Origin of the sequence: Dehalogenimonas formicexedens (genome assembly GCF_001953175.1) — a bacterium.
In the GTDB taxonomy this organism is placed as follows: Bacteria; Chloroflexota; Dehalococcoidia; order Dehalococcoidales; family Dehalococcoidaceae; genus Dehalogenimonas; species Dehalogenimonas formicexedens.
The window spans coordinates 1-225,580 of the sequence record NZ_CP018258.1 but is presented as its reverse complement, the minus strand read 5'-3'; the positions used below and the strand labels follow the sequence as shown (position 1 = coordinate 225,580).

The following is a 225,580-nucleotide window of genomic DNA, read 5'->3' as shown; positions in this document are numbered from 1 at the left end:
TGCATACCTGATAACCAAGGCATTAAAGAGTAGATATGCCGTCCCTAGGAGATACTGCCAGCCGGTATGAGCATCAACCAAAAACCCGAGATTGAATACTGCAAATACCAGAGCCGCAAGGATGCTCACCCAACGCATCACCTTTGCTGTCCCTGTCAGGGACAGGAAGATTAAACCAGCCTGGGCAATTGCTGTCGGTATTGCAACGAACAGTAATAAATTGTCTTCTGCTGGCTTGGAGATTCCCTGCATTAAAGATATGGCGTCTCCAAACGTCCAGAGTAAGAAATGCGCGGCCCACAGCCCTGCGAGGATTACTTTCACATTTACCTTCGCATCTTCTGGATTGTTTACTTTTGTTTTATTTTTGTTCACTGTTTTCTCCTTACTTTTGAACGATATCCACAGAATTTTATTGGAAATATTTATTTTCTTGCGTCTGAATGATCCACGTGACCATTTTCGATTGGAGTAACTGACACCAAGGACAGACCTAAATCACGTACTTTTTTCAATAATCCATGGAGAGATGATTGGTCGATCACTAGGCCGGTTAACAAGGTGTCGCCATTTTCTTCTTGAGTAATCGATAACCCTTGAAACCAGCCTTCCCATTGTGCGCCCAGATGACCTTTAACCCTGATTTGATAGACAACGGGTTGATCCGGAGTATTTCGGGCTTTTCTGTTGTACGTCATCAACGTGTTCCTCACTACCAACTTTCCGCGACCGAGTTATCTCTCATCGCGGCTCGCTCATCTCAGAGATTTGAGTAGATCCAAATAAATCAGTCGGGTTTGCGCTGAGGTGGCCGTTGAACAGTGCTGCGACAGAAGCCATGAATATGAAGAATCCGACGACGATTGCGACCTGCCCGGATGATGTCTTTTGTATTGGTTGCCTGATTTTTACGACGCATACATCGCCGGGGCAGTAACGGGTTTTCTTTTTGTTAAACTTGCCGTAAAACATGCACCCCAGGCAGATCCCGAACACGGATTCGAAAAAAGTGAATATCATGCATGTCCAGCAGATGAGGCCGGTTATGAAGCTGTAAGAATTCATTAGCACCATTAGGAGGAACATGATCGTCGCCAGGACCCAACCTATCGTCCAGGCAAATTTTTTTTGAGCGGCGCCGACGTACTCCGGGGTTTGCCGCCCAACGATCAGGCGTCCGATTATTAGGGAGGGCGCAAATTTAGGATTGAAAAAGATTCTGCTTGAAAAATCGACAACAAACGCAGTGATCACGTACTTGATCAAGAGAAAATTTTCATCGAACACTATCGACATGAAAGCCATGAACATGAACAGAAAAAGAATCCCTGCTGATGCCCTGATTTCACGTTCATTGAGAACAGGAACTTCGTAACCTTCCACCCTTTCTCCAAACATCTTCTCTTTAGCCATATTTCCTCCGCTCAACTTATCGCGCAGAAAGAATATTGCCCTGACGGTGTTGGGGAACAGACACTTTGGTGTTGATTGGAGGTGTTGATTTTAAAAACGAAAAGAGGGAGCCCGAACAGAATTGGAGGTGGAAATAATTTGACCCGTTACTTAACGGATGCCCGAATAATCAGGGCTGATTAAAGGAGACCCAGTTCGCGGGCCCGTGCTATGGCTTCGGTCCGTCTCTGGACCTGGAGTTTGCCGAAAATCCGGCTGTTGTGACCTTTGATTGTGTCGAGGGCGAGGAATGCTCTTTGGCCGATTTCCCTGTTTGAAAGACCCTGCGCCATGAGCCTTAGGATTTCCAATTCGCGTTGGCTTAGTGGCTCGATCAGGACACCGGCAGACGGGTTCGTAAATGCAGCGTGTTTCTCTCCACCCCTGTGCGTGTCCGCTTCGAATGCGGCCAGCAGCTTTCCAACATAATCCGGCATCATCCGTCGGGCAGCCGCCTCGGACAATAATCGGGCCATTGGCGGGCCTTCATCCACAAAAATCCGGATGAAACCGCCGGTTTCCGCGAGTTCCAGAGCACTCCTCAACGAATCAATCGCTTTGCCGTCCTTTGATTCGGCGGAAACCAACGCCTGGAGGATCAGGATTTTTATGGCCTCGTAAACCCAACCGGCTTTTTGGGCAGCCGGGAGCAGGCGGGCAAGCAAAGTTGAGGCTTGGCTCAAATTGTCAGTTTTGTCAGCACTGGAAGAAGCGTTCCTGGCGCGTGCCAGGAGTACCCGCGCCAGATTGATGTGATGCAGATCGTAGTGATAGCTTAGCTCGCTATCAACGGTCAATCCGCTGGATTCCGCCCACCGGTTCAGGTCATCTAAGCGGCTTTGGACCAGCTTTAATCGTACTCGGCAATCGTCCAGTTCGCAGCAAACAAACGGATCGGTCGGCATTTTTCTTGCTAACTCTTCGGCTCTCTGAAATGAGGCATCTGCGTCCCGCCAATTGTTCTGCGCTAGTTGAAACCTAATCAACATTGCGTACGCATCCACCAGAAGATCGGGATGGCCCAATTGGAGGCATTGCTCCAAACCCTGCAACAACCAATGTTCGGCGCCGGCCAGATCGTTTTTTTCACGTAAAACGTCACCAAGTTTAACCTTGGGGAAGCCGGCGATTGGTGGTTGCTGACCACCGTCTAACGTAGCATATTCAATACCTTCGTGATATACGCGGATAGCTTCTCCCAGCTTTCCTTGCTTAACTAGCTGCATGCCCACATAGCAGGCCGGGGAAACGGCCAATAAAGGGAAGTTGTGGTCTAAGGCCATGGGGATAGCTGCCTGAAACGCCTGTTGTGTAGCAATAACGTTACCCTCACCCCAATACGCTCCACCCAATGCCATAGCTGTCCATCGGCGCATATAGTCGCCCTCAGGCAACTGTTGCATTGCCGCCTTCGCCATTGCCAAGACCCGGGGTATATCGCCGAACGTAAGAGCATAATGAGCGCGAATGGTAGAAATATAGCCCGCGAGACGGGTTGCCTCAGCTTCAAGCATGTTGGACTTCGGAAGGGCTTGCTCAGCCAGCAGCAGACGCTCTTCGATTCGCTCGCGCGGCCCGATCCAATGCCACGCCAGAGCCTGATACACGTACAACCAAGGTCTGACTTTCATGACTGGTTCGGGTAAAGTCTCCAACCACCTACCCAAAATGACCAGGTTGGTCTGCCCGTGCACCCTTTGTGCGAAACGTTGGATTAGATCGGCTGTGTAGTCCCAATCAAGGCTAGCGAAGGCATGTGAAACGGCTTCCTCAATCAGATTTTCGTTCTCAAACCATATGCTGGCCTGGAGATGCAATTTTGACACCAGTGTCGGGCTTGTCTGTTCCAGACGATGGCGTAGCAATTCCGCAAAAAGATGGTGATAACGGTACCACCGGCGCTCGTTATCCAGGGCAACCAAAAACAGGTTCGCGCGTTCGAGATTCTCCAAAGTAGATTGCCCGCTGGCACACGGATTAGGATTAACGGCGTCGCATAGAGGTCCGCTTAAACGCTCTAATATCGACGTGTTCATCAAGAACCTCTGAATGGATTCAGATTGCTTTTGAAGGACCTCCTCAAGCAGATAATCCAAAACGAAACGGTTGCTGCCCGTGAAAGACTGGATAAAGCTGGAGGCGTCGGTGCGCCCCTGCATCGAAAGGGCCGCAAGCTGCAAACCAGCAATCCAACCTTCAGTGCGGGTTTCGAGTGCTTGGATATTTTCAATCGAAAGATTTAAACCCATAACTCGGTTTAGGAACTCGGATGCTTCAGCCGGAGTAAACCTCAGGTCGCCGGCGCGCAGTTCGGTTAACTGGTTGCGAACCCGCAAACGTGCCAGAGGTAACGATGGATCCTCTCGGCTTGCAATGACGAGGTGCATATGTGCGGGAAGGTGTTCGATAAGAAAATTGGTTGCCTCATCTACCGGTTTGGAATCAAGAAGGTAGTAATCATCAAAAACGAGAACGAATCTATCTTCAACAGAGGTAATTTCATTGAGGAGGGTGGTAAGAATCGATTCGATTGAGGGTGGTTGGGGAGCCTGGAGCGCTACCAATGACTGGCCCCCAATCTTTGGGAAAATGGTTTGTAAAGCCGCGATTAAATACGAAAGAAAAGAAATTGGATCGTTATCCCTTGCGTCAAGCGACAACCAGGCGACCGGTCGCCCGCAACCGGAGACCCATTCGCTGACCAGCGTGGTCTTACCGAAGCCAGCCGGAGCCGAGATAAGGGTTAACTTCCGATGCAGCCCATTGTTTAGTAGCTCGATAAGGTGGGGACGCAGAACGACCTTGGGCGGAGGACGTGGCACATACAGTTTGGTAGCTAAAATCTGGATAGACATATATCAAAATTTCCAATGTATTGTAGGTGTAAAATGCAGGTTCCGCAATATATTGTTTAGAATAAAGTCGGCCTTCATGGCTGTAAAAAGATTCCTCCAAAAACGACACGAAACGCTTGACAGACTAAGAAACACCCGTGCTATAATTCCCGCGTGGATAAATTAGCACACCTGTACCGCTACAGCTGTCCTCTCGCCTTTGTTCGGCATACGGCCCGGAGAATGAGTGATTCGTCTACGTTCGTGGACGATTTGTTTTCGAAAACAAATCATACGATTGACCCAAAGCTGATTTCGGATGATTCGTTTCAGAAAAAAGAGTTTTGAAAGTCCAAAAAAAACAAATTTCTCAATTACGTTGTGTAGGAATTACCACAAACTGATAAGCGTTAACTGTCAACTGAAAACAGCGTTGATTGACACTCCGCCAACGCCGCTCTACACTTTAAGTATCCCCATTAAGGAATGAATATGCCGAACATTGACGCCATCGCCGAACACCTCTCCGGCAAGTTGAAGGCCTACCGCGCCGACCACATAGAGGTCCATCTCGAAGAAGCCGAGGCTTCCGCCATCAGTTACCGCGGCCGCGAACTGGAGACCGCCACCCGCAGCCGGGATGCCGGCGGCAACGTGCGCGCCCTGGTCAATGGCGGCTGGGGTTTCGTCACTTTCAACTCCCTGGAGAAAATCGAGAAGCGCATCGAGCAGGCGGTGACGCAGGCCCGGCTGGCTGGCAAGGGCAAGAGCGAGTTTGCCCCCGTCGCCAAAGCTTCCGCCGAAGTCAATATCGATGCCAAACACGACCCCCGGCGGGTGAGCCTCTCGGATAAAAAAGCCATCCTCGACGAGTACAACCAGGCTCTCTGGGCTGTTTCCAGCCTTCAGACGACGACAATCGGCTACGGCGATTCCGTCCGGCGGTACATCCTGGTCAATTCGGACGGGTCGCTCATCAAGCAGGAACGGGCTGATGTCACCCTCCGCGTGAACGCCGTCGCCGCCGGCAACGGCGAGGTCCAGCAGTCAGGCATCTCGATGGGTTCGCGTGGCGATTTCAACGAGATCAAAAACCTTCATGGAAAGGTCACCGAGACCGCCGAGCGCGCCGTAGGCTTGCTCAAGGCGCCTCAGGCCAAGGGGGGAGAGTACACCGTCGTCCTCGATCCGGTGCTGGCCGGCGTCTTCGTCCACGAGGCTTTCGGCCACCTGTCCGAGGCCGACCACATCTACGAGAACCCGCAGCTCAAAGAGGTCATGGTCCTGGGGCGCGAGTTCGGCGGTCCGCACTTGAACATCATCGACGATGCCACGATAGACAACCTGCGCGGCACCTACGCCTACGATGACGAGGGCACGCCGGCTCAAAGGGTGCATCTGATCCGGGAGGGCAGGCTCACCGGGCGCCTTCATTCCCGCGAGACCGCCGCCAAAATGGGCGAAAAGCCGTCCGGCAATGCCCGGGCCATCTCTTTCCGCCACCCGCCCATCGTGCGCATGGCCAACACCTTCATCGAGCCCCGGGACGTGTCCTTCGATTCTATGATCGCCGATATCAAAGAAGGTATCTACGCCCGCAACTGGTATGGCGGCACCACCTCGATGGAGATGTTCACCTTCTCCGCCGGCGAGGCGTTCATGATTAGGAATGGCAAGGTCGAGGAGCTTCTCAGGCCGGTCGTCCTGTCCGGCAACGTCTTCGAGACGCTTAAACGCATCGACGCCATCGGCAACGACCTGGACATGAACCAGGGCGGCGGCTGCGGCAAGGGCGGCCAGTCTCCCCTGCCCGTCTCCAACGGCTCACCGCATATCCGCATCCAGAAATGCCTGGTAGGAGGCCGGTAAGACGATGGGTGGGGAATGTAGGGGCGACGCAAGCGTCGCCCTTCAATACCTTGAAAGAAGAGAAACATGAACCTAAATTTCGAACAACTCCTGGAAAAAGCGGCCAAGGTCGCCCAGCAGGCGGATGTCTTTATCGTCGACAGCGAGGAAACGCCGGTCCACTTCGAGGCCAACCGCCTCAAGTCTTTGCAGACCCGCCAGAGTTCCAGCGCCGCCCTGCGCATCATCAAGGACGGCAGGCTGGGTTTTGCCGTTTCGACCCGCCCCGATGACAACGACAAACTCCTTGAGATGGCTGTCGAAACTTCGAAATTCGGCCAGGCGGTGGATTTCGAACTGCCCGCCCCGGTCACGTATCCTGAAGTCAACACCTTCGACGAGGCTGTGCTCAAGGTGCCGACATCAAAAATGGTGGAACTCGGCGAGAAAATGATCGCGGCCATCCTCGAGAAGCACCCCGACGTGCTGTGCGACGGCGGCGTCGAGACGGCCCAGGTCTCGGTGCGGGTGATGAACTCACGCGGCGTCGATACCCGCTACCGCAAGACGGTCATGGGGTTTGGCATCCAGGGCACCCGCGTCCGGGGCACCGACATGCTATTTGTGGGCGACGACCTGGATGATTCCAGGGTCATCGACAATCCCGACGAGGTTATCCAAAACACGCTGACCCAGCTCGAAAGGGCCGGCAAAAACGTGACCGTCCGCTCCGGCGACCTGCCGGTTATCTTCACTCCGTCGGGAGTGGCCAGCGCTTTCATCCCCGCCCTGGCCAGCGCCTTCAACGGCAAGGTCGTACTTGAAGGAGCGTCTCCTTTAGCCAAACGGCTTGGCGAGATTGCCTTCGACGAGAAATTGTCGATCTACGACGACGCGACGATTCCGATGCGCCCCACCTCCCACCCCTCTGACGACGAAGGGGTACCGAGCCGGCGCACCCCGCTTATCGAGAACGGCCGCGTCGCCAATTTCTATTACGACCTGAAAACCGCCGCCAAGGCGGGCAAAAAGAGCACCGGCAACGGCAGCCGGGGGCGGGGCGGCGCTCCTTCGCCTTCGATCAACGCCCTGGTCGTAGATCCGGGAATTGTTTCCTTTGATTCTCTGCTTGCAGATATCAAAGAGGGCCTGGTCGTCGAATACCTCATGGGCGCCGAACAGGGCAACGTCCTGGGCGGCGATTTCTCCGGCAACGTCCTCTTGGGCTACAAGGTCGAAAACGGCAGGATCGTCGGCCGGGTGAAGGACACCGTGGTGGCGGGCAACGTTTACAAGCTTTTGTCGAATATCACCCTCGCCTCCGACGCCCGCTGGCAGGGCGGCGTCTTCACCCCTTCTATCTTCTGCCCGTCCGTACCTGTCGCCGCCAAATAAAAACCGGTAGGGGCGGGTTTTTAACCCGCCCGCCCCAGGGGTGGGGTGGGGCGGCATTGGATTATTGGTATTATCGGTAGTATTTTATTATAGAGGACACCTGATTTGAGAAGCCTGGTAAAGATCCACGCCCGCCCCAAGCTCCACGAACCCAACATGATCGCCGCCTGGCCCGGCATCGCCAACGTGGCCATGATCGCCGGCAGCTACCTGGCCCATAAACTCAATCCCAAACCGCTGGCCGAGGTGGTCGCGCCCTACTTCTTCGATCCTATCGGCGTGCTGGTCAGGGACAACGTCGTCGAATCGCCCCAATTCCCGGAGAGCCGCTTCTTCTACTGGAAGAACACCCCGGGCAAGAAGGACCTGATCATCTTCATCGGCGATGATCAGCCGGCCGCCAAGACCTATGAGATGGCCCATACCGTCATCGATGTCGCCGAGCGTTTCGGCGTCAAAAAGCTCTACACCTGCGCCGCAGCGCTGACCCGCATCCACCACTCCGAGCAGCCCAAGGTCTGGGGCGCCGCCACCCGGGAACCGCTCCTTGCCGATCTCAAAGCCCGGGGTTTGGTCATGGGTGGCGACTTGCAGATCTCAGGACTTAACGGCTTGCTTCTGGGTGTCGCCAAAGAGCGGCAGATCGATGCCATTTGTCTCCTCGGCGAAGTCCCGCAGTATGCCTCGCGCTTTCCCAACCCCATCGCCGCGCTGTCGATCGCCGAAACAATGCTCAAGATCCTGGACGTCGAGGTTGACCTCGCCGAACTCCGGGAACAGGCTACCGAAGCCGCCGGCCGCCTCAAGGAAATGGCCGCCGAAGCCATGGGCGACTATATCGACTATTTCACCGAGCCCATTTGGGAACGCGGCGGCAACGAGGAAGAGGAAGAAGAAGATGACAACCAAAATTCACCGAACTGACGGCGAGGAACCGTCTTTCGAGAGCGTGGTCAAAAAGCTCGTTGAAACAGACGAGAAACTGACCAGTTCCGAGATCGCCGCGCTATCCCTGCCCGAGCAGGAAGAAAGGGTGTTTTTCAGGCGTTACTGGCCGGAGGTGCCGGCGGAGCGCAAGGCACACCTGCTGGGACGGATGGTGGAACTGGCCGAAGACGATGCCAATCTGGATTTCTGTCCGCTTTATCGCATCATGCTCGCTGACGAGGCTCCCGCGGTCAGGACAGCCGCCATCCAGGGGCTATGGGAAAACGAAGACCCTTCCCTCATCCGTAAACTCCTGCCCATGATGCAGTCCGATCCGGACCAGGGTGTCCGCGCTGCCGCCGCCGAGGCGCTGGGGCGGTTCTCCATGCTTACCGAGTACGGAAAGCTGAGCCCGGAAACCGCCGAGACCCTTTCCAAGTCGTTGCTTTCCGTGTTCGAGGACCCTGCCGAAAATATCGACGTCAGGCGCCGCGCCCTCGAAGCCGCCGCCTACCTCTCACGTCCCGAGGTCCGTGAAGCCATCACCGACGCCTATGATTCCGATGATCCCGGCCTCCGGGCATCGGCTTTGTTCGCGGCGGGGCGCAACCTCGACCCGTCATGGCTGGAGACCCTCCTCGACGAGACGGTCAGCGAGCTCCCGGAACTCCGTTACGAGGCGGCCGTGGCTCTCGGGGAGTATGAAGACGAGCGGGGCGTGCCTCAACTGATCCGCCTCACTGAAGACGATGACGCCGAGGTCCGGATGGCAGCCATCGCCGCCCTGGGGAAAGTCGGCGGCCGCGACGCCAAGCGGCAACTCGAGGAACTCACCCGCAGCGAAGACGAAGCCGTTCGCGAGATGGCGTCCGAATCGCTGGAAGACCTGTCGGAAACCTCTCGCCTGCTTTCCGGCGAGATCGAGGCTACGCATCACGCCCACGACGAAGCCGGGGAACCGGCAGACTGGGACGAAGAGACCTATGCCGGCTGAACTCCCCCGGGTCAACTTGAGGCCGAAACGCCTTGACGACGCCAGGATGGACTATGACTGGCAGACCGACCCTGAATTTGCCCGCCTCCACGCCAAAGAACCCCTCGATGTTACCTTCATCGAATTCAAGGAAGAGTATGCCCATGTGCTGAAAAACGTCTGGCCGGGGCGCCTTCATTTCGCCATCGAGACGGAGGACGGGGTTTCCATCGGCGATTGCGCCTGCCACAACATCAATCACGGCGGCGCCGTAGCGGAAGTGGGCATCAACATCGCCCGCAAGGACTTCTGGGGTAAAGGATACGGCACCGCGGCCATGAAGCATTTTGTGGAGTATGTGTTCAGTTGCACGGGACTCAAGAAACTGACGCTACGGACGCTTGAAGACAACGTCAGGGCTCAGAAATCATTTGCCAAGGCGGGTTTTCGGTCGCTCGATACCTTTGAAGAAGAAGGACACCGTTTTCTGAGAATGGAAATCAACCGTGAAGACTGGTTGAAAGAGCACCAAAGCTAGGCCATTCTTGGCAATTGCACAACGGCGGTTCCGGACACCGTCTTTTCACCCCGCGGGTTTTCCGCCCAGATTGAAAGAGTCACCAGTCCGTCACCGGTGTCTGATTTCTTGGCGATGGTTCCCTTGAGTAAGAGCTTTTCTCCGGGAAAAGTCATCGCCTTGTAGCTCACGGAGTACTTCCTGAGCACGCCCGCGGTGCCCAGCCAATCGGTCAGCATCTGCATCAGGCAGGCAGATACCAGTTGGCCGTGGACGACGATCCCGGGCAGGCCTTTCGCCGCAGCGGCATCCCGGTCGTAGTGGATGGGATTATAGTCGCCGGAAGCCCCGGCGTACATCACCAATTGCCTCGGAGTAGGGAATTTCTCCAGTGTCGGGATTTCAGCACCCATGGGAACGTCTTCAAAGAACGGGGTGTTGCTCATTTTGAGGTCACAATCGCCGTCTGGCGGCACGTTGCCACCGGCTCATCGAGCTGGTTGGTGTATGAAGCATCGACGTTAACGAAAACGGTAGTCTTGCCGCCCGAAATCCGTTCCCTGGCCGAGGCGATCTTTGATTTCATGCTGATCGTATCGCCGAGGGAGACGTTCCGGAAGAATTCGACCTCGGTGGCGCCATGCAACACGGCGATATCTTCCGACGATGCCAGCAATTCGTAAACCCGGTCGAATCCGAGAGCCGGAATCAACGATGGGGGAGCTTCGGTTTGCCATCTCGGAGAACCGTCACCGACAGCGGCGGCGAAGCGGGATATGAGTGTTTTATCGATCTCAAATACAAGCGGCGGCAATTCGTAGCCGGCTTTATTCTTAAGTTCGAGAATCGGAATGCGTTCCATGGCGGCCATAGATTAGCGGAACCTCCGAATGCCTGTCAAAACTTGTTAGGCACGGAAAATCCAAACGGTGATGAACGCTCAAAGTCATGTATGATTATGTTCAGAGAAAGATATGTTATCATGGATTATCATCTCGGGTGCCGCCTTCCGCGATGGAGTAGTATCATTTCGAACTTATAAATATGTGCTCATTCTTTTCTGAGACTGACACGGTATTTGCTTTAAGTTGTTGGATACTCACATGAAGATCCGCACCCAGTTTTTACTCTCCCTGGTGTTTTTCAGCGCATTGGTCGTTATCGTGGGGGTTTCGTTCTTCTTTGCCGAGGCGGAACTCAACAAAACGAGCCGGCAGGAAAAGATTGCCAACGACGTAGCCCAGGGCGCGTCCGAACTTGGCTACCTGGCCGATGATTACATTTTAAACCGCGAAGCGCCGCAGAAAGCCCGATGGGAAACCCGGTTCAACCAGATAACCGCCGGTCTCGACCAGATCGACACTTCGGATTCCTCTGCGGCCAGCCTGGTCCAGGACATTAGAACCAATATGAAATCTTTGAACTCGGTTTTTGGGGATATTAGCGCAACCATTGAATCTTTGCCTCAAAACGATCCGTCCACGGGTTTGTCCTTCGTACAAATAGCCTGGAGCAGGCTCCAGGTGCCGACCCAGGCGATCATTTTTGATGCTGCAAGGCTCCCCAACGGCTTTGAGGACCGGTCTCACGTCATCCAGGACCGCGAACTTTTCCTGGTCATGGGGATCCTGGGACTGGTAGCCGTATATTTCGTGTCCAATTATTTCCTCGTGAACCGGCGTACCCTGTATTCGATCGCACAGTTGCAGGCCGGCGCCAGGTTCGTGGGAGCCGGTAACCTCGACTACGTCATGCCAGTGAAATTCGATGATGAGATCGGTGACCTGACACGTTCCTTCAACAAAATGACAGCCAGCCTGAGGACGATCACGGCATCAAGATCAGATCTTGAAAAAGAGATGGTAAAAAGAGCCTCGGCCGAAGAAGAACTCCGAACCGCCAACGATGAACTGCAGGAAAACGCTCAAAAGCTTGAAGAGGAAATACACGACCGGAAAAAAGCTGAAATTGCGTTGAAGGAATCCGAAGCCAAAGCACAGGCTTTGATAAAGTACGCCCCGACAGGGATTTACGAAATTGATTTTAACGGTCCCAGGTTCATCAGCGTCAATGAAGCCATGTCCGAGGTCTCTGGCTACACTAAGGAAGAATTGTTCGACATCGGGCCGATGGGGCTCCTCGATGAAGCCAGCCGGCTGAAATTTGGTGATCGAATCAGGCGTCAGGCCGCCGGAGAATCCCTGGAAACGAATGTGTCTTATCGCTTCAGGCGAAAAGACGGCACTTTCGCTGAAGTAGAACTCGATGTAGCTTTCTCCAAGGAAAAACCGGGAACGGCGCTGGTTATCGGCCATGATGTTTCGGAACGAAAGAAAGCAGAAACGGAACTCAGAGCTTCCGAGGAACGCTTCCGCAACCTGTTTGAAAAGGCCCCCTACGCCGTGGCGCTGTCCTCTATACCGGAGGGCATTTACGAGGACGTCAACGAAGCTTTCTGCAATATGACCGGTTTCAGCCGTGACGAGATCATCGGTAAAAACAGTGCCCAGCTCAATATTTTCCGCGACGCCGAGAGCCGCAACCGTATCGTAGCTGAACTCCAGGCCAGGGGATCGGTGCATTTCGCAGAGTCCACCATTTTCACCAAATCAGGCGAGCAATGCATCGTATCCACGAGCGTAGAAAAAGTCACTTTCAAGGGCAAGGACTACTGGTTGAACATGACGATCGACGTTACCGAACGTAAAAAAGCTGAGGAATCTCTGCGCGAAAGCTACGCCGACCTGGAGAGGATCAATCGAGCCGCTGTCGGCCGCGAACTCAAGATGGTCGATCTCAAAAAGGAGATCAACCGGTATTACGTTGCCACCGGTCAGCCGCCGAAGTACACGCTCGATCCCGAAGGGAATGAAAAATGAGCACAGGTATTGATTTCCAAACGTTATTCAATACCGCGCCGGGCCGGTTTTTGGTGCTGGCGCCGGATGACCCCAAGTTCACGATCCTGGCGGTCACTGATAAATTCCTGGCAGCCACCCAGGCTAAACGTGAAGAAATCGTTGGCAAAGGCTTCTTCGAGGTTTTCCCCAGTGGTCCGGGTAATAATTTAACGGCATCTTTTCAGAGGGTAATCGGCCTCCGGTTACTGGATTCACTCGGAATTACCGAACATGTCCTGACGGACGGTAAAGGTCAGCTTGAAAACCGTTACTGGGACACAACCAATTCCCCGATTATCGGGGCTGACGGAGAAGTTGCCGCCATCATGCACCGGGTGGAGGACGTTACCAAATGGGAAATCCAGCGCCGCAAGCTGGCGGAACAGGAATCTGCCACCGTCGCGCTGAAAGATGCCCGGCGCGCCGCGCTCAACCTGATGGAAGACGCCATTGATGCCCGCCGGCAGGCTGAAGAACTCAATGTAAAGTTAACTAAAGAGATACAGGAACACCAGGCGGCTGAATCGGAAATAATCGCACTGTCCCGTTTCCCCATGGAAAACCCCAACCCGGTAATGCGGGTCACTGCGGACGGGATACTCGAGTATGCCAATTCAGCCAGTTCATATATCTTGAGTTATTGGGGAGTATCGAGGGGAGAGCCCCTATCCGGTGAAATCAGTGCAATTATTGCGGAAACCCTGGGAGCCGGAACGCATAAACAAATTGAATTTGAGTGCGGCGGCCACGTCTATGACTTCGTCCTTGCCCCGATGGTGGAAGAAGGCTATGTCAACCTCTACGCGCGCGAAATTACAGAACGCAAACGAGCAGAGGCCAGGATCAGGCGCCTCACCGAAATTCACTCCATCTTGAGCAAGGTCAACGAAACGATCGTGCGGACCTCCGACAAGCAAGTTTTGTTCGATGAAGTCTGCCGTATCGTCAACGAGGATGGTCATTACCCGCTGGTTTGGATCGGCGCGGTGATTGAAGAAAAAATAATCCCGGTGTCGTTATCAGGATCAGCGAGAGAATATCTGAATGATATACGTGTCGAGGTTCACGGTGCGCTGGGCAAAGGACCGACCGGGACCTCAATCCGGGAAAACCACCCGGTGGTCAATGTCAATTTCGATTCCAACCCGGCGATGTCGTTGTGGCGTGCTAAAGCCCAAAAATACGGCTTGCGCTCCTCGGCCGCGTTCCCGCTGCGCCTCGACGGCAATCCAATCGCTGTGCTGACGGTTTACGCCTCCGAACCCGATGCCTTCGATCCCGAAGCAACCGAGCTTTTCGAATCGCTGTCGGCAGACCTGTCATATGCTTTGGACACTATTTCGGCGGCGTCAGTTCGAATCAGAGCCGAAGAAGCACTGAGGAAAAATCAAGACGTTTTCGTTAATCTCATAGACGGCGCACCCTTTGGCGTCTATGTCGTTGATTCCCAATTCCATATCGCCCAAATGAACCAGAGCGCTCAAAATAGGGCCTTTAAAAACGTCCGCCCCGTAATTGGACACGATTTCAACGACGCAATGCGGACACTTTGGCCAGAACGGGTCGCCGCGGAAATAATCAGCCATTTCCGTAATACTCTTGAAACCGGTGAAACATACTTTGCACCCCGTTTCTCTCAAATGCGCAACGATGTCGAAGTCGTAGAATCCTATGAATGGGAGCTGCACCGCATCTCCCTAGCCGACGGCCAATACGGGGTGATCTGTTATTACTTCGATTCCACAGAATTCCGACAGGTACAGGATATCCTGAGACAGAGCGAGGAGAAATACCGAGGTCTTTTCCGGAGCATGTCTGAAGGTTTTGCACTCCATGAAATCATCCTTGATCCCACCGGCAAGCCCTCCGATTACCGTTTCCTTGAGGTCAATGAAGCTTTTGCCCGCTTAACCGGTTTAACCCCATCGCAAATCATGGGACGAACCATACGTGAGGTTATGCCGGATATCGAAGATTTCTGGATAGACACGTATGGCAAAGTGGCTTTGACCGGTCAACCGGCCCGTTTTGAAAATTTTTCAGGTCCACTGGGAAAATGGTACGAGGTCTATGCGTATTCTCCTGAACTGAACCATTTTGCCGTAATCTTCAGCGATTTCACCCAGCGTAAGCAATCAGAACAAGCATTGCAACAAAGTGAAATCCGTTACCGCAATCTAGTCGAACAGACAGTAGATGGTATTTTCGTCGCTGATGCCCAGGGGCATTACATCGACGTCAATACCGCAGGCGCCGCCATGTTCGGTTACAGTCCTGAAGAACTCTGCAGTCTGACTCTGGTAGACTTACTTGCGCCTGACGAAGTTCAGCGCCTTCCTTACCAATTATCTTCGCTTGCCGGCGGATCGATATTGAGAAACGAATGGCGGTTCCGCCGTAAGGATGGAACAACATTCACCGGAGAACTCGTAGGACGACAGTTACCCGACGGCCGCCTTCAAGGAATCCTGCGCGATACGACGGAACGAAGAGCAGCAGAAGAGCAGTTGCTCCAGAGCCAGGCTCGCGAACGCCGACGGGCGGAAGAACTGGCAACCATGATCGACGTTGTACCGCTTCCAATCATCATTGTTCATGATCGGGAAGCAAAGCATATGACCGGCAACCGGACCGCCAATGAATTATTGAACGTGCCGCGGGAAAGCGAGATCTCCCTTTCTGCCCCTGAAAAGACGAAACCCCGGCACTATAAAGCGCTTAAAGACGGAAGAGAGTTGGGGTTGGACGAACTTCCAGCGCAACGCGCCGCACGGGGTGAAACCGTCCGGGATTTCGAATTTACCCTGGCTTTCAACGACGGAACTGAGCTGCAACTGCTGGGATATGGCAGCCCGATTTTCGACGAACACGGCAATCCGAGAGGAGCCATTCATGCGCTGGTGGATATTACCGAACACAAAAAGGCAGAAAGGATCAAGGATGAGTTCATAGGTATGATTTCCCATGAACTCAAGACGCCGATCACAGTGGTTATAGGCGCCTTGTCCACCGCCACGATGCCGGGAATTTCGGAAAAAGTGAAGGCAGACCTGTACCTTGACGCGGTAAACCACGCCGATATACTGGCGAGCATCGTGGACAACCTGTTGGAGCTTTCGCGCCACCAGAACCGCCGGTTGGAACTTCGTAAAAAGCTGATCGATGCCGGCGATGTCGCCTGTAAGGTGACAGTATCGTTAAAAAGAAAGTCCGACCTGCATGTCCTGAAGTGCGATTTTCCCGAGAGGCTGCCCAAAATCCAGGCGGACACTCTCCGGCTCGAGCGTATCATCAACAACCTGGTGGAAAACGCCATCAAATACTCCCCTGCAGGAGGGGAGGTCAGGGTCTTTGCTGATATCCAGGACAATTTCCTCCGCATCGGTGTATCCGATCAAGGCATCGGTATCTCGGAGGAGAACATGAACCGGTTATTCCAGCCCTTTCAGAGGCTAGGCTTCGAGGTTAAAGGCGCTATCCAGGGGACGGGCTTGGGACTTCGGGTGTGCCGTATCCTTACGGAAGCTCACGGTGGCAAGATCTGGGTGGAGTCGGAACTGGGGAAGGGATCCACTTTTTACTTTACGCTACCGCTAAACGAACACACCGGTAAATAGACCCATTCTTCCTGGACTTGTTGAAGGGTGGGCGCAATTTCGTTCGGTGTAGTCCGTTTATGGATTCGACAGCCTCACCACGAACGGACTACAATAACCCGCTGACATGAACAACTCCGAACGTTTCACTAACCGGGTCGCGTATTATGTAAAATACCGGCCGTCGTACCCGGAAGCCTACTTGGGGTACCTGGCGACGGAAGTTGGCTTCAAAGAAAATTCAGTTGTCGCTGACATCGGCGCCGGTACCGGGATCTTGTCGAAACTCCTCGCCCGTAGGGTCAAAAGGGTGTTCGCCGTTGAACCCAACCACCAGATGCGACTGGCCGCCCAGGAGTACTGCAAGGACGCCGGCAATGTCGCCGTGGTCAACGGCTGCGCCGAGGCCACTACCCTCCCCGATGCCAGCGTGGATTTCATCACCGCCGCCCAGGCTTTTCACTGGTTCAAGATCGATGAAGCCCGAAAGGAGTTCAGTCGCATCCTGAGACCGGGTGGCAAGACAGCCCTGGTGTGGAATGTCCGGGACATCAGCACGCCTTTCGGAAAAGAGTACGAGAAAATCGTAAAGCAATTCTGCCTCGACTACATCGGCTCCGGCGGCGGTTCGAGTGAAACACTGGCTTACCGCATGTTCTTCAAAGGCGGCAAGTACGACTACCGTGCCTTCCCCAACGATCGCCGTATCGACCTCGAAACGCTCCTCGGCTATTCCCTTTCGACATCGTACGCTCCGAACAGGGGAGATGAAAACTACAACGATTTCATCCAAAGCCTCAAGGACATATTCGCCAGGTACGCCATAGACGGTACGGTTCTCCTTTCTACCATCACCCAGAGCTACGTCGGCGAGATAGAGCCATCGCCTTCCTCCGGGCAAGCCCCCGACCGGCTTTTCCCTTCCTTCTGATCCGCCAAATAATTCCCCAAATCGTCGTTCCGGTCTGCTATAATTGATCATTACGCGTTCCGGGGGCTGACTTTGAGTTCGATCAAACCCGTGGAGTGGCTTGGCGACCGCCTGATGATCATCGATCAGACGCGGCTGCCGCAACACGAGATCTACCTGGAACTGGCCGACGTGCACCAGGTAGCGGAAGCCATTAAAAGCCTCAAGGTCCGGGGCGCGCCGTCTATAGGGGTGGCGGCGGCCTACGGCATCGCCCTCGGCGCCCAGCAGATCGAAACCCAGGATCTTGAGGAATTCCGAAAGGCGTATAAAAATGTCTCGGCGGAGATAGCGGCCACCCGTCCCACCGCCCGCAACCTGTTCATGGCCGTAGAGCGGATGGACGACATCGTGGGCAGAGCTCCGGACGTCATTTCAGCCAAGGATAGGCTGGCTGCGGAAGCAGAGAAGATCCACGACGCCGAGATCGAGTCCACACGACTGATAGCCCAGAACGGGGCGGCACTGATCAGGGATGGCGACACCATTCTCACCCACTGCAACACCGGCCCGCTGGCCACTACGGGAAGCGGTACCGCCCTTGGAGTTATTATCGAGGCTTTCCGACAGGGTAAGAAGATCGAGGTACTGGCGACGGAAACCCGCCCGCTGTGCCAGGGCGCGCGCCTCACCGCCTGGGAACTCAGGCGCGAACATGTGCCCTTCCGGCTCATTACAGACTCCATGGCGGGGCATTTCATGAAAGGGGCCAGGGTGGACATGGTCGTGGTCGGCGCCGACAGAATTGCCCGAAACGGCGATACCGCCAACAAGATCGGCACTTATTCCATCGCCGTCCTGGCCCATGAGAACGGCATCCCCTTCTACATCGCCGCGCCGTCGACAACCTTCGATCAGCGGATCGCCACGGGCGATGAAATTGTGATCGAGGAACGTTCGCCGGACGAGGTCACCCACCTTTACGGCAAACGGACAGCGCCTGAAGGCATCGAGGTGTGCAACCCGGCGTTCGATGTGACTCCGGCAAACTACATTACAGGATTCATCACTGAGAACGGAATCTTAAAATCCTGAAGCTGAACTGCTAAATTTGGATGTTTTGTTGTCGGGTGAACAAATCGCAGGAGATTGCCACGGTCCCGATTTCGTCGGGACCTCGCAAAGACATAAAAGGAAAGGACTGCTGACATGGCCGATACCGCGAAAGTGGCCGTCATCGGCGGCACCGGGCTCTATAACGTGGAGGGTCTCACCGACATCAAGGAAATTGGCGTCGACACCCCGTACGGCAAGCCCAGCGACACGATTGTCACCGGCACGCTCGAGGGCGTCCGGGTCGCCTTCCTGCCGCGCCACGGCCGCGGCCACCGCATCATGCCCACCGAGATCCCGGTGCGGGCCAACATCTGGGCGTTGAAATCGCTGGGCGTGGAGCACATCATCGCCATCAATTCCGTCGGCAGCTTCAAAAAGTCGGTCGCCCCCGGGCACCTGCTGATCCCCGACCAGCTGATCGACCGCACCAGCCAGCGGGCCAACACCTTCTTCGGAGAGGGGGTCGTCGCCCACATCGGTTTCGCCGAGCCGTTTTGTCAGGAAATGAGAAAACTCCTCTTCCACTGCGCTAAGGAAACCGGGGCGACAGTGCACGAGGGGGGCACTTACGTGGTGATGGAGGGGCCGGCATTCTCCACCCGCGCCGAATCACGGCTGCACAAGAGCTGGGGCGCCGACGTCATAGGTATGACGGCATTACCGGAAGCCAAGCTGGCCCGGGAAGCGGAGATCTGCTACGGCATCATCGCCTGTTCCACCGATTATGACTCCTGGCATGAGGAAGAGACGCCGGTCACCGTGGACATGATAATCGCCACCTTGCGGTCGAACATGGAATTATCCAAGAATATCGTCAAACTGGCCGTATCCCGGCTGCCGGAGCTTAGGAAATGCGCCTGTTCGACCGCGCTGCAGAACGCCATCGTCACCGATCCGAAGTCGATCTCCGCTGACCGGAAGGAACATCTCGAACTGATCATAGGCAAATACATCAAGTAGCGCAGTCTGAGGTGTCGCCACTGACATTTTTATGATTTAATAGTTAAAACGCTTTAGGAGAGCCAGTGCCCAACACCGAATTCAATTTAATGCCGACGATCATCGGCAGCATGCCCCACCGGGATCCGGTAGCCGCCTGCAAGCTTATTTCACGCTATCTGACTGAGCTGCCCGCCTGGCCGCAGTTGCCGATGCGCAGCTCCCGGGAGTTGATGACCGCGCAGTACGCCGAGGGTTTTCCCGGGGTATCGATCACTGAAGAGGGCGTTTCGGCGAGCCACCCCGAAGGCTGGGATCATGAATTGGAAGAACTTTACGGCGCCTATATCACCGGAGACGCGGCTAAATACGCTATCAGCCAAGACGCCGCCGCCGGTTTCTACGCCTTCCAGACGAATCACCCAGAACATCCAATGGGCGTCAAGGGGCAAGTCGAAGGACCTGTCAGCTGGGGCCTCTCGGTCAAAGACGAACTCGACACCCCGGTCGTCTACGATGAGGTGCTGGCGGAAGCCGCCGCCAAGCTGCTTTCTTTGAAAGTGACATGGCAGGAGGCGCTGCTCCGGGAGATATCGCCGCGAACCGTCATGTTCATCGACGAACCGGCGCTCACCAGCTACGGCTCCGCCTACCTGCCGCTCTCGAAGGAGAAGATCCAATCGCTTCTCACCGAAGTGCTGGGTGCGGTCAAGGGCATCAAAGGCGTCCATTGCTGCGGCAATACCGACTGGACGCTGCTGACCGACACTTCGACCGATATCATCAGTTTCGACGCCTACAACTATGCCAACTCGTTGGCACTGTATCCGGCAGAAATCCGGCAATTCGTGCAACGGGGCGGGGCGATAGCGTGGGGCATCATGCCCAATACCATCAAGGGCGTGGAAGAAGAAACGGCATCGAGCCTCAAGGATCGTCTTGAGGAGGCCATCGCCCCGTTCACCCGGGAAGGTTTGGATTTCCGGACTATACTGCGCCAGAGCCTGATCACTCCCAGTTGCGGCATGGCCTACATGAGCGAGGACGCCGCCGAAAAACTGTTTGAAACAATGGTTGAACTCACCGCCAAAATGAGAAGCCGTTACCTTTAGCCAACGACCCAAAAATAGATCTTGAAGGAGGGCAATCTGGATCATGAACAAGAAAAGCCGTGTCGCCCAGATGAAGCACAAGAAGCGCAAGGAAATCTTGAAAGAACGCGCCCGGGCTGCCCTGCCCCCGACCCACGTCCGCACCGGCATGGTTCCCGGCCGGACCAAATATGAAATCGTGGAGACGCCTTCGCCGCTGGTGAAAGCGGCGCTGCCCAAGCCGGCTCCCAAGAAAACCGGTCCGAAACCGACGCTAGCCGAAGCTGCTATGAAAGCCGAAGGGGCGAAGCCCGAGGCTAAACCCACTACAGCCAAACCCAAAGCAGCCGCTAAACCCAAGGCCGAAGCCCCGGCGGAAGAAAAACCTAAAGCCGCCAAACCGGCCGCGGCTAAGAAACCGAAGGCTGAATAACACCAGATTCATGGCCCTGCCCGAAATTATTCAAGCCCTGCTGGATCCGGCACATTACCCGGAAGACGCGCCCGTTGAGGTCAAGCTCATCCAGACGCAAATGTCGTTTGTGCTGCTGACCGGCCGGCATGCCTATAAGGTCAGGAAGCCGGTCAACCTGGGCTACGTGGATTACACCACCCTCGAGAAGCGCAAGCTGTTCAGCGACAAAGAAGTCTCGCTCAACCGCCGCCTGTGTCCCGACGCCTACCTGGGGGTTATTCCGGTCACCAGGCGAAACGGCAAAATCAGGCTCGGAGGCGAGGGCGAGATCATCGATTACGCCGTCAAGATGAAGCAACTGCCGGCTGAAGGGATGCTGGATCTCAGGCTTAAAAGCGGCAATGTCACCACGGAAATGCTTGAATCCGTAGCCAAAACAGTATCCTCCTTCCACGATATGGCCGACACCAATGGTGAGATCGCCCGTTTCGGCGAAATGGACGGCATCAGGCGGAACGTCGAGGAGAATTTCGAGCAGAGCCGGCCGTACATCGGGCGGGCATTGAGCCAAGCGCAATTCGATCGGTTGAAAACCTATTTCGATAAATTTCTGTCGGAGAATGCCGCCGTTTTCAGCAGCCGCGTTGAAGAACGCCACATTCGGGATTGCCACGGCGACCTCCATTCGGCGCATATCTGTTTCCGGGATCACGGCATCTGCATCTTCGACTGCATCGAGTTCAACGACCGCTTCCGTTACGGGGACACCGCCTCAGAAGTGGCTTTCCTGGCGATGGACCTCGACCACTACGGCCGGGCCGATCTGCGGCGGGTTTTCGTAGACGAGTATGCCAGAAATAGCGGCGACCGGGGTTTGCGCGAGGTGCTCCGCTTTTATCAGGCCTACCGGGCTCACATTCGCGCCAAGGTAGCTTGTTTCAAGCTCGATGACCCGTTCGTCCCCGAAGCCGAAAAAGCGGAAGAACTGACCAGGGCCAGGGGCTATTTCGACCTGGAGATGTCTTACATCCGCGCGAAGCCGGTACTCTTTATCATGTCCGGGTATACCGGCTGCGGCAAGTCCGCAGTCGCCAGCGAACTTGCCAGGCACCTCGGCCTGGTCTATATCTCTTCCGATATCACCCGTAAAACCCTGGCCGGACTGCCTCTAGATCAAGCCGCAGGTGATGAGGTCGATGCCGGTCTCTATTCCCGGGAAATGAACGAACAAACCTACCAGTCGATCCTGATGATGGCCGAGGGAGCGCTGAAATCCGGGGACCCGGTTGTCCTCGACGCCACGTTCCTGTCCCTCGAATTGCGTAAAAAAGCGGTTGACATCGCCCTCCGGAAAGGGGCTGATTATGTCATCGTTGAGTGCCGCCTGGATGAATCGGAGTTGGCAAGGCGACTCGAGCAAAGGATGACCGGAAAGTCGGTATCCGACGGCACCTGGCAGGTCTACCTCAGCCAGAAAGCCAAAGCCGAACCAGTCACCGAGATTCCAACGGGGCCGAATCATGTTATAATTGACGCGCTCCTGCCGGTGACGGATAACGTGCGGCAGATCGTCGATAACCTCATCTGAAGAAAGGTCAAAAATGTCAGTTACCTCGGATATCAAAGATCCCTCGCTGGCGGGCCTGGGCAACGAGCGCATCGCCTGGGCAGGCCGGGAGATGCCGGTCCTTGAATTAATCGCCGGGCGGTTTGAAAAAGAGAAGCCGTTCAAGGGCATCCGCATCGCCGCCTGCTTGCACGTCACGTCAGAAACGGCGAATCTGGCCCTTACCCTCAAAGCCGGCGGCGCCGACCTGGTGCTGTGCGGCTCCAACCCCCTATCTACCCAGGATGATGTCGCCGCGGCCTTGGCCGCCGGGGGCATTCCCACCCACGCCATCAAGGGCGAGGATGATAAAACCTATTACAAGCACATCATTTCGGCCATAGATCATAAACCCCAACTCACCGTCGACGACGGCGCCGACCTGGTGACCACCCTCCACACCAAGCGCACCGAACTGCTGAAGGACGTCATCGGCGGCACAGAAGAAACGACCACAGGCGTCATCCGGCTCCGCGCCATGGCCGCCGCCGGGGAACTAAAATATCCGCTCATCGCGGTGAACGACGCCAAGACCAAATATCTGTTCGACAACCGCTACGGCACCGGCCAGAGCACCTTCGACGGCATCACCCGGGCCACCAACATCCTGTGGGCGGGCAAAAAAGTCGTCGTCGCCGGCTACGGCTGGTGCGGCCACGGCGTTGCCATGCGCGCCCGCGGCATGGGCGCCTACGTCATCGTCACCGAGGTGGAGCCTGTCAGGGCTCTTGAAGCGGTCATGGACGGCTTTGCCGTCATGCCGATGCACGAAGCAGCCAAGGTAGGCGATGTCTTCATTACCGTCACCGGCGACAAGCATGTCATCGCCGCCGCCGATTTTGCGGTGATGAAAAACGGCGCTATCCTGGCCAACTCAGGCCACTTCAACGTCGAGATCGATATTCCCGCCCTCGAAGCCGCCGCCAAATCGAAGCGGACGGTCAAGCCGTTCGTAGAGGAATTCGTCATGGCCGACGGGCGCAAGATCTATCTCCTGGGCGAGGGACGCCTGATCAACCTGGCCGCCGCCGAGGGCCACCCGGCCTCGGTTATGGATATGAGCTTCGCCAACCAGGCGCTTGGGTTGGAGTATTTGGTCAAAAACCGCGGGAATCTCTCCCCCGGCGTCTATTCGATGCCCGCCGATATCGACGGCGATGTCGCCGCCCTCAAGCTGAAGAGCCTGGGCGTCAATATCGATGTCTTAACCCCGGAACAGCAAAAATACCTGTCCAGCTGGCAGGAAGGAACTTAGGAGGAAATTATGCTCAGTTGCCAAGATTCCGATAAGTATATGTTCACTTCGGAGTCGGTCACCGAAGGACACCCGGACAAGATCTGCGACCAGATCTCGGATGCGGTGCTCGATGCCATCCTGGCCCACGACCCCTACGGGCGCGTCGCCTGCGAGACCGCCGTAACCAACGGCCTGGTCTTCGTCCTGGGTGAGATCACCACCAAGACCTACGTCGAGATCCCGGAGGTCGTCCGCCGGACGATCAAGGAAATCGGCTACACCAAGCCGGAATATGGTTTCGACGCCCAATCCTGCGGCGTCCTCGTCTCCATCAACAAGCAGTCGCCGGATATTGCTTTCGGCGTCGGGCAGTCAATGGAAGCCAAGGCCGGCTCCACCGATCCGATGGATGCTGTCGGCGCCGGCGACCAGGGCATGATGGTCGGCTACGCCTGCAACGACACCCCGGAACTCATGCCCCTGCCCATCGCCCTGTCCCACCGGTTGTGCCGGCAGCTTGCCACGGTCAGAAAGCAGGGCGTCCTGCCTTATCTTCGCCCCGACGGCAAGAGCCAGGTCACCGTGGAGTACCACCTCGGCAAGCCCAAGAGGATCGAGACGGTGGTCATCGCCGCCCAGCACGACGATGTGCCGCAGTCCAAAATCCATGATGACATCGTCCGGGAAGTCATCAAGCCGATCATCCCGGCTAAACTTTTGGACGATAACACCAACTTTTTTGTCAACACCACCGGGCGGTTCATCATTGGCGGCCCGGCTTCGGACACCGGCTTCACCGGGCGCAAGATCCTGGTGGACACCTACGGCGGCATCGCCCGCCACGGCGGCGGCGCCTTCTCCGGCAAAGACCCCACCAAGGTCGACCGCTCCGCGGCCTACATGGCGCGTTACGTTGCCAAGAACATCGTCGGCGCCGGTATCGCTGATCAGGTGGAAATGCAGGTTTCCTATACCATCGGCCGCGCCCAACCCCTGTCTGTCTCCCTGGAGACTTACGGCACCTGCAGGATATCCCAGGACGAGTTGATGGCGGTGGTCAATAAAACCTTCGACCTGCGGCCGGAGGCGATCATCGAGAACCTCGAACTGCGACGGCCGATCTACCGCCAGACCGCGGCCTACGGGCACTTCGGCCGAACCGATATCGACCTGCCCTGGGAACGCCTGAACAAGGTCGAAGCCCTCAAAGCCGCCCTTGCCGCAAACGCCAAGAAATAGACCCGCAATAGTTGTAGAGAAATTTGTAGGGACACGGCGCGCCGTGTCCCTACTTCTTTATTCGCCCCTCGCCCGCCGCTTTGCTAGAATAGAGTCAACCTGAACGAGAGGAATACCATGATTTCAAACCCGGCCTCTGCCATCAAGTTCGGCACCGACGGCTGGCGCGGCCTCATCGCCCGCGATTTCACTTTCGATAACGTCGCCATCTGCGCCGCCGCTTACGCGCGCTACCTGGTGGAAACAGGCATGAACAAAAAAGGCGTCATCATCGGTTATGATACCCGCTTTTTGTCTGAAGAATTCGCCCGCGAGGCAGCCGCCGTCCTCAACGCCGCCGGCATCAAGGTAACCCTTTCGGTCTGCGCTCTGCCCACCCCGGTTATCAGCTGGAGCGTCCTCAACCGGAAAGCCGGGGGCGGCGTGGTCATCACGGCCTCCCACAACCCTGGCATCTGGAACGGCTTCAAGATCAAATCGGACACCGGTTCTTCGGCTCCAACCGAGATCATCGCCCGCGTCGAGGCGCACCTCAAGGAAATCATCGCCGAAGACTATGTCCCCCCAAGGGTGCATGGCGACGAAGCCGAAAAGAGCGGATTACTGGTTGCGGAAGACCTGGTTCCCGCCTATCTCCGCCACCTGCGGAACCTTGTCGATATCCCATCTCTTCAAACGACCGGGTTCAAGATCGCAATTGATTCGATGCACGGCGCCGGGGCCGGGCTTTTCCGACAGCTGTTGGGTGAGAACTATGACCTTGCCGAAATAAAAGCGGAACGCAATCCGGTTTTCCCGGGCATGCGCCAGCCGGAGCCCATCGATATCAATCTCAACGAACTCGAAGCGAAAGTTGTCGCCGATAAAGCCGATGTCGGGCTGGCCACCGACGGCGATGCCGATCGGATTGGCATTGTCGATGAGAACGGCATATTCCTGACCCAGTTGCAGGTCATGTCGCTCTTGGCTCTGTACCTCTTGGACGTCCGAGGCGAGCGGGGAGCCATCGTCAAGACGATCACCACTTCCTCCATGCTGCCCAAACTGGGCAAACTGTACGATGTGCCGGTTTTCGAGACGCCTGTCGGCTTCAAATACGTCGCCCCGATCATGGAGCGGGAGGACGCTATCCTGGGCGGCGAGGAAAGCGGCGGCTACGGCTTCCGCAACCACGTCCTGGAGCGCGACGCCATCATCGCGGGGCTATATTTCCTGGATTTCATGGCCAAAACCGGCAAGAAACCCTCCGAGCTCTTGAAATGGCTATATAGCAAGGTCGGCGAGCACTACTACCACCGCATCGACGTCGAGTTCGATGCCGCCGACCGCGATGCCATCCTGAGCCGCCTCAAGCAAGCGAACCCAACCACCCTCGAGGGTCAGGAAGTTAAACGGGACACCCTTGACGGCTGGCGTTTCACCCTCTCAGACGGCTCATGGCTGTTGTTCCGCGCCTCCGGCACCGAACCGCTGCTCCGCGTCTACGCCGAGGCTGGCTCGCCCCAAATGGTCGATCGCCTACTTGAAACCGGTAAAAAAATCGCAGGAGTCTAAATATGAACGAAGTCATGCTCGACGACGAGGCCACTTACGCCAAATACGACCCTTCCGGCATGGGCAAGCGTATCCGCGAACTGCCTACGGTTATCCTGGACGCCTGGCAGGCTGCCCTAGCCTTCGAGTTGCCGGACGATTATAAAAGCGTTGACAAGATCCTTATCCTGGGCATGGGCGGCTCCGCTATCGGCGGCGACCTGGTGCGCCGGTTGCTTCTAAACGAGTCGAAAGCCCAGATTACGGTACTTCGCGAGTACAACCTCCCGGCGTGGGTCGATGAACGGACGCTGGTCATCGCCTCAAGCTACTCCGGGGGGACTGAGGAGACTCTCTCAGCCTTCAACCAGGCGCTCAGTACCCCCGCCAAAAAACTGGTTATCACCACCGGCGGCAAGTTGCTGGATATAGCCCGGGACAACGGCGTTCCGGCGTTCGTTTTCAAATATGACGCCCAGCCCCGCGCCGCCATCGCCTGGGGGGTGTTCCCTCTGCTGAATTTCATTACCAGACTTGGTCTGGCGCCGGATAAAGCCGCCGAAGTCGCCGAGGCAGCCCTGGTAACCGAGCAGTTCGCCCGCAAGATTGAGCCCTCTAAAGCCTTGCCGGTAAACCAGGCCAAGGAAATGGCCTACAACTTTTACGGCCGGATTCCGGTTATCTACGGCTCGGACTTAGCCGCTGAGGTCGCCTACCGGTGGCGGACCCAGTTGAACGAAAACTCCAAGCACTGGGCTTTCGCTCAGGCGCTACCGGAACTCAACCATAACGCCGTAGTGGGTTATGAGTTTCCCGCTGATCTTATTTCAAAGATGCAGGTGGTCATGCTGCGCTCCAATCACCAACTCGATCGAAATATCAAACGCTATCAGATAACCGGGGAACTGCTGGCCCGCGCCGGAGCCCGGGTGACCTTCACCGAAGGGCGCGGCATCGCTCCGATAGCCCAAATGATGACATTGATCTTGATGGGAGATTACACCAGCTACTACCTGGCGATGTTGAATCAGGTGGATCCCACTCCCGTCGAAGTGATTAGTTATCTCAAAGGGCGGTTGGCGGAAAGCAACTGATCGACCTTGGAAACACATATAATAAGGATTTTCGGGGAGTAGAAACATCGATTTTTTCGAAGGTGATCCTTGGGATACCGAAACCGAAAACAATCCGAAAAACAGGTAGACTCAAAAGCACGTTAACTTGATAGATCCGATTCAGAATTAATCGAAATTTTCCGGGTGTTATGTTCGATATCAATGATGCATTGGATAAAATCTCCCCATGAATAAATTAACACCGCAACAATTATGGAGACTAATATTCCAAAAATCCCGGTTCCAATTACCCCAAATGCATTTTGCAAACCGGTAGGCTTTCCGAGGACGGTGGAGACGCCTGAAATAGTTAATATTGCGCCTACGCAACCGGTAATTCCAGTGATAACCGCAATTACCTTGATCAACAATGAGAGAAATCTTAGAGCGGCAAATTTTTCACGCACAACGAATCTGCTACGTGGTTGAACATGACTAGACGCAGATTCGTGTTGCAAGCCTGGTTCGTTTTGCCAAGAATTATAGCCTGTTTTTGGTTTTGAAGATTCTGGTGCTGAAGCCTCGTCACCAATCACGGGGCGTTTGTTTAGTCTTCGATTCTGCAGGTATTTATCCAAAGTCCAGAAAACTATTACTACAATAATTATTCCAATTGTTATCGCTAGAATGATGCCAACAATCTGAGCGGTATCCATTTTTCGAATCTACCTCCATTTGAAAGACGATTGTACGCTTTAACATTAGGTGAAACAAGGTATTTTTAAACACCAACACTCAGATATCGTTAGCCTCTTGAAAACCCCTCTAGTCCATAGTAATCTAAATTGAATTTATAATTATCAGGAGGTCGGTTTTAATGGAAAGCAAATGTGCAGAATGCGCCATGCGTAAAAAGGCAGAAGCCAATCCCAAGGCGTTTATGAGCCGGATCTGGAAATGGCACACCACATGGTGTCCTGGCTGGAAAGCCTATCAGAAATCCCTGAAAGAACAGTCAACTTAAGTTATCACACCTCGTGCCAACAAAAAGAACCCGCTCTCCTTTCGGAAAGCGGGTTCTTTGATTTTTCGATAATGTAGCGATTAACGCTTGGTGTACTGAGGCGCCTTGCGGGCCCGTTTGAGGCCGGCTTTCTTGCGTTCCTTGGTCCTGGGGTCGCGGGTCAGCAGGCCGTTCTGGCGCAGCACCGCTTTGTTCTTCTCATCGACGGAGATCAGGGCGCGGGAAACGCCCATGGCGATAGCGTCGCTCTGGCCGGAGATGCCGCCGCCGGAGCACTTGATCATCACGCTGAATTTGCCGGAAGTCTCGGTGACCTCAAACGGCTTCATCACCGTGCGGACGTATTCCGGCCGGTGGAAGATCTCTTCGAACGGCTTGCCGTCGACGACGATGGCGCCCTTGCCCGGCGTCAGCCGGACCTGGGCGACCGCGGACTTGCGGCGGCCGGTACCCTGGAAATAGTTCTTTTTCGTATCCATCTCTTATCCCCTCTATTAGGCTTCGGACTTCGCCGGAGCCTGGCTCAGGTGCGGGTGCTCCGCGCCGGCGTAGATCCGCAGTTTCTTGAACATGGCCGAACCCAGGCGGTTGCGCGGCAGCATGCCGCGGATAGCGTGCTCCAGCGGAAAGGTCGGCTTCTTCTCCAGGGCTTCGTTCAGGCTTTCCTTGCGGAACCCTCCCGGATAGCCGGAGTGGCGATAGTAAAACTTATCGGTGCCCTTCTTGCCGGTGGCAATAATCTTGCCGGCGTTGACAATGATGACGCCGTCGCCGGTATCGATGTGCCGGCTGAAGGTCGGCTTGTGCTTGCCCTGCAGCCAGACCGCCGCCTGGGCCGCCACCTGCCCCAGGACCTTGCCTTCGGCATCGATGACATGCCACTCGCGGGTGATCTCTCCCGCCTTGACGCTAAATGTTTTCATTGTAATCTCCCAAGTCTCTCAGGTAGTTTATCTTCACCAGGCACAGCCCCTTGCCCGGCGCTGCCGGACCGGCCGATCCCGGTTTTTTAACTTCCAGTAATGCCCCGAACTCTTCGGGACTCATCCTGCCCTGCCCCACTTTTATCAGGGCGCCCACTGTGTTCCTGATCTGGTGGGTCAGGAACGAACTGGCCACCATCCGGAAGGTCACTTCCATCCCCTCCCGGCTGACGCCCGCCTCATAAACGGAGCGTACCGTGCTCTTGCCGGTTGAGCCAGCGCTGCCGAAAGCCGCCAGGTCGTGGGTCCCGGCGAGCATCCTCGCCGCCGCGTCCATCGCCTTCTCATCTAGGTGCGGTCCGACCCTGAATCGGAACCGCTCGGATAGGGGCGAGGGCACCGGGCTGTTCCAGATGCGGTAGACATACTCCCGGCTGACCGCTTCCCGGCGGACATCCAGCGAGTCCGGTATCCGGTAGGCCGCCTTCACCGCGATGTCATCGGGAAGAAAGCGATTCAAGCCGCCCATCACCCGCTCCGGCGACAAGTTCGCCGCGCCGCGGAAACAAGCCACCTGACCCTGGGCCGAGACCCCGGTATCGGTACGGCTGGATAGAAGCACCCGGAGCTTTTCCCCAGTCAGCCGCTCTATAGCCGCTTCCAGTTCCGATTGGACCGTAGCCCCCCGGCTCTGGTACTGGGAGCCCAGCAGCCTGGTGCCGTCATATTCAATTATTAAAGCTACTTTGGTTGCCAATTTCCCGATCTGAGAAATCTACTTGACCAGCTCCACCACGGCTTCGGAGGCGCCGTCGCCGATCCTCGGGCCGATCTTGATGACCCGGGTGTAGCCGCCGGCGCGCTCGGCGTAGCGCTTGGCCAGGTCGCCGAAGAGCTTTTCGACGACCTTCTCGTCATAGATGTAAGCCATAGCCTGGCGGCGAGCGTTCAAATCGCCGCGTTTACCCAGGGTGACCATTTTCTCGGCGACACGCCGGATCTCCTTGGCCCTGGGCTCGGTGGTGGTGATCTTCTCATAGCCGAGAAGGTCGGTCACCAGGCCGCGGAACAATGCCTCACGCTGACCTTTATCGCGGTCGAACCGCTTAACAAGATTGCCGTGTCTCATTCTATTTCACCTTACTCCGCAGCCGCCTGAGAGCGCTTGCGCTTGGGTTTCTTTTCTTCTTCTTCCTCAGCCGCGACCGGCTCTTCTTCCGGCGGGCAGGCGTCGCCCGGCTGGTTCAGGCTCAGGCCGAAGACCTGCAGCCGCTCTTCCAGTTCGTTAAGGCTCTTCAGGCCGAAGTTCCGGAGGCCCATCAGTTCGTCGATACCCCTGGTCATGACCTCGCCGACGGTGGTGATACCGGCATGGCGCAGGCAGTTGAGGGAGCGGACGGAAAGATCCAGCTGCTCGATGGGCATGTTAAACTTTTCTTCGGGAATGGCCAGTTTCTCAATCCGTTTTTCGTGGACGATTACCGGCGCCCCGCCGACCGAGGTGAACGGCTGGAACTGCTTGAGCAGGATAGCCGCGGACTCGGACAGCGCCTGGGACGGCGAAATGGTGCCGTCGGTCCAGACATGAAGATGCAGCCGCTCGTAGCCTGTTTCCTGCCCCATGTGGACCGGCTCGGTGGTATAGTTGACCTTCTCCACCGGGCTGAAAATGGCGTCCTGGGGAATGGTGCCGATGGTCGGGTTTTCCTTGGAATCAGCCAGGATATAGCCCCGGCCCAGTTCGACGTCCATCTCCATGTACAGGTGGGCGTCCTTGTCATCCAGGGTCAACAGGTACAGGTCAGGATTGGCCACCTCGAAATCGCTGGACGGCTCGATATCAGCGGCGGTCACCCGCTTTTTGCCTTTGACATCGAGAATAAGCCGCCCCGGCCGGTTGGCCAGGGATTTCAGCCGCAACCCTTTCAGGTTCAGCAGGAAATCCATGGTGTCTTCCTTGGCCTTGGGCAGCGGCGAAAATTCGTGCTGCACGCCTTCGATGCGCACCTGGGTCACCGCGGCGCCCGGCAGTGATGACAGCAATATCCGCCGCAGGGCATTCCCCAGGGTAGTGCCAAAACCTTTATCCAGGGGCTCGGCGACAAAGTGGGCGTAGTCGCTGCGGGCCTCTTTTGTTTCAATTACGGGCTGGGCAATATCTGACACAGCCTACCTCCTTAAAGACAGACCAAAGCTAACGAGAGTAGTATTCGACTGCCGCCCGCGCGTCCAGTTTCTGGTCCAGATCGGCGGTTGTCGGCAGTGACACTACTTTGCAGGTGAGATTCTTGCGGTCCAGGGTCAGCCACTGCGGCACCGACTTGGACTCGATGACTTCCAGGACGCGCTTGTAGTACCCGGTTTTCAAGGACTGTTCTTTGAAAGCGAGGGTGTCCGCTTCCTTGACCAGGTAGGACGGAATATCGACGTTCTTGCCACCGACCATGATGTGGCCGTGCCGCACCAGTTGGCGGGCCTGGGCGCGGGAATCCGCCAGGCCGAGCCGGTAGACAACGTTGTCCAGGCGCCGTTCAAGCAGCAGCATCAGGGTATCGCCGGTGACACCGGGCTGTCGCTCAGCCTCGGCAAAGAAGCGCCGGAATTCGCGCTCCAGCATGCCAAAGGTATAGCGGATTTTCTGCTTCTCCCGGAGCTGGGTGCCGCGGTCCGACATGCGGCGCGGCCGGCTCGGCTGCGGGCCGGGCGGCTTGGGGCGCTTGTCAAAGGTACAGTGCGAAAAGCACTTGTTGCCCTTGAGCATCAGTTTCTCGCCGCTGCGGCGGCATTGTCGGCAGACTGCCAAATAATATCTAGCCATAGTTCTCTCTTATACCCTCCTTCTCTTGGGAGGGCGGCAACCGTTGTGGGGAATAGGCGTCACGTCGCGGATACCGGTGACGATCAGGCCGGAAGCCTGCAGCGAGCGGATAGCCGCCTCGCGCCCGGACCCCGGACCCTTGACAAAGACCTCGATCTGGCGCAGGCCGCTTTCCATGGCCTTCTTGGCGCAGTTCTGGGCGGCCATCTGGGCGGCGTAGGGGGTTCCCTTGCGCGAGCCCTTGAAGCCGGCGTTGCCGGAACTGGTGGTGGCCAGGACGTTGCCCTGCGGATCGGCCAGGGTGACGATCGTATTGTTGAACGTCGCCTGGATGTAGGCCTTGCCTACCGGTATATTACGCTTCTCTTTTTTCTTGACGCCAACCCGTTTCTTGGTTGCCATTTTGCCTCCTAATCAGTGTGGTAGGTTACTTCTTAGCCGCCCCGCGCTTCTGGCCGCGACCGGCGACGGTCTTCCTGGGACCGCGGCGGGTGCGCGCGTTGGTGCGGGTGCGCTGGCCGTGCACCGGGAGTGATCGGCGATGGCGCAGGCCGCGGTAGGAACCGATGTCAATCAGCCGCTTGACATTCAGGTTGATCTCCTTGCGCAGATCGCCCTCGACGCGGAACTCCTTGTCGATGACTTCACGCAGACGGTTGAGTTCCTCTTCGGTCAGGGCGCTGACCTTGGTCGTCGGCTCGATCTTGAGCCGTTCCAGCAGCTTCGCTGACAGAGTCGGTCCGATGCCGTAAAGATACGGCAGGGAATACAGCACCTGCTTGTTCTCTGGGATATCTACACCGGCAATACGTGCCATATTTCCTCCTTAACCCTGGCGCTGCTTGTGCTTGACGTTGGTGCAGATATTCCTGACCACGCCGTTGCGCCGCACGATTTTACATTTTTCGCATCTTGTTTTGACCGATGCTCTGACTTTCACTGTACTAACTCCTTGCTCCGGTTACGACTTGAACCTGTATGTGACCCGCCCCCGGGTCAGGTCATAGGGCGAAAGTTCGACCAAGACCCTGTCGCCCGGCAATATTCTGATGTAATGAACCCTCATTTTACCGGAAATATGGGCCAGGACCTCATGCCCGTTAGCCAGTTCCACCCGGAAGCTGGCGTTGGGCAAGGCCTCCAGCACGGTCCCCTCGACCTCGATAGCGTCTTTCTTTGGCATAATTCCGCCGCCTACCTGGCCAGCGTCAGTACCTCCGCTTCGCCGTCGGTTATGGCGATGGTGTGCTCAAAATGAGCCGACAGCTTGTCGTCGGCGGTCGACACCGTCCACGCGTCGGCGCCGACCTTGGTGCGCCACGTGCCGGTGTTGAGCATTGGTTCCAGGGCCAGGGTCATGCCCCGCCGCAACGCCATGCCGCTGCCCGGCCGGCCGTAGTTGGGTACCGAAGGGTCTTCATGCATCGATTGCCCGATACCGTGACCGGCGTATTCCCTCACCACACTGTAACCCCGGCTCTCGGCGTAATTCTGCACCGCCGAACCGATGTCGCCCAGCCGGTTGCCCGGCCTGGCCGCGGTAATACCGGCTGCAAGCGCGCCCTCGGTGGCGGCGATCAGTTCTGCCGCTTCCCTGGAAATAACGCCCACGCCGGCGGTCAGGGCGGAATCAGCCTGGAAACCCTCAACGATATCACCCAGGTCAAGGGAAACGATGTCTCCCTCTTTCAGGATGCGTTCGCCCGGTATGCCATGGACGATTTCCTCGTTTATGGAGACGCATACGCTGGCCGGAAAGCCGCGATAACCCTTAAATGAGGGTACCGCGCCCATTTTCCGCAACATCGTTTCAGCCAAATTATCCAGTTCCGCCGTTTTCATGCCAGGTCTGAGTTTTAATTTAAGCTCCTGAAGCACCGTGCCCAGTATCCCACCGGCCCGGCGCATCAGCGCTATTTCCCTTTCGGATTTTAATATGATCCCCATTAAGCCTGTTTCAAAGCCGCTGTAACGCGGCCGGTGATCGCCTCGACCTCGCCGGTGCCATCGACTTCCACCAGGCTGCCCGCCTTACGGTAGTATTCGATAAGCGGCGCCGTCTCCTTGAAGTAGACATCGAGGCGTTTCTGCACCGTTTCCGGCGTGTCGTCGCTCCGCTGGTAAAGCTCGCCGCCGCACTTCCGGCATTTTGCCGATTCTACCCTGTCCATGGCGGTGTAAGGCGCCTGGCAACCGCGGCAGATCCAGCGGTCGGACAGTCTCTTCACCAATTCGTTCTCCGGCACCGCGAGATAAATCGCCCGGCCGACTTTCTCGCCGTTCTGCTTCAAAGCCTCGTCGAGGGCTTCGGCCTGGGCTAGCGTCCTGGGAAAGCCGTCGAGGATCACGCCTGCTGCGTCACCAAGCTGGGCTATCCGGCCCAATACCATGCGGACCGTCACTTCATCGGGCACCAGTTGCCCCTTGTCAAGGTACGATTTGACCTCCCGGCCCAATTCATCGCCGGAGGCGATATGCTTGCGGAACAGGTCGCCGGTAGCCAGGTGAGCCATGCCCATCTTCTCGGCCACCACTGCCGCCTGAGTCCCCTTGCCGGCGCCCGGAGCGCCCAGAAAAACTACATTATACATTAAACTGCTCTACTTGATAAAGCCCTCGTAACGGCGCATCACCAGTTGAGCTTCCAGTTGCTTCATGGTGTCCAGCACCACGCCGACGACGATGAGCATACCGAAGCTGGAAAGCTGCAGCGTCTGCACGCCGGTAATGTGCTTGGCGATGAACGGGAAGACCGCCACCAGCGCCAGGAACAGGGCGCCGCCCCAGGTGATGTTGCGGATGACCGCGTTCAGATAATTGGCCGTTTGCTTGCCTGGCCGGATGCCCGGGATAAACCCGCCCTGCTTCTGAAGCGTGCCCGGCAGGTCCTGTTGCTCAAAAACGACCATGGTATAGAAGAAGGCGAAGGCGATGGTCAGAAGGAAGAACAGCACCCAGTAGAAAAGACCTACCGGTAGGCTGGTGTTCGGATTGAACCAGTTGTAAATGGTGTTGGCGAAGTTCGGGTCAGACCCCGCCGGGTTCATGAAATAGCTGGCGATGGTGCCCGGGAAGATGACCAGCGCCGAGGCGAAGATCAGCGGGATCATGCCGGCGGTGTTGACCCGCAGCGGTATGTGGGAGGCGCCGCTCTGGCGGTACATCCGGCCGCTCTTGATTACTGTCTTGGCGTACTGCACCGGAATACGCCGGTGGGCCTCGGTGAAGATGACGATAAGAATGGTGATCAGCAGGGCGATGACGAGGTACGCCGCCAGCCCGAAGAACTGGTCCTTGGCCAGGTAGCCCTGACCGATCAAGGTCGGTAACCCGGCGACAATGCCGGCGAAGATGATGATGGACACGCCGTTGCCGATGCCGTACTGGGTGATCTGTTCGCCCAGCCACACCAGGAACAGGGTCCCGGCGGTGAGTGAGATGATGATGGCGGCGGTCAAGAGCGGATCTGAAGCGGCAACCACACCCTCTCGCTGCAAAAGAACCAGCTGGCCCCAGCCGCCCAGCGCCGCCAGGGGTACCGTCATCCAATGGGTGATCAAATTGATCTTGTTGCGCCCGGACTCGCCTTCCTGTGACAAGCGTTGAAGCGCCGGTATGATCGGCGTCATCAGGGTCATCACGATGCTGGCGGTGATATAGGGGTACACGCCAAGGGCCAGCAGGCTGAAGTTCTTGAGGGCGCCGCCGGAGAAAATATCGAGCATGCCCAGGATGGGGTTACTCTCCATCAGGTTGGCCAGGGCGCCTGAATCGACACCCGGCATGGGCACGTGAGCAACAACCCGGAAAGCCAGCAGAATACCAAGCGTTATGAGGATGCGCCGCCGCAAATCCGGCAGGCTGAAGGCATCGAACATCGCCTGGAGCAGCTTGGGTCGGCCCGATTTCTCCGGCATTAGATTTCCTCTACTTTGCCGCCGGCGGCTTCGATCTTGGCCTTGGCTTCAGTGCTGAAGGCGTTGGCCCGGACGGTGAGCGCCCGGTCGACTTCGCCGTCAGCCAGGATCTTGACCGGCTTGGCGGTGGATTTTAATATCTTCGCCGAGACCAGCAGTTCCGGGGTGACCACGGAGCCAGCCTCGAAATGGTTAAGTTCGGCGACGTTGACCGCGTCGTACTCCACGCGGAAGGGATTGACGAAGCCGCGCTTCTGGGGCAGCTTCTTGATCAGCGGGTTCTGGCCGCCCTCAAATCCGGGGCGGACGCGGCCGCCGGCCCGAGCTTTCTGGCCTTTAAGCCCGCGGCCGGAATAGCTGCCGTGGCCTGAGGCATCACCCCGGCCTACGCGCTTGCGGCTTTTGGCCGCGCCGGCAGACGGCATTAATTCATGTTCTTTCACTATTCAGCCTCCGCCACAGTCACCAGGTGCCTGACCTTCTGGATCATGCCCCGGATGGCCTGGTTGTCTTCCTGGACGACCGTCTGGTGCAGTCTTTTCAAACCCAACGATTCCAGGGTGTCTTTCTGGTCAAATTTATACTTGATGCCGCTCTTGATGAGCGTAATGGCGATCTTAGCCATTGGAGGCCTCCTCGGCGGTCACGCCGGCACGCCGCCTGGCCAGGGCTTCCTTGGGGTTCTGAACCTTGGACAGCGCTTCGACCGTCGCCCGGGCGACATTGACCTTGTTCGGGCTGCCCAGGGACTTGGTCAGGATGTCCTTGACCCCGGCGGTCTCCAAAACAGCGCGGACCGAGCCGCCGGCGATAATGCCGGTTCCCGGGGCGGCCGGTTTCAGAAAGACCTCGGCGGCGCCGAATTTAACCCGGATCTCATGGTGGATGGTGGTACCGTTCATGTCGATCTTTATCAGATGCTTCTTGGCCGTGGCTGAGGCCTTGGCGATAGCCACCGGCACTTCCTTGGCCTTGCCCATACCCACGCCGACATGGCCGGCGCCGTCGCCGGTGACCACCAGGGCGGAGAAAGCCATGCGCTTGCCGCCCTTGACCACCTTGGTCACCCGGTTGATATAGATCAGCTTATCGTTGAGCGACAGCTCCTGGGGATCGATCTTGGAAATCATTCCTTTTACCATAAAGGCTCCTAAAACGAAAGTCCGGCGGCGCGGGCCGCCTCGGCCAGGGCTTTGACCCGGCCGTGGTATTTATTGCCGCCGCGGTCAAAGACCACTTCCTTGATCCCGGCGTCCAAAGCGCGTTTGGCGATGGTCTTGCCCACCAGCTCCGCCTGTTCCATCTTCTTCTGGTCCGCGGACTGGGTCTTGAGTTCGGCATCCAGGGTCGAAGCCTGCGCCAGGGTGGCGCCGCGCTTGTCATCGATAACCTGGGCATAGATATGTTCTAATGAGCGGAAGACACTTAACCTGGGACGATCCGCGGTGCCTGAAAGGGTCTTGCGCAGCCGTTCGTGGCGCATCAACCGCGCCGCTCTGGAAGTCTGTTTAACCATTATTTAGCCGCCTTTCCGACCGCTTTGCCCGGCTTCAGCTTGATCTTCTCGCCGGCGTAGCGGATGCCCTTGCCCTTATAGGCATCAGGTTTCTTGACCGCCCGGATTTCGGCGGCGACCTGGCCTACCTGCTCCTTGTCAATGCCGACAACCTTGAGCTTGGTCGGCGATTCGAGGGTGAAGCTGATGCCTTTTTCAGGCGCCACTTCGACGGTGTGGGAATAGCCAACCCTGAGCACCAGCGTTTCACCGGCTTTCTCGGCCCTGAAGCCGACGCCGACGATCTCCAGCCCCTTTTCATACCCTTCGCTAACGCCCTTGACCATATTCGATAAAAGCGTCCGTGAAAGGCCGTGCAGGGCTTTGTGCTGTTGCGCGTCGGACGGCCTGGTCACCACGAGCTTACCGTCCTCCTGGGTGATCCCCATCTCCGGAGAGAATGTCCGTTTCAGTTCGCCTTTGGGGCCGGTGACGGTCACCGTGTCGCCGTCGATGGTGACCTTGACCCCTTTGGGTACGGCCACCGGTATCTTTCCAATTCGTGACATATCAGTATCCTCTAGAATCTACCAAACTTTGAGCAGAAGTTCGCCGCCGACGCCGGCGCGCCAGGCCTGGTAACCGGTCATCACGCCCTGCGGCGTGGACAGCACGGCCACCCCCAGCCCGCCGTAAACGCGGGGAATCTCGCCGCGCTGGACGTAGACCCGGAGTCCCGGCTTGCTGACGCGCTCCAGGCCCGATACCGCCGGAACGCCCTTTTCGTCGTAGCGCAGCGTCACCTTGATCTGACGCTCGGTCTTGGCGCCGGTGACCTCAAAACCGGAGATGAAACCCTCCGATTTAAGGAGCTTGGCGATATTTTGCTTGATGCGCGAAGCCGGGATCAGGGTCGTCTCGTGCCCGGCCATGGCAGCGTTTCTAATTCGGGTCAGCATATCGGCAATAGGATCAGTCATCGGGCTTCCCCCTGTAATCGCATAAGAATATTTTTCATTTACCAGCTCGACTTCCGGACCCCGGGGATCTGCCCCTGGAGAGCCAGTTCGCGGAAGCAGATGCGGCATAATCCGAACTGCCGGATGTAACCGCGCGGCCGCCCGCATTTCAGGCAGCGGTTGTGCTGCTGCACCTTGAACTTGGGAGCCCGCTTGGATTTGACGATCTTTGATGTCTTAGCCATTGTTACCTCTATTCTTTGGCGAACGGCATGCCGATACCCTCGAGCAGGGTCCGGCTTTCGGCGTCCGTCTTGGCTGTGGTGACGATGCAGACCTCCAGCCCGCGCAGTTTATCGACCTTGGAAAAATCGATCTCCGGGAAAACCGTCTGTTCCTTGAGACCCAGGGCGTAGCTGCCCCGGCCGTCGAAGGCGTCAGTCGGCACTCCCTGAAAATCGCGGAGGCGAGGCAGCACGACGCTGATCAGCTTTTCCAGAAAGTTGTACATGGCGGCGCCGCGTAAGGTCACCTTGAGGCCGACGGGCATGCCCACCCTGAGCTTGAAGTTGGCGATGGAACGCTTGCTCCGGGTGATCACCGGGTGCTGCCCGGCGATGGAGGCCAAATCCGCCTGCGCCGTCTCCACCGCTTTGGGGTTGGCTGAGGCTTCCTTACCGACGCCGACGTTCAGCACCACCTTGGTGATGCGCGGCACCTGCATGACGTTCTCGTAGCCGTAAGCCTGTTTCAGCTTCGGTACGGCTTCTTTAATGTATTTTTCTTTCAGTCCGGCCATGTTAGTCGATTACCTCGCCGCAGGATTTGCAAACCCGAACCTTTTTGCCGTCAGCCAGCCGCCGGTCGCCCAGGCGGGACGGCTTATTGCACTTGCTGCACAGCAGCATGACATTGGACGCTTCAATCGGCGCTTCGCGCTCGATGATGCCGGCCTGCTTCACCTGGCCGCGGGCCTTGGAATGTTTCTTGGCCATGTTGACGCCGTCGACCAGGACACGGTTCTTGGCGGTATAAACCAGCCTGACCTTGCCCGTTTTGCCCCGGTCTTTACCGGCGATGACCAGCACGTTATCGTCTTTTTTGATTTTCATAATCGGTTATAAGACCTCCGGCGCCAGGGACAGGATCTTCAGGAATTTCTTGTCGCGCAGCTCACGGGCTACGGGACCGAAGATGCGGGTGCCCCGGGGTTCGTTTTTATCGGTTAAAATGACGGCGGCGTTGTCGTCGAACTTGATGTAGGAACCGTCGGACCGCCGCAGCGGCGATACCTGGCGCACGATGACCGCCTTGACCACGGTGCCTTCCTTGACCGCGGAATCCGGCGAAGCGCGCTTGACCGAGCAGACGATGACATCGCCGATACGGCCGCGGCTCTTGCCGCTGCCGCCCAGGACGTTGACGCACATCAGCGACTTGGCGCCGGTGTTGTCGGCCACCTTGAGGCGCGTGTAAGCCTGTATCATTTAGGTGATCTCCTTGAGTTCGGCAGACTCCGCCACCTCGCCCCGGGTGAGGACGCGCAGCAACCGGAAGTGCTTGGTGCGCGACAGCGGGCGCGACGGCGCCACTTCGACGATATCGCCGTAATGGGCGGCGCCGGCCTCGTCGTGAACCTGGTATTTCTTGACCACTTTATAGGCCTTCTTGTAGATCGGGTGCTGGCGGCTGCCCTCGACTTCGATTATGACCGTTTTCATCATCTTGTCGGACACCACCCGGCCTATCATGGTCTTGGCTTGCGGTTTCTGTTCCATCTTATCCTACCTTATGCCCAGGGCGCGCTCGCGGAGCACCGTCTGGAATTGGGCGATCTTCTTCTTGACCGCCGGCAGTTGCCGGTGGTTGACCAGCTGCTTCGTCGCCAGCTTGAAGCGCAGTTCCATGAACTCGCGGTGCGCGGCGTCCATTTCTTTCTTGATCTGCTCGGCCGAAAGGTGCCTGATCTCTTCGATTTTCATGTTATGCTGCCTCCTCGACCGCCGCGGCAGCCGCTTCGCCGGTTTTCAGGACGAACTTTGACTGGAGCGGCAGCTTGTAAGCCGCCAGCCTCATGGCTTCGCGGGCTGTCCCTTCATCTACACCGCCCATCTCGAACAGCATCCGGCCGCGCTTGACCACGGCGATCCAGTGGTCCGGGGCGCCCTTGCCGGAACCCATGCGGGTTTCTGCAGGCTTGGCGGTGACCGGGTGATCCGGGAAAATGCGGATCCACACCTTGCCGCCGCGCTTGATGTAGCGGGTCATGGCGCGCCGCGCGGCTTCGATCTGCCGGGCGGTGACCCAGGCGGTCGAGGTGGCCTGCAGGCCGAAATCGCCGAAATCGATTTTATTGCCGGCCTGGGCCTCACCGTGGCGGTGGCCCTTATGGCTCTTGCGGTATTTGACTCGTTTTGGTTGCTGCATGGTATTCCTCTAATGAAGGCCGGCGCTAGGCCTCTTCAGTTTTCTCTTCCGCCTTGCGGCTGCGCCGTTTGGGGGCCGGAGCGGCATCCGCGGCCGGGGCGGTGGTCTCAACCGCGGTTTCCGCTTTCTTGCGGCTGCGCGGTTTGGCCTCCGCTGCTGGCGCGGCCGAAACCTCGGCCGGCGCGGCTTCGGTCCTGGCAACCGGTTGGGCCGCGGCTGACGGTGTCATTTCCGTCATTTCGGCTTCCTCGGCCTCGGCTTTGTTCTCAGGTAAAATATCGCCGCGGTAGATCCAGACCTTGACCCCGATGCGGCCCAGGGCGGTTTTAGCCTCGGCAAAGCCGTAATCGATATCGGCGCGGATGGTGTGCAGCGGCACGCGGCCGTCATGCATCATTTCGCGCCGGGCGATTTCCACGCCGCCCAACCTGCCGGCACAGGCGATCTTGATGCCCTTGGCCCCGGATTGCCGGGTGCGGAACATCGCCTGTTTCATGGCGCGGCGGTAGGCAATGCGGCGCTCCATCTGGTCGGCGACCGAGCGGGCCACCAGGAAGGCGTCCAGTTCCGGCTGGCCGATCTCGTGGATATTGAGCTGGATCCTCTTGCCAGCCAGCTCTTCCAGGAACTTGCGCATCTCGTCGACGCGCTGGCCGCCGCGGCCGATCACGATACCCGGCCGTGAAGTAGCCACGGTGACCGAAACCTTGTTGGCCTGGCGTTCGATCTCGATATTGGAGATGCCGGCATCGACGTATTTCTGCTTGATGCCCTGCCGCAGCTTCAAATCTTCCAGGAGATTTTCCGAGAAGTGCTTATCGGCGTACCACTTGGCGTTCCAGCCCTTGATGGCCCCGATGCGGAAAGCGTACGGATGAACCTTGCGTCCCATTAAACCTCCTGGTCAGCCACGACGACGGTGATATTGCTCGACCTTTTAAGAATCGGCGACGCCCGGCCGCGCGAACGCGGCTTATGACGTTTCATCATCGGTGCGCCGTCGGCGAAAATCTTGACCACTTTAAGCGCGGACGGTTCCAGCTGGAAATTGTTCTCGGCATTGGCAGCCGCGGATTTAACCGTTTTGGCCACGCTTACAGCCGAGGGCGACGGAGCGAATTTCAGGATGGCCAGTGCTTCGGCCACCGACTTGCCCCGGACCAGGTCGATATACAGCCTGACCTTGCTGGCCGGAACCCCGGTATTCATTGATACTGCTTTAACCTGCATAATTTATGCCCCTTGTTTTTTTGCCGGCGCGGCTTCGGCTGCCTTACCGGCGCCGTGGCCGCGGAAGGTCCGGGTGGAAGCAAATTCGCCCAGCCGGTGCCCTACCATATTTTCGGTGATAAAAACCGGCATGTGGCGCCGGCCGTCATGGACGCCGATATTCAGACCCACCATTTCAGGGAGAATCGTGGACCACCGCGCCCAGGTCTTGATCAGGACCTTCTTGCCGGAGCGGTTGGCCTCTTCAACCTTTTTCATCAGCTTGGCCTCTACTGCAGGCCCTTTTTTAACAGAACGTGACATCTATTCTACCTCCGCCGCTTGACGATGAGTTTGTCCGAAGCCTTGGGCTGGCGAGTTTTAAAGCCCAGCGCCGGCTTGCCCCAGGGCGTTTTCGGTCCGGGCATACCGATAGGCGTGCGGCCTTCACCGCCACCGTGCGGATGATCGCGCGGCGTCATCGCCGAGCCTCTGACGGTAGGCCTGAAGCCCATGTGGCGCTTGCGCCCGGCCTTGCCCAGCGACACCGTCTGGTGTTCCTCGTTGCCCACGACGCCAACCGTGGCGTAGCAGTCGATGCGTATCCGCCGTACCTCGCCTGAGGGCAGGCGGACCAGGGCGTATTCGCCTTCCTTGGCCATGAGCTGGGCGGAATCACCGGCGGAACGCACCAGCTTGCCGCCGCGGCCTGGTTCAAGTTCGATGTTATGGATGAGCGTGCCCGAGGGCATGCTCTTGAGCGGCAGCGCGTTGCCGGGTTTGAGTTCGGCGTCAGGGGCGGTCATGATCGTCTCGCCGACCTTCAAACCCTGGGGTGCCAGGATGTAACGCTTGGCGCCGTCGACGTAGAAGATGAGGGCAATGCGTGCGGAACGGTGCGGGTCGTACTCGATAGCCGCTACCTTGCCGGGAATGCCGATCTTTTCGCGTTTGAAATCGATGATGCGAATAACCTTCCGGGCGCCGCCGCCGCGGTGCCGTACCGTCAGCTTGCCCTGGCTGTTGCGCCCGGCTTCCTGCTTGACCGTCATGGTCAGCGACTTTTCCGGCCTGGCCTTGGTGATCTCCTCGAAGGAGTACCCGGTCTGATGCCGGCGGCCCGCCGAAGTCGGGTTGTATTCTTTAAGTGCCATAGTTATACCCCTTCAAAGAACTGGATCTTGTCGCCGGCCTTCAGGGTGACCAGGGCTTTTTTCCAGTCCGGAGAGCGGTACATGCCGCGTCCCATTCGTTTTTCTTTGCCTTTGACAACGATGACGTTAACCCCGGTCACCGTAACTTTATAAGCCGTCTCCACCGCCGCTTTGATCTGGGGCTTGGTGGCCTCGTCGGCCACCTCGAAGGCATACTGGTTGGCTTCCTGCAGCCGGGCGTTTTTCTCGGTGATCAGCGGCTTTTTTAATACATCTAAAATATGCATGGATTCTCCTTAAACGGCCTCGCCGCCCCAGACCTTTTCGACCAAGACCAGCGCTTCCTCGGTGAGGACGAGCTTGTCGTACTTCATCAGGTCAACCACGTTCAGCAGATTGGCCGGAGTGGTTTTGACCTTGGGCAGGTTCCGGGCTGACAAAACTACTTTTTGGTCGACCCCGGCGGTAGCTACGATAGCCGAAGGGCTGCACTCCAGGGTGCTGAGCAGCGCCGCCATGTCCTTGGTCCTGGGGGTCTCGAAATTGAAGCCTTCGACGACCTTCAGTCCGCCGCTGGAAAACTTATCGGAAAGCAGGCAGCGGATAGCCAGTTGCCTGACCTTTTTGGGCAGCGCCTTGCCGAAATCCCGCGGCTTGGGGCCGAACATGATGCCGCCTCCTGGCCTGAGGCCGCTTTTGATCGATCCGGCCCGGGCTTCGCCGGTGCCTTTCTGGCGGAACAGCTTCTTGGAAGAACCGGCCACTTCGCTGCGGCCTTTGGTGCTCTGGGTGCCCTGCCGGGCGTTGGCGGCCTGGGCGACCAGCGCCTGGTGCACCACCGCATCGTTCATCGGGACGCCGAACACCGCTTCGCTGACGCTTAAGTTCTTGACCACCTGGCCCTGGGTATTATAAACGGCAATTTCCATTTACTTGCTCTTCTTCGATTTTTTAATCAGGATAAGACCGTTCTTGGCGCCGGGGACAGCCCCGCGCACCAGAAGCAGGTTCTTCTCTTTGTCGGCCTTGACCACCTTGAGGCAGCGTACCGTGACCTGTTCGTGGCCCATGTGCCCGGCCATGCGGGTGCCGGGGTAGACGCGGCCCGGGGTAGTGGTCGAGCCGACGGAGCCCGGGGCACGATGGCGGTCGCTCTGGCCGTGGGTCTTGGGGCCGCCATGGAAGCCGTGGCGCTTGACGCCGCCGGCAAACCCCTTGCCCTTGGAGGTACCAGTGACATCGATCAGTTCGCCGTCGTTAAACAGCCCGGCGTCGATCTTGGCGCCGACCTCGATTCCGGCGGTATCTTCCAGCCGGAACTCGCGCAGGTGGCGGAACTCGCCAAGGTCCTTGGTGTGGCCTTTTTCAGCCTTGGCCAGGTTCTTGGCTTTGCCGAAACCCAGTTGAGCGGCGGCATAGCCGTCCTTTTCAACCGTTCGCAGCATGGTGACCGTGCACGGCCCGACCGCAAGCACCGTAACCGGTTCCGCCTTGCCGCCTTCGCCGTAGACCTGGGTCATACCCAGTTTCTTACCGATAATCCCGTTCATCATCTCTAGTTTCCTAAAGGTTAATCTAAAATTGGCCTATAGCTTGATATCAATGCTGACGCCGGCCGGCATGTTGAGGCTGGTCAGCGCGTCGATTGTTTTACTGGTCGTCTCCACGATGTCGATGAGCCGCTTGTGGGTGCGGACCTCGAACTGCTCCTGGGAGTCCTTATCGATGAAGGACGCCCGGATGACGGAGTACTTCTTGATCTGGGTCGGCAGCGGCACCGGTCCGGAAATGACCGCGCCGGTGCGCTCCAGCGCCTCGACGATCTGCAGCGCCGACTGGTCGAGCACCTTGTGGTCGAACCCTTTTAGCTTGATGCGGATCTTCTGTTTGCCCATCGTTTCTATATCCCCTATTTCGCGACTGCCGCGGCTTCCATCACCGTCTTGGCGATGTTGGCCGGCAGTTCCTGGTACTTGTAGAACTCCATGGATGAGGTGGCGCGCCCCTTGCTGATGCCGCGGATGGTGGTGGTGTAGCCGAAGGTCTCGGCCAGCGGCACGTAGGCGTGAATGACCGTGGTATCGCCCCGCGGTTCGATGGAGACGATATGGCCGCGGCGGGAGTTGAGGTCGCCGATAATGTCGCCCATGTATTCCTCGGGCGTCATCACTTCCATTTTCATGATCGGCTCCAGGAGCGCCGGGTTAGCCTTGTTCACGGCGGCCTTGAGCGCCATCGAGCCGGCGGTTTTGAACGCCATTTCGTTGGAGTCAACCTCGTGGAAGCTGCCGTCGTAGATGGAAACCTTGACGCCCACCATGGGGTAGCCGGCGTAGACGCCGGTGGCGGCGGCTTCCTTGATGCCCTCGGCGGCGGCCTTGACGAAGTTTTTCGGCACCGTGCCGCCGCGGATGTCGTCGGAAACTTCAATATCGGTGGATTCCGTGTTCGGCACTACTTCAATCTTTACGTGGCCGTACTGGCCGCGGCCGCCGCTTTGCCGGACGAACCGGCCTTCGGCCTTGGCGTCGGTGGTGATCGTTTCGCGGTAGGCTACCCGGGGCTGGCCGACCTTGGCCGCCACCTTGTGTTCGGTGAACATGCGGCTGACCAGGACGTCCAGGTGCAGTTCGCCCATGCCGGCGATGATGTTCTGGCCGGTTTCTTCGTTATAAGTGACCTTGAAGGTCGGGTCTTCCTCGGCCAGCTTCTGCAGCGCGTCCACCATCTTGTCCTGGTCGGCCCGGGTCTTGGGCTCGATGGAGATGGACACCACCGGTTCGGGGAACTTGATGTTCTCCAGTAACACCGGGTGGGCCGGGTCGCACAGGGTATCGCCGGTGAAGGTGTTTTTAAGTCCCAGTGAAGCAATGATGGAGCCGGTGTCGGCCTTGGTGATCTCTTCGCGGGCGTTGGCGTGCATGACCAGGAGCCGTCCGATGCGCTCCTTCTGGTCGCGGGTGGTGTTCATCACCCCGGCGCCGGCGTCGACGGTCCCGGAATAAATCCGAAGGTAAACCAGCCGGCCGACAAAGGGATCGGAAACGACCTTGAAGGCCAGGGCGGAGAACGGTGCCTCGTCGGAGACGGCGCGGTTGACCTCTGACTGGCTCTTGGGTTCGATGCCGACCACCGGCGGGGTATCCATGGGAGACGGCAGGTAATTCACCACGGCGTCAAGCAGGAGTTTCACGCCGCGCTGCCGGAAGGAGGATCCGCACAGCACCGGGATGCCCTTGTTTGAAAGGGTGACGCGGCGCAGGCCGGCGCGGATGTCCGCTTCCGGGATTTCCTTGCCGTCCAAATAGGCGCACATGACCTCGTCGTCCAGCTCGGCCAGTTTTTCGATCATCTGGTGGCGGGCGGCGGCGTAGCGCTCTTTCTCGGATTCGGGCATGGCGATCTCGACCATCTCGTTGACGTTCTGCTCGCCGTCGTGGGAGTAAGCCTTACCGGTAATGACGTCGATAATGCCGGAAAAACCCTCGGGTCCGCTGCCGATGGGGATGACCACCGGGATGTGGCGGGCCTTCAAGCGGTCCTCGATCATCTTGAGACAGCGGTAGAAATCAGCGCCGGTGCGGTCCATCTTGTTGATGAAGCAGATCCTCGGCACGCCGTAGCGGTTGGCCTGGCGCCAAACCGTTTCGGACTGGGCCTCGACGCCGGCCACGCCATCGAAAACGACAACGCCGCCGTCCAGGACGCGCAGCGACCGCTCAACCTCGGCGGTGAAGTCGACGTGTCCGGGGGTATCGATGATGTTGATCCGGTAATCGCGCCAGTGGCAGGCGGTAGCGGCGGAGGTGATGGTAATGCCGCGCTCGCGCTCCTGCTGCATCCAGTCCATGACCGTGTTGCCTTCATCGACGTTGCCTATCTTGTAGGTCCGGCCGGTGAAGTACAGGATGCGCTCGGTAGTCGTCGTCTTGCCCGCGTCGATGTGGGCGATGATGCCGATATTGCGTATCTTATCTAATTCGAAAGTTCTGGTTTCTTGTGCCATAAAAAATGTTTCGAGTTTCCTTTTGTGTTTACCAGCGGTAGTGGGCGAAGGCGCGGTTGGCCTCGGCCATTTTGTGGGTTTCTTCGCGCTTCTTGACCGCGGAGCCCAAGCCCTTGGCGGCGTCGGACAGTTCGGCGGAGAGCTTCTCGGCCATGGACTTGCCGGAACGGGACCTGGCGGCCTTGGTCAGCCAGCGCAGCGCCAGGGAAAAGGCGCGGTCCGGCCGGACTTCGATCGGCACCTGGTAGTTGGCGCCGCCGACGCGCCTGGCTTTGACCTCGATCATCGGGGTCACGTTCTTGACCGCGGTTTCGAGCAGGGTCAGCGCGTCCTTGCCTTCCTGGGCACCCATCAGATCCATGGCGCCGTAGATCACCGCCTCGGCGGTGTTCTGCTTGCCGTCGACCATGATGCGGTTGATGAACTTGGACACGATGACGCTGTTGTACTTGGCGTCAGGCATCGCGGGGTGTTTGATTCCGGAACTGCGTCTTCCCATTTTTCTTTTCTAAATGCCTCCCTGTAATGAAGGGGTTTTATTTCTTGGCGGCTGCCTTGGCGACCTTGGCGCCGTACTTTGAGCGGCCCTGCTTGCGGTTGGCTACGCCGGCGGTGTCGAGTGTGCCGCGCACGATGTGGTAGCGGACGCCCGGTAAATCAGGCACCCTGCCGCCGCGGATAAGTACCACCGAGTGCTCCTGGAGGTTGTGTCCCTCGCCGCCGATGTAGGCGGTGACTTCCATGTGATTGGATAAGCGGACGCGGGCGATCTTGCGGAGCGCCGAGTTCGGTTTCTTGGGGGTGGTCGTCTTCACCTGTAAGCACACGCCGCGCTTCTGGGGTGAACCGGCGCCGTAGGAGGTGCGGTTCTTGAGCGCATTGAAATTGTAATGCAGCGCCGGAGTCTTGGCCTTCTTGGTCAGCTTATGGCGCCCTTTTCGGATCAACTGGTTCACTGTAGGCATCGTGTGCTCCTTATTATTCCGGACAAAAATAAAGGACGAGACGAGCTCATCCTTCGTTAAGCCCGCTGGCAGACTGCCTGGTATGCATCATCTGCCCGTGCGGCAAAAAGCCACAACAATCGGTTAGTGTATCACTTGGGAGATTGGCTGTCAACAGCCCAATCCTACGCCCCGCAAATGGGCGACACATGCTAAAAATAATCAATCTTTCCTCTACCGTCCTGCGCGTTTGCCCCGCATTTCAATCAGGGAAGGCGAGGGACCGGGAGAGGAATTAAAGGAGAGAACCTCGCCGCGTAGGGTCAGCGGCGCTCGCCCGCCCTCTTCCCGTTATCCATCAGGCTTCGCGACTAGTCGGGGAGACTTTGAATGACCGATCGGTAATTTCATTGTTCCCGTAGCGGCACGGCACGCCGTGCCCATCCTGCCGTAGGGCGGGTTTTTAACCCGCCCGCCTCGTCTTTCCTCGCCCCCGCGTGGGAGAGGAATTGAAGGAGAGGGCAATCCCCCCACTCACCCGAACTGTTTACTGAAAACTGTAAACTGTCGACTGATAGCTGATAGCTGAAAGCTGGCAGCCGCCCTGTTTGTAACTGGATTTTTCGGTGGTAATATTGAGTTATATCCAAATAACAAGGAGGCAAAATGAAAGGCGATACCCAGCTTATTGCGACCCTTAATTCACTTCTGGCCGACGAACTCACCGCCACCAACCAGTACATGGTTCACGCCGAGATGTGCGAAAACTGGGGCTTCGAGAAGCTCCACAAGACGATCCAGAAACGCGCCATCGTCGAGATGAAGCACGCCGAGAAACTTATCAGCCGCATCCTCTTCCTCGAGGGTGTTCCCATCGTTTCGGAGTATCGCAAGATGTATATCGGCGCCGACGTCCCCAAGATGTTCGAGAACGACCTCATGCTGGAGAACGGCGCCGTCAAGTCCTACAACACCGCCGTCAAGCTTGCCCGTGATGTCGCCGACAACGCCACCCGCGATCTTCTCCAGTCCATCCTCGACGATGAAGACGGCCACGTCGACGAGATCGAGACGACCCAGGACCAGATCGGCCAGATGGGCATCCAGGTCTTCCTGTCCACCCGGGTCGAATAACTTCCGATTATTCCTCTCCCGCAGCTTGGAGAGCACTGAAGAAAAGGAACCCCCCGGTCAGCCGGTGACAAAAATCGCAATCCTAATCAGGGGGAGCCGCATGGCTCCCCCCTCACCTCCCTTGACAACCTTTTTAGCCCGTGTTATCTTTACCGAAATGTCGATGCGCAAATATTACGTCTATTACTACTTTACCTGGTGCCCGCAGGGCACGTCGGGGAGGTACGGCGTCGTCGCGTAAAAGCACCGGTTACACCAAAAACAAAGCACAAATCCTCCCAAGTGGAGGATTTTTCAGTTTATAGGGGACTTTCAACAGAAATTCGGAAAGGAAAATGAACAAATGATCATCATGAAGAAGGACGCCACCCCGGAGCAGGTGCAGCACGTCGTCGACGAAGTGGCAAAGGTCGGTCTGAGAACCGATGTCTCCCGCGGCGCCTATCTCACCATCATCGGCCTCATCGGCGATGAGACCAAAGCGGACTTTACCCACCTGGCAGCCCTTCCCGGAGTAAAGGAGGCCAGGATGATCGAAGCGCCCTACAAACTGATAAACCGTGAATACTCCAGCGCCTACGGCGAGACCGGCACCCGCGTCGTCAAGATCGGCGACGTCGAACTCGGCGGCGACGAGCCGGTGTTCATCGCCGGGCCGTGCGCTGTCGAAAACCATGACGACCTGTTCCGCATCGCTGAAAAATGCAGGGCCGCCGGTGCCCAGATCCTCCGCGGCGGCGTCTTCAAGCCCCGCTCCTCCGTCCACTCCTTCCAAGGCCTCGGTTCGGCCGGTACTGAAGAAGCTATCGAGGCTCTCACCTGGCTGAGGGACGCAGGCCGGGAATTCGGCATGCCGGTGGTGACCGAGGTCCGCGGCGAGGCCCAGGTAGACCTGGTGAGCCACTACGTCGATATGATCCAGATCGGCGCCCGCAACATGTACGACCAGGATCTCCTCCAGACCGCCGCCCGCAAGAAGCTGCCGGTGATGTTCAAGCGTCACTTCGGCGCCTCTATAGAGGAGTTCCTTTGTTTCTCTGAGTATATCGCCGCCGAGGGCAACAAGGACATCATCCTGTGCGAGCGCGGCATCGTGCCGCTGGGCAAGGGCAAGAATTTCACCCGCTACATGCTCGACCTGGCGGCGGTGCCCGTTATCCAGAAGGAGACCTATCTGCCTATCATCGTCGATCCCAGCCACGCCACCGGGCGGCGTGACCTCATCCGGTCGATGAGCCTGGCCTCGATAGCCGCCGGCGCCGCCGGGCTGATGATAGAAGTCCACGACCGTCCCGAGGAAGCGCGTTGCGACGCCGCCCAGATGATCCAGCCGTCTGAACTGAAAGACATCATCGACTCGGCGAGACAGCTGAGAAAGATTGCCGTAAAATAGCGCCATGTCAGTTCAGCTTTGCGTCGATCTTAGTGACCGCGGCTACCCTGTCCACATCGGCCAGGGCTTGCTCGGCCAACTGCCGGATCTATTAAAGGAAGCCGGGTTCCTCGGGCGGTTGATGATTGTCACCAACCCGGACATTGCCGGGCTGCATGGCAACCGTCTCCTCGGCACGTTGCGTTCAGCCGGGTTCAGCCCGGAGCTGGTCCTGGTCCCCGGAGGAGAGGCTTACAAATCCCTGGTGACCGCCGGACACCTCTACGAAGACCTTTCGAAAAAGCAGGCTGAACGCGGTACGCCGATCATCGCCCTCGGCGGCGGCGTCATCGGCGATCTGTCCGGGTTTGTCGCCGCCACCTACCAGCGGGGAGTGCCTTTCATTCAACTTCCGACCACGCTCCTGGCGCAGGTTGATTCCAGTATCGGCGGCAAGGTGGCGGTCAACGTCGGCAGCCTCAAGAATATGGCCGGGGTTTTCTACCAGCCCAGGATGGTCGTGGCCGATATCTCAACCCTGTCGACTTTACCGATCGACGAATTACGCAACGGGATGGCCGAGGTGATTAAATCGGCGATCATCGGCGATGCCGAACTCTTTGCATTTCTCGAAAGTGACATGCCGCGAATATTGAATCGGGAACCGGAGGCGCTCAGCTTCATCGTCGAGCGTTCGGCTGTGGTCAAGGCGCGCATCGTGGAACAGGACGAGCGGGATTCGGGAATCCGCAACTATTTGAACCTGGGGCACACCTTCGGCCACGCCTTGGAAACGATCACCAGATTCGAAATGAAGCACGGGGCGGCGGTGGCCGCGGGCATGGCGGCCGCAGCGCGTTTATCCCGGCTTTTGAACCTGCTGTCGGGAGCAGACAACGATCGGATTATCAACGTTATCGCCGCCGCCGGATTGCCGGGCGCTTTCGACGCCGGTGCCCGATCAGGCGCTTTCATCGAAGCGATAAGCCATGACAAGAAAAAAACCGCCGGCAAGCTGAAATTCGTTCTGCCTGCCGGCATAGGTAACGTCATCATAAAAGACGGTATCGAGCCGAACGAAGCGATCGAGGCGTTGAGAGGGTGAAACTTAAAATCTGCGGCGTCATCACCGAAGCTGACGAGGCGGCAATTAGAGCCGCCGCGCCCCTGGTCAATCTCTTTGAGGTCCGGATCGATCTTATCGGACCGGAATGGCCTGCCGTCGCCGGGAATCTGACCAGCCCCTGGATCGCCACCAACCGGATGGCTGCCCAGGGCGGTACGTGGCAGGGTTCGGAAAGCTCCCGGTTGGAAGAACTGATGAAAGCCCTGGATCTGGGAGCTTCCATGGTCGATCTGGAACTGATCACCCCCACCGTCGGCGAAATGGTCGCCGCGGTCAAGAAAAAGGCCAGATGCCTCATCTCTCATCACGATCTGGACGGGACGCCTTCGCCAGAATTGTTGCCCTTCCTTATAAAACGTCAGCTTGCCGCCGGCGCCGATATCTGTAAGCTGGTGACCACCGCTAACGCGGTCAGCGACAATGTCAATATATTAGGATTATATAACCAGTTCCCGGGCAGCAGCCTGGTCGCCTTCGCCATGGGAGAGGCGGGAGTGACCAGCCGGGTTATGGCCCCGTTGTGCGGCGCTCCTTTTACCTACGCCGCCCTCGATTCCGGCAAGCCATCTGCCCCCGGGCAATTGACCGTTTCTCAACTGGCCGAAATTTACAGGCGGATGAAGGTATGATCAACACCGATACGAAAATGGTTGCCCTCATCGGCAACCCGGTCGCCCACTCCGTTTCCCCGGCGATGCAGAACGCCTCATTCCAGGCGCTGGACCTTGATTTCGTTTACCTCTCTTTTCAGGTCCCGCCGGCCGCCCTGGCTGAAGCGGTCAATGTCATCCGCGGACTCGGTTTCAGGGGCGCCAATATCACCATCCCCCATAAGACGGCGGTGATGCCCTTTTTGGATGAGATCGACCCTGCCGCAAAACGTATCGGCGCGGTCAACACCGTCGTGAATACCCAGGGCAAACTGACCGGCTACAACACCGACGCCCCCGGTTTTCTGGCCGCTCTCAGGCAAGGCGGCTTCGAACCGAAGGGTCAAAAAGCCGTAGTCCTTGGAGCCGGGGGCGCGGCCAGGGCGGTCGTTTTCGCGTTGCGGGACGCCGGCGCCACCGTCACCATCCTCAATCGGACCCATGAGTCTGCGGTCAATCTTGCCAGGGAGTCCGGGGCCTTGAGCTTTGAGTTATCGGAGTCCGGGCTCAAATCTGCGATGAAGGGGTCTTCGCTCGTGGTGAACACCACCAGCCTGGGGATGACCCCCGATGTCGGCTCTACCCCGCTGCTCGCGTCCTTCCTGAAGCAGGGACTCTTCGTATTCGACACGGTCTATCGCCCCAGGCAAACCCGCCTGTTGCAGGAAGCCGAAGCCGCCGGCTGCAAAATCATGGGCGGGCTTGAGATGCTGCTTGAACAGGGCGCCCTTGCTTTTGAACTCTGGACCGGCCAACCAGCGCCCCGTGACGTCATGCGGCAGGCAGCCGCCGAGGCCTTGCGGTGAAAAGTAATATCTCCCTGATAGGTTTCATGGGCTCCGGCAAATCAACCGTCGGTAAAAGACTGGCCCGCCGTCTTGAACGCGACTTCATCGAGACCGACCGGTTGATAGAGGAACGCGCCGGCATGCCTGTCGGCGATATCTTCCAGGAGCGAGGCGAGACCTGGTTCAGGGACGCGGAACAAGAGGTGATCAAAGGCATTTCGGATTCAGCTCAAAATGCTGTCATCGCTTGCGGCGGCGGCGCGGTCATCCGGCAGGCCAATATCGAACAATTAAAGCGTTGTTCTGTAGTGGTGTATCTTGAAACGCCAATTCCAGCGCTGAAGGAACGGTTGGCCTCCAGCCGGAAGCGGCCGCTGCTAAACCGCCCGGATCGGGACACTGTGATCGAGGAGTTACATGAGGCCCGGCGTCCGGTCTACGAGGCTGCCGCGGATGTCACCGTCAAAACCGGAAAGAGGCCTTTTGCCGCAGTCATCAGCGAAATAATCGACAGGTTGGGAATAGATGAGAGCGACCGTCACTAAAGGCTCCTCCGGTGGTACGGTAGCCGCCCCGCCTTCAAAAAGTTTCACCATTCGTGCCCTTTTCGCCGCCGCGCTCGCCGAGGGTCAAAGCCGCGTCGTCAATCCTCTGATCTCGGGTGACACTGAAGCTGCCGCCGAAATACTGACGCAACTTGGCGCCAGGATCGAACGGCATTCCGGGTACTGGCAAATATCCGGCGGTAACCTGAAACCATCGGGCGAGGCGTTAAACTGCCGTCAATCCGCGGCCACCCTCCGCTTCCTGGCCCCCCTCTGCGCCCTCCTCGAAGGCACCAGTTACCTGACCTTCGACCCCGGCCTGGCCCGGCGGCCGATGACCCCCTTCACCGACATCTTCCGTCAGTTGGGCGTCTGCGCCGATCTCACCAACAGTTACGTCAAAATCATCGGTTCAGGCGGGCGGTTCAGCTCCAATAACATTTCGCTGCCCGGGAACATCAGCTCTCAATTTGTTTCCGGGCTTTTGCTCGCCGCGCCGCTGGCCAGAGACGGACTGGTCATCAGTCTTTCGACTCCTGCGGAATCCAAAGACTACCTCCGGATGACCATTTCATGCCTTCGCCATTTCAGTGTTACGGTCGAAACCGACAACGAACTTACCGGATTTCGGATAAAGAGCCAGGCCTATACGCCGGCGGACTACGCCGTTGAGGGTGACTGGTCGAGCGCCTCGTACTTTCTGGGTCTGGGGGCGATTGCCGGCGCCACCACGGTCGCCGGGTTGAATACCGGCAGTTTCCAGGCCGATAGATTCATGTTAAACTGCCTGCGACAGATGGACGCCAAGGTGCTCACGGAAAAGAACGGCGTTTCCGTCTTCCCGTCACGCCTTAAACCGATCGATGTCGATCTCAACGAAGCTATCGACCTGCTGCCGACCGTCGCCTGCCTGGCCGCCGTAGCCGGTGGGCAAAGCAATCTGACCGGCCTCGGCCGCGCCCGCCTCAAGGAATCGGACCGCGTGAAGGCGGTAGCCGATAATTTGAAAATCATGGGCATCGATGTCGTCGAAGGGCCTGGTATATTAACGGTTGCGGGCGGCAGTCCTCGGGGAACCGTGATCGACAGCTTCGGAGACCACCGCATTGCCATGGCTTTCGCTATGTTGGCGACAGTCTGCGGCGACACGGTGATAACCGGCGCGGAGTGCGTCAACAAGACCTATCCCGGCTTCTGGGAAGATTTCAAGCTGGCCGGAGGAAAGGTGACTCTGAGTGAATAATTCATTGGGCGAAGTTTTTCGTATCACCAGCTTTGGCGAGAGCCACGGCGATTGCGTCGGTATCGTCATCGATGGCTGTCCGGCGGGGTTGCCCATCCATATCGACGAGATACAGCGCGAGGCAGATAAACGCAAGAGCTCGCGTAATCGTCCCCTCGCCACCGGAAGGCGTGAAGCGGACAAGGTTGAGGTATTTTCGGGCGTGTTCAACGGTTTCACCACCGGGGCGCCGATCTGCCTCGCCATCTGGAACCGCGACATCGATTCATCCGAATACGAGAAGATCAAAAACGTCTTTCGCCCCGGCCATGCTGATTTCACCGCCTATGAAAAATATGGCGGGTTCAATGACTGGCGCGGCTCCGGGAGATTTTCGGGCCGGATTACCGCCGGTTTCGTCATGGCCGGCGCCATCGCCAAGAAACTCCTTGCCACGATCGGCATCGACGTCATCGGCCACACCATTGAGATCGGCGGCGTCAAGAGCAGCCCGCCCCAGCGGATCGCATCCATCCGCGCGGCTATGGCCACAAATGAAGTCTCCTGCGCCGACCCAGCCGCCGCTGACGCCATGATCGAACTGATCAAAGCCGCAGCTAAAGACCATGACTCGCTTGGCGGCGTGATCGAAGCCAGGGCAGAGGGTTTGCCTCCCGGCCTCGGCGAGCCGGTTTTTGACACCCTCGAAGGGTGTTTATCCAAAGCCTATTTCGCCATCCCCGCGGTCAAGGGAGTGGAATTCGGAGCGGGCTTCAGCGTCTCCCGTTTGAAAGGCTCCGAAGATAACGATGCTTTTTCGGTTGTCGGCGGCAAGATCGTTACCACCACCAATAACCACGGCGGGATCCTGGGCGGCATATCGAGCGGTATGCCTCTGGTGGCTCGCCTGGCCGTGAAGCCGACGCCTTCGATCGGTAAATTGCAGCGCACGGTGGATGCGGAAACCAGGGAGCCGACCTCCATCGCCGTCGGCGGCCGCCACGATACCTGCATTGTGCCCCGCGCGGCTGCAGTGGCTGAGTCGATGACCGCTATCGTACTGGCAGATTTCGCCCTCCGCGCCGGGAAAATTTCGAGGGTACTGAAATGAGCCTTGATGAATTGCGCCACCGGATTGACCAGCTCGACGAGAATATCGTCAAGCTTCTGGCCGAGCGCCTTGCCGTAGCCGAAGCCATAGGGCACGAAAAAAGCGCCTCGGGAAACGCCCCGATAGACCCCGGCCGTGAACGCAAAGTCCTGGACCATGCTATTTCCACAGCCGCGGCGGGCGGCATGAGCGCGGATGAGATAACTGAGATCTACGGCAGCGTGATCAAGCTGGCTCGCCAGCGGCAGGAAACGAGCGTTGCCTTCCAGGGTGAGGCGGGGGCATATTCCGAGGCTGCCGCCCTGGCTTATTTCGGTCCACGGTCAGTGACCAGGTCGTGCGAGTCGCTCGAAGAAGTCTTCAGGCAGGTCGCCAACGGAATCGTCCAATTCGGCATGATTCCCATTGAAAACTCCGTTGAAGGCAGCATTTCACGTTCGTATGACTTGATGCTGGAATCCAACCTGATGGTTTCCGGTGAGCTCAACCTGCGGGTCAATCACTGTCTTATCGGCAATCCGGGATCGACCCTGGACGGCATCAAGCGCGTCTATTCGCATCCCCAGGCGCTTGGGCAGACCGGCCACTTCCTGCGGCAGCTTCATTTGGAACTCATCCCGGCCAGTGACACCGCCGGCAGCGTCAAGCTGATCAAAGAGAAAGGCTTCACGGACGCCGCCGCGGTCGCCTCAGAACGGGCTGCCGCCATCTACGGGATGAAGATTTTAGCCCGGGACATCATGGACAACCCCAACAACTTTACCCGGTTCTTCGCCCTGGGACTGCATGACGCCCCGCCTTCCGGCGATGACAAGACTTCCGTGGTCTTTGCCGTCAAGCACAAACCGGGCGCGCTGTATGAGTTCCTTCGCATTCTGGCTGAACGCCAGATTAACCTGACCAAGATCGAGAGCCGCCCCACCCGTAAGAAAGCCTGGGAATACAACTTCTACCTCGATTTCGAGGGACACCGTCAGGATGAGCGGATTAAAGCCGCCCTGCCCGCGCTCGAGGAACAGACCCTTTTCTTCAAGATTTTGGGTTCCTACCCTAAAGCCAGGACGGAAGGCAAATGAATTCCGGCACAGCGGCAAAAAGAGTGGCCATCGTTGGCGGTTACGGCAAGATGGGCGCCTGGTTTGCCCGTTTTCTGGAGTCTGAGGGCTTCGCGGTCACCATTATCGGCCGCGATAAAGACAAACTGGCAAAGGCGGCTATCGAACTCGGGGTGGCCGCGACCGACCGGTTTGAACGAGTTGCGGAAGCCGATATCGTTGTTCTATCGGTACCGATAGACGCCTTCGGGAGTGTCTGCCAAAGCCTAGCGCCGAATGTCGGAGCAAATCACAAAGTTGTCGATCTTACTTCAGTAAAAACCAGACCCGTTGACACCATGCATCTTCATTTCCCCCGCTCGATAGTTCTCGGCGCCCACCCGGTCTTCGGCCCCGGCGCCGCGGGACTCGGCGGTCAGAACTTCATCCTGACCCCGACCAGCGACCCGGAGAGAGATTTCGCAGAAAATATTTCGGGTTGGCTCGCCGCACGGGGCGCCAACGTCCGGATAATGCCGCCGGAAGAACACGATCGCCTCATGTCCATTTCGCTGGGACTGGCCCACTTCATCGCCATCATCACCGCGGACGCGCTCGTCAGCCTGGACAAGTTGACTGATATGAATGGCGCCAGCGGCATCACTTACAAGGCCTTGCTTACCCTCGTCGAGAGTGTCCTGTCCGAGGACCCTTCCCTATACGCCTCGATCCAGCTGAACCTGCCCCAGATTCCCGAAATCGAAAGCCTGTTTTCTGAGAAAGCCCGGGATTGGGCGGCAATGGTAAAGCAGGGGAACCGGGATGAATTTGTCCGCCGGATGAGTGAGCTCAAATCCAGGTTGGAAGCGGCAAATCCTGATTTTGGCCGGTCGTATCAGAACCTCTACCGGTTGATCGATCGCGAGTGATGGTAAACCGTTACGCGCGGGTAAAGTTGGTAAAACCAGGCAGGGCCAATGAGGACGTCACATGGGATTTCTAAAAGGCCTGGGGCTGGCGTTAATAAGTATCCTTCTCTTTTTATCGATCCTCCTGCTCGGGGTCGGCGTTACCGTCAACACTACCGCGCTTAACCCGTCATTCATAAACCGGCAGATCGAAAGGCTGGATGTCGCAAGCCTCATTGATGAATCCGTTTCCAATGACCCCGCGGCCGCTGAACTTCCGCAGGCGATGCGTGATTTTTTAAAGAACGGGCTCCCGGCTTTCTCCCAGGAAATCAAGACCGCCGCCAAGGACGCCAACAGCCGGTTATTCGATTATCTTCTCGGCCGTATCGACACCCTTGATCTCGGGGCGGTCCTGGGTGATACCGTCCTGGAACCGGACTTGGTCTATTCTCTGGCCGATAAGATCGATTGGCCTTCGCTGGTGGACGAACAGGTCCGGAAGGAGCTCCTGAAAAATGGGGGCGTCGATCCAACTTTCGGCTATTTGCTCGATTATATCGGCGATGCCGCCGTTAAACTGGATCCCTGGATTAAATCGACACTCCGGGAAATTGTGCCGCCGGTCCACGATTATCTGTTAGGCAAGACACAAACTCTTGATGTTTCAATCTCGTTGGAACAACCGACGGTCGTTTTGTATTCAACCTTTCTGGACGCTTTCAACCGGTTCCCGCCGCCGCAGCTGGCCGGGTTGAGCGCGGCCCAAAAACAAGCGGCGTTCAACAATTTCTTTTTCTTTGAATTCATCCCCGCCCTGCCGGCGGCGATAGACATTGACTCAAGCTTTTTCAGCGGAGCCCCCCAGGAAATCGCCCAGGGGTTTTCCGACCTCAAAACCGGCCTTGAAGACGCGAAAGCCTACCTCACTTACTACTGGCTGGCTTTTTACGGCTTGATCATTTTCATCGTGCTGCTTTTCGGACTCGCCTTACTGATCTTGCGCAGGTTCTCCGGGTTGCTTCTTTTTGGCGGAATAATCCTGCTCATCTTTGGCGCCTTGGGATCGATAGCTGTGATCGTGGCTGATTCAACCGTTTCAGCCGTAGATTTCGGCTCGGTTCCGGCCGCAATTCAGTCATGGCTGCCGGGGTTGGTACAGAACGCCTTGAACCCGTTCCTGTTCTTCAGCGTGGGGGTGGGAATTGCCGGCATCGTGGCCATCGTGACTTCGGCGTTGATGCGCCGGGAAGCGCCGCCGAAAACCGCGCAGACTTAAACCTGCGCCGGCTCCAGGCATCAAAATGAAACGGGGCGCCGTGGATTCGCGCTGGCGGGGTTTCAGGGGAATTGGGCCAACCTGGGCAGCCCTGTTTCTTCGGGGAGACCAAGCATCAGGTTCATGTTCTGAATTGCCTGCCCGGCGGCGCCCTTGATCAGGTTGTCTATGGCGGCTATACAGATCAATAAACCGGTGCGATGATCGATTTTGGTGTACACCAGGCACATATTGGTGCCGGAGGTGTGTTTGGTGTGGGGAGCTTCCGATACTACGCTGACAAACGGCTCGTCCCTGTAGAAGTCATGGTAGATTGCGGTAACGTCGGTCTCAGATACGTTGTTATTGAGTTTGGCATAGCAGGTGGCCAGTATGCCGCGCGTCATCGGAATTAAATGCGGGGTGAAAGTCACCCCGGTGATATCGCCGCTGACGCCCGCCAGCTCCTGGAAAATTTCCGGCTGGTGCCGGTGCGAGGCGATGGCATAGGCGCAAACGTCCTCGTCTGATTCGCAAAAATGGCTGCTGAGTTTGAGGCTTCGTCCCGCCCCCGATACCCCGCTCTTGGCGTCTACAATGACATTCCCGCCAACGACCCCAGCCTTGAGTGCCGGCCCCAGCGCCAGGATGGAAGCCGTGGGGTAACATCCGGGATTGGCGATGACCCTGGATTGCCTGATTTCCGCCCGGTGCAATTCCGGCAGGCCGTAGACCGCGGTTTTCAATAATTCGGGCGCCGGGTGCTTGAAGCCGTACCATTCATCGTATAGCCCTGGGTCCTTAAGTCTGAAATCCGCGCTGACATCGATAACACTGACGCCTTGTTCGATGAATGGGATCAGTTGGTCCGCGCTCTCGTGGTGCGGTAAAGCTGAAAAAACCAGGTCAACTTCATCGAGTTCAGATTTGATCGTGAGATCCAAATTTGCCATGTGCGGGAATACCTGGCCAATCCTTTGTCCGGCTGAGCTTCGGCCGGTTACCGAGACCAGTTCAACTCCCGGATGCCCGGCCAGAAGCCGGGCCAGTTCTATTCCGGCATACCCGGTCACGTTCAAAATGCCTACTCTTGTCTTTGCCATAGCGTCTCAGTATAGCAGTTTCTGTTTCGGCGTTTCGAGTCACCTGAGAAATTCATTTTTCGGACATGTTATCATATTGAAAATATGGAAAAGTTTGATTTGGCAATCATCGGCGGAGGAGCCGCCGGCATCGTCGCTGCCATCAGCGCGGCTACCCGCGGCAAATCCGCCGTAATTCTCGAAAAAACGCCCTCTTTGGGGAAGAAAATTCTGGCGACGGGCAACGGTCGATGCAATCTTCTGAATGATAGACTCGATTCCAGCCACTATAACCCGGCGTCCAGGGGATTGGTGGATTCCGTTTTCGAAAAATTCGGTAAATTTGAAATGCTGGGTTTCTTCGAGAAGCTGGGGCTTTCAGTTTTCTCCCAGGAAGGGCGGATTTTCCCCAGGACGAACCAGGCGGCTTCAGTTTTAAGGGTACTGGAACTGGAGCTACGGCGGCTGTCCGTGCCCTTAAAATTCAATTTTGATTGCGCCGGCGTTGTCCCCACCCCCGGCGGGTTCACCGTTTCGTCTAGATCCGGTGATACGGTGAAGTGCAAAAACGCCATCCTCACCGGCGGCGGCAAAACTTACCCGTCGTTCGGTTCCGACGGGAGCGTTTACGAAATTGCCCGCCGTTTCGGCCACACGATCATCGAACCCGTTCCCGCGGTGGTGCCGCTGTTAGTGAGGGATACCCTCTGCCACCAGTTGCAGGGGCAGAAGATCTTTGCTTCAGCCCGCCCCGTCATCAATGGTGAGGTTGGGCCCGAGGTTACGGGAGATCTGCTGTTCACCAAGTACGGGCTTTCAGGCACCTGTATCCTGGATGTTTCGGAGGCCATCTCGATCGCCCTGGCCAGGCAGGCCAAAACCCAGGTCTTCGTGGCGGTCGATATGGTGCCGTTTATGAGCGAAGAAGCCTTGAAAGAAGAACTCAAACGAAGGTGGAATCAGGTTCCGGACACAGCGGATATTTTGGCCGGAATACTGCCGAATAAATTCGGCCCGGCTTTGCGCCCCGTATTCGATAGCGGCATCGATGCAGCGGTAAATTCTCTGAAACACCGGTTATTCCGGGTATCCGGGACGTGCGGTTGGAACGAAGCCGAATTTACCGCCGGGGGCGTCTCGGTTGATGAGATCAACACGGGAACCCTCGAGTCCAAAAAGCAAAAGGGCTTTTTCTTCGCCGGAGAAGTCCTGGACGTCAACGGGCAGCGCGGCGGCTACAACCTGGCCTGGGCATGGGCTTCGGGTTGGGTGGCCGGGGCTGCGGAATAAAAACCGCTGGTCCGGGCTCAAATTACCGGTCAGTCCGGATTCGATGACAAAAAAGGGGGGAGGGGCTTTTTGCCCCTCCCCCCTTTTTAACTTGGTTTTTATTTCCGGCTAAACTTCGCGGAATTCGCCCTCGACAGTTCCCTCGTCGCCGGGTTTCTTGCCGCCCTCTTCACCGGGAGGCGGCGGTTGAGCGCCGGGCGGCGGCGGCTGGGCTTTGTAGACGGCTTCGCCCAATTTCTGCATCGCCTCAGACAAGGTCTGTGTCGCCGACTTTATGGCGGCGGCATCGCTGCCCTGCAAGGCTTGTTTGACGGCCTCGATTTTGGCCGTGATATCGGAATTCATTTCGTCCGGTACCTTGTCCTTGTTGTCCCTGAGCATTTTTTCAGCCTGGTAAGCCAGGGTATCGCCCTGGTTCTTGGCCTCGGCCAATTCTTTGCGGGCGGTGTCTTCGGCGGCGTGGGCTTCTGCCTCGCGCTGCATTTTGGCCACTTCATCCTTGGACAGGCCGGAGGACGCGGTGATGGTGATCTTCTGCTCCTTGCCGGTGCCCTTGTCCTGGGCTTTGACCGACAAAATACCGTTGGCATCGATGTCGAAGGTGACTTCGACCTGCGGCAGGCCGCGGGGCGCCGGCAGGATGCCGTCCAGCATGAAGCGACCCAGGGTCCGGTTGTCGGCCGCCATGGGGCGTTCGCCCTGGAGGACATGGATCTCCACGCTCGGCTGGTTGTCCGCGGCGGTCGAGAATACCTGGCTCTTGGAGGTCGGGATGGTGGTGTTGCGGGGGATCAGCGGAGTGGCGACCCCACCCAGGGTTTCGATACCCAAAGTCAACGGTGACACGTCGAGCAGGAGTACATCGGAAACCTCGCCTTTGATGACGCCGGCCTGGATGGCGGCGCCAATGGCGACGACCTCATCCGGGTTGACGCTCATGTTGGGTTCCTTGCCGAAGAACTCCTTGACCCGGGCGCGCACCAGCGGCATGCGGGTCTGGCCGCCGACCAGGATAACCTCGTCAATTTGCGAAGTCGACTTGCCGGCGTCCTGGAGGGCCTGGCGGCAGGGTGCGATGGTCTTTTCGACCAGGTCCATGACCAGCTGCTCCAGCTTGCTGCGGGTCAGGGTGATATTCAGGTGCTTCGGACCGGAGGCGTCGGCGGTGATGAACGGCAGGTTGATCTCGGTCTGCGCCACCGTCGACAGCTCGATCTTGGCCTTTTCAGCCGCCTCTTTCAACCGCTGCATGGCCGTCTTGTCCTTGGAAAGGTCGATACCCTGGTCTTTCTTATATTCGGCGACCAGCCAGTCGATGACCTTCTGATCAAAATCGTCGCCGCCCAGGTGGGTATCGCCGTTGGTGGACTTGACCTGGAAGGTGCCTTCGCCCAGTTCGAGAACCGAGACATCGAAGGTGCCGCCGCCCAGGTCGTAAACGGCGACGGTTTCTTCCTTCTTCTTGTCGAGGCCGTAAGCCAGTGCCGCGGCGGTCGGCTCGTTGACGATCCGCAGTACTTTAAGGCCGGCGATCTGACCGGCGTCCTTGGTGGCCTGGCGCTGGGCATCGTTGAAATACGCCGGAACGGTGATAACCGCTTCGGTCACGGTTTCGCCCAGGAAAGCCTCGGCATCGGCCTTGAGTTTCTGCAGGATCATCGCGGAGACTTCAGGCGGTGAGTATTCCTTTCCGCCCAGAAGTACCTTGACTTCGTTATTCGGCCCCTTGGTGACCTTATACGGTTTGCGGCGGGCGTCCTCTTCCACCGGCAGTTCGCGTCCGGCGGGTTCGCCCCACTTGCGGCCCATGAAGCGCTTGATGCTGTAAATGGTGTTCTCCGGGTTCAAAACGGCCTGGTTTTTGGCCTGGCGGCCTACCAGCCTTTCCCCGTTTTTGTTGACGGCAACCACCGAGGGCACCAGCGTCGACCCTTCGGCTGAAGGAATGACTACCGGTTCGCCGCCCTGGATTACCGCCACCTCAGAGTTGGTCGTACCCAGATCGATACCGACTACTTTGCTCATTACCTGAAAACCCTCCTTAAAACAATTCGATTATACTTCAGCAAATAAACAAGTCCTAAGTGCGCTTCTACTCCTCGATATCCTCGCACGATACCTTGACCTTGGCAGGTCTCAGCACCTTCCCCTGGAAGGTGTAGCCGGCCTGCAGTTCCTCAACGACTACGCCCTCTTCGCCGCGGCACCTGAGCACCGCTTCGTGAAGGCTCGGATCAAATTGCTCACCGACAGTTTTGATCTGGGAGATGCCTTCTCTGGTCAATAATTGCCGGAACTTCTTTTCGATAAGCGCCATGCCCTGCACCCAGGGCTCCTCGGCGGATTGAGGCGGCACGGCTGCCAGGGCGCGGCCAAAGTCATCCAGAACCGGCAGGATGGACATATAAGCGAGACTCTTGCCAAGTCCCACGCTCTCGGTTTTTTCGACCTCGGAACGGCGCTTGTAGTTGATAAAATCGGCTTGCGCCCGCTTCAAGTTGTTGAGATTGTCTTCGGCTCGGGCTTTCTCCTGCTCCAGGGCGCCCCGTAAAGCGTCAAAATCGCCTTCCATGATCCCGTCGCCGTTGTGTTCCTGTTCCATCATTCCCCTCAAATAGTTTCCTGTAATAAATATACCGCCCGCGGCGGTATATACCTAACGCGCCCTGACTCAATTACCGCAGTCGGTGGCCCCCGGCTCCCGGCCGTACAGTTCAGCTACCAGGGCGCTCATCACCAGCGAAAGGTAACGGACGGCGGCGATTGTCTTCTCATAGTTCATCCGGGTCGGACCGATCACTCCAAGGGTGCCGCGCGCTTCGTTCGGGAGACCGTAACTGCCCAGGACCACAGAATAGTCGCGGATGGTTTCTTCCCGGTTTTCCTGTCCGATGTACACCTTGATTTCCTGGCCCTGGAACTCCTCATCCCCCAGCATCGGGCCCAGCCGGCGCTTCTCGACCAGCTCCATCAGTGAGTGGGCACGCTGGCTCCTGGCAAATTCCGGTTGCTCGAGGAGATAGTTCAGACCTTCAAGGTACGGCTCTTCGTTGCGCTGCTCATCTTCAGCCTGCATCATCTTGATGACCGCGGCCTGAACCTTCTTCTCGGTGTCCGACAGGAGCATGGCAGACTTTTCGATCTGCGACCTGGTCTGGCCGTCGAAACCTTCATTTAGTTTGCCGGACATCGCCGCCAGTTCGAACTGGCTGATTGAGTTATCGAAACTGACCAGCTGCTGGCGTACCCGGGCTCCCCTGAGGATCAGGACGGCCAGAGCCAGATTTTCCTGCAGCGTAACCAGTTCCAGGTGATGGTACTTGCTTGAAGTCTGCCTGGGCTGGGTCACCACGGCCACGTTATGCACCCGCTGGGACACCAGGCCTGCCGCCAGCGACAGCCAGTTTTCCATCTCCTTCTCCACCTGGTGGAACAGGTGGTTGATCAGGAGTTGCTCGTTGATCGGAAGCTGGGCGTGCTTGATGCTCTCGACGTAATAGCGGTAGCCTTTGTCGGAGGGGACGCTTCCCGCCGAGTGATGCGGCTTCAGGATATACCCTTCCTCTTCCAGGCGCATCATCTCGTTGCGGACAGTCGCCGAGCAAACGTCAAGACCGCACTCGGTGGCAACCGACGCGGAGGATACCGGTATGGCTCGCTCGATGTACTGCCGGATGATGCTGGAGAGTATGGTCTCCGATCTTGGATTGAGCATAACTTATATCCGTTAGCAGTCCGGGGTGTCGATTGCTAACAAACGTAATTTAGCACTTTTGAGACGGATTTGTCAAGGTAAAGGGGTGAGTTTAGCCAACCCTGCGGTGAGATCCGGCGCCAATTCGGAGGTGAAGCTCAGCGCCGTACCGGTTTTCGGCTGGGTGAAACTCAACCGGTGGGAATGGACGAACTGCCGTGGAAACAACTCGGATTTCATCCCGTAAGTTTCGTCCCCTGCCACCGGAAAACCGATAGCCGCCAGGTGAACTCTGATCTGGTGGGTGCGCCCGGTGAAGATCCGGACTTCCAATAAAGTGTAGCCCCTGTAATACCGGATCACCTGATACTGGCTTTTAGCTTCCCTGCCGTCTTCGGTGACCGCCATTTTTTTACGGTTGCCCGGATGCCGTCCGATGGCCGCTTCGATGATGCCCCTCTCGGGCTCCACTTTCCCTTTGACCAGCACCAGATACGTCTTGATCACCTGGCGGTCTTTGAACTGCTGTGAAAGGGCAGCCTGGGCCTGCCGGGACCGGGCGACCACCATCAGTCCGGAGGTTTCCTTATCAAGCCGGTGGACGATGCCGGGGCGGTCGCCGCCGTCTTCCTGCAGCTCGGGGTATCGCCCCAGCAGGGCGTTTAACAGGGTGCCGTCCGGGTGTCCCGGAGCCGGATGGGTGGTCAGTCCGGGGGGTTTGTCGATAACCGCCAGGTCGGCGTCTTCGTAAATAATCGTGAGGGGGATCGGTTCGGCACCATGATTCCCCGAAGGAGAGGGGGGAATTTCAATTTCGATCTGATCGCCCGCCTTGATCAGGTGTGACGGCTTGGCCGTTTTGCCGTTGACCTTTATTGAACCGCCGTCGATAAGTTCCCTGATACGGGCACGGGACATCGCTGGAATTTTCCCGGTGGCAAACTTATCCAGCCTGACTTCGCTGGCGTCAGAGATGAGAGTGATTTTCTCCGGCATTTAACGCCCCGCCGCTTGTCCGGAGCGAAGGTAAAGAAACGCCATAAGGATCATGCCGACTACCACTGCCGAATCCGCGACGTTGAAAGCCGGCCAGGGGCCGGCTTTAAGAAAATCGGTGACAAAGCCGTAGTAAGCCCGGTCTATCAGATTTCCCGCGGTTCCGCCTGCCGCCAAACCCAGCCCGATGCGCCCCCAGGTGTTCTCCAGGAAGCGGAACTGGTGAGACAGGGCGATCACCGCGATGACAATAAGGGCCAGGCTGCTGGTGACGATAAGTATGGGGATAGAATTCTGGAATATGCTGAATGCCGCCCCGGTATTTTCGGCGTGTACCAGCTGGAAAAAGCCGTGACTCGGGATGGCTTCTGAAAATGAAATATAGGTGCGGACCAGGTGCTTGGTCAGTTGATCAAGGCCGACGATCACGGCCATGATGAATGCGGAAAGGCCCAGGTTTTTGACGCTGAACTTCAAAGGGAAGATTTTATCCCGGTCGGTTGAGTTTGGTTTTACAGGTGACGCACAATTTTGCATAGGGCAATATCTCTAAACGGGCCGGATCTATTGTCTGGCCGCAATTTTCACACCTGCCGAACGTCCCCTTATTGATCTTGGACAGGGCGTATTCGACTTCGGCCATCTGATCCAGGACCCTTTTTTCCAGGGCCAGCCGGTTCTCCAGGTCCGCGGTTTCGGTAGCTTCCTCTTCACGCTTACCGAACGGAGAACCTTCCCGCCTGTCTTCCTGGGGTGCAGACGCTTTCAGCGCCTCCAGTTGTTCGGAAAGACGCTGGTAATCGGCTTTGAGGCGATTCGTTACCTCATCATAGTTTTTCTTTTCCGTCGCCATGTTCGTCCTCCCGGGTTGATCAGCGTTTGTGCCTATGCGCCGCTATAGCTGAAAATCAGGGAAACAAATCGTAAGCCGGAACCGGGGCTCACCCCTCACCGGCAACAATAAGTGTATACGATAACCGGCTGATTGGCAATATCTCATAACCGCCCGAAATTTTGGAATTTGACACCATCGACTGCCTTTGTTAGATTTCAATTGAAAATGGTTTTCGTTTAATCATGACCTGTTCCAAAGACTTACTCGGGGAGATGAAGCGCGCGGGTTACAAGTTAACCCCGCAGCGGCGTGCCGTCGTGGAAGCGGTGCTGTCGGCGGACAGGTCCTTGACCCCACAGGAACTTTATTCAAAGCTGACCGGAAAACATCCGGAAATTGGTCTGGTGACTGTCTACCGGACCCTGGACGTCTTGAACAGCCTGGGTCTTTTGTGCCAGTTCCAGCCCCAGGGCAATGCCCGTAGTTTCAAAGCGGGCCCGCCGGAACATCATCACCACCTGGTCTGCCGGGGTTGCGGCGAAGTGGTCGATTTCACCGGCCGCTGCCCCGTCGAACTCAAAACGAGCCTGGAACGGGAAACCGGCTTCTTGATCACCCACCATCAACTCGAGTTCGCCGGCTACTGCAAAGATTGCCGGAACAAGTAGTCATGAAAAAACGAATCCTGATCGTTATCTTATCCACTCTTATCCTCGTAACGGGCTCGATTGCTGTGTTGGGCTGCGGCAAGCCGGTCAAAACCGGCACATCAATCGTTGTGACCTATTCCGTCCTGGGCTCGATCGTCAAAGACCTGGTCGGCGATGCCGCGGCGGTCACCGTTTCCATCCCCAACGGCCAGGACCCCCACGACTGGGAACCGTCAGCCAGGGACATTGAGACCATCAACAACGCGGATCTGGTCATCGAAAACGGCCTCGGCCTTGAGGCGGGACTTGAAAAAACGCTGAGCCAGGCCAGAGCCAACGGTGTGCCGTTCTTTACCGCCGCTGACCACATCTCTGTCCGTCACGTCGGGCAGGGCGAGGGCATCCCCTCCGGCGACCCGGACCAGGTTATCGGCGCGCCCGATCCGCATTTATGGATGGATCCTCTAACTATAAGAGATGTGGTGGTGGCTCTGGCGCCGGTATTGAAAAACACCCTTCAAATAGACGTATCCGTCCGGGCGACCGACCTTGAAAGCCGGCTGACCGGTCTGAACTCCGAACTCGCCGGGATACTCGACCAGATTCCTCAAACCGATCGCAAGCTGGTTACCGGTCACGAATCCATGGGTTACTTCGCCCAGCGCTACGACTTTAAACTCGTCGGGGTGATCATTCCCAGCCTGTCGTCCCAGGCCGAGGTTTCGGCCGCCGACCTGGCGGCGCTGAAACAGGCCATTCTGGACAACAACGTTAAGGCGATTTTCACCGAGATCGGGACATCACCGGTGGTGGCGCGGGCGATAGGAGACGAAACCGACGTTAAAGTCGTGGAATTGACGACGCACGTGTTGCCCGCCGACGGTTCGTACTTCACTTTCATGAGAGGGGTGACAAATACGATCGTCACTGCTATAAAATGAACTTGGGTATATACTTTGGCTGAGGAGTTTTTCGTTTAATGTCATTCCAGATCGGCCCTTTCAATATCCACATGTACGGCGTGATGCTTGCGCTCGGCGCTCTAGCCGCCATATTTATCGCTTACATCGAAGCCAGGCGCCGCGGGGAGAATCCGGACCACCTTTTCAATATGGCCCTGATCGTCATCCCGCTCGGTGTAATCGGCGCCCGGTTATACCATGTCATCGACCAATGGTCGTACTACAGCGCCAATCCGGGCAAAATCATCGGCGGCGCTGGCCTGGGCATATTCGGCGCCGTAGCCGGCGGGCTTCTCGGCCTCATCATCTACACCAGCTGGAAAAAACTCAATCTCCTGCGGTGGGCCGACATTCTGGCCCCGGGCCTTATCCTTGCCCAGGGCATCGGCCGGTGGGGCAACTTCTTCAACCAGGAATTGTATGGTTATCCTACCAGCCTGCCATGGGGAATTCCGATCGATCCGGCGCACCGCCTCCCGGGATTTGAGCAGTACACCCACTTTCACCCTCTATTCCTGTACGAGTCGATTCTGGATATTACCGGATTTGTTTTCCTGATGATCATCGGCAGGAAACTGAAGGACCGTCTCAAAAACGGCGATATCATGCTCATGTACTTCATCTGGTACGGCGTGGTCCGCTTCATCCTCGAGGGTTTCAAGATCGAGGTCTGGACCATCGGCGGCATCCCCACGGCGAGATGGATTTCCGGGGCGCTGGTTATCGGGTGTTCCATAATTCTATGGCTCCGCCACCGCGGGAAGAACCCTGCAGCCGGAGGCAGCGGTTCGGTCGTTCAAAGCTGAAAACGTTAAAATATGATTGATTTTTTCATCGGACCGTTCGCCAATAATGAATTTATGATCAAAGCCCTGGTAGCAGGCATCCTGGTGTCCGTGGTGTGCGCCATTGCCGGAACGTTCATCGTGTTGCGGGGACTGGCGTTTATCGGCGACGCCCTGGCTCACGGCGTTCTTCCGGGTATTGCCGCTGCCGTTTTGTTTGGCTTTCCCGGCATCATCGGGGCCACGGTCGGAGCCGCGGTGATGATCGGAGGCGTGACTCTCATCACCCAACGCTCGCGCCTGTCGTCGGATACGGCTATCGGATTGCTCTTCGTCAGCATGCTGGCGCTGGGGGTAGCCATCGTGTCGCGTTCCGGTTCGTTCTCCGGAGACCTGACCCGGATCCTCTTCGGTGAACTTCTCGGGATTTCCTGGAGCAACATCTGGCTGCTACTGGCCTCCGCGATAATCATCGGCATCGTCGCCATTGTCAGCGCCCGGCCGTTCATGCTCCTCGCCTTTGACCCCGAACAGGCCCAGGTGGCTGGTTTCTCCGCCAGGAAGTATCATTTCCTGATGCTGGTCATGATTGCCGCTACCGTTATCGTTTCATTCCAGACGGTAGGAACCCTGCTGGTCTTCGGTTTGCTGATCGCCCCCGCCGGGGCAGGGGCTCTGCTCGCTTCGAGAATCGGCACGATGATGGCCCTGGCAACGATCTTTGGCGCGTTCTCGATGTTCACGGGCCTTTTAGTCAGCTATCACCTGAACATCGCCGCCGGGGCTTCGGTTATCCTGGTCGCCGCCGCCATCTTTTTTACCGTGTTCGTCGTCAAGAACGTGTCTGCCCGGCGCGCGCCCGGCGTCTCGGAGGGCGCCCATGGTTAGCGTCAAAGATGCCTCAGCTGTCGATATTTCAGCCCATGACCTGGCTATCGGCTATGATGGCAACACGGTAGTAGAAGGCATCAACTTCGAGCTGACCGAAGGGCGCGCCATCGCCCTGATCGGCACCAACGGTTCCGGCAAATCCACCCTGCTCAAAACCATCGTCGGCCTGCTGCCGCCTATCGGGGGCCAGATCCAGGTGTTCGGCGGCGCTCCCGGCTCCAAACCCAAGCGTATCGCCTACCTGGGGCAATTTCATGCGTCGGGGTTTGTGCTGCCGCTCCGGGCGATCGACGTCGTGCGCATGGGTCGTTTTCCGGGCAAGGGCCTGATGGGCCGGATGACCGGCGAGGACAACGACATCGTCCGAGGCGCCATGACAGCCATGGGCGTTGAAAAACTGGCCGATTCCCCGCTCCGGTCCATGTCCGGAGGCCAACAGCAGCGGGTCTACCTGGCCCAGGTCCTGGCACACCGGGCTGACCTCCTGGTCCTCGACGAGCCGACCTCCGGGCTCGACGTGGGCGGCCGCGAGCGCTATCTTCAGGCCATCAAGGACGAACTCTGCCGCGGCGCCTCGGTCGTCGTCGCCACCCACGATGTCCAGGATGAGGCGTCCCTGTGCCACCAGGTCATGCTCCTGGCGCACCGCGTCGTCGCCCTCGGTCCGCCGGACGAGGTGCTCACTCCGCAGACCCTCCTTGAGACGTTCGGTATCGTCATCGGCGGAGACCAGAAACGTTTTACCGTGCTGGAATGCGTCCACCCCCACGACGGCCACCGTCACGACTAGCACTTCCGGACCTCAGCCGCCCGCCCTTTAGTAAATTCATCCGGTTTAAGCTAAAATGCTTATATTCTCGGGTTTTTCTGATTTAAGGAAAGCGAGGGCGGATTCCCATGATCTTCGTGCTCTTCTTCTTCATCATCGTTGCCGGTTATGCTTTTCTTGAGTACTATTTCAGGTCCCACGGCGCTAAGGTCACCATGTACGACCGCATTGTCGGCGGCATCGGAGGCATTCTGCTGTTGTCCGGACTGTGGGTCATCCTGGATGCCCGCAACGACCTGGCCACCCCGGAATCCTATGTCTTCGTCATCATCACCATGCTCCCGGCTATCGCCCTCGGCGCCGCCGCCTGGCTGGCGATCACCCGGCGCAAATAGGCCGGCCCACGTATTCTTAACGGTAACATGCAAGACGCCATTTACAAAACGCTCCTCGACAACCTCAGCGAAGGGGTGTACTTCGTCGACCGCGATAAGCGCATCTTGTACTGGAATAAAGCCGCCGAGAGAATGACCGGGCGTACGGCGGGCGAAGTGTTGGGTTTCTGCTGCGCCGACAACATCCTGGTCCACACCGACGAACAGGGCGCAAACCTGTGCCTCTCCGGTTGCCCCCTCTCCGCCATGATGACCGACGGCCGGTATCATGAAGCCTCGGTCTACATGCTGCACAAGGACGGCCATCGGGTTCCGGTAACGGTTAAAGCCATGCCGGTTTACGACGAACAGGGTAATATCACCGGCGGCATCGAGACTTTCACCGACAACTCGGCGAACAGGCTTCTCAAGGAACAGAACGCCCATCTGACAAGCCTGTCGCTGATCGACGAACTTACCCAGGCCGGCAACCGCCGTTATGCCAATATCACCCTGGAAACCAGGTTGAGTGAATTCAAGCGCTACGGTTGGCCCTTCGGCATGATCATGTTCGATATCGATAATTTCAAGGTAGTTAACGATACTTTCGGTCATGACGCCGGAGACAAGGCGCTGCAAATGGTCGCCCGCTCGATCTCCGACAATATGCGCAGCCCCGCTTCTCTGTTCTTCCGCTGGGGAGGCGAAGAATTCGTCATCCTGGCCTCGAACGTAAACGGCCGGCAGCTTTACGACATCGCTGAGCGGATGCGGATTCTGGTGGCGACTTCTTTCATCGTCCGGGGCGACGATGAGATCAGAGTCACGGTATCGGCGGGGGCGACCATCGCCACCGCCGAAGATGACGCCGAATCCTTGACCCGCCGTGCCGATACCCTGCTGTACCGCAGTAAAAAAGAGGGCAAGAACCGCACCAGTACGGATTCCGGCCAGCCGGCCGGCTTTGCGGACTCGGTTGCCTCTTCGTAATCGCAGGGTCTATAATCTTGCCGATGCCTGATCTTTCCGTTCAATTGCTCCCCGGTCTTACCCTTAAGAACCCCGTCGTCGCCGCCTCGGGAACCGCGGGTTACGGCGATGAGCCTTCCCGCCTTTACGACATTGCCGACATAGGAGCCTTCGTTTGCAAGGGCACTACGCTGAAACCGCGGGCCGGCAACCCCCAGCCCCGAATCATGGAGACCGAAAACGGCCTCCTCAATGCCATAGGCCTTCAGAATCCGGGCGTTGAATACGTCGTGCAGCATTTTGCCCCCATCTGGGAAAAATGGCGGACGCCGGTGCTGGTCAACATCGCCGGCGAGAGCATCGATGATTACTTCGAGATCGCTAGGCGCCTCGATAGGGTTCCCGGCGTTGCGGCGCTCGAGGTCAACATCTCCTGTCCCAACGTAGCCGCCGGATGTCTGGAATTCGGCGCCACCCCGGAAGGAGCGGCTGCGGTAACCCGGGCGGTCAAATCGGCTACCGCCCTGCCGGTCATCGTCAAACTGACGCCCAACACCTCGGACATCGTCGCCCTGGCGCAGGCGGTCGAGAATGCCGGCGCCGACGCGGTTTCGCTCATTAATACCCTCCGCGGTATGTCTATCGACATCAGGAAACGCAAACCCGTCCTGGGTAACGTCACCGGAGGGCTTTCTGGCCCCGCCATCAAACCGGTTGCCCTGGCGATGGTCTGGCGTGTTGCCGCCGGAGTGAAGATCCCGGTCATTGGCGGCGGCGGGATAGCCACGGCAGAGGATGCTCTCGAATTCTTGCTGGCCGGCGCTTCCGCAATCGAAGTCGGCACCGCCGCGCTGGTAAATCCAGGTGCCCTCAAAGACATTGTAAAAGGTATCGAAAAATACATGCTACAATGGAAACTGACTGAAATTTCTCAGTTAATCGGCGCCGCCAGGCGCTAAATGAGGAGGGCATCATGAACAGGGTTGTCCATTTCGAGATCCCGGCAGTCAAGGCTGATCGCGCGGTGAAGTTCTATGAGACGGCTTTCGGTTGGAAGATAGAAAAATGGGCGGGGCCCATGGATTATTGGAACATCACCACCGGCTCCGATCGGGAGCCCGGCATTAACGGCGCCATCATGAGCGTCGACGGCGCCATCAAGCAGGTGGTCAATACCATCGGCGTCGAAGACCTTGGTAAAGCCGCCGAAAAGGTTGTCTCCACCGGCGGCAAACGCGTCAGCCCGGATCAAACGGTTCCGGGTATCGGCTATTTCGCCTATTTCACCGATACCGAAGGCAACCCCTTCGGTCTGATGCAGAACGCCCCCAACGCCAAGTAATTTATGTTGCCCCATTCCGTGTTACCACCCGCCGCGGAAGCCAAAGCTCGCCGCGGCGGGCTTATCGCGGCAATTGTTGCTTCCTTCCTGACGCCCTTCATGGGCGCATCGGTGAATATCGCCCTGCCGCCTATCGGGCTGGAGTTTTCACTTGACGCCGTCACCCTGGGCTGGGTTGCTACCGCCTATATCCTAGCCGCGGCGGTTTTCCTGCTGCCCTTCGGGCGCCTGGCGGACATCATTGGCCGCCGGAAGGTCTTCATCGCCGGTCTGGCCTCTTACACCGTCACGTCCATCCTGGTGGCGCTGGTTCATAACGGCGGCCAACTGATCGTCATGAGGGTGTTCCAGGGAGTGTCGGGAGCGCTTCTATTCGGCACCGGCATGGCTATTCTGACTTCGATCTTCCCGCCTTCGGAGAGAGGCAAGGTGCTTGGATTGAACGCCGCCGCCGTGTATATCGGCCTGTCCATTGGCCCGACGGTCGGCGGCGTCATTACCGACGCCTGGGGTTGGCGCGGAATTTTCCTATTGAACGCTGGCCTCGCCTTCTTCGCCCTTGTCGTCGTCCTGACCCAGCTGAAAACGGAGTTTCAGGAATGCAAAGGCGAGGCGTTCGATCTCAAAGGCGCTATCGTTTACGGCCTGGCCCTGTGTGCCTTGATGCTTGGCTTTTCCGAGCTGCCGGATAACATCGGTTTCATTTTGCTGGTGGTGGGTGCTGGCGGTCTGGCCGCTTTTGTCTGGTTTGAGTCCAGGATTCAATTCCCCCTGCTCTCGGTCAAGATGTTCCGGCATAACACCGTATTTGCGATGTCCAACGCGGCTTCCCTGATCAACTATGCCGCTACGTTTGCCGTCGGGTTTCTTTTGTCTCTTTACCTTCAGTTCGTCAAGGGGTTTTCACCGACCGATGCCGGCCTGGTCCTGGTGGCCCAACCCGTCGTCATGGCTCTCATTTCACCCTGGGCCGGACGGAGCGCGGACCGGCTCGGACCCAGGTTTCTGGCTTCGCTCGGCATGGCTATTTCGGCTATCGGCCTGGCCATGTTCATCTTCATCGGCAATAACACCTCGATGGTCTACGTCATCGCCGGTCTGGTGATTCTGGGCGCCGGTTTCGGTCTTTTCTCTTCGCCCAACACCTCCGCGGTCATGGGGTCCGTAGAGCGGCGGCAGTACGGCGTGGCCTCGGCGACCCTGGGAACGACGAGACTTGTCGGCCAGATGCTGTCGCTGGGTATCGCCATGCTCCTGTTTTCCCTTATCATCGGCCACGTCCGCATTTCCGGCGCGGTTCAAGATGAACTTGTGTCGAGCCTGAGGGTCGCCTTCGCCATTTTTACCGGGCTTTGCATCGTTGGGGTTTTCGCTTCGCTCGCCCGGGGAACAGGGGTTCCGGTTCCCCCGCCACCGGCTTCCCCACATCGTAATATCAAATCCTCGACCTGAATTCGTCATTCGTCGGTTCTGCATTGACGGGTGCCTCGCCCAGCGATTACAATCCTACGAATGAAGAATTGTCACTCGTGGCGGGGCGTGGTGTTCTTCTTCGTAATCCTTACGATTTGCTCGCCGCTGGTCTCCCGCCCCCTCACTGCCGCCGACAGCGCCTGGTCTTCGCTGCCGATGCCCCAATCCGTGGGGGCGGTGGTCGATCTGGCGGTGCCGCCCGGTCAGGACGGCCTGATATACCTGTTGGCGTTCGACAACGGCCAAAAGCTCTGGCGCAGCAACAATGATGGCGGCGCCTGGCAGCTTATCTATCAGACCGGCGGTACTGGTCTTTCCGCTATCGATCGGTTTACCGTATCCGGCAATGGCATAGTTTTGGTCGCCGGACGTACCGGCAACGGCCCGGTCTACCTTAGATCGGCCGATCAGGGCCAGACTTTTACCCAGTTCACGCTGCCGGCGGCTCTCGATTCAGATAGCGGCATTGCCGCTTTAAATGAACGGGTCTGGTTCTTTACTTCCTTCGACGGCAATCGTTCGAGGGTGTGGCGGACCTCTGACGGCGTCGTTTTTGAAAGCACCGAAATATCCGCGACGCCGCTGTCGAGTCTGAAACTTTCCCCCGGTTTTGCCGCCGATAATACCATGATCGCCGCCGGAGCCGACGGCAACTTTTATCTTTCCACCGATGGCGGGGTACACTTTTCAGCCCTGCAGCAATCGTCCCTCGTCGGTGAGATTTGCTTTGCCTTCTCCGCGGATTACTCTGTCAGTAAATACATTTATGCCGCTTCCAGCACTGCCGGTTCCGGCATCTGGCGCATGAAGGTCGGGGAACCTTCATGGACGCGAATCGACGCCGGCTTGCCGGGCGGGACGATGATCAGCGGGATTGAAGTCTCTTCGGGCGGGATCATCTACGTTGCCTCAGGCAACCAGGTGGGCGCCTCAAACGGCGGGTTGGTAAAAAGATCGCCGTTTAACCAATCTTGGGAAACCGCCCGCGACGGTCTGCAAGCCGGGACCACGTTGTGGGATCTTCGTTTGCGGGGCAGCAGGGTGTATAGCCTGGACACCGCCAATAACCGCCTGGTCGCCTACAACGACACGCTCGCTTCGCCGATTGAACTCTTATCTCCCCAGTCCGGCGCGCCGGGCATCGGCACCTTTGCCTCCGGCGGTGTCGGCGGCATCGACCTCGTTTGGCGCAATCCGGGCGGGGCTTCCGCTTTTCAGTGGCAGGTCAGCGATTCTTATGACATGTCCATTATTCGGTTTGAGGGGTCCGCGACCGCAGAAACCGCTCGTTTGAAAAACCTTGATCCGGGGATCACCTACTACTGGCGAGCCCGCGCCGCCGCTCCATCGATAAGTCCGTGGTCGGCGGTCTGGAGCTTTACTACGGTCCTGGGAACGCCGGTGCTGACGACGCCGGCGATCGGCGCAACCGTTCAGATTCTCCAGCCGCCTTTTCAATGGCAGCCGGTAACCGGCGCGAAGACATATGAACTGATGTTGTCATCGTCCGCCGATTTCAATCCGGTGACGGCTTATGCGGCCGGTATCGGAGGGAATGCCTGGCAACCGCCGTCGGCTCTATTGCCCTCGACGGGCTATTTTTGGAAGGTTCGGGCTATCGGAACGAACACCTCTTCGCCCTGGAGCGCCGTTTCGGCGTTTACTACCACTGCGCCGCCGGCAACAACGGAACCGCCTGCAACGACACCGGCACCGACAACGGCCCCGGCAACCACGCAGGCCGCTGCCACATCCACCCCACCAACCACATCCGTCAAAACGACGGCACCAACCCAATCGATCGCCCCGCCGGTGGCGGCTTCAACAATTCCGGGCGCACTCATTGGGATACTGGTCGGAATGGGGTGCCTCAGCGGTCTGGTGGTGTCTCTGGTGATTAAGACGAGGAAACAGCGGCGGGATTAGGTTCGCGCGGCAGCGGGATTACGCCGTTCCCGCCTCCAGCACCACCACCTGGGTCGGCAGCGGCAGATTGGCTTTGGTGACTACCAATTTGGGTTGCGGCACAACACCGCTTGAGCCCATTTCGCCGAGGAACTTCTCGACCGGTTCAAGTTCCCGGGTGCCCTGCGGCAGCTTGTAGTGCATCGGGATGACAATCGCGGGTTCTATCTGGCGCACTAACCTGGCGGCGTTATTGGCATTGAGCGCGCTCATGTCGCCCACCGGGACCAGCAGGATATCCACGTTGCCAAGTTCTTCGGCCTTGCTTTCGGACAGGGGCTCGCCCAGGTCGCCAAGGTGACAAATGACCACATCGTCCACCGAGATGACGAAAATGACGTTCTTGCCTCGGAGCAGCCCCTTCTCGGAATCATGGAAAGACGGCAGACCGATCAGGATGGCGTCGCCGATCTCATATTCTCCCGGCCGGGAAACCACCCGGAATTCTCCGCTCACTCCAGAGGTATAGTTGTGACCGTTGTGCTGGTGGCTGACGGTCACGATGTTGGCTGTCTGCTTGCCCGGCGTGAAGCCAAGTTCCGGCGCGAACGGGTCGGTAATCACCGTGGTGTTCTTGCCTTTGATCCGGAAACAGGAGTGGCCGAGATACTTAATTTCCATGCCGCGATTATAACACGCGCGCCTCGGCGGGTTAAAGCTGCCAGGCCCTCGTATAGCTATCGATTTACCGCCGATGTATAATGTGCGCCGATTGATCAGTGTCCCTGAGGAGCGAAGGCCCAATGCCAGAGACATCTAAAGGCGCCATCGCCCTGGAGTTCGCCGGCTTCTGGAGGCGATTCGGGGCTTGGATAATCGATTTTATCGTCCTGGGAGCCATTTTTTCGGTTCTTGAACCTCTTCTCTGGCCTGACTTCGGTAAGATCGTATCTTTCACCACCAATTTTGATTCCAACTATTGGGTAGGCCAGTTCAGAGCATTGTCCAATATCGTATCGATCCTGGTTTCGGGCATCTACTTCGTGGGTTTCTGGGTCTGGCGCGGCCAGAGCCTGGGGATGATGGTGGCTGGGATCAAGGTCATCCAAACCGACGGCAGCCAAGTCGACATCGGTCGGGCGGTCATCCGCTATCTCGGTTATCTCATTTCATTCATACCCCTGTTTCTCGGCTTTATCTGGATCGCCCTGGACAGCCACAAGCAAGGCTGGCACGACAAGCTGGCCGAGACTTACGTGGTAAAAATTCCGGCCGTCCCGGAAGCCCATGCCGCCACGCCCCCCACCGCCGCCGCATAAAATAAATTTGAGATTCGAATATCGAAGCACGAAATCGAGTTCAGCGATCGGAGTACACGTTAAAATAAATTGGTCATCTAGGGTTTTTGTTTATTTGAATTTGTTTCGGATTTCGAAATTCGTGCTTCGGATTTTTGATCGAGGATAAAATGACAGATAAAGTTAGAGTAAGATACGCCCCCTCCCCCACCGGCTACCCCCACGTCGGCAACATCCGCACCGCATTATTCAACTGGCTGTTCGCCCGGAACCAGGGCGGCAGCTTCATCGTCCGCATCGAGGACACCGACCAGGCCCGCTATGTCGAGGGCGCCGTAGAAGCCATCCTCGACGGCTTACGCTGGTTGGGCATGGATTGGGACGAAGGACCGGAGAAAAACGGCGCCTTCGGACCGTACTTTCAGTCTCAACGACTCGACCGGTATCGGGCGGCCGCCGAAAAGTTGATCGCAGGCGGCCATGCCTACCGCTGCTACTGCTCATCGGCGCGGCTGGACCAGATGCGGGCCGCCCAGGAAGCCGCCAAAATCCCGACCGGGTACGACCGGCACTGCCGCGACAAATGTGAGCCCGGTCCTGAGGGCGTCACCCCGGTCGTCAGGTTCAAAATGCCCCTCGAAGGGCGGACCTATTTCAATGATCTCATCCGTGGCGAGGTGGCCTTCGAAAATGCGCTACTCGATGATTTCGTCCTTCTGAAGAGCGACGGCTTCCCTACCTACCACCTGGCCAACATCGTCGACGATCACGATATGGCCATCACTCACGTCATGCGCGCCGAGGAATGGCTGTCCAGCACGCCGAAACACGTCCAGTTGTACAAGGCCATGGGTTATGAACCTCCGGTGTTCGCCCACCTCCCGATGATCCTGGGGCCTGACCGGTCGAAGCTTTCCAAGAGGCACGGCGCCGTGTCCATCATCGACTACAAGAACCAGGGCTATCTGCCGGAAACGATGGTCAACTTCCTGGCGCTCCTCGGCTGGTCTCTGGACGCCACTACCGAGATCATGGACGTTAAAAAGGTCATCGAGAACTTCTCTCTCGATCGCATCAGTAAGACCGCCGCCATTTTCAACATCGAGAAGCTGGATTGGATGAACGGCTCCTATATCCGGGCGTTATCGCTCGACGAGTTCACCGACCGCGCCCGGCCGTTCCTCGAAGCCGGCGTTCCCGAAGCCGCGGCCTACGACCGTGATTATGTTAAGAGTGCGCTGGCTTTGATCCAGGAGAGGGTCAAAAAACTGGGCGAACTCCGCGATCAGCCGGAACTGACCCGTTTCTTCTTTTACCAGAACCTCGAATACCATGCGGCAGATCTGGTGGGCAAGGGTATGAATACCGCCCTCACCCGGCAGGCGCTTCAAGCCACGCTCGATCGCCTCGAAAAACTCGAAGGCTTCGGCATCGAAGCCATGGAAAATGACCTGCGGCCCCTTGCCGCCGAGCTTGGCCTCAAGCCCGGACAACTCTTTGGCTGTATCCGGGTGGCCGTCACCGGCCAGAGCGTGTCGCCGCCGCTGTTTCAGACCATGGCGGTGCTTGGGAAGGATCGGGCTCTGGCGCGTATCCGTGAAGCCATCCGCAAAACCCGTGAACTGGCGGAATAATTTTTGTTGCATCGGCGCATTTAATCGGCTTAAATATTAGGCAACCTGCAACAGGAGGTCCGGATATGCCCAGCGCTCTCACCCGCCAGGACGCCCTGAACTGGCTGGTCAAATACGGCATCATACCCTACTGGGATTCCATCGATAACAAGGTCATGTTCCGCAAGGCGGATGTGAAAAAGGGTTCGGTTGAGTCCGTCAGCCGGGATACCGAAGAAGAGGTCTGGCCGGGTCTCATCAAGCTGCTTGCGCTCAAAACCGAGGCGGATTGCGTCCAGGTGCGCCGCAGCGTTGAGCAGGCGCTAAAGGGACAGGGAAAACTGGCCTCTTAAATTGTCGGCGGCTCTCTGATCATAAAAATATCCGTTGGGTGGCGGCGGACACGGCTCTTCGTCTTTTAATCGGAATCGGGAGTCGACCTGTCCACTGGTGAGGTGTAAACTTGGTTGATCTTCCCCGATACGTTGAACTCTATGAATCCGGCGAACTTCAGCGCCGCGTCCTGGCGCTCGAGGAACGCCTTGGAAATTGCGACGTCTGCCCGCGGCGCTGCGGCGCCAACCGTCTCGAAGGCGAGATCGGGTTGTGCAACGCGGGCAAACTGGTAGCCGTCTCTTCGGTATGCGCCCACCGTGGCGAAGAACCGGCCCTGTCCGGGACCAAAGGCTCGGGCGCCGTCTTTTTCGGCAATTGCAACCTCCGCTGCGTCTATTGCCAGAATTACCAGATCTCCCAAGACCCGGCGGGTCAGCGCCACCATGAGGTAACCCCTTCCAGGCTTGCCAACCGTATGCTTCACGTCCAGAACGACCTGCGCTGCCACAACCTGAACCTGGTCTCTCCCACCCAGTACGTACCCCAGATAATGAGAGCGCTCCTCGAGGCGATTCCCCACGGCTTCAGGTTGCCTATCGTTTACAACACCAACGCCTACGAAGAACTTTCGACGCTTCAGGAACTCGACGGCGTGATTGATATCTACCTGCCGGATCTGAAATATTCGTCCAACACTATCGCCATGCAGCTTTCGGACGTCGCCCACTATGTTCCAACCGCGCGCTCGGCGATCAAAGAGATGTACCGCCAGGTGGGCGATCTGCAGGTCGGCGAGGACGGCATCGCCCTCAAGGGTCTGATTATCCGCCACCTGATCCTGCCCAACGACCTGGCCGGCTCCGAGGAATCCCTGAAATGGATCGCCCGCGAACTCTCACCGCAGGTGACGGTGAGCATCATGTCCCAATACATCCCCCGCCACAAAGCCCTGGGCATGCCGCCCCTGGCCCGCAGCATCAACGCCGCCGAGCACCGCCGCGTCGTCAATATCCTGGATGTCCTGGGCATGGAGAACGGCTGGATGCAGGAAGCGGGCTCCCAGGAGTTTTACCTTCCGGACTTCACCGCAGATGGCCATCCATTCGAACGGGGCTAACACGCTCTACGATTGTCATTCTGAGCGAAGCGAAGAATCTCGGTGTCGGCCATAGATCCAAGTATTATATTGGAATAGATCCTTCTTAAAACAGGAAAGCCCCGATTCCATCGGGGCTTCTTTTGACCGAAACGAGTGTTTTAGCCGCCGCGGCGTTTGCGGTTGCAGAAGGCGAACTTGATCTTGAGACCGGAGACCTCGTCCTTCTTGTTGACGCCTTCGGCAAATTCCTTCAGCGCAACGGGCTTTCTATCGGCGGCGAGTACTTTCTTAGCCATATCTTTTTACTCCAATTTGAAAACTGACCTAGGATTATAACACAACCGGTGTATCGAATGCCAAATGTTTCAGTTTGTCCCGCTGGCCTTCACGCCCTGGCGGATCTCTTCCATGGTTCTCGGCTTGAATTCTGGCTTCTGCAGCAACTTAACTAGCTCGACCCGTTCGCTGCCCCAGTTGAACCAGATGGGTACGCCTCGCTCCTGAAAATGAGTTACTGACCTTCGGGTGAAATCCTCGAAAGAATCGCAAAAAAAGCCCCGGCGTTCGGTTTCCTGCCGCAGGTACGGCAGGAGCTTGTACCAGCAGCGAATAGCTGTCGGGCCGCCCAGTGTTTCGATAGCCAGTTGCTGGTTGATCTCCCTGTTGCGGGTAACCGCGCCGAGCAGGTTCAGCCAGTCCACCAGGTGATCGAACCGCACCCGTTGATAATCGGCCAGCGTCGCCCACTGGTCCGGCTTGACCGAGTAGATGCTGCGTATGACCGCTTTGAATTCGTCGCTTCGGAAATCCCGGAACAGGTCGATAGCCAGTTTGGCGTCGTCGCGGCGGCGGAACTGGAGGTATTTGACTATGCCGATAATAAATCCGATAGTCAGAACGACGACCGAGATCGCCGTGGCCGCCTGCCAGAATGCGCTATCCACCTTTACACCTCGCTACATCTGTTGCTGAGGCCCTCCAGAAGGGCCGTGGCTATCTTCGAAGAACGTTTCCCGATGCCGTTCCTGCTGACCGCGCTACATTTTAGAAGTTTTCAATCTCTTTTGAAAGCGCCTCGAAATATCCCGCCTCAGCAACCACCCGGACCTTTTCACCCCTCCGGAAGAGGATGCCCTGCCCTTTTCCGCAAGCAATGCCGACATCGGCGTCTTTAGCCTCCCCCGGGCCGTTCACGGCGCAACCCATCACCGCCACCTTGATCGGTTTGTCGATGGACAGCAGCAGGTCGGAAATCATCTCCGCCAGGCCTACAACGTCGGCCTCTGTACGTGAGCATGAAGGGCAACTCACCACGGTCGGTCCTCTCTTCCTGAGATCGAGGCTTTTGAGTATCTCGTAACCGGCCGCGACTTCTTCCCTCGGGTCAGCTGTAAGCGATACCCTGATCGTATCGCCGATGCCTTCGGCGAGTAACGCCCCTATCCCCACCGCCGATCGTATTATACCGGTCTTCGGTGTCCCCGCCTCCGTTATTCCCAGGTGCAGGGGATAGTCGACCATTTTGGATATCATGCGGTAAGCCGCGAGGGTTTCGGGCACGTCGAAGGCCTTCAGAGAAATTTTGATCAAATTGAAATCGAGGCTTTCGAGCAGCCTCACCTGTCCCATGGCCGAATCGACCATCCTCTGGTGAAGCGGTTTTTCCGGCTCAAATTCGGCGGGTAAAGACCCGCCATTTACCCCGATGCGTATCGGGACCTGTCGTTCTTTAGCCGCTTCAACGACCTGCTTGACCCGGTCCGCCTCGCCAATATTTCCCGGATTGATCCTCAGCCCATCCACCCCTGCGGCTATGGCTGCCAAAGCGAGCCGGTAGTCAAAATGAATGTCGGCGATAACCGGAATCGGACTCTGCTTTTTGATGTCCCTCAGTGCCTCGGCGGCCTGCGCGTCGGGTACGCCGCACCGGATTATTTCGCAGCCAGCCCCGGCAAGTTCTTTGATCTGTGCCACCGTCGATGGGACATCCCTGGTGTCCGTCTTTGTCATCGACTGCACTGTTATGGGCGCACCACCCCCTACCAACACCCCGCCGATGTTGATGGCTCTTGTTTTCCGTCGCATATTTTGAATTTGGGATTTTATCATTCGGATTTGTTTCGGATTTCGATATTCGTGCTTCGAATTTATCCCCCAACAATCCTCACAATGTCCTGAAAAGTCACCAGTAAAATCAGTCCTATCAGCAGCACGAACCCAATGAAATGTATTTTCCCTTCTGTCTGCGGGTCGATTCTCTTGCCCCTCCTCGCCCACTCCACCACCACAAACGCGATGCGTCCGCCGTCCAGCGCCGGAATCGGCAGGATGTTCAATATTGCCAGGTTGAGCGACAGGAAAGCGGTAAATTCCAGCAGCGGTCCGAATCCCGCCCTCGCCACCTCGCCGGTCATCTGGGCGATACCGACCGGGCCGGCGAACTGCGCCGGAGCGCCGAAGACCAGGGATAGGATGCTGTTCTTGAACAAGACCATGGTCTCACCCGTTTCCCGGAAGCCGGATGATATCGCGGTGAAAAAGCCATCGTGAACTTTAGTGACTACCACATCGGTCGTTTGGGTTTCGATCCCCACCGCCCCCTGCCCGGCCGGCGGGCTCCAGCGCGGCGTCACCGAGACTGTAACTACCGTACCATCGGCTTTTTGTATCTCCATCGGAACGGTTTCGCCAAGGTCCAAAAAGATGTCTCTTCCCAATTCGGCATTATTTGTCAGTTGCCGCCCGTTGAAGCTCAAAATGATGTCCCCGACCTCGACACCGGCGGCTTCGGCCGGCGATCCGGCAGCCACCCCCAGTACCTCGATTTTGCCTGTAGCGATCTGGTGAGGAAGGAGGAAAGCCACGGTGAACAGGACGATCGGCAGCAGCGCGTTAACGATCGCCCCGGCGGCGAGGACGGTGACTCTTTTTGCGTGGCTTTTCGATGCCAGGGCACCGGGCGCCGTCGGGTCTTCTTCACCGGCTAACTTCACAAAGCCGCCGAGTGGCAATAAGTTTATCGAATACTCGGTGCCGCTCTTGCCTTTTTTGGCGAATAGCCGGGGTGGGTAGCCCAACCCGAACTCGTTGACTTTAACCCCAAAAATCCGGGCGCTGAAAAAATGGCCTGCCTCATGAGACAGCGTGACGATCGCCAGTACCAACGCGAACGCCGCTGCCGTGAATAAAAAACTCAGAATGCTGGACAACTAAAGACTCCTCGCCAATTCAGATACTCGCCGCCTAGCCCACGTTTCCGCGGCGGCTATACTTTCTAACGATGTTGAACCTTCAGGGTTATGTTCTTCGAGAGTTTTTCCCACCAGCCGGGCGATGTCGCCAAATTTTATCCTGTTATCCAGGAACAGGTTGACCGCTTCTTCGTCCGCCGCCGCAAGAACGGCCGGGAACGTGCTGCCTCTTTTCCCGGCTTCTATCGCCAATTTCAGACAAGGGAATCGACTGAGGTCCGGCGCCGAGAAGTCCAGCCTGCCGATTTTCGGCCAGTCCGCTCTTGGCAGGTCGGTATTGCTCCATCGCTCGGGATAGGATAATGCATATTGAATCGGCAGGCGCATGTCCGGCGGGGAGAGTTGGGCTTTGACCGCCCCGTCGGCGAATTCAACCATCGAATGAACAATCGATTGCGGATGAATTACCACCTCGATTCGCTCGTAGGGGATGCCGTAAAGCCGGTGGGCTTCGATGACCTCCAGACCTTTGTTCATCAGCGTGGCCGAATCGATGGTTACCTTCTTGCCCATCTTCCACGAGGGGTGAGCCAGGGCTTGTCCTGGTGTCACCGATTCGATCCGTTCCAGGGAAAAATCCCGGAAAGGCCCGCCGCTGGCGGTGAGAATCAGCTTCTCGGGTTTGGTGGTTTCACCCACCAGGCATTGCCATATCGCGGAGTGCTCCGAATCCACCGGGCGGATGCCCGCGCCGTTGTTAACCGCTTCATCGAGCAGCATCTCACCGGCGGCAACCAGGCATTCTTTATTAGCCAGGGCGATTATCTTCCCCGCCCTTGCCGCCGCCAGCGCCGGCTTGAGCCCCGCCCCTCCCGGCACCGCCACTACCACGATATCTACATCCGGGTGGATAGCCATTTCTTCCAGCGGCAGGCACACCGAATTTCCGCAGACAAGATTTTTGCTGGAACAGGAAACAAAACGGGGATTGAATTCTGCTTTCTGTTTTTGCAGCAGACCAACGTTTTCGCCTGCTGCCAGTGCGATGACCGAGATTTTATCCGGATGCCGCCGAGCTACGTCCAGCGTTTGTTGACCGATGCTGCCGGTAGAACCGAGCACACCCAGGCGAATGGGATTCATCATTACGTAAACATAATACCGTAAACGATGGTATCGGGGCTAATTGGGTTCCGTTTGTTCCGTTCGTGGTGCTTGTCCCGACACCAGTCGGGAAGCTTGAACCTGCCCTGAGTTTATCGAATGGAACCATGAGAAGGGATAACGATTGTTTACACTTCGAATTACGTTGTTTCCCCAATCCCAATCGGCTGAGTTAGAGTCTCCTCATAATACCTATTTTATGTTAAACTGATATTGACAAAATTCCAACTAAAAGCTAGTTTTACTATCACGCCGTTTAGTTTTGGATGAAAAAGGAGTAAGCGCTCCTGAAAGCGCTGATAATTCAACAAATATGAGCATCGGACCCAGTGAACTTCTGTTTGTCGCCGTAATCGTTTTAGTTCTTATCTTCATCTCCAGAGGTCAAAAAGCCCGGAAGATGAGAAAACAGGAGGAAGCCGAAAGGGCTGAGGCCCTGCGGTCGGCCAGAACCGGCGGCACCGCCATCAGGTACCCGGAATTGCAACTACTCGGCATCGTCGTCATGGTAGCCGGCCTTGCCCTGGCTGGAATCGGGTATCTGATGACCCGGGGTGTTTTGGATTTTTATTCGGTAGCCGGTATCGCGGTGCTTGCCCTGGGATTATCGTTCGTCATCATGGCCCGGCAGAAAGTAAGTCCGGTCGCCGCGAATCAAAAATCAGGCGTCCAGACTGTTAGACAGACAGCTACCTCGGGAAAACAGAGTCTGCCTAAATCAGCCGCGAATGCCGCATCGATCGATCCCAAAATCAAGCCTGAAGATATGGCTGATTTCAAGAGGTTCATGGCGCTGAAAGCCGGAGCCGCGGCTCCCACCATCAAACCAGAAGATTCGGCTGACTACCAAAGATACCTGGCTCTTAAGGCCAAAGCCGCCGAAAAACCCTGAATCATTTCAGCGGCCGATCCCGATTTAATTAGCCTCGAATAGCGATATTGCGTTTGCTTTGACGTTTTGCCCACTGCTAGAACAAAGAACGCGATGCTACGGTTCCGTTTGCCCGATTATTCTTGATGATCGCCTGATCGTTGACTTATGATCGGGCGTAGAGTAAGGTTAAGTATCTTCACCACCCGCGGCATCCGAAAGACCGAAGACTGGCATGCCTATCGGGCCAACAGAAATAATCGTCCTTATTGTGGCTTGGGCGATCCCCATAGCTCTGGCAGTCATGCTCGTACAAAGCTATTTTCTGTTGAAAAATCAGGCGAAACAACTGAAAGACCTGCAGAGTGATCTAACTCAAGTTAAACAGCAGGTCGAGTCGCTGGAATCTAAAATTGGCAAGGGCTAGAGTTCACTGAGCGTATGCGGAACCTATATCGGCTGACCAACCTGGGTCTGCAAACCCTTGCGTCTCTTGTCTTGGCCGCTGCCTGGGTCGCGGCTTTGGCCTTGAACGGTTATCAATCGATATCAAGCAGTTCAGGTTTATTGAATCTCATATTGGATATTCTTTTTCAGGGCACAATCAGCGCCGGGGTTTTCGGATTAATCGTTTATACGGGTTTCAAAAAACCTGTCATTTCAGGAATCGTACTGGCTCTATTCATGATTGTCGGAATCGGTTACTTTGTCAGCCCGCGTTCACATGAAGTCAATATTTTCGAAGACCTTGTTGTAGCTTTCTTTATAGCAGCGCAAGGTATTGCGATGGTTTTATATTTCATATCCGCAAAACCAGGGAAAAGAGCCTTCGAACCGCGCAATGATTCGCGGAGCCTGTCCTAGTTTCAAGCTGGCTTGGGTTTTTCTCCTCCCCCCAGCCCCTGGTAGGCGAACCACGCCGCCGGCGCCATCAGCAAACCGAGAATGCTCAATATTGCCGTCAGGGTCAAAATGAGGAGTATGGCGAAACCAACCTGGACCAAAATCTTCGCCGCGCGTTGGTTACTCTGAATAATCAGCAGCGCTCCTGAGAGCAACAGCAGCGCTAAAATCGGAAGACCTACCGTAAAAAATTTCAGCGGGTCAAGGAATTGCGCGAAGCTCCATGTAATGTGAACATTGTTGGATTGGAATATCGAATAGCCGATGGCGATGGCACCCAGCGAACCCAGCCACACCGCCGCCGCAATAACGTACCCTTTTTTCACCTGTTCACCTCCAGGTGTTGATGCCGTTTACTGTTTCAGCAGCTCCGTCACCACCGCCGCTATCTCTTTACCGTCAGCCTTGCCACGTAGCATCGGGGTTAGTTTGCCCATTACCTTGCCCATATCCTGCGGTTTGTTGGCGCCGACCTCGGCAATAACTTTCCTGGCTTCGGCGACAATCTCTTCGCGGCTCAACTGCTTCGGCATGTAGCTCTCGAGGATGTTGAGTTCGGCCTGTTCCTTGTCCACCAGGTCCTGCCGGTTGCCGGCCTTGAACGCCTCGATGCTTTCTTTCCGCTGCTTGATCATCTTGGCGATGACGGCGTGAACTCCGGGATCGTCCAGCTGTTTCTGCTGCTCGATCTCGGCGTAATTGATGGCCGAAAGGATCAGGCGGATCGTATTTAGTTTTACCTTATCGCCGGAGCGCAGGGCTTCCTTTAATTCAACGGGCAGGGTTTCTTTAAGACTCATACGCAGCCTTTCATATGTCGCCTCTGGAGGCTTAACGCGGGTCCATTCCGTTTTCCCCTCGCCCGCACGGCGGGAGAAGGTAGGATGAGGGTTTCGTAAAACGCGTAATTTCGCGAAGCTACGAGCCTTAACCTGATTCTAAGCCGCGTCACCTGAAGTGTCAATCCCAAGTTTTGAGATTGGGATTTTAAATTTTGGATTTGTTTAGAATTTAGAAATTGGGATTTGGGGTTTAAAAAAAGCCAGCCGCCTTCCGGCGGCTGGTCTTTGACTCGAGATTTCTGCTTTTACTTTACGCCAAGTTTGAAATCATGGTCGATGCACGGATGGGGCACCCCGACCTCGTCCTCCAGCCACCGTTTTACCTCTAGATAGGTGTCGCTGGCAATATCGACGCGGGTACGCTTGAACTCACCCTCGGCCATCTTGGCGAAATGGGTGTCCTTCAGCTTGTCCTCGATCTTGATCGGCCAGGAACCCTTATCCCTGGCTGGAATTTTGGCGGTTTCGCCATACTTGCGGCCGAAGATCTCGTCAAAGAGGTCGGCGGCAACTATCGCGTAGTTTTTGTTGGTGATATGCCGGATGGCTTCACCGAGTGTCAGTCCCATGGGCAGATAGCTCCTCCATCTCTAATAATTTCAAAATAAATTGGTAACCCCAGGTTAAGCAATATAGTATACACCGTCCCGGTGTCGATTGGTAGACGGAGTTTAACCCGCTGCCGTTAAAGGCAGTTTCCCCTGCAGGGGTTTGACCGCTTTCACGAAGATATACAAGCCGCGGACAGATTCGAGCTCTTCGACTTCGAACCCGGCCTCGGTCAGCATCTGCCGCCATTCTTCCTTGGTATGGACGAACATGATGCCGCGTTCGACTACGTAGCGGACGAAGGTGTTCATGAAGAACGACAATATGCGGTTTTTCGGCTGGTAGATATCGAAGATGATGATCTTGCCGCCGGGTTTCAACGCCTGGTAGCTTTTCTGCAGCAGTCGTGAAAACAGCTTGAATTCGTGTGACGCGCTGGAATTATAAATCCGGTCGAATTCGCCGTCCTTGAACTGTACCTGGTAGGCGTTGCCCTTGATCAGTTCTTTGTTGGGGCGCTTGACCTTGGCGTTCCTGGCCAGCATGGCGTCAGACTGATCCAGGCCGACGATGCGCTTGGCATTGATCGTATTGCTGATGTAGCCGGTGCCGCAGCACAGGTCCAGTATTTCCATCTGCGAGGTATCCTCATTAAGCATGCGCTTCCTCATGCTCTCGTAAGTGCCGCCCATGAAAAGCTTGGTCAGAAAGTCATACAGCGGCGCGATCGTTTCAAAAAACTTCGGTTCTACCATGTTCCATCCTTAAATCAGGTTTTTCCTCTCCCCCGGTGGGAGAGGAATTAAAGGAAAGGGGGAAAGCCCTCACGATTCTGGATTCCAACAAAACTATTTCAGGCTTCCCGGAGGCGCCTCGACCTGTTTCTTCCCTTCCGGCGATAAACTCGACCAGGCTTTGTGCAGCGCTTTCTCGGTCTTGTACAAACGGGTCACCGCTTCAGCCAGGTTCTGCTCGTTCGGCCATTGCCCCGGCGAGCAAACCAGCTGCTTTCCGGCAAACTCAGGTTTCAATGGCATGTCCATCCCGAACCCGGAAATCGTCAGCCGGTACGGTTCGGTGCTCAGGCAATTGGACACATCAGCGGTGAGTTTTGAGATTTCACTCACGATCTTTTTGGCTTCTTGATAATCGTCCAGGGCTTCGCGGTAACACTGGAGTTCCTGTCCATTTTTCATGCTGGTCTCCGATCGCACGTGACCTGATCAACTACACAATTTGTTAAACCTGGCTTCACGCCGTCATAAAACCGATAGCCACGGCGGCGTTAGTGAGAGAATATATTAATACCATGTACTTGTTTGCCTTGGCAATTTTAAGGGGGTCTTTGAACTCCCGATGCGCTGTCCTGGCGGCTGAGACGGCAAGGGGTACGCCCAGGAACGTCAGAGACGCCACCGGCGGTAAAACCCCGGTGCCGATTAGCACAGCGATGTAAACATAAATGGAGGCCAGCGAGGCGATGAACAGGTTTTTCGAACCCCGGGGCGTCAGACGGTAAGTCAGGTTTTTCTTGCCCGCCGCCTTATCTTCGGCGTAGTCGGGGATCTCATTGATGAGGATCATCGTCCACATGCACAGGCCGGGGATAATGCCCACGAGGACAATATCGAGAGAGAGTGAAGAGGTGTGGATGAAGTAAGCCCAGGCCGTCAGTACCGGTCCGTAACCGACGAGCATCGCCAGTTCGCCGAGCCCCCGGTAAGCCAGGCGGAACGGCCTGGCGGAGTAGGCAATAGAGATGAACGCGCCGATGCCGGCGATATACAGGCTCCCGATTCCGGCGGCGAAGGCGAAAAATATACCGCAGATGAGAGCGAAGACGTACAGACCGATGATGACCGTCATCGCTTGCCTGGGTTTGACGCGGCCCGAAGCCAGTACGCCGGAACCGCCTGAGAAAGGATTTTTCGTCTCGGCGGTAGATTTGTCGGTGCCGTACTGGAAGTCCAGGGTGTCGTTGAACATGGTGAGGCCGATTTGCACCGCTGAAGCCGCCAAAAAAGCGATGATGAAGTAGAGCGGATTGAAGACACCTGCGGCGAAAGCGGCAGCCCCGGCGATGATCACCGGGAACACTCCTTGCGGCAGGAATTTCAGGCGAGCGGCCTGAACCCACACGCCGAAAGGTACGCTCGAAGGGCTAGTAAGCGCTCTCAAGGACTTGCCTCAACACCAGCTCCGGCACCTTGCAGGCAATCTTGCCGTTCTCTTTGTGGAAATCGCAGAACTGCGCCAGCAGGAAGAAGTCGTTGATGGCGGTGCGCCGCTTGTTATCGAAGGTTAGTGTTTCCAGGATTTCTTCGATGGAAATCTCCGGGGGAATGCGCGTCGGCAGCCCGATCTTCCGGAAGATGTTCTCTATGCGTTGGGCGAGGACAGGGTCCATGAAACCCAGCGCCGCCGAGATCTTGGCTTCCACCGTCATGCCGATAGCGATAGCCTCGCCGTGCAGCAGTTGGCCGTTCTTGCGGATCTCCAGGGCGTGGCCGATGGTATGGCCCAGTTCCAGTTGGGGGTCGAGCTTGCCCTCGTAAGGGTCGATCTTCAGCAGTTCGAGCTTCAGTTCGATTGTATGGGCGGAGATGTACTCAATGTCTTCCCATGAAAAATCCGGAGACCGGGAACCTATGAACTCGAAGAAACTCTCCTCCTGGCATAGCCCGTGCTTGACCGATTCGGCCAGGCCGGCCCTGATCTGGCGTACCGGGAGGTCCCGCAGGAAAGCGAAGTCGATAAAGACGAATTCGGGCGGATAATACTGGCCGAACAGGTTCTTGCCTTTTTTGTAGTTGACCGCCTGTTTCTGGCCGATAGAGGAATCTATCTGGGCTACCATCGTTGTGGGCACGTGGAAGAACCGGATGCCGCGGAAGAGAAGTGCCGCCAGCAGGCCGCCAAGGTTGCCGACCACGCCACCGCCCAGGCAGACGATGACGGAAGACTTGGTCGCGCGGGCGTCCAGGATCTCGGCTCCCAAGGATTCGAGGGTCGACAGCGTCTTGGATTGTTCTCCCGCCGGGAAAATGAAAGCTTTGGTCGGAGCGATCCTTTCGAGCTGAGCCAGCACCGGTTCGAGGAAGACCTTGGCGACGGTGTCATCGGTGACGATGAAAAACCTGTCGGCGTTGAGCGTTCCGGCGCACTCGCCCAGCCGGTCGAGGATGTTGCGGCCGATATAGATCGGGCGGAACCTGCCGCCGCCGATATCGTACTGAAGCGTATTCATCGATGAGGTGTCGATCATTTCTTGTACCCTGCGAGTCTCCCGGTAGTGCAGGCATCCTGCCTGCGCCTTACCGCTCTATTTTCCCTTTACCGTCGCTCCGATTGCTTTCGACCCGATCTTCTCCCGGTTGGAAGCGTTAAACGAGGATTTGAGAATTTAAATTTGTTTGGTATTTGTATCTTGTCTCTTGGTTATTTCTTGTATCCCACCACCACCGTGCCCATACCCCCGCTCTGGTACTTGTGCCACACGTCCTTGAAGCCGTTGTCGGTCAGGATTTTGGCGATGTCGGTGTTCTTCGGCAGCAGCATCACGGAATTATAGAGGTATCGCGGCGAGCCCTTGGCGGTGCCCAGGACAAACCCGGCCAGCGGCAGCATGTATTTCAGGGCAAACAGGTATAGTCCCCGGAGCGGCTGGTGCTCGGGTTTGGTCATATCCTGGATGATGAACATGCCGCCCGGCTTGAGCGCCTTGAAGACGTTCTGCGCCGCCAGGTTCTTATTCATGAAATTGCGGAAGGCGAAGCAGGTGGTGATGACATCGTACTTGTTTTCGCCGTAGGGCACCTCGGAGTCGCCCACCCAAAAATTGATCTTGCGGCCTTTGAAGCCTTTTTCGTAGCGCTTCTTGGCCACCTCGACCATTTCCGGCACCAGGTCGAAGGCGTCGATGTCGATATCATCGAAATTCTTGGCGGTGTTGAAGGTGACGAAACCCGTGCCGCAGGCCAGGTCCAGCATCTTCAGGTTTTTTTTGTCTTTCTTGTAATGGCCGATGACCTTGAGCACGTCCTTCACCCACCGCCGGTGGATGCCCAGGCCGATGATGTCGTCAGTCAGGTCGTACTTGGGGGCCTGGTAGCCGAAAAGCTCCAGCATGTAAGCCTTGCGCTTTTTAGCCGCCTCGGAGTCGAAACCGGGGTCCTGTAAACGCTGTTCCGCTGTTCCCGCCGCCATCCCTAACCCTCCGGTTTGAATCCGACGATGATGCAGGCGATACCGCCTGAAAGGCTCTTGTAATAACACCTGGTGAAACCGCTATCCTCCAGGATCTTCTGGATCTGGGCATTGGTCGGCATCATGTCGGTGCTTTTCTTGAGCCAGCCCGCCGCCGTCCGCTCGGTACCGAGGACTTTGGCGAAGACCGGCAGGATGAATTTCATGTAGAAAGCGTAGAGGCCCTTCATCGGCTGCTTCTCGGGCTTGGTCAAGTCCTGGATGATGAACATGCCGCCCGGTTTCAAAGCGTTGAAGACATTCTTGGTCGCCAGGTTCTTGTTCGCGAAGTTGCGATAAGCAAAGGAAGTGGTGACGAGATCATATTTGCCGTTGCCGAACGGTATCTCGGCGTCGGCCACCCAGAACTTGATCTTGCGGCCTTTGAAGCCTTTTTCGTAGCGCTCCTTGGCTACCTTGATCATGTCCGGAGACAGGTCGAAGGATTCGATGTTGTCTATCGCCGGGACCTTCCGGGCGACGTTGAAGGTGACGAATCCGGTGCCGCAGCCCATGTCCAGCATGTCGGCGCGTTTCTTGCCCTTCATGTATTTCTTGATGACATTGACCATGGTTCGTACCCACAGCCGATGGGCGTACAGGCCGTAAATGTCATCGTGGAAATCGTAGTTCTTGGCCTGGACCACGAACAGGTCCACCATGTACTTCTTGCGTTTCCGGGCTTCGTCGGAATCGAACCCCGGATCCTTCACCGGCGCGATAGTTTCCATCAACACTCCTTGCCCTGACTGGTACTTCAGGCTTCCCTGCCTGTATCCATACCCCGAACCGGTAGCACAGGCATCCTTGCCTGTGTCGTCGTCGAGCCCAATGTTTTAAATGGCCGCAAGCCGCCGCCGGTAAAGATTTGAGAGATAGCCGCGTTTGGCTTGAATCTGGCTTTTCCGGGCCGTTTTTTCGGCGCGAACGGTTTTAAATAATAGGGTTGAGGACTCAATATGTCAAGTTAGGGAGTCCAAATCTGTCATTCTGAGCCATGCGAAGAATCTCGGTGTCCCGAACGAATAATAACACTTGACCGATCAGGATATCTCGATGCTGCGTGATACACTCATCCCTGATCCATTTCGCTAGCCGCATGAATCTGGAATTTCCCGGCTAATCTCCGACCGCGTTATGGGTCATTGAAATATCGGTAGGATTCATCCGGAACTCAATCTAAAAGCTGATAGCTGGCTGCTGACGGCTTCATGCTAAACCTCACCCCGCCACCACCGCCCTGAAGATACCCATAATGTTTTTCTGTCTTCTAATCGTGAGTCCCGCGTCCGCCAGCAGTTTCCCCAGGTCGCGCCGGGCAAAATCCCGGTAATACTTGCTCTCGTACAACCGGATTAACGAGTTCAATACCGATTTGATCCCTTTCGACAGGTCGGCGTATTCGACGATAAGTATCTCACCCCGCCCCCTCGTCACCCGCCTCATTTCTTTCAGCACCTGGACCTCGATCTCCCGCGGCATGTCATGCAGCGCCAGCGAGATCGACGAACCGTCGAAGGAGTTGTCCCCAAACGGCAGGCAAGCGGCATTGGCTTGGGTGAATTCCAGCTTTAAACCGGGCTTGATCCTGTGGCGCGCCCTTTCAAGCATCGCCCCGGACAGGTCTACGCCTGTGACGCTGTACCGTCGCCGCGCGAACTCCGCCGCCTGGTCGCCTGTGCCGGTAGCCACGTCGATGATCTTGCTGCCTCGGGGCGCGCATAGAAATGAAGCGGCTTTTCTCCTCAATGGGGGAAAAACGAATCGCAGCAGATCGTAAAAAGGCGCCACCCCGGCGAAGAACTTTTTATTGTAGTCTTCATGGGCGCTGATAGTCTCCGGCAAGCACGCGTTTAGGCTGTTCACGCTTTCGATATTACCACCCTCCCGTCGAGTCCCAAAAAGTTACATTCGAAATTTGGGTTCTGGATTTGAATACTATTTGGAAATTTTGAGATTGCAATTCCTAAGTTTCCATGCTGGCTGCTGTCCGCTGATTGCCGACCGCTCCCTAACCGATCTCCTCCATCGCCCCTTTTTTATTCTTCCGGGGTTTCTCCGGCGGCAGCGGGCAGGTCCGGGGCTGATAGCTGGAGAAACTGTCATTGACCTTGCTGGGATGTTTTTTCTCGTACCAGGCCTGCAGCCGCGCCATCATGAACCAGAAAAAAGCCACTCCCACCGTCACCGCCAGGACGATTTCCCAGGTCTGTACTTTGATCCCCAGGAACACCGCCCCGTGCGGTGCAACCGACCCGGCGGCGATCCGGGTGCCGTCGGCGACCAGCGCCGAGAACGCCGAGCCCAGGACGAACTGCCGGTACTTGATGTTGGACAGCCCGGAGGCGATGGATGCCGCCGTAAGCAGCCCCGGCCCCAGGCGGGTGAACAGAATAGAGGTCGTCGAATGCTTGTTCAGCCTCGTTTCCAGATCTATCAGCTTGTTCTCCAGCTTCGGCGAGTGGGCGCACAACCAGTCGGAGAACCTGTCCCCGTACTTCTTGGACAGCAGGAAAATGCCGGTGTACCCCATGGCTCTGCCCGCGAAGATCGCCCCGAAGAAAATCACCACCTGCCAGGCGGCCAGCCCGAAGGTGAATCCGATGAAAATAAGCGTCAGGTCGCACACCGCAAAGTCCGGTATGCCCACCTCCATGATAATACCAAGCAGTATCAGCCCGCCGATAGCAAAAGGGCTGACCGAGAGTATCGCTCCGGATAGAGAATCGAATAAGTTCTGGACCATTTATCGGTATCCTCACACGGGAGGAGGCAAAAGATGAATTCCCTTAATGACAGGCTATACTCAAATCTATACTTTGACAATACGTACTTCTACGCATCTTGGGTGGGTAAAACACTGAAAAAAGCGGCCTTCATAACCTCGATTCTCTAATTATTTCATTACGATCTGTAAGGTTTCTTTGACCGCCATCATGACTTACCCGCCTATGATTCATCTCTATTTTTTCAAAATGCTTCAAAAAGTGAGTTAAAGTGAGGTTACGGCATCTTGATTTTACATATGTTCTAGTCTTACGATGGTAATTCCAGGATGTAATGATCCGCAGCTTGTAATTGGTCACTTTTAGGTTGCGGGGAGCAAGTAGTGAAACCGGCCTGACGTAAGGCCGGTTTATTGTTTTGGAGGAGGCAATAAACCAGGGGCAATGGCAGTACGTAAAATTGGCTCCAAAAATAAGTAATTTTACGTATTGTATTCGCCGCCCGACGGCCTCAACAATAGTAGCGTTACCTAGGTAGTCTCAAAACGGAGGAGGTTTTGAGTCTGGTCCAGGTACCATGATCTATACATGGGACGCGATGATCTGCCGCCTGTAATCTGGTCACCTCGGCGGCGAGGAGCAAATGGTGAAACCGGCCCCGAAAGCTATTTCGGACCGGTTTTTCTTTTTTGGACCAGCGAAAAGAGACAAAAAATGAAACAAAACACCATCAACGACATCCTGGGGGTTGTTTACGATATCAAAGGAGGAGAAAATGACTAAGAAGCAGACCCTTTTCTACAAAGTGGCAATTATCGCCGCCGGTCTACTTGCGACGATGGCCATGCTTTTCGCCGCTATCGGGCCGACTAAGACAGACGCCGCCGGCGGCAGCGTTACTCAGACAAGCCTCGGCTGGCGAAATGGACCAAATGCCCAGGTTTGGGGTAATGGCAACTATGGCGAGTATCCTGAAGGGGATTATTGGCAATCTCAGATTTTGATCACAAACGGCACATCAGCAGCCATCGATATCTCTGGTTTCGGGTTCATTCTGGATTTTTATAATTCTGGAACCGTGGGAGTCGATTGGGTTAAAAACTTAGCGTGGAGCATGACTCCCAGCGCATACTTCGTTGCGGGCGATGGACCGAGTGACCGTTACCCATACACAGGTCATGTCGCTGGCGATGATATTGGTTTAAGTGATTGGAAAACCGGTTGGACTCCGTTCACCCCTAAGGTGATCAATATGCCTTGGGATCCCGGCACCGACTCTTATATCACAACGGAAAGCCAGACTGCTCCCGCGGCCAGCCATTTTTGGGGTGGGTTCGATGTTAATCCACCACCAACTATGTTGCAGCCCGGGGAATCTCTTGCAATCTACTTTGAACCCCACCTGGCTCTAACCTTTATTTGGAGCCACGGGGCGGAAAATTTGCTGCCGCAAATTGATGGCGTTTATCCCGGGTCTGGAGGCACGCCAACAACGTTCGATCGGCCTTGGACTGCCCAATACAATGGCGCTGGGTTCTATCCCGGTTCCTCACTGCATGGTTCTATCGTTTACAGTGGTTTGAAGACTTTCCAACTTCCCAGCGGCGCAGTTGTTAACGGCGTCATATCCGGGTATAAATACAACGATAAAGATGTCTCTGGGACATTCACTGCCGGAGATGTCGGCATCCCGGGGTGGCCGATAAAACTGTACGCGACGGTTGAGGGTGTACCCATCACAGTTTCAACCGTAACGGATTCTAATGGTTTTTATCAATTCACTAATTTGCCCTATGGCACTTATTCGGTAAAAGAAGCCCCTGAAAATGGGGCGAGCATCCCGGCTGGTTATGAGAACTTCGTTCATTCCTTCCCTGCCAATGGCACAATTTCTGGGATAGTATTAACATCACCCGCCCCAGTAAGTGCCAATAACAACTTCTTCAACTACGGCACCGGCAAACTAACTGTTACCAAAAGTGTTGTTCTTGGCAGCGTAGTTAACCCTGCCGGTATCAGTGAAACATTCACTATTCACGTTACCGGGCCCGGTGGTTATTCGCACGACATCACCTTTACACTTACCAATGGTGTTTTGCAATCTCCAACATCTGTGACTCTTGAAGGCTTGATTCCCGGTTCCTATACCGTTTCAGAAGACAATCCTGGGGCTGAATGGACCGTTACAGGAGGCGGCAGTGTCACTGTAAATAGCGGGCAAACCGCAACCAGTACCGTGACCAACACCTTCAAGCCCGGCTCCCTCGAGATCACCAAGGTCATCGATTTCAATGGCGCTGTCAATTCAGCCTCCATTGACGAGACCTTCACCGTCAAGGTAGTCGGTCCTTCCTACCCCGGCGAGGGCACCACCCATCAGTTCGTCCTGGATAATGGCGCCATCGTCGCGCCCAATCCTTGGCTCCTCACCGGCCTCATCCCCGGCGACTACACCATCACCGAAGTCGATGCCGGTGCCGAGTGGACCGAGACCGTTCCCGCTTCTGCGGTCGCTGTCAGCGCCGGTGGCGTGGCCACCGCTGACGTCACCAATGATTACGTCCCCGGCTCCCTCGAGATCACCAAGGTCATCGATTTCAATGGCGCTGTCAATTCAGCCTCCATTGATGAGACCTTCACCGTCAAGGTAGTCGGTCCTTCCTACCCCGGCGAGGGCACCACCCATCAGTTCGTCCTGGATAATGGCGCCATCGTCGCGCCCAATCCTTGGCTCCTCACCGGCCTCATCCCCGGCGACTACACCATCACCGAAGTCGATGCCGGTGCCGAGTGGACCGAGACCGTTCCCGCTTCTGCGGTCGCTGTCAGTGCCGGCGTCAAGGCTACCGCTGACGTCACCAATGATTACGTCCCCGGCTCCCTCGAGATCACCAAGATCATCGATTTCAATGGCGCTGTCAATTCAGCCTCCATTGACGAGACCTTCACCGTCAAGGTAGTCGGTCCTTCCTACCCCGGCGAGGGCACCACCCATCAGTTCGTCCTGGATAATGGCGCCATCGTCGCGCCCAATCCTTGGCTCCTCACCGGCCTCATCCCCGGCGACTACACCATCACCGAAGTCGATGCCGGTGCCGAGTGGACCGAGACCGTTCCCGCTTCTGCGGTCGCTGTCAGCGCCGGCGTCAAGGCCACCGCTGACGTCACCAATGATTACGTCCCCGGCTCCCTCGAGATCACCAAGGTCATCGATTTCAATGGCGCTGTCAATTCAGCCTCCATTGACGAGACCTTCACCGTCAAGGTAGTCGGTCCTTCCTACCCCGGCGAGGGCACCACCCATCAGTTCGTCCTGGATAATGGCGCCATCGTCGCGCCCAATCCTTGGCTCCTCACCGGCCTCATCCCCGGCGACTACACCATCACCGAAGTCGATGCCGGTGCCGAGTGGACCGAGACCGTACCCGCTTCTGCGGTCGCTGTCAGCGCCGGTGGCGTGGCCACCGCTGACGTCACCAATGATTACGTCCCCGGCTCCCTCGAGATCACCAAGGTCATCGATTTCAATGGCGCTGTCAATTCAGCCTCCATTGACGAGACCTTCACCGTCAAGGTAGTCGGTCCTTCCTACCCCGGCGAGGGCACCACCCATCAGTTCGTCCTGGATAATGGCGCCATCGTCGCGCCCAATCCTTGGCTCCTCACCGGCCTCATCCCCGGCGACTACACCATCACCGAAGTCGATGCCGGTGCCGAGTGGACCGAGACCGTTCCCGCTTCTGCGGTCGCTGTCAGTGCCGGCGTCAAGGCCACCGCTGACGTCACCAATGATTACGTCCCCGGCTCCCTCGAGATCACCAAGGTCATCGATTTCAATGGCGCTGTCAATTCAGCCTCCATTGATGAGACCTTCACCGTCAAGGTAGTCGGTCCTTCCTACCCCGGCGAGGGCACCACCCATCAGTTCGTCCTGGATAATGGCGCCATCGTCGCGCCCAATCCTTGGCTCCTCACCGGCCTCATCCCCGGCGACTACACCATCACCGAAGTCGATGCCGGTGCCGAGTGGACCGAGACCGTTCCCGCTTCTGCGGTCGCTGTCAGTGCCGGCGTCAAGGCTACCGCTGACGTCACCAATGATTACGTCCCCGGCTCCCTCGAGATCACCAAGATCATCGATTTCAATGGCGCTGTCAATTCAGCCTCCATTGACGAGACCTTCACCGTCAAGGTAGTCGGTCCTTCCTACCCCGGCGAGGGCACCACCCATCAGTTCGTCCTGGATAATGGCGCCATCGTCGCGCCCAATCCTTGGCTCCTCACCGGCCTCATCCCCGGCGACTACACCATCACCGAAGTCGATGCCGGTGCCGAGTGGACCGAGACCGTTCCCGCTTCTGCGGTCGCTGTCAGCGCCGGCGTCAAGGCCACCGCTGACGTCACCAATGATTACGTCCCCGGCTCCCTCGAGATCACCAAGGTCATCGATTTCAATGGCGCTGTCAATTCAGCCTCCATTGACGAGACCTTCACCGTCAAGGTAGTCGGTCCTTCCTACCCCGGCGAGGGCACCACCCATCAGTTCGTCCTGGATAATGGCGCCATCGTCGCGCCCAATCCTTGGCTCCTCACCGGCCTCATCCCCGGCGACTACACCATCACCGAAGTCGATGCCGGTGCCGAGTGGACCGAGACCGTTCCCGCTTCTGCGGTCGCTGTCAGCGCCGGTGGCGTGGCCACCGCTGACGTCACCAATGATTACGTCCCCGGCTCCCTCGAGATCACCAAGGTCATCGATTTCAATGGCGCTGTCAATTCAGCCTCCATTGATGAGACCTTCACCGTCAAGGTAGTCGGTCCTTCCTACCCCGGCGAGGGCACCACCCATCAGTTCGTCCTGGATAATGGCGCCATCGTCGCGCCCAATCCTTGGCTCCTCACCGGCCTCATCCCCGGCGACTACACCATCACCGAAGTCGATGCCGGTGCCGAGTGGACCGAGACCGTTCCCGCTTCTGCGGTCGCTGTCAGTGCCGGCGTCAAGGCTACCGCTGACGTCACCAATGATTACGTCCCCGGCTCCCTCGAGATCACCAAGATCATCGATTTCAATGGCGCTGTCAATTCAGCCTCCATTGACGAGACCTTCACCGTCAAGGTAGTCGGTCCTTCCTACCCCGGCGAGGGCACCACCCATCAGTTCGTCCTGGATAATGGCGCCATCGTCGCGCCCAATCCTTGGCTCCTCACCGGCCTCATCCCCGGCGACTACACCATCACCGAAGTCGATGCCGGTGCCGAGTGGACCGAGACCGTACCCGCTTCTGCGGTCGCTGTCAGCGCCGGTGGCGTGGCCACCGCTGACGTCACCAATGATTACGTCCCCGGCTCCCTCGAGATCACCAAGGTCATCGATTTCAATGGCGCTGTCAATTCAGCCTCCATTGATGAGACCTTCACCGTCAAGGTAGTCGGTCCTTCCTACCCCGGCGAGGGCACCACCCATCAGTTCGTCCTGGATAATGGCGCCATCGTCGCGCCCAATCCTTGGCTCCTCACCGGCCTCATCCCCGGCGACTACACCATCACCGAAGTCGATGCCGGTGCCGAGTGGACCGAGACCGTTCCCGCTTCTGCGGTCGCTGTCAGTGCCGGCGTCAAGGCTACCGCTGACGTCACCAATGATTACGTCCCCGGCTCCCTCGAGATCACCAAGATCATCGATTTCAATGGCGCTGTCAATTCAGCCTCCATTGACGAGACCTTCACCGTCAAGGTAGTCGGTCCTTCCTACCCCGGCGAGGGCACCACCCATCAGTTCGTCCTGGATAATGGCGCCATCGTCGCGCCCAATCCTTGGCTCCTCACCGGCCTCATCCCCGGCGACTACACCATCACCGAAGTCGATGCCGGTGCCGAGTGGACCGAGACCGTTCCCGCTTCTGCGGTCGCTGTCAGCGCCGGCGTCAAGGCTACCGCTGACGTCACCAATGACTTCGTCCCCGGCTCCCTAACCATCACTAAAGTAGTAGTCTTGGGTGCCTATCCGTTTGCCTCGACTACTACCCTTGACTTCACTGTCAAAGTGACTGGTCCTTCCTATCCTGGACCGGATGGAACCACCCTCACCTTTAATCTGGTAAATGGTGTGATCTCTGGTGCTCAGACTCTCGATAACCTGATTCCTGGTGTATATACCGTCACCGAGACCGATCCTGGCGTCGCCTGGACTGTAACGAACCTGACAGGCAATGTAACCGTGGATCCAGGCACCCCAACAGCCACCAGGACCATCACCAATACTTTGAAGCAACCTAATACAACTGTAACTATCGGTTCGGATACTTGGGAAACGTTCCCAGGTGGAAATGTCACAATCACCGTGACTGAAGAAAATACAGGGGACGTCCCGCTGTCCAACGTGAGCGTTGTCGTCACTCAGAACGATGGCAGTCCGTTGACCCTGTCCGCTCCTCCAACTTCCGGCGATGCCAACACCGATGGTATTCTCGACACGGACGAGACCTGGACATGGGTGTACCTGACCACCATAAGCGTTGACACCACTTTCCAGGCTACCGGTCACGGAACCGACCCGCTAGGCAACGATATCACCGTTCCCAACTATCCTACGGAACAGGACGATGTGTTCGTTGAGGTTAACGGCGCCACCCGCACCATCGGCTTCTGGAAGACCCATTGGGACTTTACCGAGCACGTGTTCACTGATCCAACGGGTTTGAACAGCAACATCAATCTCGGGACTTGGGGTGGTAAGACCTGGACCATCACCACCATGGAACAATTGATGGGTCTACTCTGGGCTAATACAGCCAAGAATGCTGATGAAACTTCGAGCTCTCGTCTAACCATCGACCAAGCTAAGATCCACACCGCCCAGCAAGCTCTGGCCGCCATCCTCAATGACGCAATGGCTGGTGGAGCTCCACTGCCAGTGACTCTAACCGATATAGTTGGAGTTCTTGAAGGCAACAGCATCGGCCAGGTTCGTAGCCTAGGGTCAACACTCGATGCCTACAACAACAGCGGTGATAACATCGCTCTTGATCCTAGCTTGCCCCCCACCAAGAAAGGTGATGAAGGCAAACCCAAGGATCTGGCTGACATTCCTTGGGCTAACACAACCCCTGAGGCACCGAAAGGTAAGAAGTAGACACCGTTTCCATGAAAGAGGAGGAGGGGCTTTCGCCCCTCCTCTCTTAATCCCCCCAGATTCCTGTCAAGCAAAAAATAATCGTAAAACCCCTTGATTTAGCCTTTACGCTGACGTAGCATAGACCCATCCTGATTGCCTTGAAAGGAGGCTTATGTTCAAGGAATTCCGCACCTTCATCATGCGTGGCAACGTCGTCGACCTGGCCGTCGGCATCGTCATCGGCGCGGCTTTCGGCGCCGTCATCAATTCCTTCGTCAAGGACATCCTGATGCCGCCTATCGGCCTGGCTTTGGGCGGCGTGGACTTCACCAATATGTACGCCGTGCTCAAGGAAGGAGCCACGGCCGGGCCATACGATTCTCTGGCTTCCGCCCAGGCAGCCGGCGCCGTCACCATGAACTTCGGCGTCTTCATCAACGTCATCATCAGCTTTTTGATCGTGGCCGCCGCCATCTTCTTCGTGGTCGTCAAGCCGCTCAACATGATCGCCGCCCGCGAGGCCGCTAAAAAGGCCGCCGCCGCCGTTCCCGCCGCCCCGACCACCAAGGACTGCCCTTACTGCTCGACATCGATCCCGATAAAGGCCACCCGTTGCCCCAACTGCACTTCGGAGCTTAAGTAGAATACAAAAAGGAGGAGTTCAAGTGTTCAGGCGAAAAATGTCCATACCTGTCAGCATCCTCTTGACTCTCGGCGCCCTGGTCTTCATGCTACCCGCGTCTCTTCCGGTTTCTGCCGCCAAGATCACCTATGAGGCGACAGATGTCGGCCCTAAGATCAGGCAGTGGGAGGCGACTTCCGATCGAATAGCCAAAGACGATCAACAGAGTGGTGGAGGTTCCGCCTCGGCATCGGCACTTACAGTATTAGATACAAAAATTTTCCTGATTCTCAACGATTATACTGGTCAATATCAAGCCACATATTTCAATTTGGTTGCAGACTCTCCAAAGACACAGGTTTGGGTACAGGCAAACCTCGCCTGGCCGGCGGGAGATCCCCGGGCTAAACCGGAACTTACAGATGAACAGGTTTCATACATTCTTGGTCAATTCGACAATAACATTCTTCCTAAAGAAACTGCCTATTTCGGTACCGCCGATGCCCACGACGGAACTAACGCATACCTACCATCGTTGTTGGGTTTACCTGATGATTATTACTTTGACTCCAACGGAAGAAACATCGTCCTGGTTAGCAATATCCGCGATGAAAACTTCTATGATTCCACTTATCCAATATATATAGCGGGCTTTTATTCTCCATCATTTGAGGTATATTTCGACCGCAATATCATCAGCATCGATGCCTATGATTGGACAAATCGCATGGGGTCCAGCGGTACCCGCCCGTATCTCTATGAGGGAGTCTTCGCTCACGAATGGCAACACTTGCTACATGATGACTATGATACAGATGAAGATACCTTCATTAACGAGGGTATGGCTGAATTCGCCGAAATCGTCTGCGGTTATACCGCCTCTCTCCAGGGACATATAGCTGCCGCTGCAGCAAATCCTGAAAATTCACTGGTTGTTTGGGGAGATCAGGGCGACGATGAGATCCTCACCGATTACGGGCAAGCCGCCTTGTTCCAGATATATCTCAACGAACAATTCGGGACGTCATTCACACAAGCTCTATTCCACAATCAGGGCAATGGTATTTCAGGAGTTAATGCCACCCTTGCCCAGTTTAGAATTCAAAAAAGTTTCGCGGACCTGTACCATGATTTCTCCATTGCGATGCTGATCAATTCGGTCAAAGCCGGTGGTAAATATGCCATCAAGACCTTCCCGGATTTCAAACTTAACATCGGTACCAGCGCTAATCCTAATCTGCAAGCCTTCGACACTGAAGGCGCGCCGCCCTGGGGCACGGACTACCTGTGGCTCCCTGGCAAGATGAAAGATGTCCTGAAATTGGAGTTTGAAGGGTTGCCGTTATCAACTTTCCCGACCCGTTGGTCTTCTGTTGATGGTTGGTTGTGGAGTGGTACCGGTGACCTTATTGACAACTGGGCTATCTTTAAGGCATCCGGCGGTGGAACGTTGACGTTCGATACCATTTGGGACATCGAAGATTATTGGGATTTCGGTTTTGTTCAGGTCTCGACGGATGGTGGTTATACCTGGACAAGTCTAGCTAACGCTTATACCACTTCGGATCATGACCCCAGTGCCCATCCCACAGTCGTTGCCAATCTGCCTGGTTTGACAAGTTATGTTACTGATCCGGTGACGATGAGCTTTGACCTTTCGGCTTATGCAGGCCAGAATATCCTCATCGCCTTCCGATATGTGACTGACTGGGCTACAACATATTCCGGCTGGTATATCGACAATGTTTATGTCGATGACACATTAATTTCGGATGGGACCGATACTTCAGTGTTCAAAGATATTACTGACATCTTTCCTATCCCCAACGGCTACACCGTTAGTTTTGTCGGCATGAAATCCGCCGGTAAAAACACGGTGGGTGAATATCGGGTACTCACGATGAAGCTTGATAGCGTCACCGCCGCTGGTTTATACGAACTCAGCAGCATCCTCACATGGTCTGACCAGGCTGTCATGCTGGTTACATACGATGCGCCGGAAGGTGCCACATTCTATGTACCGTATGACTATAACTTCATCCTCAAAACAAAAGGACCCAATAAATAATCCCACGATACTTTACTAACAAAAGAAGGGGAGCCCCGCAGGCTCCCCTTCTTTTTTCCCCTTTGTCATTCTGAACGTAGTGAAGAATCTCATTGCTACCTCTTAAACAAGACTACCGTGAAGCCTTCCTGATCTTTCTGGACATCCCCACCGTCTCCACCATCTGTTATTCTGAGTCCGCGATGAAATCGGGACGAAGAATCTCGGTTCCGCCCCGGTAACATAAGCCTCCCCATATTTGTCTTTACCGTGCCGTTCAAATCCTCTGTCTTTGCGAGGAGGGCGAAGCCCGACGCGGCAATCTCATTCTTTGTCTTTGCGAGGAGCGCAACGGCGTGGCAATCTAAACCCCTTGTCTTTGCGAGGAGGGCGAAGCCCGACGTGGCAATCTAATCCTCTGTCTTTGCGAGGAGCGCCGCGACGTGGCAATCTCGAAAACCACCTGACCGCTGATAGCTGACCGCTGACTGCTCTTAAAAAATATTCCCCCAAAAACGACAAAACTCGCTTGACTATCCTCTGAACGTCCGTGCTATAATACCCCCATGAACATTATAGCACAACTGTGCCCTGTCATTTGCCGTTTCGCACCGGCTGGTTTCACGATATTTGTTTTCCAGCCGGCCAAAAAACCAGCATTCGTTTTCCCACGATTGGCCAATCGCAAATTTTGGGGATTCGTTCCGCATAAAACTCTTTCTCCCGAAAAAACAAAAACGAATCGGCGGCCCGAATTCTCAGAGCATGGGCCTTGTCACCCGCCAACCGGCGGATGGAGGAATTGTTTCCTTTGTTTTCGAGCGCGTTTCTCAACGCGCAACCCGCGACACGAAACGCGATCTGACAACTGACAACTGATAACTGATAACTGATAACTTTTAACTGCCAACTGTGAACTGACAACTATGGTAATATTTGCCGGAAATGAAACGCCAGATGATCGATAACCAGGACCCAAATATCGCCCTGACGCCGCCATCCGGCGCAACAAGCCCGGGCTTGCCCACCCCTGCGGCCTCGCTCATGTCCGAAACCCGCGCCCTGCTCGACCGGTACAACCTGAGCGCCAGGAAAGGGCTGGGGCAGAACTTCCTGATCGACCGCGGAGTCCTGGACAAGATCATCGCCGCCGCCGGTATCTCCCGATCCGATACCATCATCGAGGTCGGCCCCGGCCTGGGGGTGCTCACCCGCGCCCTCGCCGGACGCGCCGGCAAGGTCATCGCCGTCGAAGTCGACAGGGGTATGGCCGCCCTGCTTCGTGAAACGATGTCGGGCTTATCCAATGTCGACATCGTCGAACGCGATATCCTCGAGACCAAAATCGAGGAATTGGTCGGCGGCGAGGATTTCAAAGTCGTCGCCAACCTGCCCTACTACATCACTTCTCCGGTACTCCGGCATTTCCTGGAGTCCGCCCGCCAGCCAAGTCGCCTGGTGGTCATGGTGCAGAGAGAGGTAGCCAAACAGATCGTTGCCCAACCGCCCGAGATGAGTCTTTTATCAGTCGCGATTCAATTCTACGCTTCGCCCAGGATCGTAACCCACGTCCCCGCCGGCGCTTTTTACCCGCCGCCCAAGGTCTCTTCCGCGGTATTAAGGCTCGAAGTCCTGCCGCAGCGCCGTCTTTCCATGGCTGACGAAGCGGTCTTCTTCAAGCTCGCCCGGGCAGGTTTTTCGACCCGGCGCAAGCAGCTCATAAATGCCATCTCGGCCGGACTCGAGATCGACAAGGATCGAGGCGCCGGGTTGCTTGAGCGGGCAGCAATCGATCCCCGGCGCCGCGCCGAGACGCTCACCATCGACGACTGGCTGAATGTCCTTCGATCATACAAGGAAAACATTGTTTAAACTCCTTGCCCCGGCCAAGATCAATCTGGCCCTCGAGGTGCTCGGCAAGCGCCCAGACGGCTACCACGACATCAAGAGCATCGTCCAGACCATCGACCTGGCCGACGTGCTCGATTTCGATGCCTCTCAGAACCTGGTAATCTCCGGCGACCTGCCGGGTTGGGATAGCTCCAAAAGCCTGGTCTCGAAAGCGGCGGTGCTTCTCCGCGAGCGCTTCGGCTGTAAAGAAGGCGCCCGTGTCCATGTGACCAAGCGGATCCCCCTCATGTCGGGTCTCGGCGGCGATTCCTCGGACTGCGCCGCAGCCCTCAAGGGCTTCAATCGATTGTGGAACCTGGGTCTCTCCGATCCCGAGCTGATGGAGATCGGCGCCGCCCTGGGCTCCGATGTGCCGTTCTTCTTTATCGGCGGCACCGCCGTCATCGAGGGGCGAGGTGAACTGGTGACTCCGTTGAAAGCCTTTCCATCCGCCTGGGTGGTCCTCCTGCTGCCCCCCGTTTTGCCTGAAAACGGTAAAACCGTCCGGCTGTACCATGCCCTCAAGCCGGCTGATTTCACCAGCGGTGACAAAACCGAGAAATTCGTCCATGCCCTGATGGAGGGCTGGGAGATACCACCGTCGCTGCTGTCCAACGCCTTCGAACGGCCTTCAGCCGAACTCTGGCCGGAGATTGAGGAATATCGATGGCGTTTCCTGGAGGCGGGGGCTTACCGCGTCCGGTTATCCGGCGCGGGCCCGGCTTTGTTCAGCCTTCACCGGGATAGGTCCGAGGCGGAACGTATCTTCGAGAACCTCAGAAAAAACCGGCTGGAATGCTACCTGGCGCACACCACCGGGCATCCCGGTTAGCGTGAATACAGCCTTACGATTCGCCGGGGCGGCTCTTCAGCCACTCCATGACAAAGTTCTCTTCCTGGGCCCTGCTGCAAATAAGCCCGTCAAGCCGCAGGTCTCTGATCCCATCGAGAATCGATTTAAGGTCAGGCCCCTGGGCGACCCCCAGCCTTTTCAGGTCTTCGCCGGTGAGCAAGGGTGCGGAATGTTTCCATTCGTTCATAAAGCGGTCGATATTGTCCCCCGCCACACCGGACGGGACAGCGCATTTCGCCGCAACCAGGGAGTCTCTGGACAAGCCGTGGAGAACGGCGGCTACCGCGCTCGGTTTGGCCTCGGGTGAAGTCAAAATTCCACCGTTCTCGGCAATGGCCTGGCTATCCCGGAGGGCCCTTGCCTGAGGCTTGGTAAAACGGAGGGATGCAATGAACTCTTCCTTTTCGGATGCGGTCAAGCGCCAGGCGAGGAGTGCCAGGTAAACGTCGGGGTGAGGTTTTTCGACCAGCGACCGTGCCCTGGCGCATACCTCGGACAGCCAGGAATCTCCCTTCAATGACGGGTGCCACGTCGATAACAATCCCAGTTCATCGGCCCGCCGAAAGACCTTCTCGGGAGCCGTTTCTGTAAGGATGCATTCCAGTTCGTATCGAAGCCGGTCGGGGGTGATCGTTCCAAGCATTACCCGGTCCCGTTCGATCAGTTTCAGCGTTTCCGGTTCGATGCGGAAGCCCAGGCGCTGTTCGTAGCGCACCGCCCGCCAAATTCGGGTGGCATCGTCGATGAAGCTCCCGGGATGAAGCACCCGGATCAATCTCTGCCGGATATCCCGGAGTCCTCCGCAAACGTCGATAAGGCATCCCCAATCGTCCGGATTGAGAGACACCGCCATCGCGTTGACCGTGAAATCCCGGCGGAGAAGGTCCATATTGATGGGCCCTGGCCGCACCGTCGGCAGCGCTCCCGGCCTCGGGTAAGTCTCCTCCCGGCTGCGTACCAGGTCGATATGATGCCCGCCCCATTTTAACCGGGCGGTATTGAAGCGGTGGTGGACGGTGACGTCATCCGGTGAAGCGGCGATAGCCATAGCCAGCCCGATGGCATCCCCCTCGACTGACAGGTCGAGGTCGAAACCCGCCCGGCCCAGAATAGCATCGCGCACCGCCCCCCCGACCAAATAGAATCGCCAACCCCTGGCAGCAGCTTCAGAAGAGGCAACTTTCAAAAAAGCCGCAATCTCAGGGGGTAGGGCTTCGCCCAGCCGGGGTGCCAGATTTTCGTCATTCGCCATTGTAATCAGCCTCACATTATACACGATGACTTTGCATCTCGCGCACGGGCACTCACGTTTGACAAGGAAAAGTAGACTGGGCTAATATGAAACCGTCACCAAGTCTTGAATCATTATCCTCTTGTCTTGGTTTATTGAGCTTGGAGGATCGATTTGAAACTCTCAGCCCGCGGCCGGCATTCCATGGAAGCCATGTTCGACCTGGCGATTCACTACGGGGAAGGCCCAATCCTGATCCGGGATGTTGCCATGCGGCGGCGGATTTCGGAACAATACCTCGCCCAGTTGTTTATCCCTCTTCGGATCGCCGGGCTGGTCCGAAGCGTTCGCGGCGCTAACGGCGGCTTCGTCCTGGCCAAGGAACCGGCGGAAATCCGATTGTCCGAGGTCGTAAAAGCCACCGAGGGATCGACAGCCCCTTCCGAATGTGTGGACGATCCCAGGGTCTGCTGGAAGGGCGAGCACTGCGTAACCCGTGATGTCTGGATGCAGATCAAAAAAGCCACCGACAACATTCTTGATGCCATCACCTTGAATGACATGGTTGAACGCTGGCGGCAAAGCGGCCAGCCGGAAGTTCCGGAAGAGGTTATTTGACCGGATGACCGATAAGACCTGCCATTGCTACGGCTGCGGCCGGAACCAGGGAGTAGACTCCTCGGAGTTGCCGTGCCTGGCGCTTCAGGGCTGGTTTATCGTTTCCCACCTGGTCGGACCGGAAGATATCAAACGCTACGGTTTTTGTTCATTGGAATGCCTCCAGCGATGGGTCAACGAAAACGCCGAAGCCATCCCGGAGATCTTTCTGAATTCGTTCGACGAACTCTAACTGATCGCCCGCCGGGGGGGCAAACCGGCGCTTCTGGTATAATTCTTAACTATGAAACGCAGTTACCTTGACTACGCCGCCACCACGCCGGTCGCCCCGGAAGTCCTTGAGGCAATGCTGCCCTATTTCCATGATTTTCCGGGTAATCCGTCCGCCATCTACGCCGAGGGACAGGAAGCCCGGCAGGCCGTCGAAAAGGCCCGTGGGTCGCTGGCAAGGCTGATAAACGCCCGCCCTGACGAGATTCTTTTCCTGAGCGGCGGCACCGAAGCCGACAACATGGCGCTCGCAGGCATCCTGAATGCCAACGGTTGCCGCGGAAGGCATGTCATCACCACCGCGATTGAGCACCACGCTGTTTTGGAAACCTGTCATTTCCTGGAGAAAAACGGAGCCTCGGTCACAGTATTGCCGGTCGATACCAACGGGATGCTTGATCCGGGTGAAGTCGAAAAAGCGGTTCGGCCGGATACCGCCGTCGTTTCGGTAATCTTGGCCAACAATGAGATCGGCACCATCCAAAATCTGGCGGAAATTTCTAAAATCACCCGTGAGAAAGGTGTCTACCTCCACTCCGACGCGGTGCAGGCGGCAGGCAGGATTCCCGTCGACGTTGAGGCGCTCGGTGTCGATCTCCTCAGCGTTTCCGCTCATAAATTGTACGGTCCCAAAGGCATCGGCGCCCTTTACATACGGAAGGGCACCAGGATTTCGCCCATTCTGTGGGGCGGAGGCCAGGAGCGCGGCAAGCGTTCGGGAACCGAAAACGTTCCCGGCATCGTCGGCTTCGGCAAAGCCGTTGAACTGGCCCAACTCACCATGGCTTCCGAGTCCGGGCGACTGTCAGCCCTGCGTGACCGGCTGATCGCCGGGGTTCTTTCAACTATCCCCGAAACCCGCCTCAACGGCCACCCGACACAACGCCTGCCGAATAATGCCAACTTCTCCTTCGATTATGTCGAAGGAGAGAGCGTCTGTCTCAATCTGGACCTGGCAGGCATTTCGGCTTCTCCCGGCTCCGCTTGTTCTTCGACGAGTACCGCACCTTCACACGTCTTACTTGCCCTGGGACTGCCTCAGCACCAGGCATTTGGCTCCCTGAGGCTGTCTCTCGGGCGTTGGACCACCGGCGATGACATTGATCGGGTGTTGGAGGTCCTTCCGGGAGTCGTTGCCCGGTTGCGGGCCATGTCCCCGCTGTGGGCGAGAAAATAAGTCCTGCCTTTTCCGCAATTCCGAAAACGGGATTGCGCCCGGGATTGACAGATGGCAATTCATCTGTATGAAGAATTAACAAATTTACAAGGAGGGTTGATTAAAGTGGGTCTCTTGGATCCGAAATTGACTGAACAAGTCCTCGAACGGTCGGGCGGCAAATGCGAATGCACTGACCCCGAGCATGAACACGGCGATAGCTGCGGTATGAGTCTGGATGCTTCATGCCAATATGTTTACGACCCTGAAGTCCCGCTCCAGCTCAAGGTCATTTGCCATTCGTGCTACAGGAAGAGAAAAGCTTTTAGGAAAAAACAGTATTAGGCTGTTCCAAAGCAATTGTGAAAAGAGGCTCTTTAAAGAGCCTCTTTCTGTTTTCCCGCCGGACTGGTTATCTGTTTCAATGGGAGATCAGCGCGGTGTACCGTTAGTCCTGTTGGGGTCGGACTTCCAAACCAGATAGGAATAGATGATTAAGTATATGATCGACGCCATGAACAGACCGAACACCGAGAAAAACAACCAGTCTTGCCGGATGATCCCGGTGAGGGCTAAGAGCAGGCCGAAAACAACGAATATCTTGCCGCCGAGCTGGTGCGTCTTCCTCCATGAGAGTTCGCTGGTTAATGTCCAGGGGGTGCGGATACCGACGAACCACGTTTGCTTTAGCTTACCGAAATAGTTGCCGAGCACCACAAACATCAGGCCGACCATCACCATTACCGCCATGCCGATATCGATCGAAGCCCCTTTGATTGATGCGAGTATTACGCCGTGTATTCCAGCCATGAAAACCACCAGGAGAGTCCTGATGATTCGATAAACTCCGCCGAATTTTTCATAATTGGCCCGTTTGGGATCGATTTTGGGTAATACCAGGAGAAGCAGGTAAATGCCGATGGTCATTAAAGGCAGTAAAAACAACCCTTCGAACCTGCCGCCGTACCCGTTCGGCTCGCCGTTAAGTCCCCAGTGAATCGGTACGGTCTCGGGGGCACTGGGATAGACAATCGCCGAAGCGATAAACATCGCCGCGATCAAGAACAGGTTTAAAGCCTCGGAACGCCAGGTAATCTTCATGACTCTTTCTCAATCCGATCCTTTTTTTTATCTCGATCCACTTTCAGCAGGTCCATAACCGCCGCCAGCGTCTCGTCAACCACGGACATGTTGAGCGAATATACAATAGTGGCCCCCCGCCTTTCCTCCTGGATCAGGTCGGCCGCCTTGAGCACACCGAAATGTCCCGACAAGGTCGATTTGGCAAGCTCGAATTTCTCGGCAATCTCGCCTGCAGTCATCGGCCGTTCCCCGAGAAGTTTCAGTATCCGGCGCCGGTTGGCGTCGGCCAGGGCTTTGAACACGCTTTCGGTCATATTCGGTAATTCGCCAATTACCGAAATAATAACCCGGAGTTGGTGATTTGTCAAAACCGGGAAATTCTAGGCTCTGGCTTTGTATTCCCAGACAGTGCCGGATGGCGTGTCTTTAAGGTTGACGCCGATACCTTCCAACTTCTTGCGCAGGACATCTGCCTTGGCGAAGTCTCTGGCTTTGCGCAGCTCGGCACGTAGGGAAATGACATCGGTCATCGCCTTAGCCGCGTCTTCATCCCATTCGCCCGGGGTTTTGCCGAGCTCCCGGTAGATCTCTGCGACGGTTTCAGCAATTTTTCCGTCATCGGCAGCTTTCCCCGCTGACTCCAGTTTCAACCCCAGGACATCCGCCAGTTCGCGGAGCAATTGTTTCGCCGCGGACGCGTCCCCACCATCGGCTTCGATGCGGTTGAGATCCCGCGTCAGATCAAATAGAGTTGCCAGAGCCTGCGGCGTATTGAAATCTTCGTCCATGGCCTCGACGAATCGGGTGCGATAAACTTCACCGTCGAAAGCTAACGGTTTAGTGCCGGTGGCGCTCTGCAACGCCTGTGACAGTCGCTGTGCGCCTTTTTCAGCCGCTTCTATCACCTCGGCGGAGAATGTCAGCGGGCTGCGATAATTGGATCCCAGCACGAAGATACGCAACGCATCGGAGGAGTTTTTAGACAGGAAATCTTTGATGGTGATCAGATTGCCGATGGACTTGCTCATTTTTTCGCCGCCCAGTTGCAACAGCCCATTGTGCAGCCAGTAGCGGACGAATGGCTTTTTACCGGTAAAACTCTCGGTCTGGGCGATCTCGTTCTCATGATGGGGAAAGATCAGGTCGGCGCCACCGCCGTGAATGTCGATTTGCTCTCCCAGGTACTTGAGATTCATCGCGGAGCATTCGATATGCCAGCCGGGGCGCCCCTTGCCCCAGGGCGAATCCCAGGACGGCTCGCCGGGTTTGGCGGCTTTCCATAGCACGAAATCCATGGGATGTTCCTTGTCCTCGCCTACCTCGATGCGCGCGCCGGCCTGCATCTGGTCGAGAGTGCGATGGGAAAGCTTGCCGTAGTCGTTCAGCTTGGTAACTCTGAAGTAGACGGAGCCGTTGGCTTCGTAACCGTATCCTGTTTCGACCAATCCCCTGACCAGCGCGAGGATCGATGGGATCTCCTGCGTCACCCGTGGATAAACCGTAGCCGGCAGGATATTGATTGCGGCCATATCAGACAGAAATTCGCCTATGTTCCGGTCGGCCAGCTCCAGCGGCGTGATGCCGAGGGGCGCCGCCTTGGCGATGATCTTATCGTCGACGTCGGTGAAGTTCTGGACGTACTTGACGTTATAGCCGCGATAGATGAGGTAACGTCTGATGACATCGAAGTTGATGTAGCTCATGGCGTGCCCGATATGGGCGGCGGACTGCGGCGTGATGCCGCAGACATACATCTTGACCGGATCGCCCTGGGGAACAAAATCTTCTTTGCGGCCGGTGAGGGTATTGGATATTTTCATGGGGCGAGTATATCACGGATGGCTGCGCATCGGCACAACTGGTAGAGCAGGCATCCTTGCCTGCTTTTCACCCGGGCATCACTGCCTGTCTATTGACCCCGAATTACCACGAAGATCGATGCCGCTGGAGTGGCCTCATTTTTCGACAAGCGCCGTCGCCCAGGCTGCCATGCCTTCCTCGCGGCCGATGAACCCCAGTTCCTCGGAAGTGCTCGCCTTTACGTTGATCGATGACGGATCGATACCCAGGGTGCCGGCGATATTTTGGCACATGGCGGCAATGTACGGCCGCAGCTTTGGCTGTTCGGCCACGATTACAACATCGACATTGCCGATTTTCCATCCCGCGGTTTTAAGCATGCCGCCGACGCGTTCGAGCAGCTTCAGGCTTGAGATGCCTTTGAACTGGGGGTCTCCAGGCGGGAAATGAACGCCGATATCCCCCAACCCGGCTGCGCCTAAGAGTGAATCCATGACCGCGTGGACCAGGACATCGGCATCGCTCCAGCCGATGAGCCCGTGGCTGAATGGGATTTCCACCCCCCCGAGGACCAGTTTCTGGTTTGGCGCCAGGCGATGGACATCGTAGCCGAGACCGGTTCTGATCTTCATCCTAATCTCCGCTTCTCCGCCAGAGCATTTCGGCGGTGGCCAGGCTTTCCGGAGTGGTTATCTTGATATTAGCATAAGAACCTGGAAACAGCTTAACCCGGATACCCAGGTTTTCGACCAGCGAAGCATCGTCGGTTACGGACATCTGAGCCGCGGAATCATAAGCCCGTCGTATGATCTCATAGCGGAAGACCTGGGGAGTTTGAACGGCGAAGAGTTTCTCCCGGTCTAACGTAGCCTCGATAAAACCGGCCGCAGACACCTGTTTGATAGTATCGGTCACCGGAACCGCGCAAACGGCGGCCCCTGTTTCCACGGCGGCGTCTAGTCCCTCGTCAATTTGAGCAAGCCGCACCAGCGGGCGAGCCCCGTCATGGATGATGACCCATTTTACGTCGTTCTCGAGCCGGGCGATGGCTTTCATTACTGAATCCTGCCGCCGCTCGCCCCCCGCGATGATATCGGTAACTTTGCGCCATTTCTCATTCGCGGCCAGCTTTTCGGCCGGGGTGACCCGGTCCGGATTGATCACCACGACGATTCGGTCGATGAACGGATGACACTCGAACGGATAGACCGTGCGCGACAGAACCGGCCGGTTGCCCAGCATCGTGAAAATCTTGTCCACGCCCTGCATCCGCTCGCTGCGCCCGGCGGCGGCAATGATTGCGGCGACCTTTTCTCCATTGTACACAGCAATATTATAATGCATCGGGACGGAGGCACGCTATCGGGAATGACTTTCCGTTAAACAAGCGAGCCTGTCGCGGGTGGCGATGTTATCGGGTTCAGGAACCGGAGGCTTGAACGGGACGAGTGCCTCCATTACTCTCGGGCTTTACGGAAACGCCCAACGTCTGGGATGAAATTCTGACTTTTTCACTGCCCAGCCTCGTGATCTCGTCAAGGATCAACCTGTTCAACCTGTCCCGGGTTTCTCGCCGGTTCCTGACTTCCGAAATATAACGAACGGTGAGGTTGATCCAATTGTCGGTGAGGGTTACAAAGATACTCGGCGCCCCGGCATTGCCGGGCAGGAAATAACGGCCAGCCAGGCGTGAAAAAGAGTCCTGAGCCTCCGTAGTTGCCGCCTTCGTTTCGATTGTCACCAATTTCAGAATTGTGTCCAGGGCCAGGTGCCAATCGCTGTCGTAGGTTAACGGGATGTTGATCTCATCCCAGATGAAATGGTGGTCACGGGTGTAATTATGGACTGCGTGAGAAAGGATGAAACCGTTTGGAATCTGGCATAAGCGGCCGGTCGGCTGGTCTCCACCCACCCATTCACCTATTTCCAGAAGGGTGGTATTCAGGAGACCGATATCGATAACATCCCCTTTTTTGGAATTCACCTCGACACGGTCGCCGATGCGGTAAGTGCCCCTGGTGAACAGCATCAGGCCTCCGGCCAGGTTCTTGAACAGGTCTTGCAGGGCCAGTGCCACCCCGGCGCCAATGAGGCCGTAAGCGACTAGCAAGTTCTGGGCGTTGATCCAGATGTTGGTCAAGGCTATCGCCGCCCCGATAAAGAAAAAGGCGGACATAACCCGCCTGAAATTGAATCGGGAGGCGATTTCACTGATGCTCCGGGCTACCGCCTCCTCCAGTATCAGCTTGAAGACCAGGTATAAGCCAGCCAGAGTTAACCCCGATGACAACGCTCGCTGCAGGTAAACGTTTTCAGGGTACCTGAACAGGGCTACCGCGGCTCCGATGCTCAGAGCCAGCAAAATAAACACGGTGATGATTTTATTAACCATGTCACTTTAAGAATACCCCTAACCACAGCCCCCTCATAATCGGCCTGAATTTTCTTTCCCAAATTCGCTGCTAGGATGTCGTTTTTCGTCATTGATACTGAACAAAAAAAACTGATGGCTTCTTTCATCCAGCCTCTTCTCGCGGGTATGGCGGGTACCAGGCAGATCACAAAGGGGATAAATCAAACAACAAAACTGTTTATTGGAACTGCCCTTGGTGTACAATCATCGCGACTTACAGGTGAGGATAAGGATGAAATTTATCGATTTTCGAAGCGACACCATAACCCACCCCACCCAGGAAATGCGAGATGCCATGTACCGCGCCGAGGTTGGCGACGATGTTTTCGGGGAAGACCCCACGGTCAACCGTCTGGAAGCTATCGCTGCCGAAATTACTGGCAAGGAGGCGGCGGTCTTCACCCCCAGCGGTACGATGAGTAATCTGATCGCGGTTTTGAGCCACACCCGTCATGGGGATGAAATAATTCTGGGCGACCGGGCGCATATCTTTCTCAATGAAGCCGGCGGCGCCGCCGCAATCGGTGGCGTTTCTCTCCGTACCGTACCCAACAACACCGACGGCACCATCGATATCGACCGAATCGATTCCTCCGTCAGGGGTACCGGCAACCTGCACTGGCCAACCTCAAGGCTTTTGTGCCTGGAAAACACCCACAACTACTGCGGCGGCGCCGTTCTGGACGTGGAATACACCGCCGAGGCGTCTGAAGCGGCCCACCGGCGGGGTCTGACGGTTCACCTGGATGGGGCGCGCCTGTTTAATGCCGCCGTCGCCCTGGGCGTCGCCCCTGTCGAACTTTGCGAGCCGGTCGACTCGGTCAATTTCTGCCTCTCCAAGGGTTTGTCGGCGCCTATCGGATCGGTGCTCTGCGGCAACACGGAATTCATCGCCCGTGCCAGAAAGTTCCGCAAGATGGTAGGCGGGGGCATGCGCCAGGCCGGGGTCATCGCCGCCGCGGGTATAGTCTGCCTGGAGCACTGTGTCGATCGACTGGCTGACGACCATAAGAATGCCAGGACCCTGGCAGATGGCCTGCGTCAGATCCCGGGTCTCGTCGTTGAAAACCCGCAAACCAACATCGTCATGATCGATCTGCCTGATAACCTGTTGGCCGCTGATTTCGTTAAACGAGCCGCGGAGGCCGGTATCAAATTCATTTCCGTCGGGTCCCGGCGGGTACGCGCCGTGACACACCGCATGGTTTCCGCCGCCGACATCGCCGAAGCGATCACTCGCTTGAAAAAAGCCATGGGGCAATTGAAATGAAACCAACCCAGGCCGAAATCGAAACCCTGGCGAAAAACGCTCAAACCGATGACGATGCACTATCCGCGCTTGTCTCCGGTTTGTCCTCCAGGGACCTTGATATTAAACAGAGGAGCTTTCAGGCGCTGCACCTTCTGACCAAAACCCATCCCGCCCGGCTCTACCCGCGTTACTGGGATGAATTCGCCGCCCTTCTCGGGGCCCCCGGCGTTGATGCCAAGTACATCGGTATCTACCTGTTAGCCGGTTTGGCAAGGGTAGACACGGAAGATTGGTTCGAGGACATTTTCAATCAGTATTTTTCGCTGCTCGACGACAATTCGCTCATCGCCCCGATGCACGTCGCCCGGAACGCCGCTTCGGTTTTCAAAGCCAAGCCGGATCTCCGCTCAGATATCGTGAAATTGCTGACCAGCATTGACAAGACCCACCACACGCCATCACGGAAGGCCTTGATCGCCTCCAGCGCGCTTGAATCATTGGATAAGAATTGGGATGAAATCGAGGACAAAACCGCCGTCCTTGAGTTTGCCCGTTTCTATCTGAACGCTCCCAGCCCCAAAGCCCGCAAAGCCGCCAAGGAGTTCATTAAAAGGCGTGAAAAATCCCAGGTTTAATGCCCGCCGCAGCAGCCGCCGCCACCGCATCCTGAAACCTGGCTCCGGTCTTCGGCTCCGCAGCAGGTTTTGCCGCCCGGATTGCACCGGCTGAGCACGATGGGAACCGAGCGCTGGCGTTCCAGGTCGGTGCCGCCGCAGCTGGAGCAGGAAAAGTCCTGGCATTTCCCGGTATAGGACACCAGCAGTTCGGTAACGTGGCCGCAGGCGCGGCATTTGTAGTCGTAGATCGGCATTTATATCTCTCCTGAACTAGTGCAATCTGTCGATTTCGTTCTGGAAACGGTCTTCGACAATGGCTTTAACAACCTGGTCTGCATCCTTGACGTCGGTCAGCAGAGGTTCGATTCCCTGGTTCACCATGGAATGGTAAGCGCCGCCGCCCATGTGCCCGGCGACGATATAGTTGCAATCTTCCGCGGCGCTGAGCATAGAAACATGCTTGTTCTGGGACTCGGCATCCATGCCGTGCTCGCCGCCGTGATCATGGCAGGAATGGGATCCCGGGGCTTCTATGAAAGAATGGTGCCCCACCTTTTCCCTAACTTCTTTGGAGACGACCTTGTCATTTTCTATAGTGTAGACAATGTAATAAGCCGCGCGGCCGAAATGCTGGCTGATATTTTTGCCGTCATCGGAAGCGATAGCAACTTTCATCACATCCCCTGCTCTCTGTAATCGTCACCAGAGTAATGAATCTAATTTTACAAGAATAACACCCATAACCCAGGGCGTCAACTAGTGGTTTCCAGCAAAAACAAAAGGTGGAGGACAACATCCTCCACCTTTTCTAATGGCGAGAAATTCTATTTTACAGTCACGTTGAGCGCCAGTGTCCATTCATTCTGGACTCCGCCCTGCCACGGCTGGCTGTAGTTGAAACTGATTGTTGTCTGCCCAGGTTGAAGCGTCTTGAATGTCCATACCTGTTTTCCGGCAGCGCCCACTATCCCGCTCGGCGGCGCGACGAATTGGCAGGTGTATTCGGATGAGACATTTCCATTGCTGATGACGGCTTTCTGCCAATCGTACCCGGTGCTGGGGTTTGAGCCGAGTGTCACGATGAGCGAACCGCCGTTTTCGATGGTGACGTCATAGGTGATGTGTTTCTGTGAGGCAAGTTCGTCGTACAGGTATTCGACTTTGATCGTCTTGGATGGGTTGTCCAGAGGTGGCATGTAGCTGTTGTTTTCGGTCGTGTCGGTGGTCGTCGGCGGGTTGATCGCCGCGTCGGTGTTTGGGCTGGCGCATGCTCCAAGAACCAGCGATAGGGCAAGTATCGGGACCATGACCCAGATGGCATTTTTCCTTTTTAAAATATTCTCCATTATCTGATTTTCTCCTTTTTCTTCGGGCTGGCCGGCTCGTTACACCAGATACAACGCCCCTCGATAAGTACGGATAGTGGAAAAACCCTCGATATCCCCAAAAACTCCCCAAAAGGACAGGCAGGACTAAACCCTTCGGGAGAGAAATTGGATTATTGGAAATCGGTATTATTGGTATTATTCAGGTCCCCAAACTGGGTTTGCTTGCGCCTGGCACCCCGTTGCGCTAAAGTCTCCCCATGCCAAAGTCACGCGTCATCTTCGTCTGTTCCGGCTGCGGCCAGGAGTCCGCCAAGTGGCAGGGTAAATGCCCCGGCTGCGGCGATTGGAACACCCTTTTCGAACAGACCGTGGCTGCCGTTAAATCGTCATCGTCACGAAAGATCGCTAACAACGCCCCCCAACCCCTGCCCGACATCGAAATCACCGGTAACGAACGTATCGCCCTCACGATGGGTGAAGTCAACCGCGTTCTCGGTGGCGGGCTGGTGCCGGGGTCCTTGTCGCTGGTCGGCGGCGAACCGGGCATCGGCAAATCCACCCTGCTCCTCCAGGTCGCCGCCCAGATGGCGGAACTCGCGAAGTCGCCGGTGCTATACGTCTCCGGTGAAGAAACCCGCCCTCAGATCAAGATGCGCGCCAGGAGGCTTGGCATCGAAGGCGACGGCCTCTACCTGCTGAATGAGACCGACCTCGATAACATTATTGCCGAGATGGATAAGCTTTCTCCTTCGCTTGTCATCATTGATTCGATTCAGACTGTTTACGCCCCTGACATCGAGATGGCTCCCGGCGGCGTCTCCCAGGTCCGTGAATGCGCTGCTCGCCTGGTCACCTGGGCAAAATCGTCGCAGACTCCGGTGCTCATCGCCGGACACGTTACCAAGGACGGGGCCATCGCCGGACCGAGGCTCCTCGAGCATATTGTCGACACCGTGCTGTACCTTGAGGGAGAGCCGTTCTCCAGCTACCGCATTCTCCGCTCGATCAAGAACCGTTACGGCTCGGTCAACGAGGTCGGTATCTTCGAGATGAAGGAAGACGGCCTGAGGCAGGTCGAGAACCCCTCGGAAGTCTTCCTGTCCCGCGACCGTCAGAATACCGTCGGGTCGGCTGTGGTGCCTGTTCTCGAGGGCTCAAGGCCTTTACTCGTTGAAATCCAGGCGCTGACCAACATGACCAGCTTCGGCCAGCCCCGCCGCACCGCCAACGGTCTCGATTTCGGACGATTGATCATCATCACCGCCGTACTTTCCCGCCGGGCTTATTTGAAACTCGGCACCCAGGACGTCATCGCCTCGGCGACCGGCGGGCTGCACCTGGACGAGCCCGCCGCCGATCTGGCGACAGCCCTCGCCATCGCCTCCAGCTACAAAAATGCGCCTGTCGACGCTTCGCTCGTCGCCATCGGAGAACTCGGTTTGTCCGGCGAGATAAGGAACGTGCCCCAGATTGAGCGCCGGCTGGCTGAGGCAGATCGCCTCGGTTTCAAGAAGGCTATCATTCCGGCTAACGTCCGGGTCAAATCCCCCTCCCCTGATTTCAAATTGATTCCGGTCCGCGACATCCGCCAGGCCCTCAGGGAGAGCCTGACACCGGGAATCGATGGAGAAGCCCCGGCTTCGGAAGAAACCATCTAGGCAGGCGATTCCCCATCCGGGCTCTGAATTTCTCGCCGGCCATCTTTTCCCAGGTAAGCATCAGGCTGCAGATTACCGGAACCGGCGGGGTTGGGGAGGTCTGGCCTTCCGTAACGCTTCAACGATCGTTTGCGATAGGTACAAAACCGGGATGGGCGTAATTTCAGGTTATGAGATTTTATGTATAGGACTTTTATAGACTTTAATAACCAAAAAGCTTTGTTTGGGGACTATAATATATATTGGGTTATTAGCTGGAAATCGGGATGGAAGACGGGCGTCGTATAGCTGCTGAAGCCTACACTATCGCCTGCCGGATTGAGCAGGAAGAACTCCAATTATCCAGGCTCGATCTCAGGAGCCAGAACTCGTTATCTGAATTCGATAAATCTAAACAGTTATATCTTGTCGGGGAAATATCAGAGCTTAAAAAACTATTCTTCGAACTTACCGACCGCACCAGGCTTCTGAACTTCACCAAAACGATTCCTCTGCGGTATGGCGCCCCATAGCCGTTCCATCGCCCTTATCCTAACCTAAAGCGTCTCCGCCCAGTTCCTGAGCCCCTCCAGTATCAACTGCACCGAGATCATCGACACTATCAGCCCGGTGACGCGTATCAACGCGCCGACCATATTGTAGTGCCTGAGAAACCTGAAAAGGGGGATGGAGAGCAGCATGAACACGAAGTTGACGGCGACGGCGATGAAAGTTGAGAGCGACGTCTGCAGGGCGCCGTTCTGGGCAGTCAGGGCGATGACGGCGGTGATAGTGGCCGGGCCGGCGATGAGCGGGGAGGCCAGCGGCATGATGGCGTGTTCAGAAAGGCGCTGGCTCTCCTGTGCCTCGTAGAACACGCCCCGGGTGAGCGCCCGGTAGCCCAGCGTGAACAGCACGATGCCGCCCAATATCTCGAACGAATATATGTCAACGTGAAAGACGCTGGTGAAAACGACGTTGCCGAGGATGATGAAAACCACCAGTATCAATAGCGCCGCCGCTGAGGATTCCAGCGACACTAGGAGCAGGTCTCTCCCGCGCTTTGCATCTTCCGCGGAAGCCAGGAAAAAGACCTTGCTGATGGGATTGATCAACGCCAGCAGGTAAATTGTCGAAGCTGCCAGGGTCTGGAGAGTGAGCATGCTGACTTGAGTATACAACCGGGCGGAGGAATGTCAATAATCATTCAATGAATTTTAGATCAATACACAATGAGAACGATTCCGAAGTATCACAATCGCCGTAGGGGCGGGTTTTTAACCCGCCCGCCTTGGTTGTATGCTACCGTCAGCAATCGGAAATCGACTCATTTTATCTTTGCGAGGGACTTCCTAGGAATTCCTCCTCTTTATTCCCTCGCCCGCTGACGGCGGGAGAGGGCTGGGGTGAGGACGGTTGGGAATCCCGTGGCAATCTCCTCCGAATATCACGTCGGTCGTAGGGGCGGGTTTTTAACCCGCCCGCTTTGGTCGGGTGGTATCCGGTCTCAATTGGAAATCGAACTGCTTCACTACCCCGCCAGCTTCCCCGCCTTTTCCAGGGCATCGATGATTTTCGGGTTTGATCGCTGGTCATATCCTTTGAAAAAGCTTGCTATGGGATATCCCAGCCTTACCGTAATAGTCTTCGGGTCAGTCGTGAGCGGTTTCATAATCGTAATTCCATCGAAAGATTGCGATGAAATCGGCGTCCAGAAGGCCCCGACGTACATAATCTGCTTATCCACGCAAACCACGAAGGACTTGCCGGCGGTCGGAACCTCAATTTGGGTAATCTTAATGAAGGCCTGATCGCTCAGCCTTATTTCGTGGGTTTCGGCGTTGTAGGAAACGACATCGTCGCCGCTGATCAGTGGCGCATCGGCGAGCCCGATGTAGTTCATCGCGGGAAGCATCGCCGGGGAAATATCGTTTTTAGTCAGGTATATGGCAAATCCTTCGGTTGCCGGCCCTTTTGCCGTACACGCGCCCAGCGCAAGAGTCACCGTTATCGCCGCGACAAGGATAAATACCGGGAAACGCCGGAGCCAACTCTTCATTTCATTGCCCTCCGCTAATGATAACGGCAAACTCGGAGAAGGGTTATTTCTGAAACATAATTCTCTCCTCGTATTTTCAAGCGCCAAAATATATCTCGCGTCTCAAAGATTTTTTGTCTCCGACACCGGGTATCAGGCTATAATACACTTAGGCCGACGTCCCGGAAGATGAAACAGCAACGAACGTCATTTTCAACGACTGAAAACCAATTAAGGCAACGCCGATAGACATTCATCCGGATTTTAAAAATCTCTCGGTCGCAGATTCGATCAAGCAACTTGAAACCTCTACGAACGGGCTCGCCGAATCAGAGGTAAAACTGCGCCTCGCCAAATTCGGGTTCAATGAAATCCTAGAAAAACGGGTTAGTCCCTTAATCAGGTTCCTGTCCTACTTTTGGGGGCCGATTCCCTTGATGATCATGATTGCCGCGGCACTGTCGGCCGTCCTGCACCACTGGCCTGATCTCATTCTCATCATCGCCCTTCTGTTGCTAAACGCGGTAGTGGGCTTCCACGAAGAATACCAGGCCGGTGACGCTGTAGCCGCCTTGAAGAAACAATTGGCAATCCAGGCTTTGGTCAAGCGTGACGGCAAATGGGCAACCGTCGCCTCACGGGAATTGGTACCCGGAGATATCGTCAGGTTAAGCCTCGGCAACATCGTGCCCGCTGATGCCAAACTTATAAACGGGGACCCTGTAGAACTTGATCAGTCAGCACTTACCGGCGAATCTCTGCCGGTTGAACGCCAGCCCGGCGACGCCGTTTATTCGGGATCGATAATCAGGCGGGGCGAGGCCGACGCCTTGATTTTCGGCACCGGAAAAAACACCTTCTACGGCAAAACGGTAAACCTGGTCCAGGACACCGTCACCAGGAGCCACCTCCAGCGCGCCGTTTTGAAAATGGCCGACTACCTGATACTGATCGCCGTGGTGCTGGCCGTTATCCTCGTCAGCGTCGCCCTCGCCCGCCACCAGTCTTTCCTGGAAGTCCTGAGGTTTGTAGTAGTCCTCACCATCGCCGCGGTGCCGGTTGCCATGCCCGCGGTGATGTCGGTCACCCTGTCTCTCGGCGCCAAAACCCTGGCGTTAAAACGGGCTATAGTCACCAGGCTCAACGCCGTGGAAGAGGTCGCCGGCATCGATATCCTTTGCTCCGATAAGACCGGCACGCTTACCCAGGCCAGCCTCACCGCCGGAGAACCTTTCGCCATCCCCGGCATCTCCGCCCGGCAGATCATGGCCGACGCCGCCCTGGCTTCCCGGACGGAAAGCAGGGACGCCATAGACCAGGCCATTTGCGCCATCGTCAGCCCGGAGGAACTGAAAGACTTCGAGACCGTCCATTTCACCCCGTTTGACCCGGTGAGCAAGCGCACCGAAGCCCAGGTCGAGCAGGGCTCATCAACTTTTAAGGTCACCAAAGGGGCGCCTCACATCGTGATAGCCTTGGACCCTTCCCTGGCTTCGCAAACAGAAAATATCGCCGGGGTCATCGACGGTTTCGCCGCTAAGGGGTACCGTTCTCTGGGGGTAGCTCGGACCGACAACTCGGGCGCCTGGCATTTCGAAGGTCTGATCCCACTCTTCGACCCTCTGCGTGTGGATTCCAAAGAAACCGTTGCCGCGACTCAAAAAATGGGCGTCGAACTGAAAATGCTTACCGGCGACCAGGTGGCGATCGCAAAGGAGATTTCAAAGGAACTTGGGCTGGGCACCGACATTTTCGATGCCAGCGTTTTCGAGGAAACCGGCTCTATCAAGAACGGGAAGCTGATGAACGCCATAGAACAGGCCGACGGTTTCGCCCAGGTGTTCCCGGAACACAAGTACCGCATCGTCGATATGCTTCAACGCCAGGGACACATCGTCGGGATGACCGGCGACGGCGTCAACGATGCCCCGGCGCTCAAGAAAGCGGATGCCGGGATTGCCGTGGCCGGGGCTACCGATGCCGCACGTTCCGCGGCTGAGATCGTGCTCCTGAATCCCGGGCTTTCGGTGATCGTCGATGCCATCAAGGAAAGCAGGAAGACCTTCCAGCGGATGCTCAGCTACGCCATATACCGCATATCGGAAACCATCCGGGTTCTACTGTTTTTGACCTTGGCTATCCTGGTTTACGGCATCTATCCGGTTACCCCGATCATGATCGTGCTTCTGGCAATACTTAATGACGGGGCGATATTGACCATCGCTTACGACAATACCAGGCCGTCGGACAAACCGGAGAGATGGAACTTCAGGACTGTCCTGGGCGTGGCGACACAACTCGGAATATACGGCGTCCTTTCATCTTTTCTTATTTTCGTGTTGGGACGCCAGGTTCTTCACCTCCCGAATGACGTCCTGATGACAATGATGTACCTGAAATTCTCGATTGCCGGGCACCTGATGCTATTCTCCGCCAGGACCAGGGGACCGTTCTGGTCGATCCGCCCGGCGAAAATCCTCCTGCTGGCAGTTATCGGCACCCAGATATTGGCAACCTTGATCGCGGTTTACGGATTCCTGATGACGCCGTTGGGCTGGGCCGATGCCGGCTTTGTTTGGGCTTACTGCGGGTTACAATTGATGATTCAGGACCGGGTCAAGCTTCTCGCTTATCGCATAACGGACAGCAGACATGGTTTCTAATACACTGACCCGCGCCAGGCAGATTTTTATCATCAAAACCCTCCACAGCGTCGCTTTCTGGTGGATGTTCGCCTGTTTCATCTACAACATCTACGCCGCGGCGACGGCGACGTTTACATGGATACTGGCGATAACCTATGGGACACATCTCGTCGAGGGCCTGGTCCTCATTTTCAACAAATGGACCTGCCCGCTGCGGACGATGGCTGAAAACATCGGCGCCGAAAACGGCCAGATCTCGGATATCTTCCTGCCAAAATGGCTGGCTGATAACCTTTTTCAGGTGGGGATGGGTTTATTCGTTGTCGAAACGGTGTGGTTGGGTTTGGAGTGGATTGGGTAAATTGTGGGCTCAAAATACCGCTTACTGATGTATTCTAGGTAGTCCAAATTGACCTCTTGAAGTTCACGAACTTTATTAAACAAATCTTGGTATGTTAAGGACCTAAATGGCACCTCCCCTGAGATACCCTTCTCGAATTGCGCTAATTCGTACTTATGCCGTGAAGCCTCTTGCGATGGGACTTCATACCACAGGTAGCACAATACAAATTGATTGCCGTATGCACAATGTAATCCTAATATATGTTTGATCAATTGGGGAACACCCAAATATTCGAAGTCCGTTTTCTCCTCCGATTGCTTATCTATTAATTCCGCTAAGTACCTCAACTTTGGCAAACTTATCCAAATGTCTTCGAGGACAAGATAGGCTTTAAGATGCGTTTCTTGATCAACTCGTCGTGTCTTTCGATGGTATGTCTCTGTGAATTTTGACTCTATCGCAAACGGTATAGCAGATCTAAACTCGATATCCAGATGGGGAGGAGTTCGAGTTTCTAATCCTGTAATTGGGTGAGTCTTTTCAAATAGCATATCGGATATCTGTCCTTCAACGTCTAACACGTGTCCAATACCTTTGAGAAGGCCATTCCGACGCCAATAATCGAAGAAATTTACTACCAAGGCTGAGGAGGAACAAAGTGCTTTCATATGTGCTTTTGCACCTTCAAGCTCGCGACCCTTACCATCGCTGAACTCTCTTTTCGTACGTGAGTCCATGAAATTTTCGAACAGATTGTCTTCGACCTTTTGTGTATAGCGGCAACAACCGAGACCATGCTGAATTGCCCAATTCTCTTGATTACCTGCGATGGTCTTTGAGGTCAAGATTCTTGCGTCCATTTTTCACCCCTCCTGTACAAAAAGGTATCGGCCTGATTAGAATATCACCAAGAAAACGTAACATCCATAGAGCCCCCCATAACTTTCCCCCTCCCCCTGCGTTATACCTTGTAGAAACTCGCCTCGAGGTTGACGCACTATGAAAAAAATCGCCATTTTCGGTTTAAGTCTCCTGGCCTTTGCCGGCATGTTGACCATTCCCGGCTGCGGGTCTGGTGAAACCAATGATCCGGCTTCCGGGTTGCCTACTTTCGCCTCGGAGGAGGCGCTCGTTACCGCCTTTACCCAGGCCCAATCCCGCGGCTATTCCGGCAACTATTACACCAAAGGGGGAATTGTGCCGCCCGGCGTAATGGCCCCTGAAGCCGCCCAGGCCGGCGCCGCCAATGCCGCCAGTGACATCGCCTACTCCGGCACCAATGTCCAGGTGGCCGGCGTGGATGAAGCCGACATTGTTAAGACCGACGGCAAGTACATCTACGTGGTATCCGGCAACACCATCTACCTGGCCCAGGCTTACCCGGCGCAGTCAGCCCAGATCGTCGGACAAATCACCATCTCCGGATTTACCCCTCAGGAACTGTTTATTGACGGAGACCGGATGGTGGTCTTCGGCGCTACTTACGCCACCGGCGGCGATCCCGGCTACCCGACCATCCTGCCCGCAGATGTTAAAGGCGGCATTTCGATAATGCCCTACCCGGTTCAGACCGGCATAGTATCGGTCAAACTCTACGACATTAAAGATCGCTCGAATCCCAAGCTGCTCAAGAGCGTCGATATTGAGGGTTCCTACCTGACCGCCCGCAAGATCGGTTCAGATGTCTACTTCGTCGTTAATTCCTATCCCGTGTACACCCAGACCAAACCCACCGCCGCCGACCTCATCCCCTCCTACCGGGAGACTATCGGCGACGCGAAATCCAGTGACTTGAAGCCCATCGCCGGCTACAACCAGATAGGCTATATCCCGCCCGTCCAGGCGGCCAGCTTCCTCACTATCGCCTCGATGTCGATAGCCGACGCTAATAAAGAGATTGGCAAGACCGTCGTCGTCGGCAGCGGCGAGAATGTTTATGCCTCAACCGACAGTCTTTATGTCGCCCAGACCTCCTGGCCGGTTTACAGCGACATCGGCATGACGGTTTCCGATAACACTCAGAGCACCGTCATCACCAAGTTCACCCTGAAAGGTGGCAACGCCGCCTTCGCCGCCACTGGCAAGGTAAAGGGACATATCCTGAACCAGTTCGCCATGGACGAATACAACGGCTACTTCCGCATCGCCACCACCATCAGCGGTTATGTGAACAACCGCGACACCTCCACCAACAATATCTACGTGCTCGACGCGTCGATGAAGGCCGCCGGCGCGCTGGAGGACGTTGCCCCCGGCGAAAGCATCTACGCCGTCCGGTTCATGGGCAAGCGGGCCTACATGGTGACCTTCCTGCATGTCGATCCGCTCTTCGTCATCGACCTGTCCCAGCCGGCATCGCCGAAGATCCTCGGCAAACTCAAGATCCCGGGTTACAGCGATTACCTGCAGCCCTACGACGAGACCCACCTCATCGGCATCGGCAAGGAAGTCGACCCCAGCATCGACGCCGACCTGATCCATACCGAAAACGCCGTCTATTACACCGCCATCCAGGGCGTCAAGCTGGCGCTCTTCGATGTGACCGATGTCGCCAATCCGATAGAGGTCTACAAAGAAGTTATCGGCGACCGGGGCTCGGAGAGCCTGGCGGCTGCCGACCACAAGGCACTGCTCTTCGATAAAGAATCCGGCCTGCTGGTGCTGCCCGTAACGGTGGCGGAGCTGAAGCCCGGTCAACCTAAGAACCAGCAGGGTGAATACGTCTTCCAGGGCGCCTATGTTTACAACCTGACTTTGAATGGCGGCTTCACCTTAAAGGGCAAGATCAGCCACTACGATACCAGCGATGCCTTCCAGAAGAGCGGCCAGTATTTTTACGGCGGCGCCGGTGAGATCACCCGCAGCCTCTACATCGGTAATGTCCTTTACACACTATCCCAGTCGCGGCTCCAGGCCAACGACCTTGACACCCTGGCGACGTTAAAGGTGCTGCCCTTCGTCCAGAAATAGGGTAGCTTCCTTCCAATCGTCCTGTTAACGGCAGGGGCGACCCAAATGGGTCGCCCCTCCTTTTTCCGTTTCTATCCTCGCGTCACGCCCCGCGAAGGCGGGGCGCGATGTTAATCCCAAATCCGGGGGGATTTGGGATTTTTTGAGCCGAAAGCTGACTGCTGATAGCTGAAAGCTTAAAGCCCTATCAATCTGTGTAGTTGATAACTACCTCTTTCACATCCCAGAGCGGCTCGATTTTCTCTTTGATCTCATCCTGGATCGCCGGGGCGAACTGGTGGTTCTGCGGCAGGTCGAGATCGATGGTCACCCGCCCTTCGTTTAGCGAGATGTCCTTGACCAGGTTCGTCCTCATCACGTCAAGGCCGCTAATCGGGTTGATGACCTTCTTCAGGCGTTTCCGGATGCCCTCGACCGTGGTCGGTTCCCTTTCCGTGATCAGGCCGTACCTTTCCTCGTAATTCTGAATCGCCGACCGGAGCCCCTCCACCGCCAGTACCGAGCAGTGGGACTTGATCTTGGGTAAACCCCCCAGGGCTTCGGAGGCCTCCTGCCAGGTGATGTTTTTGGCCTCTTCCAGCGTCTTGCCGCGGGCCAGTTCGGTGATGATCGATCCGGTGGCGATGTTGGAGGCGCAGCCATAGGACTCGAATTTGATATCTGAGAGTTTCTTCGTCCGGTCGTCGACCTTGATATACACCGACACCATGTCGCCGCAGGCCGGGCTGCCCTCAGTGGCTTTACCGTCGGGATTTTCAATCCGCCCCACGTTGCGCGGGTGCTTGAAATGCTCCATTACTTTATCGGTATACGGCAGGTTCGGCATATCTTTCTCCTACTTTCCCAACGGGCTGATTTTCCGGAGTTCCCTGGTTACCTCGGCCAGGGCGGTCACCGCGGCGTCCACCTCTTCGAGCGTGTTGTAGCGTCCCAGCGACAACCGGATGGAACCGTGGGCGCGCTCATGGTCGCCGCCGATGCCGTAAATGACATGGCTGCCCTGGAGCGACCGGCTGAAGCAGGCTGACCCGGTGCTCACCGCAAAGCCGCGCATGTCCAGGTGCAGCGTTATGGACTCGCCTTCGACGAAGTGGAAGCTGACGTTTACGTTCTGCGGCAGACGGTCGACCGGTGAACCGTTCAGCGTCACCGAAGGGATCTCGTTCAAGATGCGCCAAATGGCGTGGTCGCGCATGGCTCTCAGGCGGTCGTTTTCGGCCTCGTCGACCAACTCGGCCGCCCGGGCAAAGCCGATGGCGCCGGGGATATTTTCCAACCCGGGTCGCCGGTCAAATTCCTGGAATCCGCCGTCCATCAGTTTTCCCAGGGTGGTGCCCTTGCGCACCACCAGCCCGCCGATGCCCTTGGGGCCGTGGATGGTATGGGCGGACACCGTCAGCAGGTCGATGGGTACCCTGGACAGATCGATGGGCAGCCGCCTGAAGGAATGGGTCGCGTCGCAATGAAACAGGGTATTCCGGCTGCGGCAGATTTTGGATATCGCCTCGATGTCCTGGACGGTGCCGATTTCCTGGTTCGAATGCTGCACCGAAACCAGGATCGTCTCACCGGTGATCGCTTCCTCCAATTGATCGAGATCGACGAACCCTTCGCCGTCGACGCCGAGGTAGGTCACCGAGAAACCGTCTTTTTCGAGCGCTTTGGCGCTCTGCAGGACCGGGAAATCCTCGATCCTGGAGGTGATGATGTGGCGCCCCTTGCTCTTGCCAAGCGCCTTGGCGACGCCTTTCAACGCTATGTTGGATGACTCCGTGTCCCCCGAGGTGAAGATGAACTCCTCAGGAGTGACACCCAGCAGGCCGGCCAGCCGCCCGCGCGCGCCGTCAAGGGCTTCTTTTGCCTCTATTCCCTGGCTGTAAGCGAATTCGGACGTCGCCACGGCATAGGTCTGGAAAAAATACGGCGACATCGCCTCGAGCACCCGCTCGTCGAGCCTGGTCGCCGCGGCATTGTCTAAATAAACAGATTTATCGTTCATATCAGGCCTTAAATAAATAAACTGACTTTCGAATTCTTGGCTTCCAGGACAAAAGTGCCCACGGCGCAATAGTCGGAGATCAGGTCTTCCCTCAGGTCCTCCTTCTTGATGCCCATGATCTCCATCGTCATATCGCAGGCCAGGATTTTGCCGCCCAGTTCCTTGAAATCGGTGAGCATCCTGTCGAGGGAGGCCACATTGACCTTTTTCATCCGGTTTTTCACCATCCATTTTCCCAGGCCCAGCATGTGCATCTTGGACAGCGGCCCCTTGTCCAGGCCGCCCTTCTTTAGCCTCTGGAGTCCCCAGAAGGTAAAGAATATGGATGCTTCCATGCCCATGGACAGGGCGCCGTTGGCGATGATGAGGGCGCTGTACACCTTATCCATATCCCCGCTGTGCAGCACAATGGTAATTTTATCGGCCATCATTAACCTCCTAGCAGGGAATTGGCGTGGACCCGGTCATCGCCGGATCCTGATCGTCCAGGTGCCCCCGTCGCCCTTGACCTCCAGCAGTTCCAGCCCCATTTCCTGGACCGCCATGGGGATTTCTTTTTTGGAAGCCGGGTGGTCGCCGGTGATCTCGATGATATCTCCGGGCAGGGCTTTTCTTATGGCTTTCCGGGTCTCTACCAGGGGGATCGGGCAAGTTTCCCCAAGGCAATTGATCTTGATTTCAGCCATCTGGACCCCCTGTTCTGAATACTGCGGCTGGCGAAGGCCTCTGTTTCATATTTTACAACCTCCGGGAGTTAAGTCTGCAATCAAAGTCACATCGGACCGCACGGGCGCGAACCCCCGGGCTCCCCCAGGCTGCCTGGATTTGCGATACGGCCGATCTTGGGGTTGGGAAATATTGGTTGTCATTGTACTAATTCTTAGCCTTTCCATTTTGTGCCTCCCAGGTGTTTGACATCCTTGTCAACTGATTGTAGACTATGTCGACCTGTTTAATCAACTTTATCTTTTGAGGACCTGAAATGAAACTCAGTACCAAAGCCAGATACGGCACCAGGGCGCTGCTTGATCTTGCCCAACATTACGGTGAGGATGTCATTCCCTTAAAAGACATCGCCGCCAGACAACAGATCTCGCTTTCCTATCTCGAGCAGCTTGTCGGGCCGCTTGTCGATTCCAGGCTGATCCAGTCTGTCCGTGGCTCTCACGGCGGTCTTAAACTTGCCAAGCCTCCCGAGTCCATCCGTTTAAGCGAGGTAGTCAGCCTACTGGAAGGCCCCATCGAGCCAGTGTACTGCATCCACAACCCCGACAAATGCGACCGTTCCCCGTTTTGCGCCACCAGGGATATCTGGGGCGACGTGGGCAAGGCCATAACTTCGGTGCTGGATCAGACGACACTAGCCGATCTGGTAGCCAAGCAGAAGGCTAAGACATCTCCCCAGGATGACATGTACTATATCTAGTACCCAATCTTGATTTTTGGACCGGGAGGCGCAATATTAAACCCGAAAGAGTCAGGGTTTTACCCAACCTCCTGGCCCGTGCTGGCTGCTTCTCTAATACCGGGACACAAAACCCCAAAGGAGATCAAAATGGCAAGTGTGACTGAGATTCCAAAGGTGAATTACCGCAACAGGAGCTTCCCGGCGCTCACCCGCGGCATCGCCGGCGATATCACCGAAACCATCGGCAACACGCCGCTGGTAAGGCTAAACCGCGTCACCGCGGGGGCGGGGGCGCAGGTGGTGGCCAAGCTGGAATCTTTCAATCCCCTGCACAGCGTCAAGGACCGCATCGGTGTCGCCGTGATTACCGATGCCGAGGCCTCGGGAAAGCTCAAACCCGGCGACACCATCGTCGAACCGACGTCGGGTAACACCGGCATCGCCCTGGCCTTTACCGCCGCGGCGCGCGGCTACCGGCTGATCCTGACCATGCCGGAGACATTTTCCATGGAACGCCGCCAGCTTTTGGCGATTCTCGGCGCCGAAATCGTGCTCACCCCCGGTTCGGAGGGCATGTCCGGCGCCATCCGGCGGGCCCAGGAGATCCAGGCCGCCCACCCCGGCTATTTCTTGCCCGGGCAGTTCAAGAACCCGGCCAACCCGGAGATCCACCGCCTGACCACCGCTGATGAAATCTGGCGGGACACCGGCGGGGCGGTCGATGCGCTGGTGGCCGGGGTCGGCACCGGCGGCACCATCAGCGGCGTAGCCGAAGAATTGAAGAAACGCAAGCCGTCTTTTAAGGCATTTGCAGTCGAACCGGACGCATCTCCGGTACTTTCCGGAGGCAAACCCGGTCCGCACAAGATCCAGGGCATCGGCGCCGGTTTCGTGCCTCAGGTTATGAGAACCGACCTGGTCGATGAGATCATCCGGGTGTCCGATGAAAACGCCGGCATCATGGCGCGGAGGCTGGCACGGGAAGAGGGAATCCTGGCCGGCATCTCTTCCGGAGCGGCCGCCTGGGCGGCGGTCGAATTAGCCAAACGCCCGGAGATGAAGGGCAAACTGATCGTGGTTGTCCTGCCCGATACCGGGGAGCGGTATCTGTCCACCTGGCTGTTCCAGGAGGTTTATCCCACTCACCCCGGCGGATAAACCCCTGAAGTCACCCCACCCTCCCCACCGCCGAGCGCGGTTCATACCTGCCCGCGGCCTCGACGGTGAGCGCCAACGACATCAGGTAATCGTCGTGGCCGCGCGCCGGGAGCGACGTAAAAGTTCAGCGTCCGGTTGGGCTTGTAGTCCGCCTGGGCGCTTTCGAGTTCCCGCCATGCCTCGTCGCATTCCGCCGAGGCGTCCCGGGCGTAGAGTGAAAGTCTTCCCGTCCCCGCCGCCGCCAGGAGTTCGTAGCCGAGGGCGCTTTTAGAAGATGTTGTGAAAACAAATGAAACAATTCGGTGGCCCATGGATTGTTTCAGCGAGGCGCACAGCGGCGCGCCCAGGCCGGTGACATCGGCGGCGAGACGGCGCAATCCCCACGCCCTGGAGATCTCGATAATTCTAGGCAGGAGGACGGTGAAAGGCAGGCCGGTCCAGGGATAGTGGTTCACAACGCGAATATGCCTCGACTCAGGCATCGAGGATTGATCGGGAGTCTTCCCCCTCTCCTTCAATTCCTCTCCCACCAGGGGCGAGGAAAGTTGGATATTACCCCTCTCCCCGTTGGATTTCGGACAATTCGGGGGAGATTGCCGCGGCCCCGATTCCATCGCGGGTCTCGCAAAGACAGATTTGGGTGAGGCATCGAGGATAAGGAGAAACCAGGCGCGCGGCCGTCTTATATTCGCCCCCAAAGCTAAAATGCTTTACGAGGTGCCTTATTTGGCCTATAATTAGATGAGTATCCCCGTTTAAGAGGTTTGTCATGGCTAGTCGTTTCGACAAATTTTCCGAGCGCGCCCGCCGCGTTCTCACCTACGCGCAGGAAGAAGCACAGCAACTTAATCACAACTACATAGGCACCGAACACATCCTCCTCGGCATGGTCCGCGAGGAAGACGGCGTCGCCGCCCGCGTCCTGGTCAACCTGGACGTCAACCTGGCCAAGTTAAGGTCTGCCGTCGAGTTCGTCATCGGCCGCGGCGAGAAGCCGTCCGCCGGTGAGACCGGCCTTACCTCCCGCGCCAAGAAGGTCATCGAACTGGCGATCGACGAAGCCCGCAACCTGGGCCACAACTACATCGGCACCGAGCACCTCCTGCTCGGCCTTCTCCGCGAGGGCGAGGGCGTGGCGGCCGGCGTGCTCGATTCCTTCGGCATTTCCATCGACCGCGTCCGCGCCGAGATCACCAAGGTCCTGCAGCAGGGCGCCGCCAACCGCACCAACCCCGCCGCCGCCAAACCCGGCAAAGCCCCGGGCAAGACGCCTACCCTGGATGCCGTTTCCTTTGACCTGACCGCGGCCGCCAAAGCAGGCAGGCTGGATCCCGTCGTCGGCCGGGTCAAAGAAATAGAACGGATGGTGCAAATCCTGTCCCGCCGCACCAAGAACAATCCGGCTCTCATCGGTGAGCCCGGCGTCGGCAAGACGGCCATCGTCGAGGGGCTGGCCCACCGCATCGTCGCCGGCGACGTGCCCGAAACACTTGAAAATAAACGCTTGGTTTCATTGGATATCGCCTCTCTGGTCGCCGGCACCAAGTACCGCGGCGAGTTCGAAGAAAGACTCAAGAAGATACTTGAGGAACTCCGGGTCGTCGGCAATATCGTGCTTTTTATCGACGAGTTCCATACCATGCTCGGCGCCGGCGCCGCCGAAGGGGCTATCGATGCGGCTAATATCCTGAAGCCTTCCCTGGCAAGGGGTGAGATCCAGGTCATTGGCGCCACGACCCTTGATGATTACCGCAAGCACGTTGAACGGGATACCGCGTTCGCGCGGCGCTTCCAGTCCGTGCTGGTAGAGGAACCCTCAATCGAGGATACCATCGAGATCCTCCGCGGCATCAAGCAGCGTTACGAAGAACACCACAGGCTGGTCATCACCGATGACGCCATGGATGCCGCCGCCAACCTGGCCTCCCGATACATCTCGGACCGTTTCATGCCGGACAAAGCCATCGACGTCATCGATGAAGCCGCCTCTCGCGTCCGCATCCGCAACCGCACCAGGCCGATGCCGCTGAAGGACTTGAAGAAGGCGGAGGACTCCTACCGCCGGGACAAGGAAGCCGCCCTGGCCACCCAGCAGTACGACTATGCCGCTGAATTACGGGAGCGCGAGTATCAGATCGCTGAAAAGCGCCGCAAAATGGAAGAGGAGTGGCAGCAGGAGCAGGTTTCCACCAAGCCGTTGGTGACCAAAGAGGACATCGCCGATGTGGTCAGCATGTGGACAGGCGTGCCTTTGCTGCAGCTTACCGGCGACGAGACCGAACGCTTACTCCACATGGAAGAAGCGCTGCACAAGCGCATCGTCGGCCAGGATGAGGCCATCGTCACCATCGCCAAGGCCGTCAGGCGAGCCCGCGCCGGTCTCAAGGACCCGCGGCGCCCCATCGGCAACTTCATCTTCCTGGGCCCCACCGGCGTCGGCAAGACCGAACTGGCCCGGGCCCTGGCCCAGTTCATGTTCGGCTCCGAAGACAATTTGATCCGCATCGACATGTCGGAGTTCATGGAGAAGTTCGCCGTGTCGCGCCTCGTCGGCGCGCCCCCCGGCTATGTCGGTTACGAAGAAGGCGGCCAGCTCACGGAGGCGGTGCGCCGCAAAGGCTATTCCCTGGTGCTGCTCGATGAGATCGAAAAAGCTCATCCCGAAGTGTTCAACATCCTGCTCCAGATCTTCGACGACGGCCACCTGACCGACGCCAAGGGCCGCCGCGTCGACTTCCGGAATACCATCATCATCATGACCAGTAACATCGGCGCCGACCTTATCAGGAAAGGCACGGGGAGCATCGGCTTCACCACGACATCCGACGCCGCCAAGGCCCAGGACATCGGCTACGAGCGGATGAAGGACAAGCTGTTGGCCGAGGTCAAGAAGAGCTTCCGGCCGGAGTTTTTGAACCGCGTCGACTCGACGGTGGTCTTCCACTCCCTCACCCGCGACGAGATCCGCCAGATAGTCGACCTGCAGCTGGCGTCAGTGACCAAGCAGCTCAAGGAGAAGAACATCTCCATCGAGGTCACCGCCGGCGCCAAGGACGTCCTGGGCAAGAAGGGCTACGACGAGGTTTACGGAGCACGGCCGCTGCGCCGCGTCATCCAGAACCTCATCGAGGACCGGCTGTCCGAAGACCTGCTTAGAGGACAGTTCAGTAGCGGCGACACCGTGGTCATCGAACCCTCCGCCGACGGCGAGGACCTCTTGTTCAACGTCAGGCACCCCGAACTGCCGCCCCCGGCGGAGAACGCCGAAAAGCCCGCCCTGGCCGGCGGCTAAACGAAACCGCGAACAATAAAGAAAGAGCCCTTCAAACGAAGGGCTCTTTCTTTTCAACGGTACGGTGTCGATACTAGTCATATTTGGCAGTCATTTTTCGGTAGTCCTTGGGCGGAAAATTAGGTAGTTCCCCCTATTCCCCGGCAGGTAGCTTTTGGGGTATGCTGCTATCGGGGCATGACAGAGTATCCCGAAAAAGTAAACAGCGAGTTTCGATCTGCTAGCGGGTGAAGAAATTGGCTGATGCCGGGCTCCAATTGGGAATGCGCCGGTGCCAACAACCACCTGGATCCGGACTACTCGACTGAAAAGAGACGGGACTTCAAATTGGAAGGCCGTCAAAAGACGGAACTCTAGCAACATGCCCCTCATTGTTTCTCGCTCCGGCCAGGTGACTTTACTCTATCCGATAAAGCTCTACAACTAGTGATTCTCCTCTTATACCAAACAGGAACTAGTGCCCTTATGCGCCGAAAATAGGTACATTTACCAATTTCATTATCTCCCGGCCCATTCTATGCTCTAAACGGCGATGCAGAATCGCACAACGAAATGGAGGAAGGGACGATGTTAAGCGACAAAATGGCGTATGCAGTTCTACCAGCAGTGGACCTCAAGAGGGCACGCAAGTTCTGGGAGGACACAATCGGCCTGAAAGTGATGCTCGACGAGCCGGCTCAGGGGATGATGGTCATGGCCGGCGAAGGTTCGATGTTCTACGTTTACCAAAGGGGAGCGACCAAGGCAGACCATACCGTCCTGGAGTTCAAAGTCGATAACATCGATGCGGAGATGAGGGACCTCCGAAGCAAGGGCGTCAAATTTGAAGAATATGACATTCCGGCTATGGGCATCAAGACAGTAAACGGTGTCGCCACCATGGATTCCGGGGATAACATGTCGAAAGGCGCCTGGTTTAAGGACACCGAAGGCAACATCATCGCCCTGGATCAGATGTCCAAGTCCAACCTGGAAAAGGCAAGCATGCAGAACTCGATGATGGAAATGGCCATGCCCAAATCAGCGATGAAGAAATAATGTGCCGATGCTCCTGACGCAGGGCGGAAACTCATCTAAAGGCTGCCGGTAATCCGAGCCAACGTTTTAAGGCCGGGAGATTTTTGATGGAGACAACCGTAACAATCTTCGACAACCAAAAGAAAACCGTTGAAACTGTGTCCAAAATCGAAAAGTCAGACGCCGAATGGCAGAAGTTACTGACCAAAAAACAGTTTGAGATCACCACCAAAAACGGGACCGAGGCTCCCGGCAGCATGACCTTCGATGATGTCCATGGTCCGGGCACCTTCAAGTGCGTCCGTTGCGGCACGGATCTTTTCAATTATTCGGCCAAGTTTGAATCCGGCACCGGCTGGCCCAGTTTCTACGAGCCGGTTTCGTCTTTGAATGTCGTCCTGCACCCGGATTATTCGTTCGGGATGTCACGGACGGAAGTATTGTGCGCCAGGTGCGGTTCCCATCTGGGCCATATCTTCGATGACGGTCCGCCGCCTACCGGCAAACGATATTGTATGAACGGCTACGCCCTGAAATTCGCACCCGACTAGGAATAAGAGGAGCTCGCAAATGAAGGTGATCGGCTTTCCCGATATCGCCGGGCTCGGGCCCGGAATTATCCTGGTTGTGGTAGGCATCCTCATCCTTATGTTCCCCAAGATCATCAACTATCTCGTCGGCGCCGCGATGATCCTCGCCGGCATCGGCTGGCTGGCCGGAGGCAACCCGCTGGCGGGAATTGTCTCGATACTCTTCGGCATTCTCGTTTTCATCTTCCCGACCATTCTCAATTACCTTGTCGCCGCGTACCTGGTTTTAGTGGGAATCTGGCTTCTCATCAACAGCGCGGTGGTCATCGGCGTAATTTCCCTGCTCGCCGGGATCATAGTCCTGCTGGCTCCGGAAATCCTTAATATCCTGTTCGCGATCTATTTAATCGTGGCGGGGGCTTTCGCCATCGGTCACTACTACGGCTGGTTCTAATAAACCACGGAGGGCTAGGATATGGCTCAAATTACCGTTCATCGGAAGGCTTATACCCGGAAAGACGGCACGCATGTAAAAGCGACAACTTATCAAACCGAAGATCGCGGCGAACCAGGCAAAACCCCCGAATCGCAACAGTGGTACGAACATGGTACGGAGATGAACTGGAGCAAGGAAATGACGGCGGAAACCCGACGGGAACATGCCCTGAAAGCTCACAAAGGCGACGAGCTGGCCACCGGAAGGGCACTCCAGGCTCTGGCCAATGTGACCACCGATTATGAGACCAGGGGCAAAGCCAATTCGGACGCAGATTACTTTTTCTCAAAGCACAAGGGAAAATAGCTGAGCCAAAGTCGACTTATTCTTAGATCAGGGATTTTCCAAGAACATAAACGTGCCTAAAAACGAGGTGAATACATGCCATATCGCATTGAACATCGGGAAGGCCATAAAAACTCCAAAGGCGAATCGGCGCCCTGGGTGATCATCAATAAAGACCGGGATGAGGTCGTCGGCAGCTCCACCACCAAAGAGGACGCGGAGGCCAGCATCCGGGCCAGGCACGCCGCCGAACATGGCGGGTTCGCAAAAAAGTAAGGCTACAAAATATATAAGGAGTAAACTCATGTCCATCTCACGCCTTGGTTACACTCTGGCTCTCATCGGCGGCATTCTGATGGTCGTTTTCGGTATCCTCGCGGTAGCCCAGTCCACTTTCCGAGCGGCTTTTTACGGGTGGGGGTTTTTCAACGGCGGTATTATCACCTTGCTCGCGGGTATCATTGCCGTCATTGGCGCCAGCCGTGTCCGTGAACTTGTCTGGGCGATTATCCTCATCGTCATCGGCCTTTTGGGAGGCGGGCTCGGCGGCCTGCTGGTCCTGATCGGCGGTATACTGGGCCTCGTGGCATCCGTGTCGAGGCAAAACTGACTTGCTGAATCCCCTTAAAACGAAATGCCCGTAATCACTACGGGCATTTTTGCTTTTAAAATATAAAAAGTCCCCTGGCAATGGCATATTTTCCCCAAGGGGTCGCCCCCTCAGTATCGTCTGCGCTGACGCGTTTCACGGCCGTGTTCGGGATGGGAACGGGTGGGACCACGTCGCTCTTATCACCAAGAGACTTTTTAACGAAAGTAAGCTATTTAGTTTTTAATCTGAACTTTTAATCTGATACCGCCACTTGTTTTCGGTTACCTCAACTCTGAAGCAAGTCAAGCCCTTGACCATTAGTACCAGTCAGCTGAACACGTTACCGTGCGTACACCTCTGGCCTATCAAGCAGGTAGTCTACCTGCGGTCTTACCCTCTTGCGAGGGAGGGAGATCTCATCTTGGAGCCAGCTTCGTGCTTAGATGCTTTCAGCACTTATCTGAACCGGACTTGGCTACTCAGCAGTGCTCCTGGCGGAACAACTGATACACCATTGGTCCGTCCTTCCGGGTCCTCTCGTACTACGGAAAGCCCCCCTCAAATCTCCGGACGCCCACCACGGATAGAGACCGACCTGTCTCACGACGGTCTGAACCCAGCTCGCGTGCCGCTTTAACCGGCGAACAGCCGGACCCTTGGGACCGATTTCAGCCCCAGGATGCGACGAGCCGACATCGAGGTGCCAAACCTTGCCGTCGATGTGAACTCTTGGGCAAGATAAGCCTGTTATCCCCGGGGTAGCTTTTATCCGTTAAGCCACGGCCTTTCCACGAAGGGCCGTAGGATCACTTTGCCCGACTTTCGTCTCTGCTCGACTTGTTGGTCTCGCAGTCAAGCCTCCTTATGCCAATGCACTCTTTGGGTGATTTCCATCCACCCTGAGGAGACCTTTGGGCGCCTCCGTTACTGTTTGGGAGGCGACCGCCCCAGTCAAACTACCCACCAGGCACTGTCCCCCGGCTTGCTCCGAGGTTAGAGGCTAGATTCATCAGGAGTGGTATTTCAACGTTGGCTCTGCCAGAGCTAGCGCCCTGGCTTCACAGCCTCCCACCTATCCTACACGAGATAAACCCAGTCTCAGTGTCAAGTTGTAGTAAAGCTCCACGGGGTCTTTTTGTCCAGTGGCGGGAAACCCGCATCTTCACGGGTATTTCAATTTCGCCGAGTCCCTCGTTAAGACAGCGTCCAGGTTGTTATGCCGTTCGTGCGGGTCGGAACTTACCCGACAAGGGATTTCGCTACCTTAGGACCGTTATAGTTACGGCCGCCGTTCACTGGGGCTTCGGTTCAAAGCTTCGCTTGCGCTAACCTCTCTCCTTAACCTTCCAGCACTGGGCAGGCGTCAGCCCCTATACATCAGCTTACGCTTTAGCAGAGACCTGTGTCTTTGTTAAACAGTCACCCGGACCCCTTTATTGCAGCCCTGAATAATCAGGGCACCCCTTATCCCGAAGTTACGGGGCTAAATTGCCGAGTTCCTTAACGAGGGTTATCTCGATCACCTTGGGACACTTACCCCCACCTACCAGAGTCGGTTTGCGGTACGGGCGCCACTGCTTCAACGGCGACGAGGGTTTTCTTGACGGTATGGACTCAGTTAAATCGTCTTGGATCTCTCCGCAACTTCCTCCAGCCTTCAGCTTATCGCGGGGGCGGATTTACCTACCCCCACACGCCTTTGACTGGTGACACACCATGTCCAATGGGTATGCCTAACCTATCCTGCCGTGTTACCCCTTCGCCTCTACAGCGGCGGTGCTGGAATAATGACCAGCTGTCCATCGCTCTACGCCTTTCGGCCTCGGCTTAGGCCCGACTAACCCTACGCGGATTAACCTTGCGTAGGAAACCTTAGGTTTACGGTGGGTGTGTTTCTCACACACCTTGCGCTACTCATGCCGGCATTCTCTCTTCCCCCCGCTCCACCATTGTTCACACAACAGCTTCGCTGCAGGAGGAACGCTCCTCTACCATCCCGACGAATCGGGATCCATAGCTTCGGTGACAGACTTGAGCCCCGTTGGGTTGTCGGCGCAGGGCCACTTAACCAGTGAGCTATTACGCACTCTTTAAAGGGTGGCTGCTTCTGAGCCAACCTCCTGGCTGTCTGGGTAGTCCAACTTCCTTTGCCACTTAGTCTGCACTTAGGGACCTTAGCTGATGGTCTGGGCTGTTTCCCTTTCGACTACGGAGCTTAGCCCCCATAGTCTCACTCCCGGACTTTGGCTTATGGCATTCATGGTTTGGTTGAATTCGGCAGGATCTCTCCCACCTAGTTCATCCAGTGCCTTACCTCCATAAGCGAACATCCGAGGCTGTACCTAGATACATTTCGAGGAGAACCAGCTATCCCTGGGTTCGTTTGGCATATCACCTCTATCCACAACTCATCCAATAGCTTTGCAACGCTAATTAGTTCGGGCCTCCACTCCGAGATTATCGGAGCTTCACCCTGGTCATGGATAGCTCACCCAGCTTCGGGTCTAATCTGTGCAACATGACGCCCTGTTCAGACTCGCTTTCGCTACGGCTCCGCAACGTAGTTGCTTAACCCGCTACACAGATTAACTCGCCGGCTAATTCTTCAATAGGCACGCCGTCACCCCGATAAATCGGGGCTCCGACTGCTTGTAAGCACACGGTTTCAGATCTATTTCACTCCCCTCTCGGGGTGTTTTTCACCTTTCCCTCACGGTACTAGTCCACTATCGGTCATCAAGAGTATTTAGCCTTACCATGTGGTCATGGTTGATTCCCACAGGATTCCGCGTGTCCCGTGGTACTTAAGAACAGATGAGGAGCCTAGCTCTTTCGCTTACTGGACTATCACCATCTATGGTGGCTCTTTCCAGAGACCTTCTGCTAGAGTTCGGTTGGTAACTCCTTTGCCCGTTTAACACCGGGCTTTACCTGTCTTACTACCCCCCAGAAGCGTAGATTGTTAAACCACTAAGCTTATGGAGTTTGGGCTGTTCCCGTTTCGCTCACCGCTACTTCGGGAATTTTTTATTTTCCTCGGGGTACTGAGATGTTTCACTTCCCCCGGTTGCCTCTACTCAGCCTATGTGTTCGGCTGAGAGTGTCCCGATTTTATCGGGACGGGTTGCCCCATTCGGAAATCCCCGGTTAAGCTTGCTAGACAGCTAGCCGAGGCTTATCGCAGTCTTGCCACGTCCTTCATCGCCCCTTGATGCCAAGGCATCCACCGTGCGCTCTTTCCCGCTTGACTTGCTTCAGATTTGAGATAACCTATTACTTTTTTGGCGGTATTCAGTTTTAAAGGTTCAGTACAATAAGAAACGGCTTGGCGTTTTCACCAAGCCGTCTTGGTTAACACCGTTAGTGCGCTTTATGTTGCTCTATCAAACATCATTATTTTCAAACGCGAAAGATATAATAGCACAGCCTGAAATGCCGTGTCAAGACCCCTAATAGCTTTGGGCGAAATGGTTTCATCAAAATATTTCGGTCCGTTGCAATGGCCCGTCCCTTGAGCCAGTCCCAATGATCGCCGGGCTGATAACAATTGATTTTCTCTTCTCTCTTGACACCAAAGCCACATTTAGCCTATAAAAGTACTTTGTGACTATTCCTTATAAGGGGGTTTTAATTGAGAGCCGACAACGAAACCAGAAGCATTGTCAATAACCTTTTGGAGCAATACAAGGCAGCGGTGGAAGCCAAAAATGCCGATGCCGTCATCGCCCTGACGACTAACGACCCAAACATGCTTAACATCGGTCCCGGCAAGGATGAGATGAGTATCGGCACGGGGCAGTTGAAGGAATATTACCAGAAACTGTTCGCCAGCGTGGATACAATAACTCTGAAATACGGTTACACCACTATAAAAGGAAACGGCAACGTCGCTTGGGTCTCCAGCCACTTGTGGGAGACCTTAAAAAAAGGGACCCGCCAGCTTGCCCTTGATATGCGCATGACCGCGGTTTTCGAAAAAGTCGAAAATAAATGGGGATTCAGCGAGATGCATTTCTCCATTCCCGGAGACGTGCAGATGCCAGAACCGTCACCGGAAGAGAAAGCCGCCGAGGAAGCCGCCGCGGCCGCCGCCAAGGCCGCAGAGGAAGCCAAAAAGAAAGCTGAAGAAGACAAGAAGAAGGCTGAAATGAAGGCGGACGAACCCCCGACCGACCAATCCTTCTTCGATTATTATTAATAGGTAGACAGTGATTTTAGAAAATGGAGCCGCCAGGCTCCATTTTCTTTTTCAAAGCATCATCTGAAGCCGGGTGTACATGTGCCCGGCTTGAACGCAATCCCCTATAATGCTAGATTATTACCGTCCTTAGTTCTTTAGGACTAATTCCGTTGACAGTCGAGAATCACATTTGTATTCCATAATCTCAACCGAAGAATTGGTGCCCCGTGTACGGGTGTACCGTATTTCCGCGCCACGAATTGCCAAAAAAGCAGCCGCAGGCCAGTTTGTCATTTTGCGGGTCGACGACAATGGTGAGCGCATACCATTGACCATTGCGGATTGGGACGTCGTTGAAGGCAGCGTCTCGGTTGTTTTCATGGAAGTTGGAACGACTACGACCAAACTCAGCAGGCTGAAAGCCGGAGACACGATATCCGATATCGTCGGCCCCCTTGGCAATGCCACCGAGATCGATAATTTCGGGACTGTCTGCCTCATGGCCGGCGGCTTCGCCACCGCCACCATCATGCCGATCGCCAGGGCGATGAAGGCCGCCGGCAACCGGGTCATCACCATCGTCGGCGCACGCAATAAAGACCTCTTATTCTGGCGGGAACGGCTTTCTGCGGTGTCTGATGAGCTTATCATCACCACCGATGACGGCTCGGCAGGGCGAAAAGGCGTTGTCACCGAACCGATCAAGGAAATGCTCGAGCGCGGCGAACGCATAGACCGGGTGATCGCCATCGGTCCAAGCATCATGATGAAGTTTTCCGCCCTGACCACAAAACCATTCGGTATCAAAACCATCGTCTCCATGAACCCTATAATGATCGACGGCACCGGCATGTGCGGCTGCTGCCGGGTTTCGGTCGCCGGCCAGACCCGCTTTGCATGCGTCGACGGACCTGAATTCGACGCCCACGCTATAGATTGGGACAATTTCATGGCCCGCCAGCGATCCTATATCGAAGAAGAGAAGCGGTCATTGGAGATTTGCCGGTGCCCTTCGGGCTAAATCCAAACCAAATGAATAACCAAGATACAAGGTACAATAACCAAACAAATCCCAATAACCAAATATCAATAACCAAACGTTTGGGTATTGGCCATTGGAATTTGGTGATTGTGTGTAATTTGCTTCTTGGTTATTAAGGGTAAGCGATGGCTAAAGCTAAGATTGATTTGAATCGGGTCGCCATGCCCAAGCAGGAAGCCGGGGCTCGGCGGCAGAATTTCTCGGAGGTCGCGACCGGCTACACGGCGGAGGACGCGAAGCGCGAAGCGTCCCGCTGTATCGAGTGCAAGGCCAGGAATTGCGTAGCCGGGTGCCCGGTCGCCATCGACATCCCCGAGTTTATCTCGGCAGTCAAGACCGGTGATTTCACGGCGGCTGATGAGATCATAAAACGAACCAACGCACTGCCCGGAATCTGCGGCCGCGTCTGCCCTCAGGAGAGCCAATGCGAAGCGGTCTGCACCCTGGCGAAGAAAAAGGCTCCGGTGGCTATCGGCCGGCTCGAACGCTTCGTCGCCGATTGGGAACCGGGTTATCGATTAAAAGGTTCGACCGGCGCCAAGGCCCCAAAGAGCTGCAAAAAAGTTGCCGTCATCGGTTCGGGACCATCCGGGCTGACCTGCGCCGCCGAATTGGCGCGGTTAGGTCATTCAGTTACCATTTTTGAATCGCTCCACGTCGCCGGAGGTGTGCTCATGTACGGCATACCCGAATTCCGGCTGCCCAAGACAATCGTTCAAACTGAAATCAATTTTGTTAGAAGCCTGGGAGTGGAGATCGTCCTGAACGCCGTCGCCGGGAAGACGTTTACCATCGATGAGCTTTTTAAAGACGGCTTCCAGGCTGTGTTTTTGGGCACTGGGGCAGGTTTGCCGCTCTTTCTCAACATCGAGAATGAGAATGCGCCTGGAGTATATTCCGCCAATGAGTTTCTCTCCAGGGTCAACCTGATGAAGGCTTACCATTTCCCCGAATTCGATACGCCTCTCAAAGTCGGTAAGGAGGTGGCGGTGGTTGGTGGTGGAAACGTAGCCATGGATGCCGCCCGCAGCGCGGTAAGATTGGGCGCAAGAGTCACGGTAGTCTATCGCCGGGGCCGCGAAGAGATGCCGGCGCGCCTTGAAGAAGTCGAGAACGCCGAGGAGGAAGGTATCAACTTCCTCTTTTTAACCAACCCCATCTCGTTTCAAGTAAATGATCAAAAATGGGTTTCGGGCATGACCTGCCAAAAAATGAGCCTCGGCGATCCCGACGCATCGGGACGGAGACGGCCGGTTCCCGTCGGCGGCTCTGAATTCACCCTTCCCTGTGACATGGCGATCGTCGCCCTGGGTACGAGGCCAAACCCGCTCATAGCCCGTTCCGCGCCCGGTTTGGCTTTCGCCAGTGCGGGCACCGTCATCGCCGACGAATCGACTGGTCTGACCAGAAAAGCTGGCGTTTGGGCCGGAGGGGATATCGTCACCGGGTCGGCGACCGTTATTTCGGCGATGGGCGCCGGCAAGGCGGCAGCCCGGGATATCGATCGCTATCTCGCCTCGCTTTAACCAAACAGGCACCCGACCACGGCCACGGTTTCACCTGGTTCCGGCAGTTCGGTGACCGTGACGATGATCAACAAAACCGCCAGTCCCAATATTGCCAGCGCGGCAACAGCCAGCTTTTCCCGCCTCAGCAGCCGTTCCTCAACTAGTCTGTCTCTCCCGGCGATAGCGGCGCCCATTCGCGGCAGGATGCCGTAAAGCAAAGTAAAACTCACCGCCAGCATGACGATCACGATGATATGTTTCAGAAATACCAGAGTCGCCCACGAATTATCGAAGAAATGCCCCAGTCCCGGGTAATTCTCGTTGGTCTCCATAAGGATCGTACCGGAGACTATAAATATAGCGATTGCCGCCCAGGTGATGGTCAGATAGCGTTTGCGTAACGTGGAAATGAAGCTGGCTCTGGCGGAGTCGGAAACAAACTGCCGGAGGCTGTTAAATACGAACAAGGTGTTGAACCACAGTCCAACCCAGGTAACAATCGCCGACAGGTGAATCCACAGGAGCGGTACCGTTATGTCCATCGTTTTTCTCCCGATATTTCATATTAACACCGTTTTTGCGCATCTCACATTTTCTTCCGATAGCAGTGGTTTGCTGGAGGATGAACCTGTTTTTACGATCGATTCGATATTGAATGGTTCACCAAAAGGCGTCAACCCTTGCCACCAGTCGCGCTCTAGGTTAAGATAATACTACTTCCACCGAATCAAGAGGCAGAAATGGCGATCGAACTGGTCCACGTCGGCTTTGGCAATATCCTGGCGATGAATCGCCTGATCGCCATCGCCCCGCCCGGCTCAGCCCCAATCAAGCGTATTATCCAGGAGAGCCGTAACAAGGGCACATTGATCGACATGACCAACGGCCGCAAAACCAAAGCGGTGATTTTTACTGATTCGGGCCACGTGGTGTTAGCGGCTCTGGCTCCGGAAACCATCACCGGCCGCGTCAGCATCGGACGTGGCGCCATGAAAACCGATGTTGCCGAGGTCCCGCTTGACCTTTAGCCCGCCTCAACCGGCTCCGGTCCTGCTGATACTTTCGGGACCGTCAGGAGTGGGTAAGGACGCCGTGCTTGAGCGGATGAAAGAACGCCGGCTGCCCGGGCTAAAATTCATCACGACCATTACGACAAGGTCCCAGCGTCCCCGGGAAATTGACGGTAAAGACTACCATTTCACCAACCAGGCTGATTTCAAGAAGTTGATCAACCAAAATGAACTTCTGGAATGGGCTGAGGTTTACGGCAATTTTTACGGCGTGCCCAAATCTTCGGTGCGCGAAGCCTTGAAACAGGGATCTGACGTCATCGTCAAGGTTGACGTACAGGGCGCGGCCTCAATAAAAAAAATCGCTCCCGAAGCGGTTTTCGTATTCATGCTGCCGCCTTCGCTGGAAGAACTGAAGGACCGGCTGTCACGCCGCCTGACCGAATCCCCGGAAACTTTGAAACGCCGGCTGGAAACAGCGCCGGAAGAACTCCATCAACTCCAGGGTTTCGATTATTTCGTGGTCAACCACGACGGCAAGATCGACCAGGCGGTCTCGGAAATCTCGGCCATCCTCGCCGCCGAAAAATCAAAGGTCCATCCCCGGCGGGTTAACCTGTAAATGCAAATCCCGGTCGCATTCAAAACGGCCCGGAACGTCTAGAAGATCAGGTTCAAGAGCCAGAACAGCAGGGCGGCGATAATCCCGGCTGCGGGAATGGTCATTATCCAGGCCCAGACAATGCGCAGGGTGACTCCCCACCGCACCGCGCTGAGACGCCTGACCGAACCAACGCCTGATATGGCGCCGGTGATCACGTGAGTGGTACTGACCGGGACGCCAAGGTGAGTTGCCGTAAAAATGCTTACAGCGCTGGCTGTCTCGGCGCAAAAACCGTCGATAGGCGCCAGCTTGGTGATCTTCTGCCCCATCGTTTTCACGATCCTCCAACCTCCGCTCAGCGTTCCGAGGGCGATCGCCGCCTGGGCGGCCAGAACAACCCAGAGCGGGATGGCGAAGGTCGAAATAACCCCCCCGGCCACCAGGAGGCTGGTGATTATACCCATGGTCTTTTGGGCATCATTGCCGCCGTGCCCCAGGCTGTAGGCCGCCGCCGAAAACATCTGGGCTACCCTGAAGAACCGGTTTATTACCCCGGGCGGACTCCTGTAAACGATCCAGGTTGTCGCCACGCGCAGGATAAAACCAAGGGCAAGCCCGATGGTCGGCGCCAGGACGATAAATATCAGGGTCTTATACCAGCCGGCCATAAGGATCACGCCGAAACCGGCGTGGGCGATCGAAGCTCCGGCGTAGCCTCCGATGAGGGCATGTGACGAACTGCTCGGCAGCCCCAGGTACCAGGTGATGAGGTTCCAGGTTATGGCGCCGAGCAGCCCGGCCAGGATCACCGTCGGCGTAACGGTGTTGATATCGATCATGCCGCTGCCGATGGTCTTGGCAACGGCGGTACCGAAGATTAGGAAAGCGATAAAATTGAAAAAAGCCGCCCAGGCCACCGCCTGCCTGGGTGTCAGCACCCTTGTCGAAACGATGGTGGAGATGGAGTTAGCCGCATCGTGCATGCCGTTGGTATAGTCAAAGGCTAACGCGATGAAGATGATGAAGGTGATAAAAGCTAAATTAGAGTCTATGGTTCGAGCCTTCTATCTGATTTAAGTTATGACAGTCATCGCCGCCGTATCAGGCGTTTTTAAGGGCTACGCCTTCGAAAACGTTGGCAACATCCTCGCAGCGATCGGTGGCACTCTCCATGGAGTCGTAAATTTCCCGCCATTTGATGATATCGACCATGTCGTATTCCTCAAACAACTCCACCAGGGCGGAACGGTAGGCCTGGTCGGCAAGATTCTCAAGCCGGTTGATCTCTATGCAGTGTTCCAGGAGTTGTTTCAGCCCAGCCTTTTGGCGAAGCTTAGGCGCGGCGGCGGCGACTTCTTTGGTCGCTTCTAAAATGATGCCGGCAAGTTCTCTGACCCGCCCCCCCGGCTGTCCCACCTTGTACAGGAGCATGTAGTCCGCAGCCGAATGAATAAAATCGACCACATCGTCCATGGAATGGGCAAGCAGGGCGATATCTTCCCGGTCGAAGGGAGTGACAAAGCTGCGGTGAAGCATCGCGATGATTTGATGCGTTACCGAATCCCCGGCATGCTCCAGCTCGACGATCTTGAGAACCTTCTCATGGATTTCTCCCCAGTTTTCAACCAGGTCCTTCAAAGCCTCCGCCGCCTTGACCATGTTGGCGGCGCTGACCTCGATAAGATCGAAGAATTTCTCTTCCTTGGGGATGATCGAAAATTTAGCCATGTTGCCTCCGGGGCGGCGATTATACCAAACTTCCTATTGTTGATATGATAATGGCGTAGAGGCAAAAACACAACCGGGAATCTCGTAAATAAAACCAAATTGATGCACCAGCATAATCATGCTCATCAGGCCGCGGGCTCGCGTTTGATCCTGGGTATCGGCCTTTCGAGTGTTATTCTGATAGCCGAAGCGGTCGGCGGACTGATTTCCAACAGCCTGGCCTTGCTGTCGGATGCCGGGCACGTCCTCGCCGATATCGTAGCCCTCTCCCTGTCGGCTTACGCCCTGCGTCAGGCACAGCGGCCGCCCTCCCACCGTATGACTTTTGGCTATCATCGCATCGGCGTTATCGTTGCCATTGTGAATGCGGTTGCCATATTCGCCATTGCCGGGATCATTTTTTTCGAAGCCGTCAGGCGGCTCCAGTCCCCGCCGGATGTCGATAGTTCGGTGATGCTGGTCATCGCCTTGCTCGGCCTGCTGGCTAATCTCATCGTCGCCTTCTGGCTCCGGGAAGCCCGCAAGGAGAGCCTCAACGTCAAAAGCGCTTTCTGGCACGTACTTGGCGACGCTCTGGCTTCCGTAGGCGTCATCCTCGGGGCCCTCATTATTAAGTTAACGGGACTGGCTGAGGCGGACGCCATAATCTCCATCGTGATCGGCCTGATCATCGCGGCCTCGGCGTGGGGCATTCTGTCGGAGGGCATCTCGGTGCTGCTTGAATCCACGCCGGCCCATATCGACCTGAACGAGCTCGCCGGTAACCTCCGTAACATTCCGGGTATCAAGGAAGTCCACGACCTCCACGTTTGGAGCCTCACTCCTAACCTCCATGCGCTGTCAAGCCACATCGTCATCGAAGACCGGCTGACCTCTGAAACCGCCCTGGTCCGGTCCCAGGTAGAAAAGTTGCTCGCCGACCGCTACGAGATCAACCACACGACCCTTCAACTGGAATGCCAGTCATGTTGTCCGGGCGGGCAGTTGTGCACCCTCGAACCCGGCTCTTGTCCCTTAACTCCCGATGGGGAACACTAGGCATCCCGGAGTAAAACACCGCTCGGCTGTTGCTACGGCGCCAAGATTTTGTTTGACATGGGTATCGTTTCGGCTTAAAATGCCTTCCCGATAGGCTAAAATCCTTCAGAAGTTCTTGAAAGGGTCATGAAGCAGACAGCATCTATTACCCTTCCCCCTTCGCGCCCCGCCGACCGCGTAATCAGGATTGTCCGCCGGCGCAGCCGCGTTGCCGCATTTTTTAGTTCCTTGGCTGCCCTCCTCCGCCTTGGGAGTTCACCGGGGGCGAAATAGTGTACATTGTCATCGCAGGAGGAGGCGTCGTCGGCCTGAACATCGCCTCGCTTCTTTCGGTTGAAAACCACGACGTCGTAGTCATCGAAGAATCGGTCCAGGCTTTAGAGGTCATCCGCCGGCAGCTGGACGTCCGCACCATCCAGGGCAACGCCGCCACCCCGCGCATCCTCCGCGAAGCCGAAGCCCACCGCGCCGACCTGGTGCTTGCGGTAACCGATTCCGACGAGACTAATATGGTTGTCTGTTTTATCTCCAAAGAAATGGGAGCTGCCCGGACCGCGGCCCGCATCCGCAACCCTGATTATTCCGGCTATTTCCAGATGCCGGCTAAAAGTCCTATCGCCACCCGGCGGATCGTACGGCCTAAAAACCTGGGGATAGATGTTTATATAAATCCCGAAGCCGAGATGGCCCGCGAGATCCTTTCGATCCTGGCGGGTTTTTATTCGACCCCCGCTGAGGAATTCGGCAGCGGGACGGTACGGATCCGGGAGTTCAGGATCGATGATGGCAATCTGGCCGGGAAAAAACTATCGGAAATTGCTCAGGATATTCCCTTTTTCATTGTGGCCGTCGGGCACAAGGAAGGAGGCGTTATTGCCAATCCTGAAGAGGTCATCCATTCCGGTGACTCCCTCTACATCGCCATACCCGCTGATCATGTTGAACGCCTGGCGAAGGTCTTCGCCGGCCCTAAAAAACCCAACCGGAGCGTCGTCGTCATCGGCGGGGGCAGCATCGGTTACCTTATCGCCGAAGGATTAATCCGCCAGGGAGTCCAGGTCAAAATACTGGAACGTGATCAAGCCCGGGCTGAGGAAATCGCCATCAAGCTCGAGCGGGCGCTGGTGCTTCAAGGCGAACCGACAGACCGCGACTTTCTCGTTGAACAGGGCATCAGTCAGGCTGACGCCGTGGTAGCGGTCACCCAAAACGATGAACTCAACATCCTGGCGACTTTGCTTGCCAAGACCTTGGGTGTTTCCCGGTCCCTGACTATGATCAATAATCCGGACTATCTGCCTCTTGCCGAAGCTACCGGGATCGATGTCGCCGGCTCCCCCGCCATCATCACCGCGCGCAAGATCGCCCATTTCGTCCTTCGCGGTGGCGCCGTCGCCGCCGCCGTCCTGGAGAATAACACTCTCGAAGCTATCGAGTTCATCGTCTCTCCAAAGGCACGCGTCATGGGCAAACCGGTCAGCGACATCCCCCTCCCGAAGACCGCCAAGGTCGTGGCCGTAGTCAGGGATGGTCGGGTTTCGGTTCCTCCGGATGAGTATCCCATCGATGTGGATGACCATATCATCGTAATGTCTACCCTGTCTGCCATCCCCGAAGTCGAGAGATTATTCAAATAAATTCGAGATGAATTTCGCGGCAGTAATCCGATATTTAGGTCTCGTAACCACCATTATCGGTGCAACGATGATTCTGCCGCTCCTGGTGGCTGCGTTTTCTAACGAGCCGGCGGCAGCTATCGCCTTTGCGGTAGTGATGGGAGGCGCGGTGGTCCTCGGAGGATCGGTCGTCTTTGCCACCGGTAAGGTCAAAACCCAGCTCTCCCGTCGCGATGCCATGGTGTTGGTGGTCGCCGTATGGATCGTGGCGACCCTATTGGGCGGGCTCCCCTACCTGCTGACCGGGTCTGTCCCTAATTTCCTGGATGCCTTCTTCGAAACCATGAGCGGTTTCACCACCACCGGGGCAACCATTTTTTCATCCATCGCCGATAAGCCCCATAGCATCTTATTCTGGCGGTCTTTCACCCAATGGCTGGGTGGACTGGGCATAATAACCCTCTTTGTCTCTTTGTTCCCCCTCTTCGGCCTCGGGGCTTCACGTTTGCTGGAAGCGGAGGCTCCGGGAGGTTATGAAGGAGAGCGCCTGACGTCACGCATCAGGGACACTGCCCGCATCGTCTTCATCATCTATTTCTTTTTCACCGTCGTCGAAATGTTATTGCTCATGATAACCGGATTGCCCCTTTTCGATAGTGCCACCATTTCGTTGAGCACCGTTTCCACCGGCGGTTTTGCCGCCACGAATCTTTCCATTGAGAGCTACCACAACGTGATGGCAGAGATCATCATCATGGTCTTCATGTTTCTTGGCGGCACAAACTTCGCCTTGTTTTTCTGGGTGTTCTTCCGTAAGCGGCTTCAGCGCTTCTTTGGTAATCCTGAGCTAAGATTTTACGTCCTGATCATTCTGGTGTCGGTAGTTTTAGTAAATCTGGACCTTATCTTCAATAAGAGTTTAAGCCTCATCGAAAGCCTCCGCGAGAGTAGCTTTAATGTAATTTCCATAAGCACCACCACCGGCTTTTCTTCAACCAATTTTGATGCCTGGCCAAGTTTTTCGCGATCTTTGCTGCTGGTACTCATGGTAATCGGGGCATCTGCGGGTTCCACTGCAGGCGGGTTAAAGGTGGTCAGGGTTTTGATCCTCTTTAAATATGCTTATAGGCGAATTCTACAAGCCATTAACCCCGCTGCGGTTATTCCCTTGAAAATCGGGAACACCGTACTCCAGGAATCTACTGTTTCCCGAACTGTTGGCTTGACCGTCTTTTATTTTGGACTTTTGTGGGGCGGCTTCGTATTAATGTCAACCTTGGGGTTACCCTTCGAAGAGGCTATTTCTTCGGTAACCGCCTGCATGGGCAGCATCGGCCCTGGTTTAGGGGTTATCGGACCTTACGGCAATTTTGACACCGTCCCTGACCTCGGCAAGGCGGTTTTATCCTTTTTTATGCTCGCCGGGCGCCTGGAGATTTTCGCTTTGCTTGTGTTGTTCACCCCCGCTTTCTGGCGCCGTACCTAGTCAACACCGGTTGTTTGGTCTTACAGCCGGTACAAGGCGCCCTGGTCGGAATCATGAATTCAAAAATATGCCCAACTATTGCCAAGGGGTGTCCCTCCGTTTATAATAGCCTGATACATGTGCGCATCCGCTTCGGCGAATTATGAATAAATTCCACACCATACTTGTCCCGGTTGCCGGACGGCCTGAGGACGAGGACGCTCTGGAGATGGCCTGTCAATTGGCACGGCTATCCGGCGATGTCAAGGTCATCGTCACCAATATCATCTCGATCGACCGGTCCCTGCCGCTGGACGCCGAGGTCGAATCTGAGATCGCCAAATCCGAGGCAATTCTGGCGAGGTTTGAAAACCTTGCCAAAAAATTCGGTTATCCCATAGAGACCAACCTGCTGCAAGCCCGGTTGGTCGCCCCCGCCATCGTTGATGAGGCTGTGGAACAGAAGGCCGATGCCATCGTCATCGGCTCGGCGTACAAAACGCGTTTCGGTGAGTTCAGCCTGGGAGATGTGGTACCTTACATCCTGCAGCATGCCCCGTGCCGCGTAATTCTGAACCACCGCCCGGCATCGTTGTAAGGAGTCACGGCGATGAAAGTGATTATTATGGGATGCGGACGGGTTGGCGCTCAAATGGCTGCTCTTCTCGACCAGGAAGGCCACAGCGTCACCGCTCTGGATACCGATGCCTACAGTTTCCGCCGTTTACCGCCCGATTTTAAGGGTGAGGCGCTCCTCGGGGACGGACTGGATGAAGATGTGCTGCGCCGGGCCGGGATCGAAGAGGCCGACGCCTTTGTCGCCGTAACCCAGGAAGACAATCGCAACGTCATGGCCGCTCAGATCGCTCAGAAGATTTTCAACGTTAAAAAAGTCGTCTGCCGCATTTACGACCCGATGCGCCGTGATCTTTATTCTGTCCTCGGCCTGGAAGCCATCAGCCCCACCATCGTCCTCGCCGAAATGCTCAAAGAGAAGCTGGAGAGCTAAATGTACATAATTGTCGTCGGCGGCGGTCGTTTAGGTTATTCACTGACCAAAGCGCTTCTCAGCGAGGGACATGAGACACTCCTTATCGATAAAAACGCCGAGGTGTGCGAGAAGATCAACAAGGAACTGGGCAGCATTTGCCTTCGCGGTGACGCCTGTGAGACGGCCATCCAGGCGGAAGCCGGCACCGGCAGGGCTGACCTTCTGATCGCCACCACCGGCGAGGATGAGGACAATCTGGTCGCCTGTCAGGTTGCCAAGTACCGGTTCAATGTGCCCCGTACCATCGCCCGGGTCCGCGTGCCCAGGAACGAACAGATCTTCAAACAACTTGGCGTTGATGTCACCGTCAACTCAACCAATATCATCCTGGAGCGCATTGAGCACGAGGTGCCTTCTCACCCGCTGACACACCTTTTCTGTCTCACTGGGGATAACAGGGAGATGGAAATACTGGAAATCCGCGCTGCGTCCGGCTCCGCAGCCATTGATAAATCGCTTAACGATTTGCAGCTGCCCAATAAAGCGGTACTGGGTCTGGTCATCCGGAACGGGGAAAAACCCTTCGTCCCCAGGGGCGACACCGTCTTCAAACCAGGCGATCAGGTCATCGCCGTGGCGCCGACCGACGCCGAGGAAGAACTGCGCAAGCTATTCTCCGGTAAGTAGGCGCCCCGGCTTGTCGCGCGTCCGGCGTCTCGGGTCGCGCGGTCAGTCAGCCTGGAGCAGGTCCTTCGATACCTGCAAGGTCGGACGGTTATTGGATTATTGGTATTATTGGAAATTGGTATTATTGGTAGTATTTGATTGCGGTATCTCCTTGCCGGCCCAGACGATTTTTCTCTAAAGCTCAAGCTCGCCTCGATCAAGGCGTCGCTCGGCGACGCGTCCGTCCTGGCTACCGCCACCAGTATTTTCGAGGGGGCCAGGCTTAAACCTGGAGAATTCAAGCTCACCGTCGATGCCCTGCCTTTCCTCACCCCGTGCCGGCTTGTCATAGTTACCGGCTTGTTGGCCCGTTTCTCCACGGGCGACGGGACCCTGAAAAAAGCCTCGAAGATCGACGATCCGGAAGTTTTCGCCAGCGCCATAACCAATTCGCCGCCGTCCACCGCCATCATCCTGATTGAAACCGAGCTTTCGCGCAATAACCCGCTGTTCAAGTATCTCGTAGATAAAGTCGAGCTTCACGAATTCCCGACGCTCGACAAACCAAAACTTAAAGAATGGATCGGGCGCCGGGTGATGAACGCCGGGGGTGCCATCACCCCGATGGCGATAAACCTCCTGGTTCAATACGTCGGCGCCGACTTATGGGCCGTCGCCGGCGAGATCGAAAAGCTGGTGTTGTTCGCCGCCGGCCGCCAGATTACCGACCATGACGTTAAAACACTGGTCGGCTACACCGGTGAAGCGAATATCTTCAGCCTGGTGGACGCTATTTTCGAAACCCGGTTGAAAACCGCTACGGAGACCCTCGAAAATCTCAAGATCAATGGACTTTCGGCTGGCTACGTCCTGGCAATGCTGTCCCGTCAATTGCGACTGGTCATCCAGTACAAGGATTTGAAGAGTCGCGGCGGCAAGGAGCTCGAAATTCGAAGGAAGCTTGGACTCATAGCTGATTTTCTGTGGAAAAAAACCCAGGACCAGGCGGCGCGTTTCTCCCTGGGCCGTTTGAAGGATGTCTATCGGCGTTTGCTTGATACCGACCTGGCAGCCAAAACCGGACGGATGGATGAGGACCTCGCCCTGGATCTGTTGGTTGCTGAACTCGCCAGCGGCGCCCCGCTCGAGCCTTTGTCCGCGTAATAAGGAGCGGCTGAATCCGCCAGGTTTTGGTATTTGCGGAATCCGACAAAACAAGAGGGGGAGTCTTGCGACTCCCCCTTGATTGCGATATTAAGTTGTTTGAGATTAGGTGGTCGATTTGTGGCGGATGACCAACTGCCAGGCGATGGCCAGGAAGATCACGGCCGGCAGACCGGTTACCAGCAGGAACATGTTGGCAGCCTTGGGTTCGAGTTCAGCCTGGGAACCGAAGTAGTTTTGGATAGTAAAGAGCAGCAGGCCCAGACCGATGATGCCGATGATCCATTCATACCAGCGGAAAGCCATGCCCTTGCTCTTCATGAAGGAGACGAGCCAGATCAGGAGCGCGCCGAGGACGAGACCGATTACCAACCACATAGACTGAGTACCTCCCTTATTATTTCCTAATTATTCCCTAACTTTTCGCTTATTATAAGCCCGTTCCCGTACCTTGTCAATACCCCAGAGATCAGTGTTTTGAACGTAATTTGAAAATATCGGCTTCAATTGCGTCATTTATTTTTCCAAAACAAGTCTTAACCTCAACCACATTTTTAATCACCCTGAACCAGGGGCACGGGGTTAATGCCTTCACTTCCCGCACCGGCGGATAATCCGTTTCCCAAGGTTCACCCCGACGCGGGATAAACCTGCGTTTGGTTGACATCCCCATACCCCTCGCCTACAATCTAAATCCAAACGATTTCGATAGGTGCTGATTCTATGCCTTTTACCGGTGACCAGCTTCGCGCCCTTTTCCTCGAATACTTCGCCGAAAAAACCCACAAGATACTGCCGTCTTCATCGCTCATTCCCCACGGCGACCCGACATTGCTGCTGACCACGGCCGGCATGGTCCAGTTCAAACCTTACTTTTTGGGCAAGGAAAAGCCGCCGGCGCCCCGCCTGACCACCTGCCAGAAGTGCTTCCGCACCACCGATATCGATTCCGTCGGCGATGCGTCCCACCTGACCTTTTTTGAGATGCTGGGTAATTTCTCGATCGGAGACTACTTTAAAAAGGAAGCCATCGACTTTGCCTGGGAGTTCGTGACCCAACGCCTGAAAATTCCCGCCGACCGCCTGTGGACGACCGTTTATCTCGACGACGATGAGGCGGTCAGGTTCTGGCAGGCCAAGGGCGTCCCGGACAACAGGATCGTTCGACTCGGGGAGAAAGACAATTTCTGGGGTCCGGCCGGGGATTCCGGCCCTTGCGGCCCCTGTTCCGAGATTCACTACGACTTCGGCGAAAGCGTCGGCTGCCGCCAGCCGGATTGCGGTCCCGCCTGCAAATGCGGCCGGTTCTGCGAGATCTGGAATCTGGTATTCGTCCAATTCGACCAGGACAAGGCTGGAGCCAGGATCCCCCTGAAGAATCCGAGTATCGACACCGGGATGGGGCTGGAACGGCTGACTACAATTATGCAAAATAAATCCAGCGTCTATCAGACCGACCGGTTCGATTATCTCCTTGATAAAGTGGCAATGGTTTCGGGCAAGAAATACGGTTCCAGCCCGGAGATCGACCGCGCCATGCGCATCGTGGCGGAGCATTCCCGCAGCATCTCTTTCCTGATCGCCGACGGCGTCATCCCGTCCAATGAAGGCCGTGGGTACGTTCTGCGGCGATTACTCCGGAGGACGGCCTTGTTCGGTCGCAATTTGGGCTTGGATAAACCTTTCATGGTGCCGTTGATCGAAACGGTGATCGAGCGCATGAGCCCGGTCTACCCCGAGCTGTCGGCCCGCCGCAACTTTATCACTGAGCTTGTCGCCCGGGAAGAGTCGCGTTTCGCCGAGACCCTGTTTACCGGCATGCGCCTTCTTGAAGAGATGATGGCTTCGGAAGAAGCTCAGCTCAGGCGCAAGATCACCGGCGAACAGGCTTTCAAGCTATACGACACCTACGGTTTCCCTCTCGACCTGACCTCCGAAATCGCCTCCGGCGCCGGTTTCGAAGTCGATACCGAGGGTTTCAACCATGAAATGGCTCTGCAGAAGGAAAAAGCCCGCGCTTCTCACAGGTTCGAACTGCATAAGGATGCCCACGCCCGTCACACCTTCAACCCCACCTGCTTTACCGGTTACGATACCCTGTCGCAGTACGCTACCGTCGACGGGATACTGATAAACAATTCTAACGCCGATGTCATCCGTGAAGGCGAGGAAGGCGGTTTGATCCTGGATAAGACCGCCTTTTACGCGGAAATGGGCGGCCAGGTCGGCGATACCGGCGAGATCACTTCGGGCGAAAGTTCATTCATCGTCACCAATACCGTCGCTCTCTCACCCGGTGTGGTATTGCACCAGGGTTATTTGAGCCGGGGACAGATCGAGATCGGCGACGACGCGCTTGCCAAAGTCGATGTGGCGCGGCGTTACGATATCGCCCGCAACCATACGGCGACCCACCTCCTCCAGGCCGCCCTGCGGGAGGTTTTGGGTCAGCACGTTCAGCAGCGGGGCTCTGTAGTGGACCCTGACAGGCTGCGCTTCGACTTCTCGCACTTGAAGGCTGTTTCCGCGGAGGAGCTAGCCCGCGTCGAGGACATCATCAACGACCACATTCGTGAAAATCATCCGGTTGCCGCCGTTGAGACCGGCTACCAGCAGGCCTTGAAAACCGGCGTCACCGCTCTCTTCGGTGAAAAATACGGAGACACGGTGAGGGTCCTGTCCATCGGCGCCGACAAGCAGGTGTCCGCCGAACTCTGCGGCGGCACCCACATCAAATCTACCGGCGAGATTGGTTTCTTCAAAGTGACGTCGGAATCTTCGGTTGGCGCCGGTCTCAGGCGCGTTGAAGCCGTCACCGGCCGCGGCGCTGAAGCCTTCGTGCGCCACCAGATAAAACTGCTGAATGAAAATATCCAAAAACTTCAAAACGAGATCGAAGACGGTCGAAACCAGTTGATCGCTTTCGAAAAAGAGATCTCCAGGAAAGAGGCCTTGTCTCTGCTTTCCTCAGCCAGGGATATCAACGGCGGCAAACTCCTGATCGCTTCAGTCGGTGAAGCCAGCCTGGAGACCCTGCGCGATATGGCCGATATTCTTCGCGACCGCCTGGCGCCTGCTTTGATTGTACTGGGTTCGAGCCACGCCGATAAGCCTGTTTTTCTTTGCGTGGTGGCTCCCGAACTGGTTTCGATGGGTTATCACGCTGGAAATATCATCAAGAAGATGTCCGAGATCGCCGGTGGCGGCGGCGGCGGCAGGCCGAATCTTGCCCAGGGCGGCGGTCGTGACGTTTCCAAGCTCCCGGCCGCCTTGGACGCAGTCAACCAATTCATCAAATAATTCTTCCCATTTCCCTCTACCCTGGCGGGAAAGGAATTGAAGTATAGGGGGCACCCATTTTCTTGAAGGGGCACGTCATGCCGTGCCCGGTGCGGGGCGATTTGAAATTTGTATTATGGTAGTATTGGGTATTGGTAATATTCTCCGTCCATGCTTGAACGCATTATCGGTCTTGATGTCGGCGATAAGTGGCTAGGGGTGGCCCTTTCCGACCCCATGGGCATTATCGCCCGTCCGCTGGTGGTGCTTGAACGGCGAGACGATTTTTCGGACTCCGAAACGGTGATCAAACTGGTCAACGAATACCAGGCCGGCAAGGTTGTGATCGGTCTGCCCAGGCTGATGAGCGGTCATATCGGCAACCAGGCGGAGCATGTTCAGCATTTTGCCTCCCAGGTCGCTTCCCTGACAGATGTCCCGGTACTGTTCCAGGACGAGCGTTTCTCCACCGCCGACGCCCAGGAAATCATGAAAACAAACCGGAAAAAGAAAAAGGCATTTTTCAAGCAGCGCGATGACGCCGTCGCCGCGGCCGTCATCCTGCAGGATTTTTTAGACCAAAACAGGCCTGCCGGCGGCTTTTCCTAAGCGCAACGGACGGAATTTATTTGTGTTTGACCGGTTCAGGTCTTGAATCGGCGGTCCGGCTATAGTATCCTCGATTGACGGCAATACCGCCCTCTAGGAGAGTCATTTGGGACTTGCCCTTCTTGTTTTATTCTTTGGCGCCCTCTACTTTCTGGCGCACATTTTCGCCGCGGTTTTCAATCGCACCAAGATTCCGGATGTGTTATGGCTCATTCTGGTTGGCCTGTGCCTTGGCCCGCTTTTCGGGATCATAACCCCTCAGGATATCGGGCAGGTCGGGGTCGTCTTCATGACTCTAACCTTGATCGTTATCCTGTTTCACAGCGGCCTCGGCATCAGTTTCACTACCCTGCAAAAAGCCGCCACCCGGGGAGCCTTGCTTTCGTTTGTGACCTTCGTGGTCACCACCATCGTAACCGCCCTGATCATTTTGACAACGACTGACCTGTCGAAATCCCTTGCTCTGATGATCGGCGCCGTGGTCGGCGGCAGTTCCCCGGCTATCGTAGTTCCCATGCTCAGCAGGCTCAACATGCGCAACGAATCAGCTACCGTCCTGTTGTTGGAGTCAGCCCTGGCGGATGTCCTCTGTATCGCGGCTGCCCTGGCTTTTTTGGATGTGTACCAGGGATCTGCCCCAAATGTGGCAGTCAAGATTTTCCAGATTATTATTTCTTTTTTGTTATCCGCGGTTATCGGCGGTGTCGCCGCGCTGGTCTGGTCTCAGTTTCTTGAAAGGATGCGGGCGTTCCGCGACTCGGTATTGGCCACTTTTGCCTTCGTTTTTGGCGTTTTCGGGCTCACCGAGCTGATGGGTCTGCCGGGTTTTATCTCGGCTCTCGCCTTTGGCATTACCATGGGCAACATCGAGACCTTGAAGCATTTCGTTAAGGGGGTGACTTTTTTCGGACGCCCGCTGCAGCCCGCATGTCTGGACATTACAGAGGAGAAGTTCTTCTCGGAAATAGCCTTTATGCTCAAGACGTTCTTCTTCGTGTACGTGGGAATCTCGATCCAGATTACCAACACTCATTGGATGTTGATCGGGCTGGCCATTACACTGGTGGTCTTTTTCTTGCGCATCCCGATTGTTCGCCTGACAATCTCGAAAGCCACCCGGGCCGAGGATGCTTCGATAATGTCGGTGATGGTGCCCAAGGGTTTGGCGGCGGCGGCTTTGGCCTCAATACCTCTCGAACGCGGCATAGCGGAGGGGGATTTGATCCAAAGCGTCGTCTTCGCGGTGGTACTTTTCAGCATTCTCCTGACATCCATCATGATTTTCTTGATCCACGATCCTGCCTTTTCCAGAATTTACAGTCGCCTGTTTTCCAATTTCGCCCATTCCACTAAAGCTGACGAAAAATCCGACGGGCCACCCGTGAATGAAAGCGGCGCGACGGGATAATCCTCAATCGCCGGTTCCGGGTGAGCGAATTTGGTATCGGGAAAATCTGTCGAAAACAATTCTGTTAGGATTCTGGTAAAATCTGCTTCTGATGTCTGAATTGTCTTTCAAGCTGGAAAAACCCGGTAATGCCCGAGCCGGCATTCTGGTTACGCCCCACGCCACCGTCGAAACCCCCTGTTTCATGCCGGTCGGGTCTCAGGCCACGGTCAAAACGCTGACCCCAGACGAACTTAAAGACCTAGGCTATAAGTTGATCCTCGCCAACAACTACCACCTTTATTTACGCCCGGGAACCGATGTTATCGCAAGTTATGGCGGAATTCACAAGTTCATGGGCTGGAGCGGCGCCCTCCTCACTGATTCGGGAGGCTACCAGGTGTTCTCCCTGTCGCCGCTTCGAAAAATGTCGGACGAGGGCGTTACCTTCCGCTCGCACATCGACGGCTCGGAGCACTTCTTCAGTCCCGAGCTGGCGATCAAATACCAGGAGATATTCGGCGCCGATATCATTATGGCTCTCGACGAATGCCCCCCGGTCGAAGCCAGCCGCGGGGCTATCGAGTCGGCGGTTGCCCGAACTCAGGCCTGGGCTCTTCGCTGCAAATCCGCCAAAACCCGCGCCGATCAGGCCCTGTTTCCGATTGTCCAGGGTGGACTTCACCCCGACCTCCGCCGCCGGTCAGCGGAGGGTTTGATCGAGACCGGCTTTCCCGGCTATGCCATTGGCGGTTTGGCCATCGGCGAAGCAAAAGACCAGACCGTTGAGATCACCGCCGCCACAACCGGGGTTCTTCCAAGCGATAAACCCCGCTACCTGATGGGTGTGGGCTCACCGGAGGACATTGTTCGAGGCGTCTCAGCCGGCATCGATATGTTCGATTCCGCCCTCCCTACCCGCGTCGCCCGGAACGGCGCCCTCTTCACCCGGCGGGGGCGCATAGACATTGCCAACGCCCGCTACGAAGGCGACAAAACCCCGATCGAAACCGGCTGCGCCTGCTACACCTGCCTGAATTTTTCTGCCGGTTATGTCCACCATTTGTTCCGTGCTAAAGAGTTGCTGGCCTACCGCCTGGCAACGCTCCATAACCTCTACTTCATGCGTAAATTGATGAGAGATATCCGTCAGTCAATTCTTGACGAACGTTTCGACGGCTTCGCACGGAACTTCCTGTCTGACTACACACCAACCGATGAAGCGGTGCGCCTGGCTCAGAAACGCCAGTGGCTCCAGGACCGTAACCAACCGTAGGGGTCCTATAGCCCTCGATCTAAAAACATGAGCGAATTCAACATGTCGGAACTGGAATCGGCCCAAAAAGCGATTCTCTCCGCAATCCGTAAAAGTGAGAAGGTTCAGGCGACCCTCTCACTTCAAGAGCCTTCCCCAACCCCCCAATTGACGATGGTATCTCAAAGGCTCAAAGTCCTCCAATTAGCATTATCGCTCATAACCAGAGTTGGGAGTGGGAATACGACTGGGATATACTCAAAAGAAGACCTTATCGGGGCTTCGACAACTCTGACAGGGCTGATACGGCAAATTGAAAAAGTGATGCCGAAGTTCAAACAGGGGACTTCCCAACACACCCTGGCCGTCCGGCGGATCAGAGCGTTCGAGATCGCATCGGCTTTAATAGATCGGGAACTTTCTCCTTCCTGAAAATTTTTAGTCCCGGGAGTACACAGTATGTCAATCACCGAATTCAACCTGCCCACGAAGCTCATCTTCGGAGAAGGAACAATCGAGCGCCTTGGGGAGGAATCGGCTAACCTCGGCCATCGAGCCATGATCGTTTCCGGCCAAAAAACGATGAGAAAACTCGGCTTGTTAGACAAAGCCGTCGACATGCTCGAAAGAGCCGGATTGGACGTTATCCTCTTTGATAAAATCGAACCCAACCCCCGGGCCTCCACTGTCGACCAGGGCGCCGCTATCTCCCGGCAAGAGAATATCGATCTAATTGTTGCCCTCGGGGGCGGTTCGGCTATGGACGCCGCCAAAGGCATCGCCTTAGCCTCAGCGGGAGATAAATCGGTTTGGCATTATGTCACCACCCGTGATAATCCCGCGGGAAAAGTGCCCGCGCTGATCATGGTGCCGACAGTCTCGGCTTCCGGCTCCGAAGTCAATTCCGGCGCCGTTATCACGGATTGGACCACCCATGAAAAACGCGTTTTGGGCCGCTCATCCCTCCAACCCAAAGTCGCCATCGTCGATCCTGAGTTGACTCTATCTCTTTCCCTGGCGCCTACTCTTGCAGGGGGCGTCGATATCTTCTGCCACGCCGTCGAACCTTATGTCACCGCATCCCACCCCGAGCCGCTGAACGACGGTTGGCGCGAGTCAATGCTGCGGATTGTGGTCAAATATTTGCCCATCGTCAGGGGCGATCTGCACAACCGCGAAGCCCGCCGGGCGTTGGCATGGGCTTCCACCATGGCCTGTTCTTCCTTCGCAAGTCTCGGCGGAGGCGACGGCTCCATGACACTGCACGGTATCGAGCACCCTCTGTCCGGACTTTATGACATTACCCACGGCGACGGTCTTGCTGCCCTTCTTCCGTCCTGGTTGGCCGACCTCTCCCGCGAGCGGGCCGACCGGATAAAACTGCTTGGCGAGCGCGTCTTCGGTTCAACCGACGGTAAAGCCGCCATCGAGGATTGGCTGAAGAGTCTCGGTATGCGGCTTCATCTTGAAAGCCTCGGGGTCGAGAAAGAAAAAATCCCGGAACTGGCTCGCTTGGCTCCCGTGTCCTCGCCGTGGATCAAGTCCAACCCCACCCCCCTTGAACAGGAAGACATCGAACGCATCTACCGCATGGCTTTCTGATACTACTTTCCTCTCCCTCGATGCCTGTCCTGAACGGAGTCGAAGGAGGAGAGGAATTGAAGGAGAGGGTGACGGGGTCGGTAACCCCGCTCGTTGACTTGCGATCCGATAAAAATCGTGACCCCCTTTGTCATTCCCCCGAAAGCGGGAATCCATTTCGCCCTCCAAATTATCATTGACTAATGTGCTAGAATCGAATTACGGTTCAGACCATAGGGACCACCAAACCACCGCGCCGACTCGACCAATCGGAAGTGTTGGCGAGCCTTTTCGCGAGCATAATCCTGGCTGTATTCGTGTTTTTCAGCAACCATTGGAAGCACTTCGAGTTTTGGCTTGGGGCTACCCTTCTCCTCGGGCTCGGGTATCTGGTTTCCCTGATACCGGACCGGTTGAGATGGTGGCGCTTGCCTCTCGCGTTCCTGGGGTATTTTTCACCCGGCATCGTCAAATGGCTTTTCAACGCTGACTACGACCCTTGGTCCATCGGCATCCTCTTCTTGTTGGCTTTCTATTGGATGCCCTGGATTCGCCTCCGCCGTGAACCCTTTGGCTTTTACTTCTTCTGATAATCAGCTCACCCTTCATCACCAAGAGGCAGGCGACCCGACAGCCATTTCTTTGCCTCCTCCCCCTTTAAAATGGTATAATTCAATAGCTAGAAGCGCATGAAATACGAACGCCCAGTTCCGCCGCCGATCATTTCGATGGCGGCTTTTTCTTTATTAAAATCCCTTTAAGGCAGTGATGATGGAAAACAATCATATTGACGACACCGACGCCGAAAAAGCGGCGTCATATACAGCCGAAGACATCCAGGTCCTCGGCGGCCGCGAGGCCGTCCGCAAGCGCCCGGGCATGTATATCGGCTCCACCGACTATCGCGGCTTGCACCACCTGGTTTATGAAATCGTCTATAACTCGGTGGATGAGGCCATGGCCGGTTACTGCGACAAGATCGAAGTCACCATCAACCAGGATGAATCGATCATGGTCGAGGACAACGGCCGCGGCATCCCCGTCGGCGTGCACAAACAGACCGGCGTCTCCGCGCTGGAAACAGTGATGACCGTCCTCCATGCCGGCGCCAAATTCGGCGGCAAGACATACCAGGTTTCCGGCGGCCTCCACGGCGTCGGCGCTTCGGTGGTCAACGCCCTGTCGGACTGGGTCCGCGTCGAGGTCAAGCAGGATGGCAAGCTCTATCGTCAGGAATACCGCCAGGGCATCCCGGTGGCTCCCGTTGCCGTGGTCGGCGAATCCTGCGGCACCGGCACTATCACCAGCTTTAAATTCGACCCGAAGATCTTTGCCGACTCAACCTATGATTACAAAACCCTCGCGGAGCGAATCCGCGAGGTAGCCTATCTCAACAAAGGGCTGGAAATATCCATCGCCGACAAGCGGTCGGATGTGGAGGAAACCTTCTATTTCGAAGGCGGCCTCACCGGGTTTGTCCGCCATCTGAACCACAACCGCGGCGTCATCAACCGGCTGCCGATCTCCGTGTATAAAAAAGCGGATCCCACCATCGTCGAAGTGGCCATGCAGTATAACGACGGCTATTCCGAGACCAGTTTTTCCTTCGCCAACTGCATCAACACCCAGGACGGCGGTACTCACCTCACCGGCTTCCGTTCTGCCCTGACCCGCGTCTTGAACGATTACGCCACCAAGAACAAGCTGGTCAAGGAATCCGATCCGTCTCTTTCGGGAGAGGATTCCCGCGAAGGCCTGGTCTCGATCGTGTCGGTGAAACTTTCGGAGCCTCAGTTTGAAGGCCAGACCAAGGGCAAACTGGGCAACGCCGAGATGAAGAGCATCGTCGAAAGCGCCGTCCTCGACCAGTTGACCCTGTATTTCGAAGAGCACCCGGATGATGCCAAGAAGATCATCGACAAGGTTCTGACTTCCGCCCGTGCCCGCGAGGCCGCCCGCCAGGCCCGCGACCTCATCATCAAGAAGAACTCGCTCGACGGCGGCACCCTGCCCGGCAAGCTGGCCGACTGCTCCGAAAAAGAGCCTTCCCTGTGCGAATTGTTCCTCGTTGAAGGCGACTCCGCCGGCGGTTCCGCCAAGCAGGGCCGCAACCGGCGTTTCCAGGCCATCTTGCCCCTTCGCGGTAAAATTCTGAACGTTGAAAAAGCCGCTCCGGACAAGATGCTGTCCCATGAAGAAATCCGGGCCATCATCACCGCGCTCGGCGCCGGCATCGACGATGATTTTGACCACAATAAACTGCGCTACCACCGTATCGTGCTGATGACCGATGCCGACGTTGACGGCGCCCATATCCGCACCTTGCTCCTGACCTTCTTCTTCCGCCATATGACCAAGCTCATCGCCGGCGGCGGCTTGTACATCGCCCAGCCGCCCCTGTACCGCATCAAGCAGGGCCAGAACGAACGCTGGGTGTATTCCGATAACGAAAAGGCCGAGGCCTTGAAGGAATTCAAAGGCAAGAACGTGGACATCCAGCGCTATAAGGGTCTTGGTGAAATGTCCGCGGAGCAACTCTGGAACACCACCATGAACCCCGCCTCCCGCACCCTGCTCACCGTGGAAGTCCAGGATGCCGCCCGCGCCGATGCCACCTTCAACCTCCTCATGGGTGACGAGGTCCCGCCGCGCAAGGCTTTCATCCAGGCCCATGCCCAGCACGTTAAAAACCTCGATATCTAGCGGGCTGCCTGACATTTTCCGGCCTTTTGCGTTTCTTTTATTGATGAACGCCAGAAGCCGGGATCCAAATCGCCTGCTCAAATCCAGTGAAGCCAGCGATATGCTTCAGGTGTCGAACACCACCCTGCGCCGCTGGGCGGATCAGGGGAAAATAAACAGCTGGCGGATTTCCCCAAGGGGCGACATGCGCTTCAGGCAGGAAGATCTGGAAAGAATGAAACACGCTCAGATCAAACACGGTTGATGACGCAAGTTACAACTAAAAAGTAAATGACCGGCTGATCCCGGTCATTTTTCTATCTGTTCGGCGCGGTTCCACCATTTCACCCGTCCCATTCGATTTTAACCCGGCCGTACGGTACAATCATCGGCCGGGAGTCTTTCGGAGGCAATCTGGAACAGGCAATCCTTGATTTTATACGCAACGCTTATGATGCCATGGGCTGGGGAGGCGTTTTTGTTCTCATGGCAATCGAAAGCGCCTGCATTCCCCTGCCCAGCGAGATTATCATGCCCCTCGCCGGCTGGATGCTCGTCGCTGATAAAGGACTGGGGTGGGAATACATTCTCCTGGTCGGTCTGGTCGGCGCCTTGGGCAACCTGGCAGGTTCAGGCGTCGCCTACTGGGCGGGCGCCAGGTTCGGCCGGGGCTTCCTCGAACGTTATGGCAAATACTTTTTGATTACTTCAGAGGAGATAGCCCGGACTGACCGCTGGTTTCAAAAATACGGCGACGTCACCGCCTTTTTCTCCCGCCTGCTGCCCGCCGTCCGCACCTTCATCAGCCTGCCCGCCGGCATCGCCCGCATGAATCTTAAGCGGTTCTTCGCCTTTTCGTTCCTCGGGGCGTTGCCCTGGTCGACCGGTTTGGCCTGGGGAGGCTACCTGCTGGGCCAGAATTGGGAAAAGATCCGCGAGGTCATGCGGCCGTTCGATATTCCGATAATCGCCCTGGGGGTTGTCGCCGTCGCCTGGTTTATTTGGAGCCGGGTAAGAAAAATCAGGGCGGAACGATAATCCGCCTGATCACCGATTAATTTTGTCAGTCTGTCTGCGCGTTCTAAACAGCATTCTTAAACCTGTAATCAGCAGCCAAATTCCCGGCACACCCAGGAAAAAGATCCAGCCCAGATCCTCCATTATTCCTTCGCTATTCCCCGCAAGGAAACGCGTGAGCGTCACCAGGAGCAGGGCGGCCCAAAGCAGGGGAACCAACGCCGGATGAATGTGGCTCACCCCGTAACCGATCAGAAGCGCCCCGCCCACCGCCAACAAAATCGTCATCACACCCATCAGCGTCTCGATGGGACCGGAAAAATATATTCCGTAATCCAGCACCGGCCAAACTAAAGCCAGCATGATGCCACCGGCGGCGACCGCCAGAATAACCCTGTGAGATCTTCTCAATTTAGGCACGGCAACTTCGCTTAATTTTCACAACTCGCATTGTTCGAAAAGTCGGTTGGAATAGGGCCGACATGTTGGACTCTCGAACTGTTCCTGTTCATTCCAAATTGTTCCAACCCGGTACTTCCGGTGGTTTGGGAGTTTAACCCTTAAAAATCCTGCCCCTCAAACAGGCCGACGGAAGCCGACTGGTCTTTAATGGCCTCTATTTGAGCAAGTCAGCCAGTAACCCGGGATCGGATACCGGGGGATGGCAGGTGTGCCCGCTGCAGACATATGCCGCCGACCGTTCATTCACAAGGGATTTACCCTTGAAAATGCCCTTTTGAGCCAGCGGATTATCACTCGCCGGGTCGAAACCCGCCTGCAGTTTATCCGGCAGCCATCCGGCACAGCCTTGCCGCAGAAGCGCTCTGGTCGCGGGATCGTCTGTTCCGCCGGCAATAACCACATCGAAAGGATCCGATAACCACAGCGTCAGGGCATTCAGCCAGTGTGACGTGGCCTGTGGATTCTGTGGCATTTCCCGGCTGACCAAACCCAGGAGCTTCTCAGCCAGGTCGGTCATCGGCGGATTCCCGGTGATCCTGCCGATTTTCAGCAGAACCATCGTCGTCGCCGAGCCACCTGATGGTATCGGGCTGTCAAGGATGCTTTGGGGGCGCATGAACGTTTCCTGCTGGCCTTTGACCGTATCGAAGAGGGCTGATTTTTCTTCATCCCAGAAATTGTCGACAATGAACTCGGCGAGTTTCTCCGCCTCGTCCAGCCACTTGATATCGGCGGTCACCTCGTTCAGTTTAATAAAGGCCTCTGCCAGGAATGCGTAATCCTGCAGGAAAGCATCGGTTTTGCTCCGGCCGCCGGCGTAAACATGCCTCAGGCGATGCCCGGCAACCGTGTGGTCCAGGATGAAATCCGCCCCGGCGATGGCCGCTTGAAGATAGTCCGGCCGGTCCAGCACGCAGGAGGCCTCGGCCAGGCTGGCTATCATCAATCCGTTCCAGCCGCTGAGAACCTTGATGTCGGTGCCCGGTTTAATTCTTTGTTCGCGCTTTGCCAGCATCAGCTTTTTATCTGCTTCAAGGGATGGGTCGTCGAGGCTTTCGCGCCTCAGGTGGAGCACGCTCCGGCCGTCGATCTGGCCTTCCGGCGTGACTCCGAAACGGCCGGCAATGATGCCGGCTTTATCGGCCGGAAAAACTTCGGACAGATCCTTCAGATCCCACAGAAAGTATTTGCCTTCCTCGCCCTCGCTGTCGGCATCCTGGCTGCTGAAGAAACCCCCTTCAGGGGCTCTCATCTCCCGCAGGGCATAATCCAGGGTCTCCTCGGTAATTTTCCGGTAAACACCATTTTGGGTGATCATGAAAGCGTGGAGGTACACGCCGGCCAGCAGGGCATTGTCGTAGAGCATCTTTTCAAAATGCGGCACCACCCAGATGGCATCGGTGGCATAACGGTGGAAACCGCCCCCAAGTTGATCGTAGATGCCGCCGGCCGCCATTTTATCCAGCGTCAGGGTAACCATCCGAAGGGCTTCCGCATTTTTTGTCCGGTGGTAATAACGCATCAGGAATTCCAGGACGCTCGCCTGCGGGAATTTCGGCGCCGACCCGAAACCCCCGTTAACCCGATCGAAGGTCCCTTTTATGGCTTCATAAGCTTGATCTAGGAGTTCCGGAGCCAGGCTGTTGCCGGGTTGAACACTGGCTCTGCCTGCGGACAACGCGGCGGCTATCTGGCTCCCGGCCCTTTCTATCTGCGGCCGTTGTCTCCGGTATGAATCGGCGATTGCTCGTAACACCCTCGGGAAACCCGGCAGCCCATGCTTGTCTTCCGGCGGGAAATAGGTACTGCCGTAAAATGGCTTGCCGTCCGGGGTCAAAAATACCGTCAGAGGCCACCCGCCATGGCCGGTCAGCGCGGAAACAGCCTGCATATAGATTTCGTCCAGGTCCGGCCGCTCCTCCCTGTCCACCTTGATATTGATGAATTTTTCGTTCATCTCGCGTGCGATATCCCGGTTTTCAAACGATTCGTGGGCCATCACGTGGCACCAGTGGCAGGCGGAATAACCGATGCTGAGCAGGATGGGCTTATCCTCAGCGCGGGCGGCGTCGAAAGCGTCTTTGCCCCAGGGGTACCAGTCGACCGGATTGTCGGCATGCTGAAGCAGATAGGGGCTGGTTTCCTGGGCCAGGCGGTTGCTCATAAACCATCCTTATGCCGGTAACGACCTTGGCTGCCAGGTCGCCGGCGTCTTTTTAGGGAGATTAATTTATCGGCTCGCTCGGTTGCCTGCTTGGCAAAATCAGGTTCGGATCCGGTTGAACGTCCGGATATCTGCATTGTACGCCGCGACATTTCCATCCGCAAAATCGGACAACACTCGCTTCCGTCCATCGCACAGGCTGGATGTATTTTGAAGCTAATATAGCTGTTTCTCCCCGCATGGGGGTATCCCTCGGCGCGATGAATGCTGACAGCTGGCTGCATTTACGCTATACTTATTCATCCATCACTTTATGGTAAATTCATGGAAGTTACCGCCCTCTTAGAAGCCGCGTCCCGCTATCTGCCGCCGGAGAAAGTCGATCTTATCAAATCGGCTTACGACTTCGCGGCCAAAGCGCACGAGGGTCAGAACCGCAAGAGCGGCGAACCCTTCATAGAACATCCCCTGGCTGTGGCCATGACGCTGGCCGAGCTTCAGCTTGATTCCACCGCCATCAAAGCCGCTCTGCTTCACGATGTCCCGGAAGACTCTTCGATAACTCTGTCCAAGATAGAGGAAATTTTCGGCAAGGACGTCGCCAGGCTGGTAGACGGCGTCACCAAGCTGGCGAAACTGCAGCTCGCCGCCCCCGGTGAGACGCGCTTTTCCGGCAACACCACCTACGAACGCCAGGCCGAGAACCTGCGTAAGATGCTGGTGGCTATGGCCGAGGATTTGCGGGTCGTTTTCATCAAGCTGGCCGACCGCCTTCACAACATGCGCACCCTGGACGCCATGCCGCCGGAAAACCAGAAGGCCACCGCCCGCGAAACCCTGGAGATATACGCTCCCCTCGCCCACCGCCTGGGCATCTGGGAAATGAAGTGGCAGCTTGAAGACCTGGCGTTCCGTTTTATCGAACCGGTGCAGTACAAATCGCTGGCCCGGCTCATCGCCGGCAAACGCGCCGAACGTGAAGACTTCATCAACAAGGTCATCGAGGTGCTGCGCGGCGAGTTCGAAAAATCCGGTCTTAAGGCGGAGATCACCGGGCGCGCCAAGCATATCTATTCACTGCACCAGAAAGCTGAGAAATATACCTCCCAGGGACGCCAGATAGACGAGATCTACGATCTCCTGGCCATCAGGGTGCTGGTCAATTCCGTCCGGGAATGTTACACCGCCCTGGGGACGGTGCACGCTATCTGGCACCCTATTCCCAGCACCTTCGACGACTATATCGCCAATCCCAAGCCTAACGGTTACCAGTCCCTCCACACCGCCGTGGTTTCCATCGGCGGCACCGCCCTTGAGATCCAGATCAGGACATATGAGATGCACCGCCTGGCCGAATACGGCGTCGCCGCCCACTGGCGCTACAAGGAAGGCGAAAAGGCCGCGGTCAAATCGGAAGACCGCATCTCCTGGCTGCGGCAGCTGGTCGACTGGCATCGCGATTTGTCCGGCGCCGAGGAATTTCTCGAATCGGTCAAAACGGATATTTTCAACGACCAGGTCTTCGTCTTTACCCCCGGCGGCGAGATCAAGGATCTGCCCAAAGGGGCGACGCCTTTGGATTTCGCCTACCGGGTCCACACCGAACTCGGCCATCGCTGCGTCGGCGCCAAGATAAACGGCAAGCTGGTCGGCCTGGATTACCGCCTGCGGAACGGTGACGTCGTCGAGATTGTGACCACCAAGAAAGATAAAGGTCCGTCGCGTGACTGGCTCAACCCCAACCTCGGCTACGTCAAGACCTCGCACGCCATCACCAAGATCCGCCAGTGGTTCAAGAAACAGGAGCGGACCGAGAACATCGAAAAAGGCCGCGAGCAGCTTGAAAAAGAGTTCCGTCACCTGGGCTTGAAATTGCCGGACCTTAAGGCTCTGTCCCACATGAACGGCCACGAAAACGTGGATGATTTTTATGCCGCCATCGGCTACGGCGGGCTTTCAGCCCATACCATCGCCATGGCTCAGATCGCCCTTGTCGAAGGTCCCAAGCCGGCCGCTGAACCGGCCGTCCCGCCAGTCTCCACTTCGCCTTCAGCCCGGCCGCCGACCTCCGGAGTCTCGGTCATGGGCATCGGCGATGTCGTTTCCAAGATCGCCGGGTGCTGCCACCCCATTCCGGGCGAGGATATCATCGGCTACGTCACCCGCTCCCAGGGCGTCACCATCCATCGCACCGATTGCTATAACGTCCTCAAGGAAGAAGAACCGGAACGCCTTATTCCCGTCCAGTGGGGTACCGCGGATCAACTCTACCCCACCCGCCTCCAGATACTGGCCTGGGATCGGGTCGGCCTGGTTCGGGACATCTCGACCCTGATCGCGGATGAAAAGATCAATATCACCGGCATGACGGTTGCGGAGAGCCCCGACCGGGTTACTTCCATCAGCCTGGACATCGAGACCAAAGGCCTGACCCAGCTGGCCCGTCTGATCTCGAAGATGGAAGGGGTGAAGGGCGTGACCTCGGTGAGCCGCCTCGGCGAGGAAGCTCGTACCGGCAAACCCACCTGGCCTTAAACCGCCATTTTGGTCCGCTGCCAGTTTCAATTTTTGTTTGTCTTTTGTATACTTCGAAATCATGATTGATTGGGGAGATCTTATAGACTCCATCGGCACCTGGATCGGCAGCCATGGCGCCCGGCTTGTGCTGATCGTCTTCGGCTCTTGGGTTTTCTACCAGGTCGTCAAGGTTTTTCTCACCCGTATCGTCCGCAGGCTCATCGAGTTCCGCGCCCGCATCGACAAGCTGCCTAAAGAGGACGAGGTTCGGCGCGTCAAATCCATCCTGGGTATTCTGATCGGGGCCCTGGGGGTAGCGATATTCGCCGTCGCCACTTTCATGGTCCTGTCCGAGTTCAACGTCAATATCGGGCCTCTCATCGCCAGCGCCGGTGTTGTCGGTATCGCCATCGGTTTCGGCGCCCAGAGCCTGATAAAGGACACTTTGAACGGCCTGTTCATCATGTTGGAAGACCAGTTCAATCCCGGCGATGTCATCAAGGTCGCCAATGTCTCCGGCCAGGTGGAAGACTTCAACATGCGCCGCACCGTGCTGCGCGATCTCGACGGCATCGTTCACATCATCCCCAACGGGCTGATAACCACCGTGTCCAATTACACCAGGGAATGGGCCAGGGTCAACATGAACGTGTCAGTCGATTACGGTACCGACCTTGAGAAGGCCATCGCCGTCATCAACAAGGTCGGCAAGGGCCTGGCCTCCGATCCCGAGTTCGGCCCCATGTTGATCTCGGCGCCCCAGGTTCTCCGGGTGGATAGCCTGTCCGATTCCGGCATTGAGATCAAAATCTTGGGCGATACCAAGCCGATGCGCCAATGGCAGGTAGCCGGGGAATTGCGTCTGCGGCTTAAGAAAGCCTTCGATGAGAACGGCATTGAAATCCCGTTCCCCCAGACCAGGGTTTCCTTCGATAAAACCCAAATCGATCAGATCCCAAGTCTTAACCGGCAGCCATCACAGGCTGAGCCCGGCTCTTCAGAAAGCTAGAAACACTCTGTCGGCCTTTCATGTTGGCGGATTGTCGTGCCCGTTTTGGATTTTCAATTTGGCATTTTGGTTATTGTTCAGGATTTCGATATTCGGATTTCGGATTTGTGGAGTATGGGTGGCGGGTAGGGATTCTGCTATACTTTGGCGGTCATGACTGAACCCCGCGACGATACCATCACTTTCCTGGGCACCGGCGGCGCCCGCATTATGGTTGCCCACCAGATTCTGGCTTCCGGCGGCATGTGGCTGTCGCTTTCGGGCAAAAACATCCTTGTTGATCCGGGCCCCGGCTGCATCGTCCAGGTCAACAAGCGCAAGCTAAAGGCTGAGACTCTTGACGCCGTCCTTCTCTCCCACCGCCACCTCGACCACTCCGGGGACGTCAACGTCATGATAGAAGCGATGACTGGCGGCGGTTTTCGCGGCAAGGGCAAGTTTTACGCGCCGTCCGATGCCTTCGGTCCCGAACCGGTGATTTACTCATACATCAAAAAGTTCCTCGATGAGGTCGTTGTCCTGAAAGAAGGCGGCAAGTACGAACTCGACGGGCTGAAGTTCGAAACTCCCCTCCGCCACCGCCACCCGGTTGAGACCTACGGCATCGTTTTTCACTCCGGCGGCAAATCGATCGCCTATGTCACCGATACCCGCTATTTCGATGACTTGCTTGATGCCTATAAGAAAGCCGACCTGCTGATCATCAATGTCGTCCTGACCGAATCGCGGCCGACGGTCGATCATCTGACACTGGACGAAGCGGAGAAAATCATCGCCGCTGTCAAGCCAAAAGAGGCCATCCTGACCCATTTCGGCATGAACGTCTGGCGGGCTCACCCCTGGGAAATCGCCGCCGGTATGACCGAACGCACCGGCATCCGCGTCATCGCCGCCCGCGACGGTATGGTCTTCCATTTATCAGAACTCGATGGAGCGACAACATGAACTGTCATTCTGACCCTCGAGCGGAGCGAAGGGGAAGAATCTCAAAGCCTCGGACGCATTGAATTTTTATTTGTGGAGTCATTGATTGTCCTACCCCGATTCCATTTTATATAAAGTCCAAAAACCCGCCCGCTACACCGGCGGCGAGGTCAACGCGGTCAAAAAAGACTTTGACGCGACACCGGTTCGGATCGCCTTTTGCTTCCCGGACCTGTACGAGGTAGCCCTCTCCAATCTCTCCCTGCCCATTCTCTACGACATCATCAACCGCCGTCCGGAAGCCCTCGCCGAGCGTGCCTATATGCCCTGGCCGGATATGATCAAGGCGATCCGTGACAATGGATTGACCCTGCTTTCGCTCGAGAATTTCCGCCCGGTTCGGGACTTTGACGTCGTCGGTTTCTCGCTGGGCGCCGAACTCTCCTTCACCACGATGCTTGAGATGCTGGACCTCGCGGGAATCCCCGCCTGGGCTGCCGGCCGCGCCGAAAGCGAGCCTTTGGTTATCGCCGGCGGGACGTCGATGTTCAACCCGGAACCGGTCGCCGATTTTGTCGATGTCTTCTTCATCGGCGACGGCGAGGACTCGATAGCCGAATTCGCCGACGTTTTCCACGATTGGAAAACAAGCGGTAAACCCGGCGGCAAAGCCGGATTATTAAAACGATTGGCGGCCGTCGGGGGGTTGTATGTCCCCTCACTCTACGATGTCACATACCATGACGGCGGCACCGTTGCCTCAATCACTCCAAATGATGCGGTCGCTCCGGCCACGATTACTCGCCGCATCGTCCAGACACTGCCGCCGCCTGTCACCACGCCCGTCGTTCCTTACATCGAGGCCGTCCAGGATCGGGGCGTTATCGAGATCTCCCGCGGCTGCGTCCGGGGCTGCCGCTTCTGCCATGCCGGGGTCGTCTACCGCCCCGCCCGCCAGCGCCCCCACCAGGAAGTCATCGATGCCGCCGACGAGATCATCGCCAACTGCGGTTACGACGAGATCTCACTGCTTTCGCTGTCCACTTCCGACTACGACGATATCGACGGTTTGGTCGGCAAGATGGCAGAACGATACCACGGCAGGCACATCGCCATCTCGCTGCCTTCGTTACGGATCACCCCCGGTTCGGTCTCCCTGGTCGAAAGCCTGCCCGAAGGCCGGAAAAGCGGCTTGACCTTCGCGCCCGAAGCGGCTTCGCCCCGCCTTCAGAAAGTGATCAACAAGATCATTCCTGACGAAGATCTTTTTGCCACCGCCCAGGCCGCCTTCGACCGCGGCTGGACCGGCATGAAGCTCTATTACATGCTCGGCCTTCCGACCGAAACCCTCGACGACCTGTCGGTCATGGCCGACACTCTTCACAAAGTCTATGCCCTGGGCAGAAACGCCCCCGGCCGCCGCCCCGGCTTGCGGGTCAGTCTCTCCACCTTCATCCCCAAGCCCCACACCCCATTCCAGTGGGCGGCCCAGGATGACGAGGAGACCATTATCGTCAAGCAGCGGCACCTGCTGGACCGGGTCAGGAGCAAGGGCATCCGCCTTTCATGGTCGGAACCCAAGGCCAGCCTGCTCGAAGCGGCTATCTCGCGGGGCGACCGGCGTTTGTCCAAGGTAATTTACTCCGCCTGGAAGCGCGGCAGCATGCTCGACGGCTGGTCGGAATTTTTCTCCTGGCAGCGCTGGGCGGACGCCTTCGCCGAGTTCGGCCTCGACCCCGCATTCTATGCCCGCCGCCAGCGGCCGCTCGATGAAGTCTTCCCGTGGTCGCACATCGAGACCGGCGTCACCGAGGGCTATTTGCGGCGGGAATACAAGCGCGCCCTGTCCGGTGAGGCCACCGGTGACTGCCACGATTCCCCCTGCCTCGCCTGCGGACTCCAGAACCTCGTCGCCGATTGCGAGGCTTCCCTGGCCAAACGTTCGCTGTAAAACTGTCTTTGCGAGCCTCGATTCCATCGGGCTTGCTCGTGATGCAAACGAAGGCGTGGCAATCTTCCTCCCTTATAACGAAACTTCCTTCTCTCCCGCCGCGAGCGGGAGCGAGGCATCCTACGCCAAACGTTCGCTGTAGGGGCGGGTTTTTAACCCGCCCGCCCGGTTTATGGTAGGGGCGAGCGGCCGCTCGCCCGCCTCATCACTTCCAAAGTCTTGGGACACCGTATCCATCGTTATCTCAATGCTGTAGCTGGGCACGTTGCATATGTCTAGTTTGATGGAGACTGTTGATCTCCAGGAGCTTATTACAAAAATATTTTCAAAATGGCACCAAAAACGACACGAAACGCTTGACATCTTAGAGAACACTGGTGCTATAATACCAGCTGAGGTATATTAGTACACCAGTACTATTATTTGCCGGAGACCCCTCGAATCAAAACATTGACTGACGGTTATAAACTGATGCCTCTCTACTTGTTTGAAATGAACGCATTGAATGAATTGTCCGCGCCAAACGACTCAATCGTGAATATCGCAGGTTTCAATCGTGTCGTTTCGAAAGATTTTAAAAAGCATGCCCGAACAATTGGCAGTGTGACTAAACGTTTGAAATTCGGCGCGGTCCATGCGTCAGCAAGTCGTTTGAGTCGTTTTTACGTACAATGCAAATTCAAAATAAAACCAGGCTGCTGAAAGCTGCCAGCTTGAATGGTATAATGTCCGCGACTATTAACAAAGGATTTTGAATGGCTTTATCTATCGGCATTATCGGCCTGTCCATGAGCGGCCGCACTACAATTTTTGAGGCCGCCACCGGCGCCGCCGCGGCTGCCCGCCCGGGGGAATCTGTCCACATCGGCATCGCCAAGGTGCCGGACGCCCGCATCGACAAGCTGTCAGCCATGTTCAAACCTGTGAAAACAACCTTCGCCGAGGTGAAATACCTTGATCTTGGCGCTTCGGTCAAGAACATCGGCGGCGAAGCCCTGCGGGAACTCTCCGCCATGGACGAACTGGTCAGCGTCGTCCGCGCCTTCAAAGACGAATCGGTGCCCCACCCCCAGCTCACCGTCGACGCCGCCCGCGATATCGAAGCCATGAACCTGGAACTTACCTTTTCCGACCTGGCGATTATCGAGCGCCGCCTGGGCAAGATCGAGCAGTCTCTCAAGGCCGCCAAGGCCACCGAGCGCCCCAAGATCCTGGCCGAGCAGGAATTGATCAATCGCCTGAAAGGCGAACTGGAAAAGGACATTCCACTGCGCGATGTCGAACTCACCGAAGAAGAAGAGAAATCGCTCGCCGGTTACCAGTTTCTGTCCGCCAAACCGCTGTTGACCGTGATCAACATCGGCGAGGAAGACCTGCCGAACGTCGACAGGATCGAAAAGGAATTTACCGCCAAATTCTCCGGAAACAAGCGCCGGCTCATCGCCATCTGCGGCAAACTTGAAGCCGAACTGGCGACCATGGACGCCGCCTCCGCCGCCGAGTTCCGGGCGGACTACGGGCTGTCCGAGACTGGCTTATCCCGGACTATTCGAGCGTCATATGCTCTCTTGGACCTGATCTCCTTCTTCACCGCCGGACCGGACGAATGCCGGGCCTGGAGCATCACCGCCGGCACCAACGCCCAGTTTGCCGCCGGTAAAATTCACTCCGACATCCAGCGCGGCTTCATCCGGGCCGAGATCGTCGCCTACGATGATTTTATCCGCGCGGGATCGCTCGCCGAGGCCAAGCGCCAGGGAGTCCTCCGCCTCGAGGGCAAAACCTACATCATGAAGGACGGCGATATCGCCAACTTCCTGTTCAACGTTTAACATGAAACAGTCTCCTGAGCTCCGCTACGAGGATTCTCCCCGATACGACACCGCGCCGATCGCCGGGGTGATAATCCTGCTGGTGTTCGTCGATCTGCTGCTCGCCTTCCTGATCCCGGAGACCTTCTGGATCATGGTCGGCACCGCCGTCTTCGAACTGCTGCTTTTTTACTTCATCATTCCTCGGAAGTACCAGATCCTGGACGACCGGGTTCGCATTCTTCTGGGAAGCCCAATCAAATACGACATTCCACTTTCGACGATCAAGGAAGCGCGCCCCGCCGGAGGCGCCGAGGCCTGGGTTTATTTCGGACTGCGCCTGGCAACTTCCGGCAAAGGCGTGATTGAGCTCATCCGGCGCGGCGGTATGGACGTCGTCTTCTCGCCCCGGGATCGCCAGACATTCCTGGAACAGCTTGAACTGGCGATGCGCTCGGCAAGCCGGCGCCATGATCTATCCCCAAAATAACAAGTATTGGTAACTTGCGTTAAATGGTTTGGGCTTTTTCCGCTGCCGGTGTCTGCCCGACTTCCTTGCGGGCGCTGGCGTAGAGCGCGAACAGCACGCCCAGGCTGACCAAGGCCACCGCCAGCATGCCGCCATAGGCGACGGCGTTGGAACTCTGGCTGTTTACGATGTCCCAGGCGGCGTGCAAGACCACCGCCAGGATAAAGGCGCCGATAACCCAGGCGTTGATGGTGACCTTACCCGCTCTGGCTCTCTCCCGCCATAGAACCGCGCAGATAATGCCGGTCCAGGCGCCGTGCCCGGCAGGCGCCAGAAGCCCCCTGACCAGGAGTACCTGGTTCATTGCCGTAACGTCGCCCTGGCTCTGGATCAGCGTGACTAGCGCATAACCCATGGTCTCGAGTGCCGCAAAACCCATGCCCACCGTCACCCCGAAGAGCAGACCGTCTGCCTGGTGCCGGTATTTCCAGCCCAGGAACAGGACGACCGGCACGATAATTTTCGCCGATTCCTCGATCAAGCCCACTCCGAAAAGGCTTGATACGGATGAGCTGGTCAGAGTCGAGTATTCCAAAAGACCCGCGGCGACCGTGCCGATAGCCCCACCGAGGAGAAAAGAGCCGCCCAGTACTGAAAGAGGTATATCCCTGTCGCGAATATGCTCGTAAAAGAAAGTGATGAACGCCACCGGCACCACGAACGATCCCAGCATGATTACCGTCGGGAAAAAGTTGGGATTGCCGGTGCTTTGCATTGTTACGTTAGTGACAAAAAAGAGCGCGACGCCCACGCCCAGCGTCCAGAGCCAGTTCAGCTTCATACCAAGCCTCCTTCGACCACCAGGTTAATCATATCCTTCCGGTTCGGCATGTCAAAACCCGTAAAACCCTTGACGCACCTCCCGATTGGGTATAGCCTAAATCAATTTTTTGTTTTGGGGGCATCATGGCAGGGCGCTTTCGGCTGATCATTTCACTCACATTGCTGCTTGTTCCGCCGCTTCTCCTCTCTGGGTGCGGGGATTCTTCTTTGGTCGAGATCTATACGCCCACTACCGCGCCGGCCCCATTCGCCTCAGTTGCCATCGAAGGCGCCGTAACTCTTCCCGGCATTTACCCTGTGAAAGCCGGGGATACGCTCGAGGATTTACTCCAGGCAGCGGGCGGTCAAACCGGCTCCAACACAAGTGTAAAACTGATTGTCGGCGGAGTCTCCAACGCCCCTCAGAAGATCAACATCAACACCGCCGAGGCCTGGTTGCTGGAAGCCCTTCCCGGCATCGGCGCCGTCAAAGCAGCGGCCATCATCGATTACCGGACCGCCCACGGCCCCTTCGTGAACATCCTGGAACTGGTAAAGGTTCCCGGCTTCGGCCAGTCGACGTACGATTCCCTCAAAGATTTAATAACGGTGTCGGGGTAAGCCTTGGTCCTGATCGTTCTGTCGCTGGCCTGGGTCACCGGCGTTTGGCTTGGCTCGCAGCTAATGCCATCGCCTCTCTGGTTTATCGCCGCCATTTTCCCCATGTTGTTCGCACTGGTGAAACGCTGGCGGGCCCGTGCTGTTCTTGCCGCTGCCGCCATCTTGATATTTGCAGGCGGCGCCCTGTATTTCCATTCGAGCTTTTCCGGAACGGGCGGAAACAACGTTGCAAGCTTCATCGACGGCAGCGCTCACACTTTTGAAGGCACGGTCAGCCGGATGCCCGAAGCCAGGGAGAAATCGCAGGCTCTCCGGCTTTCCGGCATTTCCGTACTTATCGACGGCGAGTGTCGTGCAGTAACCGGAGCCGTCATGGTCTATGTTACGCCGTTTCCCGAATACGATTACGGCGACCGGATAACCGTGACCGGTATGTTGCTCGAGCCCCCGGTCTTCGATACCTTCGACTGGCGAGCCTACCTCGCCCGCGACGAGGTTTTTGCCACCGTTTTGTACCCGTCGGTTACCGCTGTCAGCCCTGGACATGGGAACCCGATGCTGGCTGGGATTTACGATCTCCGGCAGAGATTGGCCGATAACATCGCCGCCGCCCTCCCTGAGCCGCACGCCTCCCTGGCACAGGGCCTTGCCCTCGGCATCCGCTCCGGCATCCCCGATGAGGTGAACCAGGCTTTTTCTGCCTCCGGAACATCGCACCTGCTGGCTGTTTCGGGACAGAACCTGGCTATTGTCGCCGCGGTGCTGCTATTTGCCATCCGGGGCTTGATTGGCCGTCGCGGTTACTGGTACGTCTGGCTGGCCATGGCCGCGGTGTGGGTTTTCACCATACTCTCAGGCCTGGCTTCTCCAGTTGTCCGCGGTGCCATCATGGCTTCAATTTTCGTGCTTGCCGAGCTTTTGGGCAGGCAGAAAGCGGCCGCCCCGGCGCTCTGTTTTGCCGCCGCGCTGATGGTTGCCGCCAATCCGCAATTATTATGGTCGGCTTCGTTCCAGATGAGTTTCGCCGCCATGGCCGGTCTTATTTTCCTTTTGCCGCCGCTCGACCGGTTCACCCGTCAGGCCGCGCTGAAATTCCCCGGTAAATCCTCCCGTTTTTACGGCGTTTTCCGCTGGGTAGCCGAAGGTCTTGCGGTTTCCTTTGCCGCGGTAGCCGGTGTCCTGCCCCTTATTGCCTACTATTTCGGTAATATTTCCCTTTCGGGCGGTGTCGCCACCCTGGCCGCTGCCCCGGCGTTGCCCCTGATCATTTTTGGCGGACTGCTGACCGGCATAGCTGCGGTTATTCAGCCGGTTTTAGCGATACCATTCGGCGCCATAACATGGCTTGGGTTAAGCTATCTTCTAGCCGCCGTTGAATTTTTCGCCCGGATCCCGCCAATCCAGGTTGAATCCTTTCATCCCCTTTTTATCTGGTTATCCTATGCGGTACTGGCCGCGTTCGCCTGGTGGCTGTGGCGCTGGGAGCGCCGGCAATCCTTCGAGGACCATGCCAGACCTGTGAAATTGGGACGCTTCGTATCACTCGGTATCCCTGCCATAACCCTCATAACCGTCTTGGTTTCAACCATTTTGAATTTTCCGGTTGACCACCGCCTGCAGGTGACCTTCCTCGATGTCGGCCAGGGCGACGCCATCTACATCCGCACGCCTGCCGGCCAGGACATCCTCATCGACGGCGGTCCGTCGCCGCAGCGCTTAACCCAGGAATTGTCCAGGCGAATGCCTTTCTGGGACCGGACCATCGAGCTGGTGGTGTCGACCCACGCCGATGCCGATCACCTTACCGGTCTGGTTGAGGCTCTTAACCGGTACAAGATCATCCAGATAGTCGATTCCGGTATTCCGGCTGACACCGATCTCTACGGTGAATGGCGGCGGCTGATCGATGAAAAGAAGGTGCCCGATACCGCCGTCTCAGCGGGTCAGCGGATCAGGCTTGCAGGGGGTTTGGAACTGGAGGTTTTTAATCCGTACGATGACACGATCGCCGATACCAACGCTTCCTGTCTCGTCCTGGGCCTCAAATACGGCGAAACTTCTTTCCTTTTCACCGGCGATCTGCCCCAATCCTCCGAACTGGAATTAGTCTATCGCCGGTTGTTACCTGACGCGACCGTTTTGAAAGTAGCCCACCACGGGTCAAACGGTTCGACCGGTGCCGCTTTTCTGGCCGTTGCCCCCCCGGAATTAGCCATCATCCAGGTCGGCCGGAACAGCTACGGCCATCCGACTTCTGCCGTCGTCTCGGCGCTCGATTCAATCTGCATTGAGAACGGCGTTTTCCGAACCGATACCTCGGGTTCCGTTAGCTTCATCACTGACGGGCATACCCTGTGGCGGAAGAAATAATCGCGATTAGCCTACTCTGGCCCGTGTATTGACAATTCTCGCTTTATTCCTTAATCTTGGCTTCATCGCGCGAATGTAATTATGAACGAAATTATCTTTATGGTTCAGGAAGACCCCGAGGGCGGCTTCACCGCCCGGGCCCTAGGCTCGCCAATTTTCACCGAGGCGGATACTTTCGATGAGTTGAAGTCGCAGGTCCGCGACGCCCTGGCTTGCCACTTCGGTTATGGGGCTGCGCCGCCTGTCGTCCGGCTCCACCTGCAGAAAGATGAGGTCATTTTATCGTGAGACTGCCAAGGGACGTAGGCGGTCAGGATCTGGCAAGGCGGTTGTCGTTTTATGGTTACTCCATCACCCGGCAAACCGGTTGTCACGTGAAACTCACCTCAACCCAATCGGGCAGGGAACACCACATCACGTTAACCACCGGCCGGCTTCTGCGCATGGCCACCCTGAACAACGTGCTGGCTGAGATCGCCGCTTTTACGGCGATCGAAAAAGATGCCCTTTCCGCCGCCCTTTTCACTCCGTAGAGGTCTCATTTTGTCCCCTCCCGAGCCGGGCTTACTATGAAAATTCCTGAAAAATAATTTCGAAAAACCCCTAGACGGAGTACCGCCGCCGGGGGTAAAATGGGGTTGTGAACATCCAGAGGTACTTCCCGCCATGCGAGTAGTCGGTCCCCGGGTAAATGTGTGCTGAAGCACTGTCGCGTATCCCGCGCCGGTGCTTTTTAATTTACTATTAAACGAGTCAGGAGGAGAAAATGTATTCAAGCCTGATCGGGAAAATTGAAAAAGCCAACCGCTACGCCCAGGAGAAAGACCGCATCACCTTCACCGACATGAGTTGCAAATTCCGCGGCGAAAACGATATTCATACCACCGAATTGAAACACGGTCAATGGCATTGTTCCTGTGATTTCTTCGTGACCTGGGGACGCTGCTGCCACACCATGGCGCTTGAAAAGGTCCTCGGTCCAATGTTGTCTGAGGAAGCCCGGGTCACCGAATTCCCGGCTTAAGTAATCCGGGGATTCATCCGGCCGCTCTGTTCGGACGGATTTCCAGGGCTTCGCCGACGGCAAAAAGCGAACCGGTAACGCATACCAGGCCTTCGCTGCCCGCCAATTGGGAAGCGAATACCAGCGCTTCGGCCGTGGTTGAGGTGTAATTTACCTTCCTGCCGAGTTCTTCGAAGGCTCGGCCCAGTATTTTAACGTCCATCCCCCTGGGATGCCTGGTGCGCGTGACAACGAATTCATCAAAAACCGGGGCCAGGACTTCGGCCATGCCGGTGACATCCTTGTCGGCCGAAGCCGCTATAACCAGGACCGCCGGATGGGGCATCATGTCCGCATCCAGGAAAGCATCGAGAGAATTGACAAGTTCCATGGATGATGCCGGGTTATGCGCGCCGTCAACGATGACCAGCGGGCCGCGGTCAATTACCTGGAACCTTCCCGGCCAATCCGTCCTGGACAGTCCGCGTTCAACCGTTTCCTTCGTGATACCCTCAACTCCCTGGTCGATCAGGGCTTCCAGGGCTGCTACTGCTACCGCGCAGTTTATCCGCTGATAAGTCCCCAGTAAAGGCAACTTGATGTCATAGATATTATGCCTGCCCAGGATGTTGAACATCTGGAAACCACCGTTGAAAGAGGACCGGGTCATGGCTTCAATGCTGGCCACCCTCAACGGCGACGCGATTTTGTGGCAGGTCGATCGGATGACCCCGGTCGCATCTTCGCCCTGAGGCGCTGAAACCACCGGCACACCGGCCTTGATGATCCCGGCTTTTTCTGAAGCTATTTCCTTGATAGTGTCGCCGAGCACGTCGGTGTGCTCGAGATTGATCGTGGTGATTATTGAGAGATTTGGTTCGACGACATTGGTGGCGTCCAGCCTGCCGCCCAACCCTACCTCGATGACCTGCCAATCGACCTTGTTATTCGCAAAATAATCGAAAGCAAGGACTGTCATTATTTCGAACGTGGTGAGTTCACCGTAACGGGCTTGATCATTTATCTCGGCGACGATCGGCTTCAATTTTTGGACCTCGACGATGAACTCATCTTCGCCTATGAAATGGTCGCCTATCTTGAAGCGCTCGTAGGTTTCGATCAGGTGGGGCGAAGTGTAAAGTCCGGTCTTGTAACCGGCTTCCCGCAATACCGCAAAAATCATCGCCGCGGTGGAGCCTTTACCCTTGCTGCCGGCAATGTGGACCGTCCTGGCTTTTAGATGGGGATTCCCCAATCGCTCGAGGAAAAGTTTCACCCGCCTGAGGTCATACCTGGACTCATCGCGGGGGCGCTGCCCCGCTTCATAATCGACGAAGCTATAAAGCCAGTCCAGCGCCGCATGGTATTCAGCCTTCATGGTTTAATCATACCATTACGGAAAAACCGGGAACACAAGTGGTTATACGGTTCGCTGACTAGCCTTTGTTCAGCGATGAGGCTCCGGTGACATTGACGTCGCCAAGAGTGGCATTCCCGTAATACTTCAACGATGAAGCTCCTGACAGCGTCACATCCAACCTGCCGGAGGTACTGACGTCGCCGTTGGATGCGCCTGAGAAACTTACTTTGGCGTTCGTGCTCGCAAATTCCTTGAGACTCCCCCGAGAAGCGCCGGAACAGGTGACTTTGAGATCCCGGCCTTGACCGGAGAGGCTGACGTTTGAAGCCCCGCTGACTAAAAATGTGGCGTTTCCTGTCTCCATGCTGCCCTTGATCTTCGACGCGCCTGAAACGTTGGCATCCAAATCGCCGCATTTAATGCTGTCCAGTTCTATGCTGCTGGCCCCGCTGGCAACGAGCTTAAGGTTTGCGTTCGATGTGAAACCGCTTAAAGAAGCAGAAGAGGCGCCGCTGACCTGGAGACTGGCGATCTCCGGAGCCGTAATCCTGGCTTTCAATGAAGCGACAGTGTAGCTTCCATCTTTCAGTTTGATCTTCAGGGTATCGCCCTCTTGCGAGAAGTCCAGGTAGCCGAAAATATTCTCGTTCGTGGTGACGCTGACCGAATAACCTGAGTCGCGGACTACTTCAACCTTAAAAGTTGAAGAGATCTCGATTTTGGTGAAGCCGCTGAAATCCTGGTTACGCGTCTCCACCGGTCCGCGGCCGACAATGCTTCCAAATGGGATGCAGGCTATTCCGGCCACCGCCATGGATGCTACCAGTATGATTCCGAAAATTTTTGTGATCATGGTTCTGTCCTCCGCATTCATTATCGGCGCTTCAATACCTGAGCACACCCCGCGGATGAGGAGTATTTTGCCAGCCGTTAGGCTAGTTTTGCTAAACGCCAAAACGGGAAACTATCGGGGCATCAAGTCTTCTTGCTGAAACTGGAAGCTCCGGTGATTTTGACATCGCCCAGCGTCGGCGTGCCCAGCCATCTGAGGTTGCTGGCTCCGGAAACGGCGGCGTCGAGTTTACCCCTGACATCGACGGTCAAGCTGGCTGCCCCGCCGAGTTTGATCCTGGCGTCGCCGACTGTCATCTTCTCCAGGTTAGCGTTGGAAGCGGCGGTAAGTTCGATATCGGCGGTATCGGCGCTGCCGTTAAGTTCGAAATGGGACGCCGCGCCGCCTTCCAGTTTCAATTGTTTGCAGCCGACATCGCCGCTTAGAGTGCTGGCTCCTGACAGCGTTGCCTGGAAGGTCTCGAGCGCCGTAAACCCAGAAATTTCGCCTTTGCTGGCGGCGGCAAGTTCGATCGAACGGAGCTCCGGCATGGTGACGATGAGCTTGGGAGCCGAAATTCCCTTGAAAACCAGGCCGATATGGCCCCAGCGAGCCTCAAGTTTGGCGGTTAGGGTCCCGCCGAAAAGGCTGACCTTGACATCGTTCAAGGCCTGGTCGTCGGCTTCCAGGGCAACCGCATACTGGTCTCCGCGTTTGACCTCTAGCTTCATCGCGTTCCGCGCTTCGACGCCGGTGAAACCGCTGAAATCGAATTCTTTACGCCCCATATCGCACCTCGCTGCCCTGGGGACAGCTGCTCCCCCATGGCCCTTCATGATTTTCAGGAAATTATAGCATCGGCGGCAACAGGCCGGTAAGTGATTTGCCCCCCCGGTGACCCGGCTGTTATTATCTCGTCATCAAAAAACAGAGAGTTCCCAATGCTTGAAAACCTGTCGCTTTCAACGATCGCCGCTATGCTGGACACTTTACCGGTCGATCTGACCTACATGGACGAAAAAGACCGCATCGTCTGGTTTTCCGGTCACCGCATCTTCAACCGGCCGCCGGAAATCATCGGCAGGGATGTTCGTGAGTGCCACAAGGAGTCATCGTGGCCCGCCATTGATACTATGATCGCCGATTTTAAATCGGGCGCGAGTGACCTGGTAGAGCATTTCACCGACAAAAGCGACGGGCGGAAAATCCGCATCAGGTATATGGCCGTCCGCGATGCGTCGGGGGGCTACCTGGGAATGGTCGAAATGGCGGACGACATCACCTCGGTCCGCCCAAGCGAACCGGTTTAGCGGTGAACGGCTTCTCCTGAACATTCGTCACCGAGGCAGCATCCGGTGCAGCGTGCCGACTTCCGGCAGATGTCTTTACCGTGTTTAACGATCAGGGCGTGGTATTCCGCGAATAACCCGGCTTGGTGTGGCAGGTTAGCCATAAAAAGACCCTGCCAACCGTCATAACTGTCAACCGGTGGTTCAATTCCAAGGCGCTTGAATAGTCTTCGGGTGTAAGCATCGATAACGAATACCGGCTGTTTGAACACGTAAAGCAAAATTGCGTCGGCGGTCTCCGGCCCTACTCCATGGATTTCGAGGAGTTCCTGCCGCAGTTCGGCAGTCGGAAAACTGTCGAGCCTGGACAGGTCGTCCTGATACAGACCAAGCCACGCAGCCAGCGCTTTGAGTTTCTTTGCCTTGGAGTTGTAATACCCGGAAGGGTAAACCATTTTGGCGAGGTCAACCATCGGCAGGTCCCTGACGGCCGACGGTGAAAGCTTCCCCGCGGATTTGAGGTTTGTGATCGCTTTTTCAACGTTTCCCCAGGCCGCCGATTGGGTCAGGATGGCGCCCACCATGATTTCAAACCAGGTTTCGCCCGGCCACCAGTGCTGTTTTCCATAGCAGGCCAGGAGATGATCATGGATCGAGGCAAGCTTTTCGCCCGTGTCAGGTTTGCCGGTCATACGCATATTATGTTACCATAATATTTTACCACCTATACCGCCACGATTGAGGTGAAATGTGCCTAAGATTTATTTAATCGATGTCACCAACCGCGACGGCGTACAGACTGCCAAGCTGGGCCTCTCCAAACTGGAAAAAACCATGGTCAACCTCTATCTCTCGGAGATGGGCGTTTTCCAGTCGGAGTTCGGTTTTCCCACCACCAAGCATGAAACCAACTACCTGCGCGCCAACCTTCGCCTGGCCGAACTCGGGGTCATCGCCCCCCTGAGATTGGAAGGCTGGATGCGCGCCATATCATCCGACGTTGAACTGGGCTTCCACATGGTGCCGGGTCTGAAGCATGTCAATTTATCGATCTCGACCTCCAATCAGATGATCGACGGCAAGTTCAAGGGTAAGAAGACGCGCAAGGACGTCATCAGGGAGATGACCGCCGCCGTTGACACCGCTTATCGGCTCGGCGCCGCGACCGTGGGTGTCAACGCCGAAGACGGTTCCCGAACCGATCTCGAGTACCTGACAGAGTATGGTCTCGCGGCCAGGGAACACGGCGCCACCCGTTTACGTTACTGCGATACTCTTGGCTACGACGACCCTTTCTCAATCTACGATACCTGCCGCGCACTGGCTGAAGCAGTGGGTATGCCCATAGAACTGCACTGCCACGGTGACCTGGGGATGGCCGTGGCCAACTCGATTGCCGGGGCGCGCGGCGTTGTCGACGGCGGCCAGGACGCCTATATCAACACCACTCTTAATGGCATCGGCGAGCGTGCCGGCAACGCCGACCTCGTTGCCACGGTGCTGGCCCTGACCAAAAGCAAAAGTTTCGCGGGCAAGTACGAACTGGGCAATCCCATCGACCTGACCAAGAGCTGGAAGATCGCCAAGTTCGCTTCGTACGCTTTCGGCGTCCCCATCCCTATCAACCAGCCCGGCGTCGGCGCCAACGCCTTCGCTCATGAGTCCGGCATCCATGCCGACGGCGTCCTCAAGGACCCGCACAACTACGAGCTATACGGGTTCGAAGAACTCGGCCGCGGCGACCCGGAAATGGTGGAAACAGGGCGTGAGATCTGCGCCGGAGAATATTCCGGCATCTCCGGCTTCTCCCATATCATGAGCGACCGCATGTCCTGGCACTTCAAGAACAAAGAAGAAGCCCAGGAAATACTTGAGTTGGTGCGCTACGCCAATGTCCTTTCCCATAAACCGCTGGTGGAAGACGAACTGCTGTTTATCGCCCGCTACCCCCACACCGCCAAGCGCCTGCTCACGGTGACTCCGCTCGAAGGATCGGACGTTATCGATGAACTTTTTACCCCCTGGCCCGAGGATAAGGACAAAGTTAAGGAAACGCTGTAGCGCCGGCTCTCAGTAGTTAGTTTCAATTGTTCGCCAAAAAATAAAGAGGCAGGTCATCAGACCTGCCTCTTTATCTAGTACAAAACGTGTTACCGAGACGCCGCCGGCCTCCGTACCGTTATTGCCCCCGTTGGGCACTGGAACTCGCAGCCGCCAAGGAGGTCGCATTTATTTTGATCGGTTACTTTGCAGACCCCGGTCTCCGGATCGACCTCGAGGATTTGCCTGGGGCACATGACGGCGCAAACGCCGCAGCCGGTGCATAATTCCGGATCGATTACTACTTTATCTTCCAATTAGACGACTCCTCAATTCTTTATTTCCAACAGTTCAAGCCCACCGTTTATGGCCCGGCCTTTTTTCACGACCTGTAACTTAAAGCTCTCCGACAGGCTGTCCATTCCTCCGAGGGATTGACTGGCTTTGAAACAGGCGTAATGCTCTCCTCCCACCAGCATCTCGGCGAAACGGTATAACCGGCCGGCGGGTACTGGGTAGTCAGCCAGGATGATCATTCCGCCGTTTTTGGTCACCCGCCGCATCTCGGAGATAACTTTCTTCTGGGTTTCAAATGGTTTTTCATGGAGCGCCAGCGATATCGTCGAAGAATCGAAAAAGGCATCTTCAAAGGGCAGCGCCGTCGCGTCGGCCAGTTGGAAATGAAGATTTTCCTTACCGTATTTCTTTCGTTTTCGCTCCGCGATGGCGATCATCTTAGGATCAAGATCTATCCCGTAGGCATCCATGCCGAGACCAGCAAGATAAGTTGCCTGGTCTCCGGTGCCGCAGCAGACATCAAGCACCCTTTCACCACGCTTCATTCCACCAAATTCGGGAATTCTCTGTCGTAATCGTCTCAAAGCCCGATCGATTACAAGGCTGTAAAAACTTACGAACAAAGTTGGCGTTCTCGCTCAGCGCGGCAAATCATGTACTTAATAATTGTATCACCAGATACTCATCTTTCCAATTTTTACGATTGGGCGGCGCACCCTGGCTAACTTTCCAGACCTGTGTGCGTTAAATAAGATAAATCGGGACGAAAGGAGATGAATATGCGCCGCATTTTTGATGCCTGGGACAGAGTGCTTTACGAGTTCTGGTTCGTCCGGCAACCCCAGCCCCGATACGCCGTGGTAAGGGTGCGCCGGGAACGGCGATAACGTGAAAGCTGGGTGAGCCTCGAAAACTCACCCGTATTATAACCGGCGGGAGGTCTGTGACCTCCCGCCTTTTTTATCATTGTCATTCTGAGCGAAGCGAAGAATCTCAGTCTTGATCCTGGACGCAACTTCGATTTGCAGGATCGATCACTCCCCGGATCACGCTGGTACTTTGACGGCTCCCAAATTGACACCATCGCCCTTTCATGATAGCTTTTTAGGATACGTCCGTATAAAAATTCGGCAAAAGAAGGAGCTATCATGCAGGATAAGGTCAAGGCAGCGTTAGACAAAGTCCGCCCCAATCTTCAGGCTGACGGCGGCGATGTGCAGTTTGTTGAGGTCAAGGATGGTATCGTAAAAGTGAAACTCACCGGCGCCTGCGCCGGTTGCCCCATGTCTCAGATGACCCTGAAAAAAGGCATCGAGAACTTCCTCAAGCGTGAGATCCCGGAGGTCAAAGAGGTCGTTTCAGCCTAAACGCTAACCTGACCTTGGAAATCACAAAGCCCGCTCAATTGAGCGGGCTTTGTTTTACCTTGGACCTCTTACGGTTTAATGGTTCATCTTGTTGGGCATTTTGGATTTTGGAGCATTGTGGCTTGTTTCGGTCCTGAGCTTGTCGAAGGACGATATTCGGATTTCGGATTTCTCTACCTACTCTTCTGTCTCCAACTCGAACGCCTTGTGAAGCGCCCGCACCGCTTCTTTGACTTTGCCCTCTTCGATAATAACGGTGATCCGGATTTCAGATGTGGAAATGAGGTCAATGTTGATGCCGGCATCATACAAAGCCCTGAACATCTTGGCGGCATAACCCGGCGTGTTCTGGATGCCCGTGCCCACGATTGATATCTTGCCGATATTCGGATCGGCCTCGATGCTCATCGCTCCCAGGTGATCGGCGATCGGCTTGACCACTTCCATGGCTTTTTTCAGGTCCGATTCCGCCAGGGTGAAGGTCATATCGGTGATGTGTTTCACGCTGGCGTTTTGGACTATGGTGTCGACGGATACCCCTGCCTTGGCCAGCGGTTCGAACAGCGATGCCGCGATGCCCGGCTTGTCCGGTATGCCGACGATCGTGATCTTGGCTACGTCCAGGTCGTGAGCGATGCCGCTCACCTTGTTGCGAATTTCCATTGTTCCTCCGTGAATCAGCGTACCGGGGTTGTCATTGAAACTGGAAGCGACCAGGATGGGGATGTTATACAGCTCGCCCAGTTCCACCGCTCGGGGATGCATGATTTTGGCGCCGTAAGTCGCCAGTTCCAGCATCTCCTCGTAGCTGATCTCTTTCAACCGGCGGGCTTCGGGAACGACCCTGGGGTCGGCAGTGTAGACTCCATCGACATCGGTGAACCGTTCGCAGATCTTGGCTCCTAGAATGGCCGCCAGGGCGACCGCCGAAGTGTCCGAGCCTCCCCTGCCCAGAGTAGTCACCTCCATGCCCTCGGTGATGCCCTGGAACCCGGCGACGATGACGATTCGCCCCTTGTGCAATTCGCGGTGGATGCGCTCGGGCTCGATACCGGTGATGCGGGCGCGGCTGTGGGAGGCATCGGTCTTGATGCCGGCCTGGGCGCCCGAAAGGGAAATCGCTTCGTGCCCCATGTGTTTCAGCGTCATTGCCAGCAACGTCGATGAGACGATCTCGCCGGTGGACATGAGGACATCCAGCTCCCGAGGGTCCGGCCGGTCGGTCAACGACTCCGCCAGTTCGATAAGGTCGTCGGTGGAATCGCCCATGGCTGAAACGACCACCACCACCTGGTTGCCGTTTTCCTTGGTGGCGATGATCTTTCGCGCCACGGCCCGGATGCGCTCGGCATTGGCTACCGAGGTGCCGCCATACTTTTGAACGATGATTGCCATTGTTTCTGCCAAACCCCTTAAAAATTGTCATTCCCGCGGAAGCGGGAATCCATCGTTTGCCGCATCAAATATCTTAAGACTTTACCAGTAGATCTTGACTGCCGCAACAACCCCCAGACTTTCCCAGTAATAATCCCCCAGGGAATCCCCCAGGACGTTCAATTCCTGCTGCTCGGCCTGGAGTCTGTCGTGCCAGTTGTTGAAATAGGTGTATTCCGGTTCCTTGAGCCTCGTCCTGCCGCCAAGCGCCTGTTCGTAGGCCGCGGCGTCAGCTTCGTAGGCATCGCGTTTCTGTTCGAACAGCCTGAAATTGTCCAGGTAAGACAGGTAGTAATTATAGAGGGGAGAGCTTGCGACCTCAAGGGGGACCACTCCGTAATCTTGACCGATGGCGATATAGGCCACCTTGTCGAAACCATTCGCCAGACTGTCGCCGATGTCTTGACGGGCGACATCGTAAGACGATGTATCGTCGATGATCACCAGCCCCCGGTCGGTGGTCATGAATGCCGTCGCCGCGTGTCCGACATCCTGTCCGAAGAAGTCGATGGCCACCCAGGCCGCCCGGATGCCGGCTGCTTCGGCGTCATTATGTAAATCCATCGCGAAGCTGCCGCACATGTATCTATCCGGAATGTATGCATTACGATCCGTCGCGTCGCTTTCTACGAAAGCCATCAGACGGTTCCAGGTTACATCCACCGCGGCGGGATTATTGACCAGCTTCACTGAGGTCCCGCCGGGGTATAGTCTGTATGGCGGCTGCCGCCCCTCGTATGAAAGCGCCCCGGCGATCGAGTTCAACCCAGCAGTATAGTCAGGCGCAGCAAGCGTTGTTGCCGGAGGGTAGCCGGCGCCGGGAATCGTCAGTGAGAACGAACAGCCGGACAGCACCGCCGCCGTTACGAATATAGCTAATGGAAACGATGCCAATTTTGCCATTTGTCGTTCTTTTTTGATCATTTGGTACTTCGGTTTTGAATTTGTTTCGGATTTCGATATTCGGATTTCGGATTTACTTCAAAACCAGGGTCAATATCAACGCGGCGACAATGACGCTGATGATCACCCAGAACCATGCCGGGGTTCCTCCACCGGACCTATCGCCCCGGTACCCGGTCGATTCTCCCCTCCGCCTCTTTTCGCAGCATTCGACGCAGGTGCAAGCCGGCGGATGTCCGCCATATCTTGTCGAGCGATACGTCTCGTCTTCCCTCGGACTCATTTTTTGTTTCTCGTTTATTATTGGATTATTTGCTTATTGGTATTATTGGTAGTATTGGTATTATTCGAAAGCTATCCTCGGACGACCATACTCATGATGTTGTGCGCTTCAGCAACTACGAGCTTGGTGCCCTTAGCCTCATTTTCTGTAAACCGCCTGGCGCCTGTTGTCCTGACGCCGGAGCCCCAGATCATGAACGGCACCATTTCGGCGGCGTGGGTCCGGATGTTCAGCGGGGTCGGGTGGTCGGGCATGATCAGCACCCTGAGCTTGTCGCCCTTGAAATCGCGCAATCTCCCTACCATGTCGCGGTCGATCAGTTCTATGGCTTTGACCTTTTCCTCGGCGTTGCCGGAATGCCCAGCCTCATCCGGCGCTTCGACGTGAACCACCGCCATGTCGTAGATATCGAGAGCTTTAAGAGCTTCTTCCATTTGGCCCGCGTAATCGTTGTCGATGTTGTCTGTGACCCCATCGATGCACATCACGTCCATCCCCTGCATCTGCCCCAGGCCTCTTAGGAGATCGACCCCTGACGTGATCGCCGCGCCTATCCCATAACGCTCTTTGAACGATGGCATTTTGGGGAGGGGACCGCTGCCCCAGAAAAGCCAAAGCTGGGTCGCCGGCAGCTCGCCGCGGGCAATCCGGTCAAGGTTGATCGGATGGTCCTTCAACAACTCCGCGGAGGCGGCCATGATGCTCCGCAGAAGATCGCTGCCTTCCCCCTTGGGCAAATGGGCTTCGATGGGTTGATCAGGAATGTCGTGGGGCGGGGTGCACACTGCTTTCAGCGACTCAGGCCGCCCCTTGAGTTTCAGAATATGTCGATAACCGACACCGGGGAAGAGTTTTAAATCAGGCGTCTCGAGCTTTTCGTTCAAAAACCGGATAAGGGCGGCGGATTCGTTGGAGTCTATGTGTCCTGCGGAATAGTCCCGCATCATGCCGTTGTCAACAGTCACCAGGTTGGCTCTGAAGACTGTTTCATCTGCCGCGATAGGAATATCCAGGCTCCTGGCTTCGATGGCGGCGCGCCCCTTGTAGTACACCCTCGGGTCATAGCCGAGGACCGACATGCAGGCGCAGGCAGACGACGGTTCCATGCCTGCTGGAACCGTGGCGGTCATGCCCACCATCGCTCGCCTTGCCATCTGGTCGAGGTTTGGCGTCGCCGCTGCCTCCAGGCTTGTCCTGTTGCCCAGTGCTTCCACCGGCCAGCCGGACGCCCCGTCAATGATCATGACCACGTATTTCATACTGCCATCCTATTTGCTATTGCCGGAGGGCTAATCGTATAATAAACATTCTGGCGGGGCGTAGCGCAGCCTGGTTAGCGCGCAGCGTTCGGGACGCTGAGGTCGGAAGTTCAAATCTTCTCGCCCCGACCATCTCCCCCAATCGTCATTCCGGGCGCAACAAAGAAGTTTAATCCTCGTTACATAATACCACGATTAAGTCTGCCCCTTCACCCTCTCCCATAGCTCGTTCTGTTGTTCGAAGGACATTTCTTTGAATGACAGACCTTTTTCGCTGCAGTAATTCTCCATCGCCTTGAAGCGTTCGGCGAACTTACGGTTGGCGCCTCTCAGGGCGCTTTCGGCGTCGATGCCCTGCCGGCGGCCGTAATTAACCAGCGTGAACAGGACATCTCCGAACTCCGCTTCCCTCTCCGCCGAGGTCGTGGCATCCTTTAATTCGGCGATTTCTTCTGCGAGCTTATCGATAACCCCGCCGTCGTCCTTCCAATCGAAACCCACCCTGGCCACCCTGCCCTGCACCTCCTCGCTGTAGGCCAGCGCGGGCATGGCCACCGGCACTCCGTCCAGCATCGATGTCCGGGTCGGGCGCTCGGCTTTCTTGATATCTTCCCAGCGCCGTAACACCTCGCCCGCGTCCTTGGCTTCTTTGTCGCCGAAGACATGCGGATGACGTCGGATGAGCTTGGTGACGATACCCTCAACCACATCGCCGATAGTGAAATCGCCGTACTCGGCGGCGATTTTGGAATGAAAGACAACCTGCATCAGCAGGTCGCCCAGTTCGGTCTTGAGTTCCGCTTTGTCGCCGGAGTCGATGGCTTCCAGCACCTCGTAGCATTCCTCGAGCAGGCTATCGCGGATGGACAGGTGGGTTTGCTCCCGGTCCCACGGGCAGCCGTCGGGAGAGCGCAGCCGGTCGATTATGTTGACCAGGGTTTGGAAATCGGAGGAGTCTTGTTCCGGGACGCACGAGGATTCAGCCAAATGTGGACCTCGCAAACGTGATTACGGCCATTATACCCCCGTTTTCCGAAAGTGTCATTCACTCAGACGGCGGTGTCCTGGGTTCGGGGTTTCGAAACGCGCATCACCGCCCAGAAAACCAGGCTCATGGTAATAAGGACAAGCCCGGCTGTCGTGAAAGCCACAGCAAAGGAAAACGTCCCTATGAGGATTCCCGTCAGGATCGGGCCGCTGGATTGCCCGATATCCATGATGCCCGACATGACTCCCAGCGCGCTGCCCCGTCCCTCCTCCCGCGCCAGGTCGGCTACCAGCGCTGATGTCGAAGATGTTACGATCGCCAGCCCTAAACCGGAGAGGGCGATGAGTGTCAGCAATAACAGGTAATTGGAAGCGGAGAGGATAAGGATGATGATCGCGCCACCGAGAACCAGGCCGGCGATGATGGTCCGGGTCCGTCCGTAGCGGTCGGAAAGCCTGCCCATGATCGGCTTGGTGAAGGCGGTAACTACGATCTGGGCGGTGAACAGGAGACCGATCTGCCAGGCGGCAAAGCCCAGTTTCTCGCTGAGGTAAACCGGCAGGAACGTCTCCAGGCAGCCGTATCCGAAATATTGCGCCGCCTCGGCGCCGCTGGTGGCCAGTATCCCTTTGTGCCGGAAAACGAAGGATATCTCCTTCGTATATTTGCGCCAGTTCTTGCCAAGAATATCCCCAACCCCCGCGGTGATTTTTTGCTCCTTCGGCAGTCGGATCGCCAGTAACAGGGTGATGATTCCCGCTACGCCGTCGGCCAGGTAGACCAGGTGGAAATCGTTGCCGAAAATCAGCAGACCGCCGGCAAACGGCGCCAGGAACCTCCCGACCAGTGTCGCGGAGGAATACCATCCCATCCGCTCGCCCCGGCCTTTGTCGAACGTATCAGCCACGATTGCCAGCGCTACCGGCCCAAGGATCGCCGTTGCCAGACCATGGTAGATGCGCACCAGGACCAGCATCCCGGCATTATGGACGAAGAGGTATAAAAAGGGGGCGGTAGCAAAGATAACGGCGGCAAACAGTACCACCCGCCTTCGTCCGATGGCATCGGAAATGGCCCCGGCGGGCAGGCTCGCCAGAATGCCGACGATGGTGGATGAAGCTGCGATAAATCCCAATGCCGTATCGGAGATTCCCAGCGATTTGACGTACAGCGGCAACGCCGGATTTTTGGCCATCGTCGAGCTGAAAATGGCCACGCCGCCCGTCAGGCACAGGACCCAGAATGGGGTAAGTTTAAATTTCATTCAGATAAAAACGGCGGCCTAAAAGGCTACGCAATAATCCACGTGAACATTGTAGCGAAGAACATTTGAGTGTCAACTTCCGGGGACCGCGTCGAGTCAGTGCTAAGTTCATGCTCGAATTACCATCAGCGCCCCGATGATGACCAGGATGATCCCGACCGTTTTGGTGAAGGCGTCTTGAGATAGCCGCTCCAGGATCCTTTTACCGAATAATGTGCCGGCGATGACTCCGATCGAGGCAATCGCAATCATGTTCCAGATCGGGATCAATTCGTGCCACTGAGCCGCCAAATACACTGGAAGCCTGGCAACATCGACCATCAAGGCGATCCCCGTGGCCGTCGCTACGAATTCATCCTTTCCCAGGTTAAACCCGGTGAGGGCCGCTGACCGTATGCCTCCCTGGTTGCCCACCAACCCCCCAAAAAGACCCGATAGCGCCCCGCTGAACCAGGAGAACACTCCCTTGATACGGATTTTACCGGCTAACCCTGTGAGTTCCGCTGTACCGGCTAGTATCAACAGACCCCCGAAGACTATTCCGAGAAGTCGGTTGCTGACAACGTTATGTAGCAGGGCTCCAGTCAACCCGCCAGCTGCGCTGGTCAGGCCGAAGCTCAGCAGTACTTTTTTGTTTACTGACCTTCTGATAAGCAGAAAGCGCAGCGCTGTGCCGGTGAAATGGGCGACACCTATCGCCGCCACCGCCACGCTTATTCCGGTCTTGACCGCCAGCAAGGGAGTCAAAAGGCTTCCTATTCCAAAGCCGGCCAAAGATGCCACCGCCCCGGCGATGACGGCAACTAACGCAAGGAACGAAGCAAAAACCACATATAAATATTCGCATGGATAGTACGATAATCAAAAACTGAGGCCGGGTAAAATTCGAGGCGATTTTTAGAAAATCGAGTAGACCTACCAATTGCGCTGCCGCCAGGGAAGCCTTATTTTGGAAATGCCTGAACTGGATTCGGAAATAACAGGAGGCATGGGTATGAATATAGGTGATTCCTTAAGAACTGGCGCTGCTTTTTATTGTTCCGCTGTTCGTTCCGTTCCTCACCTGTTATGCGTCGGACATTTTAACTTTTTGATGTGGTAAACTAGTTATAAGCTTGGTCTGAGGATTGTATGACGCTTGCTCTCGTAATTCTATTCATTTTTGTACTGAATATCGGATTCGGGTACTGGCGGGCTAATACCCGAAAGTTTTCATGGCAATGGATCCTGTCGATCCATATCCCCGTTCCCATAGCCATCGCCGCCCGCATGCTTTTCCTGGGCTGGCATTGGGCTCTGGTTCCAGTTTTTGTGGGCGTTTTTGCCGCGGGCCAATTCTCCGGCGGCAGGGTGCGGAAGATAGTATCGAAGCGATGACCGCCCGCCGCTCGACTATTTCGCTTTAACCACCAGCACCGGAACCTCTGCGTGGTTGATGACCTGGGAAGTTACGCTTCCCAGGGTGAGCCTGGCGACGCCGCTCCGCCCGTGGCTGGCCATGGCGATCACATCTGCGCTGTTATCTTTGGCTGTCTGCAGGATGATCTCCGCCGCCCCGCCCTCCTCCGCCAGAATCTGGACATGTATTCCGGAGAGGTGTTTCGCTGCCACCTGCCTGAGGTAGTCCTTCGCCTCTCCCGGTGTCAGAGTCGGCACCTCGCTGGCGTTGGAAAGAACCAGAGCATCGATCACGCTGGGACCAACGGGCTTGATCACCTCCAGCAGGATGATCTTTGAGTCGGGGCTGCACCTGGCCAGTTCGGCTGCTTTTGGCAGAACCTGTTCCGATACCGGCGAGCCATCAAGTGGGACAATGATCGTTTTAAACATGTTGCCCGCCTCCATATGGGGATTTCATTGGACACCCTGCGTTTCATATTAACAATACTACTTGAAGATGCTCTGTTCAAGACAAATATTTAACAGTAGCAAATTCCGGAGGGGGAAAATTTGTTGCTTGGAATTTGGAATTTCATATAGTATCATCAATGAACTTATAAGGAGTCATCTTGAGCTATGGATTACCAGGCCCCCCGCGGTACCCAGGATATCCTGCCGGAAGAACAGGCTTATTGGCGATACGTCGAATCGAAAGCCGCAAAAGTAGCCGCTCGCTACGGCTATTCCCGGATCGACACGCCCACTTTCGAGGACGCCCGGCTTTTCACCCGCACCGTGGGTGAGGAGACGGACATCGTCACCAAGGAAATGTATACCTTCCAGGACCGCGGCGGCTCCGATTTGACCCTCCGGCCGGAAGGCACCGCCCCGGTTTGCCGCGCTTATATCGAGCACGGCATGGCGTCACGCACCAAGCCGGTCAAGTTGTATTACCTGGCCTCGATCTTCCGCTACGACCGTCCCCAGGCCGGGCGCTACCGCGAGCATCACCAGTTCGGTTTCGAGCTTTTCGGCGAAGCCGATGCCGCCGCCGACGCCGAGGTCATCGACATGGCCTGGTCTTTTTATCGCGAACTCGGCATCACCACCCTGCCCGTCCAGCTCAATTCGATCGGTTGCCCGGAGTGCCGCGCCGCTTACCTGGCGGCTCTGAAAGAATACTATGCCTCCTGCGTCGACACCCTCTGCGGAGACTGCAAGATCCGCTACGGCAAGAACCCGCTCCGTCTCCTGGATTGCAAGAAGCCGGATTGCCGCGCCGCCGCGCTCAAAGCGCCCCATGCGATCGATTATCTCTGCCCCGACTGCAAAGCCCATTTTGAGAAGTTGACCGCCCTCCTCGGGGCAATTTCCGTTCCGTTCGAAGTCAATCATTGCCTGGTTCGCGGCCTGGATTATTACAGCCGCACTGTCTTCGAGATCCAGCCGCAGGAGGAGGGTGCCCAGAGCACTATCGGCGGCGGCGGCCGCTACGACAATCTGATACCCCAGCTCGGCGGCGAAGCTACCCCCGCTATCGGCTTTGCCACCGGAATTGAACGGATCATCCTGAACCTCAAACGCCAGAGCGTCACCGTACCTGCTCTTGAAGCGCCGCGATTCTTCCTGGCCGCCCTCGGCGAAGCCGCCGTAATGGCCGCTTTCAAACTGGCTTCTGACCTGCGGCGGGAAGGTATTCCGCTCGTCGAGTCGCTATCCTCCCGCAGTCTGAAATCACAGCTTCGTCAGGCGTCGGGCCTGGGCGCCCGTTACACCCTTATCCTGGGTGAGGCGGAACTGGAGAGCCGCCAGATAATCCTTCGCGACATGGGCACCTCCGCCCAGCACACCCTCCCCCTCGACGGCCTGTCCCCGGCGCTCAAAGCGCTCTGAGTTTCAGGGATATGTTTCTGACCCGAGCGAAGCTTCCGGAAGAATCTCTAAACCACCCTGAACACAACGTTCCGAAAATAAATGAGAATCGATCGAAAAAGGTGAATTAACCCCTCTCTCGCTGACGGCGGGAATCGGGTAATGCAGCAACTGTCTTGATTAAGCATAGCGCCATACCTGCCGGTCGCCCGCCTGGTCGTCCATCATTGACAATTATTCCCTCTTTTTATCTCCACCTGTCGCCGTAGCCGCGCGGTATGCCGTGCCCTTCCCGGTAAACCCGCCCGCCTCATCCTTTGCTGCCGATCAGGCCGATAATTGCTAACCGCTGAAGGTTCATCCAATTTGTCTTTCTGAGTCCGCGACATAGTCGGGACGAAGAATCTCGGTGCCACCCATTTTGCCGGCTGTTTACTGACACTGTAAATTGTGAACTTTCAAAAAATATTCCCACAAAAACGACACGAGACGCTTGACACTACCAGAAACACCCGTGCTATAATACCCGCATGGATAGATTAGCACACCTGTACAATCAGGAAGCCGGATTGTTGACCGGAACATCTCGGTCGGAGATATCTGCCATGATTCAAGTCTCGGCTGCCGGAGATTGGATCAGGGTTCGTTATGGTTCCTTTTTCAAATCGAATCTTACGATTGCGCCAAAGCTGAATTTCGGGGATTCGTTTCGCAATAAAAACTTGTCGCATAAAAACGAAAAACGAATCGCTAAGGCGTTTTGTCATTCCCGCGAAGGCAGGAATCCAGGGGAGCAGGGGATTGGTAGTATTGGATAATTGGTATTATTGGATTATTGGTATTATTCCGTTTCCGCCTCGGGGAATTGTTTCCATTGTTTTCGCGAAATGCGTACACTATCTCCTCGCCCGCGTACCAATGGCCATTCCTTTTTATTCCCTCTCCCTTTGGGAGAGGGTTTGAGGGTGAGGGCGCGCGGGAGAGGGTAGGGTGAGGGCAAGAAGATGTTCTCGTATGAGTTCGTCCCCGTACCAACTTGGATTGGGCAATGGATGGGTTCAACTTGCATTGCCGCATCGAGTCGTTCCAGTCGTTTTAACATGTGCCAGAATGCAATAAACAAAAGCAAAATCCCCGACAAAGTTTGCCCGTGAACCGCCGAGAGTCTATAATCCATAGCCACACCGCTCAAAAAGGAGGCCCCCGATGCCCAGTTACTGCTATTTCCAGGGTGAAATCGTCCCCCTTGAAAACGCCAAAATAAGCGTCATGACCCACGCCCTGCACTACGGCACCGGCCTCTTCGAGGGCATCCGCGGCAACTGGAACGCCGCCCACGGCCAGCTCTATATCTTCCGGCTCCAGGACCACATGCGCCGCATGAAGGACGGCTGCAAGGTCCTCCGCCTCGATATCCCATTCTCTGCCGACGACCTCTCCCGCATCACCGTTGACGTCGCCAAAAAGTGCGGCTTCAAGGAAGATATTTACCTCCGCCCCCTGGCCTACAAGTCGTCCGAGGCGCTGGGGGTGCGGCTCCACGATTTGAAGAGTGACTTCCTGTGCTTTGCCATCCCATGGGGCCGCTATATCGACACCGACTCCTGCCGCTTGGCCGTCTCCACCTGGCGCCGCCCCGACGACAACGTCTTCCCGCCGAGCGTCAAAGCCACCGGCCTCTACATCAACAACGCCCTGACCAAAACCGAGGCCATCGAGAATGGCTTCGACGAAGGGGTCATGCTCGCCCCCGACGGTCATGTCGCCGAAGGCAGTGGTGAGAACCTGTTCCTGGTCGAAAAGGGCAAGCTGGTCACCCCGGCGACCTATTCCAGCATCTTAAACGGCATCACCCGTGATACGGTCATCCAATTGGCGAAGAACGAGCTCGGCCTCGAGGTCGAGGAGAGGCTCGTCGACCGCTACGAACTCTATACCGCCGACGAGTGCTTCCTGACCGGTACCGCAGCTCACCTCACTCCAGTCTGTGAGATCGATCGCCGCAAGCTCGGCGACGGCGGCATCGGCCCGATCACCGCCAAACTGAAAGACCTCTACTTCGACGCCATTAAGGGCAACCTGCCCAAGTACACCGGCTGGTGCACGCCGGTTTACTAATCCCCTCGCCCGCGGCCTCGCGGGAGAGGATTAGGGTGAGGGCCAGACAATGCCCCTATTAGCCCTCCTGTTAGGTTATCTCTGGGGGTCCATCCCGACCGCCCGCATCGTCGCCCGTCTCTCGGGTGGTGATCTAGGCGGCGGCAACGTCGGCACCCTGAACACCATTCGACGTGTAGGATTAGGTCCCGGGATCGCCGTGGCTACCCTCGACATCGCCAAGGGCGCCTCCGCAGTCCTGACCGCCCGCTACCTGCTCGACTTGGCACCGCTGTGGGTCCTCTTCGCCGGAGTCTTCGCGGTCATCGGCCATAACTGGATGGTCTGGCTGGGCTTTAAAGGCGGCAAGGGCATGGCGGCGGCAACGGGAGCCGTCGCCGCCGCTTCGATCATCTATGGACATGCCTGGGTGCTCGCCGGGTTCATCGGTGTCATCCTGGCGGTATGGCGGTTGGGAAAGAACCTGGTTCCGGGCAACGCGGTGGGTTTGATCTGCCTGCCGGGGTTTGCCTGGCTCGCTTCCCACTGCTTAGGCACGGTATTGGCAGCCATTGCCCTCGATGCCGTCATCGCCGTCAAATACGCTCCGGGCGCGATAGCGGACTTCAAACGCCGGGGACTTGGGGCTTTGGGCAGGGATGAGATCAGGCCGAAGAGAAAGGGTTGACTATTTAGCCTTTCGCAGGCTTTTGACCAGCCACAGCACCTGGCAAACCTCTTCCAGGGCGGCGGTGTATTTGTAGGCTTCCTCGAGGATCTGACCGGCGGCAAAGCTGCCGTGGCCGTATACCAGGACAATCTTGTGAGTTTTCAGCGCCTCGGCGACTTCTTCACTCAGGCAGCCCGGCCGGGTGTCCTGGTTCCAGCCAAGTACCGGAATCCTGCCCAGTTCATAGTGCTCCGCCTGTTCGGAGACGATCTCCGTCTCGGTCATTGAGAGGGCAATGGCGTGCGGCGGGTGGGCATGGACAATGGCGCCGGCGTTGGTGTGCTGTAATATAGCCCGGTGAACCGGCAGTTCCACGGACGCCAGTGGCGTCTGGAGATCGTTCTTCACGATGCCGGTCTCGATCAGGTCCTGGTCTGAAAGGGCGCCGAGCTGACTGCCGCGGCGGGTTATCAGCATCTTTTCTTCGTTCAGGCGCACCGACAAATTGCCGGAATGCGATGATACCAGTCCGCGGGTGAACAGTGCCTTGCCGACTTCTTTGAACTGAGTAGCGAGCATAGATTAGCAGCCTTGATCAAGATGATTGGGAAGCTGCTATATGGTAACCGACCAGGTTTTAAAAATCAAACGAGCTTACGAATGACCCCCACCACCCGGCCCTGGACTTCGACGTTTGAGGCTTCGGTGTAGATGGGAGCCATCTGGGCATTGGCGGGCTGCAGGCGGACTTTGTTGCCCCGCTTCTCTTTGTAAAAACGCTTGAGGGTGGCTTCTTTTTCAGTCTTGAGCCAGACCGCGGCCATCTCGCCGTTGTCCACCGACTGGACCGCCTGCATGATGACGACGTCGCCATCATTGATAAGCGCATCGATCATCGAAGTCCCTTTGACTTTCAGGGCGTAAACATCCTTGCGGTCATCCACGAAGGCCTGGGGAACTTCCACCGTCTCGGCTGAGTTGGAGGCGTTCCAGGTTTCCGTATCCGGCACCGGTATGGGGCGGCCGGCGGCGATCCGGCCCATCAGCGGCACGGTTACCGGGCAGGCGCGGCTGACCTTATCGACAAGTTCGATTCCCCGGGAAATCTCATGATGACGGCGGATAAAGCCCAGGCGTTCCAGGTGCTTGAGGTTGTAATCCGCGACGGAAGTCGAGCTGATACTGCAACCGGCGACGATGTCACGAATACTGGGGGGAATGCCGTACTTTTTCACATAATTCTGGATGAATTCCAGGATCTTTTCCTGCCTTGCCGAAAGGGTATCCGAAATCTTAGCCATATTCTCACCGCCTGAACAAGTGTTCTTGAGAACACTTTATCTCATTTCCGACGCCATGTCAAGGGCTTTTGAGACAAATTTTCGAAAATATCTCAACAAGCCTAAACCACCATCGTGCCAAAGGTGACCACGCGGTCATTTTCATCGGGGCGAATAACGATGACGCCCTGGGTGCTGCGGCCCATCACGACGATTCCCTTTTCCGAGTCCTCAGTTCCGACCGGGGTGCGAATGACAACGCCCTCGGCGGTGGCGATCATCACCTGGTGTTCTTTATCGACAACCTTCCCGGCGACCACCGGTCCGGTTTTCTCCACAACCTTAAAGGTCAGAACGCCGGAGCCGCCGCGGTGCTGCAGCGGGTATTCTTCCACCGGGGTCAGTTTGCCCATGCCGCCCGATGTAATGACGAGGACGAAATGTCCCGGATGGGTGACGTCCATGCCGACCATGCGGTCGTCGTCACGCAGGGCGATGCCCCGGACGCCGCCGGAGGCTCTCTGAGAAACACGCAGATCCGACACCGGGAAACGGATGGACTGCCCGTCGCGGGTGATCAGGATGAGATTATCGTCTTCCTTGGCGACGAGCGCCCCGATGAGTTCATCGCCCTTGGGCAGGTCCATGGCCAGCAGGCCGCTCGACCGTACCGACGCGAAGTCCGATGCGGGCGTGCGCTTGATCTCTCCACCTGCTGTGCCCATGATGAGCGAATATTCTTCTTTGAAATCAGTCAGGGACAGCATGGCGGTAATCTTCTCGTTCTCGGACAAAGGAACAAGGTTGATAATCGCCAGCCCCTTCGCGGTGCGAGAAAGATCACAGGGGATTTCATGGCATTTGATCGAGAAAATCCGTCCCCGATTGGTGAAAAGCAATACGCTATCATGGGTATCGGCCACCATGATGAAGCGCACGGCGTCTTCTTCGCGGGTGGTGATGATGCTCTTGCCGCGGCCGGCGCGGTTCTGCAAGCGGTAGACCTCGGTGGGTACCCGCTTGATGAAATTGCGCTCCGTCAGGGTCACCACCATGCTCTGGTGGGGGATGAGGTCCTCTTCCCGGAACTCGATCACTCCCTGGGCCTGGATCTCGGTGCGGCGGGCATCGCCGTACTTGGCCTTAATTTCGGCCACATCCGTCTTGATAAGAGTAAGAATCTTCCTCGGGTTGGCCAGCAGGTCTTCCAGGTAGGATATCTGCTTCAGGACCTCGGCGTACTCATCGAGGATCTTCTGGCGTTCCAGACCGGCCAGGCGGCGCAGCTGCAGGTCGAGGATGGCCTGGGCCTGGATCTGGGACAGGCCGAACCGGCTCTGGAGTTCCCGCCGGGCGACTTCGGAATTCTCGGCTTTGCGGATAAGGTTGATGATGGCATCGAGATTATCGAGGGCGATCTTGAGACCCTCGAGGATGTGGGCCCGGTCTTTGGCGGCCTTGAGTTCGAACTTGGAACGCCGGGTGATGACCACCTGGCGGAATTCGACGTAAAGCTTCAAAGCCTCTTTCAGATTGATGATCTGGGGTTTGCCGTCCACCAGGGCCAGCATGTTGATGAAGAAACTGTCCTGAAGGTTGGTGTGCTTGTGCAGGTTGTTCAGGATCTGCTGCGGCTGGCCGTCGCGCTTGAGGTCGATGACCACCCGCAGCCCCTGCCGGTCCGATTCGTCGCGGACCTCGGCGATGCCGGTGACCTTCTTCTCTCTGACCAGCCCGGCGATGCGGGAAACCAGCTCCGCCTTGTTCACCTGGTAAGGCAGTTCGGTGATGATGATCTGGCGTTTACCCGTCTCTGACGCGTCGGTAATGTGAGCCCGGGCGCGGATGACGACCTTGCCGTGGCCGGAGGCATAGGCGCTCCGGATGCCGTCGGCGCCCAGGATGATGCCGCCGGTGGGGAAATCCGGGCCCTTGACGAAGTGCATCAGGTCATCCATGGTGCATTCCGGGTTATCGATCAAATAGACGATGCCGTCGCACAGTTCGGAAAGGTTGTGAGGCGGGATGTTGGTGGCCATGCCGACGGCGATGCCGGCCGAGCCGTTCATCAGCAGATTGGGCAAACGCGAAGGCAGAACCGTAGGCTCGTTCAGCGACGCGTCGAAGTTAGGCATGAAGTCAACGGTGTCTTTATCGATGTCGACCAGCATTTCCTCGGCCAGGCGGGTGAGGCGGGCTTCGGTGTAGCGCATGGCAGCCGGGGGATCGGCGTCAACCGAACCGAAGTTGCCCTGGCCGTCGACGAGGGTGTAGCGCATCGAGAAGGGCTGGGCCATGCGCACCATGGCATCGTAGACGGAGGAATCGCCGTGAGGGTGGTATTTGCCGAGGACCTCGCCGACGATGCGGGCGCTCTTCTTGTACGCCGTGTTATAGTGCATGCCCATGTCGCTCATGGCATAGAGGATGCGGCGATGCACCGGTTTCAAGCCGTCGCGGACGTCGGGGAGGGCTCGGGATACGATGACGCTCATGGCGTAATCAAGGTAGGAGTTTTTCATCTCCTCCTCGATGTTGATCGGGCGGGTTTTACCGATTACCATTAGACCTCCAACTCCTCTTCGTCCTCTTCTTCAGGGTAGGTTTCCTCTTCAAGGTTCTCTTCCACCACGGCCTCGGCCTCTTCGCCCTCCGGCGCGGGTTCGGTCTCCTCAGCGGCGGATTCGAGTTCCGGTTTGCGCGCCGCCGTGGGCAGGCGGGTGGGGAACGAAATCTGTCCCACCTGCGACGGGTCCTGGTATGTCTCACGGATCATGACCGAGAGCTTGTCTTCCGTGGAACTGACGACGGTGCCGGAATACCTGTTACCGCCCCTCATCAGCTTTAAAAGCCTCAGGGCATGGCGAGGTTCCACCGAACCGACGTACTCTCCAGCCATGGTCTCTACCCTGATGCTCGCGCCTGCCGGAAGCAGATTGACCTTGTCGCCGGCAACGGCATGGGCCAGGACCTCCCGGGGCGCCAATGAACTCAGGTTGATGACGCCGGCTTTACCGGTTTCCTCGAGGAAAACCTGGGGTTCGACGCGCTGGCTGTTGGCTTCCACGTTGGTCTTGGACCCGGAGACGAGAAGGACCTCCAGGCGGCGCAGGTTGCGGTCGGCGATGGAGTTGTAAGGGTCGGCTTCCTTGGCTTTTTTATAAGAAGCCTGGGCCTCGGCGTATTCGCCGAGTTCCATATGAGCCCGGCCGAGCCGGTTCAACGCTTCGATGTCCTGGGGGAAGAGTTCGAGAATGGCCTGGTTGGCGGCGATGGCGTCGCGCCAGCGGCCGGAAAGGGCAAGGTCTATGGCGCTCTGGCTGTGCTGCTTTTTAAGTTTAGCCTGTTCGTCGTCGTTGTAGGCCATCGCCGGCTCCTAATCTTGATTTTGGTGACAGATTTTACTCGATTACGGAGGGGCGAGCAAACATTCTGATCTCTCGTTTGTCTAGAACAGGCGTATTATACTACCCCCGGAGGAATACTACCAATGTAGAGTTAACAGTTTTCAGTTCACAGTTCACAGTTCAGAGGCTCTCAGCTGTCAGCGATCGGCTTCCGACCAGAAACTCCAAATGCACCTAAAAAACGACTGGAACGACTCGGTGACGCGGACAGAGTCCCAAGTTTCGAGCTGCGCGTCTCGAGTATTTTTGCTTTCCGGTGAAGCCTTTTTTCTGAAACGAATCCGGAATTTTTACGTTTACTCCAAACGTGGGAATTGTTTTTCACATCAAATGGTATCAAAGCTATTCGTTTGTCCGGCGCGGCAAGAAAATCCGGAAACGCGGGGCTGGAGCGAGGGTTGTCCATAGTACCGCGCAGAAAACATGTGCTGTTCATGCGGCATATTATAGCACGGGCGTTCAGAGAGTTGTCAAGCGTCTGGTGACGTTTTTGGGGGAATATTTTGTGAAAGCCATCAGCTATCAGCGGGCGATTAGGAAAAAGCACCCCAAACCAAATCAGATTGCCACGTCCCGACGTGGCGGGACTCGCAAAGACAGATTAAGAGGAAGGAGTTGGCGACGAGTGATCCATCCCAGGGGTGAAATCGCTGGGCGACGCCTACGTCGCCCCTACATCCAGGGTTGGCTTGACTTCCGGCTTTCCCCGACTAAGTACGGGGCGAGCGCCGGAGTGACAAAAGGGCACGCTGAAGACGCGCGATGATTTGCGGCCAAATCCCCCTTAGTCCCCCTTTTCAAAGGGGGAAAGGTCGAACCAAGTGCACATTGCCACGTCGTTTCACTCCTCGCAAAGACAAAAGGTTGTGGATCCTCCGCTGCGCGCAGGATGACAAAATAGGCTATGCAAGGAAGATTGCCACCCTTCGACAAGTTCCCCGACACATCGGGGCAGGCCGGGACAGGTTAACTTCGCCCTCCTCGCAAAGACAAGGTTGGGGAAAAGTAGGAGCGAAAGCACCGAAAATTAGGTGAAAATACGGATATGTAAGCCGTCGGACACGTTCTAGACTAAAGTTGCGGTCGAATCGAAAAATGCGGGAGGAACGAGGATATGTTGAGCCTGACATCGATCATGATCGGATCGGAGAATCCGTCGGCGCTGGGGGATTTTTACACCAGGGTCCTGGGCAAACCTGACTGGCAGGAAGGTGCGTGGTACGGCTGGAAAACCGGAGACTGCTGGTTCCACGTCGGGGAACATTCCGAGGTCAAAGGCACGGCTAAAGAGCCCCAGCGGGTAATCCTGAACTTCGAGACGAGGTACTACAAGAAAGAGTACGAGCGGATCAAGGCTCTGGGAGCCAGGATCGTCAAGGAACTCTACGAAATGGAAGGGGCGTGGATCGCCACCTTCGCCGACCCGGACGGGAACTATTTCCAGTTGAACTCGCCCTGGAAATAGTTGAAAGCTGATCAATGTCAACCTTCAACTGAAATCCGAAATACGAATATCGAAATCCGAAATGCCGATTCGTCACTCATACGGCATCCCAAATGAACGAATGTGAATCGGGATAATATCCAAATTCGAAACTCAAATTTCAACGAATAAGGAACGACGAACATGGAAACGAACAAGTGCACATCGAGTTCATTGTCGCAGAGGGACAGGGTGCGGAAGCTGGTTTTCCGGTTGAGGGGATACCGCTTCTTTCAGGCGAAGAAGTTTTGGTACTAGTGACGGAAATCCTAAATCCTAATATGTAAATCCTAAATGCCGATTCGTCACTCATACGGCATCCCAAATGAACGAATCGAAGTTTTTTCATCGGTGATAGAGATAAGGAATTTATGCTACCCCACCACATTCGCTTCGCTCAGTGCAGGCTCTACCCTCTCCCGCCGTCAGCGGGCGAGGGGATTAATTGCCCCTCTCTAGCCTTCTCCCCGTCGGGGAGAGGGGATAGACGTCGGACAATCCGTATAAGATTGCCGAGTCCCGACGTGTCGGGACTCGCAAAGACAGTTTTTAGAGAGGAAGGAGTTGGCGACGAGTGATCCATCCCAGGGGTGAAATCGCTGGGCGACGCAGGCGTCGCCCCTACATTTTCGGGGATTAGATTCCGGCTTTCCCCGACTGAAGTACGGGGCGAGCGCCGGAATGTCAAGGTGGATTGCGGGGCGAAGAAGATCGATACCCCCTCTCACGTTCGCTGCGCTCAGTGCAGGCTCTTCATTTCCTCTCCCACCAGGGGCGAGGAAAGTTGAACTGAGGACAACCGAAGAAAGGCATCGCAAAGGTAAAAAAGATCTGAAGAGGATATCGTGAAAAAATTCGGAAGGACCGGCGCGGCCGCTGCGACGATCGCCCTGATTATTATGGCGGCATCGTGCACACAGGCTCCGTCGAACACGACATCGACAACCGGCACCGCCACCACCGGGGCGGCATCGGTCGAAAACGGGCGGAACATTTTCCTGTACGCCACCAGTTCGTCGGGCGACCCGCTGTACCAGTCGAGCGGGCCGGGAATGATGTATTACAGCTGCGCCTCCTGCCACGGGCAGAACGCCCACGGCGGGCAGATATTTTTGATGATGGCGGTATATGACGTGCCGAACATCACCTGGGCGGCGCTCACGGGACCCGACCCGGATATGGACCACCCGCCGTACACCGTCGACACGTTCAAGAGGGCGGTCACCCAGGGGCTGGACCCGGGAGGGAACCGGCTTGAGTACCCGATGCCGGTGTGGGTGATATCGGACAGGGATTTGAATGATGTGATAGCGTTTTTGCAGAGTCTGACGTGACGGGCGGCGAGTTATCAGTTTTCAGTTATCAGCTGTCAGTTATCCGTTGAGGAACATCCCGGAGGGCGAGGGTCGCCTCACCCCTACATTTTGGGCCGAATTGGATTCCGGCCTTCACCGACTGAAGTACGGGGCGAGCGCCGGAATAACAAAAATCCAGGGGCGATGAATTGCGACCAAATCCCCCTTAGTCCCCCTTTTCAAAGGGGGAAAGGTTGGACCAAAGGAGATTGCCGAGTCCCGACGTGTCGGGACTCGCAAAGACGGAGGGGGTTAGTGGGCGACGCATTCGCGATCGCCCCTACCTTATCCTACTCCCGACCTGGATCGGCGATATTTGGGAAAGATCGGCGAAGCCCTCACCACATTCGCTTTACTCAGTGCAGGCTCTTCATTTCCTCTCCCACGCCCTCACCCTTAAGCCCTTTCCCAAAATGTGAGAGGGAATGACAAGGAAAGGCCATTGGTAGGGGCGAGGAAAGAGAGTTACGAGATTGCCGCGTCGCCCTTACCCCTTACCCTCTCCGTTTCACGGAGAGGGAGTAAAGCGGAGAGAATTTTTAGGCTCCTCGCAAAGACAGTTTGGTGGAGGTTGGGGGTGGGGGTTTCGCCCGGCGCCTTCGTCAAGTTATAATAGTACTTCACCGACTAATTTTGATTGAGGGTTTTGATGCAAAAGAAATCACTTTATTTTATCGTCCCGGCGGTCATCCTGATTTTCGGCGGCCTGGTCACCGCCTGCGTGCCGAAGACGGTATCGCCGGCTGACTTGACCGACGCCGGCCAGATCTTCTCCAACGACTGTGCGTCCTGCCACAAATCCGACCGGACCGGCGGCCACGGCCCGAACATCACGGCACCGGAACTCAAAGATTTCACCCAGGCCAGCCTGGCGGCGTTCCTCGTCGACCACAAGACGGCGAAGAACTTGACGACAGAGCAGCAGGGGGTGCTGGCGGAGTGGCTGAAGGCGCCATAGAGGGCCAAGGGCGAGGCGCGCCTCGCCCCTACATTACCCCACTCCCAGCTGTCAATTGGGGGACCGAAATCCCCCTCAATCCCCCTTTCTAAAGGGGGAAGGCTAAACCGACCTAAGATTGCTTCGTCGTTTCACTCCTCGCAAAGACAGAGGGGGAGGACCGGTGCCCTACAGGGGGAAGTCAGTGGCAGCCTCACCTTAATCCTCTCCCGCCGTCAGCGGACAAGGAGAAAACTGACCCGCTCTCACATTCGCTTTGCTCAGTGCAGGCTCTAGCCCTCTCCCGCCGTTAGCGAGAGAGGGGATTAATCCACCTTTTTCGATCGATTCTCATTTATTTTCGGAACGTCGTGTTCAGGGTGGTTTAGAGATTCTTCCAGATGCTTCGCTCTGATCAGAATGACAAAAACGAGCAGGGGTGAGATCGTTGGGCGACGCATTCGCGATCGCCCCTACATTACCCGACTCCCGACCTGGATCGGCGATAGTCGGGAGAGATAGGTGGAACCCTCACCACATTCGCTTTGCTCAGTGCAGGCTTAAGCCCTCTCCCACAGGGAGAGGGAATGACAAGGAAAGGCCACTTTTAAGGGGCGAGGAGATTCTATTCGTATGCAGCCGACCACAGGCCGGTGAAAAAGCGGCGGGCGTTGATGCCCAGGACCTGGGTGTCGTAGCCGCCCTCCTGAACCACCAGCGTCGGCAAGCCGAGCGCGCCGACAAGGCGTCCGTTGGCCTCGAAATCGTCGGGCAGGAGGTCCCAGGTGCCGGTGGGATCGTTCCTGGCGGTGTCCAAGCCGAGGGCCACCACGAGGAACTGCGGCCTGAAGCGCTTGATGCGGGTCAGGGCCGTTTTCAGCTCGATGCGGAAGGCGGGGCCGTCCACTTTTTCGGGGAGGGAGTAGTTGATATTGAAGCCTACGCCTTCGCCCTCGCCGCACTCTGACGCGAAGCCGCTGAAGTAAGGGTAGGCGACGGAGGGCTTACAGTGGATGGAGATGGTCAGCACGTCACGCCGGCTGTAAAAGATGACCTGTTGGCCGTTGCCATGGTGGTAGTCGATATCCAGGATGGCGACGGTGCCGAAGGGGCTCAGGTACTGCGCCGCGGCGGCGGCGGAATTGAAGTAGCAGAAGCCTCCGAAAGCCCGCCTCTCGGCGTGATGGCCGGGCGGGCGCACCAGGGCGTAAACCAGGTGGGTGCCTTCCAGAAGGTATTTGGCTCCGGTCAGGCTGCAGTCCACCGCCCGCCTGGCGGCCAGAAAGGCGTTGCGGTTGATGGGGGTGAAGGTGTCGATGCAATAATAACCGGCCCTGATGGCCAGGTCTTCCGGCGGATGGGCGGCGTTGCGGATGGGAAAGACGTACGGATAGACCGATTCCTCCGGCTCAAGCTTGGAGCACACCCGCTTGAAGTAGTTGAAGAACTCGGCGTCATGGACGGCGGTGATGCGCTGTTCGCCGAAGTGTACGGCCGGGACGCGGTAGAACAGGCTGGTCTTGTCCAGTTCGGCCATGATAGTGTCGATGCGCACCGGGGCCTCGACGTAGCCGATCTCCTTAACGTGGTGGATGGCGTGCTTGTCGTTGACGATGAGGACGATTCGCTTGCCAACCGGCAGGGAGCGCTTCCTGATGACCTCAGCCTCGCCCTTCAAGTAGCGGGACGGACGAAGTTTCACCGGGTCGTCCTTGAAGGATTCCACCACTCTGTCGACATAGCCTTCGGGCAGGATATCGCCGTATTTTCGCTCCAGGATGGCGCGGACTATGGATTTGGCAAGGGGGGCGGGGAGGGAGACGTCATTGCCCAGTCCGTCGAACACCAGCAGGGGCGGATTGTCGCCGCCAGGGACTATCGGCGTTTCGTACCTGGTGTTGGCGATGGGGAAGGCACCGAAGCGTTCGTAAAATCGCAGCCGGGCGGCGTTCTGCTTTCTGATCCTGGGGTCTTTGGATAGTCTGGCGTCGTCCGGCAGCGCCTCGAAAAAGAGACCGATGACGCCCAGGCGGGAGGCCTCCTCGCGGACACGTTCGTAAAGCGCCCCTCCTACGCCCTGGCCGGTGACGCCCCTGGCGGCGGAGAGATAGTCAAGGTAGGCGAAATTGAGCTCCGGGTCGTGGGACATCAAGGCAAAGCCCTTGGTATTGCCCTTGACATCGTCGGCCACGAAGAGGACCGAGCGGAAGCCGTACTTCACAGGATTGCGGAGGTAGTGGGGCAGGGCGGCAATTGTCTTCGGCAGCAGCTTGGGGAACTGGTCCCGCATGATCTGCTGGACCTGCGCCACGGCCTGCTTGCCGGTAGCCCGGGTATCGTCGAGGATGCGGCGAACGCGAAACATAACGCCACCTCTTGTTAACTGATGCTTAAAATTATACCAACCGTAGGCCCGGACACGAACCTCTGAAAATAGCCAATCATCAGCCGGCTGCCCCACTCCGGCAACGACTTCTCTCAATGACGATGGGCCGGGCGGCTTGGACATACTTGGACATAGTATTAGCCCCAAATACGTAGCGATACGTAATAAAAATCTAGTACATCTACGTATTGTTAACCGGGTATTATATTCCTTAAAATAAAATCCGGTGAAATACCACCCAACTTATGGTGGTTTCAAGGGGGAGGAAAAAGTGAGAAGAAGAAAGCTGATCATGGGGGCGGCGGTTGTGGGGCTGATGCTGGCGCTGGCGCCGGTCGAAGCCGCGGCCGACGACTGGAGCGGGCTCTCAAAAGACGAGCAAAAAGTCCTGCTTGGCAGGTACCTGTTCTATGACACCAACCTTTCCAGCGGCAACAACATGTCCTGCGCCACCTGCCACGACCCGACGACCGGCTACACCGGGCCGGACTCGGCGATCAACGCGGGGCAGGCGATCTACCCCGGGGCGATCAACGGCCGGGCGGGCAACCGCAAGCCGCCGTCAGCGGCCTATGCCGGTGACAGCCCGATACTGCATCAAGATACGGCCGGCAATTGGATCGGCGGCATGTTCTACGACGGCCGAGCGACCGGCTGGACGCTCGATGATCCTCTGGCAGAACAAGCCCAGGGTCCATTCCTGAACCCGCTGGAGCAGGCCATGCCTTCGGCGAGGGTGGTGTGCCTGGGGGTGGCCCACTCCGAATATGCGGGGCTTTATGAGGCAGTTTTCGGGAAGAACACTATCAAGGAAAGCTACATCAACAGCCACCTTGATGAAACTTATGCCAATATCGCAAAAGCTATCGCCGCTTTCGAAGAAAGCCCCGAGGTCAGTTCGTTCAGTTCCAAGTTCGACGTATTCTGGGCCAACGCCAAAACGGCGGGGCTGGATGTCACCAAGATCAGCTTCAGCAATGCCGGGGTTGGCAGCGGAGCGACGGCCACATCCACAGTGGTCGGTGGGGTCATCACCGCCGTCACCGTTACTAATGGCGGTTCCGGCTATTCGGCCGCACCTACTATCAGTTTCGGAAACGGCATGATGGGCTCAGGCGCGACAGCCTACGCTACCGTGGTTAACGGAGTTGTTACCTCGATTACGATTACCAATGGGGGTTCCAACTATCGTTCCCAGCCCGGTTCATCCAGGGTCAACATCACCCCGGCGCCTTCGCAGTCCTACTGGGAGAATTTCCGCGGCCTGGGACTGGCGGATAACGAACTGCAGGGCCTGGCGGCGTTCAACGATCCTTCCCGCGGCGACTGCGTCCGCTGCCATTCGATGGGCGACTCGATGGATGCCAGGCCGGTGTTCACCGATTACAGCTACCACAACATCGGCGTGCCCAAGAACCCGGCCAACCCCTTCTACTCAGCGGACAAAAAGTACAACCCCGAAGGCGCGGATTGGCTCGATTACGGGTTGGGCGCCTTCCTTCAGAGCATCGGCGACTCGACCTGGGAAGCCAACCTTGGCAAGTTCAAGGTGCCGACGCTGCGGAACGTGGACCTGAGGCCGAGCCCTGACTTCGTCAAGGCCTACATGCATAACGGCTACTTCAAATCCCTCGAAGATGTCATCATGTTCTATACCTGGCGCGCCCACATGGAGGCGATGATGGGTGGCGGCATGGGCGGTGGCGGCGGGATGGGCGGCGGAGGCATGGGCGGCGGCATGATGCCCGACCCGAACCTGTTCCCGGCGCCCGAGGTGTCCCTGAACCTGGAGACTCTCAACTTCACCATGCCCATGATGGGCGGCGGCGGAGGCGGAATGGGAGGCGGCGGCATGGGCGGCGGCGGCATGATGACGGTCATGGCCGACCAGGCCAATATCCTGGCCTTCCTGAAGACGCTTTCCGACGGATTCGTGAATTAAACCATCGTCCAATCTAGACGGAAGCAGCCGGCGGAAAACCGCCGGCTGCTTCTTTATCCGGTATACCCATTTTTTGAGCTCGGCATAATTAAAGTTATACTAAATATATCGAATTGTAATGGGAGCTTGAAATGATAAAAAATTCAAAGAGGTTCTTCGGGGTTCTCGCCTGTGTTCTGCTGTTTGCCGCCACCCTGGTACCGTTGGGCTGCGGCGGCTCGACGCCGCCGAACACCGTCGACATGAAAAACATCCAGTACTCACCCAGAACCCTCACCGTGAGCGTCGGGACCACGGTAACCTGGCGTAACAAAGACAGTGTCCAGCATTCGGTGACCAGCTCTAACGGAATTTTCGACAGCGGCCTGTTCAACCCGGGCGGCAGCTACACCTATACCTTCAATACCGCCGGAACTTATCCCTATTACTGCACCATCCACCCGGGTATGACCGGCACGATTATCGTTCAATAGCTCCCGATGCCGGGGATTTGAAGAGAGAAGCCATAAGGCTTCTCTCTTTTTTACGTCGGAAAATCCAACAAATCTCTTGCCATCGCTTCTAACCGCTCCTAAAATGGTTGAGAATGATCGAACGCCAAGGAGATATTTGATGAAAGCGGTCGTGGTTTACGAATCTTTATGGGGCAATACGGCGGCTATCGCCCAGGCTATCGCCGAGGGGTTGGGGCCGGGGACCCGGGTGATGTCGACCAGAGAAGCGACCGCGGGGGCGATCAGGGATGCGGATTTCCTCGTCGTCGGCTCGCCGGTGATGGGTTTTTCCGTGCCCAACGAAAGGATGATCGGGGGCATCCAGGTGAAAGCGGGCAGCGCGCCTCCCGACCTGTCCCAACCGCCGATGCGGACCTGGCTGGATTCACTGGTCCCCGGTGAAAAGCCTTTTGCCGCGTTCGAGACCAGGGTAAAGGGACCGTGGGGCAAGGCGACGCCGGCCATCGAGGAGAGCATGAAGAAACTCGGCTACCGGAAAGCCAGCGAAGCCCAGAAATTCGTCGTCGAGGGCACCCAGGGCCCGCTCAAGGAAGGCGAGATCGAACGGGCGCGGCAGTGGGGCGCCGAACTCAGCCGGTGGTAAGAGCTGGTGAAACAAGTTCCTCCACCGGCAGCGTCAGACCAGAAAGCCCGGCGGCAAACGCGGATTTTACTCGTGTCGCTGGTGCTCCTGAACATAGCTGACGCCGTCGTGTCCCAGTTTATTGTGACCAGCGGAGCCGGCACCGAGGGAAACGCTCTCTTGATCTACTGGGTGACCAGAAGAGAGTTTGTATTGATAAAAGCGGGCGCCAGTATTGTCGCGGCCGTCCTTCTCTGGGATCTGTCGCGGCGAGCGCCGAAACCGATGCTGGTGGTCACGGCGATCATCGTCGCTATCTACATCCTGATCGTCGCCTGGAATATCCTGGTGGCGGCTGGCGGTTCGATAGCCTAGAATACGGACATGAAAGCGCTCATACAGAGAGTGTCCCGGGCACAAGTTACCGTCGACGGCGAGGTTATCGGCAGCATCGGCGGGGGGCTGGCGGCGCTGGTGGGGGTGGCGGCGGGCGATGAGAAGGCTGACATCGACTACCTGGTGAACAAGATCGTCAACCTGAGGATCTTCGCCGACGCCGACTCCAAGTTCAATTTATCGCTGCTCGACGTCAAAGGCGAACTTCTCCTGATAAGCCAGTTCACACTTATGGCCGATACGCGCAAGGGCAGACGGCCGTCTTTCACCGATGCCGCTCCCCCGGAAACCGCGGAATTCATGTTCGACGAGTTCGTCGCCGAGGCGAGAAATCTGGGAGTCAAGGTCGAAACGGGCAGGTTCCAGGCGCATATGTTCGTCGAACTGGTCAACGACGGCCCGGTGACGATCATGCTGGATTCCAGCGACCGGTTAAGGGCGAGAGGGTAAAATGGAACTAAAAGAACTCACTGACGGTGTGATCACTCTAAGGCCGCTGCGGATGTCCGACGCGCTTGAGGTTTTTCTCGCGGTCCAGGAGTCTATGACTTGCCTGAAACAGTGGATGCCCTGGGCTCACGATGGTTACTCCATGACCGAAAGCGAAGGCTGGATCAAGAACGCCATGAAGTCCTGGCCGGAGGGCTCGGAGTATGAGTTCGGCATCATCGACGCAAAGGATGGCTCGTTCATCGGCGGCTGCGGTTTGAACCACATGAATACCATCGACAAAGTGGCTAACCTTGGCTACTGGGTGCGGAGCAGCCGGCAGGGCCAGGGTGTGGCGGCAAGGGCGGCAAGGCTCCTCATCCGTTTCGGGATCAACGACCTCAAGCTGAACCGCATCGAAATTCTGGCCGGGGTGGAAAATTCAGCCAGCCGGAAGACCGCTGAAAACGCAGGCGCGATCCGGGAAGCCATACTCAGAAACCGCCTGTCCCTTCCCGATAAGGTGCACGACGCGGTGCTGTTTTCGATTATTCCGGCAGATCTCACTGCCTGATTTTCTCTCACCGGGCGTTGACACAGGCGTCAAGCTTTGCCATAATTATTGCAAAGAGTCGCAATAACGATGAGTTGCAATAACATCCTCAAAGCCAAGGGCTACCGCCTGACTCCGCAGCGGAGAGTCATCCTCGATATCCTCCACCATGAGGACGCGCACCTGACCGCCGACGCCCTGTATGAGCAGGTCAAAGACAAGGTGGCGGGAGTCGACCGCTCGACCGTCTACCGTACCCTCGACCTCCTGGAAAGCCTGGGCCTGGTAGTTAAAGCCGAGATCCACGGCGCCCATGTTTATCATCACTCCGAGGAAGGCCACCATCACCATCTGAAATGCCGCGCCTGCGGTAAGGTTGTCGAATTGCCGGAAGAGGCTCTTGAAGCTCTTGAGAAAAGCCTGCTGGAGAAACATGGCTTTGCCGCCGACCTTCATCACCATGTAATCACCGGTCTGTGCGCCGAGTGTAGATAAGCACGAAGCACGAATATCGAAACCCGAAACAAATTCAAATGATCAAATATCCAAATTCAAAACACAATATGAATTTCGGGCCTTCGACTCTTGAATTCCGGGTTTGTTTCGAATTTCGGATTTAGTATTTCGGATTTAAACATGCATATTCCGGACGGATTCTTAAATGTCCCTACCCTCGCCGCCACCGGCGCGGTGTCTGCCGGTACGGTCGGCCTGGCGGTTAAAGTGGCTGCCAAAAAGATCGGCGAGAAGCAGGTGCCGCTGATGGGCATGCTGGCGGCGTTCATCTTCGCCGCGCAGATGCTCAATTTCCCGGTGGCTGGGGGAACCTCCGGCCATCTTATAGGGGCGGCGCTGTGCGCCATCCTGATCGGCCCCTGGGCCGGGGTCATCATCATGTCCGCGGTGCTAATCGCCCAGGCGCTCATTTTCCAGGACGGCGGGCTAGCCTCGCTCGGGGCCAACATCCTGAACATGGGCATCATCGCCGTTTTCGGCTCATATCTCATCTACCGCCTCGTGACCAAAATCCTGCCGGACACCCGCCGCGGCAAGCTCATCGGGGGCGCGGCGGCGGGATGGACTTCCGTTATGTTCTCGGCGCTGGCGGCGGCCTTCGAACTGGCGGCTTCGGGAGCCTCGCCTTTCGCTGTCGTCGGACCGGCGATGCTCGGCGTTCACGCGCTCATCGGCGCCGGCGAAGGGTTGATTACCGTCCTTGTCGTTTCGGCGGTCATGGCATCGCGCGCCGACGTGCTGCAGATGGAACGGATATGAATTACAGAAAGTGGTGGCTTCTCGGCCTGGGGTTTGCGCTTCTACTGGCAACAATATCGCCTCTGGCTTCGAAGTCACCGGATGGCCTGGAAAAAGTCGCGGGGCAGCAGGGCTTCATCGACCAAGCCGCCAAATCGCCTTTCCAGGTCGTCGCCGGATACCTGTTCCCGGGCATCCACAACGAGACACTGGCCACGATCGTAGCCGGGTGGCTGGGGGTCCTGGTGGTATTCGGGGTCGTCTATTTTATCGGTCGATTAATTTCCAGGAAACGAACCTGATCACCCTCTCACATCCGCTACGCTCGGTGCAGGCTCTTCAGTTCCTTTCCCACGCCATCACCCTTGACCCTCTCCCAGAAGGAGAGGGAATAAAACTGAAGGGTTGTTTAGTAGAGGGCGAGGAAAATGGAATGATATGAGACACAGCTTTTTAGACCAGTACAGCCACCTCGACAGCCCGGTCCACTGGCGCGATCCGCGGGTGAAATTCCTGTTGTCTCTTTTGTTCATTATCGCTATCATCGTCACCCCCGCGGGAAGCTGGCTGGCGTTTGCGGCGTATTTCGGCATTCTCGTGGCGGTCCTTGCCATTTCGAAACTACCCCTGGGCTATGTTCTGAAGCGCTCGATGATAATCCTGCCGTTCGTGTTGCTCCTGGGCATGGTCAATGTTTTCACCCGTCCCGGGATCGAGTTGTCCAGCCTGAACATTTTCGGCTGGCACCTTGGAATCACCGACGGCGGGTTAGCGTTCATCGGGACGCTGCTGGCGCGGAGCTGGCTCTCTGTGCTCGCCTTAATCGTGCTCACTTCGACCACCTCCCTGCCCGCCCTCCTGAAGGGCATCGAAAGACTGGGAGCGCCTAAAGTCATCGTCATGATCCTCTCTTTCATGTACCGCTACCTGTTCCTGCTGATGGACGAGGTGCTGCGGATGAAGAACGCCCGGGACTCGCGTTCCGTTGGCAGTCCGTCGACCGGGTTTCAGGCCAAGACCGTCGGCTCCATGATCGGCAGCCTGTTCGTCCGTTCCTACGAGCGGGGAGAGCGCGTTTACGCCGCGATGGCGGCGCGGGGTTTCGACGGGCGGTCCCGGACTCTCGACAACATGGCGTTGAACACGGTCGATGTCGTTACCGGAATCGCGCTGGCCTTATTGATGCTGCTGCCCCTGGCTTGGAGCCTGATCCGATGACTGAAGCGGTGGTGGCTTTCGATAACCTGACTTACGCCTACCCCGACGGCCGCAAAGCCCTCGAAGGCGTCAGCCTCGCCATCGAACGTGGCGAAAGCGTCGCTATCGCCGGGGCCAACGGCGCCGGCAAATCGACCCTCCTGATGCATCTGAACGGCATCATCCACGGCGCCAACGGAGCGGTGAAAATCTCCGGCATCCCGGTTGTGGCCGCCAACCTGAAAAACATACGCGCCAAAGTCGGAGTGGTCTTTCAGAACCCGGACGACCAGCTTTTCTGTCCCGAGGTCTTCGATGACGTCGCTTTCGGGCCGATCAACATGGGGCTTTCCGAAACCGAGGTTAGAAAGCGCGTCGGACAGTCGCTGGAGGCTGTCGGACTACCCGATTATGAAAAGCGGAGTTCCCACCATCTGAGCCTCGGCGAGAAGAAGCGCATCGCTCTGGCCTCGGTGCTCTCGATGAGTCCGGAAGTTCTGGCCCTCGACGAGCCATCGTCCAACCTGGATCCGGCGGCAAAGTGGGGATTGATCAATCTCCTGAAATCGCTCGATGTCACCAAGATTGTGGTGTCTCACGACCTGGAACTCATCGAGGCGCTGTGCCCCCGGTTGGTCATCATGAAAAGAGGTAAAATCCTCGCCGACGGCCGGACCAGCGAGATTATGAAAAACCGGGAGCTGCTGGTGGCGGGGGGACTGGCGGCGCCCTGACTCCCTTTTGTCATTCCCGCCAAAGCAATAACAACATTCCATCCAGGCATTGTTGGGCGACGCCTGCGTCGCCCCTACGGCCACGGGTTTATTCCCTTGTCAGGCGTTGTTCGATATCATTCAATTTCCGCTTCAACAGCGGGTTGTATTCGGCTTCCTGCCCGATCTTGTCACAGGCGTGAGACACGGTGGCGGCGGTGCGGTCGCCGACCAGTTTGCCAATCTCGCCCAACGACCACAGCTTCTGGTTTTTCATGACGTACATGGCCACCTGGCGCGCGGCGGCGGTCTCTTTGTCGCGCTTCCGGCCGAGGATATCATCGACGGTCAATTCAAAACATTCGGCCACCGTCGCCAGCAGCTTTTGAGGCTCCGAGGGTTTTTCCTCAACGGCATCAGTCAGGTTTTTGAGGGCCCGCCGCGCCATGTCCGGGGTAATGACCGATCGCAGCAGCCTGGAATAGGCGATAACCCTGTTCAGATTCCCCTCGAGTTCCCTGATGTTGCGAATGACTTCGGAGGCCATATAATCAAGGACGTCAGGGGTCAACTCGGCGCCGGCCTCCTCCGCCCTGGCTTTTAGGATCGAAAGGCGCATTTTCTCGTCTGGCGGAGCTATCTCCGCGGTCAATCCCCATTCGAAGCGCGAGCGCAGCCGGTCTTCCATCTGTATGATGGCCCGAGGCGGGGAATCGGCGGAAAGGACAATCTGGCGGCCGGAGTTGTGGAGTTCGTTGAAGGTGTGGAAGAAAGTTTCCTCAGTCTGGGCCTTGCCGGCGATGAACTGGACATCGTCGACCAGCAGGACGTCCACGGCGCGGTATTTTTCACGGAATTCATCCGCCCGCCGGTCTTTCAAAGCCGCCACGAATTCCGAGGTGAACTGCTCCCCGGAGACGTAACGGACGGTCTTGCCGGCGCGCTCGGCGGCCTGGCCGATAGCCTGGAGCAAATGGGTTTTGCCCAGCCCCGACCCGCCATGGATGAACAGCGGGTTGTAACCCTCACCCGGGCGCTGAGCCGCGGACAGGGCGGCGGCATGGGCCAGGCGGTTGGCGCTGCCCACGATAAAGGTGTCGAAATCGTACCGGGGATTGAAACGGCAGCCGTTCCCACGTTGCGGCGCGCCTTCCGCCTTTGGAGGAGCCGCCAATGCTTTGGCGCTTCCGGCAACCTGGAAGGCGATACGCAGACTATTGCCCGGGAGCAGCCGCATCAGGGTCTTTTCGATGAGCGAGCACTGGTTTTGCTCCAGGTATTCAGCGACGAAGCTGTTGGGCACGCCGACAGTGAAGCACCCGCCTTCGTAAGCGATGCCGGCGGTCCTGGAGTACCAGGTGCGGAAGTTCGGGCGGGACAACTGGCATTCCAGCGCCCCCAGGGCCGTCTCCCATATTTTGGCGGCGTGGTTTGAATTCGCCGCAGGGTCTATGACCAAATATATCTCCGTTGAGAGACAAAACGGCCCCGGCGCTGTAACCCTCAGGAGTCGATTTTGCCCCGGCGGAAGCCGGAAGAATTAAGATGCACCTATGTTACCAGCCAGCGTAGCGGCTCAGCAAACAACAACAACGCCTGTTCAGGGCAACGGGAGACATGAATTCAAGTCTACCGAACTCTCGTTTTCTCGTTGTTTTAGCCCATCCAATCGTAACGGCCTCCCGTCGTGAAAAAATAAATATTTGGTGCTAAAATCGCCCGG

At 56.6% G+C, this 225,580-nt stretch carries 239 protein-coding genes, 1 tRNA gene, 2 rRNA genes and 2 riboswitches (1 of these 244 cut by a window edge); of the genes, 126 read left to right on the top strand and 116 right to left on the bottom strand.

Going from position 1 to position 225,580, the window contains the following annotated elements:
- The 4 genes from Dform_RS01225 to Dform_RS01210 form a co-directional block, all read right to left on the bottom strand.
- Positions 1-375, bottom strand: partial view of a hypothetical protein gene (locus Dform_RS01225; protein WP_076003406.1) — the 5' portion only. 51 nt of this gene lie to the left of the window's left edge; only the first 375 of its 426 coding nucleotides appear in the window; the start codon lies at positions 373-375; its stop codon lies beyond the left edge, outside the window.
- Positions 376-425: 50 nt separating this feature from the next.
- Positions 426-698 carry a hypothetical protein gene (locus tag Dform_RS01220; RefSeq protein ID WP_076005021.1) on the bottom strand — a complete coding sequence of 91 codons (273 nt, stop codon included), beginning with the start codon at positions 696-698 and terminating at the stop codon, positions 426-428.
- Positions 699-741: 43 nt separating this feature from the next.
- Positions 742-1,413 (bottom strand): DUF4395 domain-containing protein, encoded by a 672-nt coding sequence (locus Dform_RS01215; protein ID WP_076003405.1) that lies wholly within the window; start codon positions 1,411-1,413, stop codon positions 742-744.
- Between the two features lie 179 nt (positions 1,414-1,592).
- The gene (locus tag Dform_RS01210) at positions 1,593-4,307 is read right to left on the bottom strand and encodes a winged helix-turn-helix domain-containing protein (RefSeq protein WP_076003404.1); all 2,715 of its coding nucleotides are present in this window, start codon (positions 4,305-4,307) and stop codon (positions 1,593-1,595) included.
- Positions 4,308-4,778: 471 nt separating this feature from the next.
- On the opposite strand from Dform_RS01210, the gene Dform_RS01205 reads away from it, so the two are divergent.
- The 5 genes from Dform_RS01205 (at position 4,779) to Dform_RS01185 (ending at position 9,967) form a co-directional block, all read left to right on the top strand.
- Entirely contained in the window at positions 4,779-6,155 is a 1,377-nt protein-coding gene (locus Dform_RS01205) for a TldD/PmbA family protein (protein ID WP_076003403.1), read from the top strand.
- 66 nt (positions 6,156-6,221) lie between these two features.
- Positions 6,222-7,529, top strand: a complete 1,308-nt coding sequence (locus Dform_RS01200) for a TldD/PmbA family protein (RefSeq protein WP_076003402.1) — start codon at positions 6,222-6,224, stop codon at positions 7,527-7,529.
- Between the two features lie 105 nt (positions 7,530-7,634).
- The gene (locus Dform_RS01195; protein WP_225973704.1) at positions 7,635-8,453 is read left to right on the top strand and encodes a PAC2 family protein; all 819 of its coding nucleotides are present in this window, start codon (positions 7,635-7,637) and stop codon (positions 8,451-8,453) included.
- Positions 8,428-9,450: a HEAT repeat domain-containing protein gene (locus Dform_RS01190; RefSeq protein WP_076003401.1), complete on the top strand. Its 1,023-nt coding sequence runs from the start codon at positions 8,428-8,430 to the stop codon at positions 9,448-9,450. Before Dform_RS01195 ends, Dform_RS01190 begins: the two co-directional genes overlap by 26 nt.
- Positions 9,440-9,967: a GNAT family N-acetyltransferase gene (locus Dform_RS01185; RefSeq protein WP_076003400.1), complete on the top strand. Its 528-nt coding sequence runs from the start codon at positions 9,440-9,442 to the stop codon at positions 9,965-9,967. The genes Dform_RS01190 and Dform_RS01185 overlap by 11 nt, the downstream gene beginning before the upstream one ends.
- On the opposite strand, the gene Dform_RS01180 is transcribed toward Dform_RS01185, so the two are convergent.
- Complete coding sequence (locus tag Dform_RS01180; protein ID WP_145925486.1) at positions 9,964-10,422, bottom strand: MaoC/PaaZ C-terminal domain-containing protein; 459 nt, start codon at positions 10,420-10,422, stop codon at positions 9,964-9,966. The two genes, Dform_RS01185 and Dform_RS01180, sit on opposite strands and share 4 nt — an antisense overlap.
- Complete coding sequence (locus Dform_RS01175; protein ID WP_076003398.1) at positions 10,389-10,817, bottom strand: FAS1-like dehydratase domain-containing protein; 429 nt, start codon at positions 10,815-10,817, stop codon at positions 10,389-10,391. The genes Dform_RS01180 and Dform_RS01175 overlap by 34 nt, the downstream gene beginning before the upstream one ends.
- Positions 10,818-11,049: 232 nt before the next feature.
- Here Dform_RS01175 and Dform_RS01170 point away from each other — a divergent pair, with 232 nt between their 5' ends.
- From Dform_RS01170 to Dform_RS01115, 12 genes are all read left to right on the top strand, one after another.
- Entirely contained in the window at positions 11,050-12,825 is a 1,776-nt protein-coding gene (locus Dform_RS01170) for a PAS domain S-box protein (RefSeq protein WP_076003397.1), read from the top strand.
- Entirely contained in the window at positions 12,822-16,463 is a 3,642-nt protein-coding gene (locus Dform_RS01165; protein WP_076003396.1) for a PAS domain-containing protein, read from the top strand. Before Dform_RS01170 ends, Dform_RS01165 begins: the two co-directional genes overlap by 4 nt.
- Before the next feature lie 106 nt (positions 16,464-16,569).
- Positions 16,570-17,373: a class I SAM-dependent methyltransferase gene (locus tag Dform_RS01160; RefSeq protein WP_076003395.1), complete on the top strand. Its 804-nt coding sequence runs from the start codon at positions 16,570-16,572 to the stop codon at positions 17,371-17,373.
- 81 nt (positions 17,374-17,454) lie between these two features.
- Positions 17,455-18,447 carry an S-methyl-5-thioribose-1-phosphate isomerase gene (gene mtnA, locus Dform_RS01155; RefSeq protein ID WP_076005019.1) on the top strand — a complete coding sequence of 331 codons (993 nt, stop codon included), beginning with the start codon at positions 17,455-17,457 and terminating at the stop codon, positions 18,445-18,447.
- Positions 18,448-18,561: 114 nt separating this feature from the next.
- Positions 18,562-19,428: an S-methyl-5'-thioadenosine phosphorylase gene (gene mtnP, locus Dform_RS01150; protein WP_076003394.1), complete on the top strand. Its 867-nt coding sequence runs from the start codon at positions 18,562-18,564 to the stop codon at positions 19,426-19,428.
- A gap of 65 nt (positions 19,429-19,493) precedes the next feature.
- The gene (locus Dform_RS01145) at positions 19,494-20,519 is read left to right on the top strand and encodes a uroporphyrinogen decarboxylase/cobalamine-independent methonine synthase family protein (protein ID WP_083635301.1); all 1,026 of its coding nucleotides are present in this window, start codon (positions 19,494-19,496) and stop codon (positions 20,517-20,519) included.
- Between the two features lie 43 nt (positions 20,520-20,562).
- Positions 20,563-20,931, top strand: a complete 369-nt coding sequence (locus Dform_RS01140; protein WP_076003393.1) for a hypothetical protein — start codon at positions 20,563-20,565, stop codon at positions 20,929-20,931.
- A 10-nt stretch (positions 20,932-20,941) separates the two neighbouring features.
- Positions 20,942-22,501 (top strand): bifunctional aminoglycoside phosphotransferase/ATP-binding protein, encoded by a 1,560-nt coding sequence (locus Dform_RS01135; RefSeq protein ID WP_076003392.1) that lies wholly within the window; start codon positions 20,942-20,944, stop codon positions 22,499-22,501.
- 13 nt (positions 22,502-22,514) lie between these two features.
- On the top strand, positions 22,515-23,774 hold the full coding sequence (locus Dform_RS01130; RefSeq protein ID WP_076003391.1) for an adenosylhomocysteinase: 1,260 nt from the start codon (positions 22,515-22,517) through the stop codon (positions 23,772-23,774).
- A gap of 9 nt (positions 23,775-23,783) precedes the next feature.
- Positions 23,784-24,995: a methionine adenosyltransferase gene (gene metK / locus Dform_RS01125; protein ID WP_076003390.1), complete on the top strand. Its 1,212-nt coding sequence runs from the start codon at positions 23,784-23,786 to the stop codon at positions 24,993-24,995.
- Positions 24,996-25,112: 117 nt separating this feature from the next.
- Entirely contained in the window at positions 25,113-26,549 is a 1,437-nt protein-coding gene (locus Dform_RS01120; protein WP_076003389.1) for a phosphoglucomutase/phosphomannomutase family protein, read from the top strand.
- Between the two features lie 2 nt (positions 26,550-26,551).
- Positions 26,552-27,622, top strand: a complete 1,071-nt coding sequence (locus Dform_RS01115; protein WP_076003388.1) for a bifunctional phosphoglucose/phosphomannose isomerase — start codon at positions 26,552-26,554, stop codon at positions 27,620-27,622.
- A gap of 122 nt (positions 27,623-27,744) precedes the next feature.
- Here the strand turns inward: Dform_RS01115 and Dform_RS10975 are convergent, their stop codons facing one another.
- The 38 genes from Dform_RS10975 to rpsL form a co-directional block, all read right to left on the bottom strand.
- Positions 27,745-28,299, bottom strand: coding sequence for a hypothetical protein (locus Dform_RS10975; RefSeq protein ID WP_083635300.1), 555 nt, complete (start codon positions 28,297-28,299; stop codon positions 27,745-27,747).
- A 388-nt stretch (positions 28,300-28,687) separates the two neighbouring features.
- Entirely contained in the window at positions 28,688-29,086 is a 399-nt protein-coding gene (gene rpsI, locus Dform_RS01105) for a 30S ribosomal protein S9 (RefSeq protein ID WP_076003387.1), read from the bottom strand.
- Between the two features lie 15 nt (positions 29,087-29,101).
- Positions 29,102-29,530 carry a 50S ribosomal protein L13 gene (rplM, locus tag Dform_RS01100; RefSeq protein WP_076003386.1) on the bottom strand — a complete coding sequence of 143 codons (429 nt, stop codon included), beginning with the start codon at positions 29,528-29,530 and terminating at the stop codon, positions 29,102-29,104.
- Positions 29,517-30,287: a tRNA pseudouridine(38-40) synthase TruA gene (truA, locus tag Dform_RS01095; protein ID WP_076003385.1), complete on the bottom strand. Its 771-nt coding sequence runs from the start codon at positions 30,285-30,287 to the stop codon at positions 29,517-29,519. The genes rplM and truA overlap by 14 nt, the downstream gene beginning before the upstream one ends.
- Positions 30,288-30,305: 18 nt before the next feature.
- Positions 30,306-30,659 carry a 50S ribosomal protein L17 gene (gene rplQ / locus Dform_RS01090; RefSeq protein WP_076003384.1) on the bottom strand — a complete coding sequence of 118 codons (354 nt, stop codon included), beginning with the start codon at positions 30,657-30,659 and terminating at the stop codon, positions 30,306-30,308.
- Positions 30,660-30,670: 11 nt separating this feature from the next.
- On the bottom strand, positions 30,671-31,696 hold the full coding sequence (locus Dform_RS01085) for a DNA-directed RNA polymerase subunit alpha (protein WP_076003383.1): 1,026 nt from the start codon (positions 31,694-31,696) through the stop codon (positions 30,671-30,673).
- 28 nt (positions 31,697-31,724) lie between these two features.
- A complete protein-coding gene (rpsD, locus tag Dform_RS01080) occupies positions 31,725-32,348 on the bottom strand; it encodes a 30S ribosomal protein S4 (RefSeq protein ID WP_076003382.1) in 624 nt (207 codons plus the stop codon).
- 9 nt (positions 32,349-32,357) lie between these two features.
- The gene (gene rpsK / locus Dform_RS01075; protein ID WP_076003381.1) at positions 32,358-32,750 is read right to left on the bottom strand and encodes a 30S ribosomal protein S11; all 393 of its coding nucleotides are present in this window, start codon (positions 32,748-32,750) and stop codon (positions 32,358-32,360) included.
- Positions 32,751-32,775: 25 nt separating this feature from the next.
- Entirely contained in the window at positions 32,776-33,165 is a 390-nt protein-coding gene (gene rpsM / locus Dform_RS01070) for a 30S ribosomal protein S13 (protein WP_076003380.1), read from the bottom strand.
- Positions 33,166-33,174: 9 nt separating this feature from the next.
- Positions 33,175-33,288 (bottom strand): 50S ribosomal protein L36, encoded by a 114-nt coding sequence (gene rpmJ / locus Dform_RS01065; RefSeq protein WP_076003379.1) that lies wholly within the window; start codon positions 33,286-33,288, stop codon positions 33,175-33,177.
- Positions 33,289-33,309: 21 nt separating this feature from the next.
- On the bottom strand, positions 33,310-33,531 hold the full coding sequence (infA, locus tag Dform_RS01060; protein WP_058438053.1) for a translation initiation factor IF-1: 222 nt from the start codon (positions 33,529-33,531) through the stop codon (positions 33,310-33,312).
- Between the two features lie 11 nt (positions 33,532-33,542).
- Entirely contained in the window at positions 33,543-34,295 is a 753-nt protein-coding gene (gene map / locus Dform_RS01055; protein ID WP_076003378.1) for a type I methionyl aminopeptidase, read from the bottom strand.
- On the bottom strand, positions 34,295-34,939 hold the full coding sequence (locus Dform_RS01050) for an adenylate kinase (RefSeq protein ID WP_076003377.1): 645 nt from the start codon (positions 34,937-34,939) through the stop codon (positions 34,295-34,297). The genes map and Dform_RS01050 overlap by 1 nt, the downstream gene beginning before the upstream one ends.
- Before the next feature lie 9 nt (positions 34,940-34,948).
- Positions 34,949-36,265, bottom strand: coding sequence for a preprotein translocase subunit SecY (secY, locus tag Dform_RS01045; protein WP_076003376.1), 1,317 nt, complete (start codon positions 36,263-36,265; stop codon positions 34,949-34,951).
- Positions 36,265-36,708 carry a 50S ribosomal protein L15 gene (gene rplO / locus Dform_RS01040; protein WP_076003375.1) on the bottom strand — a complete coding sequence of 148 codons (444 nt, stop codon included), beginning with the start codon at positions 36,706-36,708 and terminating at the stop codon, positions 36,265-36,267. The genes secY and rplO overlap by 1 nt, the downstream gene beginning before the upstream one ends.
- Complete coding sequence (gene rpmD, locus Dform_RS01035) at positions 36,708-36,890, bottom strand: 50S ribosomal protein L30 (protein WP_076003374.1); 183 nt, start codon at positions 36,888-36,890, stop codon at positions 36,708-36,710. Before rpmD ends, rplO begins: the two co-directional genes overlap by 1 nt.
- Complete coding sequence (gene rpsE, locus Dform_RS01030; protein ID WP_269466589.1) at positions 36,883-37,407, bottom strand: 30S ribosomal protein S5; 525 nt, start codon at positions 37,405-37,407, stop codon at positions 36,883-36,885. The genes rpmD and rpsE overlap by 8 nt, the downstream gene beginning before the upstream one ends.
- An 8-nt stretch (positions 37,408-37,415) precedes the next feature.
- Positions 37,416-37,781, bottom strand: coding sequence for a 50S ribosomal protein L18 (rplR, locus tag Dform_RS01025; protein ID WP_076003373.1), 366 nt, complete (start codon positions 37,779-37,781; stop codon positions 37,416-37,418).
- Positions 37,781-38,329, bottom strand: coding sequence for a 50S ribosomal protein L6 (rplF, locus tag Dform_RS01020; RefSeq protein ID WP_076003372.1), 549 nt, complete (start codon positions 38,327-38,329; stop codon positions 37,781-37,783). The genes rplR and rplF overlap by 1 nt, the downstream gene beginning before the upstream one ends.
- A gap of 18 nt (positions 38,330-38,347) precedes the next feature.
- Complete coding sequence (rpsH, locus tag Dform_RS01015; protein WP_076003371.1) at positions 38,348-38,740, bottom strand: 30S ribosomal protein S8; 393 nt, start codon at positions 38,738-38,740, stop codon at positions 38,348-38,350.
- Between the two features lie 38 nt (positions 38,741-38,778).
- Positions 38,779-38,964, bottom strand: coding sequence for a type Z 30S ribosomal protein S14 (locus Dform_RS01010; protein WP_076003370.1), 186 nt, complete (start codon positions 38,962-38,964; stop codon positions 38,779-38,781).
- Between the two features lie 8 nt (positions 38,965-38,972).
- Positions 38,973-39,518 carry a 50S ribosomal protein L5 gene (gene rplE / locus Dform_RS01005; RefSeq protein ID WP_076003369.1) on the bottom strand — a complete coding sequence of 182 codons (546 nt, stop codon included), beginning with the start codon at positions 39,516-39,518 and terminating at the stop codon, positions 38,973-38,975.
- Between the two features lies 1 nt (position 39,519).
- On the bottom strand, positions 39,520-39,831 hold the full coding sequence (gene rplX / locus Dform_RS01000) for a 50S ribosomal protein L24 (protein WP_076003368.1): 312 nt from the start codon (positions 39,829-39,831) through the stop codon (positions 39,520-39,522).
- 6 nt (positions 39,832-39,837) lie between these two features.
- Complete coding sequence (rplN, locus tag Dform_RS00995; RefSeq protein WP_076003367.1) at positions 39,838-40,206, bottom strand: 50S ribosomal protein L14; 369 nt, start codon at positions 40,204-40,206, stop codon at positions 39,838-39,840.
- Entirely contained in the window at positions 40,207-40,497 is a 291-nt protein-coding gene (gene rpsQ, locus Dform_RS00990) for a 30S ribosomal protein S17 (RefSeq protein WP_076003366.1), read from the bottom strand.
- 6 nt (positions 40,498-40,503) lie between these two features.
- Positions 40,504-40,701 (bottom strand): 50S ribosomal protein L29, encoded by a 198-nt coding sequence (gene rpmC, locus Dform_RS00985; RefSeq protein ID WP_076003365.1) that lies wholly within the window; start codon positions 40,699-40,701, stop codon positions 40,504-40,506.
- Position 40,702: 1 nt separating this feature from the next.
- Positions 40,703-41,146 carry a 50S ribosomal protein L16 gene (gene rplP / locus Dform_RS00980; RefSeq protein WP_076003364.1) on the bottom strand — a complete coding sequence of 148 codons (444 nt, stop codon included), beginning with the start codon at positions 41,144-41,146 and terminating at the stop codon, positions 40,703-40,705.
- 25 nt (positions 41,147-41,171) lie between these two features.
- The gene (gene rpsC, locus Dform_RS00975; protein ID WP_076003363.1) at positions 41,172-42,038 is read right to left on the bottom strand and encodes a 30S ribosomal protein S3; all 867 of its coding nucleotides are present in this window, start codon (positions 42,036-42,038) and stop codon (positions 41,172-41,174) included.
- Positions 42,038-42,376 carry a 50S ribosomal protein L22 gene (gene rplV, locus Dform_RS00970; RefSeq protein WP_076003362.1) on the bottom strand — a complete coding sequence of 113 codons (339 nt, stop codon included), beginning with the start codon at positions 42,374-42,376 and terminating at the stop codon, positions 42,038-42,040. The genes rpsC and rplV overlap by 1 nt, the downstream gene beginning before the upstream one ends.
- 3 nt (positions 42,377-42,379) lie before the next feature.
- The gene (gene rpsS, locus Dform_RS00965; protein WP_076003361.1) at positions 42,380-42,679 is read right to left on the bottom strand and encodes a 30S ribosomal protein S19; all 300 of its coding nucleotides are present in this window, start codon (positions 42,677-42,679) and stop codon (positions 42,380-42,382) included.
- Positions 42,680-42,684: 5 nt separating this feature from the next.
- Complete coding sequence (rplB, locus tag Dform_RS00960; RefSeq protein ID WP_076003360.1) at positions 42,685-43,509, bottom strand: 50S ribosomal protein L2; 825 nt, start codon at positions 43,507-43,509, stop codon at positions 42,685-42,687.
- Positions 43,510-43,511: 2 nt separating this feature from the next.
- A complete protein-coding gene (locus Dform_RS00955) occupies positions 43,512-43,796 on the bottom strand; it encodes a 50S ribosomal protein L23 (protein WP_076003359.1) in 285 nt (94 codons plus the stop codon).
- Positions 43,797-43,805: 9 nt separating this feature from the next.
- A complete protein-coding gene (gene rplD, locus Dform_RS00950) occupies positions 43,806-44,438 on the bottom strand; it encodes a 50S ribosomal protein L4 (protein WP_076003358.1) in 633 nt (210 codons plus the stop codon).
- On the bottom strand, positions 44,439-45,062 hold the full coding sequence (gene rplC / locus Dform_RS00945) for a 50S ribosomal protein L3 (RefSeq protein WP_076003357.1): 624 nt from the start codon (positions 45,060-45,062) through the stop codon (positions 44,439-44,441). It abuts the gene before it with no gap.
- A gap of 33 nt (positions 45,063-45,095) precedes the next feature.
- Complete coding sequence (gene rpsJ, locus Dform_RS00940; protein ID WP_076003356.1) at positions 45,096-45,404, bottom strand: 30S ribosomal protein S10; 309 nt, start codon at positions 45,402-45,404, stop codon at positions 45,096-45,098.
- 14 nt (positions 45,405-45,418) lie between these two features.
- A complete protein-coding gene (fusA, locus tag Dform_RS00935; RefSeq protein WP_076003355.1) occupies positions 45,419-47,515 on the bottom strand; it encodes an elongation factor G in 2,097 nt (698 codons plus the stop codon).
- Between the two features lie 28 nt (positions 47,516-47,543).
- Positions 47,544-48,014 carry a 30S ribosomal protein S7 gene (gene rpsG / locus Dform_RS00930; protein ID WP_076003354.1) on the bottom strand — a complete coding sequence of 157 codons (471 nt, stop codon included), beginning with the start codon at positions 48,012-48,014 and terminating at the stop codon, positions 47,544-47,546.
- 37 nt (positions 48,015-48,051) lie between these two features.
- The gene (gene rpsL / locus Dform_RS00925; RefSeq protein WP_076003353.1) at positions 48,052-48,480 is read right to left on the bottom strand and encodes a 30S ribosomal protein S12; all 429 of its coding nucleotides are present in this window, start codon (positions 48,478-48,480) and stop codon (positions 48,052-48,054) included.
- Between the two features lie 645 nt (positions 48,481-49,125).
- On the opposite strand from rpsL, the gene bfr reads away from it, so the two are divergent.
- From bfr to Dform_RS00870, 11 genes are all read left to right on the top strand, one after another.
- Complete coding sequence (gene bfr / locus Dform_RS00920; protein WP_076003352.1) at positions 49,126-49,593, top strand: bacterioferritin; 468 nt, start codon at positions 49,126-49,128, stop codon at positions 49,591-49,593.
- A gap of 343 nt (positions 49,594-49,936) precedes the next feature.
- Positions 49,937-50,986 carry a 3-deoxy-7-phosphoheptulonate synthase gene (gene aroF, locus Dform_RS00915; RefSeq protein WP_076003351.1) on the top strand — a complete coding sequence of 350 codons (1,050 nt, stop codon included), beginning with the start codon at positions 49,937-49,939 and terminating at the stop codon, positions 50,984-50,986.
- A 4-nt stretch (positions 50,987-50,990) separates the two neighbouring features.
- The gene (gene aroB / locus Dform_RS00910) at positions 50,991-52,070 is read left to right on the top strand and encodes a 3-dehydroquinate synthase (RefSeq protein ID WP_076003350.1); all 1,080 of its coding nucleotides are present in this window, start codon (positions 50,991-50,993) and stop codon (positions 52,068-52,070) included.
- Positions 52,067-52,720 carry a type I 3-dehydroquinate dehydratase gene (locus tag Dform_RS00905; RefSeq protein ID WP_076003349.1) on the top strand — a complete coding sequence of 218 codons (654 nt, stop codon included), beginning with the start codon at positions 52,067-52,069 and terminating at the stop codon, positions 52,718-52,720. Before aroB ends, Dform_RS00905 begins: the two co-directional genes overlap by 4 nt.
- Entirely contained in the window at positions 52,717-53,547 is an 831-nt protein-coding gene (locus Dform_RS00900; RefSeq protein ID WP_076003348.1) for a shikimate dehydrogenase, read from the top strand. The genes Dform_RS00905 and Dform_RS00900 overlap by 4 nt, the downstream gene beginning before the upstream one ends.
- Positions 53,544-54,074 (top strand): shikimate kinase, encoded by a 531-nt coding sequence (locus tag Dform_RS00895; RefSeq protein WP_083635298.1) that lies wholly within the window; start codon positions 53,544-53,546, stop codon positions 54,072-54,074. The genes Dform_RS00900 and Dform_RS00895 overlap by 4 nt, the downstream gene beginning before the upstream one ends.
- Positions 54,055-55,317, top strand: a complete 1,263-nt coding sequence (gene aroA / locus Dform_RS00890; protein ID WP_076003347.1) for a 3-phosphoshikimate 1-carboxyvinyltransferase — start codon at positions 54,055-54,057, stop codon at positions 55,315-55,317. Before Dform_RS00895 ends, aroA begins: the two co-directional genes overlap by 20 nt.
- Positions 55,310-56,407, top strand: a complete 1,098-nt coding sequence (gene aroC, locus Dform_RS00885; RefSeq protein WP_076003346.1) for a chorismate synthase — start codon at positions 55,310-55,312, stop codon at positions 56,405-56,407. The genes aroA and aroC overlap by 8 nt, the downstream gene beginning before the upstream one ends.
- The gene (pheA, locus tag Dform_RS00880) at positions 56,404-57,483 is read left to right on the top strand and encodes a prephenate dehydratase (RefSeq protein WP_076003345.1); all 1,080 of its coding nucleotides are present in this window, start codon (positions 56,404-56,406) and stop codon (positions 57,481-57,483) included. The genes aroC and pheA overlap by 4 nt, the downstream gene beginning before the upstream one ends.
- On the top strand, positions 57,480-58,370 hold the full coding sequence (locus Dform_RS00875) for a prephenate dehydrogenase (RefSeq protein WP_076003344.1): 891 nt from the start codon (positions 57,480-57,482) through the stop codon (positions 58,368-58,370). Before pheA ends, Dform_RS00875 begins: the two co-directional genes overlap by 4 nt.
- 61 nt (positions 58,371-58,431) lie before the next feature.
- Positions 58,432-59,628, top strand: a complete 1,197-nt coding sequence (locus Dform_RS00870) for a hypothetical protein (protein ID WP_076003343.1) — start codon at positions 58,432-58,434, stop codon at positions 59,626-59,628.
- Between the two features lie 62 nt (positions 59,629-59,690).
- Here the strand turns inward: Dform_RS00870 and argC are convergent, their stop codons facing one another.
- A complete protein-coding gene (argC, locus tag Dform_RS00865) occupies positions 59,691-60,710 on the bottom strand; it encodes an N-acetyl-gamma-glutamyl-phosphate reductase (RefSeq protein WP_076003342.1) in 1,020 nt (339 codons plus the stop codon).
- Between the two features lie 84 nt (positions 60,711-60,794).
- Between argC and Dform_RS00860 the strand changes: the two genes are divergently transcribed.
- Complete coding sequence (locus Dform_RS00860) at positions 60,795-61,979, top strand: aminoacetone oxidase family FAD-binding enzyme (RefSeq protein ID WP_076003341.1); 1,185 nt, start codon at positions 60,795-60,797, stop codon at positions 61,977-61,979.
- 108 nt (positions 61,980-62,087) lie between these two features.
- On the opposite strand, the gene dnaK is transcribed toward Dform_RS00860, so the two are convergent.
- The 6 genes from dnaK to Dform_RS00830 form a co-directional block, all read right to left on the bottom strand.
- On the bottom strand, positions 62,088-64,004 hold the full coding sequence (gene dnaK, locus Dform_RS00855; RefSeq protein ID WP_076003340.1) for a molecular chaperone DnaK: 1,917 nt from the start codon (positions 64,002-64,004) through the stop codon (positions 62,088-62,090).
- 67 nt (positions 64,005-64,071) lie between these two features.
- Positions 64,072-64,584: a nucleotide exchange factor GrpE gene (locus Dform_RS00850; protein WP_076003339.1), complete on the bottom strand. Its 513-nt coding sequence runs from the start codon at positions 64,582-64,584 to the stop codon at positions 64,072-64,074.
- Positions 64,585-64,650: 66 nt separating this feature from the next.
- Positions 64,651-65,694, bottom strand: coding sequence for a heat-inducible transcriptional repressor HrcA (gene hrcA / locus Dform_RS00845; protein WP_076003338.1), 1,044 nt, complete (start codon positions 65,692-65,694; stop codon positions 64,651-64,653).
- A gap of 72 nt (positions 65,695-65,766) precedes the next feature.
- On the bottom strand, positions 65,767-66,669 hold the full coding sequence (locus Dform_RS00840; protein WP_076003337.1) for an RluA family pseudouridine synthase: 903 nt from the start codon (positions 66,667-66,669) through the stop codon (positions 65,767-65,769).
- Positions 66,670-67,146: a signal peptidase II gene (gene lspA, locus Dform_RS00835; RefSeq protein ID WP_158513445.1), complete on the bottom strand. Its 477-nt coding sequence runs from the start codon at positions 67,144-67,146 to the stop codon at positions 66,670-66,672.
- A 10-nt stretch (positions 67,147-67,156) separates the two neighbouring features.
- Positions 67,157-67,522 (bottom strand): TraR/DksA family transcriptional regulator, encoded by a 366-nt coding sequence (locus tag Dform_RS00830; protein ID WP_076003336.1) that lies wholly within the window; start codon positions 67,520-67,522, stop codon positions 67,157-67,159.
- A 224-nt stretch (positions 67,523-67,746) separates the two neighbouring features.
- Here Dform_RS00830 and Dform_RS00825 point away from each other — a divergent pair, with 224 nt between their 5' ends.
- From Dform_RS00825 to Dform_RS00775, 11 genes are all read left to right on the top strand, one after another.
- Positions 67,747-68,172: a Fur family transcriptional regulator gene (locus Dform_RS00825; RefSeq protein ID WP_076003335.1), complete on the top strand. Its 426-nt coding sequence runs from the start codon at positions 67,747-67,749 to the stop codon at positions 68,170-68,172.
- A 2-nt stretch (positions 68,173-68,174) separates the two neighbouring features.
- Entirely contained in the window at positions 68,175-69,095 is a 921-nt protein-coding gene (locus Dform_RS00820) for a metal ABC transporter substrate-binding protein (protein ID WP_076003334.1), read from the top strand.
- Positions 69,096-69,133: 38 nt separating this feature from the next.
- Positions 69,134-69,922, top strand: a complete 789-nt coding sequence (gene lgt, locus Dform_RS00815) for a prolipoprotein diacylglyceryl transferase (RefSeq protein ID WP_076003333.1) — start codon at positions 69,134-69,136, stop codon at positions 69,920-69,922.
- Positions 69,923-69,934: 12 nt separating this feature from the next.
- Complete coding sequence (locus tag Dform_RS00810; protein ID WP_083635296.1) at positions 69,935-70,789, top strand: metal ABC transporter permease; 855 nt, start codon at positions 69,935-69,937, stop codon at positions 70,787-70,789.
- Positions 70,782-71,582 (top strand): metal ABC transporter ATP-binding protein, encoded by an 801-nt coding sequence (locus tag Dform_RS00805; RefSeq protein WP_076003332.1) that lies wholly within the window; start codon positions 70,782-70,784, stop codon positions 71,580-71,582. The genes Dform_RS00810 and Dform_RS00805 overlap by 8 nt, the downstream gene beginning before the upstream one ends.
- A 107-nt stretch (positions 71,583-71,689) precedes the next feature.
- Positions 71,690-71,956 carry a hypothetical protein gene (locus Dform_RS00800; protein ID WP_076003331.1) on the top strand — a complete coding sequence of 89 codons (267 nt, stop codon included), beginning with the start codon at positions 71,690-71,692 and terminating at the stop codon, positions 71,954-71,956.
- A 27-nt stretch (positions 71,957-71,983) separates the two neighbouring features.
- Positions 71,984-72,925 carry a sensor domain-containing diguanylate cyclase gene (locus Dform_RS00795; protein WP_076003330.1) on the top strand — a complete coding sequence of 314 codons (942 nt, stop codon included), beginning with the start codon at positions 71,984-71,986 and terminating at the stop codon, positions 72,923-72,925.
- Between the two features lie 23 nt (positions 72,926-72,948).
- On the top strand, positions 72,949-73,863 hold the full coding sequence (locus Dform_RS00790; RefSeq protein WP_076003329.1) for a dihydroorotate dehydrogenase: 915 nt from the start codon (positions 72,949-72,951) through the stop codon (positions 73,861-73,863).
- Between the two features lie 14 nt (positions 73,864-73,877).
- Positions 73,878-74,246, top strand: coding sequence for a VOC family protein (locus Dform_RS00785; protein ID WP_076003328.1), 369 nt, complete (start codon positions 73,878-73,880; stop codon positions 74,244-74,246).
- Positions 74,247-74,249: 3 nt separating this feature from the next.
- A complete protein-coding gene (locus tag Dform_RS00780; protein ID WP_083635295.1) occupies positions 74,250-75,698 on the top strand; it encodes an MFS transporter in 1,449 nt (482 codons plus the stop codon).
- 60 nt (positions 75,699-75,758) lie between these two features.
- Positions 75,759-77,645: a beta propeller repeat protein gene (locus Dform_RS00775; RefSeq protein ID WP_145925485.1), complete on the top strand. Its 1,887-nt coding sequence runs from the start codon at positions 75,759-75,761 to the stop codon at positions 77,643-77,645.
- An 18-nt stretch (positions 77,646-77,663) separates the two neighbouring features.
- Here the strand turns inward: Dform_RS00775 and Dform_RS00770 are convergent, their stop codons facing one another.
- Positions 77,664-78,305 (bottom strand): MBL fold metallo-hydrolase, encoded by a 642-nt coding sequence (locus Dform_RS00770; protein ID WP_076003326.1) that lies wholly within the window; start codon positions 78,303-78,305, stop codon positions 77,664-77,666.
- A gap of 122 nt (positions 78,306-78,427) precedes the next feature.
- Here Dform_RS00770 and Dform_RS00765 point away from each other — a divergent pair, with 122 nt between their 5' ends.
- From Dform_RS00765 to Dform_RS00750, 4 genes are all read left to right on the top strand, one after another.
- Positions 78,428-78,943: an RDD family protein gene (locus tag Dform_RS00765; protein ID WP_076003325.1), complete on the top strand. Its 516-nt coding sequence runs from the start codon at positions 78,428-78,430 to the stop codon at positions 78,941-78,943.
- 149 nt (positions 78,944-79,092) lie between these two features.
- Positions 79,093-80,556 carry a glutamate--tRNA ligase gene (gene gltX, locus Dform_RS00760; protein ID WP_076003324.1) on the top strand — a complete coding sequence of 488 codons (1,464 nt, stop codon included), beginning with the start codon at positions 79,093-79,095 and terminating at the stop codon, positions 80,554-80,556.
- A 65-nt stretch (positions 80,557-80,621) separates the two neighbouring features.
- Entirely contained in the window at positions 80,622-80,888 is a 267-nt protein-coding gene (locus tag Dform_RS00755; RefSeq protein ID WP_076003323.1) for a hypothetical protein, read from the top strand.
- 110 nt (positions 80,889-80,998) lie between these two features.
- Positions 80,999-81,988: a radical SAM protein gene (locus tag Dform_RS00750; RefSeq protein ID WP_076003322.1), complete on the top strand. Its 990-nt coding sequence runs from the start codon at positions 80,999-81,001 to the stop codon at positions 81,986-81,988.
- Positions 81,989-82,128: 140 nt separating this feature from the next.
- On the opposite strand, the gene Dform_RS11430 is transcribed toward Dform_RS00750, so the two are convergent.
- The 5 genes from Dform_RS11430 to dxr all read right to left on the bottom strand — a co-directional run bounded on the left by Dform_RS11430 (position 82,129) and on the right by dxr (position 86,307).
- Positions 82,129-82,266: a hypothetical protein gene (locus Dform_RS11430; protein WP_192846590.1), complete on the bottom strand. Its 138-nt coding sequence runs from the start codon at positions 82,264-82,266 to the stop codon at positions 82,129-82,131.
- 69 nt (positions 82,267-82,335) lie between these two features.
- Positions 82,336-82,914, bottom strand: coding sequence for a hypothetical protein (locus Dform_RS00745; RefSeq protein ID WP_076003321.1), 579 nt, complete (start codon positions 82,912-82,914; stop codon positions 82,336-82,338).
- 100 nt (positions 82,915-83,014) lie between these two features.
- Positions 83,015-84,079 carry a flavodoxin-dependent (E)-4-hydroxy-3-methylbut-2-enyl-diphosphate synthase gene (ispG, locus tag Dform_RS00740; RefSeq protein ID WP_076003320.1) on the bottom strand — a complete coding sequence of 355 codons (1,065 nt, stop codon included), beginning with the start codon at positions 84,077-84,079 and terminating at the stop codon, positions 83,015-83,017.
- Positions 84,080-84,117: 38 nt separating this feature from the next.
- Positions 84,118-85,179, bottom strand: a complete 1,062-nt coding sequence (locus Dform_RS00735; protein ID WP_225973703.1) for a M50 family metallopeptidase — start codon at positions 85,177-85,179, stop codon at positions 84,118-84,120.
- Complete coding sequence (dxr, locus tag Dform_RS00730; RefSeq protein ID WP_076003319.1) at positions 85,180-86,307, bottom strand: 1-deoxy-D-xylulose-5-phosphate reductoisomerase; 1,128 nt, start codon at positions 86,305-86,307, stop codon at positions 85,180-85,182.
- Between the two features lie 331 nt (positions 86,308-86,638).
- Here dxr and Dform_RS00725 point away from each other — a divergent pair, with 331 nt between their 5' ends.
- The 3 genes from Dform_RS00725 to Dform_RS00715 all read left to right on the top strand — a co-directional run bounded on the left by Dform_RS00725 (position 86,639) and on the right by Dform_RS00715 (position 88,060).
- On the top strand, positions 86,639-87,217 hold the full coding sequence (locus tag Dform_RS00725) for a hypothetical protein (protein WP_076003318.1): 579 nt from the start codon (positions 86,639-86,641) through the stop codon (positions 87,215-87,217).
- A 214-nt stretch (positions 87,218-87,431) separates the two neighbouring features.
- Positions 87,432-87,623, top strand: coding sequence for a hypothetical protein (locus Dform_RS00720; RefSeq protein ID WP_076003317.1), 192 nt, complete (start codon positions 87,432-87,434; stop codon positions 87,621-87,623).
- Positions 87,624-87,694: 71 nt separating this feature from the next.
- A complete protein-coding gene (locus Dform_RS00715; protein WP_145925484.1) occupies positions 87,695-88,060 on the top strand; it encodes a hypothetical protein in 366 nt (121 codons plus the stop codon).
- A gap of 2 nt (positions 88,061-88,062) precedes the next feature.
- On the opposite strand, the gene Dform_RS00710 is transcribed toward Dform_RS00715, so the two are convergent.
- The 11 genes from Dform_RS00710 to Dform_RS00660 all read right to left on the bottom strand — a co-directional run bounded on the left by Dform_RS00710 (position 88,063) and on the right by Dform_RS00660 (position 96,481).
- Entirely contained in the window at positions 88,063-88,425 is a 363-nt protein-coding gene (locus Dform_RS00710; RefSeq protein ID WP_076003315.1) for a hypothetical protein, read from the bottom strand.
- Positions 88,426-88,452: 27 nt separating this feature from the next.
- Positions 88,453-88,899, bottom strand: coding sequence for a GatB/YqeY domain-containing protein (locus Dform_RS00705; protein ID WP_076003314.1), 447 nt, complete (start codon positions 88,897-88,899; stop codon positions 88,453-88,455).
- A gap of 287 nt (positions 88,900-89,186) precedes the next feature.
- Positions 89,187-89,510, bottom strand: coding sequence for a hypothetical protein (locus Dform_RS00700; RefSeq protein WP_076003313.1), 324 nt, complete (start codon positions 89,508-89,510; stop codon positions 89,187-89,189).
- Positions 89,511-89,612: 102 nt separating this feature from the next.
- Positions 89,613-90,245 (bottom strand): class I SAM-dependent methyltransferase, encoded by a 633-nt coding sequence (locus tag Dform_RS00695; RefSeq protein ID WP_076003312.1) that lies wholly within the window; start codon positions 90,243-90,245, stop codon positions 89,613-89,615.
- Between the two features lie 93 nt (positions 90,246-90,338).
- Positions 90,339-90,686, bottom strand: a complete 348-nt coding sequence (locus Dform_RS00690; protein ID WP_076003311.1) for a hypothetical protein — start codon at positions 90,684-90,686, stop codon at positions 90,339-90,341.
- A 55-nt stretch (positions 90,687-90,741) separates the two neighbouring features.
- Positions 90,742-91,668: a prenyltransferase gene (locus Dform_RS00685; RefSeq protein WP_076003310.1), complete on the bottom strand. Its 927-nt coding sequence runs from the start codon at positions 91,666-91,668 to the stop codon at positions 90,742-90,744.
- A complete protein-coding gene (locus Dform_RS00680) occupies positions 91,652-92,755 on the bottom strand; it encodes a 3-dehydroquinate synthase family protein (protein ID WP_225973702.1) in 1,104 nt (367 codons plus the stop codon). Before Dform_RS00680 ends, Dform_RS00685 begins: the two co-directional genes overlap by 17 nt.
- 173 nt (positions 92,756-92,928) lie before the next feature.
- Positions 92,929-93,696, bottom strand: a complete 768-nt coding sequence (locus tag Dform_RS00675; protein ID WP_076003309.1) for a class I SAM-dependent methyltransferase — start codon at positions 93,694-93,696, stop codon at positions 92,929-92,931.
- A gap of 2 nt (positions 93,697-93,698) precedes the next feature.
- A complete protein-coding gene (locus tag Dform_RS00670; protein ID WP_076003308.1) occupies positions 93,699-94,466 on the bottom strand; it encodes a class I SAM-dependent methyltransferase in 768 nt (255 codons plus the stop codon).
- Between the two features lie 490 nt (positions 94,467-94,956).
- On the bottom strand, positions 94,957-95,601 hold the full coding sequence (locus Dform_RS00665) for a class I SAM-dependent methyltransferase (protein WP_158513444.1): 645 nt from the start codon (positions 95,599-95,601) through the stop codon (positions 94,957-94,959).
- A gap of 145 nt (positions 95,602-95,746) precedes the next feature.
- Positions 95,747-96,481, bottom strand: a complete 735-nt coding sequence (locus Dform_RS00660) for a DedA family protein (RefSeq protein ID WP_076003306.1) — start codon at positions 96,479-96,481, stop codon at positions 95,747-95,749.
- 298 nt (positions 96,482-96,779) lie between these two features.
- A riboswitch (cyclic di-GMP riboswitch) is annotated at positions 96,780-96,865 on the top strand.
- Positions 96,866-97,043: 178 nt separating this feature from the next.
- Positions 97,044-97,126, top strand: a riboswitch (cyclic di-GMP riboswitch).
- A 110-nt stretch (positions 97,127-97,236) separates the two neighbouring features.
- Between Dform_RS00660 and Dform_RS00655 the strand changes: the two genes are divergently transcribed.
- The 5 genes from Dform_RS00655 (at position 97,237) to ispE (ending at position 108,969) form a co-directional block, all read left to right on the top strand.
- Positions 97,237-103,596, top strand: coding sequence for an SdrD B-like domain-containing protein (locus Dform_RS00655; RefSeq protein ID WP_076003305.1), 6,360 nt, complete (start codon positions 97,237-97,239; stop codon positions 103,594-103,596).
- A gap of 154 nt (positions 103,597-103,750) precedes the next feature.
- A complete protein-coding gene (gene mscL, locus Dform_RS00650) occupies positions 103,751-104,221 on the top strand; it encodes a large conductance mechanosensitive channel protein MscL (protein ID WP_076003304.1) in 471 nt (156 codons plus the stop codon).
- 22 nt (positions 104,222-104,243) lie between these two features.
- A complete protein-coding gene (locus Dform_RS00645; RefSeq protein ID WP_158513443.1) occupies positions 104,244-106,268 on the top strand; it encodes a choice-of-anchor J domain-containing protein in 2,025 nt (674 codons plus the stop codon).
- A gap of 936 nt (positions 106,269-107,204) precedes the next feature.
- The gene (gene rsmA / locus Dform_RS00635) at positions 107,205-108,119 is read left to right on the top strand and encodes a 16S rRNA (adenine(1518)-N(6)/adenine(1519)-N(6))-dimethyltransferase RsmA (protein WP_099092344.1); all 915 of its coding nucleotides are present in this window, start codon (positions 107,205-107,207) and stop codon (positions 108,117-108,119) included.
- On the top strand, positions 108,112-108,969 hold the full coding sequence (gene ispE, locus Dform_RS00630) for a 4-(cytidine 5'-diphospho)-2-C-methyl-D-erythritol kinase (RefSeq protein ID WP_225973701.1): 858 nt from the start codon (positions 108,112-108,114) through the stop codon (positions 108,967-108,969). The genes rsmA and ispE overlap by 8 nt, the downstream gene beginning before the upstream one ends.
- Before the next feature lie 13 nt (positions 108,970-108,982).
- Here the strand turns inward: ispE and Dform_RS00625 are convergent, their stop codons facing one another.
- The gene (locus tag Dform_RS00625) at positions 108,983-110,242 is read right to left on the bottom strand and encodes a CCA tRNA nucleotidyltransferase (protein ID WP_076003300.1); all 1,260 of its coding nucleotides are present in this window, start codon (positions 110,240-110,242) and stop codon (positions 108,983-108,985) included.
- Positions 110,243-110,395: 153 nt separating this feature from the next.
- On the opposite strand from Dform_RS00625, the gene Dform_RS00620 reads away from it, so the two are divergent.
- Genes Dform_RS00620 through nifS form a run of 3 tightly spaced genes read left to right on the top strand, consistent with a single transcriptional unit; the run spans position 110,396 to position 112,286 of the window.
- Complete coding sequence (locus Dform_RS00620; protein WP_076003299.1) at positions 110,396-110,839, top strand: RrF2 family transcriptional regulator; 444 nt, start codon at positions 110,396-110,398, stop codon at positions 110,837-110,839.
- 4 nt (positions 110,840-110,843) lie between these two features.
- On the top strand, positions 110,844-111,071 hold the full coding sequence (locus Dform_RS00615; RefSeq protein ID WP_076003298.1) for a hypothetical protein: 228 nt from the start codon (positions 110,844-110,846) through the stop codon (positions 111,069-111,071).
- A 51-nt stretch (positions 111,072-111,122) separates the two neighbouring features.
- A complete protein-coding gene (gene nifS, locus Dform_RS00610) occupies positions 111,123-112,286 on the top strand; it encodes a cysteine desulfurase NifS (protein ID WP_076003297.1) in 1,164 nt (387 codons plus the stop codon).
- 411 nt (positions 112,287-112,697) lie between these two features.
- On the opposite strand, the gene Dform_RS00600 is transcribed toward nifS, so the two are convergent.
- The 6 genes from Dform_RS00600 to Dform_RS00575 form a co-directional block, all read right to left on the bottom strand.
- The gene (locus Dform_RS00600) at positions 112,698-113,366 is read right to left on the bottom strand and encodes an SdpI family protein (protein ID WP_076003295.1); all 669 of its coding nucleotides are present in this window, start codon (positions 113,364-113,366) and stop codon (positions 112,698-112,700) included.
- Positions 113,363-113,662 carry an autorepressor SdpR family transcription factor gene (locus Dform_RS00595; protein WP_076003294.1) on the bottom strand — a complete coding sequence of 100 codons (300 nt, stop codon included), beginning with the start codon at positions 113,660-113,662 and terminating at the stop codon, positions 113,363-113,365. Before Dform_RS00595 ends, Dform_RS00600 begins: the two co-directional genes overlap by 4 nt.
- A 66-nt stretch (positions 113,663-113,728) precedes the next feature.
- On the bottom strand, positions 113,729-115,168 hold the full coding sequence (cysS, locus tag Dform_RS00590) for a cysteine--tRNA ligase (RefSeq protein ID WP_076003293.1): 1,440 nt from the start codon (positions 115,166-115,168) through the stop codon (positions 113,729-113,731).
- A 135-nt stretch (positions 115,169-115,303) separates the two neighbouring features.
- Positions 115,304-115,780 (bottom strand): 2-C-methyl-D-erythritol 2,4-cyclodiphosphate synthase, encoded by a 477-nt coding sequence (ispF, locus tag Dform_RS00585; protein WP_225973700.1) that lies wholly within the window; start codon positions 115,778-115,780, stop codon positions 115,304-115,306.
- Position 115,781: 1 nt separating this feature from the next.
- On the bottom strand, positions 115,782-116,474 hold the full coding sequence (gene ispD, locus Dform_RS00580) for a 2-C-methyl-D-erythritol 4-phosphate cytidylyltransferase (protein ID WP_076005008.1): 693 nt from the start codon (positions 116,472-116,474) through the stop codon (positions 115,782-115,784).
- A 94-nt stretch (positions 116,475-116,568) separates the two neighbouring features.
- Positions 116,569-117,540, bottom strand: coding sequence for a mechanosensitive ion channel family protein (locus Dform_RS00575; RefSeq protein ID WP_076003292.1), 972 nt, complete (start codon positions 117,538-117,540; stop codon positions 116,569-116,571).
- 253 nt (positions 117,541-117,793) lie between these two features.
- Here Dform_RS00575 and ltaE point away from each other — a divergent pair, with 253 nt between their 5' ends.
- Complete coding sequence (gene ltaE / locus Dform_RS00570; RefSeq protein WP_076003291.1) at positions 117,794-118,831, top strand: low-specificity L-threonine aldolase; 1,038 nt, start codon at positions 117,794-117,796, stop codon at positions 118,829-118,831.
- Positions 118,828-119,448 (top strand): hypothetical protein, encoded by a 621-nt coding sequence (locus Dform_RS00565; RefSeq protein ID WP_076003290.1) that lies wholly within the window; start codon positions 118,828-118,830, stop codon positions 119,446-119,448. The genes ltaE and Dform_RS00565 overlap by 4 nt, the downstream gene beginning before the upstream one ends.
- Here Dform_RS00565 and Dform_RS00560 read toward each other — a convergent pair.
- The 3 genes from Dform_RS00560 to Dform_RS00550 form a co-directional block, all read right to left on the bottom strand.
- Complete coding sequence (locus Dform_RS00560; protein WP_076003289.1) at positions 119,445-119,684, bottom strand: FmdB family zinc ribbon protein; 240 nt, start codon at positions 119,682-119,684, stop codon at positions 119,445-119,447. The genes Dform_RS00565 and Dform_RS00560 overlap by 4 nt on opposite strands.
- Positions 119,685-119,700: 16 nt before the next feature.
- The gene (locus Dform_RS00555; protein ID WP_076003288.1) at positions 119,701-120,105 is read right to left on the bottom strand and encodes a NifB/NifX family molybdenum-iron cluster-binding protein; all 405 of its coding nucleotides are present in this window, start codon (positions 120,103-120,105) and stop codon (positions 119,701-119,703) included.
- A 149-nt stretch (positions 120,106-120,254) separates the two neighbouring features.
- On the bottom strand, positions 120,255-120,776 hold the full coding sequence (locus Dform_RS00550) for a protease inhibitor I42 family protein (RefSeq protein WP_076003287.1): 522 nt from the start codon (positions 120,774-120,776) through the stop codon (positions 120,255-120,257).
- Positions 120,777-121,015: 239 nt separating this feature from the next.
- Between Dform_RS00550 and radA the strand changes: the two genes are divergently transcribed.
- Together radA and Dform_RS00540 are read left to right on the top strand one after the other, a co-directional pair.
- A complete protein-coding gene (gene radA, locus Dform_RS00545) occupies positions 121,016-122,416 on the top strand; it encodes a DNA repair protein RadA (RefSeq protein WP_076003286.1) in 1,401 nt (466 codons plus the stop codon).
- Between the two features lie 266 nt (positions 122,417-122,682).
- Entirely contained in the window at positions 122,683-122,928 is a 246-nt protein-coding gene (locus tag Dform_RS00540) for a hypothetical protein (protein WP_076003285.1), read from the top strand.
- 24 nt (positions 122,929-122,952) lie between these two features.
- On the opposite strand, the gene Dform_RS00535 is transcribed toward Dform_RS00540, so the two are convergent.
- Together Dform_RS00535 and Dform_RS00530 are read right to left on the bottom strand one after the other, a co-directional pair.
- A complete protein-coding gene (locus Dform_RS00535; protein WP_076003284.1) occupies positions 122,953-123,558 on the bottom strand; it encodes a MarC family protein in 606 nt (201 codons plus the stop codon).
- 368 nt (positions 123,559-123,926) lie between these two features.
- Entirely contained in the window at positions 123,927-124,454 is a 528-nt protein-coding gene (locus Dform_RS00530) for a hypothetical protein (protein WP_076003283.1), read from the bottom strand.
- A 209-nt stretch (positions 124,455-124,663) separates the two neighbouring features.
- Here Dform_RS00530 and Dform_RS00525 point away from each other — a divergent pair, with 209 nt between their 5' ends.
- Both Dform_RS00525 and Dform_RS00520 read left to right on the top strand, forming a co-directional pair.
- Entirely contained in the window at positions 124,664-127,096 is a 2,433-nt protein-coding gene (locus tag Dform_RS00525; RefSeq protein ID WP_076003282.1) for a plasma-membrane proton-efflux P-type ATPase, read from the top strand.
- The gene (locus Dform_RS00520; protein WP_076003281.1) at positions 127,086-127,439 is read left to right on the top strand and encodes a hypothetical protein; all 354 of its coding nucleotides are present in this window, start codon (positions 127,086-127,088) and stop codon (positions 127,437-127,439) included. Before Dform_RS00525 ends, Dform_RS00520 begins: the two co-directional genes overlap by 11 nt.
- Here the strand turns inward: Dform_RS00520 and Dform_RS00515 are convergent.
- Entirely contained in the window at positions 127,376-128,281 is a 906-nt protein-coding gene (locus tag Dform_RS00515) for a PGN_0703 family putative restriction endonuclease (protein WP_076003280.1), read from the bottom strand. The genes Dform_RS00520 and Dform_RS00515 overlap by 64 nt on opposite strands.
- A gap of 139 nt (positions 128,282-128,420) precedes the next feature.
- Between Dform_RS00515 and Dform_RS00510 the strand changes: the two genes are divergently transcribed.
- Positions 128,421-130,391, top strand: a complete 1,971-nt coding sequence (locus Dform_RS00510; protein WP_076003279.1) for a beta-propeller domain-containing protein — start codon at positions 128,421-128,423, stop codon at positions 130,389-130,391.
- Positions 130,392-130,578: 187 nt separating this feature from the next.
- Here the strand turns inward: Dform_RS00510 and Dform_RS00505 are convergent, their stop codons facing one another.
- From Dform_RS00505 to Dform_RS00490, 4 genes are read right to left on the bottom strand one after another with little or no spacing between them, the layout of a single operon-like run.
- Positions 130,579-131,217, bottom strand: coding sequence for an iron-sulfur cluster assembly scaffold protein (locus Dform_RS00505; RefSeq protein ID WP_076003278.1), 639 nt, complete (start codon positions 131,215-131,217; stop codon positions 130,579-130,581).
- A gap of 9 nt (positions 131,218-131,226) precedes the next feature.
- Positions 131,227-132,390 (bottom strand): cysteine desulfurase family protein, encoded by a 1,164-nt coding sequence (locus Dform_RS00500; RefSeq protein ID WP_076003277.1) that lies wholly within the window; start codon positions 132,388-132,390, stop codon positions 131,227-131,229.
- Between the two features lie 8 nt (positions 132,391-132,398).
- The gene (locus tag Dform_RS00495; protein ID WP_076003276.1) at positions 132,399-132,818 is read right to left on the bottom strand and encodes a DsrE/DsrF/DrsH-like family protein; all 420 of its coding nucleotides are present in this window, start codon (positions 132,816-132,818) and stop codon (positions 132,399-132,401) included.
- Positions 132,819-132,854: 36 nt separating this feature from the next.
- A complete protein-coding gene (locus Dform_RS00490) occupies positions 132,855-133,076 on the bottom strand; it encodes a sulfurtransferase TusA family protein (RefSeq protein ID WP_076003275.1) in 222 nt (73 codons plus the stop codon).
- Between the two features lie 296 nt (positions 133,077-133,372).
- Here Dform_RS00490 and Dform_RS00485 point away from each other — a divergent pair, with 296 nt between their 5' ends.
- Both Dform_RS00485 and cysK read left to right on the top strand, forming a co-directional pair.
- A complete protein-coding gene (locus Dform_RS00485; protein ID WP_076003274.1) occupies positions 133,373-133,816 on the top strand; it encodes an RrF2 family transcriptional regulator in 444 nt (147 codons plus the stop codon).
- Between the two features lie 129 nt (positions 133,817-133,945).
- Positions 133,946-134,956, top strand: a complete 1,011-nt coding sequence (gene cysK, locus Dform_RS00480) for a cysteine synthase A (protein WP_076003273.1) — start codon at positions 133,946-133,948, stop codon at positions 134,954-134,956.
- 41 nt (positions 134,957-134,997) lie between these two features.
- On the opposite strand, the gene Dform_RS00475 is transcribed toward cysK, so the two are convergent.
- On the bottom strand, positions 134,998-135,474 hold the full coding sequence (locus tag Dform_RS00475; protein ID WP_158513442.1) for a hypothetical protein: 477 nt from the start codon (positions 135,472-135,474) through the stop codon (positions 134,998-135,000).
- A gap of 251 nt (positions 135,475-135,725) precedes the next feature.
- On the opposite strand from Dform_RS00475, the gene Dform_RS00470 reads away from it, so the two are divergent.
- From Dform_RS00470 to Dform_RS00440, 7 genes are all read left to right on the top strand, one after another.
- On the top strand, positions 135,726-138,248 hold the full coding sequence (locus Dform_RS00470) for an ATP-dependent Clp protease ATP-binding subunit (RefSeq protein ID WP_076003271.1): 2,523 nt from the start codon (positions 135,726-135,728) through the stop codon (positions 138,246-138,248).
- 567 nt (positions 138,249-138,815) lie between these two features.
- Entirely contained in the window at positions 138,816-139,286 is a 471-nt protein-coding gene (locus tag Dform_RS00465; protein WP_076003270.1) for a VOC family protein, read from the top strand.
- Positions 139,287-139,372: 86 nt separating this feature from the next.
- The gene (msrB, locus tag Dform_RS00460) at positions 139,373-139,816 is read left to right on the top strand and encodes a peptide-methionine (R)-S-oxide reductase MsrB (RefSeq protein ID WP_076003269.1); all 444 of its coding nucleotides are present in this window, start codon (positions 139,373-139,375) and stop codon (positions 139,814-139,816) included.
- Positions 139,817-139,835: 19 nt separating this feature from the next.
- Positions 139,836-140,249 carry a DUF3096 domain-containing protein gene (locus Dform_RS00455; protein ID WP_083635290.1) on the top strand — a complete coding sequence of 138 codons (414 nt, stop codon included), beginning with the start codon at positions 139,836-139,838 and terminating at the stop codon, positions 140,247-140,249.
- Between the two features lie 21 nt (positions 140,250-140,270).
- Complete coding sequence (locus Dform_RS00450; protein WP_076003268.1) at positions 140,271-140,597, top strand: hypothetical protein; 327 nt, start codon at positions 140,271-140,273, stop codon at positions 140,595-140,597.
- A gap of 75 nt (positions 140,598-140,672) precedes the next feature.
- Positions 140,673-140,852, top strand: a complete 180-nt coding sequence (locus Dform_RS00445) for a hypothetical protein (RefSeq protein WP_076003267.1) — start codon at positions 140,673-140,675, stop codon at positions 140,850-140,852.
- Between the two features lie 28 nt (positions 140,853-140,880).
- Positions 140,881-141,186 (top strand): hypothetical protein, encoded by a 306-nt coding sequence (locus Dform_RS00440; RefSeq protein ID WP_076003266.1) that lies wholly within the window; start codon positions 140,881-140,883, stop codon positions 141,184-141,186.
- 72 nt (positions 141,187-141,258) lie between these two features.
- On the opposite strand, the gene rrf is transcribed toward Dform_RS00440, so the two are convergent.
- Positions 141,259-141,376, bottom strand: a 5S ribosomal RNA gene (rrf, locus tag Dform_RS00435).
- Positions 141,377-141,466: 90 nt separating this feature from the next.
- Positions 141,467-144,418: ribosomal RNA gene (locus Dform_RS00430) — 23S ribosomal RNA — on the bottom strand.
- A 381-nt stretch (positions 144,419-144,799) separates the two neighbouring features.
- Here Dform_RS00430 and Dform_RS00425 point away from each other — a divergent pair.
- From Dform_RS00425 to gltA, 3 genes are all read left to right on the top strand, one after another.
- A complete protein-coding gene (locus Dform_RS00425; RefSeq protein ID WP_076003265.1) occupies positions 144,800-145,366 on the top strand; it encodes a nuclear transport factor 2 family protein in 567 nt (188 codons plus the stop codon).
- Positions 145,367-145,538: 172 nt separating this feature from the next.
- Positions 145,539-146,369 (top strand): sulfide/dihydroorotate dehydrogenase-like FAD/NAD-binding protein, encoded by an 831-nt coding sequence (locus tag Dform_RS00420; RefSeq protein ID WP_076003264.1) that lies wholly within the window; start codon positions 145,539-145,541, stop codon positions 146,367-146,369.
- A 146-nt stretch (positions 146,370-146,515) separates the two neighbouring features.
- A complete protein-coding gene (gene gltA, locus Dform_RS00415; protein ID WP_076003263.1) occupies positions 146,516-147,916 on the top strand; it encodes an NADPH-dependent glutamate synthase in 1,401 nt (466 codons plus the stop codon).
- Here gltA and Dform_RS00410 read toward each other — a convergent pair.
- A complete protein-coding gene (locus Dform_RS00410) occupies positions 147,913-148,440 on the bottom strand; it encodes a CopD family protein (RefSeq protein WP_076003262.1) in 528 nt (175 codons plus the stop codon). The genes gltA and Dform_RS00410 overlap by 4 nt on opposite strands.
- 198 nt (positions 148,441-148,638) lie before the next feature.
- Here Dform_RS00410 and Dform_RS00405 point away from each other — a divergent pair, with 198 nt between their 5' ends.
- Together Dform_RS00405 and Dform_RS00400 are read left to right on the top strand one after the other, a co-directional pair.
- Positions 148,639-148,926 (top strand): DUF370 domain-containing protein, encoded by a 288-nt coding sequence (locus Dform_RS00405; protein ID WP_076003261.1) that lies wholly within the window; start codon positions 148,639-148,641, stop codon positions 148,924-148,926.
- A complete protein-coding gene (locus Dform_RS00400; protein WP_225973699.1) occupies positions 148,916-149,530 on the top strand; it encodes a guanylate kinase in 615 nt (204 codons plus the stop codon). The genes Dform_RS00405 and Dform_RS00400 overlap by 11 nt, the downstream gene beginning before the upstream one ends.
- A gap of 38 nt (positions 149,531-149,568) precedes the next feature.
- On the opposite strand, the gene Dform_RS00395 is transcribed toward Dform_RS00400, so the two are convergent.
- Positions 149,569-150,495 (bottom strand): inorganic phosphate transporter, encoded by a 927-nt coding sequence (locus tag Dform_RS00395; protein WP_076003259.1) that lies wholly within the window; start codon positions 150,493-150,495, stop codon positions 149,569-149,571.
- A gap of 118 nt (positions 150,496-150,613) precedes the next feature.
- Entirely contained in the window at positions 150,614-151,240 is a 627-nt protein-coding gene (locus Dform_RS00390; protein WP_076003258.1) for a DUF47 domain-containing protein, read from the bottom strand.
- A gap of 102 nt (positions 151,241-151,342) precedes the next feature.
- Between Dform_RS00390 and Dform_RS00385 the strand changes: the two genes are divergently transcribed.
- The 7 genes from Dform_RS00385 (at position 151,343) to holA (ending at position 158,180) form a co-directional block, all read left to right on the top strand.
- Positions 151,343-152,278, top strand: a complete 936-nt coding sequence (locus Dform_RS00385; protein ID WP_076003257.1) for a cation diffusion facilitator family transporter — start codon at positions 151,343-151,345, stop codon at positions 152,276-152,278.
- A gap of 272 nt (positions 152,279-152,550) precedes the next feature.
- A complete protein-coding gene (gene trkA, locus Dform_RS00380; protein ID WP_076003256.1) occupies positions 152,551-153,915 on the top strand; it encodes a Trk system potassium transporter TrkA in 1,365 nt (454 codons plus the stop codon).
- Between the two features lie 67 nt (positions 153,916-153,982).
- Positions 153,983-155,380 carry a TrkH family potassium uptake protein gene (locus Dform_RS00375; RefSeq protein WP_225973698.1) on the top strand — a complete coding sequence of 466 codons (1,398 nt, stop codon included), beginning with the start codon at positions 153,983-153,985 and terminating at the stop codon, positions 155,378-155,380.
- A 142-nt stretch (positions 155,381-155,522) separates the two neighbouring features.
- Positions 155,523-155,957, top strand: a complete 435-nt coding sequence (locus tag Dform_RS00370) for a universal stress protein (RefSeq protein ID WP_076003254.1) — start codon at positions 155,523-155,525, stop codon at positions 155,955-155,957.
- A gap of 12 nt (positions 155,958-155,969) precedes the next feature.
- Positions 155,970-156,368, top strand: a complete 399-nt coding sequence (locus Dform_RS00365; protein WP_076003253.1) for a potassium channel family protein — start codon at positions 155,970-155,972, stop codon at positions 156,366-156,368.
- Entirely contained in the window at positions 156,369-157,037 is a 669-nt protein-coding gene (locus Dform_RS00360) for a potassium channel family protein (RefSeq protein ID WP_076003252.1), read from the top strand. It abuts the gene before it with no gap.
- A gap of 138 nt (positions 157,038-157,175) precedes the next feature.
- The gene (holA, locus tag Dform_RS00355; protein ID WP_076003251.1) at positions 157,176-158,180 is read left to right on the top strand and encodes a DNA polymerase III subunit delta; all 1,005 of its coding nucleotides are present in this window, start codon (positions 157,176-157,178) and stop codon (positions 158,178-158,180) included.
- 105 nt (positions 158,181-158,285) lie between these two features.
- On the opposite strand, the gene Dform_RS00350 is transcribed toward holA, so the two are convergent.
- Together Dform_RS00350 and Dform_RS00345 are read right to left on the bottom strand one after the other, a co-directional pair.
- Positions 158,286-158,558: a dehalogenase gene (locus Dform_RS00350; RefSeq protein ID WP_076003250.1), complete on the bottom strand. Its 273-nt coding sequence runs from the start codon at positions 158,556-158,558 to the stop codon at positions 158,286-158,288.
- Positions 158,559-158,649: 91 nt separating this feature from the next.
- Entirely contained in the window at positions 158,650-158,847 is a 198-nt protein-coding gene (locus tag Dform_RS00345) for a hypothetical protein (RefSeq protein WP_145925482.1), read from the bottom strand.
- 56 nt (positions 158,848-158,903) lie between these two features.
- Here Dform_RS00345 and alaS point away from each other — a divergent pair, with 56 nt between their 5' ends.
- The 9 genes from alaS to Dform_RS00295 all read left to right on the top strand — a co-directional run bounded on the left by alaS (position 158,904) and on the right by Dform_RS00295 (position 170,011).
- Positions 158,904-161,480 (top strand): alanine--tRNA ligase, encoded by a 2,577-nt coding sequence (gene alaS / locus Dform_RS00340; protein WP_076003248.1) that lies wholly within the window; start codon positions 158,904-158,906, stop codon positions 161,478-161,480.
- A 150-nt stretch (positions 161,481-161,630) separates the two neighbouring features.
- Positions 161,631-162,068: a Holliday junction resolvase RuvX gene (gene ruvX / locus Dform_RS00335; RefSeq protein ID WP_076003247.1), complete on the top strand. Its 438-nt coding sequence runs from the start codon at positions 161,631-161,633 to the stop codon at positions 162,066-162,068.
- A gap of 106 nt (positions 162,069-162,174) precedes the next feature.
- A complete protein-coding gene (locus tag Dform_RS00330) occupies positions 162,175-163,476 on the top strand; it encodes a cation:proton antiporter (RefSeq protein ID WP_076003246.1) in 1,302 nt (433 codons plus the stop codon).
- Between the two features lie 91 nt (positions 163,477-163,567).
- Positions 163,568-164,731: a tRNA guanosine(34) transglycosylase Tgt gene (gene tgt / locus Dform_RS00325; RefSeq protein WP_076003245.1), complete on the top strand. Its 1,164-nt coding sequence runs from the start codon at positions 163,568-163,570 to the stop codon at positions 164,729-164,731.
- Between the two features lie 438 nt (positions 164,732-165,169).
- Entirely contained in the window at positions 165,170-166,312 is a 1,143-nt protein-coding gene (locus Dform_RS00315) for an iron-containing alcohol dehydrogenase (RefSeq protein ID WP_076003243.1), read from the top strand.
- Between the two features lie 296 nt (positions 166,313-166,608).
- A complete protein-coding gene (locus Dform_RS00310) occupies positions 166,609-166,881 on the top strand; it encodes a hypothetical protein (RefSeq protein WP_145925481.1) in 273 nt (90 codons plus the stop codon).
- A 178-nt stretch (positions 166,882-167,059) separates the two neighbouring features.
- The gene (gene gyrB, locus Dform_RS00305) at positions 167,060-168,994 is read left to right on the top strand and encodes a DNA topoisomerase (ATP-hydrolyzing) subunit B (RefSeq protein ID WP_225973697.1); all 1,935 of its coding nucleotides are present in this window, start codon (positions 167,060-167,062) and stop codon (positions 168,992-168,994) included.
- Complete coding sequence (locus Dform_RS10970) at positions 168,963-169,238, top strand: helix-turn-helix domain-containing protein (RefSeq protein WP_158513441.1); 276 nt, start codon at positions 168,963-168,965, stop codon at positions 169,236-169,238. The genes gyrB and Dform_RS10970 overlap by 32 nt, the downstream gene beginning before the upstream one ends.
- A 221-nt stretch (positions 169,239-169,459) precedes the next feature.
- Positions 169,460-170,011: a DedA family protein gene (locus tag Dform_RS00295; protein ID WP_225973696.1), complete on the top strand. Its 552-nt coding sequence runs from the start codon at positions 169,460-169,462 to the stop codon at positions 170,009-170,011.
- Between the two features lie 9 nt (positions 170,012-170,020).
- Here the strand turns inward: Dform_RS00295 and Dform_RS00290 are convergent, their stop codons facing one another.
- Both Dform_RS00290 and Dform_RS00285 read right to left on the bottom strand, forming a co-directional pair.
- Positions 170,021-170,353: a hypothetical protein gene (locus Dform_RS00290; protein WP_076003239.1), complete on the bottom strand. Its 333-nt coding sequence runs from the start codon at positions 170,351-170,353 to the stop codon at positions 170,021-170,023.
- A 253-nt stretch (positions 170,354-170,606) separates the two neighbouring features.
- Positions 170,607-172,616, bottom strand: a complete 2,010-nt coding sequence (locus tag Dform_RS00285; protein ID WP_076003238.1) for a thioredoxin domain-containing protein — start codon at positions 172,614-172,616, stop codon at positions 170,607-170,609.
- A 324-nt stretch (positions 172,617-172,940) separates the two neighbouring features.
- On the opposite strand from Dform_RS00285, the gene Dform_RS00280 reads away from it, so the two are divergent.
- The 6 genes from Dform_RS00280 to Dform_RS00255 all read left to right on the top strand — a co-directional run bounded on the left by Dform_RS00280 (position 172,941) and on the right by Dform_RS00255 (position 181,318).
- A complete protein-coding gene (locus tag Dform_RS00280) occupies positions 172,941-175,151 on the top strand; it encodes a RelA/SpoT family protein (protein WP_076005004.1) in 2,211 nt (736 codons plus the stop codon).
- 61 nt (positions 175,152-175,212) lie between these two features.
- Positions 175,213-176,142 (top strand): mechanosensitive ion channel family protein, encoded by a 930-nt coding sequence (locus Dform_RS00275; protein ID WP_076003237.1) that lies wholly within the window; start codon positions 175,213-175,215, stop codon positions 176,140-176,142.
- 153 nt (positions 176,143-176,295) lie between these two features.
- Entirely contained in the window at positions 176,296-177,087 is a 792-nt protein-coding gene (locus Dform_RS00270) for an MBL fold metallo-hydrolase (protein WP_076003236.1), read from the top strand.
- Positions 177,088-177,172: 85 nt separating this feature from the next.
- A complete protein-coding gene (locus Dform_RS00265; protein ID WP_076003235.1) occupies positions 177,173-179,017 on the top strand; it encodes a TIGR03960 family B12-binding radical SAM protein in 1,845 nt (614 codons plus the stop codon).
- A gap of 755 nt (positions 179,018-179,772) precedes the next feature.
- Positions 179,773-180,849, top strand: a complete 1,077-nt coding sequence (locus Dform_RS00260) for a DUF933 domain-containing protein (protein WP_076003234.1) — start codon at positions 179,773-179,775, stop codon at positions 180,847-180,849.
- Between the two features lies 1 nt (position 180,850).
- Positions 180,851-181,318 (top strand): PH domain-containing protein, encoded by a 468-nt coding sequence (locus Dform_RS00255; protein ID WP_076003233.1) that lies wholly within the window; start codon positions 180,851-180,853, stop codon positions 181,316-181,318.
- 19 nt (positions 181,319-181,337) lie between these two features.
- Here Dform_RS00255 and Dform_RS00250 read toward each other — a convergent pair whose 3' ends face one another.
- The gene (locus Dform_RS00250; RefSeq protein WP_076003232.1) at positions 181,338-182,138 is read right to left on the bottom strand and encodes a PrsW family intramembrane metalloprotease; all 801 of its coding nucleotides are present in this window, start codon (positions 182,136-182,138) and stop codon (positions 181,338-181,340) included.
- 125 nt (positions 182,139-182,263) lie between these two features.
- On the opposite strand from Dform_RS00250, the gene Dform_RS00245 reads away from it, so the two are divergent.
- The 5 genes from Dform_RS00245 (at position 182,264) to Dform_RS00225 (ending at position 186,134) form a co-directional block, all read left to right on the top strand.
- Positions 182,264-182,740, top strand: coding sequence for a ComEA family DNA-binding protein (locus tag Dform_RS00245; protein ID WP_076003231.1), 477 nt, complete (start codon positions 182,264-182,266; stop codon positions 182,738-182,740).
- A 3-nt stretch (positions 182,741-182,743) separates the two neighbouring features.
- Positions 182,744-185,110 carry a DNA internalization-related competence protein ComEC/Rec2 gene (locus Dform_RS00240; RefSeq protein WP_076003230.1) on the top strand — a complete coding sequence of 789 codons (2,367 nt, stop codon included), beginning with the start codon at positions 182,744-182,746 and terminating at the stop codon, positions 185,108-185,110.
- A gap of 81 nt (positions 185,111-185,191) precedes the next feature.
- Positions 185,192-185,398, top strand: a complete 207-nt coding sequence (locus Dform_RS00235) for a 2-oxoisovalerate dehydrogenase (RefSeq protein WP_076003229.1) — start codon at positions 185,192-185,194, stop codon at positions 185,396-185,398.
- A complete protein-coding gene (locus Dform_RS00230; RefSeq protein WP_076003228.1) occupies positions 185,395-185,643 on the top strand; it encodes a type II toxin-antitoxin system HicA family toxin in 249 nt (82 codons plus the stop codon). Before Dform_RS00235 ends, Dform_RS00230 begins: the two co-directional genes overlap by 4 nt.
- Positions 185,644-185,876: 233 nt before the next feature.
- Positions 185,877-186,134, top strand: a complete 258-nt coding sequence (locus tag Dform_RS00225) for a hypothetical protein (protein ID WP_076003227.1) — start codon at positions 185,877-185,879, stop codon at positions 186,132-186,134.
- A gap of 13 nt (positions 186,135-186,147) precedes the next feature.
- On the opposite strand, the gene Dform_RS00220 is transcribed toward Dform_RS00225, so the two are convergent.
- From Dform_RS00220 to Dform_RS00210, 3 genes are all read right to left on the bottom strand, one after another.
- Complete coding sequence (locus Dform_RS00220; protein ID WP_076003226.1) at positions 186,148-187,491, bottom strand: bifunctional folylpolyglutamate synthase/dihydrofolate synthase; 1,344 nt, start codon at positions 187,489-187,491, stop codon at positions 186,148-186,150.
- Between the two features lie 58 nt (positions 187,492-187,549).
- Positions 187,550-188,326: a GIN domain-containing protein gene (locus Dform_RS00215; protein WP_076003225.1), complete on the bottom strand. Its 777-nt coding sequence runs from the start codon at positions 188,324-188,326 to the stop codon at positions 187,550-187,552.
- Between the two features lie 122 nt (positions 188,327-188,448).
- On the bottom strand, positions 188,449-189,093 hold the full coding sequence (locus tag Dform_RS00210; RefSeq protein ID WP_076003224.1) for a head GIN domain-containing protein: 645 nt from the start codon (positions 189,091-189,093) through the stop codon (positions 188,449-188,451).
- Between the two features lie 153 nt (positions 189,094-189,246).
- Here Dform_RS00210 and Dform_RS00205 point away from each other — a divergent pair, with 153 nt between their 5' ends.
- The gene (locus Dform_RS00205) at positions 189,247-189,615 is read left to right on the top strand and encodes a PAS domain-containing protein (protein ID WP_076003223.1); all 369 of its coding nucleotides are present in this window, start codon (positions 189,247-189,249) and stop codon (positions 189,613-189,615) included.
- Here Dform_RS00205 and Dform_RS00200 read toward each other — a convergent pair.
- Positions 189,612-190,286, bottom strand: coding sequence for an endonuclease III domain-containing protein (locus tag Dform_RS00200; protein ID WP_083635286.1), 675 nt, complete (start codon positions 190,284-190,286; stop codon positions 189,612-189,614). The genes Dform_RS00205 and Dform_RS00200 overlap by 4 nt on opposite strands.
- Positions 190,287-190,344: 58 nt before the next feature.
- Here Dform_RS00200 and Dform_RS00195 point away from each other — a divergent pair, with 58 nt between their 5' ends.
- The gene (locus Dform_RS00195; protein WP_083635285.1) at positions 190,345-191,655 is read left to right on the top strand and encodes a homocitrate synthase/isopropylmalate synthase family protein; all 1,311 of its coding nucleotides are present in this window, start codon (positions 190,345-190,347) and stop codon (positions 191,653-191,655) included.
- Between the two features lie 89 nt (positions 191,656-191,744).
- Here the strand turns inward: Dform_RS00195 and Dform_RS00190 are convergent, their stop codons facing one another.
- Both Dform_RS00190 and Dform_RS00185 read right to left on the bottom strand, forming a co-directional pair.
- Entirely contained in the window at positions 191,745-191,951 is a 207-nt protein-coding gene (locus Dform_RS00190) for a 4Fe-4S dicluster domain-containing protein (RefSeq protein WP_076003221.1), read from the bottom strand.
- Between the two features lie 12 nt (positions 191,952-191,963).
- Entirely contained in the window at positions 191,964-192,515 is a 552-nt protein-coding gene (locus Dform_RS00185; protein WP_158513440.1) for a class I SAM-dependent methyltransferase, read from the bottom strand.
- Between the two features lie 564 nt (positions 192,516-193,079).
- Between Dform_RS00185 and Dform_RS00180 the strand changes: the two genes are divergently transcribed.
- Entirely contained in the window at positions 193,080-193,298 is a 219-nt protein-coding gene (locus Dform_RS00180; protein ID WP_076003219.1) for a NifU family protein, read from the top strand.
- 177 nt (positions 193,299-193,475) lie between these two features.
- On the opposite strand, the gene Dform_RS00175 is transcribed toward Dform_RS00180, so the two are convergent.
- From Dform_RS00175 to Dform_RS00160, 4 genes are all read right to left on the bottom strand, one after another.
- The gene (locus tag Dform_RS00175) at positions 193,476-194,693 is read right to left on the bottom strand and encodes an aspartate kinase (protein WP_076003218.1); all 1,218 of its coding nucleotides are present in this window, start codon (positions 194,691-194,693) and stop codon (positions 193,476-193,478) included.
- Between the two features lie 81 nt (positions 194,694-194,774).
- A complete protein-coding gene (locus Dform_RS00170; protein WP_076003217.1) occupies positions 194,775-195,656 on the bottom strand; it encodes a hypothetical protein in 882 nt (293 codons plus the stop codon).
- A 52-nt stretch (positions 195,657-195,708) separates the two neighbouring features.
- Entirely contained in the window at positions 195,709-195,918 is a 210-nt protein-coding gene (locus tag Dform_RS11135) for a hypothetical protein (protein ID WP_076003216.1), read from the bottom strand.
- A gap of 71 nt (positions 195,919-195,989) precedes the next feature.
- The gene (locus Dform_RS00160) at positions 195,990-197,177 is read right to left on the bottom strand and encodes a cofactor-independent phosphoglycerate mutase (protein ID WP_076003215.1); all 1,188 of its coding nucleotides are present in this window, start codon (positions 197,175-197,177) and stop codon (positions 195,990-195,992) included.
- Between the two features lie 54 nt (positions 197,178-197,231).
- Between Dform_RS00160 and Dform_RS00155 the strand changes: the two genes are divergently transcribed.
- Positions 197,232-197,309 (top strand) — tRNA-Pro (locus tag Dform_RS00155).
- A gap of 63 nt (positions 197,310-197,372) precedes the next feature.
- On the opposite strand, the gene mazG is transcribed toward Dform_RS00155, so the two are convergent.
- The 3 genes from mazG to Dform_RS00140 all read right to left on the bottom strand — a co-directional run bounded on the left by mazG (position 197,373) and on the right by Dform_RS00140 (position 200,260).
- On the bottom strand, positions 197,373-198,164 hold the full coding sequence (mazG, locus tag Dform_RS00150; RefSeq protein WP_076003214.1) for a nucleoside triphosphate pyrophosphohydrolase: 792 nt from the start codon (positions 198,162-198,164) through the stop codon (positions 197,373-197,375).
- Between the two features lie 62 nt (positions 198,165-198,226).
- Positions 198,227-199,429: an MFS transporter gene (locus Dform_RS00145; RefSeq protein WP_076003213.1), complete on the bottom strand. Its 1,203-nt coding sequence runs from the start codon at positions 199,427-199,429 to the stop codon at positions 198,227-198,229.
- A 108-nt stretch (positions 199,430-199,537) separates the two neighbouring features.
- Positions 199,538-200,260 (bottom strand): sulfite exporter TauE/SafE family protein, encoded by a 723-nt coding sequence (locus Dform_RS00140; RefSeq protein ID WP_076003212.1) that lies wholly within the window; start codon positions 200,258-200,260, stop codon positions 199,538-199,540.
- A 300-nt stretch (positions 200,261-200,560) separates the two neighbouring features.
- Here Dform_RS00140 and Dform_RS00135 point away from each other — a divergent pair, with 300 nt between their 5' ends.
- Positions 200,561-200,806, top strand: a complete 246-nt coding sequence (locus Dform_RS00135) for a hypothetical protein (protein ID WP_076003211.1) — start codon at positions 200,561-200,563, stop codon at positions 200,804-200,806.
- A 15-nt stretch (positions 200,807-200,821) separates the two neighbouring features.
- Here Dform_RS00135 and Dform_RS00130 read toward each other — a convergent pair whose 3' ends face one another.
- A complete protein-coding gene (locus Dform_RS00130; protein ID WP_076005003.1) occupies positions 200,822-201,259 on the bottom strand; it encodes a universal stress protein in 438 nt (145 codons plus the stop codon).
- 186 nt (positions 201,260-201,445) lie between these two features.
- On the opposite strand from Dform_RS00130, the gene hisS reads away from it, so the two are divergent.
- The 4 genes from hisS to Dform_RS00105 all read left to right on the top strand — a co-directional run bounded on the left by hisS (position 201,446) and on the right by Dform_RS00105 (position 205,466).
- The gene (gene hisS / locus Dform_RS00125; protein ID WP_076003210.1) at positions 201,446-202,702 is read left to right on the top strand and encodes a histidine--tRNA ligase; all 1,257 of its coding nucleotides are present in this window, start codon (positions 201,446-201,448) and stop codon (positions 202,700-202,702) included.
- A gap of 584 nt (positions 202,703-203,286) precedes the next feature.
- Complete coding sequence (locus Dform_RS00120) at positions 203,287-203,499, top strand: hypothetical protein (RefSeq protein WP_076003209.1); 213 nt, start codon at positions 203,287-203,289, stop codon at positions 203,497-203,499.
- Between the two features lie 388 nt (positions 203,500-203,887).
- Positions 203,888-204,799 (top strand): branched-chain amino acid transaminase, encoded by a 912-nt coding sequence (locus Dform_RS00110; protein WP_076003207.1) that lies wholly within the window; start codon positions 203,888-203,890, stop codon positions 204,797-204,799.
- A 49-nt stretch (positions 204,800-204,848) separates the two neighbouring features.
- The gene (locus tag Dform_RS00105) at positions 204,849-205,466 is read left to right on the top strand and encodes a glycerol-3-phosphate acyltransferase (RefSeq protein ID WP_076003206.1); all 618 of its coding nucleotides are present in this window, start codon (positions 204,849-204,851) and stop codon (positions 205,464-205,466) included.
- Here the strand turns inward: Dform_RS00105 and Dform_RS00100 are convergent, their stop codons facing one another.
- The 4 genes from Dform_RS00100 to Dform_RS00085 all read right to left on the bottom strand — a co-directional run bounded on the left by Dform_RS00100 (position 205,467) and on the right by Dform_RS00085 (position 210,095).
- Positions 205,467-206,027, bottom strand: a complete 561-nt coding sequence (locus tag Dform_RS00100) for an aldolase (RefSeq protein ID WP_076003205.1) — start codon at positions 206,025-206,027, stop codon at positions 205,467-205,469.
- 65 nt (positions 206,028-206,092) lie between these two features.
- Complete coding sequence (gene lexA, locus Dform_RS00095; RefSeq protein ID WP_076003204.1) at positions 206,093-206,749, bottom strand: transcriptional repressor LexA; 657 nt, start codon at positions 206,747-206,749, stop codon at positions 206,093-206,095.
- 101 nt (positions 206,750-206,850) lie between these two features.
- Complete coding sequence (gene gyrA / locus Dform_RS00090) at positions 206,851-209,292, bottom strand: DNA gyrase subunit A (RefSeq protein WP_076003203.1); 2,442 nt, start codon at positions 209,290-209,292, stop codon at positions 206,851-206,853.
- Positions 209,292-210,095 carry a tetratricopeptide repeat protein gene (locus Dform_RS00085; RefSeq protein WP_076003202.1) on the bottom strand — a complete coding sequence of 268 codons (804 nt, stop codon included), beginning with the start codon at positions 210,093-210,095 and terminating at the stop codon, positions 209,292-209,294. Before Dform_RS00085 ends, gyrA begins: the two co-directional genes overlap by 1 nt.
- A gap of 1,154 nt (positions 210,096-211,249) precedes the next feature.
- On the opposite strand from Dform_RS00085, the gene Dform_RS00080 reads away from it, so the two are divergent.
- The 3 genes from Dform_RS00080 to Dform_RS00070 all read left to right on the top strand — a co-directional run bounded on the left by Dform_RS00080 (position 211,250) and on the right by Dform_RS00070 (position 213,931).
- Complete coding sequence (locus tag Dform_RS00080; RefSeq protein WP_076003201.1) at positions 211,250-211,600, top strand: VOC family protein; 351 nt, start codon at positions 211,250-211,252, stop codon at positions 211,598-211,600.
- A gap of 863 nt (positions 211,601-212,463) precedes the next feature.
- Complete coding sequence (locus Dform_RS00075) at positions 212,464-212,952, top strand: c-type cytochrome (protein ID WP_076003200.1); 489 nt, start codon at positions 212,464-212,466, stop codon at positions 212,950-212,952.
- A gap of 670 nt (positions 212,953-213,622) precedes the next feature.
- A complete protein-coding gene (locus Dform_RS00070; protein WP_076003199.1) occupies positions 213,623-213,931 on the top strand; it encodes a c-type cytochrome in 309 nt (102 codons plus the stop codon).
- Between the two features lie 604 nt (positions 213,932-214,535).
- Here the strand turns inward: Dform_RS00070 and Dform_RS00065 are convergent.
- Positions 214,536-216,275: a histone deacetylase family protein gene (locus Dform_RS00065; RefSeq protein WP_076003198.1), complete on the bottom strand. Its 1,740-nt coding sequence runs from the start codon at positions 216,273-216,275 to the stop codon at positions 214,536-214,538.
- Positions 216,276-216,567: 292 nt separating this feature from the next.
- On the opposite strand from Dform_RS00065, the gene Dform_RS11505 reads away from it, so the two are divergent.
- From Dform_RS11505 to Dform_RS00010, 11 genes are all read left to right on the top strand, one after another.
- The gene (locus Dform_RS11505; RefSeq protein WP_145925480.1) at positions 216,568-218,238 is read left to right on the top strand and encodes a cytochrome-c peroxidase; all 1,671 of its coding nucleotides are present in this window, start codon (positions 216,568-216,570) and stop codon (positions 218,236-218,238) included.
- A gap of 131 nt (positions 218,239-218,369) precedes the next feature.
- Positions 218,370-218,711: a cupredoxin domain-containing protein gene (locus Dform_RS00055; protein ID WP_076003196.1), complete on the top strand. Its 342-nt coding sequence runs from the start codon at positions 218,370-218,372 to the stop codon at positions 218,709-218,711.
- Between the two features lie 139 nt (positions 218,712-218,850).
- Positions 218,851-219,336 carry a flavodoxin family protein gene (locus tag Dform_RS00050; protein WP_076003195.1) on the top strand — a complete coding sequence of 162 codons (486 nt, stop codon included), beginning with the start codon at positions 218,851-218,853 and terminating at the stop codon, positions 219,334-219,336.
- Between the two features lie 6 nt (positions 219,337-219,342).
- Entirely contained in the window at positions 219,343-219,690 is a 348-nt protein-coding gene (locus tag Dform_RS00045; protein ID WP_145925479.1) for a DUF5658 family protein, read from the top strand.
- 9 nt (positions 219,691-219,699) lie between these two features.
- Positions 219,700-220,161, top strand: coding sequence for a D-aminoacyl-tRNA deacylase (dtd, locus tag Dform_RS00040; RefSeq protein WP_076003193.1), 462 nt, complete (start codon positions 219,700-219,702; stop codon positions 220,159-220,161).
- Between the two features lies 1 nt (position 220,162).
- Entirely contained in the window at positions 220,163-220,714 is a 552-nt protein-coding gene (locus tag Dform_RS00035) for a GNAT family N-acetyltransferase (protein WP_076003192.1), read from the top strand.
- A 69-nt stretch (positions 220,715-220,783) separates the two neighbouring features.
- Positions 220,784-221,188, top strand: a complete 405-nt coding sequence (locus Dform_RS00030; protein ID WP_076003191.1) for a Fur family transcriptional regulator — start codon at positions 220,784-220,786, stop codon at positions 221,186-221,188.
- Between the two features lie 141 nt (positions 221,189-221,329).
- Positions 221,330-221,968: an energy-coupling factor ABC transporter permease gene (locus Dform_RS00025; RefSeq protein ID WP_076003190.1), complete on the top strand. Its 639-nt coding sequence runs from the start codon at positions 221,330-221,332 to the stop codon at positions 221,966-221,968.
- On the top strand, positions 221,965-222,249 hold the full coding sequence (locus Dform_RS00020) for a PDGLE domain-containing protein (RefSeq protein WP_076003189.1): 285 nt from the start codon (positions 221,965-221,967) through the stop codon (positions 222,247-222,249). Before Dform_RS00025 ends, Dform_RS00020 begins: the two co-directional genes overlap by 4 nt.
- Positions 222,250-222,385: 136 nt before the next feature.
- A complete protein-coding gene (gene cbiQ / locus Dform_RS00015) occupies positions 222,386-223,165 on the top strand; it encodes a cobalt ECF transporter T component CbiQ (RefSeq protein ID WP_076003188.1) in 780 nt (259 codons plus the stop codon).
- Positions 223,162-223,878 (top strand): energy-coupling factor ABC transporter ATP-binding protein, encoded by a 717-nt coding sequence (locus Dform_RS00010; protein ID WP_076003187.1) that lies wholly within the window; start codon positions 223,162-223,164, stop codon positions 223,876-223,878. Before cbiQ ends, Dform_RS00010 begins: the two co-directional genes overlap by 4 nt.
- Before the next feature lie 88 nt (positions 223,879-223,966).
- Here the strand turns inward: Dform_RS00010 and dnaA are convergent, their stop codons facing one another.
- Complete coding sequence (gene dnaA / locus Dform_RS00005) at positions 223,967-225,316, bottom strand: chromosomal replication initiator protein DnaA (protein WP_225973694.1); 1,350 nt, start codon at positions 225,314-225,316, stop codon at positions 223,967-223,969.
- Between the last annotated feature and the right edge of the window lie 264 nt (positions 225,317-225,580).

What these genes read in the sequence shown, in the direction of transcription:
- Dform_RS01220 (WP_076005021.1), bottom strand. Translation starts at nt 698, where the DNA reads ATGACGTACAACAGAAAAGCCCGAAATACTCCGGATCAACCCGTTGTC.
- Dform_RS01215 (WP_076003405.1), bottom strand. Translation starts at nt 1,413, where the DNA reads ATGGCTAAAGAGAAGATGTTTGGAGAAAGGGTGGAAGGTTACGAAGTT.
- Dform_RS01210 (WP_076003404.1), bottom strand. Translation starts at nt 4,307, where the DNA reads ATGTCTATCCAGATTTTAGCTACCAAACTGTATGTGCCACGTCCTCCG.
- Dform_RS01205 (WP_076003403.1), top strand. Translation starts at nt 4,779, where the DNA reads ATGCCGAACATTGACGCCATCGCCGAACACCTCTCCGGCAAGTTGAAG.
- Dform_RS01200 (WP_076003402.1), top strand. Translation starts at nt 6,222, where the DNA reads ATGAACCTAAATTTCGAACAACTCCTGGAAAAAGCGGCCAAGGTCGCC.
- Dform_RS01190 (WP_076003401.1), top strand. Translation starts at nt 8,428, where the DNA reads ATGACAACCAAAATTCACCGAACTGACGGCGAGGAACCGTCTTTCGAG.
- Dform_RS01185 (WP_076003400.1), top strand. Translation starts at nt 9,440, where the DNA reads ATGCCGGCTGAACTCCCCCGGGTCAACTTGAGGCCGAAACGCCTTGAC.
- Dform_RS01175 (WP_076003398.1), bottom strand. Translation starts at nt 10,817, where the DNA reads ATGGCCGCCATGGAACGCATTCCGATTCTCGAACTTAAGAATAAAGCC.
- Dform_RS01170 (WP_076003397.1), top strand. Translation starts at nt 11,050, where the DNA reads ATGAAGATCCGCACCCAGTTTTTACTCTCCCTGGTGTTTTTCAGCGCA.
- Dform_RS01165 (WP_076003396.1), top strand. Translation starts at nt 12,822, where the DNA reads ATGAGCACAGGTATTGATTTCCAAACGTTATTCAATACCGCGCCGGGC.
- Dform_RS01160 (WP_076003395.1), top strand. Translation starts at nt 16,570, where the DNA reads ATGAACAACTCCGAACGTTTCACTAACCGGGTCGCGTATTATGTAAAA.
- mtnP (WP_076003394.1), top strand. Translation starts at nt 18,562, where the DNA reads ATGGCCGATACCGCGAAAGTGGCCGTCATCGGCGGCACCGGGCTCTAT.
- Dform_RS01140 (WP_076003393.1), top strand. Translation starts at nt 20,563, where the DNA reads ATGAACAAGAAAAGCCGTGTCGCCCAGATGAAGCACAAGAAGCGCAAG.
- Dform_RS01135 (WP_076003392.1), top strand. Translation starts at nt 20,942, where the DNA reads ATGGCCCTGCCCGAAATTATTCAAGCCCTGCTGGATCCGGCACATTAC.
- Dform_RS01130 (WP_076003391.1), top strand. Translation starts at nt 22,515, where the DNA reads ATGTCAGTTACCTCGGATATCAAAGATCCCTCGCTGGCGGGCCTGGGC.
- metK (WP_076003390.1), top strand. Translation starts at nt 23,784, where the DNA reads ATGCTCAGTTGCCAAGATTCCGATAAGTATATGTTCACTTCGGAGTCG.
- Dform_RS01120 (WP_076003389.1), top strand. Translation starts at nt 25,113, where the DNA reads ATGATTTCAAACCCGGCCTCTGCCATCAAGTTCGGCACCGACGGCTGG.
- Dform_RS01115 (WP_076003388.1), top strand. Translation starts at nt 26,552, where the DNA reads ATGAACGAAGTCATGCTCGACGACGAGGCCACTTACGCCAAATACGAC.
- Dform_RS10975 (WP_083635300.1), bottom strand. Translation starts at nt 28,299, where the DNA reads ATGGATACCGCTCAGATTGTTGGCATCATTCTAGCGATAACAATTGGA.
- rpsI (WP_076003387.1), bottom strand. Translation starts at nt 29,086, where the DNA reads ATGGATACGAAAAAGAACTATTTCCAGGGTACCGGCCGCCGCAAGTCC.
- rplM (WP_076003386.1), bottom strand. Translation starts at nt 29,530, where the DNA reads ATGAAAACATTTAGCGTCAAGGCGGGAGAGATCACCCGCGAGTGGCAT.
- rplQ (WP_076003384.1), bottom strand. Translation starts at nt 30,659, where the DNA reads ATGAGACACGGCAATCTTGTTAAGCGGTTCGACCGCGATAAAGGTCAG.
- rpsD (WP_076003382.1), bottom strand. Translation starts at nt 32,348, where the DNA reads ATGGCTAGATATTATTTGGCAGTCTGCCGACAATGCCGCCGCAGCGGC.
- rpsK (WP_076003381.1), bottom strand. Translation starts at nt 32,750, where the DNA reads ATGGCAACCAAGAAACGGGTTGGCGTCAAGAAAAAAGAGAAGCGTAAT.
- rpsM (WP_076003380.1), bottom strand. Translation starts at nt 33,165, where the DNA reads ATGGCACGTATTGCCGGTGTAGATATCCCAGAGAACAAGCAGGTGCTG.
- infA (WP_058438053.1), bottom strand. Translation starts at nt 33,531, where the DNA reads ATGCCAAAGAAAGACGCTATCGAGGTCGAGGGGACCGTGCTGGAGGCC.
- map (WP_076003378.1), bottom strand. Translation starts at nt 34,295, where the DNA reads ATGGGGATCATATTAAAATCCGAAAGGGAAATAGCGCTGATGCGCCGG.
- Dform_RS01050 (WP_076003377.1), bottom strand. Translation starts at nt 34,939, where the DNA reads ATGTATAATGTAGTTTTTCTGGGCGCTCCGGGCGCCGGCAAGGGGACT.
- secY (WP_076003376.1), bottom strand. Translation starts at nt 36,265, where the DNA reads ATGCCGGAGAAATCGGGCCGACCCAAGCTGCTCCAGGCGATGTTCGAT.
- rpmD (WP_076003374.1), bottom strand. Translation starts at nt 36,890, where the DNA reads ATGGCTAAGATCGCCATTACGCTCATCAAGAGCGGCATCAAGTATAAA.
- rpsE (WP_269466589.1), bottom strand. Translation starts at nt 37,407, where the DNA reads ATGGTAAAAGGAATGATTTCCAAGATCGATCCCCAGGAGCTGTCGCTC.
- rplR (WP_076003373.1), bottom strand. Translation starts at nt 37,781, where the DNA reads ATGGTTAAACAGACTTCCAGAGCGGCGCGGTTGATGCGCCACGAACGG.
- rplF (WP_076003372.1), bottom strand. Translation starts at nt 38,329, where the DNA reads ATGTCACGAATTGGAAAGATACCGGTGGCCGTACCCAAAGGGGTCAAG.
- rpsH (WP_076003371.1), bottom strand. Translation starts at nt 38,740, where the DNA reads ATGACTGATCCTATTGCCGATATGCTGACCCGAATTAGAAACGCTGCC.
- Dform_RS01010 (WP_076003370.1), bottom strand. Translation starts at nt 38,964, where the DNA reads ATGGCTAAGACATCAAAGATCGTCAAATCCAAGCGGGCTCCCAAGTTC.
- rplE (WP_076003369.1), bottom strand. Translation starts at nt 39,518, where the DNA reads ATGGCCGGACTGAAAGAAAAATACATTAAAGAAGCCGTACCGAAGCTG.
- rplX (WP_076003368.1), bottom strand. Translation starts at nt 39,831, where the DNA reads ATGAAAATCAAAAAAGACGATAACGTGCTGGTCATCGCCGGTAAAGAC.
- rplN (WP_076003367.1), bottom strand. Translation starts at nt 40,206, where the DNA reads ATGATACAGGCTTACACGCGCCTCAAGGTGGCCGACAACACCGGCGCC.
- rpsQ (WP_076003366.1), bottom strand. Translation starts at nt 40,497, where the DNA reads ATGGAACAGAAACCGCAAGCCAAGACCATGATAGGCCGGGTGGTGTCC.
- rpmC (WP_076003365.1), bottom strand. Translation starts at nt 40,701, where the DNA reads ATGAAAATCGAAGAGATCAGGCACCTTTCGGCCGAGCAGATCAAGAAA.
- rplP (WP_076003364.1), bottom strand. Translation starts at nt 41,146, where the DNA reads ATGCAGCAACCAAAACGAGTCAAATACCGCAAGAGCCATAAGGGCCAC.
- rpsC (WP_076003363.1), bottom strand. Translation starts at nt 42,038, where the DNA reads ATGGGACGCAAGGTTCATCCGTACGCTTTCCGCATCGGGGCCATCAAG.
- rplV (WP_076003362.1), bottom strand. Translation starts at nt 42,376, where the DNA reads ATGCAGGTTAAAGCAGTATCAATGAATACCGGGGTTCCGGCCAGCAAG.
- rpsS (WP_076003361.1), bottom strand. Translation starts at nt 42,679, where the DNA reads ATGTCACGTTCTGTTAAAAAAGGGCCTGCAGTAGAGGCCAAGCTGATG.
- rplB (WP_076003360.1), bottom strand. Translation starts at nt 43,509, where the DNA reads ATGGCACTTAAAGAATACAACCCGACTTCGGCGGGCCGCCGGCATCAG.
- Dform_RS00955 (WP_076003359.1), bottom strand. Translation starts at nt 43,796, where the DNA reads ATGCATATTTTAGATGTATTAAAAAAGCCGCTGATCACCGAGAAAAAC.
- rplD (WP_076003358.1), bottom strand. Translation starts at nt 44,438, where the DNA reads ATGGAAATTGCCGTTTATAATACCCAGGGCCAGGTGGTCAAGAACTTA.
- rplC (WP_076003357.1), bottom strand. Translation starts at nt 45,062, where the DNA reads ATGATGAACGGGATTATCGGTAAGAAACTGGGTATGACCCAGGTCTAC.
- rpsJ (WP_076003356.1), bottom strand. Translation starts at nt 45,404, where the DNA reads ATGGGCAAACAGAAGATCCGCATCAAGCTAAAAGGGTTCGACCACAAG.
- fusA (WP_076003355.1), bottom strand. Translation starts at nt 47,515, where the DNA reads ATGGCACAAGAAACCAGAACTTTCGAATTAGATAAGATACGCAATATC.
- rpsG (WP_076003354.1), bottom strand. Translation starts at nt 48,014, where the DNA reads ATGGGAAGACGCAGTTCCGGAATCAAACACCCCGCGATGCCTGACGCC.
- rpsL (WP_076003353.1), bottom strand. Translation starts at nt 48,480, where the DNA reads ATGCCTACAGTGAACCAGTTGATCCGAAAAGGGCGCCATAAGCTGACC.
- bfr (WP_076003352.1), top strand. Translation starts at nt 49,126, where the DNA reads ATGAAAGGCGATACCCAGCTTATTGCGACCCTTAATTCACTTCTGGCC.
- aroF (WP_076003351.1), top strand. Translation starts at nt 49,937, where the DNA reads ATGATCATCATGAAGAAGGACGCCACCCCGGAGCAGGTGCAGCACGTC.
- aroB (WP_076003350.1), top strand. Translation starts at nt 50,991, where the DNA reads ATGTCAGTTCAGCTTTGCGTCGATCTTAGTGACCGCGGCTACCCTGTC.
- Dform_RS00900 (WP_076003348.1), top strand. Translation starts at nt 52,717, where the DNA reads ATGATCAACACCGATACGAAAATGGTTGCCCTCATCGGCAACCCGGTC.
- aroA (WP_076003347.1), top strand. Translation starts at nt 54,055, where the DNA reads ATGAGAGCGACCGTCACTAAAGGCTCCTCCGGTGGTACGGTAGCCGCC.
- pheA (WP_076003345.1), top strand. Translation starts at nt 56,404, where the DNA reads ATGAGCCTTGATGAATTGCGCCACCGGATTGACCAGCTCGACGAGAAT.
- Dform_RS00875 (WP_076003344.1), top strand. Translation starts at nt 57,480, where the DNA reads ATGAATTCCGGCACAGCGGCAAAAAGAGTGGCCATCGTTGGCGGTTAC.
- Dform_RS00870 (WP_076003343.1), top strand. Translation starts at nt 58,432, where the DNA reads ATGGGATTTCTAAAAGGCCTGGGGCTGGCGTTAATAAGTATCCTTCTC.
- argC (WP_076003342.1), bottom strand. Translation starts at nt 60,710, where the DNA reads ATGGCAAAGACAAGAGTAGGCATTTTGAACGTGACCGGGTATGCCGGA.
- Dform_RS00860 (WP_076003341.1), top strand. Translation starts at nt 60,795, where the DNA reads ATGGAAAAGTTTGATTTGGCAATCATCGGCGGAGGAGCCGCCGGCATC.
- dnaK (WP_076003340.1), bottom strand. Translation starts at nt 64,004, where the DNA reads ATGAGCAAAGTAGTCGGTATCGATCTGGGTACGACCAACTCTGAGGTG.
- Dform_RS00850 (WP_076003339.1), bottom strand. Translation starts at nt 64,584, where the DNA reads ATGATGGAACAGGAACACAACGGCGACGGGATCATGGAAGGCGATTTT.
- hrcA (WP_076003338.1), bottom strand. Translation starts at nt 65,694, where the DNA reads ATGCTCAATCCAAGATCGGAGACCATACTCTCCAGCATCATCCGGCAG.
- Dform_RS00840 (WP_076003337.1), bottom strand. Translation starts at nt 66,669, where the DNA reads ATGCCGGAGAAAATCACTCTCATCTCTGACGCCAGCGAAGTCAGGCTG.
- Dform_RS00830 (WP_076003336.1), bottom strand. Translation starts at nt 67,522, where the DNA reads ATGGCGACGGAAAAGAAAAACTATGATGAGGTAACGAATCGCCTCAAA.
- Dform_RS00825 (WP_076003335.1), top strand. Translation starts at nt 67,747, where the DNA reads ATGACCTGTTCCAAAGACTTACTCGGGGAGATGAAGCGCGCGGGTTAC.
- Dform_RS00820 (WP_076003334.1), top strand. Translation starts at nt 68,175, where the DNA reads ATGAAAAAACGAATCCTGATCGTTATCTTATCCACTCTTATCCTCGTA.
- lgt (WP_076003333.1), top strand. Translation starts at nt 69,134, where the DNA reads ATGTCATTCCAGATCGGCCCTTTCAATATCCACATGTACGGCGTGATG.
- Dform_RS00810 (WP_083635296.1), top strand. Translation starts at nt 69,935, where the DNA reads ATGATTGATTTTTTCATCGGACCGTTCGCCAATAATGAATTTATGATC.
- Dform_RS00805 (WP_076003332.1), top strand. Translation starts at nt 70,782, where the DNA reads ATGGTTAGCGTCAAAGATGCCTCAGCTGTCGATATTTCAGCCCATGAC.
- Dform_RS00800 (WP_076003331.1), top strand. Translation starts at nt 71,690, where the DNA reads ATGATCTTCGTGCTCTTCTTCTTCATCATCGTTGCCGGTTATGCTTTT.
- Dform_RS00795 (WP_076003330.1), top strand. Translation starts at nt 71,984, where the DNA reads ATGCAAGACGCCATTTACAAAACGCTCCTCGACAACCTCAGCGAAGGG.
- Dform_RS00790 (WP_076003329.1), top strand. Translation starts at nt 72,949, where the DNA reads ATGCCTGATCTTTCCGTTCAATTGCTCCCCGGTCTTACCCTTAAGAAC.
- Dform_RS00785 (WP_076003328.1), top strand. Translation starts at nt 73,878, where the DNA reads ATGAACAGGGTTGTCCATTTCGAGATCCCGGCAGTCAAGGCTGATCGC.
- Dform_RS00780 (WP_083635295.1), top strand. Translation starts at nt 74,250, where the DNA reads ATGTTGCCCCATTCCGTGTTACCACCCGCCGCGGAAGCCAAAGCTCGC.
- Dform_RS00775 (WP_145925485.1), top strand. Translation starts at nt 75,759, where the DNA reads ATGAAGAATTGTCACTCGTGGCGGGGCGTGGTGTTCTTCTTCGTAATC.
- Dform_RS00770 (WP_076003326.1), bottom strand. Translation starts at nt 78,305, where the DNA reads ATGGAAATTAAGTATCTCGGCCACTCCTGTTTCCGGATCAAAGGCAAG.
- Dform_RS00765 (WP_076003325.1), top strand. Translation starts at nt 78,428, where the DNA reads ATGCCAGAGACATCTAAAGGCGCCATCGCCCTGGAGTTCGCCGGCTTC.
- gltX (WP_076003324.1), top strand. Translation starts at nt 79,093, where the DNA reads ATGACAGATAAAGTTAGAGTAAGATACGCCCCCTCCCCCACCGGCTAC.
- Dform_RS00755 (WP_076003323.1), top strand. Translation starts at nt 80,622, where the DNA reads ATGCCCAGCGCTCTCACCCGCCAGGACGCCCTGAACTGGCTGGTCAAA.
- Dform_RS11430 (WP_192846590.1), bottom strand. Translation starts at nt 82,266, where the DNA reads ATGGCTAAGAAAGTACTCGCCGCCGATAGAAAGCCCGTTGCGCTGAAG.
- ispG (WP_076003320.1), bottom strand. Translation starts at nt 84,079, where the DNA reads ATGATAAAATCCCAAATTCAAAATATGCGACGGAAAACAAGAGCCATC.
- dxr (WP_076003319.1), bottom strand. Translation starts at nt 86,307, where the DNA reads ATGATGAATCCCATTCGCCTGGGTGTGCTCGGTTCTACCGGCAGCATC.
- Dform_RS00725 (WP_076003318.1), top strand. Translation starts at nt 86,639, where the DNA reads ATGAGCATCGGACCCAGTGAACTTCTGTTTGTCGCCGTAATCGTTTTA.
- Dform_RS00720 (WP_076003317.1), top strand. Translation starts at nt 87,432, where the DNA reads ATGCCTATCGGGCCAACAGAAATAATCGTCCTTATTGTGGCTTGGGCG.
- Dform_RS00705 (WP_076003314.1), bottom strand. Translation starts at nt 88,899, where the DNA reads ATGAGTCTTAAAGAAACCCTGCCCGTTGAATTAAAGGAAGCCCTGCGC.
- Dform_RS00700 (WP_076003313.1), bottom strand. Translation starts at nt 89,510, where the DNA reads ATGGGACTGACACTCGGTGAAGCCATCCGGCATATCACCAACAAAAAC.
- Dform_RS00695 (WP_076003312.1), bottom strand. Translation starts at nt 90,245, where the DNA reads ATGGTAGAACCGAAGTTTTTTGAAACGATCGCGCCGCTGTATGACTTT.
- Dform_RS00690 (WP_076003311.1), bottom strand. Translation starts at nt 90,686, where the DNA reads ATGAAAAATGGACAGGAACTCCAGTGTTACCGCGAAGCCCTGGACGAT.
- Dform_RS00680 (WP_225973702.1), bottom strand. Translation starts at nt 92,755, where the DNA reads ATGATCGACACCTCATCGATGAATACGCTTCAGTACGATATCGGCGGC.
- Dform_RS00675 (WP_076003309.1), bottom strand. Translation starts at nt 93,696, where the DNA reads ATGGCGGCGGGAACAGCGGAACAGCGTTTACAGGACCCCGGTTTCGAC.
- Dform_RS00670 (WP_076003308.1), bottom strand. Translation starts at nt 94,466, where the DNA reads ATGGAAACTATCGCGCCGGTGAAGGATCCGGGGTTCGATTCCGACGAA.
- Dform_RS00660 (WP_076003306.1), bottom strand. Translation starts at nt 96,481, where the DNA reads ATGGTCCAGAACTTATTCGATTCTCTATCCGGAGCGATACTCTCGGTC.
- Dform_RS00655 (WP_076003305.1), top strand. Translation starts at nt 97,237, where the DNA reads ATGACTAAGAAGCAGACCCTTTTCTACAAAGTGGCAATTATCGCCGCC.
- mscL (WP_076003304.1), top strand. Translation starts at nt 103,751, where the DNA reads ATGTTCAAGGAATTCCGCACCTTCATCATGCGTGGCAACGTCGTCGAC.
- rsmA (WP_099092344.1), top strand. Translation starts at nt 107,205, where the DNA reads ATGATCGATAACCAGGACCCAAATATCGCCCTGACGCCGCCATCCGGC.
- Dform_RS00625 (WP_076003300.1), bottom strand. Translation starts at nt 110,242, where the DNA reads ATGGCGAATGACGAAAATCTGGCACCCCGGCTGGGCGAAGCCCTACCC.
- Dform_RS00615 (WP_076003298.1), top strand. Translation starts at nt 110,844, where the DNA reads ATGACCGATAAGACCTGCCATTGCTACGGCTGCGGCCGGAACCAGGGA.
- nifS (WP_076003297.1), top strand. Translation starts at nt 111,123, where the DNA reads ATGAAACGCAGTTACCTTGACTACGCCGCCACCACGCCGGTCGCCCCG.
- Dform_RS00600 (WP_076003295.1), bottom strand. Translation starts at nt 113,366, where the DNA reads ATGAAGATTACCTGGCGTTCCGAGGCTTTAAACCTGTTCTTGATCGCG.
- Dform_RS00595 (WP_076003294.1), bottom strand. Translation starts at nt 113,662, where the DNA reads ATGACCGAAAGCGTGTTCAAAGCCCTGGCCGACGCCAACCGGCGCCGG.
- cysS (WP_076003293.1), bottom strand. Translation starts at nt 115,168, where the DNA reads ATGAAAATATCCAATACCCTCACCGGCCGCAAAGAAGATTTTGTTCCC.
- ispF (WP_225973700.1), bottom strand. Translation starts at nt 115,780, where the DNA reads ATGAAGATCAGAACCGGTCTCGGCTACGATGTCCATCGCCTGGCGCCA.
- Dform_RS00575 (WP_076003292.1), bottom strand. Translation starts at nt 117,540, where the DNA reads ATGGTTAATAAAATCATCACCGTGTTTATTTTGCTGGCTCTGAGCATC.
- ltaE (WP_076003291.1), top strand. Translation starts at nt 117,794, where the DNA reads ATGAAATTTATCGATTTTCGAAGCGACACCATAACCCACCCCACCCAG.
- Dform_RS00565 (WP_076003290.1), top strand. Translation starts at nt 118,828, where the DNA reads ATGAAACCAACCCAGGCCGAAATCGAAACCCTGGCGAAAAACGCTCAA.
- Dform_RS00560 (WP_076003289.1), bottom strand. Translation starts at nt 119,684, where the DNA reads ATGCCGATCTACGACTACAAATGCCGCGCCTGCGGCCACGTTACCGAA.
- Dform_RS00555 (WP_076003288.1), bottom strand. Translation starts at nt 120,105, where the DNA reads ATGAAAGTTGCTATCGCTTCCGATGACGGCAAAAATATCAGCCAGCAT.
- Dform_RS00550 (WP_076003287.1), bottom strand. Translation starts at nt 120,776, where the DNA reads ATGGAGAATATTTTAAAAAGGAAAAATGCCATCTGGGTCATGGTCCCG.
- radA (WP_076003286.1), top strand. Translation starts at nt 121,016, where the DNA reads ATGCCAAAGTCACGCGTCATCTTCGTCTGTTCCGGCTGCGGCCAGGAG.
- Dform_RS00540 (WP_076003285.1), top strand. Translation starts at nt 122,683, where the DNA reads ATGGAAGACGGGCGTCGTATAGCTGCTGAAGCCTACACTATCGCCTGC.
- Dform_RS00535 (WP_076003284.1), bottom strand. Translation starts at nt 123,558, where the DNA reads ATGCTCACTCTCCAGACCCTGGCAGCTTCGACAATTTACCTGCTGGCG.
- Dform_RS00530 (WP_076003283.1), bottom strand. Translation starts at nt 124,454, where the DNA reads ATGAAGAGTTGGCTCCGGCGTTTCCCGGTATTTATCCTTGTCGCGGCG.
- Dform_RS00520 (WP_076003281.1), top strand. Translation starts at nt 127,086, where the DNA reads ATGGTTTCTAATACACTGACCCGCGCCAGGCAGATTTTTATCATCAAA.
- Dform_RS00515 (WP_076003280.1), bottom strand. Translation starts at nt 128,281, where the DNA reads ATGGACGCAAGAATCTTGACCTCAAAGACCATCGCAGGTAATCAAGAG.
- Dform_RS00510 (WP_076003279.1), top strand. Translation starts at nt 128,421, where the DNA reads ATGAAAAAAATCGCCATTTTCGGTTTAAGTCTCCTGGCCTTTGCCGGC.
- Dform_RS00505 (WP_076003278.1), bottom strand. Translation starts at nt 131,217, where the DNA reads ATGCCGAACCTGCCGTATACCGATAAAGTAATGGAGCATTTCAAGCAC.
- Dform_RS00500 (WP_076003277.1), bottom strand. Translation starts at nt 132,390, where the DNA reads ATGAACGATAAATCTGTTTATTTAGACAATGCCGCGGCGACCAGGCTC.
- Dform_RS00495 (WP_076003276.1), bottom strand. Translation starts at nt 132,818, where the DNA reads ATGGCCGATAAAATTACCATTGTGCTGCACAGCGGGGATATGGATAAG.
- Dform_RS00490 (WP_076003275.1), bottom strand. Translation starts at nt 133,076, where the DNA reads ATGGCTGAAATCAAGATCAATTGCCTTGGGGAAACTTGCCCGATCCCC.
- Dform_RS00485 (WP_076003274.1), top strand. Translation starts at nt 133,373, where the DNA reads ATGAAACTCAGTACCAAAGCCAGATACGGCACCAGGGCGCTGCTTGAT.
- cysK (WP_076003273.1), top strand. Translation starts at nt 133,946, where the DNA reads ATGGCAAGTGTGACTGAGATTCCAAAGGTGAATTACCGCAACAGGAGC.
- Dform_RS00470 (WP_076003271.1), top strand. Translation starts at nt 135,726, where the DNA reads ATGGCTAGTCGTTTCGACAAATTTTCCGAGCGCGCCCGCCGCGTTCTC.
- Dform_RS00465 (WP_076003270.1), top strand. Translation starts at nt 138,816, where the DNA reads ATGTTAAGCGACAAAATGGCGTATGCAGTTCTACCAGCAGTGGACCTC.
- msrB (WP_076003269.1), top strand. Translation starts at nt 139,373, where the DNA reads ATGGAGACAACCGTAACAATCTTCGACAACCAAAAGAAAACCGTTGAA.
- Dform_RS00455 (WP_083635290.1), top strand. Translation starts at nt 139,836, where the DNA reads ATGAAGGTGATCGGCTTTCCCGATATCGCCGGGCTCGGGCCCGGAATT.
- Dform_RS00450 (WP_076003268.1), top strand. Translation starts at nt 140,271, where the DNA reads ATGGCTCAAATTACCGTTCATCGGAAGGCTTATACCCGGAAAGACGGC.
- Dform_RS00445 (WP_076003267.1), top strand. Translation starts at nt 140,673, where the DNA reads ATGCCATATCGCATTGAACATCGGGAAGGCCATAAAAACTCCAAAGGC.
- Dform_RS00440 (WP_076003266.1), top strand. Translation starts at nt 140,881, where the DNA reads ATGTCCATCTCACGCCTTGGTTACACTCTGGCTCTCATCGGCGGCATT.
- gltA (WP_076003263.1), top strand. Translation starts at nt 146,516, where the DNA reads ATGGCTAAAGCTAAGATTGATTTGAATCGGGTCGCCATGCCCAAGCAG.
- Dform_RS00410 (WP_076003262.1), bottom strand. Translation starts at nt 148,440, where the DNA reads ATGGACATAACGGTACCGCTCCTGTGGATTCACCTGTCGGCGATTGTT.
- Dform_RS00405 (WP_076003261.1), top strand. Translation starts at nt 148,639, where the DNA reads ATGGCGATCGAACTGGTCCACGTCGGCTTTGGCAATATCCTGGCGATG.
- Dform_RS00395 (WP_076003259.1), bottom strand. Translation starts at nt 150,495, where the DNA reads ATGCACGATGCGGCTAACTCCATCTCCACCATCGTTTCGACAAGGGTG.
- Dform_RS00390 (WP_076003258.1), bottom strand. Translation starts at nt 151,240, where the DNA reads ATGGCTAAATTTTCGATCATCCCCAAGGAAGAGAAATTCTTCGATCTT.
- Dform_RS00385 (WP_076003257.1), top strand. Translation starts at nt 151,343, where the DNA reads ATGCACCAGCATAATCATGCTCATCAGGCCGCGGGCTCGCGTTTGATC.
- Dform_RS00375 (WP_225973698.1), top strand. Translation starts at nt 153,983, where the DNA reads ATGATTCTGCCGCTCCTGGTGGCTGCGTTTTCTAACGAGCCGGCGGCA.
- Dform_RS00370 (WP_076003254.1), top strand. Translation starts at nt 155,523, where the DNA reads ATGAATAAATTCCACACCATACTTGTCCCGGTTGCCGGACGGCCTGAG.
- Dform_RS00365 (WP_076003253.1), top strand. Translation starts at nt 155,970, where the DNA reads ATGAAAGTGATTATTATGGGATGCGGACGGGTTGGCGCTCAAATGGCT.
- Dform_RS00360 (WP_076003252.1), top strand. Translation starts at nt 156,369, where the DNA reads ATGTACATAATTGTCGTCGGCGGCGGTCGTTTAGGTTATTCACTGACC.
- Dform_RS00350 (WP_076003250.1), bottom strand. Translation starts at nt 158,558, where the DNA reads ATGTGGTTGGTAATCGGTCTCGTCCTCGGCGCGCTCCTGATCTGGCTC.
- Dform_RS00345 (WP_145925482.1), bottom strand. Translation starts at nt 158,847, where the DNA reads ATGTCAACCAAACGCAGGTTTATCCCGCGTCGGGGTGAACCTTGGGAA.
- alaS (WP_076003248.1), top strand. Translation starts at nt 158,904, where the DNA reads ATGCCTTTTACCGGTGACCAGCTTCGCGCCCTTTTCCTCGAATACTTC.
- ruvX (WP_076003247.1), top strand. Translation starts at nt 161,631, where the DNA reads ATGCTTGAACGCATTATCGGTCTTGATGTCGGCGATAAGTGGCTAGGG.
- tgt (WP_076003245.1), top strand. Translation starts at nt 163,568, where the DNA reads ATGTCTGAATTGTCTTTCAAGCTGGAAAAACCCGGTAATGCCCGAGCC.
- Dform_RS00315 (WP_076003243.1), top strand. Translation starts at nt 165,170, where the DNA reads ATGTCAATCACCGAATTCAACCTGCCCACGAAGCTCATCTTCGGAGAA.
- gyrB (WP_225973697.1), top strand. Translation starts at nt 167,060, where the DNA reads ATGATGGAAAACAATCATATTGACGACACCGACGCCGAAAAAGCGGCG.
- Dform_RS10970 (WP_158513441.1), top strand. Translation starts at nt 168,963, where the DNA reads ATGCCCAGCACGTTAAAAACCTCGATATCTAGCGGGCTGCCTGACATT.
- Dform_RS00295 (WP_225973696.1), top strand. Translation starts at nt 169,460, where the DNA reads ATGGCAATCGAAAGCGCCTGCATTCCCCTGCCCAGCGAGATTATCATG.
- Dform_RS00290 (WP_076003239.1), bottom strand. Translation starts at nt 170,353, where the DNA reads ATGCTGGCTTTAGTTTGGCCGGTGCTGGATTACGGAATATATTTTTCC.
- Dform_RS00285 (WP_076003238.1), bottom strand. Translation starts at nt 172,616, where the DNA reads ATGAGCAACCGCCTGGCCCAGGAAACCAGCCCCTATCTGCTTCAGCAT.
- Dform_RS00280 (WP_076005004.1), top strand. Translation starts at nt 172,941, where the DNA reads ATGGAAGTTACCGCCCTCTTAGAAGCCGCGTCCCGCTATCTGCCGCCG.
- Dform_RS00275 (WP_076003237.1), top strand. Translation starts at nt 175,213, where the DNA reads ATGATTGATTGGGGAGATCTTATAGACTCCATCGGCACCTGGATCGGC.
- Dform_RS00270 (WP_076003236.1), top strand. Translation starts at nt 176,296, where the DNA reads ATGACTGAACCCCGCGACGATACCATCACTTTCCTGGGCACCGGCGGC.
- Dform_RS00260 (WP_076003234.1), top strand. Translation starts at nt 179,773, where the DNA reads ATGGCTTTATCTATCGGCATTATCGGCCTGTCCATGAGCGGCCGCACT.
- Dform_RS00255 (WP_076003233.1), top strand. Translation starts at nt 180,851, where the DNA reads ATGAAACAGTCTCCTGAGCTCCGCTACGAGGATTCTCCCCGATACGAC.
- Dform_RS00250 (WP_076003232.1), bottom strand. Translation starts at nt 182,138, where the DNA reads ATGAAGCTGAACTGGCTCTGGACGCTGGGCGTGGGCGTCGCGCTCTTT.
- Dform_RS00245 (WP_076003231.1), top strand. Translation starts at nt 182,264, where the DNA reads ATGGCAGGGCGCTTTCGGCTGATCATTTCACTCACATTGCTGCTTGTT.
- Dform_RS00235 (WP_076003229.1), top strand. Translation starts at nt 185,192, where the DNA reads ATGAACGAAATTATCTTTATGGTTCAGGAAGACCCCGAGGGCGGCTTC.
- Dform_RS00225 (WP_076003227.1), top strand. Translation starts at nt 185,877, where the DNA reads ATGTATTCAAGCCTGATCGGGAAAATTGAAAAAGCCAACCGCTACGCC.
- Dform_RS00220 (WP_076003226.1), bottom strand. Translation starts at nt 187,491, where the DNA reads ATGAAGGCTGAATACCATGCGGCGCTGGACTGGCTTTATAGCTTCGTC.
- Dform_RS00215 (WP_076003225.1), bottom strand. Translation starts at nt 188,326, where the DNA reads ATGATCACAAAAATTTTCGGAATCATACTGGTAGCATCCATGGCGGTG.
- Dform_RS00210 (WP_076003224.1), bottom strand. Translation starts at nt 189,093, where the DNA reads ATGGGGCGTAAAGAATTCGATTTCAGCGGTTTCACCGGCGTCGAAGCG.
- Dform_RS00205 (WP_076003223.1), top strand. Translation starts at nt 189,247, where the DNA reads ATGCTTGAAAACCTGTCGCTTTCAACGATCGCCGCTATGCTGGACACT.
- Dform_RS00200 (WP_083635286.1), bottom strand. Translation starts at nt 190,286, where the DNA reads ATGACCGGCAAACCTGACACGGGCGAAAAGCTTGCCTCGATCCATGAT.
- Dform_RS00180 (WP_076003219.1), top strand. Translation starts at nt 193,080, where the DNA reads ATGCAGGATAAGGTCAAGGCAGCGTTAGACAAAGTCCGCCCCAATCTT.
- Dform_RS00175 (WP_076003218.1), bottom strand. Translation starts at nt 194,693, where the DNA reads ATGGCAATCATCGTTCAAAAGTATGGCGGCACCTCGGTAGCCAATGCC.
- Dform_RS00170 (WP_076003217.1), bottom strand. Translation starts at nt 195,656, where the DNA reads ATGATCAAAAAAGAACGACAAATGGCAAAATTGGCATCGTTTCCATTA.
- Dform_RS11135 (WP_076003216.1), bottom strand. Translation starts at nt 195,918, where the DNA reads ATGAGTCCGAGGGAAGACGAGACGTATCGCTCGACAAGATATGGCGGA.
- Dform_RS00160 (WP_076003215.1), bottom strand. Translation starts at nt 197,177, where the DNA reads ATGAAATACGTGGTCATGATCATTGACGGGGCGTCCGGCTGGCCGGTG.
- Dform_RS00145 (WP_076003213.1), bottom strand. Translation starts at nt 199,429, where the DNA reads ATGAAATTTAAACTTACCCCATTCTGGGTCCTGTGCCTGACGGGCGGC.
- Dform_RS00135 (WP_076003211.1), top strand. Translation starts at nt 200,561, where the DNA reads ATGACGCTTGCTCTCGTAATTCTATTCATTTTTGTACTGAATATCGGA.
- Dform_RS00130 (WP_076005003.1), bottom strand. Translation starts at nt 201,259, where the DNA reads ATGTTTAAAACGATCATTGTCCCACTTGATGGCTCGCCGGTATCGGAA.
- hisS (WP_076003210.1), top strand. Translation starts at nt 201,446, where the DNA reads ATGGATTACCAGGCCCCCCGCGGTACCCAGGATATCCTGCCGGAAGAA.
- Dform_RS00120 (WP_076003209.1), top strand. Translation starts at nt 203,287, where the DNA reads ATGATTCAAGTCTCGGCTGCCGGAGATTGGATCAGGGTTCGTTATGGT.
- Dform_RS00110 (WP_076003207.1), top strand. Translation starts at nt 203,888, where the DNA reads ATGCCCAGTTACTGCTATTTCCAGGGTGAAATCGTCCCCCTTGAAAAC.
- Dform_RS00105 (WP_076003206.1), top strand. Translation starts at nt 204,849, where the DNA reads ATGCCCCTATTAGCCCTCCTGTTAGGTTATCTCTGGGGGTCCATCCCG.
- Dform_RS00100 (WP_076003205.1), bottom strand. Translation starts at nt 206,027, where the DNA reads ATGCTCGCTACTCAGTTCAAAGAAGTCGGCAAGGCACTGTTCACCCGC.
- lexA (WP_076003204.1), bottom strand. Translation starts at nt 206,749, where the DNA reads ATGGCTAAGATTTCGGATACCCTTTCGGCAAGGCAGGAAAAGATCCTG.
- gyrA (WP_076003203.1), bottom strand. Translation starts at nt 209,292, where the DNA reads ATGGTAATCGGTAAAACCCGCCCGATCAACATCGAGGAGGAGATGAAA.
- Dform_RS00085 (WP_076003202.1), bottom strand. Translation starts at nt 210,095, where the DNA reads ATGGCCTACAACGACGACGAACAGGCTAAACTTAAAAAGCAGCACAGC.
- Dform_RS00080 (WP_076003201.1), top strand. Translation starts at nt 211,250, where the DNA reads ATGTTGAGCCTGACATCGATCATGATCGGATCGGAGAATCCGTCGGCG.
- Dform_RS00070 (WP_076003199.1), top strand. Translation starts at nt 213,623, where the DNA reads ATGCAAAAGAAATCACTTTATTTTATCGTCCCGGCGGTCATCCTGATT.
- Dform_RS00065 (WP_076003198.1), bottom strand. Translation starts at nt 216,275, where the DNA reads ATGTTTCGCGTTCGCCGCATCCTCGACGATACCCGGGCTACCGGCAAG.
- Dform_RS00055 (WP_076003196.1), top strand. Translation starts at nt 218,370, where the DNA reads ATGATAAAAAATTCAAAGAGGTTCTTCGGGGTTCTCGCCTGTGTTCTG.
- Dform_RS00050 (WP_076003195.1), top strand. Translation starts at nt 218,851, where the DNA reads ATGAAAGCGGTCGTGGTTTACGAATCTTTATGGGGCAATACGGCGGCT.
- dtd (WP_076003193.1), top strand. Translation starts at nt 219,700, where the DNA reads ATGAAAGCGCTCATACAGAGAGTGTCCCGGGCACAAGTTACCGTCGAC.
- Dform_RS00035 (WP_076003192.1), top strand. Translation starts at nt 220,163, where the DNA reads ATGGAACTAAAAGAACTCACTGACGGTGTGATCACTCTAAGGCCGCTG.
- Dform_RS00030 (WP_076003191.1), top strand. Translation starts at nt 220,784, where the DNA reads ATGAGTTGCAATAACATCCTCAAAGCCAAGGGCTACCGCCTGACTCCG.
- Dform_RS00025 (WP_076003190.1), top strand. Translation starts at nt 221,330, where the DNA reads ATGCATATTCCGGACGGATTCTTAAATGTCCCTACCCTCGCCGCCACC.
- Dform_RS00020 (WP_076003189.1), top strand. Translation starts at nt 221,965, where the DNA reads ATGAATTACAGAAAGTGGTGGCTTCTCGGCCTGGGGTTTGCGCTTCTA.
- cbiQ (WP_076003188.1), top strand. Translation starts at nt 222,386, where the DNA reads ATGAGACACAGCTTTTTAGACCAGTACAGCCACCTCGACAGCCCGGTC.
- Dform_RS00010 (WP_076003187.1), top strand. Translation starts at nt 223,162, where the DNA reads ATGACTGAAGCGGTGGTGGCTTTCGATAACCTGACTTACGCCTACCCC.